General features: G+C 46.8%; 103 protein-coding genes (1 of these 103 cut by a window edge). 68 read left to right on the top strand and 35 right to left on the bottom strand.

Annotated features, from left to right (window positions below; all coding sequences use genetic code 11):
* The 4 genes from CLV42_RS26735 to CLV42_RS26750 all read right to left on the bottom strand — a co-directional run.
* On the bottom strand, window positions 1-332 hold the start of the coding sequence (locus CLV42_RS26735; protein WP_170117668.1) for a 6-bladed beta-propeller. The gene continues 811 nt to the left of window position 1, outside the view; only the first 332 of its 1,143 coding nucleotides appear in the window; its start codon is at window positions 330-332; its stop codon lies off the left edge, out of view.
* A 198-nt stretch (window positions 333-530) separates the two neighbouring features.
* Entirely contained in the window at window positions 531-959 is a 429-nt protein-coding gene (locus CLV42_RS26740) for a hypothetical protein (protein ID WP_106605008.1), read from the bottom strand.
* 102 nt (window positions 960-1,061) lie between these two features.
* Window positions 1,062-2,315, bottom strand: coding sequence for a hypothetical protein (locus tag CLV42_RS26745; RefSeq protein WP_106605009.1), 1,254 nt, complete (start codon window positions 2,313-2,315; stop codon window positions 1,062-1,064).
* Between the two features lie 35 nt (window positions 2,316-2,350).
* A complete protein-coding gene (locus tag CLV42_RS26750; RefSeq protein ID WP_106605010.1) occupies window positions 2,351-3,853 on the bottom strand; it encodes a glycosyltransferase family protein in 1,503 nt (500 codons plus the stop codon).
* A 1,049-nt stretch (window positions 3,854-4,902) separates the two neighbouring features.
* On the opposite strand from CLV42_RS26750, the gene CLV42_RS26755 reads away from it, so the two are divergent.
* The 6 genes from CLV42_RS26755 to CLV42_RS26780 all read left to right on the top strand — a co-directional run bounded on the left by CLV42_RS26755 (window position 4,903) and on the right by CLV42_RS26780 (window position 16,537).
* On the top strand, window positions 4,903-8,028 hold the full coding sequence (locus CLV42_RS26755; protein ID WP_106605011.1) for a SusC/RagA family TonB-linked outer membrane protein: 3,126 nt from the start codon (window positions 4,903-4,905) through the stop codon (window positions 8,026-8,028).
* 20 nt (window positions 8,029-8,048) lie between these two features.
* On the top strand, window positions 8,049-9,614 hold the full coding sequence (locus CLV42_RS26760; protein WP_106605012.1) for a RagB/SusD family nutrient uptake outer membrane protein: 1,566 nt from the start codon (window positions 8,049-8,051) through the stop codon (window positions 9,612-9,614).
* Window positions 9,615-9,677: 63 nt separating this feature from the next.
* Entirely contained in the window at window positions 9,678-11,675 is a 1,998-nt protein-coding gene (locus CLV42_RS26765) for an alpha-galactosidase (protein WP_106605102.1), read from the top strand.
* 20 nt (window positions 11,676-11,695) lie between these two features.
* Complete coding sequence (locus CLV42_RS26770) at window positions 11,696-13,879, top strand: alpha-galactosidase (RefSeq protein ID WP_106605013.1); 2,184 nt, start codon at window positions 11,696-11,698, stop codon at window positions 13,877-13,879.
* A 35-nt stretch (window positions 13,880-13,914) separates the two neighbouring features.
* Window positions 13,915-14,934 (top strand): GntR family transcriptional regulator, encoded by a 1,020-nt coding sequence (locus CLV42_RS26775; protein WP_106605014.1) that lies wholly within the window; start codon window positions 13,915-13,917, stop codon window positions 14,932-14,934.
* 4 nt (window positions 14,935-14,938) lie between these two features.
* On the top strand, window positions 14,939-16,537 hold the full coding sequence (locus CLV42_RS26780) for a solute:sodium symporter family transporter (protein WP_106605015.1): 1,599 nt from the start codon (window positions 14,939-14,941) through the stop codon (window positions 16,535-16,537).
* Between the two features lies 1 nt (window position 16,538).
* On the opposite strand, the gene CLV42_RS26785 is transcribed toward CLV42_RS26780, so the two are convergent.
* Window positions 16,539-17,519, bottom strand: a complete 981-nt coding sequence (locus CLV42_RS26785) for a GlxA family transcriptional regulator (RefSeq protein WP_106605016.1) — start codon at window positions 17,517-17,519, stop codon at window positions 16,539-16,541.
* A gap of 212 nt (window positions 17,520-17,731) precedes the next feature.
* On the opposite strand from CLV42_RS26785, the gene CLV42_RS26790 reads away from it, so the two are divergent.
* The 3 genes from CLV42_RS26790 (at window position 17,732) to CLV42_RS26800 (ending at window position 21,560) form a co-directional block, all read left to right on the top strand.
* The gene (locus CLV42_RS26790) at window positions 17,732-18,628 is read left to right on the top strand and encodes a dienelactone hydrolase family protein (protein ID WP_106605017.1); all 897 of its coding nucleotides are present in this window, start codon (window positions 17,732-17,734) and stop codon (window positions 18,626-18,628) included.
* Between the two features lie 25 nt (window positions 18,629-18,653).
* Window positions 18,654-19,253, top strand: a complete 600-nt coding sequence (locus CLV42_RS26795) for a class I SAM-dependent DNA methyltransferase (RefSeq protein ID WP_106605103.1) — start codon at window positions 18,654-18,656, stop codon at window positions 19,251-19,253.
* A 351-nt stretch (window positions 19,254-19,604) separates the two neighbouring features.
* The gene (locus CLV42_RS26800) at window positions 19,605-21,560 is read left to right on the top strand and encodes a KUP/HAK/KT family potassium transporter (RefSeq protein WP_106605018.1); all 1,956 of its coding nucleotides are present in this window, start codon (window positions 19,605-19,607) and stop codon (window positions 21,558-21,560) included.
* A gap of 88 nt (window positions 21,561-21,648) precedes the next feature.
* On the opposite strand, the gene CLV42_RS26805 is transcribed toward CLV42_RS26800, so the two are convergent.
* Both CLV42_RS26805 and CLV42_RS26810 read right to left on the bottom strand, forming a co-directional pair.
* Window positions 21,649-22,464 (bottom strand): peptidoglycan recognition protein family protein, encoded by an 816-nt coding sequence (locus tag CLV42_RS26805; protein WP_106605019.1) that lies wholly within the window; start codon window positions 22,462-22,464, stop codon window positions 21,649-21,651.
* Complete coding sequence (locus CLV42_RS26810) at window positions 22,461-23,660, bottom strand: ACT domain-containing protein (protein WP_106605020.1); 1,200 nt, start codon at window positions 23,658-23,660, stop codon at window positions 22,461-22,463. Before CLV42_RS26810 ends, CLV42_RS26805 begins: the two co-directional genes overlap by 4 nt.
* 199 nt (window positions 23,661-23,859) lie before the next feature.
* Between CLV42_RS26810 and CLV42_RS26815 the strand changes: the two genes are divergently transcribed.
* From CLV42_RS26815 to CLV42_RS26865, 11 genes are all read left to right on the top strand, one after another.
* Window positions 23,860-27,912 (top strand): glycosyl hydrolase family 95 catalytic domain-containing protein, encoded by a 4,053-nt coding sequence (locus tag CLV42_RS26815; RefSeq protein ID WP_170117669.1) that lies wholly within the window; start codon window positions 23,860-23,862, stop codon window positions 27,910-27,912.
* Between the two features lie 255 nt (window positions 27,913-28,167).
* A complete protein-coding gene (locus tag CLV42_RS26820; RefSeq protein WP_106605022.1) occupies window positions 28,168-29,283 on the top strand; it encodes a hypothetical protein in 1,116 nt (371 codons plus the stop codon).
* 80 nt (window positions 29,284-29,363) lie between these two features.
* Window positions 29,364-29,945: a TetR/AcrR family transcriptional regulator gene (locus CLV42_RS26825; RefSeq protein WP_170117670.1), complete on the top strand. Its 582-nt coding sequence runs from the start codon at window positions 29,364-29,366 to the stop codon at window positions 29,943-29,945.
* Between the two features lie 300 nt (window positions 29,946-30,245).
* Window positions 30,246-31,388 carry an efflux RND transporter periplasmic adaptor subunit gene (locus tag CLV42_RS26830; protein WP_106605024.1) on the top strand — a complete coding sequence of 381 codons (1,143 nt, stop codon included), beginning with the start codon at window positions 30,246-30,248 and terminating at the stop codon, window positions 31,386-31,388.
* 44 nt (window positions 31,389-31,432) lie between these two features.
* Complete coding sequence (locus tag CLV42_RS26835) at window positions 31,433-34,627, top strand: efflux RND transporter permease subunit (protein ID WP_106605025.1); 3,195 nt, start codon at window positions 31,433-31,435, stop codon at window positions 34,625-34,627.
* On the top strand, window positions 34,624-36,042 hold the full coding sequence (locus CLV42_RS26840; RefSeq protein ID WP_106605026.1) for an efflux transporter outer membrane subunit: 1,419 nt from the start codon (window positions 34,624-34,626) through the stop codon (window positions 36,040-36,042). The genes CLV42_RS26835 and CLV42_RS26840 overlap by 4 nt, the downstream gene beginning before the upstream one ends.
* 87 nt (window positions 36,043-36,129) lie before the next feature.
* Complete coding sequence (locus tag CLV42_RS26845) at window positions 36,130-36,663, top strand: hypothetical protein (RefSeq protein WP_106605027.1); 534 nt, start codon at window positions 36,130-36,132, stop codon at window positions 36,661-36,663.
* A gap of 109 nt (window positions 36,664-36,772) precedes the next feature.
* Complete coding sequence (locus CLV42_RS26850) at window positions 36,773-38,050, top strand: hypothetical protein (RefSeq protein WP_106605028.1); 1,278 nt, start codon at window positions 36,773-36,775, stop codon at window positions 38,048-38,050.
* Window positions 38,051-38,079: 29 nt separating this feature from the next.
* Window positions 38,080-38,448, top strand: coding sequence for a hypothetical protein (locus CLV42_RS26855; RefSeq protein WP_106605029.1), 369 nt, complete (start codon window positions 38,080-38,082; stop codon window positions 38,446-38,448).
* Window positions 38,448-40,931 carry an Hsp70 family protein gene (locus CLV42_RS26860; protein ID WP_106605030.1) on the top strand — a complete coding sequence of 828 codons (2,484 nt, stop codon included), beginning with the start codon at window positions 38,448-38,450 and terminating at the stop codon, window positions 40,929-40,931. The genes CLV42_RS26855 and CLV42_RS26860 overlap by 1 nt, the downstream gene beginning before the upstream one ends.
* A gap of 110 nt (window positions 40,932-41,041) precedes the next feature.
* Window positions 41,042-42,187, top strand: a complete 1,146-nt coding sequence (locus tag CLV42_RS26865) for a hypothetical protein (RefSeq protein WP_106605031.1) — start codon at window positions 41,042-41,044, stop codon at window positions 42,185-42,187.
* A 98-nt stretch (window positions 42,188-42,285) separates the two neighbouring features.
* Here CLV42_RS26865 and CLV42_RS26870 read toward each other — a convergent pair whose 3' ends face one another.
* Entirely contained in the window at window positions 42,286-42,750 is a 465-nt protein-coding gene (locus CLV42_RS26870; RefSeq protein WP_170117671.1) for a nuclear transport factor 2 family protein, read from the bottom strand.
* A 68-nt stretch (window positions 42,751-42,818) separates the two neighbouring features.
* Window positions 42,819-43,658 carry a hypothetical protein gene (locus tag CLV42_RS26875; protein WP_106605032.1) on the bottom strand — a complete coding sequence of 280 codons (840 nt, stop codon included), beginning with the start codon at window positions 43,656-43,658 and terminating at the stop codon, window positions 42,819-42,821.
* Between the two features lie 352 nt (window positions 43,659-44,010).
* Between CLV42_RS26875 and CLV42_RS26880 the strand changes: the two genes are divergently transcribed.
* From CLV42_RS26880 to CLV42_RS26900, 5 genes are all read left to right on the top strand, one after another.
* Window positions 44,011-46,209 (top strand): B12-binding domain-containing radical SAM protein, encoded by a 2,199-nt coding sequence (locus tag CLV42_RS26880; RefSeq protein ID WP_106605105.1) that lies wholly within the window; start codon window positions 44,011-44,013, stop codon window positions 46,207-46,209.
* The gene (locus tag CLV42_RS26885; protein ID WP_106605033.1) at window positions 46,210-48,135 is read left to right on the top strand and encodes a 7TM diverse intracellular signaling domain-containing protein; all 1,926 of its coding nucleotides are present in this window, start codon (window positions 46,210-46,212) and stop codon (window positions 48,133-48,135) included.
* A 321-nt stretch (window positions 48,136-48,456) separates the two neighbouring features.
* On the top strand, window positions 48,457-51,414 hold the full coding sequence (locus CLV42_RS26890) for a SusC/RagA family TonB-linked outer membrane protein (RefSeq protein WP_106605034.1): 2,958 nt from the start codon (window positions 48,457-48,459) through the stop codon (window positions 51,412-51,414).
* A gap of 11 nt (window positions 51,415-51,425) precedes the next feature.
* Window positions 51,426-52,904: a RagB/SusD family nutrient uptake outer membrane protein gene (locus CLV42_RS26895; RefSeq protein ID WP_106605035.1), complete on the top strand. Its 1,479-nt coding sequence runs from the start codon at window positions 51,426-51,428 to the stop codon at window positions 52,902-52,904.
* A 198-nt stretch (window positions 52,905-53,102) separates the two neighbouring features.
* The gene (locus tag CLV42_RS26900) at window positions 53,103-54,548 is read left to right on the top strand and encodes a glycoside hydrolase family 30 protein (protein WP_106605036.1); all 1,446 of its coding nucleotides are present in this window, start codon (window positions 53,103-53,105) and stop codon (window positions 54,546-54,548) included.
* Window positions 54,549-54,946: 398 nt separating this feature from the next.
* Here the strand turns inward: CLV42_RS26900 and CLV42_RS26905 are convergent, their stop codons facing one another.
* The 6 genes from CLV42_RS26905 to CLV42_RS26930 are packed head-to-tail and all read right to left on the bottom strand — an operon-like array spanning window position 54,947 to window position 67,406.
* The gene (locus CLV42_RS26905) at window positions 54,947-56,275 is read right to left on the bottom strand and encodes a sugar porter family MFS transporter (protein WP_106605037.1); all 1,329 of its coding nucleotides are present in this window, start codon (window positions 56,273-56,275) and stop codon (window positions 54,947-54,949) included.
* A 24-nt stretch (window positions 56,276-56,299) separates the two neighbouring features.
* Entirely contained in the window at window positions 56,300-57,358 is a 1,059-nt protein-coding gene (locus tag CLV42_RS26910; protein ID WP_106605038.1) for an aldose epimerase family protein, read from the bottom strand.
* Window positions 57,352-60,654, bottom strand: a complete 3,303-nt coding sequence (locus tag CLV42_RS26915) for a DUF5107 domain-containing protein (protein ID WP_106605039.1) — start codon at window positions 60,652-60,654, stop codon at window positions 57,352-57,354. The genes CLV42_RS26910 and CLV42_RS26915 overlap by 7 nt, the downstream gene beginning before the upstream one ends.
* Window positions 60,655-60,679: 25 nt before the next feature.
* Window positions 60,680-62,866, bottom strand: coding sequence for a hypothetical protein (locus CLV42_RS26920; protein ID WP_106605040.1), 2,187 nt, complete (start codon window positions 62,864-62,866; stop codon window positions 60,680-60,682).
* A 3-nt stretch (window positions 62,867-62,869) separates the two neighbouring features.
* Window positions 62,870-64,375 carry a RagB/SusD family nutrient uptake outer membrane protein gene (locus CLV42_RS26925; protein WP_170117672.1) on the bottom strand — a complete coding sequence of 502 codons (1,506 nt, stop codon included), beginning with the start codon at window positions 64,373-64,375 and terminating at the stop codon, window positions 62,870-62,872.
* A 19-nt stretch (window positions 64,376-64,394) separates the two neighbouring features.
* Window positions 64,395-67,406, bottom strand: coding sequence for a SusC/RagA family TonB-linked outer membrane protein (locus CLV42_RS26930; protein ID WP_106605042.1), 3,012 nt, complete (start codon window positions 67,404-67,406; stop codon window positions 64,395-64,397).
* 204 nt (window positions 67,407-67,610) lie between these two features.
* On the opposite strand from CLV42_RS26930, the gene CLV42_RS26935 reads away from it, so the two are divergent.
* Window positions 67,611-68,516, top strand: coding sequence for an AraC family transcriptional regulator (locus CLV42_RS26935; RefSeq protein WP_106605043.1), 906 nt, complete (start codon window positions 67,611-67,613; stop codon window positions 68,514-68,516).
* Window positions 68,517-68,816: 300 nt separating this feature from the next.
* On the opposite strand, the gene CLV42_RS26940 is transcribed toward CLV42_RS26935, so the two are convergent.
* A complete protein-coding gene (locus tag CLV42_RS26940; protein ID WP_106605044.1) occupies window positions 68,817-69,047 on the bottom strand; it encodes a hypothetical protein in 231 nt (76 codons plus the stop codon).
* Window positions 69,044-69,511 (bottom strand): PIN domain-containing protein, encoded by a 468-nt coding sequence (locus CLV42_RS26945; protein WP_106605045.1) that lies wholly within the window; start codon window positions 69,509-69,511, stop codon window positions 69,044-69,046. Before CLV42_RS26945 ends, CLV42_RS26940 begins: the two co-directional genes overlap by 4 nt.
* Window positions 69,512-69,960: 449 nt before the next feature.
* Between CLV42_RS26945 and CLV42_RS26950 the strand changes: the two genes are divergently transcribed.
* Entirely contained in the window at window positions 69,961-71,082 is a 1,122-nt protein-coding gene (locus CLV42_RS26950; protein WP_106605046.1) for an acyltransferase family protein, read from the top strand.
* A gap of 92 nt (window positions 71,083-71,174) precedes the next feature.
* On the opposite strand, the gene CLV42_RS26955 is transcribed toward CLV42_RS26950, so the two are convergent.
* On the bottom strand, window positions 71,175-71,798 hold the full coding sequence (locus CLV42_RS26955) for an HAD family hydrolase (protein WP_106605047.1): 624 nt from the start codon (window positions 71,796-71,798) through the stop codon (window positions 71,175-71,177).
* A 243-nt stretch (window positions 71,799-72,041) separates the two neighbouring features.
* Between CLV42_RS26955 and CLV42_RS26960 the strand changes: the two genes are divergently transcribed.
* The gene (locus CLV42_RS26960; RefSeq protein WP_245901743.1) at window positions 72,042-73,592 is read left to right on the top strand and encodes a porin; all 1,551 of its coding nucleotides are present in this window, start codon (window positions 72,042-72,044) and stop codon (window positions 73,590-73,592) included.
* A 787-nt stretch (window positions 73,593-74,379) separates the two neighbouring features.
* Here CLV42_RS26960 and CLV42_RS26970 read toward each other — a convergent pair.
* A complete protein-coding gene (locus tag CLV42_RS26970; RefSeq protein ID WP_106605049.1) occupies window positions 74,380-75,234 on the bottom strand; it encodes a hypothetical protein in 855 nt (284 codons plus the stop codon).
* 153 nt (window positions 75,235-75,387) lie between these two features.
* Here CLV42_RS26970 and CLV42_RS26975 point away from each other — a divergent pair, with 153 nt between their 5' ends.
* The 4 genes from CLV42_RS26975 to CLV42_RS26990 all read left to right on the top strand — a co-directional run bounded on the left by CLV42_RS26975 (window position 75,388) and on the right by CLV42_RS26990 (window position 93,382).
* On the top strand, window positions 75,388-75,816 hold the full coding sequence (locus CLV42_RS26975; protein ID WP_106605050.1) for a thioesterase family protein: 429 nt from the start codon (window positions 75,388-75,390) through the stop codon (window positions 75,814-75,816).
* Window positions 75,817-76,409: 593 nt separating this feature from the next.
* Window positions 76,410-83,075, top strand: coding sequence for a DUF5977 domain-containing protein (locus tag CLV42_RS26980; protein WP_106605051.1), 6,666 nt, complete (start codon window positions 76,410-76,412; stop codon window positions 83,073-83,075).
* Window positions 83,076-83,117: 42 nt separating this feature from the next.
* Window positions 83,118-84,770 carry a hypothetical protein gene (locus tag CLV42_RS26985; protein ID WP_106605052.1) on the top strand — a complete coding sequence of 551 codons (1,653 nt, stop codon included), beginning with the start codon at window positions 83,118-83,120 and terminating at the stop codon, window positions 84,768-84,770.
* Window positions 84,771-84,796: 26 nt separating this feature from the next.
* On the top strand, window positions 84,797-93,382 hold the full coding sequence (locus CLV42_RS26990) for an RHS repeat domain-containing protein (RefSeq protein WP_106605053.1): 8,586 nt from the start codon (window positions 84,797-84,799) through the stop codon (window positions 93,380-93,382).
* A 70-nt stretch (window positions 93,383-93,452) separates the two neighbouring features.
* Here CLV42_RS26990 and CLV42_RS26995 read toward each other — a convergent pair whose 3' ends face one another.
* Window positions 93,453-93,920, bottom strand: a complete 468-nt coding sequence (locus tag CLV42_RS26995) for a hypothetical protein (RefSeq protein WP_106605054.1) — start codon at window positions 93,918-93,920, stop codon at window positions 93,453-93,455.
* Window positions 93,921-94,115: 195 nt separating this feature from the next.
* Here CLV42_RS26995 and CLV42_RS27000 point away from each other — a divergent pair, with 195 nt between their 5' ends.
* The gene (locus CLV42_RS27000; RefSeq protein WP_106605055.1) at window positions 94,116-96,482 is read left to right on the top strand and encodes an ABC transporter permease; all 2,367 of its coding nucleotides are present in this window, start codon (window positions 94,116-94,118) and stop codon (window positions 96,480-96,482) included.
* 116 nt (window positions 96,483-96,598) lie between these two features.
* Window positions 96,599-97,522, top strand: a complete 924-nt coding sequence (locus tag CLV42_RS27005; RefSeq protein WP_106605056.1) for an EndoS/ChiA family endoglycosidase — start codon at window positions 96,599-96,601, stop codon at window positions 97,520-97,522.
* An 84-nt stretch (window positions 97,523-97,606) separates the two neighbouring features.
* On the opposite strand, the gene CLV42_RS27010 is transcribed toward CLV42_RS27005, so the two are convergent.
* The 9 genes from CLV42_RS27010 to CLV42_RS27050 form a co-directional block, all read right to left on the bottom strand.
* Window positions 97,607-98,326, bottom strand: coding sequence for a GNAT family N-acetyltransferase (locus CLV42_RS27010; protein WP_106605057.1), 720 nt, complete (start codon window positions 98,324-98,326; stop codon window positions 97,607-97,609).
* Window positions 98,327-98,461: 135 nt separating this feature from the next.
* Entirely contained in the window at window positions 98,462-100,159 is a 1,698-nt protein-coding gene (locus tag CLV42_RS27015) for a HAMP domain-containing sensor histidine kinase (RefSeq protein ID WP_106605058.1), read from the bottom strand.
* Between the two features lies 1 nt (window position 100,160).
* Window positions 100,161-101,285 (bottom strand): sensor protein KdpD, encoded by a 1,125-nt coding sequence (locus CLV42_RS27020; RefSeq protein ID WP_106605059.1) that lies wholly within the window; start codon window positions 101,283-101,285, stop codon window positions 100,161-100,163.
* A gap of 111 nt (window positions 101,286-101,396) precedes the next feature.
* Complete coding sequence (locus tag CLV42_RS27025) at window positions 101,397-101,984, bottom strand: GNAT family N-acetyltransferase (protein ID WP_106605060.1); 588 nt, start codon at window positions 101,982-101,984, stop codon at window positions 101,397-101,399.
* An 11-nt stretch (window positions 101,985-101,995) separates the two neighbouring features.
* Entirely contained in the window at window positions 101,996-102,559 is a 564-nt protein-coding gene (locus CLV42_RS27030; protein WP_106605061.1) for a K(+)-transporting ATPase subunit C, read from the bottom strand.
* 23 nt (window positions 102,560-102,582) lie between these two features.
* Window positions 102,583-104,637 (bottom strand): potassium-transporting ATPase subunit KdpB, encoded by a 2,055-nt coding sequence (gene kdpB, locus CLV42_RS27035; RefSeq protein WP_106605062.1) that lies wholly within the window; start codon window positions 104,635-104,637, stop codon window positions 102,583-102,585.
* A gap of 82 nt (window positions 104,638-104,719) precedes the next feature.
* On the bottom strand, window positions 104,720-106,432 hold the full coding sequence (gene kdpA, locus CLV42_RS27040; RefSeq protein WP_106605063.1) for a potassium-transporting ATPase subunit KdpA: 1,713 nt from the start codon (window positions 106,430-106,432) through the stop codon (window positions 104,720-104,722).
* A gap of 17 nt (window positions 106,433-106,449) precedes the next feature.
* Window positions 106,450-106,530 (bottom strand): K(+)-transporting ATPase subunit F, encoded by an 81-nt coding sequence (kdpF, locus tag CLV42_RS34635; protein ID WP_044219073.1) that lies wholly within the window; start codon window positions 106,528-106,530, stop codon window positions 106,450-106,452.
* 119 nt (window positions 106,531-106,649) lie between these two features.
* A complete protein-coding gene (locus tag CLV42_RS27050; protein ID WP_106605064.1) occupies window positions 106,650-107,009 on the bottom strand; it encodes a DUF7674 family protein in 360 nt (119 codons plus the stop codon).
* Between the two features lie 324 nt (window positions 107,010-107,333).
* On the opposite strand from CLV42_RS27050, the gene CLV42_RS27055 reads away from it, so the two are divergent.
* The 6 genes from CLV42_RS27055 (at window position 107,334) to CLV42_RS27080 (ending at window position 131,934) form a co-directional block, all read left to right on the top strand.
* The gene (locus CLV42_RS27055) at window positions 107,334-108,110 is read left to right on the top strand and encodes a DUF1223 domain-containing protein (RefSeq protein WP_106605065.1); all 777 of its coding nucleotides are present in this window, start codon (window positions 107,334-107,336) and stop codon (window positions 108,108-108,110) included.
* A gap of 58 nt (window positions 108,111-108,168) precedes the next feature.
* Window positions 108,169-108,615 (top strand): organic hydroperoxide resistance protein, encoded by a 447-nt coding sequence (locus CLV42_RS27060; RefSeq protein WP_106605107.1) that lies wholly within the window; start codon window positions 108,169-108,171, stop codon window positions 108,613-108,615.
* A gap of 808 nt (window positions 108,616-109,423) precedes the next feature.
* Window positions 109,424-122,200: a T9SS type A sorting domain-containing protein gene (locus CLV42_RS27065; protein ID WP_146154490.1), complete on the top strand. Its 12,777-nt coding sequence runs from the start codon at window positions 109,424-109,426 to the stop codon at window positions 122,198-122,200.
* Window positions 122,201-122,609: 409 nt separating this feature from the next.
* Complete coding sequence (locus tag CLV42_RS27070) at window positions 122,610-129,038, top strand: DUF7507 domain-containing protein (protein ID WP_106605067.1); 6,429 nt, start codon at window positions 122,610-122,612, stop codon at window positions 129,036-129,038.
* A gap of 46 nt (window positions 129,039-129,084) precedes the next feature.
* Window positions 129,085-130,086: a PorP/SprF family type IX secretion system membrane protein gene (locus tag CLV42_RS27075; protein WP_106605108.1), complete on the top strand. Its 1,002-nt coding sequence runs from the start codon at window positions 129,085-129,087 to the stop codon at window positions 130,084-130,086.
* Window positions 130,087-130,101: 15 nt separating this feature from the next.
* Window positions 130,102-131,934, top strand: coding sequence for an OmpA family protein (locus tag CLV42_RS27080; protein ID WP_106605068.1), 1,833 nt, complete (start codon window positions 130,102-130,104; stop codon window positions 131,932-131,934).
* On the opposite strand, the gene CLV42_RS27085 is transcribed toward CLV42_RS27080, so the two are convergent.
* On the bottom strand, window positions 131,925-133,274 hold the full coding sequence (locus tag CLV42_RS27085; RefSeq protein ID WP_106605069.1) for a sigma-54-dependent transcriptional regulator: 1,350 nt from the start codon (window positions 133,272-133,274) through the stop codon (window positions 131,925-131,927). The genes CLV42_RS27080 and CLV42_RS27085 overlap by 10 nt on opposite strands.
* Window positions 133,275-133,373: 99 nt before the next feature.
* On the opposite strand from CLV42_RS27085, the gene CLV42_RS27090 reads away from it, so the two are divergent.
* The 5 genes from CLV42_RS27090 to CLV42_RS27110 all read left to right on the top strand — a co-directional run bounded on the left by CLV42_RS27090 (window position 133,374) and on the right by CLV42_RS27110 (window position 138,196).
* Window positions 133,374-134,063 (top strand): hypothetical protein, encoded by a 690-nt coding sequence (locus tag CLV42_RS27090; protein ID WP_146154491.1) that lies wholly within the window; start codon window positions 133,374-133,376, stop codon window positions 134,061-134,063.
* 24 nt (window positions 134,064-134,087) lie between these two features.
* Window positions 134,088-134,735, top strand: coding sequence for a hypothetical protein (locus tag CLV42_RS27095; protein ID WP_106605071.1), 648 nt, complete (start codon window positions 134,088-134,090; stop codon window positions 134,733-134,735).
* 457 nt (window positions 134,736-135,192) lie between these two features.
* Window positions 135,193-136,422: an acyltransferase family protein gene (locus CLV42_RS27100; protein WP_106605072.1), complete on the top strand. Its 1,230-nt coding sequence runs from the start codon at window positions 135,193-135,195 to the stop codon at window positions 136,420-136,422.
* 9 nt (window positions 136,423-136,431) lie between these two features.
* A complete protein-coding gene (locus CLV42_RS27105) occupies window positions 136,432-137,517 on the top strand; it encodes a sensor histidine kinase (protein ID WP_106605073.1) in 1,086 nt (361 codons plus the stop codon).
* On the top strand, window positions 137,489-138,196 hold the full coding sequence (locus CLV42_RS27110; protein WP_106605074.1) for a LytR/AlgR family response regulator transcription factor: 708 nt from the start codon (window positions 137,489-137,491) through the stop codon (window positions 138,194-138,196). The genes CLV42_RS27105 and CLV42_RS27110 overlap by 29 nt, the downstream gene beginning before the upstream one ends.
* Here the strand turns inward: CLV42_RS27110 and CLV42_RS27115 are convergent, their stop codons facing one another.
* Window positions 138,197-139,660 carry a S8 family peptidase gene (locus CLV42_RS27115; RefSeq protein ID WP_106605075.1) on the bottom strand — a complete coding sequence of 488 codons (1,464 nt, stop codon included), beginning with the start codon at window positions 139,658-139,660 and terminating at the stop codon, window positions 138,197-138,199. It abuts the gene before it with no gap.
* 235 nt (window positions 139,661-139,895) lie between these two features.
* Here CLV42_RS27115 and CLV42_RS27120 point away from each other — a divergent pair, with 235 nt between their 5' ends.
* The 6 genes from CLV42_RS27120 (at window position 139,896) to CLV42_RS27145 (ending at window position 150,153) form a co-directional block, all read left to right on the top strand.
* Window positions 139,896-141,095, top strand: a complete 1,200-nt coding sequence (locus CLV42_RS27120) for a GTP-binding protein (RefSeq protein ID WP_106605076.1) — start codon at window positions 139,896-139,898, stop codon at window positions 141,093-141,095.
* A 134-nt stretch (window positions 141,096-141,229) separates the two neighbouring features.
* Window positions 141,230-141,835 carry an RNA polymerase sigma factor gene (locus CLV42_RS27125; protein ID WP_106605077.1) on the top strand — a complete coding sequence of 202 codons (606 nt, stop codon included), beginning with the start codon at window positions 141,230-141,232 and terminating at the stop codon, window positions 141,833-141,835.
* A 15-nt stretch (window positions 141,836-141,850) separates the two neighbouring features.
* Window positions 141,851-142,822: a FecR family protein gene (locus CLV42_RS27130; RefSeq protein ID WP_106605078.1), complete on the top strand. Its 972-nt coding sequence runs from the start codon at window positions 141,851-141,853 to the stop codon at window positions 142,820-142,822.
* Window positions 142,813-146,364 (top strand): SusC/RagA family TonB-linked outer membrane protein, encoded by a 3,552-nt coding sequence (locus tag CLV42_RS27135; protein WP_106605079.1) that lies wholly within the window; start codon window positions 142,813-142,815, stop codon window positions 146,362-146,364. Before CLV42_RS27130 ends, CLV42_RS27135 begins: the two co-directional genes overlap by 10 nt.
* A 26-nt stretch (window positions 146,365-146,390) precedes the next feature.
* Complete coding sequence (locus tag CLV42_RS27140; RefSeq protein WP_106605080.1) at window positions 146,391-147,920, top strand: RagB/SusD family nutrient uptake outer membrane protein; 1,530 nt, start codon at window positions 146,391-146,393, stop codon at window positions 147,918-147,920.
* Between the two features lie 511 nt (window positions 147,921-148,431).
* The gene (locus CLV42_RS27145; RefSeq protein ID WP_106605081.1) at window positions 148,432-150,153 is read left to right on the top strand and encodes a CocE/NonD family hydrolase; all 1,722 of its coding nucleotides are present in this window, start codon (window positions 148,432-148,434) and stop codon (window positions 150,151-150,153) included.
* 32 nt (window positions 150,154-150,185) lie between these two features.
* Here CLV42_RS27145 and CLV42_RS27150 read toward each other — a convergent pair whose 3' ends face one another.
* Complete coding sequence (locus CLV42_RS27150; RefSeq protein ID WP_106605082.1) at window positions 150,186-150,320, bottom strand: alanyl-tRNA synthetase; 135 nt, start codon at window positions 150,318-150,320, stop codon at window positions 150,186-150,188.
* Between the two features lie 147 nt (window positions 150,321-150,467).
* On the opposite strand from CLV42_RS27150, the gene CLV42_RS27155 reads away from it, so the two are divergent.
* The 4 genes from CLV42_RS27155 to CLV42_RS27170 all read left to right on the top strand — a co-directional run bounded on the left by CLV42_RS27155 (window position 150,468) and on the right by CLV42_RS27170 (window position 156,498).
* On the top strand, window positions 150,468-151,070 hold the full coding sequence (locus CLV42_RS27155) for a phospholipid scramblase-related protein (protein ID WP_106605083.1): 603 nt from the start codon (window positions 150,468-150,470) through the stop codon (window positions 151,068-151,070).
* 152 nt (window positions 151,071-151,222) lie between these two features.
* Window positions 151,223-151,819, top strand: coding sequence for a chemotaxis protein CheB (locus tag CLV42_RS27160; RefSeq protein ID WP_106605084.1), 597 nt, complete (start codon window positions 151,223-151,225; stop codon window positions 151,817-151,819).
* A gap of 76 nt (window positions 151,820-151,895) precedes the next feature.
* Window positions 151,896-155,807, top strand: coding sequence for a CheR family methyltransferase (locus CLV42_RS27165; protein ID WP_106605085.1), 3,912 nt, complete (start codon window positions 151,896-151,898; stop codon window positions 155,805-155,807).
* A gap of 268 nt (window positions 155,808-156,075) precedes the next feature.
* Complete coding sequence (locus CLV42_RS27170; protein ID WP_170117673.1) at window positions 156,076-156,498, top strand: carbohydrate-binding protein; 423 nt, start codon at window positions 156,076-156,078, stop codon at window positions 156,496-156,498.
* A gap of 357 nt (window positions 156,499-156,855) precedes the next feature.
* On the opposite strand, the gene CLV42_RS27175 is transcribed toward CLV42_RS27170, so the two are convergent.
* Window positions 156,856-157,413 carry a hypothetical protein gene (locus CLV42_RS27175; protein WP_106605087.1) on the bottom strand — a complete coding sequence of 186 codons (558 nt, stop codon included), beginning with the start codon at window positions 157,411-157,413 and terminating at the stop codon, window positions 156,856-156,858.
* A gap of 443 nt (window positions 157,414-157,856) precedes the next feature.
* Between CLV42_RS27175 and CLV42_RS27180 the strand changes: the two genes are divergently transcribed.
* Together CLV42_RS27180 and CLV42_RS27185 are read left to right on the top strand one after the other, a co-directional pair.
* The gene (locus tag CLV42_RS27180) at window positions 157,857-161,117 is read left to right on the top strand and encodes a SusC/RagA family TonB-linked outer membrane protein (RefSeq protein ID WP_106605088.1); all 3,261 of its coding nucleotides are present in this window, start codon (window positions 157,857-157,859) and stop codon (window positions 161,115-161,117) included.
* A gap of 11 nt (window positions 161,118-161,128) precedes the next feature.
* Window positions 161,129-162,976 carry a RagB/SusD family nutrient uptake outer membrane protein gene (locus tag CLV42_RS27185; protein WP_106605089.1) on the top strand — a complete coding sequence of 616 codons (1,848 nt, stop codon included), beginning with the start codon at window positions 161,129-161,131 and terminating at the stop codon, window positions 162,974-162,976.
* A 214-nt stretch (window positions 162,977-163,190) separates the two neighbouring features.
* Here CLV42_RS27185 and CLV42_RS27190 read toward each other — a convergent pair whose 3' ends face one another.
* Window positions 163,191-164,357 (bottom strand): oxidoreductase, encoded by a 1,167-nt coding sequence (locus tag CLV42_RS27190; RefSeq protein ID WP_106605090.1) that lies wholly within the window; start codon window positions 164,355-164,357, stop codon window positions 163,191-163,193.
* Window positions 164,358-164,779: 422 nt separating this feature from the next.
* Here CLV42_RS27190 and CLV42_RS27195 point away from each other — a divergent pair, with 422 nt between their 5' ends.
* The gene (locus CLV42_RS27195) at window positions 164,780-165,070 is read left to right on the top strand and encodes a hypothetical protein (RefSeq protein WP_106605091.1); all 291 of its coding nucleotides are present in this window, start codon (window positions 164,780-164,782) and stop codon (window positions 165,068-165,070) included.
* A gap of 55 nt (window positions 165,071-165,125) precedes the next feature.
* Complete coding sequence (locus CLV42_RS27200) at window positions 165,126-165,488, top strand: hypothetical protein (protein WP_146154492.1); 363 nt, start codon at window positions 165,126-165,128, stop codon at window positions 165,486-165,488.
* A gap of 185 nt (window positions 165,489-165,673) precedes the next feature.
* On the opposite strand, the gene CLV42_RS27205 is transcribed toward CLV42_RS27200, so the two are convergent.
* Window positions 165,674-166,399, bottom strand: a complete 726-nt coding sequence (locus tag CLV42_RS27205) for a Crp/Fnr family transcriptional regulator (protein WP_245901744.1) — start codon at window positions 166,397-166,399, stop codon at window positions 165,674-165,676.
* A gap of 22 nt (window positions 166,400-166,421) precedes the next feature.
* Between CLV42_RS27205 and CLV42_RS27210 the strand changes: the two genes are divergently transcribed.
* The 9 genes from CLV42_RS27210 (at window position 166,422) to CLV42_RS27250 (ending at window position 176,553) form a co-directional block, all read left to right on the top strand.
* Window positions 166,422-167,717: a PQQ-dependent sugar dehydrogenase gene (locus CLV42_RS27210; protein ID WP_245901745.1), complete on the top strand. Its 1,296-nt coding sequence runs from the start codon at window positions 166,422-166,424 to the stop codon at window positions 167,715-167,717.
* Window positions 167,718-167,719: 2 nt separating this feature from the next.
* Entirely contained in the window at window positions 167,720-168,169 is a 450-nt protein-coding gene (locus CLV42_RS27215) for a c-type cytochrome (RefSeq protein ID WP_106605094.1), read from the top strand.
* A gap of 109 nt (window positions 168,170-168,278) precedes the next feature.
* Window positions 168,279-169,214: a bifunctional helix-turn-helix transcriptional regulator/GNAT family N-acetyltransferase gene (locus tag CLV42_RS27220; protein WP_106605095.1), complete on the top strand. Its 936-nt coding sequence runs from the start codon at window positions 168,279-168,281 to the stop codon at window positions 169,212-169,214.
* A gap of 403 nt (window positions 169,215-169,617) precedes the next feature.
* Window positions 169,618-171,459, top strand: a complete 1,842-nt coding sequence (locus tag CLV42_RS27225; RefSeq protein ID WP_106605096.1) for a glycoside hydrolase family 76 protein — start codon at window positions 169,618-169,620, stop codon at window positions 171,457-171,459.
* Between the two features lie 325 nt (window positions 171,460-171,784).
* Window positions 171,785-172,870 (top strand): CapA family protein, encoded by a 1,086-nt coding sequence (locus tag CLV42_RS27230; RefSeq protein WP_170117674.1) that lies wholly within the window; start codon window positions 171,785-171,787, stop codon window positions 172,868-172,870.
* Between the two features lie 12 nt (window positions 172,871-172,882).
* Window positions 172,883-173,578, top strand: a complete 696-nt coding sequence (locus tag CLV42_RS27235) for a C40 family peptidase (protein ID WP_106605098.1) — start codon at window positions 172,883-172,885, stop codon at window positions 173,576-173,578.
* 107 nt (window positions 173,579-173,685) lie between these two features.
* Window positions 173,686-175,323, top strand: a complete 1,638-nt coding sequence (locus tag CLV42_RS27240; protein ID WP_106605099.1) for an acyl-CoA carboxylase subunit beta — start codon at window positions 173,686-173,688, stop codon at window positions 175,321-175,323.
* Window positions 175,324-175,356: 33 nt separating this feature from the next.
* Entirely contained in the window at window positions 175,357-175,809 is a 453-nt protein-coding gene (gene rnhA / locus CLV42_RS27245) for a ribonuclease HI (protein WP_106605100.1), read from the top strand.
* A 189-nt stretch (window positions 175,810-175,998) separates the two neighbouring features.
* Window positions 175,999-176,553: a YceI family protein gene (locus CLV42_RS27250; RefSeq protein ID WP_106605101.1), complete on the top strand. Its 555-nt coding sequence runs from the start codon at window positions 175,999-176,001 to the stop codon at window positions 176,551-176,553.
* The last annotated feature ends 285 nt before the right edge of the window (window positions 176,554-176,838 follow it).

The raw sequence follows: 176,838 nt of genomic DNA on the forward strand, positions 1-176,838 counted from the left end.
AGTGGTTTGAGGTATTCATGAGGACCTTTACCATAGCTACCGATCTTCCGGATGAGGTTACCGTTAAAATCAAACAGGCAGATGGCCTTGGTGGAAGCGTCGAATATCAGGATGCCCTCCGGAGTTGAAACACACTTGCCGATCATGCCAAGCATATTATCTTTTTCTTCTTTGAAGGTGTAGATTTCCAGCGATTGCTGGTCTATTATTTCATCAAGGAAAAGATGGTCTTCCAGTTGCTTGTCTTCTATGGTAATGGTCTTTGCCTTTTTAAAGTCAATGTTGTTCTTTTTTCTGGGTTCCTTAATGTTGCAGCCCGCTAAGATCAGCATAAGCATGATGTAGAAGAGGGACCCGGGCGCAGCCAAAGTATTTGTTCTCTGCATAGTAAATTGTGTCGTTAGGTATATTGATGAAACTGAACCTGCTCTTAATGTTGTTAACAGCATGCTAGCGTGGAAATGGTAATAAGAGGATGATGAGGTGAAAGGCATTCCCCAAAGGGAATAGCCTTTCACTTTGCCTATAGATTAAAATTGTCCGCAGTCTCTGTGTGAGCACCAACCGAAGTAGCCTGGACAGTTTCTCTCCTTGGCCTGCCTTACACCGGAAACAGTGGAAACATAGTTATATGAAGTTCCTCCTCCCACTGAGGCAGAACCAACATAAGATATGCCGGTAATGCTGGCCGACAGCTGATAGCTGAAACTCAGGGTTTGTCCGTTTGAGTAGGTCAGATCATATTTTTCAGGGCAGGAAGAGTAGGTCTCTTCGCCTAAAAGGCCGCTCTGCGACATATCTGACTCACTGGAGGAACTTGATTGACTCGAAGAGGAAGTGTTATCCCTTGCATATACATCTGCAGCGTTGTAGCCAGTCAGGGCATATTGCACATTCAAAGTCAGTACTACCAGTAAAACAATGGCTGCGATTACTTTAAAATTGATGTGTTTTTTCATAGTTGTAAATACATTTAAAGGTTATTATTATGAGAATACTGAGTGTTTATCTCCATCCTATGGAGACCTTGAGCCTGTTGGCATAAATGGGATTTTACGGTGTTAGGAATTAATGCTGTTCTTTAAAACAGTGCTGTTCCGCCAATCAGAAGTACGGGTATAGGAATAAACAGACAGAAATAAACAATAGAGTACGACGATCCTCACAGCAATAGCCCTTTGTTTGAACTTTGCCAGGTAGTAGGAAATAGGAAAGAGGATACCAATGGCTGATACATAGGCATACCTGTCCGCCACTATCGCAACCCGCGCCATTGGGATGAGATGAATACACGTTATCAGGTGAAGCACAAAGAAACAGATGCCGAAGTAGATATAATTAACAGTAAAGTTCCTGATCAGGTAAATAACAATAATGATCAACGCTACAGGATACACATAGAACCGGATGGGAACAGGATGCCCGGGATCATTCGGGAAAGGATAGAGGTGGTGTATTCTCAGGGGAAAGATGATCTTTGTAAAGTATTCGGTCAAGGCATAAGAGGCGAATATCAGGCGTTGAACTAAAGGATAACCCTTCTGGTCTATCAGTAGCCCTGCTCCAAAATAGGCCTGGGAATAGATAGTCAGCAAGCCAAAGAACAAGGCAAGTGCAAGAAACGGTACTTTTTCCAGCAACACCTTTCCAGACAGGGCATATTGCTTTCCTTTTACCAGGTAGTCAGTCAGGAAGAATGCAACGGGCAATACCACGGCCTGTTCCTTCGCGCCAAAGGATAAGACAAAACAAACCATTGCCAGCAGATAGTACTTCAGCTTCTTGGTTGACATATAGTCGATATAGGCAATCAACGCTACCAGGTAGAACAGCGAATAGATCAATATTTTAGAGGCCGAAATCCAGGATACGGGCTCCACTACAATGGGATGGATGCTAAACATTAATGTTGTCAGGAAGCTTGTTTTCGCACAAAGGGAGTCGTCATGTCCGCAGGCTTTTAGCAGCTTATCGATAAACAGATAAACTAGAACAGTATTACACAGATGTACCAGTAAACAGCAGAAATGAAAGAGGAGGGGATCATACCCATTCAGTGCATACATCGTCGAATAGAAGAGCTGATTTACAGGCGAATACTGGCCATGATAAAAGTCAAACAGGATATGTTTGAGATTGGGAAGTGACAGGCCGTTCTCCGTATATTCATTAATCACCACCCATTGATCATCCCAGGAGTCCTGGAAATCCAGGCTGTATATTGGAATATAAACAATCAGGCAAATGCATAGAATAATGAACACAGCGAGTTTCCTGTTGTAAAGAATGGAATTTAATGCAGTCAGGGAGAACATATGTACTGGCTATTTATGGTTATTGAAAAGGATGCTTACAGGGAATACAATAGAATAACCGCCCCGCTGTTGAACCCCACATATTGACTTAGAACCGGCAGCTCAAAGAGAGGCATGGATTGCTTAATCAGCTTCAGTGCTATTTTTTTATGATGCAGGAGTATCTCAAACTTGTCTTTCTCATACTTCCGGATAGCCAGTAGATAATGACCATCATGGCGGGTATCCGGTACCTCAAATTGGCTGATGTCTTCAATGGATTTGCAGACAACATTTTTATTCGCGTAAAAATGCTCCGGCAGAAATGACCAGGGCTGGTAAGGATTCGCACCTGGAGAAAAATACATCACTACGGGCTTTTTCTTAACACTGGCGTCGATATAGGTGGTGAGATACTTTTGCCCGGTCCCTGCAGGCTTCAGTATAGAGAATGCCATGGCAGCTACGTTCGTCAGTGCAAGAAATACCAGTGTACAGTTGATAACTAACCGGTACTGTTTTGCATAAGACTTGATATAAAGAGAATATAAGTCTTCGATCATCAGGAAGATCATGCAGGGCGCTATCCAGACCAGCGGAAATAAAAAGCGGATCTCTTTATGAGGGATGATCGCATGGATCAGGATAAACGGCGCTACACACCAGGGTATCGGGTTTTTAGGCTGCGTGACCATCAGCCATAACAGACTGGCAAAGATCAATATGCCGAAGGGGGCTATCGTATGTAACAGGATGTAGCTGACTAATGTGCTCCATGAAGCAACCCCGTATTTTGAGGCCGTATCTTCGATGATGTTGGCCTGGAAATAGTTGATAAACGTTAACGTCAGCTTATGGTAGAACAGATAATCTAAAAACACGCCGGCAAGTACCAGAACAACTATTGCAGCAATTAACAGCAGGATTTGGCTGGGCGCTTCTCTTTTTGCAATAAGCATCCACATGGTAAGGGATGCCGCCAGAATGCCACATTGGAAGCGGAATAAGAAGCAGGCTCCCAATAAGGCCCCGATAGCCAGGTATCTTCCCCTTGTAGCTTTATCATCAAGGGTAAGCGCTAAAGCCAGGGTAAACAATAATCCTGACCATGTTTCAGAAGAGAACCGTACACTGACCATTGGGATGAACCAAAGGAAATAACAACCGTAGTAATAAAGTGTTTTTGAAACATGCCCGAATTGAAAGTAAGCATAGGTCCTCTTCGCAAAGAAGCCGGTCACAAATAATGAGCAGGCAGCTGTGAGAAGGCGTAATGAAAACGCAAGTTGATAAGGGTCCTTTATACCTATCAGTAACATCAGTTTGAAATAGACAAAGCATAACCAGGGTTGTATGGTTGGCCTGATAGCCAGATCGTATTCCCATGCAAGGTCCTGCGGCCGGTTCCAGCCCAGTTTTAAACCTGCAAATTCTATTATCTGGTAGTGCTCATCCGGGTGATAGTAACCCATATTGAAATAAGCGGCCAGGCTATAGACGATGATGGCCAGCGGCCAGAGAAGTGTGATTCCGGGTGTGGGTCTTAACGAGAGATGCATGTCCTTTACTGGTTTAGGTATATGAGAAGCCGCGCAAAAATCGCCCTGCCTGCATACAATGTTACGCAGGTGAAAAAGTGATAAACAAACTTAGAAGTGCAGACGCCTACACTGCAAGCGCCTTATTCCCGCAGAAAACGGTCAGACAGGCATATGCGTAACCTGGAGAAATACTGTCAGGTATCTCCGATGGGTGCAATATTGCGGTATCTGCGTACGTGAAGAGACTCCCGACCTGAGATAGCTGTTACGATGCCAACTTGTATTCAATTGACCTGGCCAATGGTGTGGAATAAATAATAATGGTAATTGCAAGTCTGTCTTTACTGGTCCATTCTTAGGATATAGGCTCAAGGCATCGGCAACAAACTTAATATGAGATCATTTTCACGGAGTCTAACAATTGAAACATTTTCTACTTTCGTTTCAAACAGAGAACATTTAGATATTGGGTAATATTGAAATTTCATAGTGAATATATGAAATTTTGGATTTAAAAAAAATATTATTGGTGAAACAATATACCTTTGAAAGGAACCTGTTTTCATCACTAACCCATTCCAGACTATGAAATTTAACCTGATGATACTGTTCTCTTTAGTCAGCCGCTAGTAAAGACAATCCCCGAGATAATCCCGTACAGTCTTCGCTCAGATACCGTCTTAACAACGTTTCACCTATGTTCATCTTACGTTAATCCTACGTCTTCGAACGTAGGATTAACGTAAGATGAACATAGGTGAAACATTGTTTGTGCCTTGTTAATACGGTGCAAGTTGCCTAATAAGACACCCATTTCCACCACTCATAAAAATTTAGCTTTGATTATTCGAAACTAACCCTATATTTGTTCTGTAGACCAGAATAGACCAAACCAATCAGAATCTAAAAGATTATACTGGAAATCAACAGATTAGGATTGTCATGTTCGTATTCCGGCACAATTTGGGGGCAAGTTCGAAATGCGAATTTCACGTTTATTGGCGATTGTCAACTAGCAGTATACCTGTCATTAAAAGAATCTTTACAAACACTTTATGCTTCACGTTATGCATGTAAAAAATGCTTCCAAGAGGCTATGGTCGCTCCTATGCATCATAGCCATGCTGACCGGCTCAGTGTCCGTATTTGCCCAGAGTGGCCGGATTTCCGGTAACGTCACCGACACTAAAGGAGAACCGCTCCCCGGCGTATCGGTGAAATTGACCGGCACAAAAACCGGTACCGTTACAGACATCAAGGGTACCTTTTTCCTGCCTTCCGAAAGCAGCAAAGGCACACTGGAATTCAGCTTTTTAGGTTTTGAAACACAAACCGTTCCCTTTACCAGCTTAGCATCACTGAACGTCAAACTGCAACAGGCTACCGCTATGGTAGATGAGGTAGTGGTAGTAGGTGCCAGCATGAAGAAATCAGACCTGACTGGTGCTGTCGCAACAGTCGATTCCAAAAAACTATTGGAAAGACCTGTTACCAACATCAATCAGGCATTACAGGGTAACGCTGCCGGTGTATTCGTTAGTGCCGGTACACGTCCCAGCGATGACGCTACCATCAGGATCCGCGGTATGAACACCATCAACGCCGGTTCTTCCCCTATCTATGTAGTGGACGGTGTGATCATGGAAAACAACCAGGGCGGTTTTAATGCCGTGAACGTAAACGATGTCGCTTCCATACAAGTGCTCAAAGACGCTTCTGCTACAGCGCTCTACGGTTCCCGCGGGGCCAACGGTGTAGTGGTGATCACGACCAAGAAAGGCCAGCGCAGGGGAGGAGATGGTCTCGTTACTTACGACGCCTGGTTCGGTACATCCGACTTCACAAGGATCCCTAAAACCATGAACGCTGAGCAACTGTTTGCACTGCGTACCGACGCTTATGCGAATGGTTACTTAAAAGATAATCCAGGTGCTAATCGCCAGGACTATATCGACAATACACTGATGAAGACCAATATCGCCTTCTCTAACCAGGAGTTCGATACTTACAATAAAAAACAAAGCTTCAACTGGCTGGATCAGGTGACCCGCACAGGTTTCCAGCAGAACCATGCAGTGAGCTTTTCAGGTGGTTCAGACCGAGGTGTGTTCTACCTGAGCCTCGGTTACGCAGGTAACAAAGGTGTAGTGGAGAATACCAAACAGAATAAATACACTGGTCGTTTCAATGCGGAATACAACGTAAAGAAATGGTTGAAAGTAGGTACCAATACGGGCTTCACCCGCCTTAACGATCAGATCCCTTCTGATGACGTATACGGCAAGGCACTGAACGCCAACCCGCTGCTGGACTATGCGCCTTACCGCGATCCGGCTACCCGCTTTACTTACGATTACCTCACTATCTACTACCGTTCGCACGGAGAGCAGAACAACAATGATTTCAACCCTTTCAACTCATTGTTGATGCAGCGTGACAGAGCACGTAATCGTGTAACCACTGCCAACTATATCAATATCAATCCGATAAAAGGACTGGACTTCCGTTCCAGCTACTCACTGGATTACGGTGCGCAGGACTGGTTCGAGTTCACGCCTCATAACATCCAGGAAGCCGTTCGTCATTACAACGGTGATGCACGCGCGAAACACGAAAGATGGAGCGACACTTACTGGCAGTGGGATAACACCCTGACCTACAATACCACTATCGCTAACGATCACAAACTGACAGCCTTAGTAGGTACCAGCTCCAGCAAACGTTCTTCTAACTATACCAAAGCACAGGGGGACCGCTTCGCCAGCGATGATCTGGGTTATTATGACCTGGGGGGTGCTGCTGCTATCGAGAAATCAGTGCTTGGTTCTGACTTCTATGCTTACTCCCTGATGTCTTTCATTGGTCGTGTAAACTATAGCTACAAAGACAAATATCACTTAACTGCCACTGCGCGTTACGATGGTTCTTCCCGTTTCGCTGATGGACACCGCTGGGGCGTATTCCCATCCGTATCCGCTGCATGGGACATCACCAGGGAAGATTTCATGAAAGACGTGACCTTGTTCGACCAGTTGAAACTGCGTGTTGGATATGGTGTTGTAGGTAACCAGGATATCGGTAATTATGCATACCAGACGCTTTACGGCTCTAAAATTGATAACGGTAATGCCCTGATAGGCAATGATGGCCGTCGTGGTAATCCGAACATCACCTGGGAAAAACAGAAACAGAGCAATATCGGTCTGAACGTAGGCCTCTTTAAATCAAGATTGCTCTTTACTGCTGACTTCTTCGATATCAACAATGATAACCTCCTGCTGGACCGCTCCCTGGCTACCACTACCGGTTATACCAAACAGTGGGCCAATATCGGCCGTGTAAATAATAAGGGTATGGAGTTCTCCGTAACAGGCGAAGTGATCCAGAAGAAAGACTTCAACTGGACAGTATCCGGTAATATCTCCTTCGATAGGAACAAGGTAACAAAACTCTATGGTAACGCTACCGAGATATATAATATCAATGAGAACGTTATACAGCGTGAAAATAACGTCTTCCTCGGTAAATCCCTGCATACTATCTACACCTTTGTGTCCGGTGGTATTGCACAGGAAACTAACCGCAGAGATTGGGATGGCATCAACTATAATGGTAAGACGGTGAATCCGGGCGATCTCTTTGCGAAAGATATCTCCGGTCCTAACGGTAAACCTGATGGCATCGTAGACCAGTACGACAAAACTGTAGTAGCTAAGAGCGATCCTAAGTTCTATGGTGGTTTCTCCACTAACCTGAACTATAAGGCATTTGGTCTGAACGCTATGTTCACCTACTCCTACGGCGCGAAGAAGATCAGTAGCTACTATGAGGGTCTGATCAACAGCACAGGTGAAAGCATGGCTACTGTTGACCTGCTGAACCGCTGGACACCAGAGCATACCAACACTGATATTCCTCGTGTGATCGCCAATACAAGCTATAATCGCTTTGCTCCATCCGAGCTGGATTACTCTCTCCAGAATGCCTCTTTCCTGCGCCTGTCAGCACTCACGCTGTCATACACCCTGCCAGGAAAAACATTAAGCAACTGGAAATTGAATAACCTACGCTTCTATGTAACCGGTTCTAACCTGTTCTGCATCACGAAGTACAAGGGTATGGATCCGGAAACCGGCGACTACGGTTACCCTCCGATAAAATCGTATGTATTTGGACTGAATGTAGGTTTTTAAACTTCAACTGTTAGATCATTATGAAACGCAATATATTAACATGGAGCCTGGTAGCGGGATACGCAATGTTCTCTGCTTCCTGTAGCAACTTCCTCGATGAGAAGAGTGTGACCAAGCTGGATGAAAGTCAGGTATACTCCGACGTGAACCTGGTAGAAACAAGTCTGAAAGGTGCTTACGCAAGCTGGAAAGCTGTGCGTACCGATGAACAGGGACTCATCATGATGATGGGTACTGACGAAATCCAGCAGGGTGCCTTGCAAATGAAGAGCGATGCTGCTAAAGGAGGGTTGGACCGCTACGACGGTAACCTCAACTCCACATTGGCACACCTCTCTAACCAGTGGGGTATTCGTTGGCCTATTGTGAATGAAGCTGCAAGGATCATCAAAGGCTTGAGCTCATCGCCTGTTACCCCTGGCTCCCGTGAAGCGAAATTGGTGGGTGAAGCTTCCTTTATACGTGGTTTTCTGGATTTCCAGCTAGCCATGTACTGGGGTGAAATTCCTATTCGTGACCTGGACCATGAAGCTGCATTAGGTTTCCACCGTCAGCCATTGAAAGATGTATGGACATTCATTATCGCCGACCTGCAACGCGCTGCGGATAATTGTCCTAAGACCAACGATGCCGGACGTGCTACGGCCGGTGCTGCATGGGCGATGCTGGGTAAGGCTTATATGTCCGCTCCCGTAAGCACAGGGCTGCGTGATTTCTCTAAAGCAGCCAACTGCTTTGAAAAGATGATGGGCGATTATTCCCTGGTGCCTTATAAAAATCTGTGGGACTACAACACGCCAAATACAGCAGAAGCCATCCTGGAATTCCAGTTCGGCCCTGTGTATCCGAACAATAACAAGATCCAGTTCCAGATAGGTTCCCGTGCTGTACAGGCATTCTTCGGAGATGGTTGCTACTATTCCGGATACGATAAGATCGTACCTACTCAGTATGCCTATTCTTCTGTAGATAGCGGTGGTATCTGGGAACCAGGCGACCAGCGCAGGTTTGAAGCTATCCGCTACGATTTCACCTACTATGGTCAGACGCCTAACCTGGACCCGCTCAAATGGGAAGACCTGGGTAATGATTACGATGAGCTGATGCCGCACGTAAAGAAATATGAAGACTTCCGTACAGACAAACATGCAGATAACAAGATCAATAACATGTGGAACTCCGGTAAGAACATTCCGGTATTACGCCTGGCGGATATTAAACTGTGTTATGCGGAATGTCTCAATGAACTGAGCCGTACAGCGGAAGCGGTGAATGTGGTAAATGAGGTACGTGCACGTGCATGGGGTGGTACTTTGCCTGACAACAGGAAATGGACGACTATGGGGCAGGATGCTTTCCGTACAGCGATCATGGACGAGCGTATGCGTGAACTGTTTGCAGAAGACTGGCGCCGTATAGACCTGATCCGTACCGGTAAGTATGTGGAGTATGTGAAGGCACGTAACAAATGGACAAAACAGTCAGGAACCATCCAGGCTTTCAATGTACTGTTACCGATTCCGGATACAGAAATGAAACTGAATGGCGATATTACACCTGCTGATCAGAATGAAGGCTATCATTAATTGTCACTTTTAAATGGGGCAGGTCCGCTGATTACAGGCAGCGGACCTGCTTTTATCTTTATTATGAGGAAGATACTAGGAATTGCTCCGCACATGCTACTCGCAGTGGCCGCACTTTTATGGGGGAGCGTAGTTCATGCTGCTACGCCCGCCGACTGGAAGATCGTGTACGATAAAAACAGTAAAACCCTGCATCTTACAAGAGCAGTAGGTGACGTCGATTTTCAGTTGTATGCTTCTTATAAATGGAACGGGAAGCTGATCACTACAAAGGATTATGCCGGTGGCATACAGTCAGTGAGATCATTGAAGGATGCATTCGGTAAAGGGGCCGTGGTCCAGGTAACTTATAAGGATGATCAACTACCAACATTGGTACAATCATTCTACCAGTATCCCGGCAAAGACTACCTGCTTACCGACTTTACGCTGGAAGCAGCTTCCGGCAACATCGCATCCAACTACATGGCGCCGGTGAATCTGGGGGATGTGTCAAACGTATTGGGTAACGGCGACAGACGTGCGCTGTTCATCCCTTTTGATAATGATAAATGGATCCGTTTTCAATCTCACCCGCTGGACTTTACTACGCTTACCAGCTATGAAGCCACGGCCGTCTTCAATGGCAATAGCCGCAAAGGGGTAGTAGTGGGTTCGGTAGAACATGATTTCTGGAAATCAGCCGTGATCATGAATAAAGAAGGCGCTGCTTATACATTGACCTGCTTTGGAGGTATTGCAGATTCCACCACCCGCGACATCGTACCGCATGGCGCGCGTGAAGGTCATCTCATCAGATCACCTAAAGTAATGCTCGGTGTATTCAACGACTGGCGTGCAGGTATGGAGGCTTATGGTGCCGCTAATGCGACCATCACTCCTCCAAGAGCCTGGAAAAAGGCCCTGCCCATGGGATGGAATAGCTGGGGTGTATTACAGTTCAATATCAGTTATGAGAAGGCACTGGAAGTGTCAGATTTCTTCCATGAAAATCTGCAGCCAAACCATTTCGTGAATGGCGACGGAGAACTGGTAATAGGACTGGACTCAGGCTGGGACCGTTTCACGGAAGAGCAGTTGAAGGATTTCGTAAAGCACTGTAAAGCCAATGGCCAGATGGCAGGCATTTACTGGACGCCATTCACCGATTGGGGCAAACGTCCGGAGTCTGACATAAAGGAAGCACCACAGTATAAATTCAAAGACGTTTACCTGTATGCCAATGGCCAGCCGCAGGACCTGGATGGCGCCTATGCTATAGATCCCACGCATCCGGCTATTGAAGAGCGTATGAAGAAAGTGTCTGCTCTCTTTCACCGTTGCGGCTTCCAATACGTAAAAGTTGACTTTATGGCGCATGGCGCTATTAACGCAGATAAATGGTATAATCCCGGAATTAAGTCCGGTATAGCGGCGTATAACTATGGTATGCAATTGCTGGATAAATACTTCGGCGATATGTATATCAACCTCTCCATTGCGCCTATATTTCCTGCTCAGTATGCCCAATCCCGTCGTATAGCCTGCGACGCCTGGAACAAGATCAGGGATACTGAGTACACCCTCAATGCGGTTTCCTATGGCTGGTGGATCAATAAGATCTATCGGTTCAATGATGCAGATCATGTGGTGCTGCAGCAGGCTTCAGAAGGGGAGAACCGCGCCCGTGTTACTTCTGCTGTCATCACCGGACTGTTTATTTCCGGTGATGACTTTAGTAAAGGAGGTAGCGAAGAAGGAAAAGCGAAAGCTAAACAGTTCCTGACTAATGCAGAAGTGAACGGGGCTGCTATGGGGCATAGCTTCCGTCCGGTTGAGGGAACCGGAGTGCGCTCCGAAGACCAGTTCACCTTTACAGATGCGAAGGGCAATACTTATTACGCCGTTTTCAACTACACAGAAAACGCCCGTAACATACAGCTGCCACTGGAAAGACTGGGACTTAATTTAAACAAGCGTTATACAGTACGTGATCTCTGGTCGCATACAGATATTGACGCCGCCGGCACTATCAGTATCCCGGCAAAAGATGTTCGTTTTTTGAAAATCAATAGCAAATAAGCAAGCAATAAATTGTATCAATGAGGAAGAAGATATTATCCATTTTGTTTTTCCTGGTTGTTGTAACCCTTACAGCAGTACAGGCGGAGACGATTCATATCTCCACCAATGAAACAGAACTCGTATTGCAGACCGCTCAGAACGGCCGGCTCTTTCAATTGTACCTGGGGCCACGTCTGTCATCTCCGGACGACTATGCGAACCTGACAGCGAAGATGAAGGCTAAGAATGATGGACAGGCATGGGAAGTGTACCCGGTGTCCGGTACAGAAACTTACTTCGAGCCAGCCTTTGGCATCAGGCACAACGATGGCAATCTGGCTACGGTATTACAGTATGTGTCGCACAATGAGAAGAAAGTAGCGGAGGGTGTTACTGAGACCGTGATCACATTAAAAGATCCACTGTACCCTGTACAGGTGAAACTGTACTACCGGGCCTATGCAAAGGATAATATCATCCAGTCATGGACGGAGATCAGCCATAACGAAAAGCAACCGGTGAATATCAGCCGCTATGCATCGTCTATGCTGTACTGGAAACGCGCTAAATATTTCCTGACTGAGTTCAGCGGCGACTGGGCAAAGGAAGTGAATATGAGCACTACCCAGCTGAACTTCGGTAAAAAGGAAGTCGACACTAAACTGGGCGCCAGGGCTGATATGCACGTATCGCCCTTCTTTACCGTAGGCCTGGGTGAAGCGCCCCGTGAAAATGAAGGGCAGGTACTGATGGGGACCCTCGCCTGGACCGGCAACTTTCGCTTCACCTTTGAGGTAGATAATGAGAACAACCTGCGTGTTATCTCCGGCATCAATCCTTTCGCATCAGATTATACATTGGATCCTGGAAAGGTGTTTACTACGCCTTCTTTCATCTTCACGCTGAGCAATCAGGGTACAGGTGAAGGCAGCCGTGATCTGCACCGTTGGGCACGTAACTATCAGCTGAAAGATGGTAACGGCGATCGCCTCACCCTGCTGAACAACTGGGAATCCACCGGCTTTGATTTCAATGAAACCAAACTGGAAGGACTGATTGAAGAAACAAAATACCTGGGTACGGACATGTTCCTGCTGGATGATGGCTGGTTTGGTAACAAATATCCCCGTCACAGTGATACCCAGGGCTTAGGCGACTGGCAGCCAACCGCGAACAAACTGCCTAATGGCGTACCTGCACTGGTAAAGGCAGCCACCAAAACCGGCGTGAAATTCGGCATCTGGATAGAACCGGAAATGGTAAGTGCTAAAAGTGAGCTGTTTGAGAAACATCCTGATTGGGTGATCCTGTTGCCTAACCGGGAGCCTTACTACTTCCGTAACCAGCTGGTACTTGACCTCAGCAATCCGGCAGTACAGGATCATGTATTCGGCGTTGTAGATCATCTCATGACAGAGAATCCGCAGCTGGCTTACCTGAAATGGGATTGTAACAGCCCGATCACCAACATCTATTCGCCTTACCTGAAAGACAGGCAGAATAACCTGTATATTGACTACGTTCGTGGTTTGTATAAAGTGCTGGACCGCATTAAGGCGAAGTATCCGAATCTGCCGATGATGCTTTGCTCCGGTGGTGGTGGTCGTACAGACTACGAAGGCCTGCGTTACTTCACTGAATTCTGGCCCAGCGATAATACAGATCCGATAGAGCGTCTGTTTATCCAGTGGGGCTATTCCCAGTTCTTCCCTGCTAAGTCTATTGCTGCCCACGTTACCAGCTGGAATCATGATGCCAGCATCAAGTTCCGTGTGGACGTGGCTATGCAGTGCAAACTGGGCTTTGATCTCAACATAAAAGAGCTGCCTAAGGATGAACAGACTTTCTGCCAGTCAGCAGTAGCTACATATAACCGGATAAAAAGCATTAATTTCAGCGGCGACCAGTACCGACTTGTTTCCCCATACGAAGGAAATCATACTGCGACCATGTATGTAAGCGAATCAAAAAAACAGGCGGTCCTGTATGCATATGATGTGCATCCCCGCTTCGGAGAAAACATACTGGCAGTACAGTGCGAAGGCTTGAATCCGGCAGCGAAGTACCGTGTGAAAGAGATCAATCTGATGCCAGGACAAAATCCTGATGAAGCGTTCAATGGCAAGGTCTATTCTGGTGATTACCTGATGAAAGTAGGATTAGATGTATTTACGACAATTAAATTACATAGTCGTATATTGGAGTTGGAAGCTGTAGAATAGCTGGGAAGCACTAAAAGAAAATTCAACCTGTTGGAATGAATACGATTTTTGAAAAGATACAGGAGCTCGACGAAATACCTTCATACTCCAAGCATGAGCGCTTTGTAGAAGGGATCGTCAATGCTATCAATGAGAAGATCATCACTGTAGGCGATGCTTTGCCTTCAGTGAACGCCATGATCTCCAGCCTGGGCTATGCCCGGGAAACTGTGATCAAGGGCTACCGCGAGTTGCAAAACAGAGGTCTCATTGAATCCAAGAACCGGCTGGGGTATTTTGTCTCCGACGATAATACCCAGCAGTCGCTCAAGGTGGCATTGCTCATGTATACGATCGATACTTTCCAGGAGCAGTTCTACAAGAGCTTCCGGAACGAACTGGGCGCCAACGTGCACCTGGACGTATTCTTCCACCATGGCAACATAGATGTTTTCGAAACCGTATTCTCCATGGTAAGGAACCGCCATTATGGAATGTACGTTATTTCGCCTATTCATCATCCCCGCACAAGAGAGCTGCTGAACACAATACCGCGTCAGAAGCTCCTGATGTTCGACCGTTATGAACCGCTGGAGGGAGATTTCCAGTATGTCGTACAGGAATTTGAGCAATCCTCTTATGCTATCTTTGAACAACTGGCTACGGTGATAAAGAAGTTCGATAAGATGTTGTTCTTTCATAATCCGGACTCGCTGTTCCCGCCAGAGATAGTTAAGTCCTTCCAGCGGTTCATTAAAGCACATCATATCAAGGGGCAGGTGTTACGGAGCTACGAACCAGGCTCTGTAGAGAAGGGTGTTGTGTACTATATTAACGACAACGCAGAACTCTGGAACCTTCTGAGGGATTGCACTGCGAAAAAAATAAAACCGGGAAAAGATATTGGTATACTTTCGCATAATGATGAGCCGGTAAAAGAGCTCGTCGGCAATGGTATTACCACGTATTCTGTCAGCTTCAATGATATGGGGAAACGCGCTGCCCAGGCAGTGCTGAGCCGGGAGGCGGTACATGAAGTACTGCCCACGAAGCTGATCAGACGTAACTCGCTTTGATCATATGAATGTTGGGGCCTTATTGAGTTTCCTTCTGTTTACCATCCTGGTGGCAGTCATCTCCTGGTATAAAACCCGGAAAGAGAATCTGCAGACTGCTGCCGGACTGTTTTTCGCCAACCGCAACCTGGGATTCCTGGTAGTCGGGGGCGCCCTCTTCTTTACCAACATCAGCGCTGTACAATTTATCGGAGAGAATGAACTGGTATACACCAACAACATGAGTGTAATGGCCTGGGGCATATCTTCCGTATTGGCCATGCTGATCGTGTCTGAGCTTATTATGCCGGTCTACCTGCGCAGCGGTATTTCCACTACGCCGGACTTCCTGGAAGAACGTTATGATATTGGTACCAAACGTTTCGTATCGGTTATCTTCCTGATCAGTTATATCGTCAACATGCTGCCTTCTGTGTTATACAGTGGCGCTATTGCCTTTAATGGCCTCTTTGGTTTATCGAATGCGCTGCATATCAGTTACTGGGCCACCATCTGGATACTGGTCTGGCTTATAGGATTGATCGGTTGCCTTTACACCGTGCTGGGAGGATTGAAGGCCGTAGCTATTTCAGATACCGTGCTGGGTGTGGGGATGTTCGCAGGAGGCATACTGCTGCCTTATGTAGCGCTGAAGTACCTTGGGCATGGTTCTGTAAACACAGGTCTGGATCTGCTGCTAGCTGCACGTAGAGACCATTTTAATGCCATAGGCAGCGCAAAAGATGCGGTACCATTTCCCACTATCTTCACCGGCATGTTCCTGGTAAACCTCTATTATTGGGGTACGGAACAATACATCGTACAACAGGCCCTGGCCTCCCGCAGCCTGGCTGAAAGTCAGAAAGGGATTGCGGTCGCTTGTGTAGGTAAGATCATCTCGCCCTTACTGCTGAATATTCCCGGCCTGATAGCTGTGATGCTCTACCCACATCTCGATAATACAGCAGAAGTATTTCCCAGGATTGTCAGTGATGTCTGTTCTCCGGTACTCACAGGCTTTATAGCTGCCATCACTTTTGGGGCTGCGCTGACTACCTTCAACGCAGGATTAAACAGCACCAGCACCCTGTTTGTACTGAATCTGTACAAACCATTCAAGGAATGGCGACAGGAAGCCGTAAGCGAACGGCAGGTAGTACGGGTCAGCAAACGTTTTGAACTACTGGTCTGTCTGTTGGCTATGTTCATTGCACCTTTCATTGTCTTTGCACAGCAGGGTTTGTACACCTATATCCAAAAGGTAAGTGGTTTATTCAGTGTGCCTATCTTTACCATCCTGGTAGTAGGTCTGTTGCATAAACGTATGCCCGCTATAGCCGCCAAGATCGGACTGACCTTTTTCATTATCACCTATTCGGTGTCACAGCTGTTGGTAGATACCGGCTTGCATTTCCTGCATGTACTCGCTATCTTATTCGTAGCGACAGTATTGCTGATGTTATTGATAGGCACCTTGTACCCGCGCAAAGAGCCCTTTGTACAGCAATGGAACAACATCGTGGATCTCCGGCCATGGAAAAGACGGCATGTATATACCGTGCTGCTCTTACTGGCGATGGTAGCACTGTTTGTGGTCTTTTCGCCACTGGGCCTGGCGGAGTAATTTAAACCAGGGCCTCCTTATTGTATTTATTTCTATACTCCAGTGGCGACATGCCCGTGATTTTCCTGAATACTTCTCTGAAGGCTTTTATGTCAGCGTAACCGACTTCATACATCACCTCGTTGATGGTCTTCCGTGTATTCTCAAACGCTTTTTTAGCCGACTCAATTCGTACTCTTTGTGAGTACTCAACAGGTGTATTGCCAGTCGCCTTGATGAACCTCCTGTCGAAGTTCCGCCGGCCAATAGCAAACCTGGAAGACAGGTCTTCCACACTTATTTTCTCCTGCAGATTATTCTCGATATATGCCTGTGCTTCCTTGATCATTTCATCTCCATGCCGTTTCTGGCCTGTAAATATGGTAAATGCCGACTGGGCCTGTCTGTCAATATCAATTTGAAATACCTTGGCGCAATAGATAGCTGTTTGTCTGTCGTAATACTTCTCTACAAGGTAAATGATCAGGTTGAGGAAAGAATAAGCGCCTCCATTCGTATAGATACCATTTTCATCAGTGATCAGTTTATCTGCCTGGAGATGCACTTCCGGGAACAGAGTCCTGAAACTATCTGCTGCGGCCCAGTGTGTAGAACAGTTTTTTCCATCCAATAATCCTGAAGATGCCAGCATGAAAGCCCCCGTACAGATACTGGCTATTTCCGCACCGCCTTTATATTGTTGCGCAATCCAGTCAATCAACAGTTGATTCCCTTTCACCGCCTTCTCATAATTGTGGTTCAGGGAAGGAATGATAATGAGATCAGTCTTAGCGATAGCGGAAATATGGGTATGCGGCTTTACCGTAAACAAGCCGCCATAGAAATCCACTTCTTTTGAAATGCCAGCCAGTTCGATCTTAAACAACTCCTTTTTACCAGTCCCTTTCCAATACTCATTGGCGCGCGTAAAGATCTTATAAGCGCCAACGATGCTGCTCAGGTTGTTCTCTCCCTCAGGAACGATGATGGTAAGATGTTTCATGAAAAACTTTTACCAAATATAGAAATTTACATTGTCTGAATCGGTAACAAAACACAAAACGGAACAAAACGCAAACGGAACAAAACATCGATGGACTCCTTTAGGAGTCCCATTGTTTGTAGCGCGGGGTGGCAACCCCGGGGAACGGTGACAACCCCGCCCCCTATATTCCCGTTTTTATCATTAATTTTAAATACAAACATCCAATCCATATGAACCCAAACGAAATCAAAAAAGAAGACATCAAACAGGAAGTATTCGACCTTTATGATGACTATGCACATAGCAGGGTAAACCGACGTGAGTTTATAGAAAAACTCTCCGTCTACGCCGTCGGCGGACTTACCGTCACGTCTCTGATGAGTTTCCTCATGCCTGACTACCAGGATTCCATTCAGATAAAGGCCGATGATCCGCGTCTGAAATCCGAATATATTTATTACAACTCCGACAAGGGTGGTGGAAAAATGAAAGCCCTGTTGTCCAAACCTGATGGCGCTACAAAGAAGTTGGGAGGTGTTGTTGTCGTGCATGAAAACCGGGGACTGAACCCGCACATTGAAGATGTGGCCAGAAGGGTCGCCCTGGCGGGATTTGTTTCTATTGCGCCGGATGCTTTGACACCTTTGGGCGGCTATCCGGGTAGCGACGACAAGGGCCGTGAATTACAAAGTCAGCGGGACAGGAACAGCATGCTGGAAGACTTCATAGCGGCTTTTGAATACCTGAAAAGCCACCCCGACTGTAACGGAAAAGTCGCCGTAGTGGGCTTCTGTTTTGGTGGCTGGATAGCCAATATGATGGCAGTCCGCATACCCGATCTGGCAGGGGCTGTACCTTATTACGGAGGACAACCAGCAAAGGAGCAGGTACCGCAGATAAAAGCGCCATTGCTCCTGCACTATGCCGAACTCGATACTCACGTGAACGAAGGATGGCCGGCCTATGAAGCAGCGCTGAAAGAGAATAATAAGCAGTACACGGCTTACATCTATCCGGGCGTAAACCATGGCTTTAATAATGATACAACTCCTCGTTATGACAAGGCCGCAGCAGAACTAGCCTGGAAACGCACGATAGCATTTTTTACAAAGGTTTTAAGCGTCTAACCAACATCGATGATGCATGAAAATCATGGAGAACAGGAAACACAACGCTTTTGAAACATACAATATCATCGCGGGATGGTTTGATGAAAACCGTTCGCGCCACCTGATGGAAAAAGCTTACCTCGATAAGCTCATCGACATCGTGGGTAAAGAAGCAGCTGTATTGGACCTGGGCTGTGGTACGGGAGTACCTATAATGGTATATCTCCTGGAACAGGGACTACACATCACAGGAGTAGACGCAAGTTATCGTATACTGGAAATTGCACAGCAGCATTTTCCGTCCGCAGATTTCATCTTGTCTGATATGCGCAAATTGTCACTCAACAGAAAATTTGATGCACTGATTGCCTGGCATAGCTTCTTTCATCTACCCGCTGAAGATCAGCCCGCTATGTTTAGTATTTTCAGATCACATTTAAATAAGAACGGCGTCCTTTTATTTACCTCAGGCAATGAGCATGGCGAGGCCTGGAGTGAGAATGGAGGAGAAAACCTGTTCCACGCATCCCTGGATAGAGCGCAGTATCAGGCACTGCTGGAAGAACACGGTTTTCGTATCCTGTCATACAAGGAAGACGATCCCGAATGTAGCGCAACCGTATGGATGGCACAGCTGAGATAGCGACATAACCGATAATAGGGAGAGCGAAAGTAGCACGCGGTTTCAGATGGGAATGTCGGGCCTTCGGCTCTCCGGTGACACGACCGGTGCTGCCCAATAGATATCCCACCCCCATACGCTTGGCAACGCCAAATAGCATTCCAGAGAGGCGCCGACCGACATCCCATACTGAAACCGGAGCTACTTAGCGTAACCGAAACCGGAGCTACTTAGCGTAAACCGAAACCAGCAAACAACACCAAACCGACACCCCACCGAAGCTACTCGCGTAAATTACCTTTAAGCTTTTTACACAATTTCCGAAATCAGAATAGTACATTTATGCATAAATCATAATTTGTTATCGGGACTATGAACAACTCACACAGTGAAGCCGGTGAACATGCTCCGGACCGCTTTAAATGGGGCGGCGTACTACTCGCGTTAGGTATTGTTTTCGGAGATCTGGGGACATCTCCTCTTTATACTTTCAAAGCAATCATCGGGGGAAGGCCTATTTCTGAGGCTTTGGTGCTGGGAGGGGTGTCTGCCATCTTCTGGACTTTATTCTTTCAGACAACCCTGAAATACGTCTTTATCACCATGCGGGCAGATAATCATGGGGAAGGAGGGATCTTCTCCCTGTATGCACTCATCCGGAGATATGGCAAGTGGGTATTATGGCCCGCTATCATCGGCGGTAGTTTCATGATTGCAGACAGTCTCATAACACCACCTATTTCGGTTACTTCTGCTATTGAAGGTTTAAGGGTGCTTAAGCCTGATGTTCCTATCATGCCTATCACCATCGGCATCCTGATCGTGCTGTTCATGTTACAGCAATCAGGTACAAGCCGTATCGGCGTGTTTTTTGGCCCTGCGATGGTCATCTGGTTCGGGATGATCGCCATTCTGGGAATCAGTAACCTGGCAGGCCATTTTTATGTATTGAAAGCAATTAATCCTTTATATGCTTATCAGCTGGTGGTCAATTACCCCGGCGGCTTGTGGGTACTGGGTGGCGTCTTCCTGTGTACAACAGGGGCCGAAGCCTTGTATGCAGATATGGGGCATGTAGGCCGGCGCAATATACAGGTGGCCTGGATATTCATCAAAATAGCGCTCTTGCTGTGTTATTTCGGAGAAGCTGCCTTACTGCTGAAGTATGAAGGGCAGCACCTGACCGCGGTGGATGCGTTTTATGGTCTGGTACCTGAATGGTTCCTCGTTCCCAGTATTGTGATCGCAACTGCTGCTACTATCATAGCCAGCCAGGCCTTACTCTCCGGTACATTTACCCTGTTCAATGAAGCCATCAGACTGAATGTCTGGCCAAGGCTCCGTATTGAGTTCCCCAGCGATATGAAGGGACAGGTATATGTACCTGCAGTCAACTGGATGATGATGCTCGGTTGTATTGGCATGGTGTTGCATTTCAAAGAATCATCCAACATGGAAGCCGCTTTCGGCCTGTCTGTTACTTTGACTATGTTGATGACGACGATCTTATTGAGCGTTTACTTATATACGCAAAGGGTACACGTCATTATTGTTGCGCTGTTGTTCCTGACCTTTAGCTGGATTGAAGTAACATTCCTGGTAGCCAACCTGAGTAAGTTTGCCCACGGCGGCTGGCTCTCACTCTTGATCGGTCTTGTATTGATCAGCGTGATGTACATATGGTATGCCGGCAGGATGTTTAAAGCCAGGTACCTGAACTTTGTAGAGCTGAAGAAGTATATTCCGGTGTTAACACAACTCAGTAATGACACCGATATACCTAAATATTCTACCCACCTGGTGTATCTCACCAGTGCCATTAAGGCTGATAGAGTGGAAGATCGTGTGATCGCTTCTATCCTGCACCAGCAACCAAAGAGGGCGGACCTGTATTGGTTTGTTCATGTGCATGTGGATGATAAACCATATACCGCTACTTATACTTCCCATATTATTGAGCACGAGGAAGTTGTGCATATTAATTTCAGACTCGGTTTCAGGGTCGTACCCCGGATCAATATCCTGTTCAAAAAAGTGGTGTATGAAATGGTAAAGAATAAGGAAATAACGATCATGAATAAATACTTTGATCCGGAGGATGGTAACCTGTTGGGGGATTTCCGTTTTGTGATATTAAAGAGTTTCCTGTCAGTGGAAAATAATCTTTCCCTGTGGGATAATATTGTAATGAGAATGCACTTTGTACTCGATAAATTAAGTCTGCCGGATGCCAAGGCTTACGGGCTGGATTACAGTAATGTCGTGACAGAACAGGTGCCGCTGATTTTGGGTAAAACAGAGAACATTACCCTGACGAGAGAGCATTAGTGTTTAGACTATTTAACTTGAGGTGCCCGGGTCTGCTGAACCGGGCACCTCTTTATTTATGACGGGAAGGGAAAAGCTGTTGCTGGCATCATGCAGGCTGAGGCTGCGCCGGTGCGGGAGCAGCATCAAATGCTTTCCACGATTTAGGCCCTACTATCCCGTCAGGAACAAGTTGATGGTCCCGTTGGAACTGGCGGACTGCAGCTTCCGTTTTAGGACCGAACACGCCATCCTGTGTGAGGCCAAGTTTCGACTGCATAATTCTCACCAGCTCTCCCGTGTCGCCACGCCGGATAGTTTTTCTTCCCGGCGAACCGTCGGGATTAGCCTGCTCTTCCTCCGGAATTAAAACAGGAGGCGTATTACCGTTAAGAATATCAGTAACTCTCCTGCGGAACTCGTCCATGTCAAAATCCGGATCCGTCTTAAACCCTTTCGGCAATCTGTACTCCTTATGCCCGGCACAGAAACTGGCATCCTTATCAATGTGTTTCAGGATGGCTGCAACCCCACGGCAATATGCATCTATCTGCACTTCCGGCCAGGGAAAATCATTCGCCAGTCCGGTATTCTCTGCTTCAATACCAATGAAATGCGTGTTGCCGTTGGTGATACCTTTCCATATGCCTGATCCGGCGTGATTGCATCTGCCGGCAGCTATTATATAGAAGGTGCCATCTCTCCCCAGTCCCAGCTGTGCTAAAGGACCGGGTATCCTGGATGTGCCTTTTACAAGCGTATTCAGGCTGGGCATGTTGCCGCCCTTCGGGCCGGCAGTATGATGACAAAGTACGCCGAGTACCGTTCCCATGGTGCTGCCTCTTTCTTCCCATCCATCCACGGTGGCGACTTTCAGTCCGGCATTTTTAAGGACTGCCGGTAACCATGTTAGTTCGCGTATCATTTTGAAATTCCTCCTTCTGCTTGTGGTAAATCTTCATCTGAAGTAATGCTTTCTGTCTCCTGCAAACAGGTGTCAACGTCACTCTCCGGATCTGTCACAGCCCCTTCCTGTGGAGCCGGCACAGCTCCGTTGCCGTTGCTTGGTTTGGCTGCGTTGGTAGCTGCCATGCCGTTTGCTCCGGCCATTTGAATGGTGACCGTATTGGGCTTGTCGTTTTGCCGGTCTTCAGAGCCTTCTTCCGGACTCTTTTCAGATGGTTTGACAGTCCCTCTGATCACCATGATCTTGTTCAGCATATCAAACCAGAAAGGCGCGCCAAGTGTTGCTGCAAATGCCGTCAGCAACCACCCCAGCACGTATATAAAGAAACTGTTCCATGGGTTACTGTCTGTATTGTCATCTGCTATGGGATTAATGCCATTAGCCCAGCCAAGCGGTAATTGGAGATTGTCCAGATCGGTCCTGGCCTTTGTGTAAGATTGCTGGGTGAACGTCGAATCTTTGGACGCATTTTCTGCCTGCGCTACAATTAATTTTCTCACATCATCATTGCTGTACAGGTAGTCTGCAATCTTGATGGTGTTGATGTTCAATCCGACGGCAACAACCAGCCCGATAATGAAAAGGATCCATTGGGTGCTGCGTTTATACCAGCCAGATATCCTGTCCATACTGCTATCGAACCACTTCTCCAGGTTCTGCTGCAGGCGGTCAAGATCTCCATGGGCAGTGTCCAGGGCCGTCAGCATCGCCCGTTGCACAGGAATGTTCTGGATATTCAGAATATTGGCCCGGATAGAGGCTACTGTCATTGCCACGGAATTCGGATCACTGGAAACGGCGTTATTCTTACTGCCTCGCGCAGCAATGTCCATTAAAGCCAGCGCAAAATTCTTGGAGGGAATATAGGATGGCAGGTGCTTGCCCCGATCAAACAACCCCGGCTGTTTGGTGTTTTTGCCGGGTGTATAATCAGACGTAAACAGGCTGTTCACCATCGGATGTTCGAAGAAGCTTCTCGCAATATTCTGGGCATCCTTGTCGTGCAGTAATTCGCGTATGCCCCTTTCCAGGTACGCGGCACGGGTCTTGGTAATGGCTTCTATTCCTTCACGGATAGCGGAACAGATCATACTTACCAGGCCATAAACGAAAATGATGCCGATTGCGACTTCGAGGATAACGGAGTTAAACATATTGTGGGTATTTAAACAATTCAAATATATCTCTTTAGCATGCGGCCCGCAATACCAAGTAGTTGGTATTTTTTACTTTGACATAACATTTACTATTTTGAGGAACCGCTTGCCACTTTAGAGAGTAGACAGGCGATTTCTTTCATACACCCGCTTAATAAAAACTGATTCGATGATGCTGACGACAAAACCGTTTTGGATGCTTCTCTTATTGGGGATAGGGAAGTCAATGACAAAGCCAGATCCAATGCCTGTACCGTCCTCTATAAAAGGATTACAACTGTGGGAGGCAAAGCCTGCCCGGACCTGGATGGCGGATGCCTACCCGATAGGGAATGGTAGGATGGGAGGTATGGTATTCGGCGGACTGGCAGAAGAGCATATACAGTTCAACGAACAGAGTTTATGGACAGGAGATGAGGAAGAAACAGGTGCTTATCAGGCTTTTGGAGACCTGTTTGTTAAGTTTGATGGATTGGATACGGTAAAGACGGTACCAGCTGATTACCGCAGGGAGCTGGATATCAGCACTGCCGTACAGAACATCACCTATACCATGAACGGACTTTCTTTTAGGCGCCAGTATTTCTGTTCCTTCCCCAAAAAACTCATGGTATTAAATTATACCTATAAAGGCAAAAAGAGTGGTGCATATTCAGCTACTATCCGTCTCCGCGATGCGCATCAGGCCCGGACAACTGGCACAGATAATACCCTGACTATAGCCGGTAAATTGGAAAATGGCCTGTCCTATGAGGCAGCCGCCAGGATAGTTACCAATGAAGGTGCTGCTCTCGCGATTGAACAGGATTCCACAGGAGGGGCTGTACTCCGGATAAAGAATGCAAACAGTTTTACAATATTCCTGGCTGCCGCAACAGATTATAGTAATAATCGCGCTCAGCATTGGAGAGGTGGAACACCTGATCTTGATGTAAAATCAGCGCTGAAAGCAGCTAGTATGCCTTATTACCAGTTGTTGGAAGAACATATGTTCGACTATCAGTGGCTTTTTAAGAGGGTGGAACTGAAGCTCGGTAAAACAGATGGGGCGATCAGTAAACTGCCCACGGCTGAACGTTTATTAAAGAACTGGGATAAAGCAGATCCTGAACTGGAATCCCTCTTATTCCAATACGGCAGATATCTCCTCATCAGCTCCTCCCGCCGGGGAGGCCTGCCTGCCAATCTGCAAGGCCTGTGGAATGAAAGTAATACGCCTCCCTGGAGATGCGACTACCACTCTAATATCAATATCCAGATGAACTACTGGCTGGCAGAACCGGTGAATCTTTCTGAATGTCATATCCCTTACCTCGATTACATTAACAGTATGCGTGAGGTGAAAAAGGAAAGTACGCAGAAAGAATATCCCGGTGTAAGAGGGTGGACAGTGAAAACTGAAAACAACATCTTCGGTGGCTCCAGTTTTAAATGGAATACACCTGGTAGCGCCTGGTATGCACAGGACATCTGGGAGTACTACGCTTTTAGCAGGGATGTGAACTATCTCAGAGACTACGCTTATCCTATACTGAAAGAAATTGTAAACTTCTGGGATGATCATCTGAAACGCCGTCCTGATGGAACGCTTGTAGCGCCAATGGGCTGGTCGCCCGAGCATGGGCCTACTGAAGATGGCGTTACCCACGACCAGGAAATAGTCTACGATCTTTTTACCAACTACATAGAAGCCGCTGATATCCTGCGTATAGATATTGCCTATCGCAATCATGTGGCGGATATGCGTGAGCATCTCCTGAAACCTAAGATCGGCAAATGGGGACAGCTGCAGGAATGGGAAACAGACAGGGATGATCCCAATGATAAACACAGGCATGTATCTCATCTTTTTGCATTGCATCCTGGCAGGCAGATAAGTGTTACACAAACGCCGGAACTGGCGAAGGCGGCAAAAGTAAGCCTGAACGCCCGGGGTGATGAATCTACTGGCTGGTCAATGGCCTGGAAGATCAATTTCTGGGCGCGCCTGCAAGACGGTGATCATGCATACAGGATACTCCGTAACTTCTTCAGGCCCGTAGGTAACGATAGCGTAAATTATGATAAAGGAGGAGGACTGTATAATAACCTTTTCTGTGCGCATCCACCGTTCCAGATAGACGGTAACTTCGGTTATACGGCCGCCGTTGCAGAGATGCTGGTACAAAGCCAGACAGGGGCGATTCAGTTACTGCCTGCCCTTCCGCAGGCATGGAGCACAGGTAGCGTATATGGGCTCCGCGCCAGGGGAGACTTTTTGATCGAAGAGATGAAGTGGAAAGATGGAAAAATAACAAGCCTGTCGATCAGGTCAAATAGCGATGGTCCATGCACACTGATTGCTCCTAATCCGTTAAAATCCCATGTTACATATGATGCGAAGCATACTGTTAATGGTTACCAGTATAGCTTTACAGCAAAGCAGGGTGAATATTACTCCTTCAAAGCCGGAGAGTCCACGGTGAGTCAGGTATCTTTATATCCTGCTCTTAAAGACAGACAGGTGTCTCCCGGCAATACAACCTATTATATAGACCCCGCTAAAGGAAACGATCGCAATAGTGGAATACTACCCGGACAGGCATGGAAAACATTCCTGCCGGTGAACCAATTGCAGCTCTCTCCCGGCGATATAGTGGAAGTACTGGCACCCGGTGCCTTTCACGAATCCTTAGTGCTGAAGGGCGCAGGAAACGATGCACAACCGGTAAAGGTGAAATTTGCCCCCGGCAGGTATGACCTCTTTCCCGATGCCGCATTGAAGCGAGCATTACATATCTCCAATACGAACGACAAACCCGCTGAACTGAAAGCTATCGCATTGATGTTCGATAGCTGCAACTTTGTACAGGTGGCTGCAAAAGAAGCGGCATTTGTCATGCACGGTAAAATGATAGAAACCTTCGTCAACAAAAGTCAGAATATTACCCTGGATGGATGTAGCTATGATTACCAACGCCCCACTGTGTCTGAATTCAAAGTGACCGGCAGCGGCGCTGACTACGTAGATGTGAAAGTACATCCTGACTCAAAATTCAGTATCCATGATAGTACCCTTACCTGGATAGGAGAAGGCTGGAGTTACCAGCCCGGGAATTACTGGCAGGTCCTGCATCCGCAAACAAACGACCTGTCGCGTACTGACATTGATATGAAGGGCGCCCGCTTCACTTTATTGCCGGATAGTACTGTACGGATTTCTTTCAGGAAGAATCCTGGCTTTGACACGGGCGCTATCTACCAGAACAGGGACGTAACCCGTGATTGTGCAGGCTTCCTGTTGCAATACAGTGAGAACATCGAACTAAAGAATATCCGCATCAACTTCATGCACGGTATGGGTGTAGTCAGTCAGTATTGCAGACAGATAAAAATGGACAGCATCACCGTCAGACCTGCAGAGCACAGCGGGCGTACCTGCGCTGCCTGGGCGGATATCCTGCATTTCTCCGGATGTAGTGGCAAGATAGAGATCAGTAACGCGTACCTCTCCGGGGCGAACGATGATGCTATCAATGTACACGGCACACACCTGAAAATTGCCAATATCATTGCAGCTAATAAGATACAGGTCCGTTTTATGCATCCGCAGAGCTTTGGCTTTAATGCCTTTGCCGCGGGAGATAGTATTGCCTTTATTAGTCCGGAAACGCTATTGGCGATAGAAGAAAACCAGGTACTCAGTGTTAAGCGACTCAATGATAAGGATATCCAGCTGACGCTGAAAAACAAGATCTCCAAAGCTGTTGGCCTGCTCGATGCGGTTGAAAATATAACGGCTACGCCGGAGGTCTGGGTACATCATAGCACCATCAACAGAATACCAACAAGAGGTATACTGATGACTACCCGTAGAAAAGTAGTAATAGAAAACAATACGCTCGACAGGACACATATGAGCGGCATCTTTGTGAATGACGATGCATCCGGCTGGTATGAATCCGGCATGGTAAAAGATATGACCATCCGCAACAACCGTTTTATCAGATGCGGTGAACCCGTGATCAACATCCATCCTGAAAATAAAATTATCTGTAAGACGGCAGTACACAACAACATTGCGATAACCGACAACTACTTCGCCCTGCAGCAGGATGCGCTGCTGGCAGCAAAATGTACCGGGAACCTGAAGCTCATCGCTAATACTATTGAAACATCCAGGGCACCATTTAAAATAGACGATCTCATAAAACTGGAGGACTGTAGTTTTATCGATATTGCCGACAACAAGTTGGCCACCGCACAGTAAATAACTGCTTTGACAGGGCTATCAGAAATATCATCAATCGTGCTGATATTATTTCTTTTTCTCCTGAATATTAACTACATTTCGTACGTATAGATAACATTATCAACCAATTTCAGACGTTAGCAGCGTTATTGATCGACATTAAGGAGTGCTATATCTAAAAGTTTTTATGGGGTGAACAAATGAACGCAAGTCGGGCGTCGCTATTGAACATTGAAATCACGTCTTCTCTTATCACAATAGAACAGTAACAGTATGAACAGAGTTTTACCAACCGCCTTTTTGTCAGCGGTCTTTGCATGTATTTCCTATCAGTCAAAAGCCCAGGGATGTGTTGCTATACGCAGCACGGGAGCACCTTCCTGTATGTTATCTCATCCGGAAGAGGAAGCACCCGGCAAGAGCAGCGACAAATGGATCTTCAACACCGGGGCAAGGTATTTTAAGTCTTATAAACACTTCAAAGGGGCCGAAGAGCAAAAGGACAGGGTACTGAATGGCACAGAGGTGATCAATCACCAGACCGCCCTTGACTTCAGCCTGACCCGTTTGTTGGACAAACACTGGAGCATCATGGTAGATGTACCGCTGCTCATGAATGCCAGGTCTTCCCTGTATGAACACGGCCTGGTAAACGGTGTCAACAACTACAACCAGCGCCACAGTATGCATTCCTATGGCCTGGGAGATATCAGGGTCGCTGTTTATCGCTGGCTCCTGGATCCGGAAAAGCATAAGTTGGGGAATATCCAGGTGGGATTGGGTATTAAGTTTGCTACCGGCGACTACGACTATAAAGACTATTGGTATAATGTAGGGCCTAATGGTACCAAGGAACTCCGCACTGTAGACCAGTCTATACAGCTGGGAGATGGTGGTACCGGATTGACCGTTGAATTGAATGCCTACCAGTACTTCTCCCGTCACTTCGGTGTATATGGTAATTTTTATTATCTGATCAATCCAAGAGAGCAGAACGGCACCCGTACTTATAGGGAAACGCTGTCGCCCGCCCTTGCCAATGAGGCTATTTCCAGTGTGCCTGACCAGTATATGGCCAGGGGAGGGATCAATTATATGGCCCACAACATTTCAGCTTCGCTGGGGGCAAGAATAGAAGGTATTCCGGTGCACGACCTGGTAGGAGGGAGTGGTGATTTCCGCAGGCCGGGGTATGTTCTCTCCCTGGAACCGACGATCTCCTATACCATGAAAAAGAGCAGTATTTACCTGGGCGTACCCATCGCCCTGCGCCGCGACAGGCTGCAGAGTGTGACTGACAAGGAAAGAAGCACCCCTACCAACAAGGTGAACGGGGATGCCGCCTTCGCTGACTACACCATTAACCTGGGTTTTTCCATCAGATTATAACAGTATAGAGCTGGCCATAACGGGGTATAAAGAAAATTTATTTTGGAATGATCGTTTCAGAATGTAACTTTGTTCCCGTTATGGCTAGAGATAAAGATTTTATTCCTGAAGAAAAGATAGCGAAGGCACTGGATGTGTTCTGGCAGAAGGGCTACAATGCCACTTCTATGCAGGACCTGGTGGACGCTATGCAGATCAACAGGAGTAGTTTGTATAACTCTTTTGGCGACAAACATAACCTCTTCCTGGAATGCCTGAGAACTTATGGATACCTCGCAGCCCAGGATTTTGAATCGGTATTAAAACTGAAGGACCTATCACCCCTGGAAATGCTGGAGAAGATTATTGATGTATATGTAGAGGGTACAGTCTATGACTGTAAGTGCTGCATGGGAATAAAGTCCTCCTTTGAACTGGCTGGCGACGATGAAGAAGTGCGCCGTATTATTAAACAGGCCAGTGACAGAACAATCGGTCTTTTTACCGATTTATTACGCAGGGCAAAAGAACAGGGAGAAATCGCTGAAGATAAGAATCCCGCGGTTCTTGCTCATATCATCTTTAATGGCTTCTGTGGCTGGAAACAATCATATATCCAGTTCAAAGATGCTTCTTTAATAGAAGAAATGGCGACATATACAAAAAAACATTTGAGAAATTGATTTGTATTTGAAGATTTTTTTTGTGTAATTTTGGAACGCTCATTTCAGAAATACCAGCTAACGATGCGTAGGTTAATACAATATAAGTGGGAATGCCAACCTTTCGCTAGTTAATTTCGTTCAGGTGATGATTTAGATCATATCACCTAATCGCTCGCTTTACCTTCAACAACAACAACTGTGATCAGTGCCCGTTGGGCATGGATTACGGCCTTGCATTGCATTTACTGTTCATCACTGGTTTGCATACTATTATGCGAACAGGGAATCTCTTTGTCAATTACACACAATCAATAGAACATGAAAAAAGACCTATTAATTTGGAGCTTGCTTGTAGGAATAGTCCTTTCAGGATTATATAGCTGTAAGTCTTCGTCTGCCCATAATGAAGCCCCTACCGCTGTGCCGGCGGAAGTTGTGACGCTTGGTGCCGCAGACGCCAACACGCAGAACGACTACACAGCATCATTAGAAGGTAAGGTTAACGTAGAGATCCGTTCTCAGGTAGACGGCTACCTGGAAAAAGTATATGTAGATGAAGGCGCTTACGTAAAAGCCGGTCAGCCACTATTCAAAATAGACGAGCACCGTTACCGTGAGCAGCTGAACAATGCAAAAGCTTCCCTGCACGCAGCCGAAGCAGCCGTACTCAATGCACAGCTGGAAGTAGATAAAGTAACGCCGCTGGTAGCTAACAAAGTTGTATCTGATATACAGCTGCGTACTGCGAAAACTGCCTACGAAGTGGCCACTGCCAATGTAGAACAGGCGAAAGCACTGGTTGCCTCTGCATCCATCAGTCTCGGTTACACGAATATCACTGCTCCCGTAAGCGGATATATCGGCAGGATTCCTAAAAAAGCTGGTGCACTGATCTCTCTGAATGATCCTGAGCCACTGACCAAACTATCAGATGTACACGAAATCTATGCATACTTCTCTCTGAGTGAAAGCGATTTCTTCACTTTTAAAGATAACTATGCCGGTTCTACGCTGGAAGAAAAGCTGAAGAACCTGCCTCCTGCAACACTGGTACTGGCAGACAATCATATCTATGAAAAACAAGGTAAAGTAGATATGATCGACGGACAGTTTGAAAAGAATACTGGCGCTATTACTTTAAGAGCAGTATTCCCTAACGAAAAAGGCATTATCCGTACAGGTAACACCGGTAAGGTAAGGCTGGAGCGTCAGTTCAAAGAGGCTATCCTCGTACCACAGGCAGCTACTATCGAAGTACAGGACAGGGTGTTTGTATACACCGTTGGCAAGGATAACAAGATCACCCGTCAGGCGATCACCATTGTAGGCACCAGTGGTAATCAGTACCTCGTAAAAGACGGTGTGAAAGCTGGTGACAGAATTGTAACAACAGGAGTAGACCGACTGAAAGAAGGCACAGAAATCAAACCGGAAAAGGCAAAACCAGCAGTACAGGGATAATCTGATCCTTTTATCTGCTTGTCTTTCTCCTAAAAAAAACGCACATGCTTAAGAAATTCATTGAAAGACCCGTTCTCGCAACGGTGATCTCTATCATAATGGTTATACTCGGGGTGCTCGGTCTCGCGAAGCTGCCCCTGCAGAAGTTCCCCGACATTGCCCCTCCGGCAGTGCAGGTAACTGCCTTATATCCGGGCGCCAACGCAGAAACGATCCTGCGTTCGGTGGCGCCTTCACTGGAAGAATCCATCAACGGGGTAGAGAACATGATCTACATGACCTCTACCGCCAGTAACGATGGTTCCCTGGTGATCAGCGTATTCTTTAAACTCGGTACAGACCCCGATCAGGCGGCTGTAAACGTACAGAACAGGGTAGCGCAGGCTACCGCACAGCTGCCGGCTGAAGTGGTACAGGCAGGTGTGACCACCGCTAAACAGCAGAATAGCTTGCTGATGGTGGTTGACATGTACTCCGAAGATCCTAAAGTATATGACCAGACATTCCTGGCCAACTACGCTCAGATCAATATCATCCCGGAAATAAAGAGGATTCCCGGTGTAGGACAGTCCATCATCTTCGGTGGTAACAAAGACTACTCCATGAGGATCTGGCTGAATCCGAAACAGATGGCTGCTTACAACCTTACTCCGAGAGATGTAACGGCTGCTATACAGGATAAAAGCCTTGAAGCTGCTCCCGGTAAATTCGGTGAAAGCAGCACCGAGTCTTTCGAATATGTAATTAAATATAAAGGTAAGCTCACCAAACCCGAAGACTATGAGAACATTGTTATCAGGTCTAACGGCGACGGTTCTATGCTGCGCCTGAGAGACGTGGCAAGGGTGGAATTTGGCGCGTACACTTATGGTAACTATACCCGTGTAAACGGAAAGCCTGGTATCAATATCGCCGCTTTCCAGCTGGCAGGTTCCAACTCCAACGAGATTCAGATCGCCATCATGAAACTGATGGATAAGTTATCAAAAGATTTCCCGAAAGGCGTAAAACACCTGATCCTCTATAATACCAAAGATACATTGGACCTGTCTATCGAACAGGTGGAACACACGCTCGTTGAAGCATTTATCCTGGTATTCATTGTGGTATTCATCTTCCTGCAGGACTTCCGCTCTACACTGATCCCGGCCATTGCCGTGCCTGTGGCCATCATCGGTACCTTCTTCTTCATCTCCCTGCTGGGCTTCTCTATCAACCTGCTCACACTCTTCGCGTTGGTACTGGCCATCGGTATCGTGGTGGATGACGCCATCGTCGTCGTCGAAGCGGTGCACTCGAAAATGGAGAAGAAGAATATGGGACCTAGAGAAGCAACTGTTTCTGCGATGAGCGAGATCAGTGGTGCGATCGTATCCATTACACTGGTAATGTCCGCCGTATTCCTGCCCGTAGGTTTCATGGAAGGTTCTACCGGTGTGTTCTACCGTCAGTTCGCCTTCACACTGGCGATCGCGATCGTGATCTCTGCCGTGAACGCCTTGACATTAAGTCCGGCGCTGGCGGCCCTCTTCCTGAAAGAAGGTAACCATAGCCATGGTCCGCATGATAATGGCCAAAGCCATAAGCTCACTTTCAAAGAGAAATTCTTTGCAGGCTTTAATACCGGCTTTGACCGTCTGACACGCAAATACGTTGACAGTCTCCGCTTCCTGATCCGTCACAAATGGGTGAGCATTGTAGGACTTGTAGTAGTGATCGTTTCTACCGTTTACCTGGTAAGAAAAACACCTACCGGCTTCATTCCTTCTGAAGACCAGGGTTTCATCGCCATCTCTATGTCCATGCAGCCTGGTGCTTCCCTCGATAGAACGACTGCTGTGATCAAACAGGTGGAAAAAGTACTGGGTGATCTGCCGGCTAAGAGAACGCTGATGGGATTGTCTGGTTTCAACATCCTGACTTCCGCTTCCAGTCCTAACGCAGGTGTGGCTTTCATTCTCTTGAAAGATGCTAAAGAAAGAGGCCCGGTGAAAGATATCAATGCCATCATGGACCAGGTAAGAGGCAAACTCGCTACCATCCAGGATGCAAGTTTCTTCGTCTTCACATTCCCTACCGTGCCTGGTTTCAGTAACGTAGATGCATTGGATATGGTGCTGCAGGACAAGACCAGCGGCAAACTGGATAAATTTGCGGGTGTGGCTTATGGCTTCATCGGTGAACTGATGAAACGCCCGGAAATAGCATTTGCATTCACCACTTTCAGAGCGGATTATCCACAGTATGAAATTGAAGTGGACGCAGAAAAAGCAGAGCAGCTGAGCGTGAATGTAAAAGATATCCTGACCACCATGGGCGCTTACTTTGGTAGTACACAGGCGGCTGATTTCAACCGTTTTGGTAAATACTACAGGGTAATGCTACAGGCAGAAAAAGATGAACGTGCTGCGCCAACATCTATGGACGGTATCTTCGTGAAGAACAGGCTGAATGAAATGGTGCCCGTGAAATCACTGGTGAACTTAAAACGTGTATTCGGTCCTGAAAACACTTCCCGCTATAACCTGTTCAACTCTATTAGTCTGAACGTGATCTCCAAACCAGGCTTCAGCTCTGGTGATGCGATCAAGGCAGTAGAAGAAGTAGCATCCAGTTACCTGCCAACCGGTTATTCTTATGAGTTCTCCGGTATGACAAGGGAAGAGATCTCTTCCAGCGGACAATCAGTGGTGATCTTCTCACTCTGTCTGTTGTTCGTATACTTCCTGCTGGCAGCGCAATATGAAAGTTATATCCTGCCACTGGCGGTGATCCTGTCTATTCCTACCGGTATCCTCGGTGTGTTCCTGTCTATCCGTTACACTGATATCTCTAACAATATCTATGTACAGGTAGCCCTGGTAATGCTGATCGGGTTGTTGGCCAAGAATGCCATCCTGATCGTGGAATATGCGAGCCAGAGACGACGCGCAGGTAAGAACCTTGTGTTTGCAGCCATTGAAGCCGCAAGACTGAGGTTACGTCCGATCCTTATGACGTCATTGGCATTCGTGGTAGGTCTGATACCAATGATGAGCGACAACGGTCCTTCTGCTATCGGTAACCACTCTATCAGTATTGGTGCAGCAGGAGGTATGGTGAGTGGAGTAGTGCTGGGATTATTCGTGATTCCTGTGCTGTTTGTGATATTCCAGTTCCTCCAGGAGAAGATCACTGGTAAATCACCTGCCGTTGTTAACAATGAAAAGGCGCAAGCCGCTAAACCGGAATTAGTATGAGAGCAATAAATAAGTATTTTTTAATAGGATTATTGACGATCGGATTTTTGGAAGCATGTAAAGTGTCCAAAGATACACCGCCTCCGCAGCCGGAATTGCCTGCTGCGTTCAGGAACAGTGTGCAGACCGCAGATACAGCCAGTATAGCAAGTCTCCCCTGGGAGAACTTCTTTACAGACGCTACCCTGAAAAGCCTGATAGATAACGCCATCCGTAAGAATTATGATATGCAGGTGGCCCTGTTGAACATCGAAACTGCAAAACTGCAGTTAAGACAGGCCAAACTGCTCAACTTACCTTCAGCAACACTGAACGTGACTGCAGGAACTACCCGTCCATCCGACAATAGCTTGAACGGTATCAGTCTGAGTAACTTCCTGGGCACACAGCACCTGGAAGATTATAACGCTAACCTGCAGTTTTCATGGGAGGCCGACATCTGGGGTAAGATCCGTAACCAGAAGAAGATGGCTGCTACTGCCTATCTGCAAACGGAAGAATCAAAGAAGCTGTTGCAGACAGACATCGTCGCTACCGTATCAAAAGCGTTCTATAACCTGCTGATGCTGGACGAACAAATGGAAGTAGCGCAGCGCAATCTGAAACTGAACGACAGCACCCTGCGTATCATCCGCTTGCAGTATGACGCCGGCCAGGTAACACTGGTGGCGGTACAACAGGCAGAAGCACAACAGCTGACAGCCGCTCAGCTGATCCCGCAGATAGAACAGAATATGGCGGTACAGGAAAACGCCCTGCGTATCCTGTCAGGCGAATTGCCTGCAGCTATAGAAAGACATACCAAACTGAATGATTATCCGGTAACGGAAAAACTGTCAACCGGTATCCCTTCAGATATGCTGAGCCGCAGGCCTGACGTAAGAAGCAGTGAGCTGGCCCTGACAATGGCCAATGCCAAAGTGGGTGTCACTAAAGCCAGGATGTATCCTTCCCTGACCATTACTGCCCAGGGAGGTATCAATGCGGTGAAGTTCAGTGAGTGGTTCCAGATCCCGTCATCTCTCTTCGGACTGGCAACAGGGGGTATCACACAGCCTTTGTTTGCACGTAAAGAGCTGAAAACACAGTTTGAAGTAGCGAAGATCGAAAGAGAGCAGACCGTGATCCGCTTCAGACAGAATGTGCTGGATGCAGTAGGAGAGGTGTCAGATGCACTGGTGAAAATAGAGAAACTGAAGTCGCAATATGATATTGCTTCCAATAAAGTGCAGACATTACAACAGGCGGTACACAATGCCAATCAGCTGTTTGAAAGCGGCAGGGCTACCTACCTGGAAGTGATCGTAGCGCAAAGTAACGTATTACAAAGTGAACTGGAGATCAGCAATCTGAAAAGAGATCAGCTGTATGCAGTTGTAGATCTTTACCGTTCCCTCGGGGGCGGTTGGCGATAAATGTACATTTTGTTTGTATATTCGGGAGAACGTCACATATTTTTGTGGCGTTTTCTCGTTTATATATTGTCCGATTATCTGTTATCGATGAATGTCTCCAATATCCTGTTTAATGCACTGAAACACCACCGTGGATACATCCACAGGGAACTGGAAAGTATTACATTGGATACGCTTCCGGAAAGACTGAAAGTACTGGGCAATTCACAAATGGATATTTATTACGGCATCCTGGACATACCGCTCCTTTTTGAGGAAGTGGCTGACAGGATACTGGACCTCGGCATATACGAATCAGGGGCCTATCTGACATGGCTGAAGAACAATGGCGGATACGTCGAGATCACCCTTTCAGATACTTCCCGCTGGGTATTGTTACCTGGTACAGAACCCGGCAGATATGTCCATCTTCATCCTGCCCGGTATTCCCCGCAAAGTATGCGCGTAAAGGCCACTGTGCTAAAAACTGCCCTTGCCTGCCTGGTCGTTCTGGGCGGTTCTCTGCCCGGCCTGAGCGCCCTTAACCAGATCCGGAAAGAGATACTGGGTCTTTCCCCTGTAAAAGACCTGGATAGCTGTGAACATCTCTGGGAGGTAATGAGAATGCTGAAGGCTGATTGAGGATCAGTATGTTAACCCCGCCGGCAGAAATTATTTCGGTTGAGTATGAAATATATTAATATTTTTATGTTTTATATATTCCCCGAATCCCTTTACCGGACAATACACTATGACGCAATTTATTAATCCAGTTGACATTCTTAACCTGGCTGCTACCGACCTGACCACCATTGACGACTCGCTTATCAAAAGGGCAAAAAAGGCTGTCCTGGCAGAAATAGACCTCTCTGACGATGGCTTTTTCAATTATCATGGCCAACAACTGACCCGGGCCGACTGCGAGCGCGTGATCGATGAACTGGAACAGCGCGATAAGCTGGAATTTTATCATTTCATCGCCAACCACGCCCCCCTGAGCAAATTCCTCCTGAACGGAGATGATAGCTTCTTTACTGCTTTCCGACATGAGAGCATTTATAAACTACCTGATTTTGTGCGCTTTATCAGCCCTTATTTCGCTACTGCCTACGACAATATGTTGTGGAAAGCCTGGCAGCGGAATGATGGCGCATTCAGCCAACTGACTGCCATCGACCCTATCATAACACCTGATGATACAGAAACATCCTGCAGGACCCTGCGGAACGCCCTTGTCAGGCAGGTGGAAGATGTGCTGGCGCTTACAGATGAAGTAAAGGATACAACGCGGGCGATAGATATAAACGCCATAATGACCAGGGTAGCCATATTGAATGATAAAGAGCGGTGGAATATGCTACCTCCTTATTTTCAGGAGATACGTAACAAGATGGCGGTAGCCTTACGTAATCTCTCGGTAGAGATCAATAACACAAGGGCTAATCTGCAGGTAGCCAAACAGCTGCACCAGGATATACTATTGCTGAAGATCGATGGGGTAACGAAAGAAACTATCCTGAAAGATTATGAGGTACTGTTGAATATAGAGCAGGAACAAAAGGCGGAGAAAGGTGAAGATCCGATAGTAAACCAATACCTGGAATTGATCAGGTTATTATCTCAGATCGTGGAGGCAGCAGCCAATCCGCAGACTAATGTGGGCGGCATAAAAATATGGATTGATAAGAACATTGATATAGCAGCTATCAGCGCATTGGACGACAAGTATAAGGCTATCAAATATCGCCTGGCCATTAAGCTAAGTGCGTTAGGAGGGAACATCTGGAAGCATCACCGGAATAAGAATGCCGCGATGAGTTATATAGAGATGGGAGAACGTATCCAGGGACTGGAAGCAGAAACACTGGAACTCCTGTCACAGGCAAAGTTTCAGATCTTCAGTGAAGACAGGTCGCCAGCCGCCAGCACACACGATCCTGATGGCAGTAATGCGGCGACATCCAAAAACCTGCTGTATATCGCATTTGCTGTTATCATTGCTATTTTTCTGTTCAAGGCCTGCTCCTGAAGAAGGCTTCACATTAATAATGTCAACAAATGACCGACCCTATAAAAGTAACAAAGGCCTACCTGGATATCCTGAACCAGGTGTTCGAGATAGAAAAGAAATTATCCGTTCTCCAGGAACCCAATTCTATTCAGCGAAACGTGAATAAGCTGAAAGAGATCATGGAACAGGGACTGGGCTTGCAAGGCAACGATACAACCGGATTTGTGTATCATAACCCTATCGGCGAAGATTATAACATCACCCGTACAGACTGTGAGGCCAGCATAGCCGGCGATGGCACAGAGCATCTGCAGATCACGGAGGTGATAAAACCCATCATCCGCCTGCAGGGCGGAGGGGCCAGTTTCATAGTACAAAAGGCAGTAGTCGTAGTAAAAGCTAAAAACAACCAGTAATGGAGCAAATGATCAATTTCGGTGTAGACCTTGGAACGACCAATTCCGCCATTGCTAAATTCACCGATGGCAAAGTGCAGCTATTCCATAACCCTGCCGATCCGGGTAGTTATACCCTACCATCTGTGGTAGCTTTTCACGACGACAGGATCATTGCCGGCAAGAAAGCAAAAGAGTGGCTGGAGAAAGATCCGCAAAGTGTGATAGGCCGCTTCAAAAGGAAGATGGGCACCTCCGAACGTTACGATATCAAAAGCATCGGAAGTACGAAGACGCCTGTTGAACTATCCGCCATTATCCTGAAAGAACTACGCACGTTCCTGCCCCAGTGGGAATATCCCGAAGCGGGTGTGATCACCATACCCGCGTCTTTTGATACCATACAGGCCAATGCCACCAAAGAAGCGGCATCCCTGGCCGGCTTCAGGCAGGTACTGTTGCTGCAGGAACCTATAGCCGCCAGCCTGGCCTATGCGAATATGAAAAAGGATACCGACCTTCCGGATGGTCAGTGGCTGGTCTATGACCTGGGTGGTGGTACATTTGATGTGGCGTTGATACGTGTAAGGGAAGGAGAGATGAAAGTGATGGACCATGAAGGTGATAACTTCCTGGGAGGCACCGACTTTGACAATCTTATTGTAGAAAAATTACTGATCCCTGCTATTACGGAGCGCTATCAGTTCCGGGAACTGGAACAGGAAATGAAAAGCGCAAAGGGAAAATATAATGGGAAATACTTTGTGTTGCTGCAACAGGCAGAAGAGGCAAAGATCGTATTGTCTTCCAAAACCAGCGCTGTGATTGTTATTGAGGGACTGACAGACGAGAACAATACACCGGTCGATTTTGAATATACCCTCACCCGTGCCGCTTTCAATGAGCTGATCAGCCGCTATGTAGATGAGACAGTCCGTATGGTGCAGCAGATCATCACCCGGAACCGGCTTACTGCAAAAGACATTCAGTTTGTGCTGATGGTAGGCGGCTCTACTTTCATTCCTTATGTACGTCAAAGGGTAGAAGACGTGTTAGAGATAGCTGTGAATTGCGAAATAGATCCTATTACCGCGGTGGCTGCTGGTGCGGCCTACTATGCCTCCGGTAAACTGAACGAGCTCGCAGGTGCAGAAGCAGCCGCAGTAAACAGTCCGGTGGCAATTAAAGTGACTTATCCTAAGATGTCCCGCGAGAAAGAGGAACTCTTCCTGGCGAAGGTGACCGGAGATACTTCCAATCTTTCGTATAGGATCACCCGTGAGGATGGTGGTTTTGATACCGGCGTCAAAAAATTATCTGAACGTATCAGTGAGTACCTGCCATTGGTGCAGAACGTCTATAACTTTTTCAGGCTCACGGTCTATGACCAGGAGAATAAAATAATTGATACTGGTACAGGTATTATCGGTATCGACAGTGGCTATGGCATCAGCGGGCAACCTATTCCGGAAGATATCTGCCTGGAAATAGACGATGATAATCACCCGGGTGAAACGAAGCTACTGCCGGTATTTCAGAAGAACAATGTGTTGCCTTCCCGGAAAGGTATGACGCGTGTGCTGAATAAAACCATCTCAGCCACCAACGGAGAGCGGATCAGGATCAATGTGCTGGAAGGGCCGCATTATGCCCTCCCTGAGGCTAATAAGAGCCTTGGCTATCTGGAGATAGCCGGTGATAAATTGCAACGGGAAGTGCTGAAAGGTTCTGATATTGAGCTGACCTTTAACATTTCAGAATCCAGGGATCTGACTGTTACGGCCTATCTGCAAATGGCTGATCAGGAGTTTAAACAGACCTTCACGCCCCAGGAACGACATACACCAGTGGATGTACTGAAAATAGACATCGGCATACTTGCGGGTAAAGTAGAGAATGAGATATTTGAAGCGAACAGGCTGGAAGATTATGCAGTCAGTAAACAGCTGGCAGGCCTGAAGAAGGACATGGACAACATCAAAGAGGAAGCCCGGATATTAGCAGATGATGATGTGACCGACAAACGCTATCAGCTGGAAGACAGGAAACGTAAGCTGGCCCAGGCAATGGATCTGGCTACCAAAGAAAAGCGCTTAAACGAGGTAAGAGCTTTTTATTTCAAGATCAAAACAGCCTGTCAGGAGCGCTTGACGACTATCGGAAAGGAACAGGACCGGCAGCATTTCTACGATATCATCAAAGATGAAGAGCTGTTCATGGCTTCGCCCAGTCCCACGAGGACAATAGAAAAGTCGGAAGCACTGCGTGCGCTGTTGCTGGCTATGTTATGGCGGGATCCGGAATTCCTGGTGAATACCTTCAAACAACTAATATCCACACGAAGGGGCGTCAGTGATGATGCCGCACTCAAAGAAATAGAAGTGAATGGCCGTTTAGCTATCCAGACAAATGACTGGGCTAAACTGACGCAGTTGAACCATGAACTGATAGCCGGAGCACCGAAGGAAGCGGCGCAGGATGTGATCAGGAAAGTGGGTTTTTAAGGGAAAGTATATACATTGCAGTGTGGAAACAACCAAGGTAGATCCTGCGATTTTGCAGTAATGCAAGCTGGGAGGAACCTAATAATAAATAGATATCATTATCCTTACTTATGGAAATTTTTGAATTATCCCGCGGCTGGAAGATTACCGGTTATATTCTGTTGGGGATTCTTTTCGTCGTATTTGCTTTCCTGGCTGTATTTTGTATCATAGAGCCACCCTTTGAAAAGGGCGTTGTCTTTTTGTTGCCAGTGTCATTGGTGGCTATATTTTTCATTGTGTGTGGGTTGTTGCAGATGAATGAAAAGGTGATTTTTGATAATTACAGTATCAGGAAGGTGTCCAGGCTTGTTAACAGGGAAATCCTGCTGAACGATGTGAAAGGATACAAGGTAGAGAGGAACTACTTGCGCATTATTCCTTATGAAGGAAAGGGCAAAAGAATATCGGCCTCCAATCAGCTCAACGGAATAGAACGCCTGGCATATCAACTGTCCTTACGTTACCCTGATCTTAACCTGGAAGAAGCGCAGCAGGTGGTTGATGATGCTATACGGCATGCGGGCGGCCAGGATGCTCAAAAGTTGTTAAAACAGGCGAAAACAGAAACATATACGCTTACCGGTGTCACAGTTATACTTTGTGTACTTTGCTTTCTCTACTTCGACTGGTACTGTCTGGCATTATTCTGTTGTGTGCCACTGTCTTTATTGCTGCTGCTCAGGCATAGAGGATTGGTACAGTTGGATAGCAGTAAGGAAAGTCCATTACCTACTATGTTTATGATACCATTATTTGTACTGATTGTACAGATATTGCAGACTCAATCCATTTATGTGGTGCATTACAGTAAGGTATGGCCGCTTGCCATTGGTATAGCAGTGGCATTAACTGTGATGTTATGGTTCTGTAGCCGGTACCTTAACAAAAAAAGGAAAGCATATCTGGCAACTGCGGCTATTATGGTGCTGATCTTTTTGGGTAATGGTTACGGCTTCGTAGTAACGACGAACGCCATCCTGGATAAAGCGGGGCATGAATACTATGAAGCCAAAGTAATTGATAAATATACAAGCAAGGGAAAAAGGACAACATATTATCTGACCTTACAGCCATGGGCTCACCAACCAGAGAGTGAAAATGAATCAGTGAGTCGCAAACTGTATGGAGAAGTCGAAATAGATGGCAAGGTTGGCATCTATTATCATCAGGGAGCGTTCAATATACCCTGGTACCAGCTTGGAAGGGCTGAATAGCTAAATCTTATCCTACGGGCCCGTGACTGGTTCATACTTTAAATTACTGGCAAATACGTCCGCTCTTAAAGTAAAGATTGTATTTGGCGAAACATACATCATTGGCAGCCGTTCTTGCGGCGGGTGTCAATGATGTACTGTATCTTCCAACCTTCAGCCAGTCTCACCAGCTGAAATGAATTAACGCCACAATGCAATAGCTGCTGCTGGAAATAGAAATTATAAGGCGTCCAGGCAATCGCCAGATCTCCATCTACTTTTACAACATCAAAAGTGATACGCTCATCGGCTGCATCCTTTGGTAGTTGTCCAATACTCGATGCAAAGCCACTGATAGCTTCCGTACGTACGCTAACGGTACCCTGTTTGTCTTTTACAACAGTTTGCAGCGTAGCACCCGGTGCGAAACATGTCATCAAGGCAACGCTGTCTGCATGCATCATGGCACTAAAAAGGCTGTTAACGGCAGCTTTTACAGAGTCGGTAGTGGTGGTCTGGGCATTGGCGGTCCCAAAGAATAGTGGGAGAACAAGAAACAGGGTCAGACAGGTAAGAAGTCGCATTTTTTACCTGAATTTACGAATTACCTCTGGAACCTAACCTATTCTCAAATGCCGATAGTCCGCCTGCCTTATTTCTTCACCGCTTTGGCCCCATCCCAGACAAATACTTCCCTGTTCGTCGTTGTCTTTACCACCTTCTCACCATCTTCTCCAAACTCTTCATCCTTAGTTACTTTGATGATCTTTCCTGCCTGTCCGCCGGGTTCTTTAGGAAACAGCAACACTTCGTCATGGCTGATAGCGCCTGCATCAAACATGCTTGACTTTTGAGGCAGCGGCAGGAATTTATTACCTGTCCAGCCATAATAGTAGTAGTCAGTAGGTATGCCACAGGCTTCACCGCTGAAACATAAACGCAGGATGGCAGTTAACTTATCGAGGCCCATACTGCCCAGCAGTTTTCCTTCAGCTGATATGGCAAATTGTCCGCCGGTAACGATCAACTCTTTCTTATCGAGCAGGTGATGAGTAGTACTCATACCCTTCAGCACCACAACATATTTAGGATCATCTCCTTTAGCCGCACCTGGGATTACTTTTTCGATGCCATATAGCAACTGGACGCTGTCCTTTTTGTATTGTCCGAGGGCGGCCAGTCCCAGCCAGAGATAGCCTTCTTTTTGTTTACCGTTCACTTTATAACGTACCTGCCACCACGGAGCAGTCATGCCTCTCAGTGTAAGTTCCGTTTCAGTCAATTTTGCTGCTATAACGGAACTGCCGGTAGTGAATGAATCTACAATAGGCGCCTGTGAGGAAGGAGATTGCCTGATGTATGCCTTATCAGAAAAGATGGTGATGGTATCACCTTGTTGCACTCTCCAGAGGTTATATTCAACATTACCGCTTAATTGCGCCGCGGCAGGGGTAGCTGCCAGCAGCAGCATAGATAGGAATAATTGTTTCATAGGTATATTTTCACATGCAAAGATATTCAAATGTTATATGCCAAATGACAAATGTTATCGGGGACGGCCCCGGACCTGGTCCCGCCCCGGCCTCCGCCCTGGACCCCGCCCTGGCCCCCGGCCCGGCCCCGGGGTTGAAAACCCCGGGCTACAAACAATAAGACTCCTAAAGGAGTCTATCGGCGCGAATGATTCCGTATTGTTCATGCCCCGGAAACTCGTTTCATGTCCAACCTACGAGGCATATTAAAGGCATATTAAACCCATGTCAAACCCATCTCAAACACATCATCTCCTCATCCAAAACTGACTTTCGGCCAAATATTAATAATTTGCATCCAAATTGAATGATTTGGGTGCTTCTGTTTTTCTGATTACACCGCCTTTCACTCAGCTGAATACGCCTTACCCGGCCACAGCTTACCTGAAAGGCTTTTTAAATACTAAAGCAATTACCTCCTTCCAGGCCGACCTTGGCATAGAGGTAACCCTGGCCCTGTTCTGTAAACAGGGGCTGCAGGAATTGTTTAACCTGATCGATAGTCAGCCGGCAGAACATTCCGATAACATCACCCGCATTATCGCCCTGCAGGATGATTATATAGAGACCATTGACGATGTGATCCTCTTCCTCCAGGGAAAGAATCCGACACTGGCCCACCGTATCTGTAAACGGGATTTCCTGCCTGAAGCCAGCCGTTTTGCCCAGCTGGAAGACCTGGACTGGGCCTTTGGCTCCATGGGGAACCAGGACAAAGCGAAACACCTGGCTACGATGTATCTGGAAGACCTGTCTGACCTGATCATGGAATGTGTGGATGAACACTTCGGGTTCAGCCGCTATGCGGAGAAGCTGGGCCGTTCTGCGAACAGCTTCGATGAGCTGTATGCCGCATTACAGGCGCCCTATACCTTCATAGATCAAAAGCTCATAGAGATACTGGAAAAGCATATGGCGACCATACAGCCTAAGCTGGTGGCTATTTCCGTTCCTTTTCCGGGTAATTTATACGCCTCCCTCCGCTGCGGACAATGGATCAAGGCCCATTATCCCGGTGTGAAGATTGCCATGGGTGGCGGTTTTGCCAATACCGAGCTACGTTCTGTGTCTGATCCCCGTGTATTTGAATTTTATGACTTCATTGCACTGGACGACGGGGAAGCCCCGCTGGAGAACCTGGTCGCCCATGTAGAAGGCCGTAAGGAGCTGAATGAGCTGAAACGCACCTTTACCATCATTGACGATAAGGTGACCTACCTGAACGACAAGGCCTGTGGCGACTACAAACAAAGCCAGGTGGGTACGCCCGATTACAGCGATTTCCTGCTGGACAGTTATATCTCCGCTATTGAGGTGGTGAACCCCATGCACCGCATGTGGAGCGATGGACGCTGGAATAAGCTGACCATGGCCCATGGCTGCTATTGGGGCAAGTGTACCTTCTGCGATATCTCTCTGGACTATATCCGCCTGTATGAGCCGATCGCTGCACAGCTATTGTGCGACCGTATGGAAGAGATCATCGCGCAGACTGGTCAGAATGGTTTCCACTTCGTGGATGAAGCAGCGCCTCCTGCACTGATGCGGGCGCTGGCACTGGAAATCCTGAAGAGAAAGCTGAACGTCAGCTGGTGGACGAATGTGCGCTTTGAGAAGAGCTTCACCCGCGACTTGTGTGTCCTGTTGAAAGCCTCCGGTTGTATTGCCGTTTCCGGCGGACTGGAAGTAGCATCCGACAGGCTGCTGGCCTTGATCCAGAAAGGGATCACCGTGGCCCAGGTGGCGCAGGTGAACCGTAACTTCACGGAGGCGGGCATTATGGTCCATGCTTACCTGATGTACGGTTTCCCGACCCAGACAGCCCAGGAAACAGTAGATTCCCTGGAAATGGTGCGCCAGATGTTTAAAACAGGCATCCTGCAGTCGGCCTTCTGGCATCAGTTCACCATGACGGCCCATAGTCCCGTAGGGCAGCATCCGGAGATGTTCAGCGTGCGGAAGGAGACGGAAGTGATAGGCGCTTTTGCTAATAACGACATTGTACATATCGACGAAACGGGAGCGGAGCACGAACTTTTCGCCTATGGATTGAAGAAGTCTTTGCTGAATTATATGCATGGCATCTGCCTGGATGATCCGCTGCAGAAATGGTTTGAGTTCAAGATACCGAAAACGAAGATCGCACCCGACTATATAGAAAAGGCATTATTGGAAGACCAGTATGCGCCTCCCAAACCCACCGCCAAGGTGGTATGGCTGGGTAAAACGCCGGGCGTACAGACCATTACAAAAACCAAGAAAGGTAGCTCCTGGGAAGTGACGTCCCTGACTTTCCAGAACAGGAAGGAAAAAGCGAATATCAGCGTGAATAAGGAGGAGGGAATCTGGCTGGCGGATATGCTGGAGAAACTGTCTATCAGCAACCAGAAGACCTATACCCTGAAGGAGGTAATGGATAGCTATACAGCCGCCGGGCTGGAAGATTTTGAGCTGTTCTGGGACAATAAACCAGTAAATTCACTGTACAAATTCGGATTATTGAAATTGTGAATGAAGTACTTTAACAGGGGGAAGCGGCTCGCTATCCTGTCTCTGCTGCTTTTAACAGCCATGCTGAAAGGGGCCTCCACCTATGCGCAGGAGGCGGTACAGATAGATAGCACCTTACGGGAACATATTTTCACCTACGGCGAAATAGAGTGCCTGGAGGATCTGAAGGGTACCCTGACCTTTGACCAGGTCAGGAGTGATAGTATTGCTGCCCGGTTCCGTTCCAGCCCTGTCAGTACACCGCAGAACCAGCACCTGGGAGCACCGGTATGGTTCCGGATAAAGGTCAGACATGACCGTAGCGCTCATAGGTTTTACCTGCTGGAATTCTTTGACCAGACTATAGATGAAATAGACGCCTACCTGCCCGATACCAATGGTGTATACAAGAAGCAGCAGATAGGGGACAAGTATCCCTTCGCACAGCGCTGGTTCCATCATAAGAACTTTGAATTATCGCTGGATAATGACCGGGAGGATGAAGCGGTCTACTACTTCAGGATCAGTTCAGCCCAGACAGCCGATGTGATCATTGTGCTGCGTTCCATTGACCGTTTTGTGTCTTATGCCCTGAGCGAATACCTCACATTCGGGATCTTTTACGGCATGATCTTCATTTTCAGTTTTTACAACCTGATCATGTTCATTGCCATGCGACAGCGGCAATACCTGTATTATGTATTGTACAATCTCAGCGTGGTGCTCTACGAGATGTGTACAGACGGTATCGCCTATCAATGGTTGTGGCCCAATGCACCCAACTGGAACCAGTACGCTTTTGCCTGGCCCTTGCTCAGTATGAGCATTTTCGCCCTGTTGTTTACCCGTAGCCTGCTGGCGGTGCATGTAAGGGCACCTTTGCTGAATAAACTGATTATGGGGGTGATTGTGGCCCGTTGCGGTTATTTCCTGGCCTGCCTGCTGATCAATCCTTACTGGTTCAATTACAAGTTTGTAGAGCTGATCCCACTGGCGGTAGCTTTCTATACGGGGCTATATATCTGGTTGAGGGGGTACCGGCCGGCCCGTTTCTTCGTGTTGGGGTACAGCTTCCTGTTTGTCGGCTTCATGCTGAAGTTCTTCATTATGCTGGGTTATACCTGGCTGAACTTCGGCATCGTTAGCTATTACAGCCTGAGTTTCTGTTTTATCCTGGAGATGTTCTTTTTGTCATTCGCTGTGGGCGATAAGGTACGGCTGCTCAAGAAGAAGAGGGACAAGGCACATCGCCAGATGATCCGGCAGATGACGGAGAATGCCCGCCTGAAAGACAGCCAGAACCGGGAACTGGAAGCCCAGGTACAGGCGCGTACGAAACAGCTGTCTGAACAGGCGGATGTCATTGCCGCCCAGAATGAGGTGCTGATAAAGACGAATAGCCTGCTGGAAGCGCAGGCCGCGGAGATCTCCCGTATGAACGCCCTGCTGGAACAGGACAACCGTCAGCTGCAGACAAATGTAGAGAAAGTGACAAGGGCGAGAGCCTTATCAACTTCCCTTGATTTTGAAGAATTCAGCAAGATCTATCCCGATAAGGAGAGCTGCCTCCACTTCCTGGCAGACCTGAAATGGACGGGGACCTTCCGTTGCCGGAAATGCGGTAACGAGCATTATTATCCTGGTCATCAGCCCTTTAGTCGCCGTTGCAGTAAATGCAGTTATGAAGAATCGGCAACCGCGTATACTATCTACCAGAATATCCGCATCCCTATTAATAAAGCCTTTTACCTGACCTTCCTGGTGTACTCTACCAAGGGCAGGATCTCCTCTCATAAGCTGTCAGAAATCCTGGAAATCAGGCAAAGTACCTGTTGGTCATATGCTACCCGCATTACCAAAATGATGGAGGAAAGGAAGAAAGAACTGAAGCAGGCAAACGGTCAGGGATGGAGTTTGCTGGTTTTAGATGAAAGAGAAGACACATGAAATGAAAGAAAGTGAATTTTTTTGAAAGGTATAGAAGCGTATCAACGCACTTATGCAATATATCCGTTATAACAAGGTATAACCCTTCATAATCAAGGCTTACAGGCCGTTAATCCCCAGGGTATCAAAGCGTATCATTTTCTTTATAATTAGCTATAAATCAGTTAATTGTGATAATATTTTCCATTGTCGTTTGTGAAACTCCTCCTATCTTTACAATATGAAACCTGACCATGTTCAAATGAAAGCCTGGTCATCGTTATGAAAAGGAAAATTCACGTTTAGATTATCCTTATCCACAAACCAAAGTACCGACACATTATGAAAAAAAGGGGAACATTCCTGACAGCATTGCTGTTGGCATTGTGGGGTTTTGCCATGGCGCAGCAAGACATCACTGTAAAGGGACACATCCAGGACAAGCAGGGTAACTCACTTCCCGGCGTTTCCATCAAAATTAAAGGAACTGCAAAAGGTACGGCGAGCCAGCCGGACGGTAACTTCACCATACAGGCTGCGGCAGATGCCGTCCTGGAGCTTTCCTATGTAGGATATAATACACAGGAAGTGCCGGTGAATGGTCGTTCCCGGATCGCTATCACTTTGGAAGACACCAAAACAGACCTGAACGAAGTAGTGGTGATTGGTTATGGTACCCAGAAAAAGAAAGATGTGACCACCGCAGTAGTGAGTGTCAATACCAAAGATATCAGCGAGCGACCTATTACCCAAACAGCCGCTGCCCTGCAGGGTAAAGCGGCTGGTGTACAGGTGACCCAGCCTTCCGGTAAGCCTGGCGCTGCCTTTTCCGTTAGGGTGCGTGGCGCTACCTCCGTACAGGCGGGTAACGAGCCCCTGTATGTAATAGATGGAGTACCTACCACCGATACCAGAGATATCAATACAAACGATATTGCCACCATCACCGTACTGAAAGATGCATCCAGCGCCGCTATCTACGGTGCAAGGGCTTCCAATGGTGTGGTGCTGATTACCACCAAAAGAGGGCGTGCCGGTGATGCCGTGATCAACTTCAATACCTACTATGGGATATCCAAGATCGGTAAGAAGATCGATGTACTAAATCCTACCCAGTACAATGACCTGATGAAAGAAATGGGATATGCTGTAACAACGCCTACCACCACGACCAACTGGCTGGATGAAGTATTCCAGACAGGTCATAACCAGAACTACCAGTTATCCGCTTCTGGTGGTAGTGACAAATCACAGTACTTTATTTCCGGTGCTTACACCAAAGATGATGGTATGGTGAAACCGGCTAAATATAACCGTCGTGTTTTCAGGGCCAACCTGGACAATCAGCTGAAACCATGGATGAAGCTGACGACCAATATCAGCTATTCCAATGTAGATCTGGCAGACCTGAAGGATAATGACAATGCGGGTCGTAATGCCGCCATCCTTGGTGCGCTTAATGCACCTCCGGTAATAGGCATCTATGAAACAGATGCAGATGGTCACCGTCGTTATACTATGAACCCGTATAAATCAGGCTGGGATAATCCGCTGGCAGCTATTGAAGGCCCTACGCAGGGTACTAAAGACAATCGTGTGTTGGGTAATGCTGCCCTGGACATCAACCTCACCAAAGACCTGAAAGTGAGGAGTAACTATGGTGTCGATTACATGAACCATAAGTATGATTACTACCTGGATTATATTATGACCACTCCCGGCCGTAATGATCATGGTTATGCTTCCTCTCAGCGTTACAATACACTGACCTGGCTGTGGGAAAACACGATCAACTATGACAAGACCTGGAAGAAACACTCGATCTCCGCATTGGGTGGTGTAACAACGCAGAAGAACAACTACGACGAGACTAACCAGACAGGTCGTGATTTCCCCGCTGATCCTACTGTAAAGACGCTGAACGCGGCTAACCAGATAACAGGCGATACCAAAGAATCACAATGGTTCCTGATGTCTTACCTGGGCCGTATTATGTATAACTATGACAGCCGGTATCTGTTAACAGCCAACTTCCGTGCGGATGGCTCCTCCAAACTGGATAAGAAGCACAAGTGGGGTTACTTCCCATCTGTATCTGCCGGTTGGCGTATCTCTGCAGAGCCTTTTATGAGAGATGTGAAAGCGATCAGTGACCTGAAACTGAGAGCCGGCTGGGGACAGAACGGTAACGTGGAAGGGCTGAGTCCATATGCGTCTCTGGGCCTGAACTCGTATGCCCGTCAGACGCCGACCAGCCCATTATCCGGTCCTGCCATTCTGCCTCCGGATGGTGCACCCAATCCTGATCTGAAATGGGAAACCACCACACAGACAAACGTTGGTATTGACCTGAGCCTCTTTGACTCAAGACTGAATTTTTCTGCGGATGCTTATATCAAGAAAACAAACGATCTGCTGTTGAACGTGAAGCTCCCCGATGCGTCCGGATATGATCATATCACCCGCAACTCCGGAAAAATGGAGAACAAAGGGCTGGAGTTCCTGGTATCTTCTGTGAACGTTGATAAGAAAGACTTCCGCTGGACGACCGACTTCAACATCGCTTTTAACCGTAACCGTATCACCGCACTGGAGCTGTCGGACGTATACTACTTTGCCCCTGTAGAGAACAGGGATAATATCATCACACTCAGAAAAGGCTTGCCGCTGGGTACTTTCTACGGATATATTTCTGAGGGAGTAGATCCGAAGACAGGAAACGTCATCTACAAAGACGTGAACGGTGATGGTAAAGTAACACCGACTGACCGTACAGTAATCGGTAATGCGCAGCCTGACTTTACGTATGGTATGAACAACAACCTGACCTATAAGAACTGGTCATTCTCCTTCCTGTTGCAGGGTTCACAGGGTAATGATGTGTTCAATGCTTCCCGCATGGAAACAGAAGGTATGTACGACAGCAAGAACCAGTCTACCGAAGTACTGCGCCGCTGGACTACACCGGGTCAGGTAACAGACATTCCGCGTGCGACCAATGGAGATGTGACCAATTCCCGTACCTCTTCCCGTTTCGTAGAGAATGGCTCCTTCCTGCGTATGAAGAGCGCCACCTTATCCTACAATCTGCCACAGAGCGCATTGACTACACTGCACCTGAGCAGACTGATGGTATATGCCACCGCACAAAATCTCTTTACGATCACCAGCTACAAGGGCTTTGATCCGGAAGTGAATGCTTTTGCCAGCAATGCCGCTAATGGTGTAACGCTGGGAATCGACTATGGCACATATCCTGTGGCGAGAACATTTATCCTTGGTTTAAACCTGTCATTCTAAACGCTTGAGTTATGAAAAGAACAAACCGTCTCCTCATCATATCTGCTGCACTGGTTTCGCTGGCCCTTGGTGCATGCAACAAAGACCTGAACCTGCAGCCTCCGTCCAATACAGTTGTTGGTAATGGAGGGCAGGGTACAGCGGGGTCTTATATAAAAGACGCTGCCACTTCAGAAGCAGCACTGGCCAGCTGTTATGCCTTCTTCCGCAGTAATGCAGCTGAATACTACGTACTGGATTATTTTAATATCGGCGATGCACAGTCAGACAATGCTTATGCAGGTGCTGACAACGCTGCCGGTTTTGAAGTGGATGAATTCCGTATACTGTCCACCAATTCATGGGTAGCACGTGACTGGAGTTATCTATATAACCAGATCACTGCCTGTAACTCTGTGATCGTAAACGTGCCCAAGGTAACCGATGCGGCACTGACAGCTACCCGTAAGGCGCAGATCGTGGCAGAAGCACAGTTCATCCGCGCACGCGCGTACTTCGACCTGGTAAGACTATTCGGTGATGTACCGCTGGTACTCGAGGAGTTGCCTACTATCACTGCAGATAATCTGGCGGAAATATATCCGCTGTTATATCCTGCGCGTGCAAGTAAAGACTCTGTGTATAACCAGATCACCAACGACCTGAAATCGGCCGTTGAGGCAGTACCTGTTTCCGCAGTCAATAAGGGCTTTGTCACCAAAGGTGCGGTATACACCTTGCTCGCCAAAATAGCGGCTACCCGTAAGCCCATCAACTGGCCGGAAGTACAGTCGTATACCGACCAGGTAATAGCACTGGGTTATAGTCTGCTGCCAGTATATGACCAGCTGTGGGACGGTGCTCATGAGAACTCAGCAGAAGCCATCTTCGAACTGAACTTCGATGGCTGGGAGACAGGTGGTAACTGGGGCACCAGTATGTTCCTCGGTACTGACTGGAAGAAGTTCTGCAATCCGAGTAATGACCTGATGCGTGCATATAAGGAAGCGAATGACAGCATCCGTTACAGATCAACGATCACCTTTGCTAACGTAACGGGTAAATGGGGGGATGCCCGTTTATCATTGGATAGCTTCCCGTTCTTCTATAAAATGCGTAAAACGGATGCCAGTCAGAACATCATCATGTATCGCCTGGCAGATGTATTGCTCCTGAAAGCTGAAGCGCTAAATGAGCAGGGGAATGTAAGTGGTGCCAATGACATTGTTACACAGATCCGTCAGCGTGTGAAACTGAACCCGCTTAACATCACCGATCAGGCAGCCATGCGGCTGGCTATCGAGAGAGAACGCCGCCTGGAACTGGCTTTCGAAGGACAGCGCTGGTATGACCTTGTACGTACCGATCGCGCTATTCCTGTCATGCAGGCGGTGACAGACGGTAAGGGCGTGAACCTGGGTTATCACCTCACGGAACAGAGCCTGCTCTGGCCTATTCCACAGGGGGAGATGGACCAGAACGCCAATCTTGAACAAAACACCGGCTACTAGGATTAGACATAAGATAGCGTTAACGAAAAAGATAGGTCTCGTCTCTCATGGGACGGGACCTTCTTTTTACAGGCCTGGTTGACAGGTTACAACATAGACTAAATCAGCGAGAGAGCAACAACACCATCATCCGGAAGCACCGGTACCAGACTAAAAAAGTACTAACGGAAACATTCATCAGACAGAAAAACTTCCTACATGAAACTATGGGTATACAGCTGTTGCGCAGGTGTCTTATTGGCGGCGTGCAACGGACAGCAAACAGGTAACAGGCAGCAAAATGATTCAGTAGCTGTTTATCTTACCACGCCTGATCAGCAGCAATTATTCGCGGCGCAATCAGCGTTGGCAAAAGAGAAGGATACGGCCACTATTAATATCAGGATGGATAGCAGCAGTCAGTTCCAGGAAATGGAAGGTTTTGGTGCCGCGATGACGGGAGCTTCTGCATATGTGATGCAAAGGTATATGTCGCCCGCACAGCGGCAGGCATTGCTGGAGGACCTGTTCGGTACAGAGAAGGGGATTGGCATTAACTACATCCGTATGTCTATTGGTGCTTCTGATTTTTCTACAAGCCCTTATAGTTATGACGATATGCCGGCAGGGCAGCGGGATGATTCTTTGCATCATTTCAGTATCGGGCATGATACACTGGAAGTGGTGCCGGTGCTGAAGCAGGTGGTGGGGATCAATCCCGGTATTCATATCATGGGTAGTCCGTGGAGCGCGCCGGGATGGATGAAGACCAGTGGTAAACTGGAAGGTGGTTCTTTACGTCCTGATGCTTATGATGTGTATGCGCGTTACTTCGTAAAGTACATCCGTGCTTTTGGAAAAGAGGGTATTAAGATTACGGCGCTTACGGTGCAGAATGAGCCGCAGTATGAGGCGATGTATCCAACCATGAAGATGACAGCGCCTGAGCAGGGAACGTTCATTAAGGATCATCTGGGGCCGTTATTGGAGAAAGAGGGACTGAGTGGGCAGACAAAGATCATGTTGTTTGATCATAACTGGAATAGTCCTGAGTATCCGATCTCAATTCTCGATGACAGTCTGATAGCGAAGTATACTGCTGGTGCAGCGTTTCATTGTTATGAAGGGGCTGTAGGGGCTATGAGTAAAGTACATGATGCACATCCGGAGAAGGGGCTTTATTTCACTGAATGTTCAGGTGGTAGCTGGTCGCCTGTTTTTGCGGATAACCTGCAGTATATGGTGCGTCAGTTACTGATCGGGACTGTAAATAACTGGTCGAAGAATGTGCTGCTATGGAATATGGCTTTGGATGAGAAGAACGGCCCTACTACCAATCAGCCGGGCACTGGTGAAGGGAATCGTGGTTGTATGACGTGTCGTGGGGTGGTGACTGTTAATTCCAAAGATGGGGCGGTTACGCGGAATGTTGAATATTATGCGCTGGCGCATTTCAGCAAGTTTGTGCGGCAGGGGGCGAGGAGGATTTATTCTTCTGTATTGCCTGGTGTGGAGAATGTGGCGTTCGTGAATGCGGATGGTTCGCGGGTGATGGTGGTGATCAATACTACGGCGCGGGAGCTGGCGTTTTCTGTGAGCGAGGTTAGTGGGGTATATAAGTATGTGTTGAAGCCTGGGGCGGTGGTGACTTTGGTTTGGAGATGATTGGTTGTTGGGATCGGCGTTCGCTCGGTTTCATATAGTATTGCGGTCTGTGCCCGCTTGTAACACTCTTAGAGGTTGGTTGGAGGGGGCAGCAATAGTGCATTGATCATCTGCACCGCCGTGCAGGGAACCGGGCTAAGGCCCGCAATTACTATATGAAACCGGTGCTGCCTCCTGGGTTCCTATTAGTATTTGGGGACCTCTTTTTGTAGGGTGGTAATATATTGGGGCTTAGATTTGTAAGAGGGCTATATAATTAAAATGTCCGTCGTTTTCTTTTTAAACGACGGACATTTTTGTTATTGGTCAAACACGCTACTAACCACAGCAAGTGAAGACCAGTGTATCGATTAGTGTGACGATTAGTGTATTGATTCGTATATCGACTGATGTATCGACTAATGTATCATTACGCCCTCCAGCTCTTCCAGCGTCTTGCCTTTTGTTTCTTTTACATTCTTCCAGATGAATAGGAAGCCAAGCAAACATATGCCTGCATAGATGTAAAAGGTGCTATCCTTCAGGTGATCGAACAAAATGGGGAAGGTAAATACCAGGATGAAATATGCGGCCCACAGACAGAGTACTGCAAAGGAAGTGGCTGCACTACGGATCTTATTGGGAAAGATCTCTGCAATGAGTACCCAGGTTACAGGAGCTAATGACATTGCATAGGTGCCGATGGCGGCCAGCAAATACCAGGATACCTGTTCAGAGCCGGTTGCCAGCATGCGTACTACGATAATGTATAGTATAGTCAGACCACCGGCACCGATCAGCATCAATGGTTTTCTGCCTAATTTGTCAACCAAAAGCATCGCCAGAATGGTAAAGACAAGGTTGACGCCCCCGATGAATACTGTCTGCAATAGCTGCCCATCCTGAGATACGCCGATGCTTTCAAATATTCTTGGTGTGTAATTGAAGACAACATTGATACCGCAGAATTGCTGGAAGACAGCAAGTATAATGCCGATCACTACGGCCGGTAATGCTGCCTTGCGGAAGATATCTGCGAAGTTTGTCTTTTCAGTGCCTGTGAGGGAGCCTTGAATTACTGATAGTGATTCTGTTGCGAATGCATCTCCGCCAATTTTATTAAGTACGGCCCCTGCCTCTTCAGATCTTCCTGCTTTTACCAGCCAGCGTGGGCTTTCAGGTAGCCACATAGCGCCGATGAAGAACAGGAGGGATGGGATCACACCAAGACCAAACATCCAGCGCCAGGCATCATCTCCATGATTACGGAGCGTATAGTTGACAAGATTGGTGACAAGGATACCTGTGACAATCGTCAGCTGATTGATGGCGACCATGCGTCCGCGGAGGTGGGCAGGTGCTACTTCCGCAATGTACATGGGTGATAGCATAGAGGCCATGCCTACACCGATGCCGGCAACGAACCGGAAGCCGATGAAGATGTTCCTGTCGGGTGCAGCCGCCATGGCAAGAGAAGAGATACCGAAGATCGCAGAGGCCAGTAGCAGGCCACGCTTACGACCATATTTATCTGCCATGGATCCGGCGATGATACAGCCGATAATTGCTCCCAGCGCCAGGCTGCCGGTAGCGAAGCCCTCCCAGTAGGCGTCAAGTCCGAACTGCTTCTGCAGGAAGGGGAGTGCTCCTGAGATCACCGCAAAGTCAAATCCGAACAGGTAACCTCCCAATGCGGAGATAAAGGAGATTCCTAGTATGTAGGCGCCATTAAAAGATGAATGTTTCATAACGGAAGTAGCAAGTTTAATAATTTATTGCACATCAAAAGCAAAAATGGTATGCCGGCGATAAATATCACCTGGTAAAAGAATTGTGTCAGGAAAATGGGCATGATTCGGACTATCCGGAAAAGCCTGTGTTTCAAGGGCTACCGCACCATGTTTCAGGTAAGGGAAGCCTTGTTGTCCGAAGATGCTGCCATCCCAGTAATTGGCGCTGTATACCTGTATGCCTGGCTGGTCTGTGAATACACGTAATCTCCTTCCACTGTGAGGATCTTCCAGTACGGCAGCCGGACCTTCGCCGGGCTGTAATACATAGTTATGATCATAGCCCTGGTCAGCAGGCAGTTCATGAATATGTTCGCCAATCCTTGTTGGATGGGTGAAGTCAAGAGGTGTACCGGCTATAGGCAGTATATTGCCGGTAGGCACATTGTTTTCGGCCTTCTCTGTGTAGGTGCGCGCATTAATCGTCAACAGATGTTCCGTGACTGATGGCTGCTCAAACCCTGTGAGATTAAAATACGAATGATTGGTCAGGCTGACAGGCGTGGCTTTATCCGTATACGCCGTATAGCGGATGTGCAACTGGTTCTCATTGTCAAGCATGTATAAGACCTGTGTGATCAGGTTACCGGGGTAGCCTTCTTCACCTTCAGGACTTGTATACTCCATCAGCACACTGGCTTCTTCCTCCGTCTGATTACATTGTATGACCTGCCAGACTTTTGTGTGAAAGCCGTCGAAACCTCCGTGCAGATGGTTGCCATCGTTGTTGATAGGCAACTGGTATTCTGTTCCGGCTATGATGATGCGCCCACTGGCAATGCGGTTGGCATATCTTCCTACGGTAGATCCGAAGTAAGCAGGGTTGTGCAGGTAGTCCAAGGGATCGGAGAAGCCGGCTACGATGTTCTTTTGTACGCCTGTTTTATCTGGTGTGTATATGGCGGTAATGGTAGCCCCGAGATTGATCAGTGCTACCGTTACCGCGGCATTTTCAAGGGTGATCATATAAAGGGGCGCTCCCCGCAATTCGCCGTATTGAATACGGGTAGCGGATAGCGCCCTGCTATTGACATTTAGCATTGAATCGTTTTTGTGAATGCGTGAAAAGTAGCACCCTGGTGATGGATGTCCAGCGTCAATACTTCATCCAGGTATTGCTGTCCTTCCTGTTCCTGCTGAAGACCCATATGGCCGAGTCCCATCAGGTAGAGACAATGGATGCGGTTCCTACGATTGAGATCCAGGTCGAATACCAGCATATCCGGCAGAGATACCGCAAAATAGTCTATGCGGATGGTATCGTTGATATGCGCTTGTCCAAACTGGATAAAGCGTTCAAAGATATGCTTCGCTTTCTCCGGTTGATCCAGTTGTTGCCATGCCAATGCCTGGTATACGATCTTATCAGGCTGCGGATCGTTGTAATAGATAGCCTGTACCGGTTCACTGATACCAACGGTCGCAGCCAGGAAGTGTTGCTTCGCATTGTCTGCTTGTCCGAGGCCGGCGTAGGCACAGCCTTTCAGATAATTGATGTCGTTTTCCTGTGCACCGTAGAGTTTTCCTTCACCAAGGTTCTCCGGATAAGAGGAGAGTGCTTGTAAGAGGGTCAGTGCTTCTTCAAATTCCCCCTGTTGTATAGCCTGTTTTGCCAGGGCGGTATAACAAAGGATGAACTGTCCGACCACCTTACCTTCACCTCCTTCCCATGGATGGAACTGCCTTTGAGAGAGGAGTTGACGGGCCCGTTCAAATTCACCGAGATTGTTGTATAAGGTAATGCGTTCCAGGTAGAGATCGTCTCTTCTTTCTACCAGCTGCATATTGTTTTCCAGTAATGCCAGTCTTTCCTGTGATGATCTGCCGGTGATCTTATACAGCTGGTCCAGCTCCATCAGGATGCGGGCATCATCAGGGGCCAACGCGAAGGCTTTCTCCATGAAGACTACTGCCTCGTCCTTTTTATGCAGTTTGTTGTAATAAGCGAGGGAGAGGTTCCTGTGTACAATAGCGAAACTATCATCGAGGCTGGCTGATTGCTCCCAGCAGGCGATCGCTTCTGTATACTGGCGTTTGTCATACCAGAGATTGCCCAGGTAATAAGCAGCTTTGGCATCAGATGGATTGGCCGCCAGGGCGCTTTGCAGGATGATCACTTCTTCTACTTTGTTCGGGAAACAGTAACCAGCATCCTGTGTGGCGGCTTGTTTATAATAGGCTAATGCCTGTTCAGGTGTGTTGTTGCAGGTAGCGAACCATCCCATGTAGTAATACAACAGAGGAGCGGTAGCGCCATGTGCATCGAGGTATGACTGTAATACCTGGATAGCGGTCGTGTAGCAACCTGCATGTGCATAGTCGAGCGAGAGTTCGAGGTAGTTATTCAGGCTGCCACGCATCAAGGTGCGTAGTCTTTCTAATACGCTGTTGTCTTTGCTGGCGAGGTACCATTCGAACAGGCATCCGTAGTTAAATGGATCTATTTCAAGGGAGGCTTTGGCGAATGTGATACAATCTTCTGTCAGACCTCTTTCTCTGAGAATGATCGTTTGCAGATGTCGGGCGGTATGATTGTGGTAATTGCGCACGAGTGATTTCTTAACAAGGGATAATGCGTCATCCCATTTATGGCTGGAAGCGGCGATGCGTGCCAGCATCAGGAAGCCGCTATGTTGCCAGGCATCGTTCCAGGTTGCTTTGAAGAAGATGTCGTATGCTTCCGCCTTTTTGCCTTGCAGGAACAGCGCACATCCCAGGTTGTAATATACCTCTCCGTCATATGGATTAGGATTGCGGCTGGTCATTGTTTTGATAGCCGTTCTGAAATATGGCGCCGCCTGGGCGAATTGTCCGCGGCGGAGCAGTAACAATCCCATCGCGTTATTACAACGGATATCGCCGGGGCTTCTTCTCAGTCCTTCTTCATAATAGTCGATCGGATTGAAGGTAGCATGACGGTACTGTTCCAGGTGGTGACCATTCAGGTACAGTTCCTCCACTTGTCCAATATCCTGCGGCAGACGAGCAGCTGATGCCGGCGCCGGTATTTCATGCGCTGCCGGTGGTGCTGGTTGCCAGGATACGAGTGTATGTCCTGTTTCATCGGCAACGATCACTTTCCAGTCTTCCGGTACTACATCCGGACCGCAATCAAATGTTGCAGAGAAGGGAGCGTATGGAGAGAGGGAAGCAGGGAATTGCTGTACTTCCTTACCATTCTTCAGCAGGCGGATCACGGCGTTTTTGTAAAGGGCTGTGGCGTATACTTTGATGGTCAGTAGCTGGTCCTGCCATTCCATATTCAGCATAGCTTCTTTGGTAGCATTTTTAACTACCCCGGCTTGTGCATATGGCATGAAATATTGTTCGAAGGTCTTGCCTTCATTGGGTTGCAGCCAGGAGAAGTCAGGCTGATTGTCGGTGAACATACCGGTCATCAGCTCAATGTAAGGTCCATCTTCATCTGTCAGGTTCCTGTCCCAGGCATAACCGAAGTCTCCATTGCCCCAGGTCCATTGTTTTTTACCGGGAGATACATGATGGTCGGCTACGTGTAGCATACCGGCCTGTGTATCGTGCTCGTAACAACCCATAAAGTCATATTCAGAGCGGATGGCCATGTAGGAAGTCGGAACGGGAATAGTATGATAATGGGAAATATCTGTTCCCGGTGAGTAGTCTACTTTGTAATAAGTGCCCGTTGCAATCGGGAAGTCGGATACGTCGCGTTTACCATGGTCAAACACGGCGTATACATCCGGCGGGAAGACCGACTGGTAGTGGTCATTCACTTTCACTGCGGGGTTGGCCCACCAGAGGAAGGTTTGAGGGAAAAGTGTACGGTTGAACAACTTGCCTTTTATTTCCAGGTAAGCTTTATCGGGATAGAGTGTAAAGCCAGCCATGCCTTTGGTGCGGAACATCACTTCCACTTCATTCACCCATACTGTTTTGCTGCCATCGGCATTTTCTTCTGTGGTGAAGTCAACGGGTTGAAAGGTGCTGGGACGATGGTGTTGTGGCCAGTTGAACTCTATGCCGCCTGAGATCCAGGGGCCTGCCAATCCTACAAGCGCAGGTTTGATCACCTGGTTGTAATACACAAAGTCGCGCTGCCTGATCTTATCGTATGCACGTTGTATACGGCCGCCCAGTTCAGGCAGGATCATTATCTGCAGGAAATCATTTTCGAGGAATACGGCGGTGTATTCCTGCATGGTTTTCTCATCGGCGATCTGCTCGATAACGGGATGAGGGTACACCACACCACTGCTGCCCTGGTATACTCTTTTCTCCAGGAACATAGGGTGTTTTTCCGGTGTGCCTGTCTTGTACGTGGGTATGGATACGCTTTCTATCCTGACTGTCACTTCCATATGGTCACTTTTATATTTTATGCTTTTAATCCCGTGGGACCAATTTAACTAATAATGCATCTTTAGGTGGCACTGTCAGCGTAAAGGAAGGCTGACCATTGCTGATCTCTCCCAGTACGGCGTCTGTCATAAAATCCCTGATCTCATAGTGCCTTTTATCTGCCACGTCTGCTGTCTGCCAGCTGGCTTCAAAGGGTTTATCCTTTATGAAGTTGAACATGGCCAGCAGGGTGGTGTCTCCTTTGTGGAAGAAGGTCATCTGCTGGTCCTGGGTATCGCCGTCAGACATGCTGAGGGGAGTAAAGGCCGTAGGATGACTGAACCAGGCGCATACTGCAGGATGGTTCAGGAACTTCTTCGCTCTTTCCGCAGCTGTTTTCTGACGGAAGTCGGAGCCGTCTCCCAGTATGCTGCCCATGACCATCATGGCATATAGGCGCACCTTGATCTCCTGTTCTGTGAGTTCAGGATTGTTCTGGAAGTTCTTCATCACGATCACGTCCAGGTTGGTAAAGGGCCATAGTGTACCCTGCATCCACCATAGATGGGAGCCGGCAGCCAGTGAGGCTGCGGTACTACCCCAATGGGGGAATCCCGGCTGATCGTCCCGGAGGTGGGAGTATACATCCGTAGAGATGAAGCGGGTATGTGCATACTGGTGGGGGAACATGGGAGAGATGGCCTGGGTGATGAAGACATCGGGCCCCATGATGGAATCCACCAGTGAGCGCAGCATTTTGAGTCCTTCGCTGTAGGCCTGCATACCTGAGCGGGTATTGCGGTTGTACCGGGTGCTGGATTCCAATGCTCCGGCGGTCAGAAAATCTATTTTGATAAAGGTAGCATGTATGGCCTTTGCCTTTTGTAATTGCTGAATGATGGCCGCTCGTGTAGCGGGGTGGGAAGGATCGATCGGATAACAGGCCCAGTCGCCTTCCTTGTACATGATCGGTTGTCTGTTCTTATCCTTCAGCACAACCTCGCTCAGGGGTGTTTGTGTACCACCGAAGGGATTGTCCAGGGTATTCTTCCAGGTCCATACGGCAAAGGGGATAAAGTAGAACCCCATTTGTTGCCGCTTTTTCTGCCCATATCTGGACAAAGACGTGAGCAGTGAGGTTGTGTATATGGATTGGTCGTACGAGTCAACGCTGAGCACCGGAGGCGCATATTTGTTGAAGTTGTCCAGGGTGGCAATGAAGTCGGACGTTTTAATCACACCCGGTGGCATCATTACCCTGGTATTCCCCAGTACGCCTTCCACGCCGAAGCTGTTCCAGTAGAAGGGCGCATCGCCTTTCCAGTCGCTTCTGCCAGCCAGCTGCACGTTTACTTGTCCGTAGGCCGTAAACGCCTTACGGGTATCTGCATCGGCTGCCAGATAGATGAGGGGAGAGGTAATGGTCTTGCCCAACATTGTGCCGTGCGGTGCATGATCGTGGGTGCCATCTAATCCGCCGTAGGCTGGCTGCAAGGATTTATCATCCGCGGTAGCGGCCCCACCATATACGATAAAAGAATCGATGCGACCTGTTTCTTTGCCTGTTCCGTAACGGAAGCCAGTCTTCCAGAAGTCGTGCGTTACACTACCGGTTACCAGTCCGGAGAGACTATGCAGGTCGTAGACGGAAGTAAATTCATAACTGATACCAGACGCAGAAGGCCATTGACGGGTAATCACCGGCACCCAGTTATCATTATCGAAGGGGACGTCCAGGATGCGGGGCGCATTACCCGGAACAAACAGGTAAGCCTGCTGTTCCGGGATAATGGTTAATGGAGAGATGTTACGCGATTCCAGTGTCGCGTCACCTATGGCCTGTACATCGAGCAGCAGGTGAGGCGATTGTGCGTAGACGGTGATATGTTGTTCCAGTTGTAAAGGCCTGGAAGGATCGCTGTGTATGATAGTGATAGTAACACCTTTGCCGGAAGCATCCTGCATGGGAGTCGTACTGTATTGGTGCCTGGAGAAATCAGTACTGGTCAGTTTACCGTTATTCAACTCTTCAATTGTGGCGATGGTATTTTGCAGCCGTACGCCGTTGCTGAACAGGTAATTGATCTTGCCGGTATGACTGTCTACCGTCAGTTGCACGTTTGCATTGGACACCACCAGGCTGTCGGCCGATGACGTCACTATCTGTGCCAGTATATTCCCGGATGCGATGCAGAGCAGGCCGGCAAATGATATGTTACGGATGATCTTCATAGACTAGTAACCCTCATTTTGATCTTTAGGTGTAAGTTTCGGATTGTTCTCAAATTCTTTTGCCGGGATGGGATACAGCAGGTGTTTAGGCTGGATGTTGGGCGTTGCATCAGGATTGTTTGTCCTGACAGCATTCAGCAGGATACCTGTCCTTTTCAGGTCAAACCATCTCCATCCTTCACAGCCCAGTTCACGCATACGTTCCATCATGATCTCACTGCGCAGCTGATCCTGGGAGGGAACGCCGCCGTGTACATCTTCATATTTACCCAGGCCTGCACGTTGCCTGATCTTATTCAGGTTCGCGAGGGCGGTAGGTACGTCGTTCAGTTCGTTGACAGCTTCTGCGTACATCAGTATCGCATCGGCGAGGCGCAGGTAATACATGTTCCTGGAAGACAGTGAACCACTCACAGACACGCCGGTGGTGATATCAAATTTCTTCACGTGTGGTTTGCCTACATCTTCCCACCAGGAGTAGTCGACCAGTTGGCCGGCTGCATTATAGAACACGGTGCGGAAGGTGGCATCTTTGCGGAGATCGCCATCTTCGAAACTATTGAAGAAGTAGTCAGTAGGAATGATGACATGTCCGCCGGCACCGGTCAGATTAGGTGCATTGATCTGCCAGGCGCCAGTGTTGCTGGCCATGTTGCTGGTGTTATCGGGTTCATTGGAGAACTGTATTTCAAACAGTGACTCGATATTGTTCTCATTTTTCTCCACGAACAGGTCGGCGTATGCCGGCATGAGACTGGTTTTAGATGAAGTCAGCAAGGGCTCCAGTGTGCTTTTAGCAAGATCGTACTGCTTGTGGGTGAGGTATACTTTACCCAGCAGTGCGATGGCAGCTTCCTTGCTGGCGCGGCCTACATCCGGGCCGTTATTGCCTTTGTTGTTCAGGTGTTCAGCTGCATACTGCAGGTCGGATATTATCAGCTGGTATACATCTTCTGCTTTACTGCGTGGGTAGCCGTCTCTCACTGCATCAGGGTTGTCTACATCGGTAGGCATTGGTACACCATCGTATAACTGTACCAGGTAGAAGTAGAACAGTGCGCGCATGAACTTTGCTTCTCCCAGGGCACGTGTTTTAAAGTCTTCATTTACGGAAGCGGATTGTGTATACTTAATAGCGGTGTTAGCGTTATTGATGCCCTTGTAGCAGTTGATCCAGAAGCCCTGTACGACATCGTTCTGGGCGGTCATCAACGGAGAGTAGCTGTTTACGGCAGCAAATCCCTGCCAGTAAGGGCCCCAGGTAGGTACGAAGATGGTCATCTTGGCTTCATCGGTGCCTACCATGCCGACGATAGCATAGTCTGATCTTTTCAGTACGAGCAGCTGGCGGTAAATACCGGTGATACCAGCAGTGATGCCGGCTTCGTCTTTGTATAGTTCTTCCGGGGAAACGAATACCTCCGGTTTAATATCAAGCTGTTTACTACAGCCGGACGCGAACAGGCCGGCGAGTAAGGTGAAGAATAGTATATAGCGATGCGTTTGCATAAGTGTCATTTTTAGGAGATTATAAACCCATTTTTAAGCCGACCAGATACGTCCTGAAGCGGGGATAGATATCGTAAGCCCCTTGAGCCACACCTATTTCAGGATCGGTTCCTTTATAGCCGGTGAACAGGAATGGTTCCAATGCCTGGGCATATACGTTCAGCGACCTTATTTTCAGTTTAGATAAAAGGGTCGGAGAGAAGTCGTACGCCAGTGTGATATTCCTGATGCGGAGGAAGTCGCCTTTCTGTACCGCGAAGCTGGAGGAACCCTGTGGCAGTGTTCTGGTAGAGCTGCCGAATGCGTTCGGACGTGGAATGTTGGTATTGGTGTTTTCCGGTGTCCAGTAGTTCAGTCCATCTTTCAGGATCACTTTACGGCCGTCGGAGTAGACATAGTCCATATAAGCCTTGTTATAGATATCGTGACCATACATATAGCTGGCAAATACCGTCATTGACACGCGTTTGTACCTGAAGTAGTTCCAGATACCGCCCCAGGCTTTCGGCGTGGTACGGCCTACGATGGCTCTGTCGTATTGGTTAATGATACCGTCGTTGTTCAGGTCTTTGATACGTACGTCACCTGGTCTGCCGGTAGGGTTCAGCTTAAAGTCATCGCCTTTGTTATAGATGCCATCGAACACATAATCTACGATCAGGCTGTTGGGCGCCTCACCCACTTTCAGATAGGGGCTGAGGGAGTCTCTGCCTGGCAGCAGTGCGGTTACTTTGGATTTATATTTAGACCAGTTAAGATCTACCTGCCAGTCGAAGTCAGGCGTCTTCACCGGGTATAGTTTCAGTCCGATATCCATACCTCTGGTGTTCATAGACGCCACATTGATCATTGTAGCGTCGAAGCCCTGTGATGGCGCCAGTGTGTTTTGTAACAGCAGGTTTTTGATATTCTTGTTATAGAAGTCAAAGGTCATTTGTATACGGTTGTTCAGCAGTCCGAGGTCGAAGCCGGTATTGAACTGGTGCTGGCTTTCCCATTTGAGCGCGCTGTTTCCTTTGTTACTGCCTATCTGGTAGCCGCTGGACTGTGTGCTGCCATTAAATGGATAGGTAGCGGCATTCATCTGGGAGAAGATCTTATCGTAGGAAACGTCCTGGTTGCCGATCACACCATAGCTGATCCTGATCTTGGCATCGCTGACACGAGATTTGAACTTCACACCGAGGAACGGTTCATCGATGAGGCGCCATGCACCGCTGATGGAGGGAAAGAAGCCGTAACGGTTCTGCGCACCGAAGCGGGAGGATCCGTCGTAACGGGCGGTGAAGTTGAGGATATAACGTTGTTTGTATTTATAGATGGCCCTACCCAGCAATGAGCTGGTAGCCCAGTTGAAGTAGTCGCTGGAAATATAATCTCTCCTGGTAGCCAGGTTCATGTTTTTATAGGTCAGTTCATCTGTCGGGAAGCCGGAAGCCTGTTCGAAGTTCCATTCCTGTCTTCTTTTCTGGAAGGTAAAACCAGAGAGGAGGTTGAGGGAATGTTCTTCGGAAGGGTTATAGTCGTAGGTCATGGTATTCTCCCACAACCAGTCGCGGTAACCGAAGTTCTGCACTTTGGCGACGCCTTTCTGTAAGTATCCGGCGCTGGTGTTCCGGGGGTAGTATTCAAACTGCTGGTTCTTATAGATATCTGCACCCACGTTGGAGCGGAAGCTTAATCCGGGCAGGAGTTTGTAGTCCAGGTACATATTGCCTATCAGTCTGTCGTCTATGCGGTGATTGATGGCATCCAGGGCAAGCGAAAGTGCGTTGTTGGTGGTGAGGTTGCCTGTGCTGGGATCTATTTCTATGGATGGTTTGCCGGTTGAGTCGTAGATGGGCCGCAGAGGGCTCATGGTAACAGCGGCATAGTAGGCTTCATTGCTGACGATGGCGGTCTGAATGTGGGAATAGTTTGTATTCAGGCCGAGGGTCAGTTTATCTGTAACAGCCGATTCCAGGTTCGCTTTCAGGGCATAACGTTTCATATTGGAGCCCTTGATGATACCGTCCTGGTTGAGGTAGTTTCCGCTGAGGTACACCTTGTTCTTACCGATACCATTGGAGATGCTGAGTGTATGGCTTTGCTGTTGGGCCACCCGTGTAATAGCGCCTGGCCAGTCGTAGGTTTTACCTTCGGCGAGGCTTTTCAGTTCTACGGGGCTGAATATTTTCCTATCTGTTTCGGGGTCATTCATAGGCCAGCCGGTAGCGCTTTCATCGTACCATGCCAGCCGGCGGAGGTAGCCGTATTGGGCGCCGTCTATGAAATCGTAGGTCTTAACGATCTTTTGTATGCCGTAGTAGCCGGCGTAGTCAACGGAAGCGCGGCCTGTTTTAGCCTTCTTTGTAGTGATGATCACCACACCGGCAGCCGCACGGGCGCCGTATATAGCAGCTGCGGAGGCATCTTTCAGCACGTCTATGGATTCAATGTCGTAGGGGTTGATCTCCCTGATATCGCCGGTCAGGATAACACCATCTACCACATAAATGGGGCCGTCCCCCTGTGTGATGGAGTTGATCCCCCTGATCCTGATGTTGGTGCCTGCGCCTGGCTGATAGCCTGCGCTGGAGATCTGCACACCAGGTACTCTGGCCTGCAGGGCGCTGTTGATAGAGGTAGCGGGCAGCTCGGAGATCTCTTTTCCGGACACGCTGGATACGGCGCTGGTGATGTCCTTCTTTTTCTGCTGACCATAACCGATCACTACGACTTCATCCAGTCCGGATACTTCTGTTTCCATTCTGATAGTAAGGGAAGTTTGTCCGGGGTTGAAGGTGATGGTCTGGGACTTATAGCCCACAAACCGGAACGTGAGGACGGCTTTAGCTGTAGGCAGGGCGAATTGTCCGTCTGCATCCGCTTTCAGGGAAGCTCCTTTGTTGGTCGAGTTTGTAATGGTGACGAAGGGGAGTGGTTTGCCTGATGCTGCATCCAGCACCTTGCCCCCTGGTGCCTTGTCTTGTGCTGCTATCCATGTGTTGAGTGATAACAGTAGGATAAACAGGGATAAAGTTCTTTTCATAACATGAATTTGCCAGTGTTTGAAATGCTGATTGATACTACGTACCTGTGCAGGTTGTTTGTTGTTGGTTTGCTGATTGACGTGGAATCGTATTTTATTTCCGATTCAAATTTCGGGTTTCACTGTTAGGGGGGAAATAGGGTTTCTTATGAAAATGATGGATTATTTTCTGGTTTTTGTATCTTAGTCTGGATTCCATGAAATATGAAAGAGAAAATACTAAAAAAGCGGGAAGGGTTTGAAGGGCAGCAGTTAATAGTGGTGCCTAAAAAGATAGCGGCAGATTTCCTGACGAAAGACCCTATTACGCGGCAGCTGTATATTACGGATATAGGGTATTATCCGAGAGCACGTTTTCATTATGTTAAGCGGACTGTCGGGGTGGGGCAACATATTATTATCTATTGTATAGAGGGGCGGGGATGGATAGAAATAGACAAAAAGCGTATTGATGTACTGCCTTCACAGTTTATCATTATCCCATCCGGGATGGCACATAAATATATGTCGGAGGAGGAAGACCCATGGACAATTTACTGGATACATTTTAAGGGGGATATCTCTGCGTTTATAGTGGAACTTATCTTGCAGCGGGCGAAGAATTATAAGCTGCATCTGACCTATAATGAAACCCGTATCCGGTTGTTTGAGGAGATCTGTCTGAACCTGCAGAAGGGGTATAGCGGAGATAATCTCCGTTATGTGAATATGATCTTTAACCATTTTCTTTCTTCATTATTGTATGAGGAGAAGTTTAATTATTCGGGAAAGGAGCAGCCGGACGACGTTATCGCACATACAATAGGGATGATGCAGGAGCGGCTTGATCAGGTGATCACGTTGCAGGAGTTGTCGGGGTATGCGGGATTGTCGATATCTCATTTTTCGGCGGTATTTAGGGAAAAGACGGGGTATTCGCCGATAGAGTATTTTAATCATCTGAAGATCCAGAAGGCGTGTCAGTACCTGATGTTTTCGAGTGCGACGGTGAAGGAGGTGGCGAACAGGTTGGGGGTGGAGGATCAGTATTATTTTTCGAGGATGTTTTCGAAGTTGATGGGGATGTCGCCATCGGAATATAGGAATAGGAATAAGGCGGTGGAACAGTAGGGGGATTGGGAAAGAGAGTGACCGGTTGGTAGTGCAACCGGCCGGGGCGAAGTGTTTAGCACTTGCCTTCTCTCTATAATTGGCGCGTTTTTGAATTTACAATTTACCCTCAGCCCTTAGTCGAAGCATCTCTTCTCGTGAGGATATTATCCCGCGCATTGGGACAACGTTCGAGGTGACGCTGCAATGATTCGTCAAGGTATTTTCGGAGGGCATCCCAATTGTTGTATTACTTTAGGTAAAATTGATAGTTATACGCATGGATGCGCCTAAGGGTTTTAGAGCCCTTGATTTTTCTCATCATACCATTTGGAGTTTACTTTCTTTCTCCGATTGCTCTTTCTCATATTGAAGCATTTCTTCCCGTGACGATATTGTCCGTACATTGGGGAAGAGCTCTGCATGATGCTTCCATGCTTCCTCAAGGTCATTTTTGAGGGCATCCCAGTTATTGTTGTACTTCAGGTAAAATTGATAGTTATAGGCGTGTATCCGCCTAAGTGTTTTAGAACCTTTGATCTTTCTTATCATTGTTTTTGATTTAATATGTATTCTGGTGTTTTAATTTCAATAGATTGGTAGCCTAATTCAATGTTTGTTTCATTATATAGTTTGATCTTTCTTTTATTAACAATATGTCGGAAGTTCCAGCTGGCGATTACATCTACTTTGAAGATGGTCCCCAAGGCAACATGGATTGCATCTTTTTGGCTTTTTTCAGTTAGTATATTCTTCTGCAGATATTTTCTGGCAAGTGACAAAACTTCCTCATTCTGCTTGTATCCTATCCTATGGTCTTCCGGAACCTCATGGAATTTTCGCAACAGATGATCCCTGGTATATCCCCCTTGCTGAATTTCCTTATACACGAGATCCGAATAAATCATCTGTTTCCTCCCTGCTTTGAAATCTTCAAACAGCCTGAGACTATCCTTTCTGAACTTATAATCAAAGCATCCCCCTATGACAGAAGTGTCAACATAAACTTTTAGCATATGAATTTAATACTGGTTAACAGATAGCAAAAACACGTACAGTAATGGATTGAGAATAATACGATCCCCCTGATCCGTTATAAGGACGTTTAAATATGAATACTGAATTTTTTGAAAACCGGATTAACAGACGAGCATACAGCTTGTGAACGATGATATTCACTACTACGGCGAGCGTAAATGATTTGAGGACACGAATATACGTGTTTTTCAAATACAAATTTTCTTTGAGAAGATGAAAATGATAAATGTTTGCAAGCCTGTAGAGGTATCGATTGCAATAAAAAACTTTTGCAGGGAAGGCGGATTTATATACATTCGCGGCAATCCCAAACGAAGCGCTCCAAATAATCAGAACCGAATATGCGAGACTGTCAGGTAAGACAGCGACCAGTCCACGACGAAGATGAAAAACTTTTATTTATGCGAACCTCAGAAATTCATGTGTTATGTTACAGAATAAAAATCCAGAACATTATTATTGGTTAGATCTGTTCAGAGGCCTGGCCTCCCTGGTTGTTGTTACAACCCATTGCCGTACGATGTTGTTTGTTGAATATGGCTTGTTGCCTGCAGGCGAGAAGACAATAGCGAACTCCATATTCTTCTTTCTTACCCGTATAGCGCATGAAGCGGTATTGCTTTTTTTTGTACTTAGCGGCTTCCTTGTTGGAGGAAAGGTAATTCAGCGGCTGAAGGCAGGAACTTTTGATCTCCGGTCTTATGTCCTTGACCGGACGGTGCGCATCATGTTACCCCTGCTGTCGGCCTTAATACTGATTGTTATATCCAATACAGTGATCGGCCAGCATTTCAGCATTATCGATTATATAGGAAATATACTCTCCCTGCAGGGCATCCTGGTACCCTGGGTCAGTGGACCGTTATGGTCACTGGCATACGAGGTGTGGTTTTATGTTTTAATGGGCGCTGCGGCCTGGTGGTTAACGACATTAAAAGCTAGTAACAGGTATATAGCTGTCTTCATTTTATTCGTCTGCTTTTTGATATTCTCGCATCTGAAGGCTACCTATCTTTTTATATGGTTGCTGGGGGCTATGTCTTTCTCTTACGTAAAGAGAAGCAATGTTTTACTGATAGCAGGCATCATTTCACTCCTGGCTTCTATGATGGCTTTACAGGTCTTTGGAACAGAAAGCCGTACCTTCAAACTGCATGATATCGAAAGTATAAGGGCTATTTGCGAGTTGTGTTTAGGGATATCCATGTGTCTTATTGTGCAGCAGGTGATACATCGTCAACCGAAGTACAGATTGGGCGTCTTTTTAAATAAGTTTGGTACCAGGCTGGCTGATTTTTCCTATACGCTATATCTGACACATTTACCGATAGTATATATGTTGGTGCATTTTGGATTCCCCAAGAGTCAATCCATCAATGTGGTATCGGTAGGTTATTACCTTTCTGCTATCGCGATCTCTTTGGTGAGTGCCTATGCGATCTATCTCGTATTTGAGAAAAGAACGAAGTATGTTAAGGCGATAATGAAGATGAGAATACCTTCGGGCGAGCGTGTGAAGGAGCAACAATATCAGAAAAAGAGGGCTTAACAAAGTAATTATAAGAAACCCGTCTATGTTGCATGTATTCCTTGATGAGGATGCAATATAAACGGGTTTTCCTTTTCCGGAGGACGTCAATATCAATCTACCTCAAATCCATATTTTGCCAGGTTCGCTTTTGTTGCTTCATATGTTTTATGCTGAAGTCCATTAATACCCAGGCCTTCTGCTACAGATACAAACATCGGTCTGTCATCAATATACAATACCTCTTCCGGTTTTACCAATGCAATGTCCAGTGCGATACGCCAGATGTCGGCATCAGGTTTTCTGAAGTGTACGAAGCAGGAGGAGATGAAGAAGTCAACGAACTTATTGATGCCAAACTGCCGGATGCGGTATTCATTCAATTCCCTGCCTTCGTTATTGACGATAGCAATCTTGATACGATATTTCTCTTTGATCTTACATACCAGGTCTATCATCTCAGGAATAGGTGTAGTCACAGAGAACATAAAGGCCCTGAACGCTTCTTCGGTGAAAGGCCTGGGCTCATAAAATACCGTTCTGCGCAGGTATTCGTCCAGCGTCAGTTTGCCTTCCTCGTAAGTGTCAAAGGTGAGGTGGTGACGTTCTTCCAGTTCGGGAAGGTCCAGTGAGAATTTCGCGGCCGCTTCTCTTCGTGCAGCGCGGTCCCAGCCATTGCTTAATAATACACCGCCTATGTCCAGGAATAAAGTCGTAATTGTCGGATGCTGTTGCATATGCTAAAGAAATATGATCTGCTGTATTTAATGGTAAAATAGCTTCATCTATTGTCCTCTTCCCGGACAATAAAACAGGAAAGTAATAAAAAAAATTAATAGTTGATTTCAGAATACTGAAAAAGGGCAACAGTCGCCCATGAATATACAACAGGATGGCTGGAGGTGTTGGCGTTTGAGAGGGGGATGCCAGTGTTGGGAAGGTGAAGGATGACCTGCCATTCTGATAAAAACCCTCTCAAGATGAGAGACTTTTTTTATGTTTTTACTCCGGTGACAGATGTGATGGCACTGCTGGGAGTGGCCTGCTATATTGGTTTTTCAGTCTTTTTATGGCATGTGATTGCCTTAAATGGTACATGCTTTGGCATATGGACAATACTATTAGGCAACTTGTTTAATATGGGAACCAAACAATACAAACAAATGAAAAAAGCATTACTGGTATTTGCACTAGCATCAAAGACCATCTGTACTATTGCACAGGACACTACAGCAACTACGGAAAAGATACCATTTGACGGCATTGACCAGACCTGGCAGAATGGTAACGACAGAAGAGAGAACCCGGCATTTCAGAATATGAAATTCTTCACGCCAAGTATCATGATGGATATCAACTATACACATTCATTTAATAGACCTAATGATAATACCGTGGTAGGCTCTACCGCACTGGCCCGTAACAATGAGGTACAACTGTCTGCCCTGCATTTCGGCGGCGACTTCTATTATAAAGGCGCCAGGGCAAGGGTAATGACACAGTTTGGTACCCGCTCCATCGTAGTGCCACGTAATGACTACAGTCCTTATCGCGGACAGTACCAGTTAGCTAATGCATACCGTTATTTAAGCGAGGCTTACGCGGGATATCATATCAATAAATGGTATGGTATCAATATCGATGCGGGTTTGTTCATGAGTTACCTTGGTCTGAACTCCTACTATCAGCCGGAGAACTGGGAATACCAGGCTTCCTTTACGTCCGACAATACGCCATGGTTCTTCAATGGATTGCGTATCCAGATCTTTGCTACAAAGAACCTCAAGATCGAACCCTGGATCATCAATGGCTGGCAGAGCTACGGTAAATTCAATAAGATGCCTGGATTCGGATTTAACATTACCTATATGTCTGACAACAGCAACCTGAAAGCGCTGACCAATGACTACTATGGTACAGATGCGGCAGGTATTCCTGAGAGGAAACGCTTCCACTCTGATAACAGCTTGCTGGTAAGATACTATAACAAGCCAAAGTCGAAAGGTGTCAGCAGAATGGCTTTCTCTCTGACAGGTGATGTTGGCTTTGAGAAAGGTGGTGGTGTAAATGGGTTTAAAGACAGTGATAAAAACGGCCCTGCGCAGTATTTCCTGAGTGGTATGTTCTATAACCGTGTCTGGTTCAACCAGAATAAATTCGCCTGGACTGTAGGTGGTGGTGTGATGACTAACCCCGGCAGATATCTGGTGCTGTATCCAACCGGTCAGGCGAGCCCATTGCCTAATCCTGCCGATCCTACCAAGACCGAGGGTGCGTTCCCTTTCAGTGCTAATCCAGGGGATAAATTCAAAGGCTGGGATATGTCGACCAACTTCGACTATATGCCGAACCAGAGTATTACTTTCAGATTTGAGCTGGTGAACAGGCATGCTGATGTGCCTTATTTTGCGGGAGAAGGTGGGGTGACTTCGCAGACGGGGTATTCTACTACGCCGCTGGATCCTAACTGGCGCCCGGACCTGGTGAAATCGGAGACAAGATTTGTACTGGCTGCGTTATTCAGGCTGTAATAGTTTTAAACTTAGAGGTTGTGTCTTTTGATATAACCTCTTTTTATTTGCGCTAAGTAGCCTTGGTTTCTTTTTACCGCTAAGTAGCTTCGGTTTCAGTATGGGATGGCGGTCGGCGCCTCTCTGGAATGCTATTGGGCGTCGTCAAGCGAGTAGGGGTTGGATATCTATTGGGCAGTACCGGTCGTGGCACCGGAGAGCCGAAGGCCCGCCATTCCCATCTGAAACCGGTGCTACTAACGCTGTCTCTATTGGGGTTTATGCGGTCCGCTTATTGTGATGTTGTTTTTTATGGGTGCTCCGATTGTTTAATAACGAATAAGGGTATTATTTATACGTTTTCTTTTCCCCTGGGCAATCATTTTGGCCGCTTTTCCGCCCCTTTTTTACAGGTCCACCTCACCTCCACCACAAAGCCTATGCTACAGCCTGTATACGCCGACCAGAAGGCATACCACCTCCTTTCTCTTAATAAACTAGCCCGCCTAATCACTAAGAGCGACAGCGGAAGTAGCACCGGTTTCAGATGGGAATGGCGGACCTTCGGCTCTCCGGTGACGCGACAGATGCTGCCCAATAGATATCCAACCCCCAATGGCCTTTTTCTGCTTTTCGGATATAGCAGGGAGGGAATAATAGAGACAAAACGAGCGGGAATAGGGGGAAATATTGGGTTAGGGATATGAGGGTGCGACCGGTGCCTGATGACCGGTATATTAGGCGTATTTGTGTATTGGGTGTATTAGGGTAGTATGATGGTGGTGTTGAGATATTCATTACCTGGGTGCTAGTCGCCGGGTAGTGGGATAAGGGAAACTGGGGTCTTGGGTGCAGGCTGCTTTAACGGAGCGGTATATGCAGGGATATTCCAGCACCTGGGCGTCTTGTTACGGAAATTCCTTCTGATGTGGCGGGGTGGCCTTACCGGAGGGATAACGGAGATAATGTCCAGTGCATTGGCGGTTTTACTGTCTGAGTAATGCAGCTTGCCGTTTACCATGTAGGCTGAACGGACTTCCAGCAGGACTATGGTGAGTTCCTTACTACACTGGTCTATTGTGAGCGTGAAAGGGGACTGCTGTTCTCCTCGTGCGATAACGGCGGTATGGCTGGTGCTCAGTTGGGCCTTGTGCCGGGAAAAGTTCAGGGACAAGGCGATCGCTGTTATTGTGAAGTGCGTAACACCTGCGGGTATTTTCCGGGAATTGATCACTTTCTCTGATATGGAGATGGTGATCTTTCCGGTATCGTCTTTTTCTATGAGCGGCGTGGCTGTAAGCAAATGACTGATGCCAGTGGTTTCGTTAAACTGAAAGCCTTTCAATGTATGCATATGTCCGATATTGGGTACGCGCTGACCACTACGGTTATACGTATCGGCATTGACAATGTTGATGAAGGTCGTATTCAGCCGGTTAACCAGGGTGTCACTTTTATGCACTGGCAGGTATTGTCTGAGGGACTTGCGTACCAGGCAGGCACAATGGCTGGCCGTACCGAAATCGGTGGCTGCTTTTTTAGTAGCGATGGTCCGGTTTACGTGTTGGGGTCTTTCCCTGTAGTAATAGTTGTTACCCCTGCGATAGCCTATTTTATTTCCCAGTGGACCGGTAAACGGGAAAAGGCCTTTTTGTTTACCCATGATGGTGTATTTGAGATTACTGTAAGTTACTGAATATCTGTCAGAACCGTCGAATGTTAATGCACAATATATCCCCAGAATAGGGGATGGGCAAATGCGAGAAATCAGCCGGGCAAAACTTATCTTTGCCGGCATAAAAACTAAAGGTCACACATGGAATATTCAAAAATCTATACAGTAAAGGAAGAGCATATCGACGTACAGGGTATCATGGACGGGTTGTATTACCCTTTCTATATGGAATATTGCCGGCATGATTATATCAGGGAGGTATTGGGATTTGACTTCGCTGAGGAAGCGGCTAAGGGTATTCACATGGTATTGTCCCAGTATACTATCAAGTTCCTGCGCTCCCTGAAGAAAGATGACGAATTTACCGTGACCTGCGAGTTGTTTGCAGATGCAGCTGGTCAACCGAGACTGCATTTCAAACAATCCATCATTTTGAATGGTAAAGTAATGACCACTGCCGTGTTTACCGGTACCTGTGTAGCCGCAACCGGAGGAAGGCCTTATCTGCCAACGGGAATGACAGATAAATTGGTGGACGCACCAAAACTGGACGTTGCGACGTTAAAGTAAAAGTTGTTTAGTTATATATTTAATTCTCCCGGATGGTGAAAGCTGTCCGGGAGTTCTTATTAGGGAAAATAATGCTGCTTATGATGGTGCATTCATATTGAGTAAAGCGGACCTTGTTGATTTGTTCTGAGTATGTTAAGGTATTATAAATTTATTTTCATTGAAAACTTTGAAATATATATTTATGTATTTACTTTTGTTTTGTTCGTAATTGAATATAGTTCGCAGATAGTAAATAGCAGTTGTTTACCGACCTGAATATTGTTGTTGGCCATTTGTTATTTTGTGCTGTATGGTGGTTAATATAAAACGTTAAAGAATCCGATACCTATATGTAGAATTCTGTATCTAAGCTGTAACCCGACTGGTTTGTTGACCGGCTAGTAATTGGCAGGAACTAAGTCATCAGCGTTTTCTACTAAAGTTATTTACAATCGTTACAGGAATGTTATTTCTCTTGTTGGGACAAGGGCTGAAAAACATATCCCTGCAGTATAGATGTCTCCTTCCCGGGCACTATACGGGTGCCGCTTTACGGGCATAATGTCATTTGTCAGGATGTAATAAATACCTATTAAGATAAATACACTTCAATGATAATTGAACTTGCTGCAAAGCAAAAGAGAAAGATTGCTTTCTTCATGCTGGCATTGCTCTATTTCGACGTGGTTATTCCCAGGAATGCACTGGGAGCACCTGTCCCCAATGTACATTTTCCACACACGCGTCCGGTGCCTGTTATACGCCCGGACAAGGAAAAGGTGCCTGTAGTACCGGCTATTGTACCGGACAAGAAGCTACAGGGGGCTGCACTGCGTCCGGATATCGGCGGACCTACGCAGCCTGAGAGTCAGGCGTTCCACTCCGTGAACAACGACAACATGGTTGATCTGTTCAGCGGAGATTTCACTTATAATATACCATTGCTCGACGTAGGGGGATATCCGGTAGCTATCGGATACAACAGTGGTATCAGTATGGATGAGGAAGCGAGCTGGGTTGGATTGGGCTGGAATATCAATCCGGGTACGATCACCCGTAACCTGCGTGGTATACCGGATGACTTCAATGGTACCGATACCATTCAGAAGACTGCAACCATTAAGACGAATAAAACAGTAGGCATCACCGTTGGAGGTGATCTGGAAATTGCAGGTTTGCCCAAGATGAAGGAAAAGGGGGTGAGTGCAGGCATTGGCGCCAGTCTGGGTGTGACACATAATAATTACCGGGGCTTTGGTATTGAATCTGGTATGAATGCGAGTATTAACGTGGGGGCTAAGAGTATGGGGGCGCTGACATCCGGATTATCCTTTACCAATAGCTCGCAGGAGGGGATTACTGTCGGAACTTCACTGTCTCTGCAGATGGGAAATAAAGAGGCTATTGAGAGCCAGAGCAGTCCTGCGGGAAGTATTACTGTTGGTTTAGCTGCTAATACCAGGTCTGGTCTGAAAGCATTACAGCTGTCGTCTGGCATGAGACAATATGGTAAAGCCATTAAGAATAATCCTGATAAGCATACCAGCATAGGGACTTCAGTTTTTTCTTCTGAGATCTCTTTTGCGCATCCATCCTTCACGCCGACAATTACCCTGCCTTATACCAGTTCACTGATCAGTGTGACTGCCAAATTAGGAGTTACTACCAAGGTGCTTGACGGGCACATTTTCGCAAGTGGTTATGTGTCTAAACAGGGGATTGAACCGGAGGACCGACATATGGCGATACCTGCTTATGGTTACCTGAACTATCAGAATGCTGATCCGTCAGGAGGGGCCTTGCTGGACTTTAACCGTGAGAAGGAGATGGTGTACCGTGAGAAACCTGCCGTGCCTAATATCGCCATTCCTTCTTATACCTATGACGTGTTTTCGATGTCTGGTGAGGGAACCGGTGGTATGTTCCGTGCTTACAGAGGAGATATTGGTTATGTATATGACCATCGGATGAAGACGAAAGATAAGTCGGGCAGATTCAGCGGGGACCTGGCTGTTGGTGACCTCGTGCACTGGGGCGTGGATCTGAATGTGAACAGGTCAAATACCGAGAGTGGTCCGTGGAAGAACATGAACCCACTGGCGGCAACGCTTGGGTTCAGGAAATCGAACAAACAGTTTGAAGCGGCCTATTTCTGGAATCCCGGAGAGAAGTCGGTGAATGCCAAAGCCTTCTATGATAATATTGGTGGTGATGATGTAGTGGCTGTTAACCTGTACCAGGCAAACAGCAGTAGTCCTTTTATTACAACGACGAATGTGCTTAACCGTTATGTGAATAAGCAGCAGGTAGGACAGACCGTTTTGATGCCTGATAATGTGTATAAGAAAGTAAGGGATAAACGTACGCAGGTTATTTCCTACCTGACAGCTGATGAGGCGTCTGTTGCGGGATTGTCAAAGTATATAGATAACTACCGGATCAATTCCTATGGCGCGAATAATTGTGACATGGAATTCCCTTCAGAGCTGGATTCCAGCAGGCATGGTTTACTGGGAGAATATTATGCGGGACATGACTTTCAGCAGTTCCTGTTCTCCAAGGTAGATACCATGGTCAATTATCTGAACGTGAACGACTTTAATGTTGGCAAACCTGCCAATGCGCCCGCCGTAAGTCGTGATTTTTCTATCCGCTGGACGGGAAGGCTGAAAGCGGATGTTACCGGCACCTACAAGATGGTAACGCATTCAGACGATGGTGTGAGACTATATATTAATGACTCCCTGTTCATCAATCGCTGGAACGACCATGGCATAAAACCAGATACGGCTACAGTTAATATGGTAGCCGGTGAATTATATAATATCCGGCTGGAATATTATCAGGCAAAGAAGAAGATCGCCATGCAGTTCCGCTGGATGTATGCGGGCCTGCCGCTATTGCCAATTGGCAGTAGGAACTTTTACCTGATGCCTTCAAAAGATACGTTCACTGTTGGCAACGGTGACCTGTCGAGGGAAAAGCGGATCAACGATTTCAGGAAGAAGAATCATATATCAGAGATCAGCGTATTAAATGGTGATGGCCGCAGATATGTGTATGGTATTCCTGTTTATAACCTGAAGCAGAAGGATGTAACTTTTTCTGTTAATCCGGCGGGAGGGAACAGTAAGGATGGTCTGGTGAAATATACACCGGGCCTGGATAATACAGTCGATAACGACAAGGGGAATGATCATTATTTCAACAAAGAGGAAGTACCTGCTTACGCGCACTCATTCCTGTTGACAGGATTACTTTCTCCTGATTACGTTGACCTGACGGGAGATGGTATCTCTGATGATGACAGGGGAGATGCGGTTAAGTTTAACTATTCGAAGATTGCAGGAATTAAGAATCCGTATAAATGGCGTACGCCTTATAGCGACAGTGCTGTTTATAATGAAGGGTTGAAGACAGATAACCGGGATGACAAGGGCAGTTATGTATATGGAGAGAAAGAGCTGTGGTATCTCAATTCCATCGAGTCCAAAAATATGATCGCTACGTTTAAACTAAGCAACCGTGATGATCAGCCATCTATGGATGAAAATGGGGTGACTGCTCCTGCCAAAGTGTTGAAGAAACTTGAGGAGATCAATTTGTATGTGAAGGCTGATTACCGGAGAGATCCGCTGAAGGCAAGGCCGGTGAAGACGATCCATTTTGAATATAACTATGAGCTTTGTCCGGGGATAAAAGGAAGCGTCGGTGGGAAGCTGACTTTAAAGCGGATCTGGTTTACTTATAATGGTAATAATAAGGCGCAGCGTAATCCATATGTGTTCAACTATAACGGCCATAATCCGGCTTATAGTGGCAAATCATTTGATAGGTGGGGTAATTATAAAGATCCGCTGCAGAACCCAGGATCATCCGCAGGAAACCTGATCACTAATGCTGAATATCCTTATGCATTGCAGGATAGCGCCCTGGCTGCAAAGAATGCGGCTGCATGGACGCTCGATTCTATCGTATTGCCGTCAGGTGGAAGGGTGAAAGTGGACTATGAAAGTGATGACTATGCTTATGTGCAGAACAGACGTGCTGCGCAGCTATTCAAGATTGCAGGGTTGTCTGGCGATGTGCCTAAAACGCTTTCAGACCTGGACAGAAAACTGTATGGTGGTCTGAAGGATTACTTATATGTGTCAGTGAATATATCCAAGCCGGTTAGCAGTAATGCTGATCTATATGCCCGTTATCTTGAAGGAATAGATACTTTATTCTTCCGGTTAAATGTGAAGATGCCGGGAGATAAGTTCGGTAACGGTAATGAATATGTGTCCTGTTATGCCAATATGGAACCGGGCACTTTTGGGTTCTATAATAATGGACAGACCATCTGGTTAAAATTAAAAGCGATTAATCAGTCGGGCGAGACAGACAAATTGTTAAGCGTGTACAGTCCGCTGGCGAAAGCAAGTACACAGTTCCTCCGTTTGAATCTGCCATCGAAGGCTTATCCGGGATCGGATGTAGGAGATGACATAGATTTCGGGGATGCGGTGAAAGTATTGTTATCGCAGGCAGATAACGTGCTCAATATGTTCGCTTCCTATGATAATACAGCCAGGATAAAGGGATGGGCGAATCAGATAGATACTGCACGTTCATTTGTACGGCTGAACAATCCTTATTATAAGAAGTATGGCGGAGGTTTGCGTGTAAAGAGGGTGCGTACTTATGACCACTGGAACGCGATGACCAAACAACGGGAGTCTGTGTATGGTGAGGAATATCAGTATACTACTACACGTACAGTGAATGGCAAAGAGGAAGTGATCAGTAGTGGGGTGGCTACTTTTGAGCCATCCATAGGAGGAGAAGAGAACCCATGGCGGTTGCCGATTGCGTATAAGGAGCAGGTAGCTGCATTAGCGCCTATTGCTGTCGGTTATTCGGAAAAGCCATTGGGTGAGACTTTCTATCCATCTCCATCAGTTGGTTACAGCAAGGTAAGAGTAAGAACGATCCATGCGAAGAATGTACGTTCTGCCAATGGATTTGAGGAGACTTGTTTTTATACCAGTTATGATTTCCCTACGCTGACGGACATGACGCTACTGGCGGATAGTAAAAAGCGCTATAAACCAGCGTTGAGCAATTTTCTGCGTATCAATGCCTGTCATTTCGTGGCGGTGAGCCAGGGCTTCAAGATTGAGCTGAATGATATGAATGGAAAGCTGCGTTCTACATCGAGCTTTTCTGAATCTAATCCTCAGGCGCCTTTTTCCTATACAGAGAATTTTTATAAGGTCGATAACCAGAACGATCCTGTTAAGCACCTTAATAATACAGTAATGGCCATCGATGAGCAGGGCGTTATTGATAGCGTTGCTTCCATCGGAAAGGACATTGAGCTGATGATGGATATGCGTGAGCAGCGTTCTGTTACCAATGCGCTGAACCTTAACCTGAATGGTGACAACTTCACCTTCCCATTCCCGCCCATCTTCCTGTTGCCAACGCTGTGGAACCTCGCGCAACGTGAGGAAACCAAGTTCCAGTCAGTCGGTGCGACGAAGATCATCAATCGTCACGGGATACTGGATAGTGTCGTTGTGGTGGATAAGGGTAGCAGGGTCAGTACCAAAAATATGTTGTTTGATGCAGAGACGGGAGAGCCGGTGCTTAGCCGTACTTATAATGAATATGATGATCCGGTATATAATTTCAGTATGCCGGCAGCTTGGGTTTATAACGGTATGAGCGGGGCTTACAAGAATATCAATACCCTGCTCCGCAATGTTTATATGAACCAGGGCAAGATCGTGAAGGGGCTTGATACGCTGGTTACAGCAGCAGACTATTTCACTGCGGGAGATGAGATCCTGATCGGCTCCAAACAAAAGACGGGCGGCTCTGACTGTTTCCCTGAGATAGCGACGTTTGCGGCAACAACGGTGTTGTATGCGGTGGACGCCAATGCACAGACAGAAGGTGCTACACCTGATATTTATTTTGTAGATCGTGATGGTGTGCCTTTCACGGGGAATGATATATCGATGAAGGTGATCCGTTCCGGAAGAAGGAATATGAATACCGAAGCCGGAGAGTTTGTTTCCCTGGGCAATCCGTTGGTAAGAAATGCATCAGGGTACGCTTTAGTGCTGGATAATAACAGGACATTATCTTCCAGTGTGACCACGTTTGGTCAGTTCTGGAAAGTGGAGGACCAGCTGAAGGCGCAAACGGTAATGAATTGTGTACCGAAAACTTATGCTGAATATGCGGGGAATCAATGCGGTACTTTCTATTACTCAAATACGGAAACCAGTCAGTTCTTCCAGCGTAGCAATTGTGGCCGGGGCTATGTACCTGGAGCGGCGGTAAAATACATTGTACCTGCGGGCAGCTATGCTTCGGATGTCAGTCAGGCGGATGCGGATGCAAAGGCAGCTGCTGATCTGGCATTGAACGGGCAGGACTATGCTGATATGAATGGCACCTGTATTCCATATTACTACAGCGCGGGTATAGATAAAGATTATACAAAGAATAACTGTGGTGTTGGAGGAGTTGGTAGTGTAGTGCCTTATCATCATCCGGCGGGGACAGATTCTTCGCTGGTGAGCCAGGCACAGGCTGACAGTCTTGCCATGATCAAGGCGAATATAGCTGGTCTGGCGAATGCCAATGCGAAAGGTAGCTGTACTTATTATAATAGCCTCATAACAGACTCCATCAGAAAGAATGATTGTCCGGTAGGTATGCAGGGTAGCCTTGTTGCGGTGACAATACCTGCGGGTTTGTTTACCTCTTCTGTTAGTCAGGCGGATGCCAATACAAAGGCCCGCGCTACGGGTCAGGATACTGCGAATGCGAAAGGCCAGTGTATCTCGCCTGCATTGCAAGGCTCAATTAACTGGGGTTGTACGGATGTGGGTTGTACCCAACAGGGAGGAACCACACTGACCTTTACTTTCCCTACGCCAACTACTACAGCGGTAACCTTGTTGGTAGGCCATGTACATAACAGTGTAAATGGACTGTTCTACCAGGGAAGTGATCTGTTTACACCACCAGCAGGTGCGAAAGCTTGGGGACTCAGTCCCAATGTTCCTTCTATCGTTAGGATACCTGCGGGAGTGACCACCTATACTGCAGGTCCTATTATTTATCAGCAGGGATTTGAAGGAGATATTCTTCACTCATGGACTTGTCAATCCTGTCAGGGACCGCCGGTATCGCTGTATGTAAAGTCGATCACCAGTGGTGTGACCACCAACTTTACGCTGACGAATCCAAACGTGAATATATATAACCTGAAGTAGTGACTTCTTTTACCAGATGTTCTATTAACGAGTTGAGTCAATATGAAAAAGCATAAAGCATATAAATTTCTATACAGGGTAGTGGTGTTGTTGCTGCTGTTTGCAGGAAGTGCCGGTACGCAGAACAAGCTGGCCGCACAGGGGCAGGTATCCTGCACCTGTGGATGCCTGCAGCCGTTGTTTGATTACCTGATCACGTCCCGCCGGCTTTTTACGGCGGAGTCTGAGCATGTAGTGATCTCTTCGCTGATACGGGATGCGAGAAGGGCAGGTTATAATATCTCTTATACGCAGTGTGCTATTTTGTATAAGAATATTAACAAGAACTTCTATGCTATCACTACGGATACAGTGGGTACGCTTTACAAGGCGCGTGTAGGTGACTGCGAGATTTCCCTGCAGTCGTCTGCCGGTAGTGTTCAATTCAACAATCTACGCAGTGATGCCTGTACGGGTGCAGATGTGGTAACCTACCACAATGCCGGCGGCAGTGTTAAAGTGGCACAGCTGGAGATCGGTACCTGTTATACCTGCGTTGTTGCGCCTTCGGGCAACTGCTACAGCGCTGTGACGGACACCAGTGTCAATCCTTATGTAAGTGGTCTTGCGGGTAACTGGCGACAGCTGCGGAAGTATACCATGTATACTGACCATAATGAGGTGAATGCCACGCAGTCGCTGCATGCGAGAACAGCGGGTACTATTTTCAATTTTACCTATTACTGGAAGCTAAATAATAAGCAATGGGTAATACAGCCTGATACGGTGAGATGGTTGTGGATGCAGGAGACCACTTTGTACAGTCTTAAAGGAGTTGAGGTAGAGACGAAGGATCCGCTTGGCAGGTATAAGTCGGTACTGCTGGGATATGGACATGCTTTGCCTACGACGGTGACGGAAAACGGCAGATACCGGGAGACGGCGTTTGATGGATTTGAAGATTATTTCCTGAATGAAGCCGTTTGCGGGAATGGTTGTGTTGTTCCGAGAAGTTTTGATTTCTCACCTTATAAGCAATACCTGGATACGACCGAACAACATACAGGCCGATACAGCCTGAAGGTGGCCGCGGGAAGCGCTTATGGCATCAGTGCGAATATCTCCGCCACTGATATTGATACTTTCCGGGTTGCCTATATGAAGGATAGCAGTAATTGCCGGTACAAGCAATTGGTGTTAAAAGGTATCGATGCGGGCAAGGAAGTCCTGTTGCCTACGTTTTCGCCGCTGGCCGGAAAACGTTTGTTACTCAGTGCATGGGTGAAAGAGGGACAGGTATGCAGTGGCAATACTTATACATCCAACCAGATATGGGTGAAGATAAAACGAGCAACGGACAGTATAACGATCATAGCGGTGCCCGATGGCAGCATTATTGAGGGCTGGCAGCGATATGAACGGCCGCTGGATGTTCCTGCTGATGCTGTCAGCGTTACGCTGTATCTGCAAGCTACAGGATCTGTGCCGGTGTATTTTGACGACATCCGTATACATCCCTATAGTGCTACGATGAAGTCTTTTGTGTATAGTCCTGATAACCTTCGTCTGATGGCTGAACTGGATGAAAATAACTATGCCACCATGTATGAATATGATGATGACGGTACGTTGATCCGCCTGAAGAAAGAGACTGAACGCGGAATTAAAACAATTTCAGAAAGTAGGGGCTCTTTGTTAAAGGAAGTACTGCCATAGTCATTCATTGTGAAAATAATTAAGAGATGAGAAAAGATTCATTTTTAATAAAGGCGGGCCTGGTTAATAACCCGACATCAGCCGTGAGGACGCTGTTGCCGTTTGTGTTCCTGCTGTTCTTTATACTGATGGGAACAGGCAGTCAGGCGCAAAGCGTGACGGTGGCGAAGGATATACTGGATGGCAGTAAGGGAGAGCTGGCGAAAGACTCGATTGCCTTTACAGAGGATACCGCATATTTTAATCCCACCCTGCGGGATAATCTGGATACACCCTATACGGTAAAGAATGTTATTACGTTTAAGATCAACGAATATGCGCGTGTGCTGCTGCCGGCTACTTTTACGGCATCGGTGAATGTGCGTATCATTTATAGCAAGCCGGATCTGAGCATTGATTCTGTGGAGCGGGTAATGAATATTAACTATTCAGATACCAGCGTCTATACGGCCAGGAGCAGTTTTGTATTTAATAATGCACACAGGGTTACTGTCAAAATATTGAGTGTAACAACCAATGCGACATCAAATGTGGTGCCGGCGCTGGTATTGGAGAATGAGATGGATATACGTCTTGTATATAAGTTATCATGCGTGAATGGTGGGGTGCAAAGTATCGGGATCGTTTCCCCAACGCCTGCCAATACAGATTCTACAGACGAGATCGGGGTTACCTGGCCGGCGATGACGGGCGCGGATGTATACGACCTGGAGTGGGCCTATATTGATTCAACGGCCTTGCTGAGTGGAAGATATGGGGAACCGCTAAACCGCAACCTGATATTCCGGAATAATGCCACCCGTGTGACGGTGGCGACAAACACATATAATATCCCCCTGTTGTATAGTAATGGTGGTGTATTGTTTTTCCGTGTGAGGGCCGTGCAGGAAAAGACGGGTGTGGGCAGAACAGAGACGCCGTGGAGTTCCTTATACCAGGACGGTCTTGGACAATATGCTTTTACAGGTCATCAGCACCAGTTGAACTGGCAGTCGAAGGTAGAATTTGCGGAGAATGGGATGAGAAAGGCGGTTGTGAGATACTATGATGGTAGTTTGCGGAACCGCCAGACGGTGACGAAGGATAACACGACCAATACGACGGTTGTGGCAGAAACCTATTACGATCGTCAGGGGCGTTCTGCTATTGAGGTGCTTCCTGCGCCGACTTTAAGTTCGGTGATTAAGTATTCCCGCAATTTTAACCGTACTATTAATGGTGGCGAGTATGACAAAGGGAATTATGATACGCTGGTCAATGCTGCGGATATACTGACGGCAGCTGCCAGTCCGATGTCGAATACATCCGGCGCCAACCAGTACTACTCTGCCAATAATCCGGAGAAGGACAACGGCGTAAATAAATACATTCCGGATGCCGGAGGGTATGCTTTTACTGAGACTTCCTACACGCAGGATAATACTGACAGGATAAGCCGGAAAAGTGGCGTAGGGCCTACGTATCGTTTGGGTAGTAACCATGAGACAAAATTTAGTTATGGTGCACCGGGCGACAATGATCTGGACGCGTTGTTTGGAACGGAGATAGGGGTAAAGTCGCACTACTTCAAAAATATTGTGCAGGATGCCAATGGGCAGTATCATGTCAGTTATATCGATATGTATGGCCGTACGGTAGCTACGGCATTGTCTGGCGTACCAGACAGCGCTAACCTGGCGGGGCTTTCCTATAATCCGCTTATTTCTTATACAGATACCCTGTCTAAAGCGAATAACAGGATAGTGAAGGACCTGGTGATGGAAAATACCCAGAGCCAGCTGGTGACGTTACCGGGTAATTATGTCTTTAATTATAAGTTGCAGGCACCTGTTTTGCAGCGTAGTGATTGTAATAATAACACGGTTTGTTATAACGGGTTGTTTGACCTGGAGATAAGTATTACTGATGATGCATCCAATCAGCGTCTGGGAGGTAAGCCCTTTGATACGGTACTGCATAATTATACACCGGGATCAATTCCTGCTAGCTGTGGGGTGCCTGATATGACCGTTGGATTTACCATCTTTTTGCCTGCAGGTACTTACCAGATCACCAAACGTCTGAGCGTGAACCGTGAGGCGATGGACTATTACAGGGATAGTGTGTACATGAAGAAGCAAATGTGTACTACGCTTGAACAGTTTGTACAGCAACAGCGGGATATCCTGGCGAAGGACAGCGCTAAGGGCTGTGTGCCGGATTGTAAGGCCTGCCGCGATAGTATTGGTGCCTGGGATGCTTTCAGGAATAATTATCTGGCAAAAGCGGGTGTTTCACCGGTTGATTCAGCTTCTTACAGGGGAGCCGTATATGCAGCTTACCTGGCGGCAGTAGCTGCTTGTGATGTGTTGTGTGATGCAGGTTCAGAGATAGCGGGTATCAGAAATGCGATGTTGCTGGATGTAACCGGGCCTTATGGTCAATATGCGAATCCGGCGGATACATTGAATGTTTATTCCATCTTTTATCATGCGGATGAAAATATAACGGCACCGTATAGAAGGGATACTGTTGTGTATTATGATGAGCTGGGACGCAGGGATACGGTATATGATGAGATCAGCGATACCTATGTAATACCACAGTTGTTGCATCCGCAGCAGTTTGCGGCGAAGTTCAAGGAATCGTGGGCGGAAGCGTTGCTGAAGTTCCATCCGGAGTATTATAAGCTGCTGGAAATGCAAAAGTATGCCGATAGTTATCTGTGGGATAAGACCTTTGAGGGCATAGATACTTATGCGGAAGCGAAAGCAGCGGGCTACCTGAATCCTACTGCCAACAATAGCTTTATTTTCCCTGTGGTAACAGGCAATATAGATCCGCTTGCGGCAACAGCCAAAGATGGATTGGAGAAGATGCTCAATAATTTTAATGGTGGCAGTGGCGCCAGTCTGTTGTCTATGTGGAGTATGGCAACAGTAAGTGTGAAGTGCTCCCGTAATGGTGCTAATTGTTATCAGCAATATAATACACCGGCAAAGGCCTTCAATGAAGCTCTGATGTGTAAGGGTGATCTGGATATGGCCTGGAGGGCGTTCCGCCAGATGTATCTGACTACCAAGCATAACATCATCAATGATAGAATTAACAATGTTATTTACCCGGGTTATCCGAGGGTAACATCCGCACAGCTCAGTGCTGCGGGTAATCAACCTGATTTTTATGTGGTAACTGATGCGCTGAAAGAGAACGGTGGTGGATTCATGGGTAATAATGCTGACAGCACTATATTGAAAGATTCTGCCAATGCGCAGTTGCAGCGGTCTTATGATGAAAACTGCAGGAGTTATGTACAGGCATGGGTAAAACAACTGGCGCCTTGTAAGTACAGCCAGCAGGTACTGGATAGCATCCTTATACCAAAATTGCTGGCAGTTTGTAAGGAAGGTGCGGATATGGACCATCCATATGGGGCCAGTTCCGTGAAACCATCCAGTGGCAGTTATTACAGAAGTTTCAGTGATGTATTGAATGCTTATAATGCGCAGGCGGGTATTACAGATCCGCTGAGCTGTAATGCTTACCTTATTACATTACCGGCGCCGTATGATAAACAGGCTGCTTATACAAACCGGCCGACTTACACCGCACCGGGTGATTGTGAGTGTAATCAACTCAGGCTCTTAAATACAGAGTATCTGGCTTATAAGAAGCCATCTGATATTTCACTGGCGACTTATCTGAATCGTACGAGAGGTACTTCTTTATCTGACGTGGAAGTACAGCAGTTGCTGAGTGCATGTAATGTACCGGGAACGAATACCTGTACCTATTTTGAACAGCCGTTGGTGATTCCGACCATCATGCAATGTAATATAGCAGCACCCTGTGCAAGCTGTGAGGTGGTAGGCAACAGCTACAGCCGTTTCCAGGCAAGCTATCCGGGTGTTACACCGCTGCGGGAAGAAGCAGATTCTGTGCAGCAACGAAAGAATGAGCTGTTTGTGAACTTCATGAACAATCAGCTGGGAATGAGCAAACAGCTGTGGGAATATATGGCATTTATGGATACCTGTCAGCTTTATCCATTTAAAGACAGCATTGTTTGTCGCGGGGGAAAACAGTTGATCCATAGTTATGCAACAGGAAGTATTGATACTGTTTACGATGTTATCCGCACACCGGATAACGGGTTTATGATAGCGGGTTCCACTACGATCGCAGCGAATAATAAGAACGCATATCTTATCAGGACGGATAGTAAGGGTGAGGTGCTGTGGTCCAAACATTACGGTGGTGCCGGCAATGACGATTTTATGCGGATCAGGTCTACAACCGACGGTGGATATATAGCCGTTGGTACCATTGCGGCTTATGCAGTAGCGCGAGATGCGATGATCGTTAAGCTGACGGCCCAGGGCGATGTGACCTGGAGCAAACGTGTCGGATTGAATACGACATGGGGAGAGGTGGGTACTGACATTGTACAAACCAGTGATGGTGGTTATGCTTATGTAGCGCGCTATAATCTGGCAGATGGTGTGGCTGATTTTCTGGTCGGCTCACTTCAGGCTGATGGTGCCTTCAACTGGCTGAAACGTTTTGGACAGGGTAGCGGTGATGAAGGTTATTCACTGCTGGAGAACAAGGATACACTGGTGATTGCAGGATGCTCATGGGTAACTGGCGTTACAGGTCAGTTTGATGGCTGGATATTGAAGGTAGATAAAAAGACGGGTAAGCAGCTGCATGTTCATTGGTATGACATTGGTCAGCCGACGAAGACTATCACTAACTTTTCAAATTTTATTCATAAGGTAAAGGGTGGTTATATCACCAGTTATTCTGCTGGTGATGCTGGCGGCGTAAGACAGGCTATACTGAGTGTAGCTGATAATGGTCAGATAAAGTATGTGAAACAGTTTTCCCGTCCGCTGGATAAAACAGTCATCCGGTGGATGCCGACAGCCGTGGGATCGGATGGTAATATTATGGCGGTACAGAATGTCCAGCTTGCCAATAACTATGGTATTGTGTGGGAGAAAACAAGTGGAGATGGCAACCTGCTCTGGTCAGATCTGTTCAAGTCGGATAGTGCTGTTTTCTTTGCAAAACTTGTAGAAAACGCTGATGGCGGATTTGTGGGTGCTGGTAATTATAGCCGGAGTGCTATGATGATATTTACGCCACCTAATGGTCCGATGGGATGTAGCGATAGTCTGATCAATGATACTTTTGATCCTGTTGGAGTGAGGTTTAATCCTGATACCGTGATGGTTTGGGATGTTGTGATCAAGGATACCGCAGTGAAGGCATTTACACTTACCGGCAATGCGATAGCGCCGGTACATAAAGTGTTTAACTGTATAGGAGCTGACAGTTGCTTCCGCATGAGTAAGGGGCCGTTGCTTTGTGGTAATACTAAACCGGTATTTGGCGATGTAGATGTGAATGAGATCAACAACTGTTCTGACAATGAGTTTTTTGCGGTAAGTAAAGGAACGGAGTTGTTCAATGCCTATAGAGATTCTCTGAAAGCCGGTTTCAATAAGGTATATATTGATAGTTGCATGAATGCGGGATTGCGGGAGATCTTTACAGTTTCCTATACCACTTCTGAGTATCATTATACCTTGTATTATTATGACCGTGCGGGCTCTTTGGTGAAGACCGTGCCACCGGCAGGTGTGGTGGTGAACCGTACGCCTACCTGGTTAAATGCCGTGAAGGCCGCCAGGGCGAAAGGTCTGGAACAGCTGCCGGCGCATACCATGGTGACGAATTACAGGTACAATACCCTGAACCAGGTGATTGCCAAGATGACGCCGGATATCACTGCGGCATTGCGATATGCTTATGACAGGGTTGGACGACTGGTGGCTGCGCAACCGGTAATATCGAGCAGCTGGGTTTACACGGTGTATGATAATCTGGGTCGTATAACACAGACGGGAGCGACCACTACGCAGCTCGTGAATACTACCAGCCGTAATCCGTATTCACTGGCGCAATGGTATGCGAATATGCTGAGGACCGAAGTGATTGCTACGACTTATGACGAGCCTTATACGCCGTTATCAGGAGTTGTGATCAGCCAGCGTAACCTGCGTGGCCGTGTATCCTGGTCGGGCGTATTTTCTGGTACGGCAGCTGTCAATAGTGGTGCTTATACTTTTGGCACCTTTTATAGCTATGATGCGCATGGTAACGTGGATACCCTGGTACAGGACTTTAAGACTGGCGGCATGGCAGATGGTAATAACCGTTGGAAGAAAATGGTGTACCAGTATGATCTGATCAGCGGAAAGGTGAAACATATGGCTTATCAGCCGGGAGCAAGAGATGCATTGTATCATCGTTTTACCTACAATGCGAACAATAAGATGACAAATGTGGAGACAAGCCGTGATAGCATTAACTGGGACAAGGATGCTTATTATCAGTATTATAAATATGGTCCGCTGGCCAGAGCGGTGATAGGACAACAGCAGGTGCAGGGTATTGACTATGCATATACTTTGCAGGGTTGGGTGAAGGGTATCAATAGTACGGCTGATACTTCCATATTTGATATGGGAGGAGATGGCGCCAGCACCAGCTCAGTTGCAAAAGATGTATATGGCCTTGCATTGCACTACTATGGTGCGAGAGATTATAAACCGATTGGTAGTACTGCGCGTCCTTTTGCTGATCCGGGTACTGTTGGTGGTAACTTTAAGCCCTTGTTTAACGGGAATATTGCTGGTATCAGTCAGAACATATCATCTGTCGGATCGCCGTTGATGTATAACTATACCTATGATGTGTTGAACAGGATAGCAGGGATGCAAGCTGTAAAAGGACTGGATAAGACTAATAATACCTGGACACCTGTTGTATTGCCGGACTTTAAGGAGGATATATCTTATGATCCGAACGGTAATATCAGGACATATCTCCGCAAAGGGAATAATACTTTCGCAGGCCAGCCGCTGGCAATGGATAGTCTGACGTATAACTATACCAGCGGTACGAATAAGCTGTTATACATTTTTGATGGTGTTGCTGCTGGCAACTATCCGAATGATATAGATAACCAGGCAACCAATAACTATAACTATACGGGTGGAGGTCAGTTGAATCTTGACAGGGCTGCGGGAATAACAAGCATCCAATGGACAGGATATGATAAGATCAGGCTCATAAGCTCGGCAAGTGGTAGTACCAATTATACCTATGATGTTTCCAATAAGCGCGTGAGTAAAACCTTCAAGGGTATACAGACCTGGTATGTAAGGGATGCTTCCGGTAATGTGATGAGTGTTTATGTGAAAGGAGATAGTTCTTTAAATGGTGGGTTGCTTACGCAGACAGAGGCGCACCTGTATGGAGATGACAGGCTGGGGATTAACGATCTGAGTACGGATGTACAGAGTGCTCCGTTAGAGAATAGCATCGATCTTCCCGGATTGGGATCTGCGACTGAGGTTGCTTTTGTGAGGGGCAAAAAGCTATTTGAGCTGAGTAATCATCTGGGGAATGTTTTGGCAACGGTATCTGACAGAAGAAGAGGCGTATCGACAGATGGTAGTACGATCGATCACTATGAAGCGAATCTGGTTTCTGCGCAGGATTATTATCCTTTCGGTATGCAAATGCCGGGAAGAGGTTTTGCAAGTGGTAATTACAGATATGGCTTTAATGGTAAGGAGAATGATAATGATGTGAAGGGCGATGGGAATCAGCAGGACTATGGCATGAGGATTTATGATAACAGAGTGGGCAGGTTCCTGAGTATGGACCCGCTGGCCCCGAAATATCCTGAGCTGACGCCTTATCAGTTTGCAAGTAATAAGCCTATCAATTCGATTGACCTTGATGGTCTGGAGAGCTGGGAGTTAACTACTCCGCTGTTTAAATTGAATGCGGCGCTGGAGATCTCAAATAACAAAACGGCGATCTTCATACAACAGCAAAGGGCGATAGAGCAGGAAAGAATAAATGTGATGTTTGAGCAATCGGCAAAAACTCCGAAAATATCAAAGACAGATGATTGTATCAGATGTCAGGAGATCATCGATGCGCACTATGAAGGCCTGCGTCTGGAGGAAAAGAATTCGAACCTGGATCCGATAGTGCAGGGAGGCGCTGGTTTTGGGCGAGGTCTTGTAAGAGATCCGTTCTTCCAGGTTTCCGCTGGTTATGTGCTGGGAAGCGGTCTTGGTTTCCTGATGCCACGTCTTGACCCCAAGTTAACATGGGCAACGTTTGGGATTAAATTCAGCGTGGATGTAGCCGGTCAGACACTTTCAAACGGCGGTAATATCTGGAAAACAGATTTCTTTGATGCAGGACTGGCTGGCCTTACAATGCCAATGACTGCTCATGCTCTGGGTTCGCTCGTAGATGTGAAACCATTTGATAAAGATAAAATCGGGCTTACGTTCTATAATAAATCACTTTTATCAACAGGAATTGATTTTGGTGTGAAAGTCGTATTTGGAGGAAGTAAGTATGGCTTAGGTGGTTGGTCAAAAGCAAAACTCAACAATTCATTGGGATTCAAATCATCGTATCTTACTAATGCGATAAGTGATGGCTTGCAGGAGACCTATAGGCAAATGGCTAATTTCCCGGTAAGCGCAACGGGTAAGTTGGCAAGAAAGGCGGTAAAGAGAAAGTCGGGTTACTAAGATCAGTAAGTATAATAGTTAGCCCCCTGATGTTTACACAAACATCAGGGGGCTAACTATTTATTGCATACTAGTTTTTAGGTGAAAGATCTTCGTCAATTATGGACTGACCTGAAAATGTTTTGATACAATTCCGGATATGTGTTTCACTTGTATTTAAGCCCAGCAGACTTATGGAGTATTCACGGGGGCGAGTCTTTAACGTCAGGACCAGCGATAAGGTAGTCATACTGTCGCTTGGGCTTTCCACTATTTTATATCCTTTGATATTTTCCCAGGGAATAGTCTTTTTTTTATGTGTTATACCGTCGGGTGAAAATATAATTGCTGCCTTATTGTCAAATATGCCATATAAACAATAAGCGTCGACACATACAATGAACAGGATAAAGAGACCGGCAGCAACCGGATTTTCCTGTAACTGAATTTTAGTTTCTTTATATCCCAGAAAAAAGCTGGCTACAAGTCCGGTAAATAGAACCGAGAGGACGATGTATAAAGACTTTGATTTCCTTATTGTAATATTGCCAGGTGCCATAGGTCATTAGAAATTAGAATGGTAAAAGTACAGATAATATGTAAAGATAGTTTGTATCAAAACCGAACAGTTATTCCATAATACTGGACATATCTAATAATATTTAATAATTAATCGTTTGTTAGTTATATTGGTTTTCCGTTGGCATGTCACTTGTGCCCACTGTCCCGAACGCAATGCAAAGCGGAGCATCCCATGATAAGAAACCACTTAAAGATCGCCTGGCGTAGTTTGCTGTCCACTAAACGCTTTTCCATTATTAATATTTCCGGTTTAGCCGTAGGAATGGCAGCGGCAGGACTGGTATTTTTATGGCTGCAAAACGAGATCAGCTTTGATAAGTTTCATGAAAATAAGGATCGCCTGTATGAGGTGCGGGGTCTGACTGCTGTTGATGGAACGAAAATCGTGATCAATCAGACAGAGCAGCCGCTGGGGCCGGCTTTAAAGAAGGATTTTGGTGAAATAGAGAGTGCCGCGCGATTGGCGGATGTCAGTAGCCTGCTGCTGACGGCAGGGGATAAACGTTTTACAGGCATCAATGGCGGGTTTGTAGATCCTGCATTTCTCCGGATGTTTAGTTTCCCGGTTGTCGGGACAACAAGCACAGCACCCCTGAAGCAGATCAATTCCATTGTTATTACGGAGGGATTGGCGGAGAAGCTGTTTGGAAAAGAGGATGCCCTGAATAAGGTGATTAAGATCGATTCTGTTGATTATTTCCAGGTAACAGCGGTGCTGAAACACCTTCCGTCAAATACCCGTTTCGATTTTGAGTATCTGTTGCCCTGGGATTATCTGCGTAAAATAGGCTGGAATAATGACAGCTGGCTCAGTAACAATATATCGACGTTTGTATTGCTGAAGCCTAATACCAATGTGACTACATTCAATGATAAGATAGCGGGGATTGCGCGGCGTTACTCCGGCAATCCTGAGGTGTGGACGCACTTCCTTTTCCCGCTTGAACAATGGCATCTTTATGCAGAGTTTAAGGATGGAAAGCCATCGGGCGGGCGTATTACCGTGGTACGGTTGTTTACTGTTGTCGTGATATTGATTCTGTTAATTGCCTGTATCAATTTTATTAACCTGAGCACTGCCAAGAGTGAGAAACGTGCAAAGGAAGTAGGTGTGCGTAAAGTGGCGGGGGCAGGGAAGGGGATGCTGATCTCCCAGTTTATGACAGAAGCACTGTTGATGTCGTTTATTGCAGGTACTATTGCGTTGGCCATCGTACATCAGGCCCTGCCTTATTTTAATGGGCTGGTAAATGTACCACTTTCCATTCCCTATGGTAGTACAGGCTTCTGGGTGAGTGCCCTGGGCTTTATATTGATCACCGGGGTACTGGCCGGGTCTTATCCAGCCTTTTATCTTTCTGCTTTTAAACCTGTGAGTGTACTGAAAGGCGGATTCAGGGGCAGGGAAGGGCGATTGTCTCCAAGAAAGGTGCTGGTGATATTCCAGTTCACGTTTGCTGTTATCCTGATCATTTCGACCATTGTTATCCGCAACCAGATCAGGTACGCCCAGGAGCGGGAGACGGGGTATTCCAGGAGTAATCTTATCAATGTGAACTTTGAGGGAGATATTGCGAAGAATTATGACCTGATCAGACATGATCTGATCAGTGAGGGTATCGCCGCGTCAGTAACGAAAACCATGTCTGCCATTACAGAACGTGGTAGTAATACGTGGGGATTGGAATGGGAAGGTAAACCGACCAATTTTGAAGGCACCATCGCTTTGTTCAGCGCTGACGCAAACCTGGTTAAAACTGTGGGATTGCAGCTGAAGGAGGGAAGGGATATAGATATTCACCGTTATCCGACAGACAGTTTTGCTGTGTTGCTGAATGAAACAGCGGTGAAGGTGATGGGATTCAAGGACCCGATAGGACAGCTCATCCGGCAGAGCGGAAATGTGAACTGGAAGGTAGTGGGGGTTGTGAAAGACTATGTTATTGGTTCTTCTTACGGAACAGTGCCGCCAGTGGTCATTGAAGGTCCTGCAAGCTGGTTTAACACCCTGCATATCAGGTTCAACACTTCCGGATCCGTTGCGGAGTACCTGAAGAAAGCGGAAGTAATATTTAACCGGTATAACCCGGGTTATCCTTTCAATTATCAGTTTACGGATCAGCAATATGCGAAGCTGTTTGATGCAGAACAGCGTACGCAGGCATTGGCGGGGTTATCTGCCGCATTGGCGATATTTATATCCTGTCTCGGATTGCTGGGATTGTCGGCCTATGTAGCAGAGCGCCGTGTGAAGGAAATTGGAGTACGGAAAGCGTTGGGTGCTTCGGTGCTGAATATTACCGGATTGCTGACATTTGATTTTATGAAGCTGGTAGTGGCGGCGATTGTGGTAGCGATTCCTATCGGCTGGCTGGCGATGAATGCGTGGTTAGAGCATTTTGAATATAAGGTTGCTATTAATGGGTTCGTGTTTGTGTTTGCCGCATTGCTGGTGATCAGTATTACGTTGCTGACGGTTAGTTATGAAGTAATACGGGCAGCGATGGTGAATCCGGTGAAGAGTTTGAAGAGGGAATAGGGGCTTGGGGCTCCCGGAATTGTTTGTCCTGATTAGCTGGTGTTGATCTTACAAGATAAGAATCAGCTACATTAGCAGTGACAAGTTATTCCACGCAAACCCTCTTTCCTTTGGTTATGAAAACATCCCTTTCTGCAAGCCTGTATCTTGCTTTACTGGCAGTTGTTATCTCCTGCCAGAAAGAATCAGCACAACAGTCGCAACCTGCCACCAGAGCCACTACTGCTGAAGCATTACCTGCACATTTTAAAGTGGCCTATTATGCCTTTGATGCTACTCCCAATCAGCTACCACTCACGCAGTTTGCCAACGAGGCGAATGTAGTCGTGCTGTTTGAAGGTACTGGCTGGGAGATGGCGGATTCTGTGCATTATGGCAGCTCCAGTAGTTATATACTGAATGTTAATCCTAATTATCATTCCTATAAGTCTATTATTAACCATGTGCGTGTGTTACAACAGCGAGGTGTGAAGGTATTGATGAATGTGGATGATGCACCATCCTGGAATACCACTACACCTTTTACGACTTATAACGGGCAGGGGCTGAATTATCAGCAGTTTGCTGCCTTTGTGAAAGCCTGTATTATTGATTCACTGCATTTTGATGGGATAGCACTTGATGTAGAACATCTGGGCAGTACGGCTGCTAATACGAACTTTACTAATCTCGTGAAGCAATTGGGCAGTTACTTCGGACCACTATCTTCCAATAGCGCTAATACTGTGTATACTGCCGCTATATACAGTGGCGCGCAGGCGGGATATGCCATTGGTCAATCTCCTACTGTGGCGCAGTACCTGAACTTTGTGGAGGATATGGGCTATTTTCAGAACAATACGACCAGGTTCAATCGTTGGGCCAATTACATCGGATCGAATAAGACCATGATTGGTGTTTCCAAGCAGTATAATTCTGTGAGTACTGCAATCACCGCCGCAAACTGGTTACCCGGGAGTGGGAATAAGGCAGGTATTATGGTGTTTGCCGGGAATGTTGATTCTTCTTATACGAATCGGATTTTCAGGGCATTGAGATGAAACCGATATCCTTTTAAATGCGGGATGGAGTAATGGCGGACGATCGCCATTACTCCGTTCAGGTGCTTAATGAGTTCCATGCTTTTATCTATTAGCCGGTAATACGTAATGTGTGAACAGGAAGTCTTCTGTGAATCCCATTCTGGTATAAATACCTTGTCCCATCGCGGAAGCCTGCAACACACAATGGGTAGCATTGCTATCTATCGCCATATCGATCAATATATTCATAATCTCTTCCGCATATCCTTTTCTACGTACTTCGGGTAGTATACCTACGGAATGGATGCCTGCTATGCCATCCTCAATATGTAACAGGGCTGTTCCAATGAGGGCGTTTTCAAGAAAGACCAGGTAGAACGGTACTTTATTGCAGGATTGCGCCACTACGTCTTCGTGGATCCGATAGCCAAATGGGATAGTAAAAGTGTCAATCCATTGCTTTGCCTGTTCTTCGTTGGTTACTCTTGTCAGCCGAAGCCTTTTCTCATATACAGGTCTTTCCGCCAACTGAAGGGACATCCCCGTTTGTTGGAACCGTTGTTCCAGTCCTTTGGAAACAAAGAGGTCGTGATTATCTTCCCAGGAGGAGATCTTCAGGCTTTCCTTTCCATTGCGCATTTCGTTGATGGCGTTGTCCAGTACTTCGGGCGTATAGTTCCAGGACCATAGCCTGTTGGGCCAGTCGGAGAAGGGGAGATAGCAATAGCTATAGTTTTCCCTGTTATGGTTCGCATTAAAGGGTGTATTTACTATCGTCCATAAGGAGAGGATGTTCTCAATGTTTTTTTCTTTCAGATTCATAGCTCACGTTGAAATAACAATCTAAGTATAATAACTGTGCTTAGCTTGTACAAAGGTGAAACATCCGAAGGAAATAATCGTTTACATATGTTGATTGGGGGTACTATTTTATACCTGCCGGTTTTATTGCTTTACTTATGCGTGATACACCGGCAGGCTGAAACCAAACGTACTTCCTTCCCCGAGTTTACTATCTACCCAGATCCTTCCACCCTGTGCTTCTATGAATTCCCGGGAGATGGATAATCCCAGTCCGGTACCTACCTTTTCCGGCGTACCGGGCACTTTAAAATAGCGGTCGAAGATGCGGGAGAGGTATTTCTCTTCAATGCCTCTGCCATGATCGCAGACGGTAAATTCTATGTTGTTGTCTTTGAGAGATGTGGTCAGCTCGATCTCTGCGTCATCGAGCGAGTATTTCACGGCGTTGGTGAGGAAGTTGGTCAATACCCAGGCTGTTTTCTCCGGGTCTGTCATTATTTTATTACCGTTCGTGTGTTTAGTGACGCGGATGGCGATGTTCTTCTGTTGCGCAAGTGCGCTGACGGTATTGGTGGCGTTGTCGATGATGATATCCGGTGATACCGGCTCGATCTTCAGCTGTATATGCCCTGTTTCCACCTGGCTCATGTTGAGCAGTTCACTGGTGATCTTGAGCAAACGGTCTGCATCGTCAGTGATACTTCTTACGAGTTCTTCCTGCTCCCTGTTGACGTTACCTATACGAGCATCTGTCAGTAGCTGGGCGCTCATTTTAATGGAAGCGATCGGCGTTTTCAGCTCATGGGAGATCGTTGCAATGAAGTTGGTCTTTGCTTCATTGAGTTCGTGGAAAGGCGTGATATTACGTAATACGATCACCTGACCAATGACCTTATCAATGTTTGTTACGTTGAGAATGTCCAGGTGAAAATAGCTTTCCTTTCCGTCGGCGTAGATCTTGAGTTCTTTATTAGCACTATCCTGCTTCAACAGGTTGCGCATCAGGTCATTGTGGAGCGCAATGTCGGGTGCATAATGGCCCCTGATCTCTGCTTCCTGCAGGCCGAGCAGCTTTTCAGCAACCTTGTTCAGGAAGAGGAGATTTCTGCTTTCGTCAAGACCGATAATACCATCGTTCATCTGGTTGATAATGGTATCGATACGGCTCTTTTCGAATTTGATCTTGGCGAGGTTACTATGTTCGTATTCATCCAGCTTTTCTGCCATGCTGTTGAAGGCCTGTGCAAGTTCTCCGAATTCGTCGTGCTGGGAGATGCGGATACGTTTAGAATAATCCTTATTCACAATGGCTTTGATACCTTCTGACAGGGTCTTTACCGGCTCACTGATTATACCGGGGAAGTTCACTGCCAGTGTGAAGGCAATGAGTGCAAGGAAGCCGAAGATGAATACTGTGTAGTTGCTGAAACGCCTGGCATTTCTTTCAGCTACCGCATTCTTCCGTTGGATGGCTTCCTGGTTGGCGGTATTGATCTTGTAGATCTCCCGGCGGATAATTGTTTGCAGGGAGTCGTTGGAAGGATCATGTTTTAAGAGATCGAATGTATTCCTGACGGCAGCTGTAGCGCGTCCTTCACCTGGTTCCGTGATATTGGCTTCCTGCCTGGCAAGATTGCTTTCGAATTCGGGGAATACGCTGGAATCGAAGGGCACGCGGTCCATTAATGCCAGCATGTTATTGCTGTATACCAATGTTTCGTAGTTATCCTCCAGGATAAGGCGTGCGTCATTCTTGAGTTGGTATATGGAGAAGATCCCCAGGATACCGGAGATGAGAATGGCAATAAATAAAAATCCAATGCCTATACTTAGTTTCGTTTTCAGGCGCATGTCACGAGAGAATTATAATGTCAATATCCGATTCAGACAACTTGCCCAGCAGTTGTGAGAATACGGCTGTATTCAGCAGCATACCCATTACGTTGAGATGTGGCTTGCCGATGCAGATCGTTGTGATCTTTTTTTCTTCGGCGGTTTGCATGATACTCTTCGCAATATTAGTACTTTTTAGCTTTATCACTTCTCCGCCCAGTTCCATCACCAGTTTGAAGTTGTTGATCAGGTGCCGCTGGGCTGCCAGTCCGATCCTGTCGCCGTCTTCTTTGGGCGTCTGTACATAGAGTACATACCATTTGGACTGATAATATTTAGAGAGCCGGGCTGTTTTGCGGATCACCTTCTTCGCTATAACATGATTGCTGCTGATGCATGCCAGGAAGCGCTCATTTCTTGCCTGGGCGCTAACCGGCAGTGATGAATCTATTTTACGTTCTACCTGGGTAGCTACTTCTTTCAGCGCCAGTTCTCTTAACTGAAGGATCCTTTCTGGCTGGAAGAAGTTCCTGATGGCGATGGCTATCTTATCAGGTGTATAGATCTTACCTTCTTTCAGACGGGTGATCAGCTCATCGGCGGTAAGGTCAATATTCACGACTTCATCTGCCTGTTGGAGTACGATGTCGGGGATACGCTCTGCCACATCTACGCCGGTGATGGATTTCACTTCGTCCTGCAGGCCTTCAATATGCTGGATATTGACCGCACTGATGACGTTAATGCCTGCTTCCAGTATTTCCATCACATCCTGCCAGCGTTTTTCGTTCTTACTACCTTCTATGTTAGTGTGGGCCAGTTCATCTATGACCACCACCTCCGGGTGAAGGTTCAACACTGCCTGCATGTCCAGTTCTTCGAGGGCTTTGCCTTTGTAGAACAGTTCCCTGCGGGGGATGACGGGTAAACCGTCCAGCAGGGCATGTGTTTCTGCCCGGTTATGGGTTTCTATATAGGCGATCCTGATATCGACGCCATTGCGCAGCAAGGTCCTGGCCTCCTGCAGCATGCGGTAGGTCTTGCCTACACCGGCACTCATACCGATGTATATTTTGAACTTTCCCCTCCTGGACTGACGGATCAGGTCGAGGAAGTGTTGTGCGTTATTTTCTTTTTCGCTCATAGGCTTGATGTTCAGAAACTCACTCTCCGTCTAAACCCAGGCAGGTCTTCTCCGCCGGAGAAGCGCCCGTAGCTTAGTACGGAAGGAGTGAGGTGAATCAGGTTAGAGAGATCAGTACACACTGGCTAAAAGCAGTGCTTCCTTTTCTTCTTTTTGTACAGCGGGAGGCGTATAAAGCATCGCTGTACAGAGACAGTGCCGGCACCCTTTCTTCTGCAGGATATTAAAGTTAACACAACTCCTGCATCCCTTCCAGAATTCCGGGTCCCTGGTTATTTCATTAAAGGTGACTGGTAAAAAACCTAATTTGCTGTTCATCCGCATAATGGCCAGTCCACTTGTAATGCTGAATAATTTTGCTGTAGGGTATTTTTCCCTCGATAACTGGAAGATCCTTTTCTTGATACGGGAAGCGATCCCTTGTCCGCGGAACAGCGGATTAACGATCATGCCGGAGTTGGAAACAAATTCTCCATTACTCCAGGATTCGATATAAGAGAAACCTACCCAGATCTTGTTTACGGTCAGCGCTATGACGGCTTTCCCTTCTCTTATCTTTTTCATGATAGCGGTAACAGAACGTTTGCTGATACCGGTACCTCTTGCTTTGGCGGATGCCTCCATTTCTGCAGTGATGGATGCAGCGTATTTACAATCTGAAAGCACCGCCTTTCTGACGATCACTCTGTCGTTGTCCATTTCGGATAGTTTTATTTTAATGTGTCCAGGGCTACATTGAGTTTAAGCACGTTCACTTTTGAAGGTCCGGCAATACCCATCAGCGGACGTTCGGTATGATCAGACACCAGTGTCATCAGCTTTGTTTCAGACAGATGACGTACTGCTGCGATACGTCTTACCTGTATCAGGGCGGCAGCAGGAGAGAGGTCCGGGTCGAGACCGCTGCCGGAAGCCGTTACCAGTTCAGCAGGGATGTCTTCTTTCTTTACACCAGGGTTATGCGCCAGGAAAGTATCGATACGTTCCTGTACGGTTTTCTGGTAGTCCGGGTTGGAGGCTGCCTTGTTGGAACCTCCTGATCCGGCGGCATTATAGTTAACGGCAGATGGGCGGCCATTGAAGTATTTATCTTCTGTAAAACGCTGACCTACATTTTCATAACCCACTACTTTACCGTTTACAGACACTGTTTCACCTTTTCCCTGTCCAGGGGCAGCTTTGGATACAGCCGCGATCAGGGCAGGATAAAGAACCGCTAACACCAGTACCATGAAGAGGGTCAGCTTTATTGAAGGCCATATATACTTTTTCATTGTTGTTTTTGTTTGATCAGTAATTACATGAAAAGGGTCAGGAACAGATCAATGATCTTGATACCTATGAAAGGAATGATAACGCCACCGAAACCATAGATCAGCAGGTTCCTGCGCAACAGCGCGCTGGCGCCGATAGGTTTGTAGGCCACGCCTTTGAGTGCCAGTGGGATCAATGCAGGAATGATCAGTGCATTGAAGATCACGGCAGAAAGAATAGCGCTCTCCGGAGACGCGAGATGCATAATGTTGAGTCCCTGCAAAGCCGGAATAGCGGTTACAAAAAGTGCTGGTACGATGGCAAAATACTTTGCCACGTCGTTTGCGATGGAAAAGGTAGTAAGTGTACCACGTGTCATCAGTAACTGTTTACCGATTTCCACGATCTCAATCAGTTTAGTCGGGTCGTTATCGAGGTCCACCATGTTACCGGCTTCTTTCGCCGCCTGGGTACCGCTGTTCATCGCTACGCCTACGTCGGCCTGCGCCAGCGCAGGAGCGTCGTTTGTACCGTCGCCCATCATGGCTACCAGTTTACCGCCTTCCTGTTCCTTGCGGATATAGATCATTTTATCTTCAGGTTTGGCCTCTGCGATGAAGTCGTCCACACCTGCTTTTTCAGCGATATATTTTGCTGTGAGCGGGTTATCGCCTGTCACCATTACTGTCTTCACACCCATTCTGCGCAGCCGTTCAAAGCGTTCACGTATACCAGGTTTTATAATGTCCTGCAGTTCGATCACACCGATCACTGTTTCGTTACGGCTTACTACCAGCGGCGTACCACCATTGGAAGAGATCTCTTTTACTTTCTCTTCTGTTTCGGCGGGGAATTCATGACCAGCTTTCAGTACGATGTGGCGGATGGCATCATATGCACCTTTACGAATACGGAGTCCGTTGAGGTTTAATCCGCTGCTACGTGTTTCGGCCGTGAACTCAATAAAGGTGGCTTCTTCACTGGCCAGCTGGGGCACTTTAATACTCTTTTCTGCCGCCAGTTCTATGATGGATTTACCTTCAGGTGTTTCATCTGCCATAGAGGCCATGGCACAGGCTTCGATGAACTCTTTCTTACCGACGCCATAGGCAGGCCAGAAGTGAGTGGCTTTACGGTTACCGATGGTGATGGTACCTGTTTTGTCGAGTAGCAGTGTATCCAGGTCGCCGGCAGTTTCCACCGCCTTACCACTTTTAGTGATAACGTTGGCCCTCAATGCACGGTCCATTCCCGCGATACCGATGGCACTGAGCAGACCACCGATGGTTGTCGGTATCAGGCAGACAAACAGAGAAACAAAAGCAGCAATGGTGATAGGCGTATTGGCATAATCACCAAAAGGCTTTAAGGTGACACAAACGATGGTGAAGACCAGCGTAAAGCTTGCCAGCAGGATAGTGAGCGCAATTTCGTTGGGCGTTTTCTGACGGCTGGCGCCTTCTACAAGTGCAATCATTTTATCGAGGAAGCTTTCACCGGGATCGGTGGTCACGCGTACCTTGATCTTGTCGCTCAATACTTTCGTACCGCCTGTTACGGACGATTTATCACCACCGGATTCACGGATCACGGGAGCAGATTCACCGGTAATGGCTGATTCGTCGATAGTAGCCAGACCCTGAATGATCTCACCGTCCATGGGTATCATATCACCCGCTTCACAGATGAAGAAATCGCCTTTACGTAACTGTGAAGAAGGCACGATCTTGATCTCGTTGGTGTAGATGTCGCCAATTGGCAACACCTTCTTTGCAGGTGTTTCTTCTCTTGTTTTACGGAGACTTTCTGCCTGTGCCTTACCTCTTGCTTCAGCGATCGCTTCCGCGAAATTGGCAAAGAGAAGGGTCAGCAGCAGGATGATAAACACGGCGAGGTTGTATCCGAAGGAACCCTGAGATCTATCTCCGGTAATAGTAGTATAGAGTGTAACCACCAGCATGATAGCTGTACCGATCTCCACGGTGAACATTACCGGGTTGCGGAACATGATCTTTGGTGAGAGTTTGACAAAGGCCTGCTTTAAAGCACCGCTCACCAGTGCCGGTTCAAAAAGTTTATTATGATTGTGTTCAGACATATAATTCAAGTTTTGCGAACAAGGTTGTCACAGGATAATAACCAGACGATTTAGATGTAGGATAGTAACAACGAGGTTTTTATCAAAAGGACTGGAAATATTCTGCTATAGGTCCGAGGGTCAGTGCAGGGAAGAAGGCCAGTGCTGCAATGATCATGATCACAGCGTAGGTCATGATACCGAATGTGGCGGTATCTGTCTGCAATGTACCTGCGGATTCAGGGATATATTTCTTCTTGGCCAGGATACCAGCGATGGCCACCGGACCGATGATAGGAATAAAGCGGCCGAGTATCATGACTATACCGGTGCTGATATTCCAGAAAATATTGTTGTCAGCCAAACCTTCAAAGCCGGAGCCGTTGTTGGCAGAGGAAGATGTATACTCATACAGCATTTCTGAAAATCCGTGATTGGATGGATTGTTGAGCCATGCGGAGGGTTGTACGGACCAGGCTATCTGCGGATGATGTGCCGCAAAGTAGGCTGACAAGGCAGTACCTACCAGTACCAGGAATGGGTGGAAGAGCGCGATGATAGCGGCGATCTTCATTTCACGGGCCTCTACTTTACGTCCCATAAATTCGGGTGTACGTCCTACCATCAGTCCGGAGATGAATACGGCGATGATGAGGAAGATAAAGTAGTTCAGTAAGCCTACACCTTTACCGCCATAGAAACAGTTCGTCATCATCCCTAACATCTGCATAGCGCCTGATAGAGGCATGGAGCTGTCGTGCATGGAGTTGACAGAACCTGTAGAAATGATAGTGGTCATTACCTGCCAGTAGGCGGAAGCGGGTACGCCTATACGTGCTTCCTTACCTTCCATAGCGGTGATGTCTTTCAGTCCCATATGGCTCAGCACCGGGTTGCCGCTTATTTCGGAGATGAGGGTTGGGATCATAAACGTCAGCATGCCGATTGTCATGACGCCAAAGATGACATAGCCGAGCTTTCTTCTGCGGATAAAAAATCCGAAGGCAAAGATGAGTGCCATTGGGAGGATCACCTGTGCGATGATCTCCACCATATTGGTCAGGTAGTTCGGATTTTCCAGCGGGTGTGCTGAGTTGGCACCAAACCATCCGCCGCCATTGGTACCTAGGTGTTTAATGGCAATCATACCGGCCGCAGGACCTCTGGATACCTGTACGGAATCGCCCTGCATGGTAACAATACTGTCTTTCCCGTCAAAGCTGGCAGGAGTACCATTGAACACCAGTATGATGGCCATAATAATGCTCAGCGGGAGCAGTATGCGGGTGATCGTTTTGGTGAAGAATACGAAGAAGTTACCCAGTTTCTCTGTTGTCTTTTCGGCAAAGGCCCTGAACAGCACTGCTACAGCGGCTACACCGGTGGCAGCAGATACGAATTGCAGGAAGGTGATAACAAATAGCTGGGAGAAATAGGTAAGTCCGGATTCACCTGAATAGTGTTGCAGGTTACAGTTCACCAGGAAACTGATGGCTGTATTAAATGCCAGGTCAGGCGTCATATCCGGGTTACCATCCGGATTGAGTGGCAGATGTGACTGGAACAACAGCATAAAGAAGGCGTAGATCAGCCATACCAGGTTAATAGATAACAAGGCCGCCATGTGTTGCTTCCAGTTCATCTCTTTATGAGGATCTATCCCGCAGATGCGGAAGATAAAACGTTCCACAGGATTGAGGAAGTCGGTGAAGGTGCGTTCACCCTGGAATACTTTCGCTATGTATTTACCCAGCGGGAACGCAATCACCAGTGTTATGATAAAGGTGAGGATCACACCTGTTATTTCGCTGTTCATTAGTAATCGGTTTGAGATCAGAATTTTTCAGGTTTCAGAAGAACATACACCAGGTAAATAAATACGAGGATGGATATTATTAAGAGTAATGTCATCATAGTTATTCAATTATATGTTTTCGAAGAAATCTATTGATTTATAAAAGAGATAAAAGCAAATAAACATGATGAGCAGATAGAGTGCGATAAGCATATGACGGTGTTTTTTAGATGATAGATTATACGCCCGGCTTCAATACCTGCTGGATGTAGAGGGAAAAGAGCACAGCCGGCATTACCCGCTGTATTTCCAACCATTCCTGTCGGCTGCAGGACATTCTGAAGCTGGAGAATGAAAAGATGAAAACATTTTCGATGGCGGTTTTCATCAGCTGGTTACCACGGTTGTAGATCTTTTCAGCAAGTGTCATACAACGTTGTACCTGACGGAGCTGATGCTGTTGCAACATCCTGGCGGTATAGTTAGCCAATACCTTTACAGAGAGGTATGCGCTGCCAAAAACAGGGGCGCATACTATTTCCTTTTGTATTTCTGGTATTTCATCCGCTATCTGAGCGGCGGCTTCATATTGGTTCATAGAAAACGATTTACAGGGATATAAAGGCGAATGGCATGCCCGCTTCCGGGAGTTAGATGCCGCTTTGTTTGTAAGCCTTCAGGGGCAAGGAGTTATAATTCTCAGGCACTGGTATGCCAGCCGGAACGGCTTTCTAAAACCCTCTCATTTTGAGAAACCTTTATCAATTTGGATCAATGCAGACTTTTCCCTGGATATTGGCGCCCCCGGATGTCCGGTTCACCACCTGATTTGGCTGACAGGCGCCATAGCACTATGTGTTCTTCCGGAATAGTCGTCCATTTGTACTGTGATCGACATTATTCAACGATTCAATCAAAACACATGAGACCAGTTAACATAATAATTATCAGTTCCGTTTTAGTAGGCCTGCTTATCGGTATGGCCGCATTCGTAAACGTATCAAATGAAAGAATGATGAAAGATGTACAGAAAGCGAAGGATAGCAAGGGATTCGCTGTTGTGGAGTTGTTCACTTCGGAAGGGTGCTCCAGTTGTCCGCCGGCAGATGCACTGCTGGAACGTATTCAGCAGGACAATGAGAACAAACAGATCTATATCCTGGCCTTCCATGTTGATTACTGGGACCACCAGGGTTGGAAAGACCGCTTCAGCGATCACAGATACTCAGATAGGCAGGGGCAATATGCCAATTGGATGAGGCTTTCCACTGTCTATACACCGCAGGTGGTGATCAATGGTGAAAACGAGTTTGTAGGTTCAAACGCAAGCGCTATTGTGCAGGCGATCTCGAAAGGGTTGGATGAGCCATCTACAGCCAGCGTAGGTCTGAGTGCCCGGATTGAACAGGGTAAATTATATGTAGGACACCAGGTATCAGGTGTGGGAAAGAATGAAACGTTAGTGCTTGGCCTGGTAGAGAAGGTGGCACACAGTGATGTGAAAGCCGGTGAAAATTCAGGCAGGAAATTGTCTCACGTGCAGATAGTACGGGATCTGGCACAGGTGGATGTAAACAGTAATAAAGAAGTGGAGATGAAGTTGCCGGTTGGTTTTAATGAGAATGATTTCGAGTTGATCGGTTTTGTACAGCGGAATGCAGATGGCAAGATCATAGCAGCAACCAGAAATGAGTTTTAACAGGGCTATTAAAACAACAAAAGAAAACAATTCAATAAAAGTTAAACATATACAGATCATGGAAAATACAAACAATGGAGTGATCAGTACTCCCAGGATTGACAAAGTATTATATACAGGTAAGACACATACAACCGGAGGAAGAGAGGGGAAGTCAAGCAGTTCAGATGGACGTCTGGATATCAGGTTATCTTCTCCGGGAAGCACAGATCCAGGTACTAATCCCGAGCAACTGTTTGCCGCAGGATGGTCAGCCTGTTTCATGGGCGCGGTTGGTATTGCTGCAGCAAAAGCGAAAGTGACTTTACCGGAAGACTTCTATGTGAATGCAGAGGTAGACCTGGGTTTATCGGGAGTTGCTTACTTCCTGCAGGCGCGTCTGAATGTGCATTTACCAGGAGTAGACACAGAGGTGGCAAAATCGCTTTTAGAAACGGCGCATCAGACATGTCCATATTCCAAAGCTATTCATGGAAATATAAAGGTGGAGACCAATCTGATCTAAATCGTAATATTTCAGTGAGGAATATCATATAGATATATGATAGGTGAAGTTGAATGGGGAAACCGGAACCATCTCATTTTTGAGATGGTTTTTTGTTTTTAGGCATTTTCGGGCTTACGGTATTCAGTATTTTTTCTCTTTAAACGACTTTTTTTTACAGTTGTGAGAAAATATATACTTACAAATTACTCACACCCGCCTATGCTGCCAATCAATTAATTAATGAAATAATACACTTAAAAAACCGCTACAATTCTACGTTTCAGACAAAAGAAAATAAATGTTATCGTGACAGTTATGTATACTTGTTATAGTATTATTGTTTAATATTACATCCGAAATAGATTAAAAGACACCTAGTTTTTAAGAGAGAACCGGAAGCGTTTAGAAAGCATAACCATTTATTTAGTACAGTGACATTGAAACTTAAGAGACACAGTTTCTAAGAGAGACCAATAGTGTATAGAGAACAACACTATCCCGTACAGTGGCATTGAAGCCTTAAGAGACACAGTTTCTATGGAGAGAACCGTGGCGTTCAGAGAACCGCCTACGTGCAGCACCGTGGTATTGAAAGACAATGCTGCAGCTGGACACAACCAATAGCAACATTTGAATGGAATTGTAGCATGTGAACTGAAGCAGTAATAAACCTGTATTTCAATTAAATACTCTATACCCTTGAATTAAAACAGAGCCTATAGTGAAAACTCTACCTATTCTGGCGCGCGCGCATTTAATGCGGCTAGGCCTTATATTATCATTATTTATCGGAGCCCCTGTATGGGCCACTCCTGAATGTCCGATTGTGACAGCAAAGTTCCAGGTAGCAAATGGAACGACTGCTGACAACTCTGCTACGGGCTGGTACCTTGATGCTTCAAAGGTGCTTAGCACAGGCTATTTTGCCGTGAAATCAAATCGCCTACATGCACAGGAACTGGGAGGGGAAGGCATCTGGTATTCCAAGGTGTTTTCTACTGCTGGTTTTACTGATTGGCAGGCAGCGGTGAAGGTTTCATCCGAAGGAGATATGAACAGTTCGGAGTATGTAAAGGTCTATTACAAGATAAACGGCGGGAGTGAGATATTACTTGATCAGCGTACCGGTAATTTCGGTACCATTGATTTCACATCGCCTTTATTAAATGGCAGTACTGTACAGTTGGTCGTAAAGATCTACAACTATAATAATGGAGGTTCTCAGACTTCCAAGTATTATATTGAAGAGTACAGGGTGTTTAAAGAAAAGGGGCCTTGTGCAAGTGCAATATCGGTTACAGCGACTGCTGGTAACGGTGGTGTATTGACATGTGCAAATCCGTCTCTTACTTTATCTGCAAGTTCCACTGCATCCGGCGTTACTTATAGCTGGACGGGACCGGGCAATTTTACTTCCACATCGCAAAATCCTGTAGTGAGTACTGCAGGTACTTACACTGTTACAGGTACCAATTCGGCTGGTTCCGCTTCTGCGACTGTCACTGTTACCGAAAATAAAACTCCACCGGACCTGTCTGCGACGGGAGGCACGTTGGCCTGTGGTAGCAGCAGTGTGACATTGAACGCCACATCTTCTGTGAGTGGCGTGCAGTATAGCTGGACGGGGCCTGGCGGTTATACCAGTACCACGCAGAATCCCACGGTCAGTACTACAGGGACTTATACGGTGACTGTAAGGAATCCGGCTAACGGATGCGTGAACTCGAAGTCGGTAGAGGTGACTGCTGGCGGTGCTACTCCAACAAATACATGGGTAGAAGACTTTTCTTTATCCAATGGTACCAGTGTTGATAATGGTACTACCGCATGGTCTGTTCAGACTACTTCGGGCAGTACGTTTTCTGTAGCCAGCAATGAATTTAAAATCAGCGGTATTGGTACGAGTGGTGAAGGTATATGGACATCAGGTTCCATCAACATCAGCGGTAAAACGAATGTAAGTATATCTATTAATTGTCGGAGTGCCGTGAGTAGTGGTGCGGAGATGAATGATTCAGGCACGTACATGGATTATCTGAGGTTCTACTATAAATTGAATGGTGGTTCAGAGGTGTTGTTTGCTGAAAAGAAAGCGGGTATCAATAGTCATAGTACCACCAATTCCACTGTGAGCATAGCTGGTTTAAGCGGTTCCAATCTTAAGATCGTTGTGAGAGCAAGGGCTTCCGGCTCTGATGAGTTTTATTACTTTGATAATGTGAAGGTGACAGCGGTTGATCCTGCGGTTACATTAACAACTTCCGTTAGTGGGCCTGTTACCTGTGTCAGTAATGCAACGATCACGGTAACTCCAAGTGGTACTGTATCTTCTTATGCCTGGACGGGTCCTGACGGATTTACTTCTACTGCGCAGAACCCTGTTGTCAGTAAAGGCGGGGAATACGTTGTGACTGCAACATTACCTTCCGGATGTACTGTGTCAGCATCTGCGACAGTAAGCGAAAATAAAACAGCACCCGATGTAACAGCAAACGGCGCTGCATTGGGATGTATGACGAGTGTGACGTTGAGTGCAAGTTCTTCGGTAGCCAATGCAACATATAGTTGGACGGGCCCCAATAATTTTACCAGCACATCCCAGAATCCTTCTGTGAGTGCTACCGGTACTTATACTGTTACAGTAAGGGATCCTGCAAATGGATGTACTGCGTCAACGTCTGTACAGGTATCCGGAGGAACATCTGCACCAACTGCTTTCTGGCTGGAGGACTTTACGATGGCGAATGGTACTACCGTAGATAATGGCAGCACGCCATGGACGCTGGAAAGCACCGGCGGTGGTACTGTATCCGTGCAAAATAATGAGTTTAAAGTCACTAATGCAGCGGCGGAAGCAAAATGGAGCTCAGGCGTAATTGACATTTCCGGTAAGAGGGATGTGATTATATCTGCAGACCTGAGAAGTGAAGCGGTAGGAAGCAATGTGTTTGAAGATGATGATTACATCAGCGTATACTATAAATTGAATGGTGGCGCTGAAACGTTGGTATATAATGATGTAGCAGGTATCGGGACAAGCACCGGTGGTACTGCAAGGATCAGTATTGCTTCTGCTGCGTTGAACGGTAGTACGCTGCAGGTGATTATCAGGGCAAGGAATTCGAGTACTAACGAGATATACTACTTTGATAATGTGAAACTGACGGGTGCTGATAAAGGTAGTTCCGGCGGCTTGACAGCCACTGCCTCTGTAACGGATTCGCTTACCTGTACCAAGACCTCCGTGAATTTGTCTGGTGCTTCAAATGCCAGCGGCGTTACTTACGCCTGGAGTGGTCCTGGTAACTTTACATCCTCAGCGCAGAATCCTGCAGTAACAGTTGCTGGTGATTACATATTAACTGTTTCGAATGGCTCCGGTTGTTCCGGTAAAGATACGGTGACAGTGATAGCTAATACTGTGGTACCGACTGCATCTGCTGGTGTAAGTGGTCCGCTGAGTTGTGCTACTTCCACTGTGACCTTGTCTGCAAGTTCTGAAACTGCAGGTGTGACTTATGGCTGGACTGGCCCTAATGGCTTTACGTCTACCTTACAGAGTCCTGTAGTGAGTGTGGCAGGTACGTATACATTGACAGTTACCAATCCTGCGAATGGCTGTAAGAATACAGCAACTACTACTGTGACCAGCCTGGGTTCTACCAATGCTACACTGTGGCTGGAGGATTTTACACTGAGTAATGGAACGACCACAGATAATGGCAGCACGGCCTGGTCTACACAGACTCCTTCTGGTAGTACCTTTGCGGTGTCTAACAATGAATTCAAGATCAGCGGTCAGGGTACCAGTGGTGAAAGTGTATGGACCTCTGGTGTCATTGACATCAGTGGTAGAATCGGCGTGGGCATCTCTGCTAATGCAAGAAGTGCTGTGACGAATGGCGCTGTGATGAATGAGTCAGGTGTGTATGCTGACTACCTTCGTTTTTATTATAAATTGAATGGCGGATCGGAGGTATTGTATGCAGAGCGTAAGTCTGATATCAATGGTAATGCCACTACGTATACTTATGTATCCGTAGCAGGTTTAAGTGGTAACAGTCTTCAGCTGGTGATTCGTGCCAGAGCTACAGGTACCGACGAATTCTACTATGTAGATAATGTGAAGGTGACCGGTACACCTACGGGTACGCTGACAGCCATTGCTACAGTGAGTGATACGCTGACCTGTGCGCGGACTTCCGTTACAATATCGGGTAATTCAAATGTAAGTGGTGTAAGTTATAGCTGGACGGGTCCGGGTAACTTTAGCTCTACTGCGCAGAATCCAGCAGTGACAACTGCCGGTGACTATATATTAACGGTTACAAATGCTTCGACAGGTTGTACTGCGAAGGATACGGTGACTGTTATTGCCAATACTGCAGTACCGACTGCCTCTGCTGGTGTAAGTGGTCCGTTGAGTTGTGGTGTTACCACTGTGACCTTGTCTGCAAGCTCTGAAACAGCAGGTGTGACTTATAGCTGGGCTGGTCCTGGTGGGTTTACATCTACCTTACAGGGTCCTGCGGTAAGTGTTACAGGCACTTATACAGTGACAGTGACAAATCCTGTGAATGGTTGTAAAAATACTGCCAGTGTCAATGTAACCAGTCTGGGATCTACCAATGCTACGCTGTGGCTGGAAGACTTTACATTAAGTAACGGAACGACCGTTGATAACGGTAGCACGGCCTGGTCTACACAGACGCCTTCTGGCAGTACTTTTGCTGTGGCCAGCAACGAGTTCAAGATCAGTGGTCAGGGTACAAGTGGTGAAAGTGTATGGACCTCAGGTGTCATTGACATCAGTGGTAAGACGGGCGTAGGTATTTCCGCTAATGCGAGAAGTGCCGTGACGGGTGGAGCTGTGATGAATGAGTCAGGTGTGTATGCTGACTATCTTCGTTTCTATTATAAATTGAACGGCGGATCGGAGGTGTTGTATGCAGAACGTAAGTCTGATATCAATGGTAATGCCACTACGTATACTTATGTATCCGTAGCTGGTTTAAGTGGTAGCAGTCTTCAGCTGGTGATCCGTGCCAGAGCGACAGGTACCGATGAATTCTACTATGTAGATAATGTGAAGGTGACCGGCACGCCTACAGGTACGCTGACAGCCATTGCTACAGTGAGTGATACGCTGACTTGTGCAAGGCCTTCGGTTACATTAAGTGGTAGCTCAAATACAAGTGATGTAACTTATAGCTGGAGTGGTCCTTCAGGATTTACCTCTACTGCACAGAATCCATCTGTGACAGCCGCTGGTGACTATATACTGACCGTTACGAATGCTTCCACAGGTTGTACCGGGAAGGATACCGTGACAGTTATCCAGAATAATTTCGCACCCGGTGCAACAGCGCAGGTGAGCGGTCCGCTGACCTGTGTGTCTCCAACAGTTGTATTGTCTGGTAGTTCTGCTACAGCAGGAGTTACTTATAGCTGGTCAGGACCGGGCAACTTCTCCTCTGCATTGCAGAACCCAGGAGTAAGTATTGCCGGAACATATACCGTGACAGTTAGAAATCCTGTAAATGGTTGTACAAGTACAGCTTCTGTTACTGTACAGCAAAGTATAGATAAGCCAAACCTGACGGTAACGCAACCGGCGGCGCTGACATGTGCGACTACGTCGGTCAATTTAACAGCTACTTCTTCTACAGCTAATACGACCATTACATGGTCTGGTTTTGCTGCCGGACAAAGCTCAGTGAGCGTAAACGCGCCTGGTAAGTATTATGTGACTGCAACTGCCGCCAATGGTTGTACTACCAGGGATAGCGTGACAGTAACGCAGAATATCGTTAAACCGAATCTGACGATTGCTACACCAGCGGTGCTGACATGTAATACAACAAGTGTCAACTTAACGGCATCATCTACTACGGCTAATACTACGTTCACCTGGACAGGTAGAACGGCAGGTCAGAATCCGATCAGCGTAACAGCTCCGGGTAAATACTATGTGACAGCAACAACAGCAAATGGTTGCTCTACTATAGATAGTGTAACTGTAACCCAGGATATCACTAAACCAAACCTGACAATTGCTACGCCTGCTGTGCTAACATGTAATACCACCAGTGTCACCTTAACAGCATCCTCTACTACTGCGAATACTACGTTCACCTGGACGGGTAATGCAGCAGGCCAGAATCCGATCAGTGTAAGTGCGCCTGGTAAATACTATGTGACTGCTACAACTGCTAATGGTTGCATTAAGCAGGACAGTGTAACCGTAACGCAGGATATCACTAAACCGAACCTGACAATCGCTACACCTGCGGTGCTGACATGTAATACCACCAGTGTAAACCTGACGGCATCCTCTACTACGCCTAATACCACATTCACCTGGACCGGTAGGGCAGCAGGTCAGAATCCTATTAGTGTAACTGCTCCTGGTAAGTATTATGTAACAGTATCAACAGCTACCGGTTGTTCTACTACGGATAGCGTAACCGTAACGCAGGATATTAATAAACCAAACCTGACAATTGCTACACCTGCTATGCTGACATGTAGCACGACAAGTGTAAGCTTAACGGCATCTTCTACTACTGCAAACACCACGTTCACCTGGACGGGTAATGCAGCAGGACAGAATCCGATCAGTGTAAGTGCGCCTGGTAAATACTATGTGACTGCTACATCAGCGAACGGCTGTATCAAACAGGATAGTGTGGCAGTGACTCAGGATATCAGCAAACCAAACCTGACGATCGCGACACCTGCAGTGCTGACATGTAATACGACAAGCGTAAACCTGACGGCATCATCTACCACTGCAAATACTACGTTCACATGGACTGGTAGGGCTGTAGGTCAGAATCCGATCAGTGTGACTGCAGCTGGTAAATACTATGTGACTGCTACAGCTTCAAATGGTTGTATCAAGACAGACAGTGTAGCCGTGACTCAGGACATCACTAAACCGAACCTGACAATCGCAACACCTGCGGTGCTGACATGTAATACGACTAGTGTAAGCTTAACGGCATCATCTACTACTGCAAATACCACGTTCACCTGGACGGGTAATGCAGCAGGCCAGAATCCGATCAGTGTAAGCGCACCTGGTAAGTACTATGTAACTGCTACATCAGCGAATGGCTGTATCAAGCAGGATAGTGTGGCTGTAACTCAGGATATCACTAAACCGAACCTGACTATCGCTACACCTGCGGTATTGACTTGTAACACTACCAGCGTAAGTTTAACAGCATTATCAACTACGCCTAATACCACATTCACCTGGACAGGTAGAGGCGCAGGTCAGAACCCGATTAGTGTAACTGCTCCTGGTAAGTATTATGTAACAGTATCAACAGCTAGTGGTTGTTCTACTATGGACAGCGTAACTGTAACTCAGGATATCACTAAACCGAACCTGACGATCGCTACACCTGCTGTGCTGACATGTAATGCCACAAGCGTAAATCTGACGGCATCGTCTACTACTGCAAACACCACCTTCACCTGGACTGGCAATGCAGCAGGTCAGAATCCGATAAGTGTAAGTACACCTGGTAAATATTATGTAACTGCTACATCAGCGAATGGCTGTATCAAGCAGGATAGTGTGACCGTAACTCAGGATATCATTAAACCGAACCTGACAATCGCTACACCTGCTGTGCTGACATGTAATACCACAAGCGTAAGCTTAACAGCATCCTCTACTACTGCAAATACCACCTTCACATGGACTGGTAATGCAGCAGGTCTGAATCCCATAAGTGTAAGCGCACCTGGTAAGTACTACGTGACAGCTACATCGGCGAATGGTTGTATCAAGACCGATAGTGTGACTGTGACTCAGGATATCAATAAACCGAACCTGACAATTGCTACGCCTGCGGTGCTGACATGTAATACCACAAGTGTAAACTTAACAGCGTCATCTACTACTGCAAATACTACGTTCACATGGACCGGTAATGCAGCAGGTCAGAATCCGATCAGTGTAAGCGCACCTGGTAAATACTATGTAACTGCTACATCAGTGAATGGCTGTATCAAGCAGGATAGTGTGACTGTAACTCAGGATATCACTAAACCGAACCTGGCAATCGCCACACCAGCTGTGCTGACATGTAACACAACAAGTGTAAACTTGACTGCATCCTCTACTACTGCTAATACTACGTTCACATGGACTGGTAAAGCAGCAGGTCAGAATCCGATCAGTGTAACTGCACCTGGTAAGTATTATATAACTGCAACAGCTTCGAATGGTTGTATCAAGACCGATAGTGTGACCGTAACTCAGGATATCACTAAACCGAACTTGACAATCGCTACACCTGCTGTGCTGACATGTAATACGACAAGCGTAAGCTTAACAGCATCCTCTACTACTGCAAATACCACCTTCACATGGACTGGTAATGCAGCAGGTCTGAATCCAATAAGTGTAGGCACTCCTGGTAAGTACTACGTGACAGCTACATCGGCGAATGGTTGTATCAAGGCCGATAGTGTGACGGTGACTCAGGATATCAATAAACCGAACCTGACAATTGCTACGCCTGCTGTGCTGACATGTAATACGACTAGTATAAATCTGACGGCATCATCCACTACACCTAATATCACATTCACGTGGACAGGTAGAAGTGCTGGTCAGAATCCGATAAGTGTAACAGCTCCGGGTAAGTACTATGTAACAGTGTCAACAGCTACTGGTTGTTCTACTATGGATAGTGTAACCGTAACTCAGGATATCACTAAACCAAACCTGACAATCGCTACACCTGCTGTGCTGACATGTAACACTACTAGTGTAAGCTTAATGGCATCTTCTACTACTGCAAATACCACCTTCACCTGGACAGGTAATGCAGCAGGTCAGAATCCGATCAGTGTAAGCACACCTGGTAAATACTATGTAACTGTTACCGCCGCGAACGGTTGTATCAAACAGGATAGTGTAACTGTGACTCAGGATATCACTAAACCGAACCTGACAATCGCTACACCAGCTGTGCTGACATGTAATACGACAAGCGTAAGCCTGACGGCATCATCAACTACTGCGAATACTACGTTCACCTGGACAGGTAATGCTGCTAGTCAGAACCCGATCACTGTAAGCACACCTGGTAAATACTATGTAACTGCTACATCAGCGAATGGCTGTATCAAACAGGATAGTGTAACCGTAACTCAGGATATCACTAAACCGAACCTGACGATCGCTACACCTGCTGTGCTGACATGTAACACAACTAGTGTAAGCTTAACTGCATCCTCTACTACTGCCAATACTACGTTCACCTGGACCGGCAATGCAGCAGGTCAGAACCCGATCAGTGTAAGTGCACCTGGTAAATACTATGTAACTGCTACATCAGCGAATGGCTGTATCAAACAGGACAGCGTAACCGTAACTCAGGATATCACTAAACCGAACCTGACAATCGCTACACCTGCGGTGCTGACATGTAATACGACAAGCGTAAGCTTAACAGCATCCTCTACTACTGCAAATACCACGTTCACCTGGACAGGTAATGCAGCAGGTCAGAACCCGATCAGTGTAAGCACACCTGGTAAATACTATGTAACTGCTACATCAGCGAATGGTTGTATCAAACAGGATAGTGTAACTGTAACTCAGGATATCACTAAACCGAACCTGACAATCGCTACACCTGCTGTGCTGACATGTAATACAACAAGTGTAAGCTTAACAGCATCCTCTACTACTGCAAATACCACCTTCACATGGACTGGTAATGCTGCAGGTCAGAATCCGATAAGCGTAAGCACTCCTGGTAAGTACTACGTGACAGCTACATCGGCGAATGGTTGTATCAAGACCGATAGTGTGACTGTGACTCAGGATATCAATAAACCGAACCTGACGATCGCTACACCTGCTGTGCTGACATGTAATACGACTAGTATAAATCTGACGGCATCATCCACTACACCTAATATCACATTTACGTGGACAGGTAGAAGTGCTGGTCAGAATCCGATAAGTGTAACTGCTCCTGGTAAGTACTATGTAACAGTATCAACAGCTACAGGTTGTTCTACTATGGATAGTGTAACTGTAACTCAGGATATCACTAAACCGAACCTGACAATCGCTACACCTCAGGTATTAACATGTAGCAGAACAAGTGTAAGCTTAACTGCATCCTCTACTACTGCAAATACCACCTTTACCTGGACAGGTAATGCAGCAGGTCAGAACCCGATCAGTGTAAGCGCACCTGGTAAATACTATGTAACTGCTACATCAGCGAATGGCTGTATCAAGCAGGATAGTGTAACCGTAACTCAGGATATCACTAAACCGAACCTGACGATCGCTACACCTGCTGTGCTGACATGTAACACAACTAGTGTAAGCTTAACAGCATCCTCTACTACTGCTGGTACTACGTTCACCTGGACCGGTAATGCGGCAGGTCAGAACCCGATTAGTGTAAGCGCACCTGGTAAATACTATGTGACTGCTACATCAGCGAATGGTTGTATCAAACAGGATAGTGTAACCGTAACTCAGGATATCAATAAACCGAACCTGGCAATCGCTACACCACAAGTACTGACATGTAATACGACAAGCGTAAACCTGACGGCATCTTCTACTACTGCAAACACCACGTTCACATGGACAGGTAATGCAGCAAGTCAGAATCCGATCAGTGTAAGCGCACCTGGTAAATACTATGTAACTGCGACATCAGCGAATGGCTGTATCAAACAGGATAGTGTAACCGTAACTCAGGATATCACTAAACCGAACCTGACAATCGCTACACCTCAGGTATTAACATGTAGCAGAACAAGTGTAAACTTAACAGCATCCTCTACTACTGCAAATACTACGTTCACCTGGACCGGTAATGCTGCAGGTCAGAACCCGATCAGTGTAAGCACACCTGGTAAATACTATGTAACTGTTGCCGCGGCGAACGGCTGTACCAAACAGGATAGTGTAACCGTGACACAGGATATCACTAAACCGAACCTGGCGATCGCTACACCTGCTGTGCTGACATGTAATACTACAAATGTAAATCTGACGGCATCCTCCACTACTGCGAATACTACGTTCACCTGGACCGGTAGTGCAGCAGGTCAGAACCCGATCAGCGTAAGTACACCTGGTAAATACTATGTGACTGCTACATCAGCGAATGGCTGTATCAAACAGGATAGTGTAACTGTAACTCAGGATATCACTAAACCGAACCTGGCAATCGCTACACCACAAGTACTGACATGTAATACGACAAGCGTAAACCTGACGGCATCTTCTACTACTGCAAACACCACGTTCACCTGGACAGGTAATGCGGCAGGTCAGAACCCGATCAGTGTAAGCACACCTGGTAAGTACTATGTGACTGCTACAACAGCGAATGGCTGTATCAAACAGGATAGTGTAACCGTAACTCAGGATATCACTAAACCGAACCTGACAATCGCAACACCAGCTGTGCTGACATGTAACACTACTAGTGTAAGCTTAACTGCATCCTCTACCACTGCCAATACTACGTTCACCTGGACAGGTAATGCAGCGGGTCAGAACCCGATCAGTGTAAGTGCACCTGGGAAGTACTATGTAACTGCTACAACAGCGAATGGCTGTATCAAACAGGATAGTGTAACCGTAACTCAGGATATCACTAAACCGAACCTGACAATCGCTACACCTCAGGTATTAACATGTAGCAGAACAAGTGTAAACTTAACAGCATCCTCTACTACTGCAAACACCACCTTCGCATGGCCTGGTAATGCAGCAGGTCAGAACCCGATCAGTGTAAGTGCACCTGGTAAATACTATGTAACTGTTACCGCGGCGAATGGCTGTATCAAACAGGATAGTGTGACCGTCACTCAGGATATCACTAAACCGAACCTGACAATCGCTACACCTGCTGTGCTGACATGTAATACTACAAGTGTAAATCTGACGGCATCATCAACTACTGCAAACACCAACTTCACATGGACTGGTAATGCAGCAGGTCAGAACCCGATCAGTGTAAGTGCACCTGGTAAATACTATGTGACTGCTACATCAGCGAATGGCTGTATCAAACAGGATAGTGTAACTGTAACTCAGGATATCACTAAACCGAACCTGGCAATCGCTACACCACAAGTACTGACATGTAATACTACAAGTGTAAATCTGACTGCATCCTCTACCACTGCAAATACCACCTTCACCTGGACCGGTAATGCAGCAGGTCAGAACCCGATCAGTGTAAGCGCACCTGGTAAATACTATGTGACTGCTACATCAGCGAATGGCTGTATCAAGCAGGATAGTGTAACCGTCACTCAGGACATCAATAAGCCAAACCTGACGATCAACACACCTCCTGTACTGACATGTGACCTGACAAGTATCAACTTAACAGCATCATCTACCACTACAAACACCACGTTCACATGGACAGGATTTGCAACAGGTCAGAACCCGGTAAGCGTAAATACTTATGGTAAATACTATGTAACCGCTACAGCTGCGAACGGTTGTACTAAGAAGGATAGCGTAACAGTAATACAGAACATTACGCTCCCTGGCGATGTACAGGCAAGCAATAATGGACCGCTAAACTGTACAAGGACGAGTGTGAAAATTACCGGTAACACTACCACAGGAAATGTCTCTTATGCATGGACAGGTCCGAATAGTTTCAGTGCAACTACTAAAGAGGCGAACATAAACGTGAAAGGTACCTATTCATTAAGAGTGACCAATAACGCGAATGGCTGTTATGTTACTACATCTACAACAGTAGACCAGAACATCACACCTCCAAGTAACGTACAGGTATCCAACGACGGACCGCTGACATGTGCCAATGACATTGTTACGCTGAGAGGTAGTTCCAACACCGGAGGCGCTACCTACCAATGGAGCGGACCAGGTAACTTCAACGAAGCGACAGCTACCGTCTTTGTTACAAAAGCAGGTACATACACACTGTCAGTAACAGATCCGAGCAATGGTTGCTTCGTCTCTACGAAAACAGAAGTGAAAGAGGATAAGAAAGCACCGAACGCAATTATCAACGCACCAGCATCAATGCCTGAACCGCTGAGTGAAGATGTGATCACCGCACAGACAGTTGTTAACGCAACCTATGCATGGACACTTACCTCTCCTGATGGTAGCTGGCAGATGATAGATGGCGATAAGACCGCCACACTGATATACCAATCTGGTAATGCAGGCGTGAAGGGTACATTTGATCTCGTGGTGACAGACAGAGGTAACGGATGTCAGAATACTGCACAGCTGGTACTGACAGCAACACCTGCCACTTCTACGATGATGTTGGCGGCAGCACCACTGGAATATAAGACGTATCCTAACCCGTTTGTTGATAAGGCGTTCATCACGTTTAAATCACCGGTAAGCGGAAAGGTAACAGTGGAGATCTATAACGCCATGAAAGGCCATATGGAGAAGCTGTTGTTCAATCAGCAGGTACATTCCGGAGAAACGTACAAGGTAACATTTGACGGCGGAGCCTTACCGGCAGGTGTACATTTCTGTGTGATAAAAGCTAACGGAAGAACATATACGAGCAAGCTGTTACTCGTAAGATAAGGTTATAACAGCTGAACATTTATTTTCTTACATGCTTCGGACGCTTTCCTTTTCAGGAGAGCGTTTGGAGCATGTAAGAAATTTGTCCATAATAGCATTTTATAGATGAGTTTTATTTCTTATTGTTAAGTAATTATATTATTTTTATATAATAACAACAGTGATTAATTATCAATTATACACCTATAATACCCTTTAATCTATGCACAACTTTACAAGTCCTGGAATCCTGTTGACTTGCCTGCCACCAGGTAAGTTTAGCGTTTAATAGACAAACCCATAATACCCAATGTTTGTCTGCAATAAATATTAACACTACGTATATTCTGTTACGTGATAGATGCTGATTATCATCCTCCGTTAATCAGGAGTGGATACTGCATGCTATACGTTAAACTGCTGTTGACTTATGTATCAGATATCTGGTTCTAACAACACTTACCTGCCTGTATATTCAAGGCAGAGGCTTCCTCTTTTCATAAAGAAATGGTATAGTGCCGTCACACTCCTGGCACTAAGTACGCTCCTGGGCGGCTGGATAGTAGCTATGAATCGTCCGCCGGACGATAGGAAGATGAAACAGCCTGTGGTCAACGCGATCCATAAAATGGCGGATGGGGTAGATATATTCGATGTCGCAAGGGCAGAGGAGGGAGGCAGTCATGGTACGATTGCTTTTAGAATGCTGAATGGAGCAACCGCGCCGGTAGATATCACTATCATCTATACAATAAATGCCACGGTAACAAATGCTGCCATCAATGGAGTAGACGTTACTACCTTACCCACCAGTATTACACTGCCCGCAGGACAAACCGAAGTGCTGCTGGATATTGCTGCAATAGATGATTCGTTTATTGAAGGGGATGAGAACCTTGAATTTACGATGACATCTGCTATGGGTACAAATGGTGTTGATTACCTCACACCTCACAGAGGCCTGACCACTACCGTAATAGATAATGATAACCGGATCAGCATTGAGAAGATAAACGATGGAAAGGAATTAGGAAGTGGTAATGCCAGCGATGGGAATTTCCTGATCAGTTTACCACCGACTCTTACATTCAATGAAGATATCCATGTAAAATATGCAATAGGTGGTACTACTACTGCTACCGGTGGTCCTGGTGCTACTTACGACTATAATAACAGTACACTGACAGGTGATGTTATATTGCCTGCCAATACCAACAGCCTGGTGCTGCCCATCAAAGTGAATGATGACCAGTTGGTGGAAGGAAATGAAGTAGTGGAGATGACGATACAGGACAATAGCTTCTCAGCAGTATCTAATATCAAATTTTCCTATAACCCCGCTAAGAAAACAGCGATCGTTGTTATTGAAGACGACGATATCAACGTGCCTATTGGTGTACAGAGCACTGTGAATGGTAAGGAACCTGGAGGCGCTGGTAATGACGGTAGTTTTGTAGTCGGCTGGCCCAATGGATATTCTGCTGCAGTCAGTATCCTGGTGAGATATACCATCACCGGTACGGCGACAAATGGTGCTGACTATAATACCATCACGCTGACTAAAACAATTCTTTCAGGTACCAGTAACGTAACGATACCGGTAACAGTAAAGGATGATCCGACGATAGAAGGGCCAGAAACGGTGATTCTTACTATCACCAGCTTAACTGGTTTATCAGGACTGACAATAGGCACCACGAATAATCCAGGTACAGTTACTATTCAGGATAATGATGTAAAATCATCACAACAATGGAAAAGCGCCAGCTATCCCGGTACTACTACGGGCGCTCCGGTGAAAGCAGGAGAGTTGATCACCTATACGGTACACGTCCGTAATACCGGGAATGTCAATCTTACCGGCGTAACCATCGCTGATAATGTTCCTGCCAATACGCAATTTGTAAGCGCAGATGGTGGTATCGTACCGGATGCTACAGGTAAGCTGACCTGGACGATCCCTACCATTGCAGTGGGCGTGACAAATGAAATCCGCCGTTTTACAGTAAAGGTGGTGAATGACCTGACGGGTGTTACCAATATTACCAATACTGCATTAGTGAACAATGGCGATGGTACGGGCGATCATCCTACCACGCAACCTGATCCAGGTAATCCTGATAATCCTAGTTCCACACCCGATCCCAGCAATCCATCTACCAACATACCTGTTGATGGCGGGGGGTATCAGTCCGCTAACTGGAAGAGCGCCAGCTACACGGGTTCGGGGACAGGTGGAAAAGTGAAAACAGGCGACCTCATTACTTATACAATACATGTACGCAACACCGGTCATATAAAAATCCCCAGTGTTGTCATCAATGATAAGATACCTGCCTATACCACCTTTGTAAGTGCAGATGGTGGTATTGTGCCGGATGGTACCGGTAAACTTACCTGGACTGTTACAGACATTCCTGTAGGCAGTGCAGATGTAACCCGCAGCTTTGTAGTGAAAGTGGCCACTGATCTTACCGGAGCGACCAGTATTCTCAATACTGCTGGTGTAGACAACGGCGATGGTACAGGAGAACATCCTACTACACCACCGGATCCTAGCAATCCAAACAATCCGGATCCTACTCCTGATCCAAACGATCCTTCTACTGAAGTACCGGTTGATCAGATTAAGACATCTGCTAACTGGAAAAGCGCCAGCTACACGGGTACTGGTACGGGTGGAAAGGTGAAGACAGGTGACGAGATCACATATACTATTCATATCCGCAATACAGGTAACGTAACGTTGACCAATGTATTGATCAGCGATATGATGCCTGCTTATACCACTTTTGTAAGTGCCGACGGTGGCATTGTGCCCGATGGTACAGGCAAACTAAGCTGGACGATCCCTTCTATTGCAGTAGGAGCAGCAGATGTAGTGCGCAGCTTTAAGGTAAAGGTGGCGGCAGATCTGACAGGTGCGACCACCATTGTGAATACAGCCGGCGTAGATAATGGCGATGGCACAGGTGGTCATCCTACTACGCCGCCTGATCCGAATGATCCTAATAATCCTGACCCTACGCCTGATCCGAATGATCCTTCTACGGAGATACCGGTTGACAATAATAAAAGCTCTGCCAACTGGAAGAGCGCGACTTATACAGGTACTGGTGCCAGTGGGAAAGTGAAGGCCGGCGATGAGATCACGTACTTCATACATGTGCGCAATACGGGTAACGTAACGTTGACTAATGTGAAGATCAGCGATGTGATCCCTGCTTATACTTCCTTCATCAGCGCAGATGGCGGCATCGTGCCGGATGGTACAGGTAAATTAACCTGGACAGTCCCTTCAATAGCAGTGGGCGCCGCAGATGTGGTGCGCAGTTTCAAGGTGAAAGTAGTGAACGACCTGACTGGTGCTACCAGCATCCTGAATACAGGCGACGTAGATAATGGTGATGGCACAGGCGGTCATCCAACCACACCACCAGATCCGAACAACCCGAATAATCCGGATCCTACACCTGATCCGAATGATCCATCTACAGATATACCAACAGATGATGGCGGCAATCAATCTGCCAACTGGAAGAGCGCCAGTTATACCGGCACCGGGACGAATGGCAAAGTGAAGACTGGTGATCTTATTACATACACAATACACGTCCGCAACACCGGTCATAGGACGATCCCCAGTGTTGTCGTTAATGACAAGATACCTGCCTACACTGTATTTGTAAGTGCGGATGGTGGTATCGTTCCGGACGCTACAGGTAAGCTTACCTGGACGCTTACAAACATCCCGGTAGGTGGGGCAGATGTACTCCGCAGCTTCGTGGTGAAAGTGGCAACCGATCTAACAGGGGCGACCAGCATTATCAATACCGCCGGCGTTGACAATGGCGATGGCACAGGAGAACATCCCACAACACCACCTGATCCGAACAATCCTAACAACCCGGATCCTACGCCTGATCCCAACGATCCTTCCACTGAAGTGCCGGTTGACCAGATCATAAAATCTGCTAACTGGAAAAGCGCGAGCTACACGGGTACTGGTACGGGTGGGAAGGTGAAGGCCGGCGATGAGATCACCTATACTATTCATATCCGCAATACAGGTAATGTAACGTTGACCAATGTATTGATCACCGATATGATGCCTGCTTATACCACTTTTGTAAGTGCGGATGGCGGTATTACTCCGGATGGTACCGGGAAACTGAGCTGGACCATTCCGGGTATTGCCGTGGGAGCAGCCGATGCAGTGCGCAGCTTTAAAGTAAAGGTGGCGACTGATCTGACCGGAGCGACTACTATTACCAATACCGCAGGTGTAGATAATGGCGATGGCACGGGTGGGCATCCTACCACACCACCAGATCCGAACAATCCGAATGATCCGCATTCCAACCCTGATCCGAACGATCCTTCTACGGAGATACCGGTTGATAATAATAAAAACTCTGCCAACTGGAAGAGTGCGGCCTATACTGGTACTGGTGTTGGTGGAAAGGTGAAGGCGGGCGATGAGATCACTTACACTATACATGTTCGTAATATCGGTAGTGAAGCGCTCACGAATGTGACCATCACCGATGTGATCCCTGCTTATACTTCTTTTGTCAGCGCCGATGGCGGCATTGTACCTGATGCTGCGAAGAAATTGACCTGGACGATACCGAATATCGCAGTGGGGGCGCCAGATGTAGTGCGTAGCTTCAAAGTGTTAGTAATAGACGACCTAACGGGTGTTACCAGTATCACTAATACGGCTGATGTAGACAATGGTGATGGCACAGGTGGTCATCCGACTACACCACCAGATCCTAATGATCCTAACAATCCGCAAACGAATCCAGATCCGAATGATCCATCAACCGACATACCGGCAGATGATGGCGGCAATAAATCTGTTAACTGGAAAAGCGCCAGCTACACAGGTTCCGGCACAAATGGAAAAGTGAAGACAGGAGATATTATCACCTATACCATACACGTCCGTAATACCGGCCATATCACATTGGCAAGTGTGATCGTTACTGATAAGATCCCGGCTTACACTGAGTTTGTGAGCGCAGATGGTGGTATCACGCCGGATGGGACAGGTAAACTCACCTGGACGCTTACAAACATCCCGGTCAATGGCGCTGATGTAACCCGCAGCTTTGTGGTAAGAGTGGCGACTGATCTGACAGACGCTACTACTATTGTAAATACTGCCGGCATAGATAATGGAGACGGTACTGGTGAACATCCGAGTGTTCCACCGGACCCTAATGATCCAAACAATCCGCAACAACACCCGAATCCCAATGATCCTTCTACTGAAATACCGGTTGAGCAGGATAAAAGCTCCGTGAACTGGAAGAGTGCAGCTTATACGGGTACAGGTGTGAACGGCATGGTGAAGGCGGGCGATGTAATCACCTATACTATCCACGTGCGTAATACCGGTAATGTGAAACTGGAGAATGTGGTGATCAGTGATGTTATTCCTGCCTATACGGAGTTCATCAGTGCAGACGGCGGTATTACACCTGATGGTACAGGCAAGCTGACCTGGACAATCCCTGATATCTTATTCGGTGCACCGGATGCTGTGCGTAGCTTTAAAGTGAAAGTAGCGACTGATCTCACTGGTGCAGGATATATCACCAATACGGCTAATGTAGATAATGGTGATGGTACAGGCGGTCATCCGACCACACCAGCAGATCCGAATGATCCGAATAATCCGCACCCGAATCCTGATCCGAATGATCCTTCTACGGAAATTCCTGTAGATAACGGCATGCATTCCGATAACTGGAAGAGCGCCAGCTATACCGGCACAGGCGCGAATGGCGGTGTAACGACCGGTGATCAGATCACCTATACTATTCACGTCAGGAACAGTGGTAATGCCACGTTAAGCAATGTTGTTATCAGCGATGATGTGCCAGCCTATACGGAGTTTGTAAGTGCAGAAGGCGGTATTTCACCATCTTCAGGTAAACTGACCTGGACGATCGCGACGATACCTGTTGGTAGTGCTGATGTTACCCGTTCATTTACCGTGAAAGTGGTAGAAGACCTGACTGGTGCTGTGAGTATTATTAATACTGCAGTAGTAGATAATGGTAATGGCAAAGGGAATGATCCTACACATCCTGCTGATCCGAATGATCCGAATAACCCGATGACAAATCCGCCTCCTGGTCCTGCTACCAACGTAAAAGTGGATACACTGGTGCGGTTTGAAGCCTGGAAAGGCGTGGTTACAGCCAGTGGTGCAGATAAGGCTAGTCCGGGGGAAATATTGACCTATACCATACATGTACGTAATACAGGCAATGTGAAACTGCCGCTTATCAAGGTGACCGATCCGATACCGGCCCTCACTACTTTCGAGAGTGCTGAAGAGAATGGTCTCTTCAATGCAGGCAGTAACACGGTTACCTGGGAGGTGAAGGATATTCCTGTAGCCGCTGTAGTGGACCTTACATTTAAAGTGAAGGTGGCTGACAGGTTAGATTCCGGCGCTGTTATTACAAATACTGCTGTGGCATCTGACGGGACGACAGATAAGCCTACATCAGGCTGTGATCCTCATATGAGCGGTTGTAGCGGTACACCAGGTACGGTGATAGAAACCAATCCGAGCGACGATCTGCAGTTTGCCAATGCCATGAGCCCTAACGGAGATGGTAAGAATGAATACTTCGTGATAAAAGGACTGGAGAGATATCCGCCTGCTGCTTTATATGTGTTCAATCGCTGGGGCAGTATGGTGTACCAGACAAAAGAGTATAAGAATGACTGGGCTGCCAAGGGATTAAGTGAAGGCACTTACTATTATAAACTGGAACTGAAACTACCGGGAGGAACAAAACTATACAAAGGGTGGATTGTGATAAAACGAAACTGATGAATTAATGATGAGGACATTTTTTGTTGTTACCAAACAAACAGCTATGTGCTTGAGAAAAGGTTTGTATACGGGACTATTAATGATGGCTGCCAGCTTGCATGCAGGTGCGCAGCAGAATGTACAATTCAGCCAGTATGTATTTAATGGGCTGAGTGTAAACCCCGCCTATGCGGGATATAAAGATGCCTGGTATCTGAATACCATTTACCGGCAGCAGTGGACCGGTTTTCCGGGTGCACCGGTTACGGGGGGCGTATCCTTTGACGGACCAGTACGTCCTTTGAAAGCAGGCGCAGGTTTCGGATTGGGGCTGCAGCTAATGGCAGATAAGGTGGGGCCGCAACAGTCCTATTCTTTTTATGCATCTTATGCCTACCGCATTGCTTTGGATGCAGAACATACACGCCGTTTGTGCTTTGGACTGGGAGTAGGCGTGACGCAGTATCGCCTGGCAGGGAATACGCTGGCTTACTTTGATGGCGATGATCCTGTTTTCCCGGGTGAGGGCGTAAATGCCTATACACCTGATGCGCGGTTTGGGGTGTATTATCATTCACCTTCATTTTATGTAGGGGTGTCGGTGATGGATCTGTTCAGCAGGTATACCAGTACGAAGTACGCCTGGAAAGGATATAATTATCAGAATATCCGGAAGTCGCAGCATATCTACCTAACTACGGGCGTGATGTTCCCATTGTCGGAACATTTGCAATTAAAGCCGTCTCTGATGATCAAGGATGATTTCAAAGGACCTACCAACCTGGATGTGAACGCCATGTTACTGATCGACAGGGTATTCTGGATCGGCGGTTCTTTTCGTACGGCGGTGCCGGTGTGGAAGAAACAGCTTCCCAGCGGACTGGAATCGCTCAATGCTGCAAGCGCCATTGTCGAATACTATATCGGCGGAAAATGGCGCATTGGTTATGCATATGATTTGAATATTAATGAACTGGCGGGAACACAGGGAGGATCGCATGAAATATCGGTAGGTGTTTTGTTTCCGCGGAAGAGGTTCAGTACATCAAGTCCACGTTATTTCTAAAGGAGGGGATTCATTATGCTACGTTGTTCGTTCGTTACATTGATCATTTTACTTTGTTGCCCCGTGCTCTTATATGGGCAGGAAGAGAAAAGCCTGATGGAATTGGGAGATGAGGCTTTTGTTCGGGAAGAATATGCCGTTGCGGCCAACCTGTATAGCAGGCTGGCGGAAAAGAAAGGCAGGAAGGCGCCACTTAAGCTACTGGAAAAAACGGCGCAGTGTTATCAGCAGATGGCGCGTTTTGCCGAAGCAGGGTATTGGTATATGCGCATGATTGAGCATCCCGGTTGTCCGTCTTCCGTTATGGCTATCTATGCCGAAGTACAGAAGAACCTTGGTGAGTATGATACTGCCAGGTTATACCTGTCGCGTTTTAATCCTGCCAATGCAGATGAGGTGCAATGGAAAAATACGGCTATAGCGGGTTGTGACAGTGCCCTGCTCTGGAAGAAAGATACTGTAACTACCTATGCCCTGGAAAATATCAAGGAGCTAAGCACTGTGGGCGATGACTGGGTGAGCGGTGTCATGAAAGGAGGCTTGCTGCTGGAATCCAACGGATACCGTAAGATGGAGCTGACGACAGGGTCGGAGCGACATCCTGATATGGATCCAAGGGTCAATCAACCTTACTTTAAACCGTATCTTTTCAGGGAATATTCGAAGGGTAGCAGGGCCAATACCTTTTTAGAGGAAATCCTACCGGACCTCCTGGGGAAACTGCCCTACCATGTGGGACCGGTATGTTTTAATAACAGGGAAGATACCGTGTACGTGACCCTGAACGCGGCAGATAAAGACATGGCTGATAAGAAAAAGAAAGGTCCTGTAAACGGACGCCGTTTAATGTCGCTTTTCTGGTCATTCAAGAAAGGGGATAAGTGGTCGCCGCTCCAACCTGTAGCAGCGCTTGATGCTGCGGGCAGCTATACGGGCAATGCGGTATTGAATAGTATCGGCAGTGTCATCTATTTTGTATCTGACAGACCGGGAGGTATCGGCAAAATGGATATCTGGTATAGTGAACGGCTACCCAATAATCAATGGGGAACACCCGTGAACTGTGGGCCTGTGATCAATACCCGTTATGATGAGACTTTCCCTACCATCAATGAGGAGGACGTACTTTACTTCTCCAGCAAAGGCCATCCCGGCATGGGTGGCTTTGACGTTTTCAGGGCGGAGGGAAGTGGCGGTCAATGGAGCCAGCCCCGTAATCTCCGGAGCCCTTTTAACTCTGGTGCTGATGATCTGGGTTTTATTATGAAAGGCAATAACTATGAAGGTTATTTTGCTTCCAATCGCCATGGCGGCGGTGGAGGTGATGATATCTATCACTTCCTGGAAACACATTTTACAGAGAAGCTGATCGATCCGTCTGCCGGAAAACCACCGGCGCCTGACACTGTTAAAGTATCTCCACCGGAGAAGACTGTTGCGGATAATACACCTGCTAAACCTACGCTTAATCCGACAGACAGTGCGGTCATACACAAGCTGCAGGAGCTGCGCTTTCATTATGATTATAACAGCGCCATACTCTTAACTGAATCCAGGGACATGCTGGACAGGGTAGCTGTGGTGTTGCAGCAGTATCCTCACTGGAAACTGATGATCCGTTCGTATGCGGATAGCCGTGGTACGGACGAATATAATCTGAAGCTCTCTGCCCTGCGTTGTTATGCAGTGATCAACTACCTGATCAAAAAAGGAGTGGCAGCCCGCAGGCTCTATTATGAGAACCTGGGAGAACAGGAGCTTGTCAATCCTTGTGGAAATGATGTGCCCTGTCCGGAGGCAGAACACCGGGAAAACAGAAGAACTACTTTGCGGGTAGTTTATGATTGAGGATTGATACCGTATTCCTCGATCTTCCGATAGAGAGTCGCCAGGCCGATATTCAGCAGGCGGGCGGCTTCTGTTTTGTTGTTTTTGGTATGATGTAATACCTTGATGATATGCAGCTTTTCTACACTGGCCAGATCAAAGGAAGAGAGGCCGGTAGTGGACTTGTCTGCTATCTGAAGATCGAGGGGGAGATGTTCTACGGATAGATCATCGCCGCCGGCGAGGATCACCGCTCTTTCCAGGACGTTCTTCAGTTCGCGGATGTTACCTTTCCATTCGTGCAGCTGCAGCTTTTCGATGAAGGCGGGTGTGATTTTGGGTTTGCGCTGATTGGTCTTGGCTGAGAAGAAGCCTACGAAAAACTCCGTCAGGGCAGGGATATCTTTCTTTCGCTCTCTGAGCGGAGGCAGGGTGATGGCGAAGACGTTCAGGCGATAGTATAAATCTTCACGGAAATGCCCTTTTTCGGCCTCTTCTTTCAGGTCGCGGTTCGTAGCTGCGATAATTCGTACATTGACCTTAGTGGGCTTCGTATCGCCTACTTTGATGAATTCACTGGTTTCCAGTACCCGGAGTAGCTTGCTTTGCAGGTCAGCAGGCATTTCCCCGATCTCGTCCAGGAAGATCGTCCCGGTATTGGCTTCTTCGATCAGGCCTTTTTTATCGCGGTTGGCATTGGTGAAGGCGCCTGCCTTATAACCGAATAATTCACTTTCCAGCAGCTCCCGGCTAAAGGCACTGCAGTTGAGGGCAACGAATGGCTTGCCGGCTCTCTTACTATTATTATGGATAGCCTGGGCGAATACTTCTTTACCCGTACCGGTTTCACCGAGCAACAGTACCGTGGTATCGGCGGGAGCTACCTTGTTGGCTTGTTCGATCGCATCACGGATAGGGCGGGAGGTACCGAGGATGCTGTCAAAGCTGTACTTCTTACCGACCTGGCTTTCCAGTTTTTCGATACGTTTCTGTAGCTGGACTTTTTCTATCGCCCTGTTCAGGAGAGGAATAATGCGGTTGTTGTCATCGCCTTTGGTGAGATAGTCGAACGCACCGTTCTTAATCGCCTGTACGCCGTCGGGGATATTGCCATAGGCGGTGAGCAGGATGATTTCTATAGAAGGATATTTCTCTTTCAGTGTTTTGGAGAAGTCGACGCCCGTGCCGTCTGGCAGTTTCACGTCGCAGAGTACGACGTCAATTTCTTCCTTGTCGATTATTTTCTGCGCACTTTTGATATTGCCGGCTTCCAATACGTTAAAGCCTTCCAATGCAATAATCCTGCGCATCAGGCTGCGCAACTTCTCTTCGTCGTCTATTATAAGGACAGTTCCGGTCATAAGATCATTTGGCGGCAAAATTACAGATTCTTTGGGATGTTTATCCGATTGGGAAATGTCGGGGAAAATGATCATTTTGTGGTATTATCCCTGATAGCTATGAGATATATTTTAGTCATCATCTTCCTGTTCTGTGCAGGTTGTAGATACTCGCGTGTGAAGATGCCGGAATTCAGGCCTGCGCATTCAAAGAAAATAGCGATAAAGTTAAAGGATACGCTTGGCGTAATGACGATGTATATACCGGAGCGATTTGATACAGGTTTTGCCTGGCTGCACTATTCTGATTGTTGGCCCTGTAATGAGATGAAATGCCGTTTCCAGCCTAAGTCGATCCCGATAAAAATGGAACAAGGTTATCTCTGGACCCATCCAACAGATTCAGTTGATCAACTCACGATCATTTATCAGCCTTATGATCGTCTTTACGATCGCCCTCTTCGTAAAGGCGGGCATTTTGATACAACCGGGATGTATGAAAAAAATAGTTTGTATCGCGACGAGAGAGAGAATATCAAGTTTTGGCCGCCCGCACTAAAATGCATTTTACTGGATACCACCTATAAAATTTATGACAGGCCGTTGTATGTATTTGGTACCTGTGAATACGATCCTGGAACGAAAAGATACACGTATCTGCTGAAGGCAGAAACTTTCGCGAGAATTTCTCAAATAAAGTTTGAGTGTAAAATGATCACCGATAAACAGGATTCAATTAGTACTCACTTTATTAATGATGCTGCGGATTTTCTCCGGACTATACGGTTTTCCATTCCTTCGTTTCAATAATCGTAATATTACATCCAGATACTTATGAGAACTGCCGTAGTCATTATTCTCCTGTTTTGTCTAGGCTGCCTTAATAAAAAAGCACCGGAATCTGTACCTGCTCATTCAAGGAAAGTGGCAGTAAAACTGATGGACAGCTTAGGCATAGTCACTATGTATGTTCCCGAACGATACGATACTGGTTTTGCCTGGGTGCATGGTTCAGACTGCTCATCTTGTGATAAGATGAAATGCCGTTTTCAATCCTCATCATGGCATATTTATGAGGAAAGTGGCTGGTTCTATTACCCACCCACAGATTCAGTAGATCGTGTCACAATTATCTATAGCCCTCATTTGTCATATCTTGATGAGAGTGACACAACCTGGATATATAAGAGAAATGGTTATTTCAGGGAAGAAGAAAAAATGAAAGACCCTGTGGCTAATAATATTTTAATAGATACTCTATGCAGAATACATGATAGACCGTTTTCTATAACTGGTAGCCATTTATATATCGAGATGGCATGCCGGGAGTTATATGAGTTAAATGCACTTACTTCTGTAAGAGGAGTGGACATTACCTTTCAATTTGAGTTAATTACCCCAAAGGGAGATTCGCTCAGTCAACATTTTGTGAAAAATGCAATGGACGTTCTGCAAACGATCAGATTTACAAAACCGTTATAGCCGTATAGGATCAACGTTTAGATTCCCGTCCTTCTTCAATCACACCGGTCCCGGTCGGTGTCCTACTCATGAAGTAAGAAACGCATGACAATGCTTTGTTTCATTTAAGGTTAAAAGATGCCTACATAAATATGTTTTTTCGATTGTTTTCCCATATATTTGATCTGCTAACAAGTTCTTGCACAGTTTGTGTATCTCCACTCTCCGCTATACACCACATCTACTTTTCATAACCACGTAAGTATTAGATTGCCACTTACACAGAGTTTCATATCCTACAAAAACCGTATTAGGTGTTTATAACCAACTTCCACTTGTAGAGTTAACTCTATAATAACCATGAACCGGTGCTTTTCAGGGTAGATAATTGCTATTGACCCCGGGAAGCGTGCCATATGTCAAAGAAAGTTTACCGGGTGTGCCGGCAGGGATACTTTTGATTTAAAACATCCCCGCTATGCAAACTCATACTACTGCTACTACCAGACAAGCCTATCTCGACTGGCTTCGTATTCTGGCCATCTTTGGTGTATTGGTCTTTCATTCTGCCATGCCATTTGGAGCCGAACTGGAATGGCACATCCGGAATAAGGAAACCAGTAATATTTTTCTTGAAATGATACACTGGATGCACTTGTTCCGGATGCCATTACTGTTCTTTATTTCAGGTACCGTGAGTTATTTCATGCTGCAACACCGGACAGGCGGTGGTTTTATAGGACTGCGTATGAGAAGGTTGTTAATTCCCGTGATCCTTGGTATTCTTGTTATCGTTCCTCCACAGGTCTACCTGGAACGTGTTACGCAGGGCTTTAAAGGCAATTTCTGGCAGTTTTACAGTCAGATGTTTACAACAGGCGTTTACCCTAAAGGGAACATGAGCTGGCATCACCTGTGGTTCGTAGTTTATCTCCTAATCTATGATATTCTGTTTGCGCCGGTGTTTGTCTGGATCGTCTCTGATAAAGGCGCTGCCTTTCGTAGAGCCCTGCAATGGCTGGAAAAGGGCAAACGGGTATACCTGCTCACATTGCCTGGTATTGCGATTTACGCAGGACTGGCAAGACAGTTCCACGAAACGAACGACCTCGTGCATGACTACTGTTATTTCTTCTATTGGTTAAGTTTCCTGCTGCCGGGTTTTCTCTGTATCGCACAGCCTGCACTGATGAATAGCCTGGAAAGGAACCGCCGCACTTCCTTCCTGGTTGCCCTGGCATCTATTGTGGCCATCAATTATTTCCGCTGGAATAATGTGGAACCCTGGGACGCACTCCCTAACTGGATGTATGATCCGCGTACTTATGCGTATATTGCATTGAATGCGATATGTGCCTGGGGATGGGTGCTGACAGCTATCGGCTATGGCAAGAAATACCTCGATAAACCACACCCCTCATTGAATTATCTGAACCAGGCAGTGTATCCTTTTTATATCTTACATCAGACAATTATCGTTATCCTTGCATATTATGTGGTGCAAACGTCGGATACAATCGGTACCAAATACCTGTTCATCGTGATAACTACCTTTATCCTCTCAATGGGTATCTTTCATTTACTGATCAAGCCTTATCCCGTTTGTCGCTTTTTATTCGGTATGAAACCACTGGCAAAGAAGGAGAATAAACAACAGCAGGAGGCGAAAGAAACAACAGCAGAAGGTATATTATTACCGGTATCATAATGAACAAGCATGAGTATTTTCCGTAGATATTATTTTCCCGCCATCTATAGCCTTGTCACCTATTTCAGTATCCGGCTTTTGCTGGATACTGTTACGGGTATGAGGTTCTGGAGAAGAGCATGGGGCCAGAACCTGCTGGAAATCAGCTGGTGTATCGTTTTTGGTTATATCCTGATAGGCGCGCATCACTACCTGTATCGCTACTTTGACAAGCATTGGGCAGACATGGATTACAGAAAGAGAGTATGGATGGAACTGGGCGCTATTACGCTGATGACGATCCTGTTCCAGAATGTCTTTATCCTGCCGATGGCAGCATTTACGGACGATGGCGCTCAGTGGTATGATGTGGCAGATATTAACGTTATACCGCTGTTATATTCACTGATCTATTATGGTATCAGCCGAAGTAATACATTTCTGCAGGCCTATGTAAATAACAAAGTGCAGCTGCAGGAGGTGATGAATAATCAGTTACAGGCGGAGTTGAAGTTCCTCAAGTCGCAGTTACATCCTCATTTTATTTTTAACGCGCTGAATACGATCTATTTCCAGATGGATGAAGATGTCAACGCTGCCAAGAAAAGCGTGGAACAGTTCTCCGAGCTGCTGCGTTACCAGTTATACGATCAGCAGCAGACGGTCTCTATCCGGCATGAGATACAGTACCTGCACAGTTTTATCAACCTGCAGAAAGTAAGGGCCTCAGACAAGCTGGTATTGAACCTTCACCTGGCCCCTGATCTGTATGATCAGCAGGTTTATCCCTTATTGCTTTTCCCGCTGGTAGAAAATGCCTTCAAGTATGTCGGCGGAGAGTATTGGATCAATATTCATGCATCACTGAAAGGTAAGCGGATACACTTTATAGTGGAGAATGCTATTCCGAAGATCACCATGCCGGTAAAAGCAGGAGGAATAGGGCTGGAGAACCTGAAACGAAGACTGGAATTGTTGTACCCGGGAAAACATACATTTGAGATCAATAAGACAGAACGCACTTTCAGCGTAGCCTTATCTATAGAACCTGAACCTGTTGTATATCAGACAATAATAACTGAAGAAGATGAAGATCAGATGCGTCATCACGGATGATGAGCCCTATGCAAGAAAAGGATTACAAGGGTATATGGGACAGATAGACTTCCTGGAACTTGTAACCGTATGCGAGAGCGCTGTAGAGTTAAATACCTTCCTGAAACAGGAGCAGGTGGACCTGTTATTCCTGGACATAGAAATGCCTTACCTCTCAGGCATTGACCTCCTGAAGACACTGGCTAATCCGCCGAAAGTGATCTTCACCACCGCCTACGAAAAGTATGCGGTGCAAGGTTATGAACTGGAGGTACTGGATTATCTCCTGAAGCCCATTTCCTTTGATCGTTTCCTGAAGGCCGCTAACAAAGCCTTTGACTATTTCAATCTGCAGCAGCAGGTGAAACCGCAGCAGGAGTATTTTTTCGTCAAGGTTGATAATAAGCTGGAGAAGGTAGTGATAGCAGATATATTATTTGCGGAGGGTATGGAGAACTACATCGTCATCTACACAAAAGATAAAAAGCTGATCACACACCTTACCCTGAAGATGTTGCAGGAACGTTTGCCGGCTGATAAATTTGTGCAGCCGCACAAGTCTTACCTTGTCGCTGTCGACAAGATAGATGCCATAGAAGGTAATACCCTCGGTCTTTCCGGCTACCAGGTACCTGTGTCCCGTTACCAGAAAGATGAGGTCATGCAACGCATCCTGCAGGACAAGATCCTCAAAAGATGATCAGTAGCCTACTGCAGCATCTGCATTAATAATCCCCCAACCGAATTTACTGCTCCGGCTATTCGCAAAGCTGGATGCCCTGGCCATCCTGGCAATGATACTGTCGCGCGGATATCCGGGATACTTACTCCATACCAATGCTGCAATGGCTGAACAGCTGGCCGTTGCCACAGAAGAACCACCAACAGTAGAAGGGGCATCACCGCTCATGGCAATGCTGAGGGGATTTCTTCCGGTGGAAGATTGCTGCATCACAATAGCGAAATCCACCTTACTGCCGGTGTGGCAATCGTCGCACCTGTCTTTAAGGTTATCTTTCATACCGGTGACCGCCACGACCTGTGGCTGATTGGCGGGGAAGATAACACCCACAAAGCTGGCAAAGAAGGAGGTAGAAGTACCCGCTGCACAGAACATCAGTTTCTGTTTACTATAAGCATAACTGAGCGCATCTTTGATCTGACCGGAGCTGAAGATGGTACCCATGCTCATACTGATGATCTTCACAGTAGGATCGTCGGCCCCCAATACATACGCATTGGTAACGCCATTGATAGCATCTGTGGAGAGGAGCACTACATTCTCTGCTGCATGCACCATAATCAGGTCGCAGTTATAGGCAATGCCCACTGTGTTGCCATCTGTCCCTCTGGGGCCAGCCAGCACACCAGCCATACTGGTGCCATGTCCGCAGGGATCGTCGGGGCTACCATTGTAGTAAGTGCCCAGTTTTTGTATGGTCCTGCCCGCAGAAGAGCCCTGGTTAAACGCGCTGCCCAGGTTCTCCTGCTGCGGACTGACACCCGTATCAATGATCATTACTTTGATGTGTTGTCCTGTGGACCGCTGCCAGGCTTGTTCTATGCGGTGATAGCCGTAATTCCAGGAGAGTTTTGCCGTGGGTAATATGACGGTATAGTCAGCGCCCGCTACAAGGTCTGTTTTAGCCGAATTATAGCCGCAACCCGATGCAAGGATGTCAGATGCCACCGCGGCGTCTTTAGGCTTTATATCGCGCATGAAAGCGCCATATCCGATAGGTTCTGCATAACGTATCTCGCCGGAAGCACGTAATGCCTGCACCGTTGCAAAACGACTGACGCGTACGTTCAGGAAATGTAGTTTGTCAGCAGTGGAAGTACGCAGGTCTTTTCTCTGTGTGACGCCTTCCTTTTCTCCGATCAATGCTAATATGTCGGCTGCGCCGGATGCCGTGGTATATCCCACGGATAAAATACTATCCCCATGCAGCAATGCGCTCCAGACCATCGTATCACTGGCCATCTTCCAATCGAAATAGCCCTGTGTTTCCAGTTGCTGGTTGACGAAAGCATTGATAACTGACTTGGGAATGATCGCCTGCGGGTCCTGCCGGGGTGGCGTAAATGAATTAGTGTCAGTTTTACGGCAGGAAGTGGACAGTATAACGACTACGCCCACCATTAGAAAATAAGGGGTCCTCATCTGTTGCGTTTTTAGGTGATTAACAATCCTGTCTGATAAATAACGTGGTTATCAGAAATTACGCTAATTCACTGACTATCGCAAAAATCATTTTAGCAGGATTTGGTTTTAAGTTTAAATAGTATACATTTGCAACAAAGATGCAAATGCTATAGAGCACAGTGCCATAGCGCTGTGTAGCTGCTATCGGATGCCTATTTTCCGGTACAGGATCTTTATTTTAATAACTAAACATATGATCCCGAACAGACTGCCTGTTACGGTGCTGAGTGGCTTTCTCGGCGCTGGTAAGACTACTTTGCTCAATCACGTCCTGCACAATAAGGAAGGCCTGCGGGTGGCCGTTATTGTGAACGACATGAGCGAGGTCAATATTGATGCACAACTGGTGAAGAATGAACAAACACTTAACCGCACGGATGAGAAACTGGTAGAGATGAGCAATGGCTGCATTTGCTGTACCCTGCGGGAAGACCTGCTGATAGCAGTAGAACAATTGGCAAAGGAGGGACGGTTTGACTACCTGTTGATCGAAAGCTCTGGCATCAGTGAGCCCTTGCCTGTTGCGCAGACTTTTACGTACCAGGATGAGGCGAATGGTATTGATCTGAGTCAGCTGTCGAGACTGGACACCCTCGTTACAGTAGTGGACTGTTTTAATTTCCTCCGGGATTTCAGCAGCATTGAAACGCTGCAGGACAAACAAATGACAGATATGGAAGACGATCAGCGAACCATCGTTAATCTGCTGACAGACCAGATCGAATTTGCCAATGTCATCATTCTGAATAAAACAGATCTTATTACGGCGGAAGAATTGGGAATGCTACAGGCGGTCATCCGAAAAATGAATGCCAACGCCCGCATCATCACTTCTTCTTTTGGTAAGGTAGATCTGCAACATATATTGAATACCCGTCTTTTTGATTTTGAGGAGACCAGTCAGGGTGCAGGCTGGATCGAAGAACTCAATAAATCACATCATACACCTGAAACTGAGGAATATGGCATCAGCAGCTTTGTGTACCGCAGCAGGAAACCATTTCATCCGGAACGTTTCTGGCATTATCTGAACAACGACTGGCATTCCAATATCATCCGGAGTAAAGGTCTTTTCTGGCTGGCATCGCGTAAGGATGATGCCATTAACTGGAGTCAGGCGGGTGGTAGTCTGCGTGCGGAACGTGCCGGTGTATGGTGGTGCAGCATGCCCTATATGGACAGGATACGCTACGCATCGTTCCTGGACAATGAAGACGAGATAGAAGAAAGATGGGATAAACGTTTTGGTGACCGCTACAATGAAATTGTGATCATCGGAAGAGGGCTCGAAAAAGACACTATCATAAGGGAACTGGAAGGTTGTCTGTGTAATGAGGGAGAACTTGTAACAATGGAAAAAGGAGGAAGTTTCCAGGATGAATTTCCTGTGTAAACACCTGACAGAGATGATGAAGGAAGGGGCTGGTCTTCCGGCCGGCCCATATTGTTTTTGCCCAGTTAACGTAAACATAACATATAAGTAGCAGGTCGCTTTATAATTTTGTCTCCGCATATCGGCCAACTATTATGATAGAGAACCTGACAGACGCGGAATTGTTATCACTTTCACAAACTGGCGATGAGAAAGCATTTGAGGCGATCATGTATAGATATAATGTGCAGCTGTACAAGTATATCTATGTACGCATCCGCAGTGAACATGACGCAAAAGATCTGTTACAGGAAGTATTTATTTCCTGCTGGAAAAACCGGCACACTATTAATAATATAACAGCTTATCTGAAAAGGTCTGTACATTATGCCATCATCGACTGGCAGATAGAAAATAAAAAAATACTGGCCCGTCAAACTACTTTACTCGAAAAAGACGAACCCACCACATACCCTGTAGAAGACCAGCTGATATCTATGGAGATCAGGGAAGAAGTAGAAACTGAGATCTCCCGGATGAATGAAACCATGCGCAAGATCTTTGTGTCGAGTCGCTGGGAATCCAAATCTATCCCCGAAATAGCCCTTGAATACGGACTTTCCGAGCAGACGGTCAAGAATAATCTCTCCCTTGCACTCAAGCGTATCCGTCTGCGCCTGGCCGCTTTCTTCTTCATGCTTGTTTACATGTTGGTAACATTGAGTTTACAATTCCTTAACGGTACCACTTTTCACTTTTGAGGACTTTACTGATGAATGGGAACATCATCATCAGACAAAGCCGCGCTCTTAGCGCTTTTAGAAAAATATCGTGCCGGTCAGTGTACACCGGAGGAAACCGCCCGTATACAGGCCTGGTTCGACAGTTTTGAAGAATTGCCGGATAGCGCGGAACTAAAAACTGCTGCAGACCAGGCAGTGGTCAATACCATGCATACGCTGTTCCCACGCAGGGGCGCATCTATAAGATACATTATGCTCAGCGCTGCCGCCGTATTGGTGGTGGCCCTTACCAGTCTGCTTTTTATATACAGGTTCTATATGAAGGCGCCGGTACCTGTTACTTATTCCTATATAACAACAGGAAAGGGGGAACGCAAGAAGCTTACATTGCCGGATGGTAGTACGCTGATGATGAATGCCGGCAGTACGCTCCGTATGCCTTCCAACTTCGGCGATACCACCAGAGAGCTGTTTTTTACAGGTCAGGGTACTTTCGATATCCAACAGAATAGTAAGCAGCCATTTGTTGTACAGACGGGGAATGTCCGCACCGTGGTGCTGGGTACTGCTTTTGACGTGAAAGCATACCCGGGTGATAAAGCTTTACAGGTAGCGGTACTGAATGGTAAAGTACGCATTGAGAAGCAGGAGAGGGGCCATACGGAAGTGCTGGCGCCTGGTGTAATACAAAACCAGCTGTTGATTTATGAAGCAGGGTCGGGCAAGCATGAGCTGACATCCTGTAAGGCAGACGAAATAGCCGGCTGGCAACAGAACAGGTTATTCTTTGAACAGGCATCACTGGAAGAGATTGCCGAAGTACTCGAACGACAATACAATACACATATCACACTCGCCGGCGCGTCAAAACATAACTGCCGCTACACTTTACAGTTAAAGAACGAGCCATTGGACAAGGCTTTACAGCTGATACAACAGCTGTCGGGGATCTCTTATATCGTAAACAACAATGAAATAAAAATCAATATTGCGTCATGCGAATAAAATGTAATGCGCCAACAACGTGGAGACAGTTACGACTGCTCGTCTTATTTCTTTTTGCTCATGCGATTGGTTTTGCAAATGATGTGCAGAATCAGTATGTCACTGTTACTGTGCGCAAAGCGCGTATCAGTCTTAATGTAAAGAATCAGCCGCTCAAACAGGTGTTCCTGTTGATAGAGCAGAAGACAGGCCTTTCCATTGGTTACAATGCCACCGCCATCAATGCATTGGAGCCGGTGAACTATAAGGCGAATGATGAAGAGCTGTCTACCGTGTTCCAGGACCTGCTGAAGGACTACCAGGGTACGGTAAAACAGGTGGATGAAAGCCACATCTTCCTGAAAGTAGAAAAAAGAAAACCGGTGGAAAGAGCCGTGCTGCCCATTGCTATTGCTGCTACGCCTATCGTGATCTCCGGTACTGTAACTGATGAAAATAATCAGCCGGTACCAGGTGTGAGCATTCACGAGAAGAATACGAAGAAAAATACTACGACCGATGCCAGTGGTAAATACACCATCACTGTGAATACAGGCGATGTGCTGGTATACAACTTTATCGGTTATGCACAACAGGAAGTAACTGTAAGCGCTGAAAACATGATCAACGTGCAGCTGAAAGTGCAGAACAGCCAGCTGAAAGAGATCGTGGCGATTGGTTACCAGTCCATCCGGAAGAGCGATGTAACCGGCGCTATTTCCAGCGTGAAGGCAAGTGAGTTAAACCTCACATCTCCTTCCGTAGGACAGGCACTGGTAGGCAAGGTAGCAGGTGTACAGGTATCGCAGGTAAGTGGTGCGCCGTATGCCAGCACTAAGATCCGTGTGCGTGGTATCGGTTCTATCAACGCCGGTTCTAACCCACTGTATGTAGTGGATGGTTACCCGATGGACAATGACATCTACATCAATCCGGAAGACATCGAATCTATCGACATCCTGAAAGATGCAGCTTCTGCTGCGATCTACGGTTCCCGTGCTGCGGGTGGTGTGGTGTTGATCACTACCAAACGTGGTAAGGAAGGTAAAGGTAAGTTTGAATATGATATTCAGTCAGGTGTGAACCAGCTGGCTAAAAAAGTGAAGCTGCTGAATGGAGACCAGTTTGCACAACTGATGATCGATGGCAGGAACAATTCCTACCAGGACCTGGTGGTGAACAAAGGCCTTACATGGACCGATGCCATGTTCTCTGACGATAACGCTACCCGTGTTACAAAAGTAGGCAACGCGAACTCCGTGCAGATCGATCCCACTTTCTACGACTTCGCCAGCCAGAAGATGATCAAGCCGAAGTATAACACCGACTGGCAGGACTTGCTGTATCGCAATGCGATATTCAGCCGTCATAACCTGGCATTCTCCGGCGGGAGCAAAGAAGTAAAGTATTATATCAGCGGTGGTTATCAGAACCAGGATGGCATTATCCTGAACACCGGCGTTAAGAAGATCAACTTCCGTGCAAATGTGGATGGTCAGATCAACCCCAAGCTGCGAGCTGGCATGAACGTTTCTTATACCAACAACCAGAACAAGGAAACAGAAGAAGGTCGTTGGGACCATAATCCGATTATGGCTGCTTTGCTGATGCTGCCTACTTATCGTGCTTATGATGATAATGGTAAGATTTTGAAGAACGAAGTGGCTGCGCAGTCTGCCACCTATGGTTATAACAGTTTTGAGAACCCGCTGGCCATTGCGCAGGAAATCAACATCCGTCGTAAAGGTAACCGCAGTACTTATAATGGTTATGCTGTTTATCAGCTGCTGCCTGAATTGTCTGTAAAGGCAAACCTCGGGATGTCCAACTATGCGGAGAAGTACGATTACTATTATCCGACCAGTCTGAGTAGTGGTGTGAATGCGCCTTACTCTACACAGGCAAAGGCAGCTGCGAACGCAAAAGCAAAGACCACTGGTATGACCGATCAGCTGGGCGAGTTCACTGCCAATTATAGCAAACAGTTTAACAAACATAAATTAGATGTACTGGGTGGTTATACCGTACAGAAAACAACTGGCGATGTCCTCGAAGTAAAAGCGCAGGGATTCCAGGATGACCGTATCCAGGAATTAAACGCTAAAGGCGCTGATGCTGCACTCTTCACATTGACCACCGCTTCCAGGTATACCTATACACTGGTATCTTACCTGGGGCGTATCAACTACAATTTTGATAGCCGTTATTACCTGACCGCTTCTTTCCGTACGGATGCGTCTTCCCGCTTTGGTCCGGAAAACCGCTGGGGTAACTTCCCTTCAGTAGCTGCAGGCTGGAACATCTCTAACGAATCATTCTATCACGATTGGTTAGGACAGCATTCTACACTGAAGCTGCGTGCCAGCTGGGGGCTGAGTGGTAACAACAACATCGGTAACTACAATTCTATCCAGACAATGGGTACGCCTACCGGTGTGCCGTTGGGTAATGGTACCGTGAATACCGGTACTTTCCCTGGTGGTATCAAAGACCCGAAAATTGGCTGGGAGTCTACCTCGCAGTATAACGGTGGTTTGGATATCGGATTGTTCAATGGTCGTCTGAATGTGATCGCTAACTACTATCTGAGTTATTCCTATAACCTGCTGTTCAATCAGCCGATCTCCGCTATCGCCGGTGCTACTACGGTACTGACCAACCTGCGTGATTCCAAGATCCGTAACAGGGGTATTGACTTACAGCTGGATGCGAGAGTGATAGATGGAAAGGACTTCCACCTGAACTTTGCAGGTAATATCTCTGTGAACCGCAACAAGGTACTGGACATGGGTGGTGCTAACACGATCCTGACTGCCGGTGCGGAGCGTTCTTACCTGACGCACATTACACAGGCAGGACAGCCGGTAGGTATGTTCTACGGTTTCAGGGTACTGGGTGTGGCTACAGAAGCTAATTACAAGACACTGGCTCCTTCGGCTTCCAGCTCCAATCCTTTACATCCGGGAGACCTGTACTTCTATGACAAGAATGGCGATCACGTAGTAAATGATGCTGACAAAGACGTGATAGGCAATCCTTATCCGAAGTTCACGTATGGCTTCAACCTGTCGGCTACTTATAGAGACTTCTATTTCTCTTCTTCCTTCAATGGTTCTTATGGCAACCAGGTGCTGGACGGACAGGATTACTACCTGTATAACATGGAAGGCTCGGGCAACCAGTATGCTGATGTAGCAAACCGTTTCCGTTCTGTTAGTCAGCCGGGCAATGGTAAAGTATACCGTGCTTCCCGCGCCGGTACGCAGAGCAACAGTACCCGTCTGTCGACCTTCTACCTGCAGGATGCATCTTATTTCAGATGTACCAACATCGTGCTGGGTTATAACCTGAAGATCCGTGCATTACAGGAGAAATTGGGTGTATCAAAGGCCACCATATTTGCAAGCGTAGACAATGTCTTTACGATCACCAAATACAAAGGGTATAATCCGGAAGTAGATTTCAATGGAAACAGCACTAACCCGAACCTGGCGCCAGGTGTTGACTATGGTATGTATCCGCTGGTTCGTGCTTACAATGCCGGTGTTAAACTTGGTTTCTGATCTATTGACGCTTAAACACTGAAAAAATGAAGAAGAATATATCAATTATACTGGGTTTTGCAGCTGTGCTGGCAACATCCGCCTGTAACAAGGATTTCCTGAACCAGACAGAGCCCAACAGCCAGACGGTCGCTAATTATTTCCAGACCGAGAATGATGTACTGCTGGCCGTGAACGGTATATATGCCGCCCTGAGAAGCGACAATGCCCTGGGTGAAAGCAGCGGATTGTTCTCAGAAGAACGTTCTGACAACACAGGCCGTAACGACAACCAGTCGAACGCCGGTGAGCCTTTCCAGTTTGGCGATTTCTCGCTGCTGCCAAGCAATACCTACCTGAAATCACATTGGGTAGACATGTACCAGGTGATCTCCAGAACTAACCTGGTGTTGTCCAATATCGACAAGGTGACTTTCTCCAGCGATGATACAAAGAAGGGGTATGCGGCAGAAGCGAAGTTCATCCGTGCACTGATCTACTTCCATATGGTGCGTAAATGGGGTGATGTGCCTTTGGTGACAAAACAACTGAGCCTCGACGAAGTAAGGGCGAATACTTTCCGTTCGAAAGACACCGCTGTATACAGCCAGATCGTAGCTGACCTGCTGGATGTGGTGAGCAGTCCGCTGCCTAATTTCCAGACAGGCGCTAACGTAGGCAGGGTATCCAAAGCTGCAGGTAACGCCTTACTCGGACAGGTATACCTGACTATGGCACTTACCCTCAATAACAGTAAACGTGATGAGAACCTGGCCAAGGCAAAACAATACCTGACAGCTTGTTACGATATGCGTAAGTTCGGCGCCCTGAAAGAGATCCCTTATACGGATGTTTTCAGCGTTGATAAGAAAGGTTCCTGTCCTGAGCTGATCCTGCAGATCGTTTACAAACAGGGTGATGCAACCTATGCATCTAAAATTGCCGCCAATAACCAGGCGAACGGTGAGACGATCAATTCTCAGAAAACAGCTACCGGTGTAGGTGGTAACGTAACGGGTGATCTGATCAATGAATATGAAACCAACGATCTGAGAAAAGATTTCTCGGTGCACTACGCCAATGCGAGCAATGTGAAAGACTGGTATATCACCAAATTCCGTGATATCAGCGATGCAGCAGGTAAGAACGGTTATGGTGGTAATGACTTTATCCTGATCCGTTATGCGGACGTTATCCTGATGCTGGCGGAAGTAAACATGTACCTGGGTGATAATGCGACTGCTATCCAGTTCCTGGACCAGGTGCGTGAAAGGGCAGGTATGCCGAATTATGCAATGTCTATGCAGGATGCTGCCTACAGCGCAAAATTCCCTACCCTGAAACTGGCTATCCTGCACGAGCGCCGCGTTGAACTGGCTTTCGAGAACCACCGCTGGTTCGACCTGTTGCGCACATTCACCACACAGGAGCTGGTGGATTATTTCCATGCGAAAGACCAGGGTTCTTTTGGTACTGCGAAGTTGAGCAATTTCGGAACGAAGGATAGGTATTACCCGATTCCGTTTGATGAATATAAACTTGATCCGGTGAAGATGTACCAGAATACGGGTTATTAATTATCAAAGAATAGATGAATGTAAGGGGCGTCTCTGATGAAGGGGCGCCTCCTGTTTTTATTGATGTTTGTGCTGGTATTCCGGGTCTGTAGGATGAAACCATTCGGTTTCACGGTGGGAGACAATCCGGGGGAACCCACGGTTTCCTGGGATTGAAACCCGGTGTTCATTTTCGTTTACCCGGGGTTGAAAACCCCGGGCTACAAACAAGGGACTCCGATAGGAGTCCTATTGTGGTTTGTTAATGCCGCTTTGGCCGGGTTTCGATAGAGATTCGGTCCACCTATAGTACAGGTTCCTACCTATAGGCTCTCTAGTCCTACATTACAGGCACTTTTCTATAGCCGTGGCTATAGGAAGTGCCTATAATGCTATAGTAATGGGCCTATAGGATATAGCCTTCACCGAATCTCCACCGGATCTGATACGGATTCTCCCTTGATTTTTATCATCTTTTCACTATATTCAGCTCAAATAACGCCTACTCCTGTTGATCAACCAAATTGAAACTATGCGTAAATGCTTGTTGTACATAGCCTTAACCCTCTTTATCTTTCCTTGTAGTCCACTTTCAGCGCAAACGAAGCAGTATGTCATTGATAGTAGTTTACAGGTGCCCTTAAAGGACGGCACGACACTGGGCTGTATGCTGGTCTACCAGAAGGATGTTAAATGGCCTTTACCGGTCGTTTTAAGGGTTAGTTGTTATCCGATGGATGCTGATACCACCAGGGCAGAATTTGTGGCAGACAGTGGCTATGCAGGCGTTTTTGTCTACAATAGGGGAAAGTCCCGGTCAGGGGGTAGTTTTTATCCCATGGAGAATGATGCAGCGGATAATTACGAGGTGATTGACTGGATCAGTAAGCAACCCTGGTGTAACGGGAAGGTGGGTATGTATGGTGGTTCCTACCTGGGGTTTGCCCAATGGGCTACAATGAAAAAGGTACATCCTGCATTGAAAACGATTGTGCCGCAGGTAGCCGTGGGGCCTGGCATCGATTATCCCAATCCCGGCGGAATATTTCTGACCTATAGCCTGCAATGGCTGAAACTGGTCAGGAATAATGATTACATGGACCTCAGCACGTTCACCAACGAAAAGAAATGGAAAGCGCTGAATACGGAATACCTGTTACGGGGACTACCGTTCAATAAGCTGGACTCCCTGGAAGGAAGTGGTATGGACACTGTTTTTCAGCGTTGGATATCCCATCCTGGTTATGACGATTTCTGGCAACAGATGACGCCTACGGCAGAAGAGTTCTCCCGGATCAGTATTCCTATCCTGACTACAACAGGGTTCTTTGACGATGATCAACGGGGGGCGATGCACTATTACAATATGCACAATCAGTATGGACCGAAGGAGGGAGTGAACCAGCACTATCTTTTCATCGGACCTTTTGATCATGCGGGTGGTCAGGGTGGTGCACGGAGGAATTTAATTCCTCCTTACCAGATCGACACGGTTGCCATGGTTGACCAGAAACAGCTGGTGCTGGATTGGTTCAATTATACGCTGAAGGGAGGAACGAAGCCGGCTTTCCTGCAGGACAGGATCGCGGTATTTGCCCTGGGGGAGAACAAGTGGCATTACTTTCCTTCGATGGAAAAAATGAACCGGGATACCTTGTCGTTCTACTTACCGGCAAAGGCGGGAGAGACGCTGCATACAAAGAAAAGAGGTGGGAAACCTTTCGTGTTCTCTTATGACGCGGCGGATCCTGTAGATGATACCATTGTGATCTATGACGGCGCCAGCTCTCTGATCTCTGAAGGTATTTTCCGGAAGAAGTACCTGGCTACCTTCAGTACGGCACCTTTGAAGGAAGATATGATCGTGAACGGATCTATTACGGCGGATCTTTGGCTGTCGTCTGGTACACCCGATGCGGACATCATGATCAGTTGGTGGGAGATAGACGCGAATGGCAAGAAATGGCCGCTTTCACATATTGCACAGCGCTTGTCTTTGAGTATCGATAAAACAAAACCGGTGTACTGGAAGGACCATGAGGTGCATCATATCACCCTGGATAATACGGCCTGGATCTGCAAGCAGTTGAAAAAGGGCAGTCGTATTATGATGACGATTAGTCCGGCGGCAAATCTCTATTGGGAAAAGAATTATGGTGCAGCAAAAGATGTGAGTCAACAGACCTTGTTGGACACCTTGCTGCATGAGCTGAGATTCTACCCGGCCTCTTACTTCAGCGTACCTGTGATGTAGCGTATGGCAATATACTTGTCATGTGGAGGTCCCTATTTAAAAACATAGTAGCCGAGGGCCAGCCACAGCAAACCTTTGAGCAGGAAGAAGATGAAACCCCAGAAACCGATACGCTTGATCCATTTAACAATATTCTTCCTGGGGGCGGGTTTAGTTTGTTGTTCCATATTCGTTAACATGAATGGCGATGCCTGCAAGTTACGGGATTGTCGCTATTGTATAAAAATCAGTCAGGAAAAATAGCAAAACATCCTGATATTCATGAATATTTGTATATATTTGTGCCCATTCTATAACCAACTTGATAAAACCTCATGGGACAAACGAAATTACCCGAATTCTTTCACTGCGATGATTATTTTATAGACGAGAAGGTAGGCTTGCTGAAGTTTGCAAATGCGTATAAAGTATTTAACCAGGACGGTCAGCAGATCGGTAACATCCGTCAGGAAGTACCTTTGCTGCATAAATTCCTGCGTCTTTTGCTTGATAAAAGGATCTTCCCGTTCACATTGAATATTGTGGATGCCAATGAGCAGGTGGTGGCCTCTATCCACCGTGGCTGGACATTCTGGATGTCGAAGATCGAGATCCGTGATATGAATGGTGTTGTCGTGGGCGGCATCAAACAGAAATTCAAATTTATGAAGCCGCTGTTCCATATTCTGGATACCAATGGTGAAGTACTGGCGGAGATCAAGGGTGACTGGAAAGCCTGGAATTTCCAGATTATTGACAAGAATGAAAAAGAGCTGGGCGCTATCAATAAAAAGTGGGCGGGTGCTTTCAAGGAAGTATTTACTACAGCAGATAAGTACCGTGTTACCATAGCGAAGGATTGTCCGGAAGATATCAATAAGATGGCGATCGTAGCAGGTGCTATCACCATCGATATGGTGCTGAAAGAATCAAAATAATAAAAGTTATACTTAAAGGGATGATACACCACCATGTATCATCCCTTTTTTATATCCCGGACTCCCCGTCAGGGCTTGCTTTTTCCCATCCCCATGGCCCGATATTTGACCAGTTTGCTTTTTAACATGATCTGTATTTTAAACCATATCTTATGCAAGATGTCAGGCAACGGCCATTGTTTTGTATTGGGATCGGGTGTTCGGCCGGCGGTCTGGGACCTGCATGTGAGTTTTTTCAACAACTTGTGGAAAAAACAGGCGCAGCCTTTGTCGTGATTCCCCATCTTGACAGAGACTATAAAAGTCAATTCAGCAGTATCCTCGAAAAGTTTACCAGTATGCCTGTACATAAGGTGGAAGATGATATAAAGCTGGAAACTGACCATGTATATGTACTTGCAGAAGACAGGATGATGATAGTCGAAGAGGGCTATCTGAGAGTACGGAGGCGTTATACAAGGGAGATTATTAATAAATCCATCGATATCTTCTTCAAATCCATGGCGAAGGCCTACCGGGAAAATGGCATCGGGGTGATCCTGTCGGGAATGGGCAACGATGGTATTGAAGGCATCAGGGAGATTGAAGACTGTCACGGGCTGGTCATTGTACAGGACCCGGATACGACGGACTTTAATATCCTGCCGCAAAGCGCCATTAGTAAAGATGATCCACATGCGATCCTTCCTCCGGCAGATATTGCACGGTTCCTGCTAAAACACCTTAGAATAGGAAAGAGCCTGAATTGAGGGGATTTAATTTTTATATATCTTTAGCAGTTTTAGACATATTGGTTAATAAAAACATGACATAAAGAAAAGCTGTATGTCGGATATATATACTGAAGGGGAAGTAAACAAGAGACGACCTGGTCCGGTTTCCAATGCTGCATTGAAAAGTATTTTAGCAGTCCTGTCAGAATTTTCGGGCGTAGACTTTCTGCAATATAAGCTATCCACTATCACCAGGAGGCTGCAGCGGAGAATGTCACTTGTGAATATTCAGGAATTTGAAGAATACCTTACGTTCATAAAAGACAACGAAAGCGAACAAAATATAGTTTATGCAGACCTGCTGATACACGTATCTTCCTTTTTTCGTGACGGGGGCAGTTTTGAATATTTACAACGGTTTATACTGCCGCAGGTAGTAAATCAGGCCCACGAAAAGAAAGAACAGGTGCGCATATGGGTAGCAGGATGTGCTACCGGAGAAGAAGCTTATTCCATCGCCATCTGCCTTTATGAAATAATGGGAGATCGGCACTTTTCCAACAAAGTGAAGATCTTTGCAACAGACCTTTCAGAAGCCGTTATTGCTACTGCGCGTAAAGCAATCTATACCAAGGCGCAGGTAGCAGGAGTATCAGCCACGCGATTGACACAGTTTTTTGCAGAAGGTGAACAAGGTTACCAAATATCAGCCACCATAAGAGACGCATGCGTATTTGCCTGCCACAACATGCTGACCGATCCTCCTTTTGCCAAGCTACACCTGATCAGTTGCCGTAACGTGCTTATTTATATGCAACCGGTACTGCAGAAAAAAATGCTGAGCATATTCAATTATGCGCTGACAGATCATGGTTTTCTCTGGCTGGGTAAATCAGAAACCAACAGATCTCCCGACCTATTTGAAATGCCCTCGAAGAAAACGAAGATCTATCTCAAAAAGAATGTAGATAAATGGACGCTGAAAAATGCGTTCCCGACTAATAAAAAAATAAAGCATATGACACCAAGCTTTGATCAGGAGAGGGATGACAATATCGATGCTCAGAAAGCCGCCGACAGTATTATACTTTCGATGTATGCACCGTCTGCAGTATTGCTCAATGAGAAGTTCGATATTATTGAGTTCAGAGGTGTTACCATGCAGTTTTTTGAACATGGGCCGGGTAGAGCCAGCCTGAATATTTTCAAACTGGCCCACAAAGACCTGGTACATAGTCTCAGGAGCGCGCTTAACCACGCGCAATCTGTCAGAAGGAATGTGCGAAAAGATGGCCTGACAATCACCACAGGGAATGCAACACTCCATGTTTCATTCGAAGTAGTACCTATCAGCAACCTGCATGGAAGCTACTACCTGGTGATCTTTAATCAGCAGCCGCAACATGAACTGACTGGCGGGGAGCTCAGCGTCAAAAAAGCTGAGGTGCCCGAAACAACAGATGAAAAGAACCTGCGCATCCAACAGCTGGAAAAAGAAGTACAACGTTATAAGGAAGAGTTACGTGCTGTTGCAGAAGCCTATGAAGCTACCAACGAGGAACTCCAGTCTGCCAATGAAGAGCTGAAAAGCCTGAATGAAGAACTGGAAGTATCGCAGGAAGAACTGCAGGTGATCAATGATGAACTCAGTACCCGCAACAATGATCTGCTGGAAAGGAATAACCAGTTGAACAATGCCCGCTTGTATGCAGAGTCCATCGTGAACACTGTACATGAATCACTGCTGATCCTCGACACGAATATCCGCGTGGTAAGTGCCAATGCTTCTTTCTATCGCAGTTTCAAGATGGAACGAAAGGAGACGGAAGGAAAGCTGTTGTATGAAATGGGAAGCAAGCAATGGAATACCTCAGACCTGCGTGCGCTGATGGAAAACCTGCTGACGTCCCGGACGCCCTTCGCTAGTTACGAATTAACTTATAAAACTTCTTCCAACGGGCCGAGAACCATCATGATGAATGGTCAGCTGATTACCTCGCAGGACCTGAAAGAAGAACTGATCCTCATCGCCATAGAAGATGTTACTGAAGTGAGAGAGGCCAGAGAGCGTATTGCCCGTAAACAGGAAATAGTGCGTACTAATGAAGAAAGGCTTCGCCTGGCACTGGAGGGTACCAAGACCGGCACCTGGGATTTCAATCCCTTGTCGAGAGAGCTGTTCCTGTCTGACAGAAGCCGGGAACTCTTTGGTATCACCTCTTCCTCACCGATGGAATTTGATAATTTTATCAAGGCCATTCACCCTGCGGATGCATCGGGTGTACAGGGCCGTATAGCAGCCGCTCTGGCGGGTAGAGAGAATGGTGCTATCAATGTAGACTTCCGCATCAACCTGGCAGACGATAAAGTGAACTGGATCTCCTGCAAAGCGCAGGTTTATTTTGATGAAAACGGTACCGCCATCCGTGTGCTGGGCGTGGTGACAGACACTACTGAAAATAAGCAGTTTGAAAAACACCTGCAGGAGGCGAACAACCGGCTGAATTTCGCGATGCAGACTGGTAGGCTGGGTTCCTGGGAACTGGAACTGTCTACAGGTGTCATGTATTGTAATGAACAGTTCAGGACCAATTTTGGACTGTCTTCGCAGGCCCAGGTGACATACGAAAAACTGTTGTCCCTCGTACTCCCGGAAGACGTACAACGTGTTGCCGATGCATTGCAACAGGCATTGGAAAACCACGTACTTTATGCGGAGGAATACCGTATCAAGTGGCCGGATAGTTCCATCCATTGGATTGCAGCCACTGGTCAGGGAATCTATGACGACGAAGGCATCGCAAAAAGAGTGATTGGAGTAGCGCTGGATATCACAGAAAGAAAACAGGCCCAGTTGCATTTGCAGCAAAGTGAGGCCTACTTCCGTATGATTGCAGATACAGCGCCGGCAATGATCTGGATCGCAGAAAAAGATGGTTCCTTCTCCTTCTTTAACAAGGGATGGCAGAAATATACCGGACGTACGCTTGAACAGAATAAGAACAATGGGTGGTACGATATTATGCACCCTGAGGATATTGATAAATGGAAGATCAATTTCAGCCGGTCTTCCCGCGACAGGAAGAATTTCTATGCAGAGTTCCGCCTGAAACGCCATGACGGTACTTATCACTGGCTGGCCTGTTCGGGCATTCCCCGTATCAATTCCCAGGATGAATTTATTGGCTTTATCGGCGCCTGTACAGATATTGACGACCAGAAGATGGTGGAAGATGCCCTGGAAAGGAAGGTAAGGGAAAGGACCATTGCCCTGGAAGATGCCAATGCAAACCTGTCCAAGCGGAACCATGAACTGGAGCAGTTTGTTTTCATTACTTCCCATGATCTCCAGGAGCCATTACGTAAGATCCGCCTGTTTGCCGACATGCTGGAAAGCGTGAAGCCTGGTAGCAGCAAGATAGATACGGCGCTCTACCTGCGTAAGGTGAAACAGTCGGCTATCCGTATGTCGGACCTGATCAGGGACCTGATCGCCTATTCCAGGCTGGAGCTTGGAGAGAATGCTTTCCTGCCGGTGGACCTCAACCAGATCGTTACCAATGTAATAGAAGATTTCGAACTGCTGATCAAGGATAAGAATGCGAAGATCGATGTGGATGAACTGCCGGTCATAGACGCTGTGCCTTTGCAGATGAACCAGTTATTCTATAACCTGATCGGGAATGCCCTGAAATTTTCCGGCACTAATGGCGATGCCCGGATAACGATCACGGCCAATAAGATCTCAGATACAGAAATGAAGGAGCTGCCTTCACTGACAGTCGGCCCTACCTATTACCGGATCATTGTAGCAGACAATGGCATCGGGTTCAACCAGGCCTATGCGGATAAACTGTTTGTCATTTTCCAGCGGCTGAACCAGAAGGAGAAATTCGAAGGGACAGGTATCGGTCTGGCGCTCTGCCGGAAGATCATGGACATCCACAATGGCGATATCCAGGCATTCGGTGTGGAGCAACAGGGGGCCGCATTCCATATTATTATTCCGGAAACACAACAATAAGACACAATAAAAGAACTTTTCCGGCGTTAACTACGCACAGAAATGGCTCCCGTTGGGGGCCATTACTATTTCCAGCATTATGCAAACAGCCTTGCTTTAACATATTGGGTATCAGGATATATTATTATTGTAATTTTTAATATAAATTTGCGTAATTTTTCGACCTAATTAGTATTTTGGACACTGGTATGGCTTCCGTTAAAAAAGACGCCGACCTACCATATTTGTTATGAGGCCTATCCTATGTCTTTTTTTCATAATTGTGCAAATGATTGCCAGGGGACAGTCGGCAACTGCACCTCCGTCTACGGAGCCAGCTCCGGCTGGTGCGGTAGTCCCGCCAGGCCCGGTGAAAAAAGGCAATTTTGAAACAGAATTTAAAATGAAATCGGGCAGTTATCTGGGCTTCGGACAGGTAAATCTCGGTATGGGTGAAATAGGATTTAAAGTGGTTGTATTCTGCCAGAATAAGGAGAAGAAGAACGGCCGTCTTGAATTCCGGATCGATCGTCCGAAGGGAAAGAAAAGCAGACGTATTGGTACGCTGAAGATTCCCTTTACGGGAGATACGACCTATGCACTAAAGTTAACCGGCAACCCCAAGTACTCCTTTGGGATACACGATCTTTATCTTGTGGCGAAGGGCAATCCTTTCAGCATTACTTCCATCACTTTTGTACAGGACTATTGATGTAGGTTCCTGTAATTTACTTTTGATATAGGTTGTTTTACCATGGGGGTAAGTTATTCCCGCTAAGTAGCTTCGGTTTCAGTATGGGATGGCGGTCGGCGCCTCTCTGCTACTTCCGCTCTTCCTCTTATTATATAGCCGGCATGCTTATCAGGACGATGACGATAAACGTTTTTAATGTCTTAAAAGGATGATAAGAATAACGCGGGAAACAAAACGTCGATAGGCTCCGTTAGGAGCCTTATTGTTTGTAGCGCGGGGTTGTAAACCCCGGGGATACGCGATTAGCCCCGAAACACACAATCTCCCCCGAACGACAATAAACGGGAAACAAAACGTCGATAGGCTCCGTTAGCCTTATTGTTTGTAGCACGGGGTTGCAAAACCCCGGGGACGTTGAGGTAATCCCTGTAACACGCAAGCCGATACAGACAATAATGGCTGTAGTTTCAGCATGAATGTCTGCACTTCCTGTTGGTCCGGATTGTTTAGCTGGTCGCCAGCCGCCAGCAGCATGTATTCGCCCAAAGCACCGAACAGTGTAAGCGTGCCAGTTGTATATACGATCGATACCTTATGAGCGGCCTTATTAGTAATATCAGCACTCATGATCTCAAAGCGGTGGGCCTCAAAGGCAACAGGATTTCCCAGGTTATCGCTCAGTCCCGGGATCTGTTGCTGTAATCCTTTCACAAATAATCCGATTGAAAACCCCACTTTATAATTTAGCGACCCGGCTTTTGGATTGGCGGCCCGTACCTGTTCCCAGGTGGTGAATTGCTGCTCCCGGTTGTAGGCCTGTACCTGTAGGAGGAATTCATTATAGCTTTCCTGGAACACGTCCTTTTCAAAGGAGGTCCGCGCATGCATGTCAATGATCTGTCGGAAAGAAAGTTTTACCAGTGCTTTTTCCATTGTTCACTATTTTAATCTACCTAAGGTAATGTTTTCAGGTCAGCTGGCTCTGGCAGCGGGTATACTTAGCGGTAAACAGGTGTTTTCTGTAGGTTAATGTCGTTCAGGCATACATATTTTCACTCCGATAATATCGCAGTATGTTAAAAGAAATATAAATCTTGGATTATTTTTTCTATTTTAGGTGTGAAATTGACACGTTGAGGAAAGTAATCAAAGTAATCGTTATGAAAATCAAGCTGCATACTATGTAAATTGAAAACCTATGTAGTTGTATTGAGCTATTGAACCCACTACCATATATTCTTTAACTAGCAAAAATCACGTTTTAATGATGATGACAACCAGTAGCGTCTAAGGACCGAGATGTTATTGCATTTTCGGTCGTAAACCAAAATCCAGCGAGGAGTTCGCCTTTTTTAAACCACTTTCAAATTAAACGTATGAAAAATGTAGACCTGTTGAAGGTCAGGCATCGTTGTGCCTGGCAGTCAACACTATTGCACATGAAATTCACCCTACTGCTTTTTTTGCCCGCCTTATATCCGCTTATGGCTGTTGCGGATGGCTATTCAACCTCATTTTCAATCCGACAGGACATTATCTTAAAAGGAAAAATCGTCGATAAAAATAAAGAGCCGGTAATAGGCGCCACTATCAAAGTGGTGGGGACTTCCAAAGGAACTACTACACAACCCGACGGCTCTTTTTCGTTGAGCGTCGCAAATGGCGCTCAGGTGACTATATCTGCAATCGGTTTCCTATCACAGACGCTTACTGTTAATGGCAACGCACCATTGAACGTAACGCTGGATGCCGATACCAAAGGCCTCAGTGAGGTGGTGGTAGTAGGTTATGGTGCGCAGAAAAGAGAAGCCGTATCCGGCTCCATTGCTACTGTAAAAGGTGCTGATCTTGTCAAGTCGCCTGCTACCAACCTGTCCAACTCCATTGCCGGACGTATGCCGGGTGTGACTGCCATGCAGAACAGCGGTGAGCCCGGTGCTGACGGCTCATCTCTCCGCATCCGTGGTTCCAATACTCTGGGTAACAACGACCCGCTGATCGTAATAGATGGCGTGGCTGGTCGAACCGGTGGTCTGGAGCGTTTGAACCCACAGGACATTGAAAGCATTTCTGTACTGAAAGATGCTTCTGCCGCCATCTATGGTGCGCGTGCAGCCAATGGCGTTATCCTCGTAACAACCAAACGCGGTAAGAGCGGTAAACCACAGTTGTCATATTCCTTCAACCAGGGCTGGTCACAGCCTACGCACATCCCCAAAATGTCCAGCGCTGCAGAATATGCGCAACTGAGGGATGAGCTGAGCCTCTACCGTGATGTACCTGGAAGAGAATGGGCAACTGCCTGGGGGGTATATAAACAAGGCGGCACCTATACTTCGCCTACCACCAACAAGAAATGGGACGAGGCTTTCGGTCTCGCAGAGATAGATAAATACCGCAACAGTACGGACCCATGGCTGTATCCGAATACAGACTGGTATAAATCTACTTTTAAGACATGGTCGCCACAATCCAATCATAGTGTACAAGTGTCTGGTGGCAATGAAAACATGCGTTATATGACCTCCTTCGGTTACCAGTCGCAGGATGCTTACTATAAAAAATCTGCTACCGGTTACGATCAGTATAGCCTGCGTGTCAACCTCGACGGAAAGATCAACAAGTACGTAAACGTTAGCGTAGACATGTTGGGTCGCCAGGAAGAACGTAATTATCCTACCCGCTCTGCCGGTGACATCTTCCGTATGCTGATGCGTGGTAAACCTACTGAACCAGCCTTCTGGCCTAATGGTTTGCCTGGTCCGGACATCGAGTACGGTAACAACCCTGTAGTGATCACTACAGGCGAGACAGGATATGATAGGGATAAACGTTACTATGTACAGAGCAGCGCCAAACTGGATGTATCAGTCCCTGGTGTGGATGGTCTGAAACTGAGCGGTAACGTGGCATTCGACAAATATATCAAAGGCACAAAGCGGTGGCAGACACCCTGGTACCTGTATACATGGGACAAAAAAACATTTGAGCAGGATGGCAAAACACCTTTGCTCGTAAAAGGTAAAAGGGGTACAGACCAGGCTAACCTTAACCAGGGCAATGAAGATCAGACCAACGTGCTGTTGCGTGGCCTGTTGACTTACGACCGTACCTTCAACAAGAACCATACACTGAACTTCGTATTTGGTATAGAACGGGAGACTGTCAAATCTGAATCTTTCAATGCACTCCGCAAATACTTCATCTCTCCTTTGATCGACCAGCTGTTTGCCGGTGGCGATGCAGAGAAAGATAATGGTGGTAGTGCCTGGGACCGTGCCCGTCTGAACTATTTCGGTCGTGTAGCTTACAACTATAAAGAGAAATACCTGGCAGAGTTTGTATGGCGGAATGATGGATCTTATATGTTCCCCAGCAATTCCCGTTTTGGTTTCTTCCCTGGTCTGATGTTGGGCTGGCGTATCTCTGAAGAGAATTTCTTCAAAGAGAACGTAAAGTTCATGAGTTACCTGAAACTGCGTGCGTCATGGGGTAAACTGGGTAATGACCAGGTATACTTCGACGACAACGGAGATGGTACACTCACGCTGCAGGAATACCAGTATTATTCCACCTATGGCTTCGGCAGTTATATACTGGGAGGCAATGTGGTAAAATCACTCTATGAAGCACGTATACCTAACCCATACATCACATGGGAAGTAGCCAACAACTATAACGTAGGTCTGGATGGCGCCCTGCTGAATGGTAAGATCTACTTCGAACTGGATGCGTTTATGAACAAACGTTCCGGCATCCTGGTAAGAAGGAATGCATCCGTTCCGCAGACAACAGGTATGACCCTGCCTGCTGAGAATATCGGTAAGGTAGACAATAAAGGTTTTGAATTCCGCGTAGGCTACAATAATAATATCGGTACTAAATTCCGTTATGACGTTAGCGTGAATGGCGGTTATTCGAAGAACAAGATCGTTTTCTGGGATGAAGCACCTGGTGCTCCGGCCTGGCAGCGTTCTACCGGCAAACCGATGAATACGAACCTGTATTATGAATATGATGGCGTATTCAAAGACTATGCTGAAATAGACAAGAACACTATTGACTATACCGCGCTGACCAACAATCTGCGTCCAGGCGATATGAAGTTTAAGGACATTGATGGTAACGGAAAGATCAACGGTGATGATAAGATCCGCTATGGAAAGAGCAACCAGCCAACCTTCACTGGTGGTCTGAATGTGAACCTGCAATACAGCAACTTTGATATGGCGATCCTCGTGCAGGGAGCTACCGGTGGTGCATTGCATATCAATACTGAATCCGGTGAGATCGGCAACTTTACCAAAGATTATTATGATCACCGCTGGAGCCCTGATAATCCTAACAGCGAGCACCCACGTGTAAATGACCGTAATGATACCTATTGGGCAACAGGTAATACGTATTGGATCCGCAGTACCAATTATGTACGTCTGAAGAACCTGGAAATTGGTTACAGCATACCTGATTTCCTGAAGAAGAGAAGCGGTATTACCAATCTGAGGTTATATGCCAACTGTCTGAACTTGTTTACCCTGGACAATCTGAAGATCCTTGATCCGGAATCAGTGAGTGGTAATGGTCAGTATTATCCGCAGTCAAGGGTATTGAATGCAGGTTTCAATTTAACTTTTTAATCAGCAGTATCATGAAACAACTACTTAAGAAAATATACATTGGTATCGGTATGGCGGGCGCTTTGACGGTTGCGGCCTGTAATACTGATTTCCTGAATACAAAGCCCTTAGGGGAAGCTACCAAGGATGATGTATGGCAGGACCAGGCATTGGCAGAAGCATTTGTAAACGAAATTTATAATGGTCTTAGCAGCGGTGGTTTCCTCGAAACGATGTTATCTTCTGCTACTGACGAAACCATGTTCACCCATAACTACGGTATGAAGAATATGGGCGAAGCTACGATCAGTCCGACGGATGCTGAATACGTGAACAACCGCGGTACCTTCCAGTGGGATGACATGTACAAGCGTATCCGTGCATGTAATGTATTCTTTCAGAGTATAGGGAATGCACCTTTTAATAGAACAGCGGTTGGAGATCGCATGAGGGGAGAAGTATACTTCCTCCGTGCTTATTTCTATCATCAGCTGGTACGTGCTTATGGTGGTGTGCCACTGATAGACACAGTGTATACGCTTTCTGACAAGGATTATACGATTGCCCGTAACTCTTTCTCTGATTGTGTGGAGCATATTGTACGTGATTGTGATTCCGCAGCGACCTTACTGCAAGGCAAGGAAAACATTACGGTAAAAGGCCGTGCTACTGAAGGGGGAGCACTTGCGCTAAAATCACGCATATTGATCTATGCAGCCAGTGATCTGTATGATTTTCCTACTGCCAGTACAAAGGCGCCGGTGATTGCGACTGTAGCAACACATGAGGTGTTAGGTTATACCAGTGGCGATCGTGCTGCACGCTGGAGACGCGCTAAAGCAGCTGCCCTGGCGGTAATGAATCTGAATCGTTATACACTGGCATTCGCTACGCCTGCGACTCCTGAAGAGGCGAGCACTAACTATCAGAAAATGTTCCTGGCCGATAATTCCGAAAGTATCTTCTCCCGTTACTTTGTGAATGCGAAGTCAGAGGCTGGTGGCCAGATCGGGTTGTATAACGGCTTGAACGGGTACCATAACTGGTCGGGCAATACGCCTACCCAGCTGCTGATCGACGACTATGAAATGGCAGATGGTACGCCTTTTAACTGGAGCAATCCTATGCATAAGGCGAAACCCTACTTAAACCGTGATCCACGTTTTTACGCCAGCATCCTGTATGATGGCGCTAACTGGCGTCAGCGTCCTTCTGATGTTGCTGCCAAAGATCCGGCTAATCAGGCGCAGACGGGGATTTATGAGGTGTGGGATGCGGAGCATTCACAGACGATCAATGCACCGGGCCTGGATACGCGTCAGGGACCAGTGGAGAACTGGAATGGTAGCTTTACCGGTTACTACATGAAGAAGTTCATTGATCCAGCTATCGATGCACAGTATTTCCGTCAGGAGGTGCCGTATCCTTTCTTCCGGTATACAGAAGTACTGTTTAACTATGCGGAGGCGTGTATGAAACTTGGCGAGGAGGATGAGACGCGGAAGTATCTGAATCAGATTCGCACCCGTGCAGGTATGCCGGCGATTACTGAGTCAGGAGCGGCGCTGGAGGCTCGTTTACAGCGGGAGAAGGAGATCGAGATGGTGTTCGAAGAGCAGCGGTTCTTTGATGTGCGCCGTTGGATGGTGGCGCCGGCGACTGTTGGACGTGCGCTTCGCGGGATTAATGTAGTCGGGAAGCTGAAGCCTAATGTGAAAGTGACGCTCTATCGGCATGATGAGAATAGTTATGACTATACTTATACGCCGGTGACCCTGGTGAATGAGAACAGGATCTGGCTGGATAAGATGTATTTTATGCCTTTGCAAAGGGATGAGATGAATAGGAATAATAAGTTGGTGCAGAATCCGGGGTATTAGTTTACCGTTTCTGCGAATCCGCTTGATAGGGGCGGCATCCGCAGGAAGTACTATACTGTGCTGCAAAACGCTCTTCAGAATGTCGATTTGGCGGCGTGTGGGGCGTGGAGGGATTGGGAATGCTATTGGGCTTCGTCAATCGTATCACGCGTCTTGAAGGCACTGTATAGTACTTCCTGCTACGCCTACCCAATGGGAGGTAGCCGGCTTTGGATTATTGTGGTACTTGTGGAGCTTGTGGTGCTTGTGCTACCTGTGTTTTGTTACCGGCCTTTTGGAGCAGCTGTTTGGTGTGCGCCAGGGTCAGGCTATCTCTGATTAATTCTTTGAAGAATGGGGTCGGTGTGACTCCATTCTTTATTTTTTCCGGAAGGTCAGGGTTGGCGATGGCTGTTCTGCCGATGGAGATCAGGTCTGCTTCGTCACTTGATATTAATCTTGTGGCCAATGCCGTATCGTGCATGCCGCCGTTTACAATGACCGGCTTTCCCGTGATCTTCTTTGCGATGCTATTGGAGGATGTGCCGTCATCGTACAGTGATTCCCTTGTCCAGTTTCCACCCTCGGAGGCGATGTGAATGTAGCTGACATCCAGGCCCTTTAGTATGTCGAATATCTCCTTTGCTGTTGCTGAGCCGCCAGGCCATCTGTAGGTAAGATCGTTTACTTTGCTTTCGGAGAAACGTATGCCAACAATGAAATCTTTCGGGACAGCCGCTTTTATGGCGGTGAATACTTCTATCGGGAATCTTAGCCTGTTTTGATAACTCCCTCCGTATTCATCTTCTCTTACATTCGTGTGAGGGGTGATGAACTGGTCTAAAAGATAGCCGTTGGCGGCGTGTATTTCTACCCCGTCAAATCCGGCTATTAAGGCCCTGATGGCTGTTTGTGCAAAGCCGTCCTTTGCTTCCTGCAGGTCCTTTTTGCTCATCGCGGAGGGGAGAGGAAAAGGGCCCGTCAGACCTCCGGGTTCTGTGTTCCGGAGGCCTTTGGGCTGTATGGCAGAAGGAGCGATCGTCTTGTCTGTATGTTGGGATAGTGCGCCTCCGTGCATCAGCTGAAGGATGATGAGCGCGTTGGGGTCTTCCTGATGTACTTTGTCCGTTACCTTTTTCCAGCCTTCTACCTGTTCATGGGTGACAAGGCCCGGTTGATGATCGTCAGCTTTGCTGAAAAGATTGTCAGTATAAGTGCCTTCCGTGATGATAAGGCTGAAGCCTCCTTTGGCAAAGGCGGCATAGTAGTCGGTCATTTCTGCTGTGGGAATACCTTCTTTGGAAGCGCTTCTGCGTGTCATGGGAGCGACGGTGAATCTGTTTTTTAAGGTATGGTTCCCTAATTTTATTGGCTGGAATAGTATGTCTGTATTTGTGTTCATAGATTGATTTATTAGAACACAAAGATCAGATGGAGAGGGGGAGAGGGACGTATAACTAATTTAATATTTGGGGTTAAAATTGTTTAATGGAATATGGTTCATCAGTCGTTAATTTAATATTGGTCTAAAATTATTTAATATCGTGTATTGAAAATGAGGGTCATCATTCCATTCGATCGGCTCCGAGGAGCCGCCCTGGGCGCGACCCTGGGAAACGGAATGGCCGCTCTGAAAATAGAAGAGGTCCGGGGATTACCTATGAATACGAATGCGGTAACGTCATAACGTAATCATCCGCGGCAATAGGACTCCTTTAGGAGTCCCATTGATTGTAGCGGGGGGCAACCCCTGGGAAACGGAATGGTGATCCCCCGGGAACGGATGATAACGCCCCAAATAATTTTTGAGAAAAATATTAAAACATGAACAGAAAAAGGTTTCCATTTAAGCGCTTGTTTTTTGCCTATACCTTTGCAATTTTACCTTTTATGCTGATTGTTGCGGTGCTTTCCCTGTTAGGAATAACACCAATACATGCCAACGGAAAACCTTTTTATGGAGTGCAGGGTTTTTTTATAGCAATCCTTTTAATTCCGTTCTTCGGAATTATCATGGGGGCCCTGAATTGGATCTTTCTGAATCTTGGGGATTATTTATATTCTGTTGTACTTGATATTTGGGGTAACAGGAAACAAGAATATCGTGAGGAATAAATTTTAACCTTATAACTATATGACTATTAAATGTAAAGCGGTTTTATTAAACAGAATGATCATAACAATGGCGATCGGCGTTGGTTTGCTTACACTCGTCTTGTTTTTGATATTTCCTGTTGTAAGGGGCTATCTGTATTTTATTAGCATGGTATTAATGCTTTGTTCCCTGATTTGTATATTTTATCTGAACAGGTTTGAGCTGTTGGTAATTGGTATTGAGAAGGATGACGTGCATCTGAGTTTTGTAAATAATTCAATATTTAGGAGAAAGGAGATAAAAGTAAGGAAGGCGCAGGTGAGATTAAAATGGGAGGGGAAGGTACTAATTTTCCTGATTGATGGGCAGCAACAGGCAATCCTTCGAAAGAACGCAGCAGATGCTGCTGACTGGAAGAACCTATTGAATGGTTTGTAACAATGAATAAAGAGTATATTTTAAATAATACAACATCATCTAATCAGGTTGGCGTGATCGTCATGTCAATGACCTGCTTCTTTTTCCTGTTTTTATTTACAAGCTGGAGTTGGGCATATGTATTCATGGGAATTATGACGATGATGACTTTCTCAACTCTAAAGCAGTTTTATTAAGTAATTGCCTCACCGCTTCCCGCCCTTCCTGATCTGACTCAAAAACACTGGCGTAATCCCCAGGAACGACGCTATATGCTTCTGCGGCAATCGTTGCTCCAATGTCGGATATTTCTTTATTAACGCCTCATACCGTTCTGCACCTGTCATTGATATCGAATTTAGAATCCGCTGATCCTGAGAGATCATAGCCTGTTGATTCAATATCCGCCAGAACTTTTCGAAGGCTGGGATATCGGTGAAAAGCTGTTCAATACCTTGCCTGTCTATCTGTAAGACAACAGTCGCTTCCTGGGCGATGATATTGATCCTGGAGGGTGTTTGCGGGATGAAGCTGCTGGAATCACTGATCCACCAATCTTCCATGGCGAAGTGAAGCGTATGTTCATCTCCATTATCATCTACATAAAAGGAACGAAGGAAACCCGAGCACACGTAGCTTTCATACTTGCATATTTCCCCTTGTTGCAGGAGGTACTGCCTCGGCAGCAGCTTGCGTACCGTGAGGAAGGTGCAGAAGTGTTCCTGTTCTTGCGCAGAAAGATGGATCCTTTTCAGGACATGTTTTAAAATAAGCTGATGCAGATCGGACAGTGGCGTAGCACTCATAAGACTGGTTTCTTCGGAAACAAATATAGCAACCATCTTAAAAAATAGTAAGGGCATCCCGCCTTTCATACAATTCCTGCCTACTTTCCCTGTTAGTTTTCGTAATTTCCCCGTGGCTTTATTCATAAAACCCAATTACCATATGCTGATGCAAAAGACAAAGGTGTGTCTGATAGTTGCCATGGCAATGACAGCCATCACCTCTTCCGTATTTGCGGGCGGTCCGGACAAACCCGGCGCCAACAACGTTAAACCGGATGCTAACAATGCCGGATTGAAACTACCTGCCGGTTTCGGGGCTTTAAAGGTAGCCGACAGCCTGGGCAGGACCCGTCATATCACCGTAACAAATAATGGCGGTATCTATATCAAACTGGACAGGGCAAAGAACAACAACGGTATCCTTTACCTCCAGGATACGAACGGAGACGGTAAGATCGATAAGAAGACCGGCTTTGGCGGCTACGGTGGAACAGGGATCTATGTGAAAGGAGATTACCTGTATGCCACTTCCAATGAAGATATCTACCGCTATAAACTGGATGCACAGCAACAGGTAATAGACCCTGAACATCCGGAGCTGGTGGTGACCGGTCTGATTAACCGCAGACAACACGAGTCTAAGTCGATCGTGCTGGACGATAATGGCAACATCTATGTTAATATCGGCGCCTATTCCAACTCCTGTCAGACCCAGGATAGGACCGCAGGTTCTATGGGTATGCAGCCTTGTCCGATACTGGATTCAGCTGCCGGTATCTGGCAGTTCAAAGCCAATAAACTGAACCAGACCTATGGCGATGGCGTACGCTATGCTACCGGTCTGCGGAACGTGGTAGGCCTGGACTGGAATAAGTCCCAGAACCAGCTGTTCGTGATGCAGCATGGTCGTGATCAGTTGCACGATCTGTTCCCGAGCCTGTATACTGAAAAGCAGTCGGCCGACCTGCCTGCGGAATGTATGTATGCCCTGAAACAGGGATCCGATTGTGGCTGGCCTTACATCTATTACGATCAGAATCAGCATAAAAAGATGCTGGCGCCTGAATATGGTGGCGACGGCAAAAAGACTGGTGGTGATAATGCAGAAGATCCTGTAGTGGCTTTCCCGGGTCATATGGCGCCTAATGGACTGCTGTTCTATACAGGTACCCAGTTCCCTGAAAGATACCGTAACGGCGCTTTTGTTGCCTTCCACGGGTCATGGAACCGCTCTCCTGAGAACCAGGCGGGCTTCTTTGTAGTATTTGTGCCGTTTAAAGATGGCAAACCTTCCGGCAAATGGGAAGTGTTTGCAGATGGATTTGCAGGTCCGGGCCCGGTAAAATCGCCTGGTGATGCCGCGCACCGTCCCTGCGGACTGGCACAGGGACCTGATGGGTCACTGTATGTAACGGATGATGTGAAAGGAACTGTTTACAGGATCGTATATAAGACTAAATAAGCATGAGAAAATGGATACTGGCAGCAATGCCATTGATGATGGGTGTATTGTCGGTCGGCGCACAGGTAAAGAAACCGGCTACAAAACCGGCAGCAGCAAAACAAGCTGGCGGCGGCGCAGCACAGATAGCAAAAGGGAAGGTATTGTACAAGCAGTACTGTATGACCTGTCACCAGGAAAACGGAACGGGCGTACCCCGTATGAATCCACCGCTGGTAAAGACAGAGTATGTGCTGGGCGACAAGAAAAGATTGATTGGCATATTACTGAACGGCCTAAACGAAGACGTGGAGATCAACGGGGACTATTTCACCAACCCGATGCCTTCACAGGCGGCCCTGAAAGACCAGGAGATCGCCGATATATTGTCTTACGTCAGAAATAGCTTCGGCAATAAGGCCAGCACCGTTTCTGTGGGAGAAGTAACCGCGGTACGGGCGACTATAAAATAAAGAGTCTGAATATCTTAACAGCGGCATTTATCCAGTGTGGGTAAATGCCGCTGTTTTTTAATTGCTTTTGTCAAACAGATTTTTGACATTTGCGGAAAATTTAAGGGACATGTCAGTGAATCCAGAAGTGGTGCGGGAGGTTAGTGAATTCAATAATTATTACAATAGCCTGGCGGAATTGTTAAACAGGCACTTAGCGGACAATAATCTATCATTATCAGGCTTACGTGTACTGGTAAAATTAAGAGAGGAAGAAGATCAATGCACTGCGGGTAAACTGATTGCAAACCTGGGTATAGACGGCGGATATCTCAGCCGCATCCTGAAGACCTTTGAAACGAATCAGCTTATTTCCAAACGTAAGTCTACCATGGATGGCCGCACCTGGTATCTGCAGCTGACCCCTAAAGGGCGCAAACTGCTGGAGATACTGGAAGAAGGATCCGCACAGCAAGTTTCCCAGCTGCTGGAACCCCTGGGCACAGAACAGCAACTGGCCCTGGCGGGAGCCATGAAAACGGTAAGGCATATCCTCTCTGACGACGCTAAGATCTCTGCGGATGATATTACTTTCAGGCGTGACCTCCAGCCAGGTGATGCCGGGTTTATCATGCATATGCACGGCTCCCTGTATGCAAAGGAAGCAGGGTATAACCTCGATTATGAGGCGCATATCTGCAAGACCTTCTATGAGTTCCTGGAAGCGTATAACTCTTCCAAAGACCAGGTATTCCTGGCCATGCATGGTAACCAGATCATCGGTTCTATCGCCGTGCTGGGACACTCCCGTTATGCTACACAGATGCGCTGGTTCCTGGTTCATCCTGATTACCGCGGACTGGGTATCGGACAACGCCTGCTGACGGAAGCGATCAATGCCGCGAAAGAGAAGCTGTTCCAGAAGATCTACCTGATCACCACTGCGCAGCAGGTGCCAGCAACGACATTGTTTAAGAAGAATGGCTTCCGTAAGTCAGGGGAGAAACATATGCCAATGTGGGGCCTGCAGCTAACGGAAGAACGCTATGAGATAGATCTGATTTAAGCAAGACAAATTTATTGCGTAGCCCCCTTGCTTTATTTAAAACATTTAGATACTTTTAGTACGCTGTAGTTCATCCAGGGTTCATTGTATTCATTACATAAAACCCTTAAAATGAAACATCTGCTAACCCGTATGGCAGTTTTGCATAGCAAAGCGGCCATGATCTGTGTGACGACACAGATAGTAGCAAGGTCTCCCGTCCCCTCCAATTACATATGTTTAGTTAATTACGGTCCGTAAGGTCAATGGCGTCTCTATGCCGGTAGCCAGGCTTTGCAGGCATATTTTTCCGGTAGCATGCATCGATCATGCTGCCTGACGTTTCACGTTAACAGGTCACTCACAATTTCTCAAAACCATTTACATCAATTCCTCATCCTTCAAAATTCAAAACCATTTAAACATGAAAACACTTTTACAGGTGGCAGTCCTGGTACTGTGCTTACAATTCAACAGTGCAGGCCAGCTGGCCAATTTTAATGCAACAGCAGAAGCATTACAGACCAGTATGTACAACAATTTTGGCGTACCTAATGAGAATTACTGGTGGTGCGCCAATGGTGTGGATGCCTTGCTGGACGGCTATGTGCGTACGCGTTCAGAGACTTATAAGACACGTATGAAATCATTGTTGCTCGGTGTCAAAAGTTTCAATGGCAATACCTACATCAATTACTTCTATGACGACATGGATTGGATGGGTATAGCCACGCTACGGGCTTATTATGAAACAGGAGATGTTGACTATTACAATGTGGCCAGTGCACTGTGGACAGATATTAAAGGCGGTTACAGCAACGGCGCTATCGACTGGAATAAAGGTTGTGCCGGATGTAAAAATTCCTGCGCCAACGCACCGGCGATTATATTGGGTGCGAGAATGTACCGCCACACCAACTCCGCTGCAGATCTGCAATTAATAAAGAATATCTACACCTTTATGAAAGCCAACCTGGTGGATCCGGTTACAGGCGCTGTATGGGATAATATCAATCTGAATACCGGTGTTACCAATAAGGACTGGATCTTCTCTTACAATGTCGGCACTTTCATTGGCGCAGGCTGGGAATTATACAAAATAACCGGCGATGTGAATTATCTCAATGATGCCGTTAAGACGGCGGAATATGCTATGAACAGCAGGCGTACTAATGGTATGTTCTTTGCCAACGAAACAGGAGGAGGTGATGGTGGTCTTTTTAAAGGGATCTTCATCCGCTATCTTGCCCAGCTGGCACGTGAAGGAAATATACCTGCAGAAACGAGAGCGCGTTATAATGAAGCGATCCGTTTTAATGCACAGACCTTAAAGACCAGTGGTATCAATCCTTCTACGAACCTGGTAGGTACGGTATGGTCACAGCAGCCATCTGGCAGTACAGATTACGCTACGCAACTGAGCGGTGTGAAAGTGATAGAAGCGGCCGCTATGCTGGATCAGTCCTACTTCTACAAGGATATCAATTACGGTGGCAGTTACTGGGGATTGACCGTTGGTAGTTATAATACCGATGCTTTGGTGGCAAAAGGCATCCTCAATAATGATATTACTGCTTTTGCTATTCCTGCAGGGTACCAGGTAAGGCTGTTTAAGAATGATAATTACCAGGGTGAAAGCTGGACTGTGTCCGGTAACAGCTCCTGGATAGGTGGTGCCTGGAATGACAGTGTTTCTTCGCTGATCGTTAACTATACGGCAGGCGCCAGCTTCTTTAAAGACTGCAACTATACGGGTGATGTCATCAGCCTGGAAGCAGGTGATTATACAGTGACGCAACTGCAGGCAAGAGGTATATCCAATGATGCGATATCATCTCTGAAAGTGAGCAGCGGGTACCAGGTGATCCTCTATGAACACGACAATTTTGCGGGTACTTCTGTCACCACTTCTACTGATCTCAATTGCCTGGTAAGCCAGAATTTCAATGACCTGACAAGTTCTTTACGGATCATTGCTACAGGCGCTGCACCATCCGCAGTAACAACAGCACAGACAGCGCAGGCCAGCAAGTATATGCTGAAAGGATTGACATTATATCCTAACCCTGTAGCTAACACGCTGTATGTAAAAGGTCCCGATGATCTCAGCGGCGCTGATGTAACGGTAACGGATATGATGGGTAGGATGAAGATCAGGAACCGCCTGTCTGGTAACAGTGTGAACGTATCCGGACTGCCGTCGGGCGTATATTGGATCACGATAGTGAAAAGTGGAAAGAAAATCACACTTTCTTTTGTGAAATAACTGCTTGTAACAGAGTCATCTATTCAAATGCATGCCGGTTCTGGGTTATCAGGACCGGCATGCTTATTGTAAAATACAGAAGGATTACTATATATTTGTCGCCGTAAACCCCTAAGGGACGGTTCGTGAATGTAAAAAGAGGCAGTGCTGATTATCTTATTGTTCCCCCTTGGACAGCATTATTGTTTATTAAGCGACTGAATTTCAATTTTAATATATTATCTACTGTATGCCTAAGCGTGCCAAAAAGAGCATTTATTTGTTTTCTTTCAATATTGTCATTTTCTTTTCAATGGCATACATGCTATCCGGGAACCGGAGAGATATGTCGTTGTTTAAGTCCGGTTCTTTCAGACCGGCAGTTGACACCGGAGGACTAGGGAGTACCAATGCATATTCACTGGCAGGCAATAAAGCTTTTGCAACCCATAACATTACAGATACTTTACCAGACACCATCAGTTTTTCTATAGTGGGCGATATGATGGTAGGTTCATCATACCCCGCGGCTTCTTTCCTGCCAACGGAAGAAGAAGGAAATATCCTGCAATATGCGATGCCGCTTTTACAACAAACAGACCTGCGTATCGGCAATCTGGAAAGTGTTGTATCTGACAGTGCTAAAGTGTTCAAGAACTGTGGTACCAACTCTACCCAGTGTTTCGCATTCCGTACGCCCTATAAATGCGCGATGTGGTATAAGGAAGCAGGTTTTGAGTACGTGAACCTGGCCAATAATCATTCATACGACTTTGGTATGTCTGGTGTGAAACATACGCTGGCATTCCTGGACAGCAATCATATAAAGACCAGTGGTGTACCGCAGCACCGTTTCGATACCCTCACCATCAGGAATACCCGTGTTGGCTTTGTCTCTTTTGCGCCTCACAGTAATTGTCTGGACATGAATGACGACTCCCTGGTAAAGGCGACTATTGCTGAGGTACGTCCACTTTGTCAGTTGCTGGTTGTGTTCTTTCACGGAGGTGGGGAAGGCTCAGGCCGTATGCATACGCCTAAAGGCCGGGAGTTCTTCTATGGACAAAACAGGGGAGATGTAAGGCATTTTTCACATATGTGTATACAGGAAGGCGCAGACCTGGTAATCGGCTCCGGGCCCCATGTGGTAAGGGGTATGGAGACATATAAAGGAAAATTAATTGCTTACAGCTTAGGAAATTTTGCAACTTATAAGCAATTCAATTTAAAATATCCCAATAATATCGCACCTTTGCTGCAGGTAAAAATCACCAGTGAGGGAAACCTGGTGGAGCATAAAGTGTTTTCCTTCCTGCAAGAAGGGGAAGGTATACCTAAGCCAGATACAACATTGAGAGCTTTCAAGATGATCCGTTCCTTATCTGTTGAGGACTTCAAATACTCGGAGGTGGGGGCGGGGACATTTGATTAAAACCTTGTTATTGTGAAGAAGTTATTGCCGATAATCATATCCGTCGCCAGCATTGCCACTGCGGGCGCGCAAGTAAAGAAAAAGCCAGTTAAGCACGCACCAGTAAAGAAACATACTGCCTATCATAAGAAGACAACTGCCCACAAGGCGGTTGCTCACCATAAAGAGGTGACGCCACCACCGCTGCCAGACAGTTTGTATTTTCCTAATTCCGACATTACCCTCAATACATACGATACTTCCGGTCTTAAGACCAACATCAAGCAGCTGATGGCTGTGCTGGAATCCGAATTGGGTAAACCATATATCCGTGGTGCTATCGGGCCTTTTGCCTTTGATTGCAGCGGATTGATGAAGTTTGGTTTCTCCGTGATCGGTATGACCCTGCCCCGTACAGCGGCTGATATGAGCTCTCTGGGGAATATCATTACCCCTTCTGACTGGAGCCCCGGTGATCTGTTGTTCTTTGCTGGCAGAAGAAGTACCAAATCCAAGGAAAAAAGGATCGCCCACGTAGGCTGTGTTTACAAAGTAGACAACGGAAAAGTGCTGATGATCCATTCCAGCAACCAGGGGGTGAACATTGTCGATATTACCAACAGCGAGTACTACAAGAAACGCTTTATTGCTGCCCGCAGAGTGATCGAGGTGGATTCTACCAACATGGTAGTACCGCCGGCGCAAGAGGGTAATTCAAGCGATTATTAAGCCGTAAATACATTCCCGTAAAAATATCTGCGACCCGTAATATTCATGGGCTGTTTTTCCTTATTTTTAGTAATGGCCAATAAAGGTCAGGAACCAAAAACAATCATATGGATGCACAGCAACTGGATATGAACCGGAACGAAGATGCAATGCGCAGATCTCTCAGCGCCTTGAAACAGCGCCTCTCCGTCGTAGAACAGGGAGGAGGCAAAAAGAACCTCGAAAAAGTCCGTCAGAAAGGCAAATTAACCCCACGTGAACGTATTGCCTACCTGGTGGACAAAGATGCCCCATTTCTCGAAATAGGCGCCTTTGCGGCCTATGATATGTATCCCGAACATGGCGGTTGTCCTGCAGCTGGTACCGTAGGTGGCGTTGGCTATATCAGCGGTCGCCAGTGTATGATCGTCGCCAACGATATGACCGTAAAGGCAGGCGCCTGGTTTCCCATGACGGGAAAGAAAAACCTGCGTCTCCAGGAGATTGCCATGGAAAACAGGCTGCCGATCATTTACCTCGTAGATAGTGCAGGCGTATACCTGCCGATGCAGGATGAGATATTCCCCGATAAAGAACATTTCGGCCGCATCTTCCGCAATAATGCACGCATGAGCGCTATGGGCATTACCCAGATCGCTGCGGTAATGGGCAGCTGTGTAGCCGGTGGCGCTTACCTGCCTATTATGAGCGATGAAGTGCTGATGGTGGAAGGCAACGGCTCTATTTTCCTGGCGGGCCCTTACCTGGTAAAGGCCGCTATCGGAGAAACAGTTGATGCGGAAACATTGGGTGGCGCGGTGACGCATACGGAGATCTCTGGTATTGCAGACTACAAGTTTGATACAGATGAGGAATGCCTCGATCAGATCAAAAAGATCGTCAGTAAGATCGGTGATCCTGCCAGCGCAGGTTTCAATCGTGCTACACCCGCTTTACCAGAGAAAGATCCTGCGGAATTGTACAGCATGATCCCTGAAGATAGTACCCGCCCCTATGATATGCTGGAGATCATCCATCGGTTGGTAGACCGTTCAGAGTTTGACCAGTATAAGGAAGATTATGGCAAGACCATCCTCTGTGGGTATGCCCGTATTGACGGCTGGGCCGTAGGTATTGTGGCCAATCAGCGCAAGATGGTCAAAAGTAAAAAGGGTGAGATGCAGATGGGTGGTGTGATCTACAATGACAGCGCTGATAAGGCAGCCCGCTTCATCATGAACTGTAATCAGAAGAAGATACCGCTGGTATTCCTGCAGGATGTGACCGGTTTTATGGTGGGCAGTCGCAGTGAACATGCCGGCATCATTAAAGACGGCGCTAAACTGGTGAATGCAGTGGCCAACTCGGTAGTGCCAAAATTCACGGTGATCGTTGGTAATTCTTACGGAGCAGGTAACTATGCCATGTGTGGTAAAGCTTATGATCCCCGGTTCATCTTTGCATGGCCTAATGCGAAGATCGCGGTAATGGGCGGCGAACAGGCTGCAAAGACATTGTTGCAGATACAGGTCGCATCCCTGAAAGCGAAAGGTGAGGAGATCACACCAGAGCAGGAAAAGAGCCTGCTGAATGAGATCACCGCCCGTTATAACAGTCAGACCACTCCTTATTACGCAGCAGCGCGCCTGTGGGTAGATGAGATCATAGACCCGCTGGATACACGTAAAATACTTTCTGAAAGCATCGCAGCGGCAAATAATGCACCTGTGGAAGATACATTTAGCTTAGGCGTTTTCCAGGTGTAAAAGCATAGCGCTTAATCCTTATCTTTGCCCGCTATGTCGGAAGTTATTATTTACACGGATGGTTCCTCCCGTGGTAACCCGGGCCCTGGTGGCTATGGTGTTATCCTGATGTGGAACAGTGTCCGCAAGGAATTATCGCAGGGATACCGTCTCACCACCAATAACAGGATGGAACTGATGGCCGTGATCGTAGGTCTGGAAGCCCTGAAAAAAGATGGACTGCATGTCAAGATCTTTACAGACAGCCAGTATGTGGTAAATAGTGTGGAGAAAGGCTGGCTATGGGGCTGGGTAAAGACCGGTTTCAAAGACAAGAAGAACAAGGATCTCTGGCAGCGTTTCATTCCTGCATTCAAGAAACATCAGGTGAAATTCAACTGGGTAAAAGGGCACTCTACGAACCCGTTGAATAACCGTTGTGACGAACTGGCCACGCAAGCTGCAGATAGCGGTAACTGGCTGGAAGATGTAGGTTTTGAAGGCTAGTGTTATTGAGATAATAAACGTTTTAAAGATAGAAGGGCAGTTCGCTATGGCGGACGGCCCTTTTCGTTTTAACATTTATTTAATGATTTTTCGAAATCTGTCCACCATTTACAAAATTCTGTGCAACCACTGAACGAATATCGCTGCTTACTTTTAGGGTATTAAATCAATGCCTTAAACGACTAAGTTATGACACACTGGAAGATTGATGAATCACACAGCGAAATTGGATTCAAAGTAAAGCACCTGATGATCACTAACGTGAGCGGATATTTTACACAGTTCACCGGAAGTATTGAGACCGACAGCGAGGATTTTCATGATGCACGAATCAAATTTGAAGCGGCTACAGATAGTATCAGCACGCTGAACAAACAAAGGGATGAACACCTGAAAGGCGGCGATTTCTTTGACACTGCACATCATCCAAAGATCACTTTCGTATCTAAAAAAATCAAAAAGATCACCGAGGAAGACTATAAGGTGGTGGGAGACCTGACCATCAAAGGACATACACATGCCATTGAGCTGGAAGTAGTGCGTAACGGTGTCGTGACAGATCCTTATGGCCAGGAAAAAGAAGGCTTTTCCATTAAGGGACGCCTGCATCGCGCTGACTACGGTCTGCGCTGGAATGCAGCTACTGAAGCAGGCAGTATTGTGCTGAGTGATGAAGTGAAACTGCACATGGAGATCCAACTGATAAAAATAACTGAGGCTGCACTGGCTGCAATAGCGTTATAAGCAGGACTCCGCCAGGAGTTCCATTGTAGCGCAGATGTAACCCCGGGGAGCTAATGCAATCCCGGAAACAATACGTCATTAACAAACCATGATAGGACTCCGTTAGGAGTCCCATTGTTGTGCGCCTGGCATGTTCATAAACTAGGAGGTGTAAGTCCTCCGCGAGCCTTGATAGTAGGAATCGCTAGCCCAAGACAAGGGTGTCCACCGTGAGGTGGAATCTGAAGGAAGTCGGCGGCAAAATCCCGGTCTGACGAACAGAAACCGCATATAAGGCAATCACTG

This window comes from Chitinophaga ginsengisoli, assembly GCF_003014595.1.
GTDB lineage: Bacteria > Bacteroidota > Bacteroidia > Chitinophagales > Chitinophagaceae > Chitinophaga > Chitinophaga ginsengisoli.

What these genes read in the sequence shown, in the direction of transcription:
- CLV42_RS26765 (WP_106605102.1), top strand. Translation starts at nt 9,678, where the DNA reads ATGAGGAAGATACTAGGAATTGCTCCGCACATGCTACTCGCAGTGGCC.
- CLV42_RS26925 (WP_170117672.1), bottom strand. Translation starts at nt 64,375, where the DNA reads ATGCAAACGCATCGCTATATACTATTCTTCACCTTACTCGCCGGCCTG.
- CLV42_RS27205 (WP_245901744.1), bottom strand. Translation starts at nt 166,399, where the DNA reads ATGAATAAAGCCACGGGGAAATTACGAAAACTAACAGGGAAAGTAGGC.
- CLV42_RS27130 (WP_106605078.1), top strand. Translation starts at nt 141,851, where the DNA reads ATGGGAACATCATCATCAGACAAAGCCGCGCTCTTAGCGCTTTTAGAA.
- rnhA (WP_106605100.1), top strand. Translation starts at nt 175,357, where the DNA reads ATGTCGGAAGTTATTATTTACACGGATGGTTCCTCCCGTGGTAACCCG.
- CLV42_RS26975 (WP_106605050.1), top strand. Translation starts at nt 75,388, where the DNA reads ATGGAATATTCAAAAATCTATACAGTAAAGGAAGAGCATATCGACGTA.
- CLV42_RS26980 (WP_106605051.1), top strand. Translation starts at nt 76,410, where the DNA reads ATGATAATTGAACTTGCTGCAAAGCAAAAGAGAAAGATTGCTTTCTTC.
- CLV42_RS26865 (WP_106605031.1), top strand. Translation starts at nt 41,042, where the DNA reads ATGGAAATTTTTGAATTATCCCGCGGCTGGAAGATTACCGGTTATATT.
- CLV42_RS26875 (WP_106605032.1), bottom strand. Translation starts at nt 43,658, where the DNA reads ATGAAACAATTATTCCTATCTATGCTGCTGCTGGCAGCTACCCCTGCC.
- CLV42_RS26805 (WP_106605019.1), bottom strand. Translation starts at nt 22,464, where the DNA reads ATGATACGCGAACTAACATGGTTACCGGCAGTCCTTAAAAATGCCGGA.
- CLV42_RS27025 (WP_106605060.1), bottom strand. Translation starts at nt 101,984, where the DNA reads ATGGACAACGACAGAGTGATCGTCAGAAAGGCGGTGCTTTCAGATTGT.
- CLV42_RS26740 (WP_106605008.1), bottom strand. Translation starts at nt 959, where the DNA reads ATGAAAAAACACATCAATTTTAAAGTAATCGCAGCCATTGTTTTACTG.
- CLV42_RS27010 (WP_106605057.1), bottom strand. Translation starts at nt 98,326, where the DNA reads ATGAATCTGAAAGAAAAAAACATTGAGAACATCCTCTCCTTATGGACG.
- CLV42_RS27020 (WP_106605059.1), bottom strand. Translation starts at nt 101,285, where the DNA reads ATGAGCGAAAAAGAAAATAACGCACAACACTTCCTCGACCTGATCCGT.
- CLV42_RS27075 (WP_106605108.1), top strand. Translation starts at nt 129,085, where the DNA reads ATGTGCTTGAGAAAAGGTTTGTATACGGGACTATTAATGATGGCTGCC.
- CLV42_RS26750 (WP_106605010.1), bottom strand. Translation starts at nt 3,853, where the DNA reads ATGCATCTCTCGTTAAGACCCACACCCGGAATCACACTTCTCTGGCCG.
- CLV42_RS27015 (WP_106605058.1), bottom strand. Translation starts at nt 100,159, where the DNA reads ATGCGCCTGAAAACGAAACTAAGTATAGGCATTGGATTTTTATTTATT.
- CLV42_RS27120 (WP_106605076.1), top strand. Translation starts at nt 139,896, where the DNA reads ATGATCCCGAACAGACTGCCTGTTACGGTGCTGAGTGGCTTTCTCGGC.
- CLV42_RS26790 (WP_106605017.1), top strand. Translation starts at nt 17,732, where the DNA reads ATGAACCCAAACGAAATCAAAAAAGAAGACATCAAACAGGAAGTATTC.
- CLV42_RS26825 (WP_170117670.1), top strand. Translation starts at nt 29,364, where the DNA reads ATGGCTAGAGATAAAGATTTTATTCCTGAAGAAAAGATAGCGAAGGCA.
- CLV42_RS26920 (WP_106605040.1), bottom strand. Translation starts at nt 62,866, where the DNA reads ATGAAGATCATCCGTAACATATCATTTGCCGGCCTGCTCTGCATCGCA.
- CLV42_RS27095 (WP_106605071.1), top strand. Translation starts at nt 134,088, where the DNA reads ATGAGAACTGCCGTAGTCATTATTCTCCTGTTTTGTCTAGGCTGCCTT.
- CLV42_RS26915 (WP_106605039.1), bottom strand. Translation starts at nt 60,654, where the DNA reads ATGGAAGTGACAGTCAGGATAGAAAGCGTATCCATACCCACGTACAAG.
- CLV42_RS26895 (WP_106605035.1), top strand. Translation starts at nt 51,426, where the DNA reads ATGAAAAGAACAAACCGTCTCCTCATCATATCTGCTGCACTGGTTTCG.
- CLV42_RS26770 (WP_106605013.1), top strand. Translation starts at nt 11,696, where the DNA reads ATGAGGAAGAAGATATTATCCATTTTGTTTTTCCTGGTTGTTGTAACC.
- CLV42_RS26785 (WP_106605016.1), bottom strand. Translation starts at nt 17,519, where the DNA reads ATGAAACATCTTACCATCATCGTTCCTGAGGGAGAGAACAACCTGAGC.
- CLV42_RS26840 (WP_106605026.1), top strand. Translation starts at nt 34,624, where the DNA reads ATGAGAGCAATAAATAAGTATTTTTTAATAGGATTATTGACGATCGGA.
- kdpF (WP_044219073.1), bottom strand. Translation starts at nt 106,530, where the DNA reads ATGATGACATTACTCTTAATAATATCCATCCTCGTATTTATTTACCTG.
- CLV42_RS26930 (WP_106605042.1), bottom strand. Translation starts at nt 67,406, where the DNA reads ATGAAAAGAACTTTATCCCTGTTTATCCTACTGTTATCACTCAACACA.
- CLV42_RS27085 (WP_106605069.1), bottom strand. Translation starts at nt 133,274, where the DNA reads ATGACCGGAACTGTCCTTATAATAGACGACGAAGAGAAGTTGCGCAGC.
- CLV42_RS26850 (WP_106605028.1), top strand. Translation starts at nt 36,773, where the DNA reads ATGACGCAATTTATTAATCCAGTTGACATTCTTAACCTGGCTGCTACC.
- CLV42_RS26905 (WP_106605037.1), bottom strand. Translation starts at nt 56,275, where the DNA reads ATGAAACATTCATCTTTTAATGGCGCCTACATACTAGGAATCTCCTTT.
- CLV42_RS26940 (WP_106605044.1), bottom strand. Translation starts at nt 69,047, where the DNA reads ATGATAAGAAAGATCAAAGGTTCTAAAACACTTAGGCGGATACACGCC.
- CLV42_RS27150 (WP_106605082.1), bottom strand. Translation starts at nt 150,320, where the DNA reads ATGGAACAACAAACTAAACCCGCCCCCAGGAAGAATATTGTTAAATGG.
- CLV42_RS26830 (WP_106605024.1), top strand. Translation starts at nt 30,246, where the DNA reads ATGAAAAAAGACCTATTAATTTGGAGCTTGCTTGTAGGAATAGTCCTT.
- CLV42_RS27030 (WP_106605061.1), bottom strand. Translation starts at nt 102,559, where the DNA reads ATGAAAAAGTATATATGGCCTTCAATAAAGCTGACCCTCTTCATGGTA.
- CLV42_RS27230 (WP_170117674.1), top strand. Translation starts at nt 171,785, where the DNA reads ATGTCGTTGTTTAAGTCCGGTTCTTTCAGACCGGCAGTTGACACCGGA.
- kdpA (WP_106605063.1), bottom strand. Translation starts at nt 106,432, where the DNA reads ATGAACAGCGAAATAACAGGTGTGATCCTCACCTTTATCATAACACTG.
- CLV42_RS26810 (WP_106605020.1), bottom strand. Translation starts at nt 23,660, where the DNA reads ATGTTTAACTCCGTTATCCTCGAAGTCGCAATCGGCATCATTTTCGTT.
- CLV42_RS27000 (WP_106605055.1), top strand. Translation starts at nt 94,116, where the DNA reads ATGATAAGAAACCACTTAAAGATCGCCTGGCGTAGTTTGCTGTCCACT.
- CLV42_RS27115 (WP_106605075.1), bottom strand. Translation starts at nt 139,660, where the DNA reads ATGAGGACCCCTTATTTTCTAATGGTGGGCGTAGTCGTTATACTGTCC.
- CLV42_RS27080 (WP_106605068.1), top strand. Translation starts at nt 130,102, where the DNA reads ATGCTACGTTGTTCGTTCGTTACATTGATCATTTTACTTTGTTGCCCC.
- CLV42_RS27195 (WP_106605091.1), top strand. Translation starts at nt 164,780, where the DNA reads ATGAACAGAAAAAGGTTTCCATTTAAGCGCTTGTTTTTTGCCTATACC.
- CLV42_RS26990 (WP_106605053.1), top strand. Translation starts at nt 84,797, where the DNA reads ATGAGAAAAGATTCATTTTTAATAAAGGCGGGCCTGGTTAATAACCCG.
- CLV42_RS26775 (WP_106605014.1), top strand. Translation starts at nt 13,915, where the DNA reads ATGAATACGATTTTTGAAAAGATACAGGAGCTCGACGAAATACCTTCA.
- CLV42_RS26945 (WP_106605045.1), bottom strand. Translation starts at nt 69,511, where the DNA reads ATGCTAAAAGTTTATGTTGACACTTCTGTCATAGGGGGATGCTTTGAT.
- CLV42_RS27210 (WP_245901745.1), top strand. Translation starts at nt 166,422, where the DNA reads ATGCAAAAGACAAAGGTGTGTCTGATAGTTGCCATGGCAATGACAGCC.
- CLV42_RS26960 (WP_245901743.1), top strand. Translation starts at nt 72,042, where the DNA reads ATGAGAGACTTTTTTTATGTTTTTACTCCGGTGACAGATGTGATGGCA.
- CLV42_RS26835 (WP_106605025.1), top strand. Translation starts at nt 31,433, where the DNA reads ATGCTTAAGAAATTCATTGAAAGACCCGTTCTCGCAACGGTGATCTCT.
- CLV42_RS26985 (WP_106605052.1), top strand. Translation starts at nt 83,118, where the DNA reads ATGAAAAAGCATAAAGCATATAAATTTCTATACAGGGTAGTGGTGTTG.
- CLV42_RS26760 (WP_106605012.1), top strand. Translation starts at nt 8,049, where the DNA reads ATGAAACGCAATATATTAACATGGAGCCTGGTAGCGGGATACGCAATG.
- CLV42_RS26955 (WP_106605047.1), bottom strand. Translation starts at nt 71,798, where the DNA reads ATGCAACAGCATCCGACAATTACGACTTTATTCCTGGACATAGGCGGT.
- CLV42_RS27200 (WP_146154492.1), top strand. Translation starts at nt 165,126, where the DNA reads ATGATCATAACAATGGCGATCGGCGTTGGTTTGCTTACACTCGTCTTG.
- CLV42_RS26950 (WP_106605046.1), top strand. Translation starts at nt 69,961, where the DNA reads ATGTTACAGAATAAAAATCCAGAACATTATTATTGGTTAGATCTGTTC.
- CLV42_RS27170 (WP_170117673.1), top strand. Translation starts at nt 156,076, where the DNA reads ATGATTGCCAGGGGACAGTCGGCAACTGCACCTCCGTCTACGGAGCCA.
- CLV42_RS26745 (WP_106605009.1), bottom strand. Translation starts at nt 2,315, where the DNA reads ATGTTCTCCCTGACTGCATTAAATTCCATTCTTTACAACAGGAAACTC.
- CLV42_RS27160 (WP_106605084.1), top strand. Translation starts at nt 151,223, where the DNA reads ATGCAAGATGTCAGGCAACGGCCATTGTTTTGTATTGGGATCGGGTGT.
- CLV42_RS27250 (WP_106605101.1), top strand. Translation starts at nt 175,999, where the DNA reads ATGACACACTGGAAGATTGATGAATCACACAGCGAAATTGGATTCAAA.
- CLV42_RS27005 (WP_106605056.1), top strand. Translation starts at nt 96,599, where the DNA reads ATGAAAACATCCCTTTCTGCAAGCCTGTATCTTGCTTTACTGGCAGTT.
- CLV42_RS27070 (WP_106605067.1), top strand. Translation starts at nt 122,610, where the DNA reads ATGTATCAGATATCTGGTTCTAACAACACTTACCTGCCTGTATATTCA.
- CLV42_RS27225 (WP_106605096.1), top strand. Translation starts at nt 169,618, where the DNA reads ATGAAAACACTTTTACAGGTGGCAGTCCTGGTACTGTGCTTACAATTC.
- CLV42_RS27145 (WP_106605081.1), top strand. Translation starts at nt 148,432, where the DNA reads ATGCGTAAATGCTTGTTGTACATAGCCTTAACCCTCTTTATCTTTCCT.
- CLV42_RS26910 (WP_106605038.1), bottom strand. Translation starts at nt 57,358, where the DNA reads ATGCTAAATGTCAATAGCAGGGCGCTATCCGCTACCCGTATTCAATAC.
- CLV42_RS27135 (WP_106605079.1), top strand. Translation starts at nt 142,813, where the DNA reads ATGCGAATAAAATGTAATGCGCCAACAACGTGGAGACAGTTACGACTG.
- CLV42_RS26935 (WP_106605043.1), top strand. Translation starts at nt 67,611, where the DNA reads ATGAAAGAGAAAATACTAAAAAAGCGGGAAGGGTTTGAAGGGCAGCAG.
- CLV42_RS26800 (WP_106605018.1), top strand. Translation starts at nt 19,605, where the DNA reads ATGAACAACTCACACAGTGAAGCCGGTGAACATGCTCCGGACCGCTTT.
- CLV42_RS27055 (WP_106605065.1), top strand. Translation starts at nt 107,334, where the DNA reads ATGAGACCAGTTAACATAATAATTATCAGTTCCGTTTTAGTAGGCCTG.
- CLV42_RS27190 (WP_106605090.1), bottom strand. Translation starts at nt 164,357, where the DNA reads ATGAACACAAATACAGACATACTATTCCAGCCAATAAAATTAGGGAAC.
- CLV42_RS27100 (WP_106605072.1), top strand. Translation starts at nt 135,193, where the DNA reads ATGCAAACTCATACTACTGCTACTACCAGACAAGCCTATCTCGACTGG.
- CLV42_RS27175 (WP_106605087.1), bottom strand. Translation starts at nt 157,413, where the DNA reads ATGGAAAAAGCACTGGTAAAACTTTCTTTCCGACAGATCATTGACATG.
- CLV42_RS27240 (WP_106605099.1), top strand. Translation starts at nt 173,686, where the DNA reads ATGGATGCACAGCAACTGGATATGAACCGGAACGAAGATGCAATGCGC.
- CLV42_RS27215 (WP_106605094.1), top strand. Translation starts at nt 167,720, where the DNA reads ATGAGAAAATGGATACTGGCAGCAATGCCATTGATGATGGGTGTATTG.
- CLV42_RS27155 (WP_106605083.1), top strand. Translation starts at nt 150,468, where the DNA reads ATGGGACAAACGAAATTACCCGAATTCTTTCACTGCGATGATTATTTT.
- CLV42_RS26845 (WP_106605027.1), top strand. Translation starts at nt 36,130, where the DNA reads ATGAATGTCTCCAATATCCTGTTTAATGCACTGAAACACCACCGTGGA.
- CLV42_RS27105 (WP_106605073.1), top strand. Translation starts at nt 136,432, where the DNA reads ATGAGTATTTTCCGTAGATATTATTTTCCCGCCATCTATAGCCTTGTC.
- CLV42_RS27220 (WP_106605095.1), top strand. Translation starts at nt 168,279, where the DNA reads ATGTCAGTGAATCCAGAAGTGGTGCGGGAGGTTAGTGAATTCAATAAT.
- CLV42_RS26795 (WP_106605103.1), top strand. Translation starts at nt 18,654, where the DNA reads ATGGAGAACAGGAAACACAACGCTTTTGAAACATACAATATCATCGCG.
- kdpB (WP_106605062.1), bottom strand. Translation starts at nt 104,637, where the DNA reads ATGTCTGAACACAATCATAATAAACTTTTTGAACCGGCACTGGTGAGC.
- CLV42_RS27050 (WP_106605064.1), bottom strand. Translation starts at nt 107,009, where the DNA reads ATGAACCAATATGAAGCCGCCGCTCAGATAGCGGATGAAATACCAGAA.
- CLV42_RS26970 (WP_106605049.1), bottom strand. Translation starts at nt 75,234, where the DNA reads ATGGGTAAACAAAAAGGCCTTTTCCCGTTTACCGGTCCACTGGGAAAT.
- CLV42_RS27185 (WP_106605089.1), top strand. Translation starts at nt 161,129, where the DNA reads ATGAAACAACTACTTAAGAAAATATACATTGGTATCGGTATGGCGGGC.
- CLV42_RS27090 (WP_146154491.1), top strand. Translation starts at nt 133,374, where the DNA reads ATGAGATATATTTTAGTCATCATCTTCCTGTTCTGTGCAGGTTGTAGA.
- CLV42_RS26755 (WP_106605011.1), top strand. Translation starts at nt 4,903, where the DNA reads ATGCATGTAAAAAATGCTTCCAAGAGGCTATGGTCGCTCCTATGCATC.
- CLV42_RS27125 (WP_106605077.1), top strand. Translation starts at nt 141,230, where the DNA reads ATGATAGAGAACCTGACAGACGCGGAATTGTTATCACTTTCACAAACT.
- CLV42_RS26815 (WP_170117669.1), top strand. Translation starts at nt 23,860, where the DNA reads ATGCTTCTCTTATTGGGGATAGGGAAGTCAATGACAAAGCCAGATCCA.
- CLV42_RS27060 (WP_106605107.1), top strand. Translation starts at nt 108,169, where the DNA reads ATGGAAAATACAAACAATGGAGTGATCAGTACTCCCAGGATTGACAAA.
- CLV42_RS27180 (WP_106605088.1), top strand. Translation starts at nt 157,857, where the DNA reads ATGAAAAATGTAGACCTGTTGAAGGTCAGGCATCGTTGTGCCTGGCAG.
- CLV42_RS26860 (WP_106605030.1), top strand. Translation starts at nt 38,448, where the DNA reads ATGGAGCAAATGATCAATTTCGGTGTAGACCTTGGAACGACCAATTCC.
- CLV42_RS26820 (WP_106605022.1), top strand. Translation starts at nt 28,168, where the DNA reads ATGAACAGAGTTTTACCAACCGCCTTTTTGTCAGCGGTCTTTGCATGT.
- CLV42_RS26855 (WP_106605029.1), top strand. Translation starts at nt 38,080, where the DNA reads ATGACCGACCCTATAAAAGTAACAAAGGCCTACCTGGATATCCTGAAC.
- CLV42_RS26995 (WP_106605054.1), bottom strand. Translation starts at nt 93,920, where the DNA reads ATGGCACCTGGCAATATTACAATAAGGAAATCAAAGTCTTTATACATC.
- CLV42_RS27165 (WP_106605085.1), top strand. Translation starts at nt 151,896, where the DNA reads ATGTCGGATATATATACTGAAGGGGAAGTAAACAAGAGACGACCTGGT.
- CLV42_RS27110 (WP_106605074.1), top strand. Translation starts at nt 137,489, where the DNA reads ATGAAGATCAGATGCGTCATCACGGATGATGAGCCCTATGCAAGAAAA.
- CLV42_RS26885 (WP_106605033.1), top strand. Translation starts at nt 46,210, where the DNA reads ATGAAGTACTTTAACAGGGGGAAGCGGCTCGCTATCCTGTCTCTGCTG.
- CLV42_RS27140 (WP_106605080.1), top strand. Translation starts at nt 146,391, where the DNA reads ATGAAGAAGAATATATCAATTATACTGGGTTTTGCAGCTGTGCTGGCA.
- CLV42_RS26900 (WP_106605036.1), top strand. Translation starts at nt 53,103, where the DNA reads ATGAAACTATGGGTATACAGCTGTTGCGCAGGTGTCTTATTGGCGGCG.
- CLV42_RS26870 (WP_170117671.1), bottom strand. Translation starts at nt 42,750, where the DNA reads ATGCGACTTCTTACCTGTCTGACCCTGTTTCTTGTTCTCCCACTATTC.
- CLV42_RS26890 (WP_106605034.1), top strand. Translation starts at nt 48,457, where the DNA reads ATGAAAAAAAGGGGAACATTCCTGACAGCATTGCTGTTGGCATTGTGG.
- CLV42_RS26780 (WP_106605015.1), top strand. Translation starts at nt 14,939, where the DNA reads ATGAATGTTGGGGCCTTATTGAGTTTCCTTCTGTTTACCATCCTGGTG.